Below are 227,144 nucleotides of genomic sequence, written 5' to 3' on the forward strand. Positions count from 1 at the left end.
TATCCCGGCGGCCGTCGAGGCCATGCGCCAGTATTGGATGCCGATCCGCTACGCCCGCGCTGGCTAACAACTGCCTACGTGGCTGCTCATGCCGGTTACAGCTGATGAAGCATCCTACTTAGTTAGCTCTCCTACAGTGCTGCAGACTGCGCCATTGATTACTTCAAGCTGATCGACGCATACAACTAGCCCCTTTTGGATAGTAGAGCACGTAACATGCGCGCATCGCTGACGCCGTCTGGCTAATTACGACCGTAACGCCATGCTCACTGAAAGGCCCTTGCATCGTGCTTTCTCACGACCGCTGGCATGTCTCCGGACAAAAGTTCGGGTAAAATGGTCGGGGCTTCCAATCGAAGTCGGCGATCGCGGGCGCCGGATCAAAAACCATATCCTTTCCCATTCGGCTCGCCATGGCAGCATTCGCAGACTTAATAAATGGTCGACCCAACAAGAACGCCAACCTCCACAGCTCCAAAGGTATCGAGATGATCCTTCGTGGCAGCTTCAAACCATCGAAGATTCGACCGACCATTTCGTAATATGTCACCGTATCGGTGCCCGGCACGGCGTATATTTTGTTGATCGCAAGCGGGCTGGCCGCGGCGTTGATCGCTCCGATTGCTAGATCTTCAGCGTGAACGGGCTGCCTTAAGCCAAGCCCCTCCCCAGCGAGCGGCATGAACCTGAGACGCTGGATAAGCTGAGCAATGCGAGACACATTGCTGTCCCTGCCTTCAGCATAAATAAGCGTAGGCCTTAAAACGGTCCAACCAACACCGCTCTTTGTGCACACTTCGATAAGGTGAGCTTCCGCTTCAGCCCAAGCAGCGACATACTTGCGCTCTTCCACGAGCTCAGAGTCGCGCTTCGTCTCCAAGCTCGTAGACGTAAATGCCACAACCCGCCTCAAATTGGACGTGATCAAGCATGGCAGAGCGTCCGCAAGCAGCTTCGCGTGCGCCGTGCAGTAGATCGTCCCGACATCCTCAATTTGCAGAGCTTTAGGCGCCGAAAGGTCGGCGCGCAACCAGTCCACATTGGGAGATTGTTGGATTTCACGCGACACAGCAATTGGTCGCTCACCACGCGCGACCAATCGCTCGAGAATATAGCCCCCAACGATGCCGCTTCCTCCCAGGACAAGGCTCCTCACGGCGAGCTCCTGAAGTGTAGCATCACACCAATAAACTCGTTAACATCCTTACAATGCTTTGATATGGTCTCACGTTTGAGATGTCTTTGGAATCGCACAGAAATGAAGAAGCTTCGGGTTCGATCTGGCACCATCTCGTGGCTACGCCGGCGGCTGCCAAGCCCACCAATTTGGACCTTTCAGCAATATAAACCGCGCCCTGTCGTTTCGCAGGAGATCGTACCTCCAACGATGCGAGCACCTTTTCCACGCGTAGGGATCGTCACACCGGCCTACAATCACGCTCACTTCCTGAGAGCAACAATCGATAGCGTTCTCCACCAGAATTACCCGGCGCTCGCCCACCACGTCCAGGACGGTGGATCGCTCGATGGCACCGTCGAATTGCTCAAGTCGTACGGTAGCCGGATCTCGTGGCAAAGTCGAGCTGACAAAGGACAAGGCAATGCCATAAATCTCGGATTTGCACGCATGCCGGGCGACATCGACATCATGGCCTACCTAAACAGCGATGATACACTTATGCCGGGTGCCGTAGCCTATGTCGCAAGCTTCTTGCAGAACAATCCAGCCGTCGACATCGTCTACGGGCATCGCATTGTTATCGATCACAATGGTCAGGAGATTGGGCGCGCGGTGATGCCTCCGCATGATGCGCTCGCACTGAAATACATAGGCTACGTGCCACAAGAAACGATGTTCTGGCGCCGCAGGGTTTGGGAAGCGATCGGTCCGATCGACGAAACCTTCCGTTTTGCCCTAGATTGGGATTTCATGATCCGGGCCCAGCGCGCCGGCTTCAAATTTGCACGCCTACCGCGGTTTCTTGGATGCTTTCGTGTCCATACCGAGCAGAAGACTTCTGCCATGCTGGGCGTTGGTCTCGAAGAAATGGAAAAGATCAGAATTCGTGAAAATGGTCACGGCATCACACGTGCGGACATGCGTCGGTTTGTATTCCCTTTCCTAGCCAAACAGTTCGTGTACCATTGGCTTCATCGCTCCGGCGCAATAGGTTACTAAATCGCAATATCGTTTCTTACCTCTTCAGACCGCGAGTGCGCTCCGGCAGCACGGCTGTTTCCTCGATCATTGCAAGAGTTTGATAATGGCAACGGCTTACGCCGGCAACACTTTAATTTGGTGCCGAGGTACCGACACCCTACTTCTGGTCCTCTTGGGAGCCTCTGAAGTCATCGCCTTTTATACACACGTACACTTCAATGTCGCTCCATTCTATCCCCCTGCCTTTGATCAGCTATCATACTATCTCCAAGCGTATGATCTAATAGAAAAGACTCTTTCAAACGGCGTAGCCGAACTGCCGAAGGCGCTCTTCGAATCTAGCAACGCCACCGGCACAACATTTGCTCTTCAGGGAGCGCTGATCTCGCTGATTGCTGGGGCCAGCCGAACAACATTTTTGACGATCAACGTCATCTACCTGGTCGCCGCGCAAACGATCTTGTTCCTAACGGTCCGTTCGCTCAGTAACAGCGCATTCGGATGGACAGCGGTAGCACTTCTGATATCCGCATCTACTTTGTTCAACCGCGCAGGCGGGCTGTATGACTACCGCATCGACTTCATCGCAATGTGCCTCTATGGCATATGCATTAGTTTTATTCTTTGGTCACGCATTTTTCTGGACTGCGGCAAAACCGCGCTTGCAGCGCTTGCATGCATCATACTGGTTTACACTCGTTTCTTCACGATCATCTATATAGCTGGCGTCCTTGCATTTCTGCTCGCAATTCAGATAGCCCGGTGGATACAGACAGCAACTACCGAGCGCGCAGTCGCTGGACAGCGGGCGCGCAATATATTCCTGTGCGGTTGCCTCATTGCGTTGATTTGCATCCCGCGCCTATATATTTCCAGGGAGGCGATCTACAATTATTACCTTGTCGGCCATGTGCTCGGCGAAGAGAAGTTCATTCGCGCGAGCGAACTCGGAATCCACGGAGCGCTCGCGCATCTTCTATACTATCCCAGATCAGTGATCGGTTCTCACATTGGCGTTCTGACCTGGGTCATCGCCGCGCTTATCGCCGTTCTATCGTTTCGGCAACTGCCGATATCAGTAACAGAGGCATTTCGGCGCCTCCATTCCTATAGGCTTGAAGTTGCTACGCTGTTTGTTGCAACACTTGTTCCCCTTGCAATGCTGACCGCGAACGTATCGAAATCGCAAGTCGTCGCCGGAATTGTAACGATCCCGATCGTTCAGATCATGATTCTCATCGGCATCGCTCTGTGGCCCTGCGGAACATCAATTCGCATCGCAGGCAGGATCTTTGACGTCGCCGTTCTTGCGGTAACCGCTGGATTGATTGTTTTCTTTTTCCGAGCGAGCCCGTTGCCAAATGTGGAGAATCGCACGGATTTGGATCGAGTTTCTTCGATGAGCATGGAGATCGTGCGTTATGCCGCGGATCGTAAGTTGACCAAGATAAGTCTCTCGGTCGACAGAGTCTCGGACTTCATGAATGCTGGCATCCCTCGGATTTTCAGCATAGAGCGACTTCATCGCAACTTGATCGTAGAGGGGTTGTTTGGGCATGGTGGGTACGGTATCTTTGCTACTGCGCGCGAAGACGCGCTCCGCCTGTATGCAAGCAGCGACGTTATCATCATGACCGATCCCTACAAGGATCGCGCCAAACCGTACCCTATCAATGCCAAAATTCGGGAGTACTGGCCGGAGCTTTGGCAATGGACCAATCAGAACCGGCATTTAATCTTTTCTACCATGATCGATGGTGTGCCCTATTACTTGTTCGTCCGCTGAACTACGACGGAAATTGATCTAGCACTCTAGCGAGCCGAGGAAGTTCGAAGGATCCTTTGTCCCCTCTCTTACGATGAACTTCGATGCCACGAGTCAACTCGGCGCCTTCACTTATGGTCAGCTAGACAATTTTCGTGCCTGACCAGTCGGCTGAAAAAGCGCAGTCCCGGCTCAACAAGCATGATCAGTTTGCTTGCAGTTCAATCGTCTGAACACATAAATAAGACAGTCTACCGCAGTAGCCTAACGGGATCAAAAGGAAATCAGGCTGGATTCTGCCGTTCCCACTTGTTACGTTTCCGACCTACATGAAGTGATTTTCCGATGAGCATTACGAATCGCCCTGCCCGCACTACCGCCGAGTTGATTGCTCTCATCAATCAACGGCAGCCCGACTGGTGGCCATCTGATTTCGGTTTGAGTATCGATCGATCGGCTGAGCACGATTGGGTCGCGGTTGTTGATTCGGGTCTTGAACCGGACAACGGTGCCGAGTTTGCACTCAGCCTGGGGCGGATCGTCGCCGATTTGCGATTACGTAATGCCTGGAGCGGATACTGATAGACGAAGCGCCCCCTGCGTGATCGCACGCTGGCGATGTGCCCGTGACAGAAGCGCGAATTATCCCCGAGTTGCAATTCGGCGTTTTGGATGCGCGGACAAGTGATTGCAAACAATCAAAGGGTTGAAGGATGTTGAGATCTGATGCGGAGGCGCCCGTTTGCTAGCAGTCCGGCCAGTTTGTGTCTTCATCCAGTGATGATGTGGCCGAGGTGCAGAAGCGAAATTACGGTATCTAAGTGTAAGGGCTCTGAAAGCGGGACACCGATTTGACCATCAATTCGCAAGTGCCCGTCTTCGAATAGTCCGCTGTGTGACACCACCCCTGCGCCAAAGCCGATCACATTATTTCCGTTTAGATCCTGATGGAGGGTCGTCTCCAGCGACACCAGCGCAACACTGCTCGCTGATACCAATCCTTTATCGAAAACGAAATTGCCTCCGCCATCAGTCGTCCACACCGAATATTGGTTAGTGTTCGAATTCTTCCACACGACTTGGTAACCAGCCCCCGTCGCTTCAGCAGCAATCGGCGCCCAAGCTTCGCCAAACTGACCCGCCGTCACCACAGCGCCACCGAATTTCAAAGAAGGGCCAATCCCGCCAGCAACAGCATTGAGCAGGTAGTTGCTACCCGTCTGTACTAGGCTGGTTGAACCGAAGCTTTCAATATTGGTCGACACAAGACCAATCGCTCCGTCTGCATTCAGATCTTGATGGAAACTGCTCTCGAGCGACATGAGAGCAGCGCTGGTTGGCGAAACCGATCCTATATCCGAAATGAAACTGCCTCCGCCATCAGTCGTCCACACCGAATATTGGTTAGTATTCGAATTCTTCCACACGACTTGGTAACCAGCCCCCGTTGCTTCGGCAGCAATCGGCGCCCAAGCTTCGCCAAACTGACCCGCCGTCACCACAGCGCCACCGAATTTCAAAGAAGGGCCAATCCCGCCAGCAACAGCATTGAGCAGGTAGTTGCTACCCGCCTGTACTAGGCTAGTGATGCCGGTCGCCTCGATCACGACCGGGGCGAGCTGGCTAACGAGTGTGGTGCTGGAGATCGGCCCATCAGCGAACTGAAAATTCTCCACGCCCGTCAGCGTATCGGTACCATCGGGTGAACCGGAACGCCGGTCTACGACGGTGAAGGTCTGCGTCGTCGAATTGTAGGAGATGGCGTAATTGGCTTTGTTGGCAGAATACACAGTTGTATCCGTGCCGGTCCCCCCGATGATGGCGTCATTGCCTGCCCCGCCAGTGATCGTGTCGTTGCCGCCGCCGCCGTTCAGCGTGTTGGCGATGGCGTTGCCCAGAATCGTGTCGTTACCAGACCCGCCGGTGGCGTTGTCGATGTATGAGCGTGTGTCGCCGTTATAGAGATAGGCGTTGTAGACGTTGCCCGACGCGTAATGGCCGTCGCCGAGATAGGCCAGCTGCACGGAGGAGAACACCGACGAGGCACCTGGATTGAGGTTGATGCTCAGGTTCGTCGTGTAATTCGAGAGGTCGTAGGTATCAACGCCGCCGCCGTCCCAGACGGTCTCGTAGATGCGGTTGGCCGAGCCCCCGGCGCCGCCGCCCGGCGCGAGCTGCCCGACGCCGTTGATAAACTCCTGTCCTGTGGCCGGATTCCAGGTGTAGACGGTATTGCTGCTCTGCGTCGTGTAGTCCGCGCCGTACATGGTCTGGAGCGCGAGGATATCGTTGGCCATGTAGGTCTGCGAATATCCGTACGCCTCGTTGGTGTAGCCGGACGTGGTCGAAGCACCGACATAGCTGCGATAGCTCATGACGGTGTATTCGCTGTCGTCATGCGCGCTCGGCACCGCGACGTTGGCGGGACCGCCGGCCTCCTGGCTGTGCTTGAGGCCGAAGGCGTGGCCGAGTTCGTGCAGCGCGGTGGTGAAGTAATAATTGCCGAGCTTGGCCAGCGAGAAGTTGTATTGAGTGCCGAACCAGACGTCGCCGCCGGACGCATAGTTAGCGGGATAGTAGGCGTAGGCGGTCGGATTCGCCGCAGCCGACTGCGCGATCATGATGTCGGCGCCGTTCGTGCCTGCATATTGGATGTTGGCGTTGGTGTAGCTGAGGATCAGCCCGATCGCGTAATTGATCGCCGTCTGGATCTGGGTCGGCGCCGATGTAAAGCCTGAAGTCGTGGGCTCGCCGTCGCCGCCGGAATAGGGATTGGCGTAGTCGCTGGGCGCGTCGGGAAAACTGTAGGTGATCGTGCCGGTCCATTTGACGCCGGATAGCAGGCCGTCGATCTCGGCGTTGTTGGTGACACTGACATTTACGGCGGTAGCCAATGGACTCTCCAGAGCAGCGTATCGCGCGTGATTCGCCGCGACGGCATATGATTCTAGTTAGAGAGTTAAACGTTTGGTTTAAATGGGGCAGTGGCGTTCGCGCCCCTTCCATAAGGCCGCGTTAGCCATCAAATCCCGTAATCATACGGAGCGCAAACAACACCCTGTTCCCGGAACACCCGTAATTTGCAGGAGTTTCATGAAACGACGTCTACTGCTGCCCGGCCTGTTTGGTGCCCTGATCGCGCTCGTCGGACTGGATCATCTACCCTTCGGAGGACTGCCTGTCATGGTTGAAAAGGCCAAGGCGGACGACAGCGGCAAGGCGCGGCGCGCGCCCTCCATGCCGATGGCCCGAGATCCTGCCGCTGCCGTGGCAGAGGAATACGAAGCCGCCCGCCGGACGGGAACGCCTGAAGCCCTCGAGCTCTTCATCGCGCGTCACGGCGATGATCCGCTGGCCGAAAAGGCGCGCGCCGAATTGAAGCGCCTGTCGCGCTGATCTGTCGGGCCTGATCAGGCATGGCATTTCGGCAGGCGGCATCGGCGCCGGGCCAGGCTTGTCGCGTGATCTTTCGGCACTATGGTAGGCGCGCAATCTGTCCCGGAGCCATTCAAGATGCCTTTTCCGCATGCCTCGGAAGCCCTGTCGCGCTTCACCGTGCTCGACCTGACCCGCGTCCGCTCCGGACCCACCTGCGTGCGGCAACTGGCCGATTGGGGGGCGAATGTCGTCAAGATCGATGCGCTGACCGAGGACGCGGGCGGCGAGCAGCCGGGCGGCCCCCGGCGGGGTTCCGACTTCCAGAATCTGCATCGCAACAAACGGGCCATGACGTTGAACCTGAAGGACGAGCGCGGGCTCGCCGTGTTCAAGCGCCTCGCCGCCAAGGCCGACGTCGTGGTCGAGAATTTCCGGCCCGACGTGAAGAAGAAACTCGGCATCGACTATGACAGCCTCGCCGCGATCAATCCGCGCATCGTCTATGGCAGCATCTCCGGCTTCGGCCAGGACGGCCCCTATCACAAGCGGCCCGGCTTCGATCAGATCGCGCAAGGCATGGGCGGGTTGATGTCGATCACGGGTGCGCCGGGCGAAGGGCCGATGCGGGTCGGCATTCCCGTTGCCGACCTCACGGCGGGCCTGTTCTGCGCCATGGGCATCCTCACCGCGCTGCTCGAGCGCGAGGTCTCAGGCAAAGGCCAGTGGGTGCAGACTTCGCTGCTCCAGGCCCAGATCTTCATGCTCGACTTCCAGGCCGCACGTTGGCTGATGGAGAAGGAGGTCGCTAAGCAAGCCGGCAACAACCATCCGACCAGCATCCCGACCGGCGTGTTCAAAACCTCGGACGGCTACATCAACATCGCCACGACAGGCGGGCGGATCTGGGAGCGCTGCGCCCAGGCGATTGGCGCGCCGGAGCTCTACGCCCACCCCGACTATGCGACGGCCCCTGCCCGCTCCAAGAACCGCGACGCGCTCAACGCCGAGATCGAGAAGCGCACGGTGACGAAGTCGACCGAGACCTGGGTCCGCGAGCTCAATGAGGCCGGCGTGCCCTGCGGGCCGATCTACGCCATCGACCAGATGTTCGAGGACGCGCAGGTCAAGCATCTCGGCATTGCGCAGGACGTGCCGAACGAGGAAGGCCAGCATATCCGCCTGGTCGGCCAGCCTGTAACGCTGTCGCGCACGCCGAGCAAGATGGTGGCGCGGCCGCCGGAATTCGGCGAGCAGACTGACGAGGTGCTGAAGGAGTTCGGCCTCTGCGCCAACGAGATCGCAAACCTGAGAGAGGCCCGCGTCATCTAAGTTCCCTTGAGCTACACTTGCAAGCGCATTTCAAACGCGAGAGCTGTTAGCAGGACTACGAACGAAGCTTGTTTCCCCATTGGAGAAGGCAACGGTGTAGGCCTCTTCTTGAGACACAGCCTTGTTCGGCTAAGGGCATGTCGCTCTTCGGATGACATCGGTGATCCTGGCGAGCACGTCGACTAGCGGATTGCCGTCGTTTCAACTAGACGGCTTATCAGCAGGCGAGGATGGTGGTTGGCACTGTAAACACTGCATTTTCCGGGAACCAGTTGATGGCGGCGGAAACTTCACTGCCCCGAGTAACGAGTCTTCAATTTCTAGCCAGAAACGGAAAGCCCTCGCCGCTCTTCTGATAGTCCGCCGTTAGTCGCCATCCCGCAATGTCATGGACTATACCGCACGCGTCGCAATGCAGCTTCTTTTCACCTAGTAGCCGTTGCCCCCGCGCGAGAGTCGCTTCTGAGGCCGGCTCAAGACAGCTTGGACACACTAGCGGCAGACGCCTAGCTTTCCAACGATCTATGAGGCTAAACAGACCGCCGAAAACCAAAAGATGAAAACGATCTACTCTCATTGTTTGCTCGCTACCGCCGAACGTTCCAATGGTTCCCGCTCGTTTTGCAAGCCTCGGAGCCGGACGCCGCGCGACTGAGAAGCCCGCCTCTGTTTGTCTCACCTGGCCGGGCGGACTCAACCTTTACATTGGCAGACCAGCGGGTCAGCTCTGGACTGTTACCTTGCAAACTAGTCAGGTCGGCGTGCTGGCGGCCGGCTAGGCGGCGGCTCGTTCAGATCTCGGGCCCAAGGAGCACCAGTTGCAACCCCCGATTTCGAGGAGATTTCGTCAGAGCTCACACAGGATGCAGTAAGAAAGCTTACCGCAATCGCAGCGCTTGTCCCCACCACCCTTGTAGCGTAGGTCCGCAGCAAACGGATGGATCGAAACAGATCTTCCTGCATGCCAGACACTAAGGTTGAACGGAGCGAATCATACGCTATCATGAGAGTGTACGATGGTCGAGTCTGCCGGCTTCCCGGAACCGACTTGGACAAGAGCGTCAAGCCGAACCTGCTTCCAGCAGGGGCCCGCAGTCGACTTCCCGGTACGCTTCCGCGTAAGCCGCAGAATGGTGGCGCACCCGCCGGAATTCGGCGAGCAGACCGACGAGGTGCTCAAGGAGTCCGCTTAGGCTTGAACGAGATCGGCAAAGTCAGGGACCGCCAAGGTGGTCTGAGCGCCCGGCGCCCGATCCAACCCCGAAACGACAAAGCCCGGCGCGAGGCCGGGCTCTGCTTGTTGTTGACGCCTTTGTTGATCTCAGTACTTGGCGACCACCGGGCCGCCAAACTGGTAGTTGATGCCGGCGCGCAGAATGTGGTCGGTGAAGCGCGACGAGGCACTGGCCGCGATCGTGGGGAGTGGCGCCAGCGAGAACGGACCGGACGAGAAGCGGCCGAGATCCATGTAGAGGTATTCGAGCTTGGCGCTCCAGTTCTGGGTGATCTTGCCTTCCACACCCGCACCCACGGTCCAGCCGACGCGCGTATCCGACGCCGAACTCGTCGAGGCGACCGCCACACCGGCAGGCGTGAAGCCGGCGATCGTGCCCGTGGTCTTGATCTCGCCGAAGGCCACACCACCGGTGCCGTAGAACAGCACCTTCGGAGTTGCCAGGATGCCGACGCGGCCGCGAACTGTGCCGAACCACTGAAGATGCTGGTCGATCGAGAGCGTGGTACCGGCGGCAGCGCCGGCGGGCAGGGCAGTCACGCCGGGAAGACAGGCGCCGCCTGCAAGTCCGGTGGGGGCGCAGTTGAAGCCGGCGCGGCCCTTTTCGTCGGACCAGTTCAGGTCGCCTTCGACGCCGAACACCCAATTAGCACTCTGCCAGTTGTAGCCGCCCTGGCCACCGGCGACGGCGCCGTTCATGTCGAACGAGGCGCTGGTGATGGAGCCGGCAGGCGGCGCGATCACTGCACCGGTCGCCGTATTGGTGTAGGTGACGTCGGTGCGCGAACGGCCCCAGCTGTAGCCGCCATTGGCGCCGACATAGAAGCCGGTCCAGCTCCAGACTGGATCGACGATAGGCGCCTTGACATAGGGCCTTGCCGCGAGATCGGCAGCAACCGCGCCCGTCGCGAACAGCGACATCGCCGCCGCCATTCCAATCACAATCCGCTTCATGGAGAACCCCCTCCGCACAATTTTGTGATCCCAACATACGCCAGCACCTGCCCAAAGGCTGTGCCATGCCGGCAACATCCAGCAACAATCGTGGCGTGTGACGTTCCGGACCACAACGACATGGACCCGTTCATGCCATTGAATCCAAAGGATTATACTTACTACGATGTCGTCCTGGTCCTATGCGTCAACCCGACACCGGCAAGCAATCTGTCGATCACAGGCCAAAACAGCAGCACGATCGCCAGGGTCGTGATCGAGCCGACCAGGCCGTTTGACCAGAACACCTTGAGGTTGCCGCCGGAGCCGATCATCGACAGGCGGAAGGCATCTTCGGCCCGGTTGCCAAGCACCAGCGCGAGGGTGAACGGCGCCAAGGGAATGCCGATCTTCTTGAAGACGTAGCCGACGATGCCGAAGCCGAGCATCAGCCAGATGTCGAACATCGCGTTCTGGATCGCGTAGGCGCCGATCGCGCAGGACACCACGATCATCGGCGCCACCGCGGCGAACGGCACGCGCAGGATCGAGGCGAAGATCGGCACCGTCGTCAGCACCAGCACGAGGCCGACGACATTGCCGAGATACATCGAGGCGATCAGGCCCCAGACGAAGTCCTTGTGCTCGACGAACAGCAGCGGCCCCGGATTGAGCCCCCACACCATCAGGCCGCCGAGCAGGATCGCCGCGGTGCCTGAGCCGGGAATGCCGAGCGCGAGCATCGGCAGCAGCGCCGAGGTGCCCGAGGCATGCGCCGCCGTCTCCGGCGCGAACACGCCTTCGATGCGGCCCTTGCCGAAACTTTCGGGCTCCTTGGCGAAACGCTTGGCAAGGTTGTAGCCCATGAAGGAGGCCGCGATCGCGCCGCCAGGGGTGATGCCGAGCCAGCAGCCGATGAAGGAGGAGCGCAGCAGCGTCACCCAGTATTTCGGCAGGTCCTTCCAGACGCCGAGCACGACACGGAGCGAAATGCTCGCCGCATGTCCGCGCAGCGCCAGCCGCTCCTCCATGGTCAGCAGGATCTCGCTGATGCCGAACAGGCCGATGACGGCGACCAGGAAGTTGATGCCGCGGAGCAGCTCCGGCGAGCCGAAGGTCATGCGCAGATTGCCCGATACGGTATCCATGCCGATGCCCGCCAGCAGCAGCCCCAGCGACATCGAGATGACCGTCTTGTGCTTGGCCTCGCGCCCCAATCCGACGAAGGAGCAGAAGGTGAGCAGATACACCGCGAAAAACTCGGGCGGGCCGAACTTCAGCGCAAAGGAGGAGATCATCGGCGCAAGGAACGTGATCAGGAGCACCGCGACCAGCGAGCCGATGAAGGAGGACGTGAACGCCGCGGTCAGCGCCTCCGCGGCCCTGCCCTGCTGCGCCATCGGATAGCCGTCGAAGGTGGTTGCGACCGACCAGGCTTCGCCGGGAATGTTGAACAGGATCGAGGTGATGGCACCGCCGAACAGCGCGCCCCAATAGATGCAGGACAGCATCACGATCGCCGAGGTCGGATCCATCGTGAAGGTGAGCGGCAGCAGGATCGCGACGCCGTTGGGGCCGCCGAGGCCTGGCAGCACGCCGACGAAGATCCCGAGCACCAGCCCGACCATCATCAGCACGAGCGTCTTCCACGTCAGCAGGACGGCAAAGCCGTGAAGCAGGAGACCGAAAGCTTCCATCGCGGGACCGCCTAGTGGCCGAAGGCCGCTTCGAGCGGCCCTTTCGGCATGATGACGTCGAAGGCGATGTCGAAGGTGACGAACATGATCGCCGTGAATACAAGAGCGGTGAGCAGCGACTTCCACAGCGGGATCTTGCCGACGAAGCGCATGAAGCCCGAGATCAGCAGGAAGCTCGCGACATAGAGGCCGAGGAACTGCGTCACCAGGCAGAACAGCAGCGTCGGCACGAACACCGCCAGCACGCGGCGGCCTTGCGCGCGCGTGACGAAGGTTCCGGATGACGCGCGCCGCGCCAGCATCGCGACGATCAGGCCGTAGAGACTGCCGCCGCCGAGGATGATGGAGAGGTAGAACGGGAAATAGCCGGGCTCGGGCCCGGTCGCATCCCAGGACGCGCCGGTGCGCCAATTGTCGTAGCCGAGCGTGAGCGCCAGCGCGAGCAACAGGAGACAGACGACGATCTCGATGGTGCCGGAGGAGACGACGGAGGGCGAGTCGTCTTCAGGCGCGGTCGGATCGTCGACGACGATTTCTAGATCGGTTTGGGACATGAGCCGTTAGGGATGGAGTGCGGTCAATTCTCCCTCTCCCCGCTTGCGGGGAGAGAGTCGGGCTGAGGGGGAGTCCCCCTGGGGACGGTGAGAGTTGGACTTGCGGAGAGTCCCCCCTTCACCCGCATCACATCTTTGATGCGATGCGACCTCTCCCCGCAAGCGGGGCGAGGTGGCTACTTTGCGACGAATCCAGCTTCCGTCATCAGCGCCTTGTTCTGCGCATCGTCCTCCTCGAGGAACTGCACCATGTCCTTGCCGGTGAGGAAGATCGGCTTCAGCGCCTGCTTCTCCATGTACTCCTTGTACTCCCCGGTCTGCGTCACCTTGTGGAACAGATCGACATAGAACGCCTGCTGCTCCGGCGTCACCTTGCCAGGCAGGAACATCGCACGCAGCATCAGATATTGGACGTCGACGCCTTCCTCCTTGCAGGTCGGGATGTCGGCCCAGGACTGCGTCTCCGTCACCTTGGCTGTGTAGGCGATGCGCTCCTTGTCGAACACGCAGAGCGGACGCACCTGGCCCGCGCGCCAGACTTCGAGATTTTCGGAAGGGTTGTTGACGTTGGCTTCGGTGTGGTTGCCGACCAGCTGGGTCGCGGCCTCGCCGCCGGACTTGTAGGGCAGATAGGAGAACTTCGCGCCGGTCTTCTGCTCGAGGAAGACGGTCAGCACGTGATCCTCGCGCTTGGAGCCGGTCCCGCCCATCTTGAACGGCGCGCTGGCGGCCTTCGCGGCCGCGACGAAGTCCTTCACCGTCTTTGGGCCTGCGCTGTTGTCCCAGAGCACGAACTGGTCGAGCGCGACCACCGAAACCGGGGTCAGCTCGCGCCAGTTGAACGGGATCTTCGCCGACAGCGGCAGCATGTAGATCAGCGAATAGGCGATCAGCACCTTGTTCGGATCGCCCTCGCTGGACTTCATGTACATCAGCGCTTCCGCGCCCGAGGCGCCGCCCTTGAGCGAGACGACGATCGGCTGCTTCATCAGATTGTTCTTCTGGATCGCAGCTTGCATCATCCGCGCCATCTGGTCGGAGGCGCCGCCCGCGCCCGCCGCCACGACGATCTCGACCGGCTTTGCCGGCTCCCAGCCCGCAACAGCCGGCGTGCCGCAAAGCGTGGCCGCAAGCGCAATTGCGGCCTTCATTCCATGTCCCACGTGCGTCTTCCCTATGTTCTTGTTTGGATTGGAAATTCAGAGCTGAATTTCAGCGCCCATTGTGCTGGCGAATTGGGCTAAGTTCAAGCCGTCCGACGACATCCCCGTTATGACTTTGGAATAAGACAAGTCTCGCGCAATTGAGTTACAAGCGAGCCGCCGCATCTCGTAAGGAAGGAGCGGTTCAGACGATTCGATTTTACAGAATTCGCCGAGAAGTTCAGAGTTTGAAGTGATGCCGCGCCTGCTCTATATCAACGAGAAATTTGGCCACGACGCGACGATCGTCTTGGACAGCGGAGACGCCTGTTGGATCTCCGTCGGCAAGAAGGGCGTTCTGGTACGTTCTCACAAGCACAGCTTTTTGGGCGGATTGCTGGGGGGCCTGTTTGGTCCAAAGCTCTATCAGGAGCAAAATGTCTACCAAGCGCTAAGCGTTGCCCAAGCTCTCTCGGCAACGTTTCGGCCGGTTCCACAAATCAGATGCAAGGACGCGATGCTCAGAGCATTCTGCACAGCGGTTTGGCACTGCTCTTCCCCCGCACGCGTTAAGGCCGTATTGAATGATCCGTCGTTGCTTGCGGCGTAACACTGTGCGAGCAAGATCGCTTCACCAAGACTATGTTGCTTCCACCCCCGCTTGCAGTTTTCTGGTCCAACCATATTCCTGAAGTATGAATACGCGTAGAAAAGTAAGCTTGAACCACGCCCCCGAGCGGAAAAGAGCGCGCTGGAAAGTGCAGTGGGGAGTGCCCGCCCGAGCCGCTGGCGGAACCGCAAGAGCAGCTGCGCTATCGGGCGAGGAGCGAAGGGAGATTGCGCGGAAGGCTGCCAAGGCCCGTTGGGCGAGGCACTTGCCGCGAGCGACGCATGAAGGCGTCATCCGATTTGGAGGCATCGAGATTGAGGTTGTCATTCTCGATGACGGACAGCGCCTGGTGACTCAGAGTGGCTTCATGGTGGGTCTAGGTCGCATGCGTCCTCCCAAGGGACGTCAGTATTACAGGAGCGGCGCCAACCTCCCTGCTTTTTTGAGAGTGCAGAACCTAAAGCCCTTTATTGGGGAAGAGTTGGTTATGATGGCTAACCAGATCGAATTTCGTACCAAGCAGGGCTTCAAGGCGTTCGGGTACGCGGCGAACTTTCTGCCGGAGGTCTGCGATGTCTTTGCGCGCGCCCAACGAGCTGGAGTCTTAAAGGCCGTCCAGCGCAACATTGCTCGCCGCGCCGGAATTATCGCGGAGCAGCTCCAACGATCAGGCACGACGTGCCTCATTGATAAAGCTACAAGTTACCGAGAAACTCGCGAGGTCTAGACCCGTCGGGATGGCTATGGCCGCGAGCAGTGAATCCAAGTGTGCCGCACGATCTTAGTTCCGCGACATCAACCTAGGCTGTGTACTCATTAGGCGGCTGGCCGCCTGATGTCTGCTCCCCCTAATAGCGGCGGAAAAACGGACATCTCCCGAGGTCGCTGAAGAGACAAAGGCTGCCTTGGCCAGGCCGAATGGCCCTGATCGGCTCGCCTCCCGAACGCTGCCCCTCGGTAGTCAGAGCAAGAAAGTAGCTAGGCGCCCCCCCTTTAGTGGCGGTGGCTAGCTCTCGCTGAGGACCTGCCTTGCGTTCGCGGATGCTATCTTACCGTCCCAACATAGTATCCTTTGGCCTGGCCATCCTCCGAGAACTTGGGACATACGCAAAAGCCTCCCGGCGAGCTGCGTGTCGGACACACGACCCTCGGCGTTCCCGACGGCAGTTCGGACGCATTCACGAGGCACTGCGATTTAGGTGCTGGGTCGTGCGGCGTGCTTTTAGCGAACACGTCTGTACCAGCACCGGCCAGCAAAAGAACAACCAGGAGGGCCTGAAAGAAGCACATGCGTGAATCCTAATGCGATGACACGAGTGCGGCTAGGCTGAAAGCCACCACGCACGCAGCAGCCAAGGACCACAGTGTTATGAGGACCTCTCTCGGCATACCTCTAGACCAACGCAGCGGTTCCTGCGGCTCCTAGTTTACAAGTTTTGGGCAAGAAGTAAATTTTCAAGGCCCCGCATCGTAGCCTCTGCAGTATCATTTCAATAGATCGGCTACTTGCCCTTCCAGTTCGGTGTGCGCTTGTTGAGGAAGGCGTCCATGCCCTCGCGAAAATCTTCGCTCATATAGGCTTTCAGGATCAGGTCCTCGCCCTCCTCGCGCGACAGCGTGCGGCGGATGCGGCGCACCGCTTCCTTGGTCGCTTCCAGCGTCAGTGGCGCGTGGCTGGCGACGAGCTTCGCGGTCTCGTCGGCGCGCCGCTGCAGCGTCTCCACGTCAGGCACGACCTCGTTGAGCAGACCGAGCGCCAGCGCCTCCGGCGCCTCGACGAGGCGCGCCTTGAAGATCAGATCCTTGGTGCGGGCGGGGCCAACCAGCGCGACGACGCGGCTGATGTTGGACATCGACAGGCAATTGCCGAGCGTGCGCGCGATCGGAAAGCCCATCCGCGTCGTCTCGGTGCCGATGCGCAGGTCGCAGCACGCTGCAATGCCGGCGCCGCCGCCGGTGCAGGCGCCGGCAATGGCCGCGATCACGGGGACGCGGCACTGTTCGAGCGTGCCGAGCACGCGGTCGATGCGGGCCTCGTAGTCGAGCGCATCTTGCGCGGTCTTGAATGCACGGAACTGGGATATGTCGGTGCCGGAGGCGAACGCCTTGTCGCCGGCGCCGGTCAGGATCAACGCCTTGATCGAGCGATCGGCGTTGATCTCCTGGCAGATCTCCGCCATGCGGTCATACATGGCGAAGGTCATTGCGTTCCGCGCTTGCGGGCGGTTGAAGGTGATCCGCGCGATGCCGTCCTGGACGGAGTAGAGCAGGTCTTCGTTGCCGGTCGCAGGTGCGTTCATCGCGCGTCTCTTTTTCTCGTTAAGCTGCTTCAGACCACTTGAGTCTCAAGCCACCTGGGCTTTGGCCATCGGCACTGCGTCGCGACCCTTCAGGACGTCCATGGCCGCCAAGACGCCGCCGCTCCGGTGCGGAATCTTGGCAAGATCGAGACCCATCTCGACGCCGGCGAGCGTGCCCATCAGCATCAGATCGTTGAAATGGCCGATATGGCCGATGCGGAACACCTTGCCCTTGACCTTGTTCAGGCCGGTGCCGAGCGACATGTCGAAGTTTTCCAGCACCACCTTGCGGAAGGTGTCGGCGTCGTGTCCATCCGGCACGCGCACGCCGGTCAGCGCCGGCGAGTGCGCAGCCGGGTCGGCGCACTGCGTCTCCAGGCCCCAGACCTTGACCGCGGCGCGCGTCGCCGCGCTGTGGCGCTTGTGGCGGGTCCAGACGTTCTCCAGCCCCTCCTCTTCCAGCATCTTGACCGCCTCGCGCAGGCCGTAGAGCAGGTTGGTCGCGGGCGTATAGGGGAAGGTGCCGAGCTTGTTGAAGTTGATCACCTCCTGCCAGTCCCAGTAGGAGCGCATGCCGGGGTTGGCCTTGGCAACGCTGAGCGCCTTCTCCGAGACGGCGTTGAAGCCGAGGCCGGGCGGCAGCATCAGACCCTTCTGCGAGCCGGCGACCGAGACGTCGATGCCCCAGGCGTCGTGCTCATATTCCATCGAGCCGAGGCCGGAGATGGTGTCGACCATCAGCAGCGCCGGATGCTTGACGCGGTCGAGCAGCTTGCGCACCTCCAGCGGCGGCGTCACGCAGCCGGTCGAGGTCTCGTTGTGCACGACGCAGACCGCCTTGATCGCGTGCTGCTTGTCGGCGACCAGGCGCTTCTCGATCTCCGCGAGGTCGGCACCATGGCGCCAGTCGCTCGGAATGAAGTCGACGTCGAGCTTGAACTTGTCGGCGATGCCGCGCCACAGCACGGCGAACTGGCCGGTCTCGCACATCAGGAGCTTGTCTCCGGGCGCGAACACATTGACCATCGCCGCTTCCCAGGCGCCGGTGCCGGACGAGGGGAAGATGATCACGGGCTGCTTGGTGCGGAACACCCGCTGCATCGAGGCGAGAACCGCAAAACCGAGCTCGGCGAACTCTGGACCACGATGGTCCAGCGTCGGCATGTCCATCGCCCGCAGCACCCGGTCGGGCACGTTGGTCGGTCCTGGAATCTGTAGGAAATGCCTTCCAGTATGCACGGTCATCGGCGTCCTTCCCGGTCTTTGAGGCTGTCTTGGCTCGAGCGTCCCTCGGCCCGCATTGAGGGGCTCCGGCGAGCCGCTCGCATATCACTATTCGCCGGGCTTGTCCCTCGCCCGGCGGGGTCCGTCAATGCACAAGAAGCAGGGCTCGCTTGCCAAGCGCCGTGACGGGAGGCAAGACGGTGCCGGCGAACAGGCGAGAGCGGATTATGGCGGCGGAAGTGGCTGGAAAATCACCAGAATCGGTCCAAACGGACCGTCTGGCGGCACGTCTGGCCCGGGAAATCACGGGCGACGTCCTGTTCGATCCCTTCAGCCGCGGCCGCTACGCCACCGACGCCTCGTTCTACCAGATCGTGCCATCAGGCGTGGTCGTGCCCAAGACCATGGACGAGGCCCTGCTGGCGTTGGCGATTGCCCGCGACGAGGGACGCAAGGTCACCCCACGCGGCGGCGGCACCTCGCAATGCGGCCAGACCGTCAATGACGGGCTGGTGGTCGATCTCTCAAAACACCTCAACCGGATCCTGTCGCTCGACGTCGAGGGCCGGACTTGCGTGGTCGAGCCCGGCATCGTGCTCGACGACCTCAACCGCCAGCTCAAGAAGCACGGCCTGTGGTTTCCGGTCGATGTCTCCACCGCCTCCCGCGCCACCATCGGCGGCATGGCCGGCAACAATTCCTGCGGCGGCCGCTCGCTTCGTTACGGCACCATGCGCGACAACACGCTGTCGATGGAGGCAGCCCTTGCCGACGGCACGCTCAGCCGCTTCGGCGAGGTCTCGGGCGATCTCTCCGATGTCGCGGGCGGCGACAGTGCGCGCGCCCTATTCCGAGACATGCTCGATCTCGGGGCTCGTGAAGCCGAGGAGATCGCGGCGCGCTTTCCAAAAGTGCAGCGCCGCGTCGGCGGCTACAATCTCGATGCGCTGGTGCCGCGCAATGCGCCGAACAACATGGCGCATCTCCTGGTCGGCTCCGAAGGCACCCTCGCCTTCACCACCAAGGTCGAGCTGAAGCTGTGGCCCGTGATCCGCAACAAGGCGCTTGGCGTCTGCCATTTCGGCAGCTTCTACGAAGCGATGGATGCGGCCCAGCACCTGGTCAAGCTGAAACCGATTGCGGTCGAGCTGGTCGACCGCACCATGATCGCGCTCGGCCGCGACATCGCGATGTTCAGGCCCATCATCTCCGCCGCCATCAAGGGCGATCCGGACGCCGTGCTGGTGGTCGAGTTCGCCGAAGAGGACCAGGCGGATAACCTCGTGCGCCTCAAGCAGCTCGGCGAGCTGATGGGCGATCTCGGCTTCGGCTGGAACAACGACACGCGCAAATGGGGCGGCGTGGTCGAGATCACGGAGCCGGCACTGCAGAGCGGCATCGCCGATTTCCGCGCCGCCGGTCTCAACGTCATGATGTCGATGAAGCAGGAGGGCAAGCCAGTCTCTTTTGTCGAGGATTGCGCCGTGCCGCTGCCGCACCTCGCCGACTACACCCAGCGCCTGAACGAGGTGTTTGCAAAGCACGGCACCAGCGGCACGATGTATGCGCATGCCTCCGAGGGCTGCCTGCATGTGCGCCCGGTGCTGAATTTGAAGCTGGAGAAAGATGTCAAGGCGATGCGCGCCATCGCCGAAGAGGCGTTCGCGCTGGTGCGCGAATACAAGGGCTCGCATTCCGGCGAGCATGGCGACGGCCTGGTGCGCTCGGAATTCCACGAGACGATGTTCGGCGAGCGTCTCGTCGCGGACTTCAGGGAAGTGAAGCAGCGCTTCGACCCTGCGGGTATCCTCAATCCCGGCAAGATCGTCGATGCGCCCAGGATGGACGACCGCTCGCTGTTCCGCTTCAGGCCCGACTATCGCGTCGGTGAGCTCAAGACCAAGCTGGACTGGTCGGCCTGGCCCGGCGCCGGCGGCGGCTTCCAGGGCGCGGTCGAGATGTGCAACAACAACGGTGCCTGCCGCAAGCTCGAAGGCGGCGTGATGTGCCCGTCCTACCGCGCCACGCGCAACGAGAAGGACGTCACGCGAGGGCGCGCGAACACGCTGAGGCTTGCGATCTCCGGCCAGCTCGGCCCCGATGCGTTGGCGTCAGACGAGATGATGGACACGCTAAAGCTCTGCGTCTCCTGCAAGGCCTGCCGCCATGAGTGCCCGACCGGCGTCGACATGGCCAAGATGAAAATCGAGGTGCTGGCCGCGCGCGCCGCCTCGCACGGCCTGACGCTGCGCGATCGGCTGGTCGGTTATCTCCCGCGCTATGCCGGACTCGCCTCGCGCTTCGCGCCGCTGGCGAATTTGCGCAACCGCAGCCCGCTATTACGAAAGCTGTTCGAGCGCTTTGCCGGCATCAGCGCGCGCCGCGCCCTGCCCGCCTTCCGCAGCGACGTGTTTGCGCCGCCGGCGGAAGCGATTGGTCCGGAGACCGGCCGCGAGGTGGTGCTGTTCGCCGATACCTTCAATCGCGTCTATGAACGCGAAAACCTCGACGCCGCGCTGCGGGTGCTGACAGCTGGGGGCTATCGTGTGCATCTGCCCAAGCCCTTGGCCGGCAGCCGACCGCTCTGCTGCGGCCGCACCTTCCTCTCCGCTGGCCTCGTCGACGAAGCCAAGGCCGAGCTCGACCGGCTGGTCGCGGCCTTTGCGCCTTTCGCCGTGCGCGGCGTGCCGATAGTCGGCCTCGAACCGAGTTGCCTGCTGACACTGCGCGACGAACTCGCTTCGCTCCGCAAGGACAGTGACGCCAAGGCGGTCGGCGCCCATGCCCTCACCTTCGAGGAATTCCTGGTGCGCGAGGCCGAGGCCGGCCGGCTGCAACTGCCGCTCGGTGCCGTCGCCGACAAGGCAATGGTGCACGGCCATTGCCATCAAAAATCCTTCGGCGCCTTCAAGCCCGTCGAGCAGGTGCTCCGGCTCGTCCCCGGCCTGAAAGTCGAGACCATCGAGTCCAGCTGCTGCGGCATGGCCGGCGCATTTGGCTATGGTGCCGACACCTATGATGCCTCGATCGAGATGGCCGAGCTGTCGCTGCTGCCCGCCGTGCGGCGCGCCGACCAGAACACGCTCGTCGTCGCCGACGGCACCTCGTGCCGGCACCAGATCCATGACTGCGCGCAACGCGAAGCGCTTCACGTTGCGCGTGTGCTGGCGATGAGCCTCGACCGCGCCATGACCAATTCCACGTCCCTCGCTGAAAAGGAAACCAGCCATGGCTGACCTCACCCTCGACACCGCCCGCAAGATCCTCGACGCCGCCTTCGCGAGGGCCGGCGAGCTCAAGTTGAAGCCGCTGGTCGTCACCATCCTCGACGCGCGCGGTGTGCTCAAGCTCGCGGCCGCGCAAGACGGCACCAGCCTGATGCGCGGCGAGATCGCGCATGGCAAGGCCTATGGCGCGCTCGCGATGGGCATGGGCTCGCGCGCCCTATTTCAGCGCGCCCAGGAGCAGGCCTATTTCATCGACGCCGTGAACACCATCGCCAAGGGTGCCCTGGTGCCGGTGCCCGGCGGCGTGCTGATCATGGACGGAACGACCCTGCTCGGCGCCGTCGGCGTTTCCGGTGACACCTCCGACAATGACGAGGCCTGCGCGCTCGCGGGTATTCAGGCGGCGGGGTTGAAGGCAAATGCGGGGTAAGGGGCTGGAGCCTCGCTCAGGCGCAAACGCCATCACGCGGAGCCTGTCACAGGATTGCGCCTGGCTCCGACCCGTTGGCTCCATCTGAGGCTGGGATCGCATCGCCGCAGCTCCTCCTTTTCCGTTGATTTCCATCGGCTTCTGGCCGAGCATCGACCGGCCGATTGCAGGGGGACCGTGCCGTCCGTGAAAGATGCCTCGACAAGCCGTGCCGACTGGAACGACTTGCCGACAACGGCCGAGCCGCTCGTCACGGTCATCATCGTCAATTGCAACTACGGCAGGTTCGTCGGGCCGTGCCTGATGTCGGTCGCACGGCAGGATTACCCCAATCTCGAATGCATCGTCGTTGATTGCGCATCGAGCGACAATTCACGGGCTGTAATCGAGGCCACGATGGCCGGTCTGCCGCCGTCGCGCTTCCGCGCCCGTCATCGCGACGTCAATGGCGGCCATCTGCCCAACGCGCTCTCGGCGCTCTCTGACGTTCGCGGCGCCTTTCTCGTCTGTCTCGATTCCGACGATTTCCTGTTTCCATCATTCGTTGCGACCCATGTCGCTGCTCACATGGCGAGCGGTGTTTCCGCCCCGCTGAGCGTAACGGATCAAATCCAGATCGACGCCGAAGGCCAGATGCTGGCGGGGACCTGTCACTGGCATCAGAAATGGCACGAATTGGCGAACCCGGATCCGACCTCGTGCTGCCGCGCCCGCTACATCCCGCCCGAATGGAATAGCTGGGCGATGGAGCACTGGATCTGGGGCAGCACCAGCTCAATCATGTTTCAGACGAGGGTGGCCAGGGCCCTGGCGCCGGCTGTGGGCGATCACGACGACTTCCCGGCGCAAGTCGGCGTCGACTCCTACTATGCGCGCCTTGCTCACTGCCTCGGCGGCACGCTCCTGATCGACGGAGCCGAAGGCGCCTATCGCAGGCATGGTAGCAATACCTGGAGCAACAACGGCGTGCTCGGTGGCCAAGCGGCAAGCGGTCGTTTCGACAGAGCCGACCTGTTCAACGCAACACTGGCCGTCGCGCTCAAGACCTTGGCCGAACGGCGCGATGACATTGTGCACGAATTCGGCGATCGATGTTACGCGGCGGCCGAGCGCCAGCTTCGTCACGCTGACGAAATCCCTGGACCTTCGCCGCGCGCGGCCGGACTGGAATTGCAGGCATGAATGAGTTTGTTCCGACGCCCGTGCATCAGCCGGGGACGATTGCCGTCAAATCTCCTCGTGTCTCCGTCGTGATCATCAATCACAATTACGGAGACTTCATCGAGCAATGCATTCGTTCGGTCGCGGCGCAGGACTATCGCAACATCGAATGTGTCATCGTTGACTGCGCCTCGAGCGACCATTCACGCGCCGCGATCGGGGGGGCGCTAGAGCGCCTGCCCGGCCGATCGTTCCGGCTGCTCTGCAGGGACACCAATCGCGGCCAGGTGCTGAACGCGCTCGACGTTCTCGATGAGATCAAGGGCGTCTTCGTTACTTTTCTCGATGCCGACGACTTTCTCTTTCCGAAATTCATATCGACGCATGTCACCGCCCACCTGAACGATCTCAATTCAGCGGCGCTGAGCGTCAGCGATCAGGTGCAGATCGATGCTGCCGGCGAGGTGCTGGCCGGGACCTGTCATTGGCATCAGAAATGGCGCGAATTCGAGCCGGATGCCGGCTGGTCGCACCTGGCGCGCGCACGAAGCTGGAATGCCGATCTGCCGTTGCAGATGGAGCCGCTGGGGTTTCGGCTGCATTATGTCCCGGCATGGTGGAGCAGTTGGCTTCTTGATCGATGGATATGGAGCGCGACGAGCGGCCTTATGTTCCGCACCAGCCTGATCCATGCGCTGGCGCCGACAATGGTTGGGGCTGACGAGGTGCGTATACAGAGCATAGACAGCTATTACGGCCGCTTCGCCCATTCCGTCGGCGGAACCCTCGTCATCGACGCAGCGCATGGCGCCCATCGCCGCCACGGCAAGAACAATTTCAGCAATCGCGCGATCCTCGGCGGTCAGACGCCGAATGCGGCTCGCGATCAAACCGACCGGTTCCGCATCCTGCGCGGCATAGCCCAGCAAGTACTGGCCAGCCGATACGGCGATCTCGTCGGCATGTTTGGTGGAGAATTGTACTATTCGATCGCCTGGCAGTTGATGTCGAACGAAGAATTCTTCGAGTTTGCGGCACAGCACGAACTCGATCGTGCCGTCTGGGAGAGGACCATCGGCGCGGCCAATATGACACTGCCGCCGCGCCTGGTCTCGGCTGGATCGCCGAGCGCGCTAACGCGATCCGCTCGACTGTGGCGCCGACTCCGACGCGCCGCGCAAAGGATTTGGCAATGAGAACCTGCGCGGTTCGGCCGAGCACATCGCGCACACAGGCTCGTCCTCAAGCGCAAGGAATCGATCCAGTTCGTCGTCTGTCGCCGATGGTTCGAGTGGCGCGTAGCCAAGATAAGGATCCCACTTATCCGAGAGGTCGTACTTCGCCTTCTGGAGCCCAAGATAGGCCAGTGGCGCGCATTTCCAGATCTTGCCCTCGAAGAGCTGCTTGCAATGCCGCGCCGGGCAGATCTCCCAGCTCCGGCGCGGATTGCCGTCCTCGAACGGCAACATAGCCGCGCCCGAGCCGAGGTAGCGCCGGGTCCACACCCCGTGCGACAGCCAGGTGTGCACGACCGTGCTGTACTCGTTCTGCCACCGCTCGAGCAGATCCATGCTCGGCTGCAACCGCTCCCGATAGGAGCTCGCGTCGTGATGAACCGACAGCGCGATATCGCAATTGCCTGCAGCCTTCATCCTGATCGGCAGATCCGGATGCCGGGCCAGCAGAAAGCCGTTGGTCACGATGCGGATGCGCGCCTCGGGCCAATGTCGCCTGACCAGCGGCACGAATTCGGACAGACGCGGATGAACCGTCGGCTCGCCGCCGAGGAGACAGAACTCCTCCATCTCGAGACGATCGCTCCATGCTGCCATCCAGCGATCCGCCTCCACCAGATCGAGATTACCGGCATGGCCATGGTTCGAGTAGTGCGAGCAGCTCTCGCAGGCGAGATTGCAGGCGTGGGTGACGTGCAGTTCGAGCCGGTTGAGGCGACGGAGCTCCCTGCGAGGCGAGCCGCTGCCGAACATCCGGGACAGTTGCGCAAGAAAGCTCACCAAGGCCTCACCGCCCCGTCCAGAGCGGCTTGCGCTTCTCGCTGAACGCCTTCAGGCCTTCCTTGGCGTCCTCGGTCATTGCGAGCAGCGCGATCTGGCTTTCGGTGTAGGCGATGCTCTCGTCGAACGACATCGAGGCGATGGCGCGCATGGCGTATTTGCCGCGGCGGATCGCGGTCGGCGATTTGTCGACGATGCGGCCGATCAGCCAGTCGACCTTGGTATCGAGCTCTGCGGTGGGCACGGTGTAATTGAGCAGGCCCGCGCTCAGCGCCGCCTTGGCATCGAACGGCTCGCCGGTGAGCGCCCATTCGTTGACGAGGCGCGGCGGCGCGATGCCCTGCAACAGGCTCAGCACCTGCATCGGGAACACGCCGACCTTGACCTCCGGCAGGCCGAAGACGACGTGATCGGCCGCGACAGCCATATCGGTCATGCAGAGCAGGCCCATGCCGCCGGCCATGCAGACGCCGCCGACCCGCGCAATCGCCGGTTTGGTGGCGTTCTGTGACAAACGTAACAGATCGGCATAGTCGACATTTGGTTTGGAATGATCCATCGCGAAAGCCGCGCCGGAATTCTGCAAATCGGCGCCCGCGCAGAACGCCTTGTCGCCCGCGCCCGTCAGCACGATGACGCGGACGTCCTTGTCGTCATGCGCGTCGCGATAGCCTTTGGTGATGCCGGCGATGACCTCGCCGTTCAGCGCGTTGCGTTTCTCCGGTCGGTTAATGGTGATCCAGAACGCCTGCCCGCGCTTTTCCGTGATGATTGCCGTGGTGTCGGTCATGATAGGCTTGCTTCCTTGTGTTCCGTTTTGCAGCCATTTGCGGCAGGACGGGCAGCGCGCGCAAGCGCAATCTGCAATGCCCAATAGCGTGTGGGCGCAAATTCGGTTGCCGATTGTGGGTGACCGCCGTTATCCTGATCGGAGATTTTGGATCACCATGAACCATTTCATGCGCGCCGCAATGATGGTGTTGCTGGCAGGCCTGGTCGTGCTGGGCGGCGGCGGCGCCAGCCACGCGGCCGATGGCGCGAAACTCGCGCTGGTGATCGGCAATGCGAAATATCCCGACAACGAATTCGTGCTGAGCGAGGTCGCCAACGACGCCCAGGACGTCGCCGAAGAATTGAAGCGCGACGGCTTCGTCATCGACCGGCAGAGCAACCTCACGGCCGACGCCATGCGGCAGGCGCTGGATCGCTTCTATGCCCGCATCGAACGCGGCACGGTAGCGCTGATCTTCTTCGACGGTTTTGCCATCCAGTCCAACCGGCAGACCTACCTGCTTCCGGTCGACGCGCAGATCTGGACCGAGCCGGACGTGGCGCGCGACGGCTTCAGCCTCGACACCATCCTCGCCGAGATGAACACGCGCGGCGCCGCGATCAAGATCGCGCTGATCGACGCCTCGCGCCGCAACCCGTTCGAGCGGCGCTTCCGCCGCTATTCGGCGGGTCTTGCGCCGGCAATCGCGCCGAGCAATTCGCTCGTGCTCTACTCCGCAGCGCTCGGCGCGGTCGCGGCCAGCGGCAAGACCGATCACGGCCTGTTCGTCGCCGAGCTGCTGCGCGAGATGCGCGCGCCGAATATCAGCGCCGAGCAAGCCCTGACCAACACCAAGAACGGCGTGGTCGCCGCCACCAAACGGGAGCAGGTGCCGTGGCTGTCGTCCTCGCTAACCACGGAATTCACGTTTGCAGGTTCGGTGACCAAGCCATCGAACAACACGGGCGGCGGCCCGGCTCCGCAGAAGCCCGAGCCTCAGAAACCGGTCTGCGACGCGCCGCAAGCGGCGCCACCCCAGAGCGCCGACGATCTCGCCAAGGATCCGGTCATCGCTGATCTCAGCCGCAAGATTGCAGCGAACGCCAATGACAGCGCCTCGCGCTACAAGCGCGGCCAGGTCTATGCGATCAAGCGAGCCTACGCCCTCGCTATGCAGGATTTCGACGTCGTGATCCGCCGCAATTCGCGTGATGCCGAGGCGCTCAACAACCGCTGCTGGACGCGCGCTGCAACCGGCGATCTGCCGGGCGCGCTCGCCGACTGTAATCTGGCGCTCCAGATCGATCCCGGATTGAGCGATGCGCTCGACAGCCGCGGCCTCGTCAACCTCAAGCTCGGCCGGACCGCTGAGGCGATCAAGGACTATACCGACGCGATCCAGCGTAACCCGCGCTCGTCATCGTCGCTGTTCGGCCGGGGCATCGCCATCCGCAAAAGCGGCGGCGACGGCGCCATTGATATCGCGCAGGCGAAGTCGATGAATCCCGATATCGCGAAGGAGTTCGCGGGCTACGGCGTCACGGAATGCGTGCCTTAGGAGGCCGCCGCCTTCCTGATCCAGACCTTGTTGTCGTGGAACGCCGCGCCGCCGATCGGCGCGACGGCTTCGGCTCCCGTCAGCATGTTGATGCCGCGTCCACCGATATGGTTTTTGTTGGGATGAACGGACTCCGCGATCAGGACGCCGCGCCGCACGCCGTCGAACAGCGCCGCAACCAGCGTGGTCTCGCCGCGGGTATTGCCGAGCGTCACCGCATCGCCATCGGCAATGTCGAGAGCGGCTGCATCCAGAGGGTGGATCATCACGCTCGCCTTGCCCTCGCGTGCCTGCGAGGACGGCGTCTCGTTGAACGTGGTGTTGAGGAAGCTTCGCGAAGGGCTGGTCGCAAGCCGGAACGGATGGCCTTGATCGGTGTGCTCGATCACCGCCCAATGGTCGGGCAGATCAGGCATCTTGTCGAAATCGCCCATCGTCACGCCGAACGGCGGATGCGCCCAGTCTGCTCTAAAATGGAATTTGCCGTCGGCATGGGCAAAGCCGTCGAGGTAATGCGAGGTACGGAAATCCGGTTGCAGGTCGCGCCAGAGGTCGGCTTCGAGGCCGGCGATGTCGCCATGGTTGCTGAGCTTCAGCGTCGCGTCGATCAATTCACGCGGCGTCATCTCGAAACCCGGATGCTTCGCGCCAAGCCGCGGCGCCAGCGCCTGCAACACCTCGTGGTTGGAGCGGCACTCGCCGGGCGGATCGATCAGCTTCGGACCGACCGAGATGTGCTGATGGCCGCCGCCGTAATAGAGATCGTCATGCTCCATGAACATGGTCGCCGGCAGCACGATGTCGGCCATCTCGGCCGTCTCGGTCATGAACTGCTCGTGCACCGCGACGAACAGATCCTCGCGCGCGAAGCCCTGCCGGACCAGCGCCTGCTCCGGCGCCACCGTCATCGGGTTGGTATTCTGGATCAGCATCGCCTTGACCGGGCCCTTGCCGCGCAGGGCCTCGGCATCGCCGGTGAGGATGCGGCCGATCTTGGACTGGTCGAGTGCGCGGATGCTCGAGTCGATGGCGTCGTGGCCCTCGATGATGGATTCGTTGAAATGCCACAGCGCGTAATTGTTGAAGAAGGCGCCGCCGCCCTCATACTGCCAGGCGCCGGTCACCGCGGGAATGCAATTCGCCGCGTGCATCTGCGTGGCACCATTACGGCTGCGCGTGAAGCCGTAGCCAAAGCGGAAGAAGGTGCGCTTGGTCTCGCCAACCGCTTTCGCAAAAGCTTCGATTTCCGCCACCGGGACGCCGCAGATCGCAGACGCCCATTCCGGCGTGCGCGTCTTCAGGTGCGCCTCGAGCTCGGCGGGACAATCGGTGTATTTGTCCATATAGGCGCGGTCGGCATAGCCGTCGCGGAACAGAACATGCATGACACCACACGCGAACGCGCCGTCGGTGCCGGGCCGCAGGATGATCTTGATGTCAGCCTGCTTCATGGTCTCGTTGTCGTAGATGTCGACCGCAGCGATTTTCGCGCCGCGCTCCTTGCGCGCACGGGAGGCGTGCGTCATCACATTGACCTGGGTGTTGACGGGATTGGTGCCCCAGATCACGACGAGATCGGACAGCGCCATCTCGCGCGGATCGACACCAGCGATCTTGCCGGTGCCGATGGCATAGCCGATGCGGGCGACATTGGCGCAGATCGTCTGATAGAAGCGCGAATATTTTTTCACATGCGTGAGGCGGTTGAGGCCATCGCGCATCACCAGCCCCATCGTGCCGGCGTAGTAATAGGGCCAGATCGACTCCGCGCCGAACTCGCGCTCGGCTGCATTGAAGCGATGCCCGATCTCGTCGAGCGCCTCGTCCCACGAGATCCGCGCGAATTGCCCCGAACCCTTCGGCCCGGTGCGGCGCATCGGAAACATCACCCGCTCGGGGTGATGGATGCGCTCGGCGTAGCGGGCGACCTTGGCGCAGATGACGCCGGCCGTATAGGTCTGCTGCTTCGAACCACGGACACGACCGATGCTGCGGCCGTCGACCACCTCAACATCGAGGGCACAGGCCGAGGGGCAATCATGCGGACAGGTCGAATGGCGGATTTCGATCTTGGCGTGCTGGTTCATGTCCCAGTTCGTAACACCAAAATACCTGCCGGCCGAGCGCATTTATCCGGCAAGACCCATGCGATTTGTTCAAGCCGCACGCGCCGCCGGTTCCTGCTGCGACCGCGAAATGCGGATCGGCCACACCGAAAACCGCCCGGGTATTCCCGGCCCAACCGCCATTGTGAGGCGTCGACAGTCCGCATCGGCTGCCGCTACAGTGCCGGCCAACAAGAACGATATCAGGGAGGTGGGCATGATCGCCCGAAGATTCGTGCCGGCATTGGCTGCCGGCCTGCTCGCCGCACTCTCCGCAGCCCCCTCATTCGCCCAGGACTATCCCGTCCGCGCGGTCCGCATCGTCGTGCCCTTCGGCGCCGGTGGTCCGGCCGACGTGGCGGCCCGGCTGATCGGCAATGTCCTCCAGGAGAGCTTTGGCCAGCCCTTCGTGATCGAGAATCGCACCGGCGCCGGCGGTGTCATCGGCACCGTCGAAGCCGCGAAGTCGCCGGCCGATGGCTACACGCTATTGATGATGTCCAACACCCAGACCGCGAATGAATCGCTGCTGACGGTCGACAAACGCAAATACGAGCTGATGCGCGATCTCGCGCCGATCGCTCCGGTGAACTTTTCCGATCTCGTCATCGTGGTGAACCCGAGTGTTGCAGCCAAAACGCTGCCCGAGTTCATCGCGCTCGCCAAGGCGCAGCCGGGCAAGCTGAATTACGCCTCCTCCGGCCAGGGCACGCCCTACCACATGGCCGGCGAGCTGTTCAAAGCCATGGCCGGCGTCGATGTCGTGCATGTGCCCTATCGCAACAGCGGTGAGGCGCGCAGCGGCGTGATCGGCGGACAGGTGCAGATGATGATCGATGCGGTCCCGGCGATGGCGCCGAACATCGCCGAAAACCAGGTGCGCGCACTCGCGACCACCGGTAAGCACCGCTCAGCCGCGCTGCCGAACGTGCCGACCGCCATCGAGGCCGGAGTGCCCGGCTATGAGGCGACGATCTGGCTTGGCCTGATGGCGCCCGCAGGGACGCCGAAGCCTGTGATCGACAAGCTCAATGCCGCCGTCAACGCAATGGTGAAGCGGCCCGACATCGTCAAGCTCTGGACGGAACAAGGTGCCGTGCCCATGTCGATGACACCCGAGCAGTTCGACAAGTTCCTGCGCGGCGATATCGAGAAATGGGCCGACGTCGTCAAGAAGTTCGACAAGTCCTGAGGTCGTCGCGCGAATGCCTACCCTTCAGTTCCAGCTCAACGGTGCGGCGACGGCCGTCGATACCGATCCGGACCAGCCGCTGCTCGATGTGCTGCGCGGCCGGCTCGGCCTTACCAGTGCGCATTTCGGCTGCGGCGCCGGCGAGTGCGGGGCGTGTCATGTCATGGTCGGCGACCGCGCGATAACCTCCTGCGACGCGCCGATGTGGTCGGTTGCGGACAAGGACGTCGTCACTGTCGAAGGCCTCGGCACCGCAGAGCGACCGCACCCGCTGCAACGGGCCTTCATCTCCGAGCAGGCGATGCAATGCGGCTATTGCGTCTCCGGAATCCTCGTCAGCGCGGCGGCGCTCTTGAAGCGCAATCCGTCCCCGACGGAGGCCGAGGTCAGAGCAGCCCTCGATCGCAATCTGTGCCGTTGCGGATCGCATAACCGCATGGTCCGCGCCGTGCTGCGTGCGGCTGCAGAGATGGCGGCGTCATGACCACGTCGTCCCCTGCTCCGAAACTGCCGGTTAGCCTCGCGGCCAATCCAAAACTGTCGTCCTGGGTCAACTTCACCGGCGACGGTCGGGTGGCGATCTCGCCCGGCAAGGTCGAGATCGGCCAGGGCATCGTCACGGCGCTGGCGCAGATCGCGGCGGACGAGCTCGATGTCGATATCTCCAGGATCGAGATGATCCGCGCCTCGACGGCGATGAGCCCGAACGAGGGCGTCACCTCGGGCAGCCTGTCGATCCAGCAATCCGGCCGCGCGCTGCGCCACGCTTGCGCCGAGGTGCGCCGGCGTTTTCTCACGGCTGCATCGGAACGTCTCGGCGTCGACGTCTCGACGCTCGATGTCGATGACGGCACAATCTCGGGGCCGGGCAACGTCAGGACCAGTTATTGGGAGCTGGCCAGCGAGGTCTCGCTCGACCACGACGCCACTGCCGACCCGCGCGCGAAGAGCATTGATAGGCGCATCGTGGCCGGACATTCGGTCCAGCGCGTGGACATTCCCGACAAGGTATTCGCGCGGCCGCGCTTCATCCACGATCTTGCGCTGGCAGGACTGGTGCACGGTCGCGTGCTGCGGCCGGATATCTCGGGCGCCAAACTGATCGCACTCGATGAGGAGGCTGCACGCGCCGGTCCCGGCCTCGTTGCGGTCGTGCGCGACGGCGGCTTCGCCGGTGTGGTCGCCGACAACGAGGCGGCGGCGGACGCGGCGCTCAAGGCCTTGCGCAAGGGCGCGACGTGGTCGGCCGGCGAGCCGCTGCCCGATGAAGACGATCTGGCGGGCTTTCTGAGGAGCCAGCCGGTCGACACCACCGTCATCGACGCCAGGACGGCGGAGCCGACACGCAAGCCCGCCCAGACCCTCCGCCGGCAATATACCCGCCCCTACATCGCCCATGCCTCGATCGCGCCATCCTGCGCGATCGCCCAATGGGACGGTGACCGCGTCCATGTCTGGACCCACAGCCAGGGCATCTATCTGCTCCGCGCCGATCTCGCCATCGTGCTCAAGCTGCCGGCGGATAACATCGTCGTTGAGCACATGGAGGGCGCCGGTTGCTATGGTCATAATGCGGCCGACGACGTCGCGCTCGATGCGGTGCTGCTGGCGAGAGCGGCCGGCGGCCGTCCGGTCCGGGTGCAATGGTCACGCCACGACGAGATGTCCCACGCCCCGTTCGGTGCGGCCATGGCCATCGAGATCGAGGCCGATCTCGATGCGAACAACGAGATCATCGGCTGGCGCCATGCGATCTGGAGCAACGGCCATGCCGCACGGCCCGGGCGCGCGGCGCAACCCGCGCTGCTCGCCGCGACCGAGATCGCAAACCCCTATCCGCGCATGATCTCCACCAATCCGCCGGCGGCCAATGGCGGCGGCGGCGATCGCAACTCCGTCCCACTCTATGATTTGCCCGCCTGGACGATCACCAGCCACCGGCTGATGACCATGCCGGTGCGCACCTCGGCGCTGCGGACGCTCGGCGCACAAGGCAATGTGTTTGCCATCGAATCCCTGCTCGACGAAATCGCCGCCTTGCGCGGCGAAGATCCGATCGCGTTCCGCCTGCGGCATCTGCGCGACGAACGGGCGCGCGATGCCATCCGCGCCGCGGCGCGGCGTGCCGGATGGAAGCCGCCAAAGCATGCCGGTGTCGGCCACGGCGTCGGGTTCGCTCGCTACAAGAACATAGGCGCATATTGCGCCGTGATTGCCGAGATCGAAGGCTCCGACGACATCCGCGTCAAGCGGCTCACGCTTGCGGTCGACGTCGGCGAGGCCATCAATCCGGACGGCGTCATCAATCAGATCGAGGGTGGCGCGATTCAGGCGACGAGCTGGGTGCTGAAGGAGCGCGTCCGTTTCGACCGGACGCGCATCACCTCGACCTCTTGGACAGACTATCCGATCCTGACCTTCAGCGAGGTGCCGGCGGTAGTTGTCGAGATCATCCAGCGGCCGGAGATCGAGCCGGTCGGCGCCGGTGAAGCCGCGCACGGCCCGGTGACGGCGGCGATCGCCAATGCGGTCTACGACTGCCTCGGCGTGCGCGTGCGCGATCTGCCGATCACACGCGACAGGATCATCGCAGCTGCGGAGCTGGCATCTTGACGACAGTGAACATCTTGAGCGGTGGCGCGGCGCAAGGCCTGGTGCGCGGCCTCGCGGAGGCCTTCAAGGCGCAGACCGGCTTCGGCATCGACGGCGAATTCGGGGCGGTCGTCCTCATGGCCGACAAGCTGCGCGCGGGCACGTCGGCCGATCTCGTGATCCTGACCCGGGCGCTCCTGGCAAAGCTCGCCGAGGAGCAGCTTGTCACCCCCTCCTCGATCACGGATGTCGGCCGCGTCGAGACCGCATTGGCGGTCCGCAGCCGTGATCCCGAGGTGACGGTGAAGACCGAGGCCGATCTACGCGAGGTGCTGCGCAGTGCCGACGCGATCTATGTCCCCGACACCAAGGCTTCGACGGCGGGGCAGCACGTTGCCAAGGTGCTGGACCAGCTTGGCATCGCCTACGAGGTCGCATCGCGCCTCAAGATATTTCCGAACGGCGCAACGGCGATGCGGGAGCTTGCGGCATCCACCGCGCAAAGGCCGATCGGCTGCACACAGGCAACCGAGATCATCGCGACCGACGGCATCGCGCTGTCGGGGTCGCTGCCGCCGGGCTGCGAGCTCGTGACCATGTACACCGCCGGCGTGACCGCCAGGGCCGCGCATCCGAACGAAGCTGCTGCACTGATCGCGCTCCTGGCCGGCGCAGATCACAGGGAGCTGCGCCAGCGCGCTGGCTTTACCGGCTAGATGCCGCCTTATTTGTGCAGCTGGGTAAGCCCGGTCGGCGGGCCGTCGACCGCGGTCCAGCCGCCATCGACGAACAGCGTGCTGCCGCTGACATAGCTAGCGGCATCCGAGGCGAGATAGGCCACGGCGGTCGCGACCTCGTCGGCACTGCTCCAGCGGTTGAACACGGTGTGGCCGGCATAGAGATTGTAGATGTCGGGGCGCTGCTTGAAAGGGCCGGTCAGCGCGGTCTCGGCGATGCTCGGCGCGATCGCGTTGACGCGCACGCCGGCGTGGCCGACCTCGGAGGCAAAGCCCTTGACCAGCAGGCCGATCGCCGCCTTGGTCGAGCCATAGACGCCGAGGCCCGGCTCGATGGTCACCGCGCGCACCGAGGAGCAGGCGATGATGCTACCGCCCTTCTGCGCGACCATGATGCGGCCAAAGGCCTGGAAGAACCAGACCGTGCCTTTGACATTGAGGTTGATGACGCGGTCGAGATCCTCCTCGGTGTAGTCGAGGATGGTCTTGCGGATGTTGAGCCCGGGCGTCGTCACGGCGATGTCGAGCCGCGAGAACTTCTGCATCACGGTTTGGGCGAGCGCATTGACGTCCGCCGCGCTCGCGGCGTCGCAGCTAGCGGCCTCCGCCCAGCCGCCCTTGTCGCGAATGCCGGCGGCGGTCGCTTCCGCAGCGTCGAGCGCGCGATCGGCGCAGACGACACGGGCCCCTAACCCGGCAAGAGCCTCGGCCGACGACTTGCCGATGCCGGACGCGGCGCCGAGGACAATTGCAGACTTGCCGGTGAGATCGAAGAGCTTGCGATAGTCCGTCACTGATAGCTTCTCCCTGGTGCTGCTAGCCCTTGTAGCCCATCAGCAGGCGGGGCAGCCACAGCGAGAATGCAGGGACGTAGGTCACGAACATCAGTGCTGCGATCAGCGCGGCATAGAACGGCAGGATGGTGCGCATCACCGCACCGACCGAGATGCCGCCGATGGCGCAGCCCACGAACTGCGTGGTTCCGACCGGCGGCGTGTTGAGCCCGAGGGCGCAGTTGATCAGCATCAGCATGCCGAACTGCACCGGGTCCATGCCCGCCTTCATCGCGATCGGCAGGAAGATCGGGGTGCAGATCAGAATGGTCGCCGCCATGTCCATGAACGTGCCGAGCACGAACAGGATGACGTTGATGAGCAGGAAGATCACCCAGGGCTGCGTCGACACCTTGCTCATCATCGCGCCGGCGAGATCCGCCACCTCGTAAAGCCCCATCAGATACTGGAACATGGTGGAGACGCCGATCAGCAGCAACACCACGCCCGTCGTCTTCACCGCCTTGGCCGCCGCGCGCAGGAAGTTCTGCAGGGTCATGGTGCGGTAGATGAGGAAGGTCAGCAGGATCGTGTAGGTGACCGCGACGGCGGCGGATTCGGTTGCCGTAAAGACGCCGGAGAGGATGCCCGTCAGGATGATGCCGACAATCAGAAGGCCGGGCAGCGCGGCCGCGAGCGAGCGGAACACCTGGGCCCAGCCCGGGAACTTGCCAGCCGGATAACCCCGCTTCACCGCGACTGCGTAGGCGGCGACCAGCATGCAAACCATCAGCACGATCGCGGGCAGCAGGCCGGCTGCGATCAGCGCGCCGATCGAGACCTTGCCGCCGGCGGCCAAGGCATAGATGATCATGTTGTGGCTGGTCGGCATCAGGGCTCCGACCAGCGAGGCGTGGGTGGTGACATTGACGGCGTAGTCGGTGTCGAAGCCCTCTTTCTTCATCATCGGGATCATCACCGCGCCCATCGCCGACACGTCGGCCACGGGCGATCCGGAGACGCCGCCGAACAGCGTGCAGGCGACCACGTTCGACATGCCGAGGCCGCCGCGGATGTGGCCGACGAGATTCTTGGCGAGCTGCACGATCTTGTCGGCGACGCCGCCATGCAGCATCAGCTCACCGCTGAAGACGAAGAAGGGAATCGCGAGGAACGAGAAGATGTTCATCCCCGACATCATCTGCTGGAAGATGACGGCGACCGGCAGACCTTCGTAGAGAATGGTGCAGATCGCCGACAGGCCGATGGCGAAGGCGACCGGGACGCCGAGGATCAGGAAGCCGAAGAAGGTGGCGCCGAGGATGATCAGTTCCATGAGGGGACGACCTCTTCGCCGCGGAGGAGAGCGATGATGTGCTCGATTGAAAAAGACACGATGAGGACGCCGGAGGCGATCAGCGGCACATAGCGGATGATCTCGGGAAGACCGAGATTGGGGATTTTCACGGTTCCGACCGAGGCCCCGAGGATCCAGCCGTTGTAGGCCATCGCAATGCCGAAGACGGCCACCAGGACGTGGATCACGAGCTCGATCTTCTCGCGCATGTGATCCGGGAGCATGACCAACAGACTATCCATACCGATGTGACCGGCATCGCGCACGCCGACGGCGGCGCCGATCAGCGTGACATAGAGGATCAGAACCAGCGCGAGGTTCTCGGTCCAGGTCGGGCTGGAGTTGAGGACGTAACGCCCGAATACCTGATAGAACACGATGGTGACGATGACGATCAGTCCGGTCACGGACAGATACATGCCGGCGCGAGCAACGGGGGCGTTGATCCGCGACAGCAGGCCCGCGGACGGTCGTCCGACCGCCTCATGCTCATGATCTGCGACGTGTGGGTCTGTCATCCCGCGCCTCCTTGCGAAGGTCCGGCGTCACCTCGCAGCGACGCCGGGCCCTGCCATGTTTACTTCGTGCCCTGGATGCGCTTGACGAGGCTCTGGAGCTTCTCGTCGCCCGCGAACTTCTGGTAGACCGGCTTCATCGCGTCGACGAACTCCGCCTTATTGGCGATCGTCACGACCTGGACGCCGGCCGCCTCGACCGTCTTGCGTGAAGCCTGCTCACGCTCGTCCCAGAGCTTGCGCATGACGGGCACCGATTCCTTGGCCGCCTTGCGGACCATTGCCTGGTCCTCCTTGCTCAGCGTGTCCCAGACCTTCTTGGATATCACGAGGACTTCCGGCGCCAGGGAGTGCTCGGTGATGTTGTAGAACTTGGCGGCCTCGAAATGGCGCGAGGATTCGTAGGAGGGCCAGTTGTTCTCCGCAGCATCCACGAGGCCCGTCTTCAGCGCGGTATAAACCTCGCCATACGGCATCGGCGTCGGGTTGGCACCGAGGCTCTGGATCATGCCGACCCACAGGTCGGACTGCTGGACGCGGATCTTCAGGCCCTTGAGATCGGCGAGCGATTTGACCGGAGCCTTGACGGTATAAATGGATCGGGCGCCGCTATCGTAATAGGCGAGGCCGACCAGGCCAGCAGGCTCCATGGCCGCCAGGATCTCGTCGCCGATCGGCCCGTCGAGCACGGTGCGCATGTGCTGCGTGTCGCGAAACACGAAGGGCAAGCACAAGGCAACGGTCTCGGGCACGAAGTTGTTGAGCGGCGATGCGTTGATCCGCATCATGTCGAGCGCGCCGATCTTGAGTTGCTCGATGGTGTCCTTCTCCGAGCCCAGGGCTCCATTGGGAAACACCTTGACGCCGAGCTTGCCGCCGCTCGCCGCCGCGAGCTGCTTGCCCATGAACTTGACGGCTTCGACGGTCGGATAATCGGCGGGATGAACGTCGGCGGAGCGGAAGTCGCGCGCGGTCGCCAGGGGCGCCGAGAGCGCCAGCGCGACGGCTGTGACGATACCGGTGAGTGTCTTCATCTGGGCTTTCCTCCAGGGTTGATTATGTCGTTGTCGGGCAGGCTGCGGGCCGGCTTGGGTCGCTCCACTTCTGACGTGAAGTCAAGCGCCAAGTCGTCCCTAGGGCGGGCGGCATTCTCTGTCCAAGCCAATTCCGGCATCGATCGATGCAACAGTTGCATCGATCAATTTCCGACGCAATTCGCATTATGGCGGGTACGGCGGGTGGCCGACGTCGCCGCCCCGTGACTTGACGCCGCCAATGGAGGCCCCTCAAGATATTGGAAACAGCGGACCATGTTGAGGAAATGCCCATGCCGCGGAAGCTGATCGATATCTCGGCGCCGCTTCGAAACGACGTGACGGCCGATCCGCCAGGCAACCATCCGACGATCCGGTATATCGATCACCAGCAGGGCCTGCCCCGGATGCTGCAGTTCTTCGACGGTCTCAAGGCGCAGGATCTGCCCGACGGACAGGGCTGGGCCGTCGAACAGGTCTCGCTGTCGACCCATAACGGCACGCATCTCGATGCGCCCTGGCACTTCCATCCGACCATGAACCGCGGCGAGCGGTCATGGACGATCGACGAGGTCCCGCTGGAATGGTGTTTTCAGCCCGGCGTGAAGCTCGACTTCCGGCACCTGGCCGACGGCTATGTGGCGGGGGCCGACGACGTCGAGAAGGAGCTGAAACGCATCGGACACACGCTGTCACCACTGGAAATCGTGGTCGTCAACACCAGTGCCGGCGCCAAATTCGGCAAGGCCGAATACGTCAATTCCGGTTGCGGCATGGGCTATGAAGCCACCATGTATCTGCTCGAACGCGGCGTGCGGCTGACCGGCACTGACGGCTGGAGCTGGGACGCGCCGTTCGTCTACACCGCGAAGAAATATGCCGAGACGAAGGATGCCGGCCTGATCTGGGAAGGCCACAAGGCGGGACGGCACATCGGCTATTGCCATCTCGAGAAGCTGCACAATCTCGATCAATTGCCCTCGACAGGGTTCACGGTCTCATGCTTCCCGGTGAAGATCGAATGCGCCTCGGCGGGCTGGACCCGCGCGGTCGCCATCATCGACAGTTAGGCAGGCGCTGTCACTCGCCGTCGAGGCCGCTCTCGGCAAGCTCGCGCAGGGCATCGATATCCAGCACGACGATGGCGCCGTGCTCGAGGCGCACCCAGTTGCGGCCGGCCCAGGCACGCAATTGCTTGTTGATGCTCTCGCGCGTCATCCCCACCATCTCGCTGATCTCCTGCTGCGTGATGGCGAGCGTGCCGCTGCCGGAGTCGAACTTGCGCTCTTCGGTGAGACCGAGCAGCGCGCTCGCAAGCCGGCCCGGCAGGTTCTGGAGGATCACCTGCTCGACCTGCTGGCTGGTCCAGCGCAGACGCGCGCAGAGCAGCTCGATGAATTTCATCGCAAGGGCCGGCTGGCTCTTCACGAACGGCAGGAAGTCCCGGCGATCGATGATGTAGAGCTCGCAATTGGTGTTGGCGGTCGCATCCGCCGACCGGGGCGCGCCGTCGAGCACCGCGATCTCGCCAAAAATCTCTCCGGGACCGATCAGATTGAGAATGGCGTTCCTTCCATCGGGCGACGAGGAGGAAATCTTGACTGTCCCCGTGATCACCGCGAACAGATTGTTGCCGGGATCGCCCTTGGCGGCGATCGTCGCGCCGCGCTTCACGCTGGTGTGCTTGGCGTAGCGGCAGAGTTGATCGAGCGCTTCCGGCTCCAGATCCGCGAAGATCGGGTGCTTGCGCAGGACCGATAATTTGTTGCCCGCCGACTGTCGGGGGTCGCCGGTCTTGTCCTGAGGCACGCCGTTGGGCTCCTAAGACTACGAGGCACTGAGGTTCCTGCGTAGTCAACGTTATCAGGCTTTTCAACCGGAAAGCACGCGCGCGGTTTGAGGCAAATGCCGCGAAAAAGCCGCGGTCATGCCGGAACGGCGCATCCGAAGGATGCGCCGATGCGTTTTAATCGATGCAGAGTTGCAGGCAGCGCAAGTCGCGATTGCGTTGAGGCGCTGGCAAGAGCCGGCCGGACGAGCGTCGGCCGGTGGCGCGTCCAGGCCTCTTCAGCGCTTGGAATCCGGATCGAGCCGGCCGGGGCTGGTTTGCCGGTCCGCCCAAGCCAGAGCTGCGGCGAATGCAACGAAGATCGCGACGACGACAATGGCCATCAGCAATGCGTCAGCGGGCATCATGCTCCTCCCAGATGGTTTGGGGCATTATTTGCCGCGGCCGCCCGGCGTCATCGATCGAGATCAAAAAGTCAGGGCGTCACGGACGGATCGGTCAGGCTGCGGCCAGCGCCTCCGCGCGCGCAGGATCGAGCAGGCTGATGCCGCCGTGAATGATCTCGATCACACCGTGACGCTCCAGCTTGGTGAAGGTGCGGCTGACGGTTTCGATGGTCAGGCCGAGGTAGTCGGCGATGTCCTGAGGCTCATCGGAAGCGGGACCGTGTCGGACAGCGCCTTGAGCGCGACCTGCCGATCACGCCAGCCGAGCAGGAAGGTCGCGACCTTCTCGTCGGCCGAGCGGCGGCCGAGCAGGACCATATGGTCGCGTGCCTGGCTCAACTCGCGAATGGCCAACTCGTTGATCCGCTTGAGCAGAAGCGGCCGGTCTTCGCTGAAGCGGCCGAACGGCGCTTTGCCGAACTGGCACACGGTCACCGCGCCGATCGCATCGGCCGAAAAATTGTGCCGGCCGGATATGTTCATCCCCAGGAAATCACCGGGTAAGGCAAAGCCCACGATCTGCCGCCGGCCGTCAGGCAGCAACTTGTACAGCCGCATGGCGCCTTCGAGCACATTGTAGAACGAGGTGGTGATGTCCTCCTCGGAGAACACGGTCTGGCCGGAGTCAAAATGAACGCGGCGTCCCAGATGCTCGAATTCCCTGAGCTCGGCCGCATCCAGCGACGAACAAACCGCCGCTCCGCGCACGGCGCAATCGTTGCAGAAATGCCCGTTCGGCTCGATCGTGACCACGGAAGGCTTCATCCACCGCTCCCCGCGCCGGCTGCCCCCGACGCCGGGCCGAGTCCACCGCGCAGCTGCATTTTACTGCACTGTGCCAAAGCCGATTGACTCAGATCAAATCTGGGAAAGTCACAGCGCTCTGAAGAAGCGATGCGTCTCGTCTGCGCTCAGAGCTTCAGCCTGACGTCGCAGATGTCTGGTTCGGCGGGATCCGGTTTGACCTCGAAGCCGAGGCCCCGGCACATTTCGAGCATGACGGCGTTCTCCTGGAGCACGTCGCCCGATATGACTTTCAACCCTTCCGACCGCGCGTAGTCGATGATCAGCTGCATGAGGGCCCAGCCGAGCCCCCTGCCCTTGAGATCGGACCGTAGCAGGATCGCGTATTCGCCGCTCTCGTAGATCGAATCCGAATGAAGCCGGACCACGCCGACCATTTCGCCGGTGGCCTCGTCGAATGCAATGAAGGCCATCGCGCGCGCGTAGTCGAGCTGGGTCAGGCGTGCGATGAACTCGTGGGTGAACTCCTTCATCGGGGCGAAGAAGCGCAGGCGAAGGTCGTGCGGCGTGACGTGCCGCAGGAATTCGTGGATGGTCGGCTCGTCCTCGGGACGCATCGGTCGCACGAAGATGCGCCAGTCGTCCTTGACCTTGAGGCGGCGTTCCCATTGCGACGGGTAGGCGCGAACGGCGAAATTGGCCGGGCCGGAGCCGACAAACTTCCGTTGCGGCGGCCCGACCGCGACACGGGCATCGACCGCGGTCACGCCGGTTTCGTCCGCCAGCAGCGGATTGATGTCGAATTCGCGGATTTCGGGAATGTCGGCAGCCATCTGAGCCAGCTTGACCAGCACCATGGCCACGGCATCTTGCTTGACCGCCGGCACGTCGCGATAGGCTTTTAGCAGCCGCGACACGCGCGTACGGTCGATCAAATCGCGGGCCAGCTGCAGATCCAGAGGCGGCAGCGCAAGCGCCTTGTCGTTGATGATCTCTACGGCGGTCCCACCGCGGCCGAAAACCACCACCGTGCCGAAGGTCGGATCGTCGGCGAGGCCCAGGATCAGCTCGCGCGCCTTTGCCTTGACGACCATCGCCTGGACGATGACGCCGCCGATGCGGGCCTCGGGCCGCAGCCTTCTCGCCCGGGCGAGAATGTCCGAGGTGGCCGCACGCACGGCCTCCGGCGTCGTCAGGTTGAGCACGACGCCGCCGACATCGGATTTGTGGATGATGTCCCGCGACATGATCTTCAGCACGACTGTGCCGCCCTGTGCGAAGATTTCCTTCGCATAGGCCACCGCCTGCTCGACATCGGTCGCCGCATAGGTCGGCACCATCGCGATGTCGTAGGTTTCGAGCAGATGCTTGATCTCGACAGGCTCGAGCCATTCACGGCCGTCCGCGATCGCTGCGGTCACGATCTGCCTCGCTCCCCTCGCATCCGGAACGAACGTATCGGGCATGGCGGGGGGAACCTGGCTCAGCTCCTCCACCACCTCGCGATGCCGGACCAGATGCATGAAGCCGCGCACGGCATCGTCTTCGGTCGGATAGTTCGGCATCCCGGCGCCGGAAAGTGCCTGAATGATGTGCTGATCGGCGCCGACCCAGGCCGCCAAAACGGGCTTGGCCCAGCGGCGATGCTCCTTCCGATATTTGCCGACGAGCTCCGTCACGGTCGTGGCGATCTCGGTCGCCGAGGCAATCGCCGTTTGCACGTTGAGGACCAAAACCGCGTCATTGTCGCGGTCGGCCAGCAGCACCTCCAAAGCCGCCGCGTAGCGCGCGGCGTCAGCGTCGCCCACGATGTCGACGGGGTTTGCACCGGACCAGGTCGGCGGCAGCGCCGCGTCGAGTGTTTTGCGCGCCTCCGCCGAGATGGTCGCCGGAATTCCACCGAGCTCGACCAGTCGATCGACGGCGAGCACGCCGATGCCGCCGCCGTTGGTCAGGATGGCGAGACGCTTTCCCGTCGGCGATTCGACGCGGCCGAGTGTCTCGGCACAATCGAACAACTCACGCAGATCGGAGACGCGCAGCACACCCGCCCGGCGGAACGCCGCGTCGTAGACGGCGTCGGCACCGGCGAGTGCGCCGGTATGCGTGGCGGCTGCCTTCGCGCCCTGCGCCATGCGGCCGGACTTCACCACGACGACGGGCTTCACGCGCGCGGCGGCGCGCGCCGCCGACATGAACTTGCGCGCATCCTTGATGGACTCGATATAGAGCAGGATCGCGCGCGTCTTGTGATCCATCGCGAAATAGTCGAGCAGATCGGCAATATCGACGTCGATCTGATCGCCGATCGAGACGATGCCGGAGAAGCCGACGCCGCGCTGCGCAGCCCAGTCCACCATGCCGGCAGCGATCGCGCCCGATTGCGAGATCAACGCGAGGCTGCCCGCCCCCGGCATATGTGCCGCAAAGCTGGCATTCAGGCTGACCCCGGGCATCATGATGCCCAGGCAATTCGGCCCGATCAGCCGCATGCCATATTTGCGGGCCGCGGCGATGGCAGCCTCGTGCAGAGATCCCGGTCCATGGCCGAGTCCGGCCGAAACGATCAAGGCGCCGGCCGAGCCGCGACGCCCGGCCCGATCGATGATATCAGGAATCTCACGCGCGGGCGCGGTGATGACCACGAGCTCGGGCACGAATTCCAACCGGTCCAGACTTTTCACCGCGGCGATGCCGCCGATTTCGGCATGGCGTGGATTGACGAGGCCGAACCGCCCCTTGAATTCGGCCTTGCGAATGTTCTCCAGGACGGCGCGTCCGACCGAGACTGGACGGGCGCTTGCGCCGACGAGCGCAACTGAACGGGGCGCCAGCAGATTGTTCAGACGATAGGTTGACATGAAAGCAAATGCGCCCGGTCAGCCGCAGTTCCGATGGTTACGATCAGGCTGAAAAGGTGGCGAGCCTAGTGCGAGATCATAACCCAGCATGGTGGCTGGCCAATGACGGTCTTTGTCACACCGCCCCACACGATCTCGTTCAGGCGCGAATGATGATAGGCGCCCATCACGATCGCATCCATGCCATGGGAATTCGCCCAGCTTCCCAGCACCTTGCCGATCGAGCTGCCGCTGCCCTTGGCCGTTTCGAACGAGGCGTGGACGCCGTGTTCCCTAAGATGATCGACGAGGGCTGTTCCGGATTGCACGATCGCTTCGGTCTTGTCATCCGCAACCGTCACCACGCGAACCGAGGCGGCCGCCTGCAGGACCGGCAGCGCGTCGCCGACCGCGCGTGCCGCACGCGCGGAGTGATCCCAGGCGATCATGACGTTCTCGAATTCAGGACGAAGTTCGTCCGCGAGATGTTCCGGGCAGAGCAGAAGCGGACGGCCGGATCCGAACAGAAAGGCTTCGACAATGCTCTCCGTTCGGTTGTCATGCGGCTTCACGGGAAGCAGCGTGAGATCGCTGAAACGAGCGTGCTCGGCCAGGACCGCCGCGACCTGGTCCGCCGGCACTTTGCCCGTTCGGCTCCGGGCACGAATATTGGCGCGGGATGTCGCATTGGTGAATGCATTGAGGAGCTGCTGCGTGTCGCTCGCCTCGCGCGAACTGCTGGCCTCCGCGGCCTCGCGATCGTAGGGCAGCATCACCTTCGGCCGCTGGTAAACCTCGTCCTCGAGCGCGAGCGCGGTGATCCTGGCACCGAGGTCGGCGGCGACGGCCACACATTTCTCGATCGCAACCAGGGCCGGCCCGCGCGGCTGGCCGACAAGCGGCAGAAAGACATCCTTGATGGGCATCGGGATTCTCCTTACCCGCCACAATAGGCCGGCTTTCGTCGAGACGCTTGATCCTCGTCAAGCCACGGGGAACTCCGCCCCGGGCAGCCGGCGTCGGGCGTTGATCGACGTCAAGGACTGGCCGCGATCCGCTCCTAAGGGTTACCCTGATCGCCGGGCGAACCGCCTCCCGACGCATCTGGATGTGCCAGGAATGACAGACGATTCTGCGACCCAGGACCGGATCTTTGCGGCGCTCACCCATTCCGGCGAGCATCCGGACGTCAAGCGGGTCGACACGCACGCGGCTTCGGTGTTCCTCGACGGCAAACGCGCGTTGAAGATCAAGCGCGCCGTGCAGTTTCCGTTCCTCGATTATTCGACGCTCGAGAAGCGCAAGGCCGCGTGCGAGGAGGAAATCAGGGTCAACCGGCCGCTGGCTCCGCAGATCTATCACCGCGTCGTCGCGATCACCGAGGAGCCGGACGGATCATTCAAGGTCGATGGCCAGGGCCGTCCGGTGGAATATGCGGTCGACATGTCGCGTTTCGACGAAAACCGGACGCTGGATCATCTGGCAAAGACCGGCCCGCTGGATACGAAGCTCGCTTCCGCCGCCGCTGACGCGATCGTGGCTTCGCACGGCGCGGCGGCCCGCGCGGACGGCAAAGCATGGGTCGCCTCCATCCCCGCCTTGATCGGCGGCAACAGTCACGGTCTGCGAGCCGGCGGCCATTTCGACGCGGGAGATATCGAAGAGCTCGGCAAAGCCTCGCACCAGGCATTCCTGCGTGTTCGTCCCCTGCTCGCAGAGCGAGGCCGGAAGGGCTTCGTGCGCCGCTGCCATGGCGATCTGCATCTCGCAAACATCGTTTTGATCGAGGACCGGCCCGTGCTGTTCGACGCCATCGAATTCGATGCGCAGATGGCAACCGTCGACGTGCTCTACGATCTCGCATTCACGCTGATGGACCTGCTGCACCACGATCAGCCACACGCGGCCAACATCGTCCTGAACCGCTATCTCGCCGCGACGCCGGCGGACAATCTCGACGCGCTCTCGGCCCTGCCGCTGTTCATGTCCATCCGGGCGGCGATCCGCGCCCAGGTGGCCCTGGCGCGGCTGAAGCCGCCGCATTCCGATGATCCCGACATTCTGGACCAGGCGCGGCGCTATTTTGACCTCGCCAGAACGCTGATCCATCCTGCCGCTCCGCACCTGATTGCGGTCGGCGGATTGTCAGGCACCGGCAAGACGGTTTTGGCGCAAGCGCTCGCGCCCGTCGTCGCACCGCTCCGGGAGCCGTCGTGCTGCGCAGCGACCTTGTCCGTAAGCGGATGTTCGGGGTCGAGGAGACGCACCGCCTGCCGCCGTCCGCTTACACACCGGAGCACGCGGCCCGCGTCTACGATACGCTCGCTCAGCATACCAGGCGGGTGCTGGCGCAGGGCTATTCGACGATCATCGACGGCGTGTTCGCGCGCGAGGACGAACGGGACGCTATCGCCGCACTCGCGCGCGAGCGCAACGTGCCGCTGAACGGACTATTCCTGGTTGCCGACCTCGCGACCCGGCAGATGCGGATCGGAAGCCGCCGGGGAGACGCATCCGACGCCACGGAAGAGGTTGCCGCGCTGCAGGAGCACTATAATATCGGCCACGTCGGTTGGGCGACCATCGATGCATCCGGGACACAAGAGCAAACGCTCCAAAACTGCCGGGACGCGATCGCTGAGGGGCAAATAAGGCAATCCGATTGACGCGGGCAAGAATGTCGCGACCCACCACAAGCTCGACGGCCGCCAAGCATGCCAAGCCGGCGACACGGCGCAATGCCCTGCCCGCCCGCCTCAGCCCCGGCATGGCCTGCGACACCGCATTCCGGATCATCGCGCGCCGCCACCTCGATGCCGTCCTCGCCCAGCATGACGGCACCTGCCGCGGCGATCCCGACGCGCTGCACCAGATCCGGATCGCATTGACGCATCTGCGCACCGCCATCCGCTTCTTCTCGCCGATGGTCGACGACGCTCTGCGCCCAAATGTCTGGGCCGAACTGAGATGGCTCAACAGCCAGCTCGGCATGGTGCGGGACCTCGACGTGGCGATCGAGCGGGTCGTCGCCGAGAGCGGCGACGAGCTCGCCGTCATCGCCGAGCTCCAGCACTGGGACGAGAAGCGCACCGAAAGCCACCGCCTGCTGGCGCGCGCACTGCAATCCGCGCGGTATCGCCGCCTTGTCGAGCAGACCTCGACCTGGATCGAGAGTGGTCCCTGGTCGACCCGGCGCAGCAAGGAGGCCATTCGATTACGCCGCTGCACGCTCGCCGATCACGCGACGGAGCGGCTGACCGCGTGGGAGACCAAGCTGCTCAAGACAGCGCGAAAACTCCGCAAGCTCGACGTCGAGAAACGCCACAAGCTGCGGCTTCTCAACAAGCGGATGACCTATTCGATCGAGTCGCTCCAGGACCTGTTTGCCGGGGAATCGCTGACGAAACAGAAGTCCATCCTGAAGAGATTGCGCAAGGCGCAACGCTCGCTCGGACAATTGAACGACGATGCACGAGGCCAAGCGCTGGCAGCGTCGTTGAACGGCGCTGGCGTCGATGCGAGCAATCGCTTCCTCGACCGCAAGCGGGAAAAGAAGCTGTTGCAGACGGCCTCAGCGGCCTACCGGAAACTAGACAAGACCAAGCCCTTCCGCTCCGCGGACCTCGCGCCGAGTTCCGAGCCTGAGGCCTAAAGCGCTATGAGATCGGGATGATTGTCATCACGCTTTGGATTGTTGTTTGAGCATGATCGTTTTGGCCAAGCCGAGCTGCGTCAGCGCGGAATGACGGCGGTGGCCTCGATCTCGACGCGCGCCGCCTTCTCGACGAGGCGCACCACCTGTACCAGCGCCATCGCGGGGTAATGCGCGCCGAAGATGGCACGGTAGATCTTGCCGAGCTCCTTCAGGTTGGACAGGTACTCGTCCATGTCGACGACGTACCAGGTCAACCGCACGAGATGCTCTGGCCGCGCGCCGGCCTCCGTCAGGATCGCGGCGATGTTGCTTAAGGTCTGGTGCACCTGCGCGACGAAGCCGTCGGCGAGCCGCTCCTCGGCATCCCAGCCAATCACCCCGCCGGTGACGACGATGCGCCCTTCGGCGGCCATGCCGTTGGCATAGCCCTTCGGCATCGGCCACCCCGACGGCTGGAGCACCTGCACCCGTGAGCCGTTGTCATCCTCGGCTGCGGTCGGCAGCACGGCGAGCTGCGGGCCTTTCGGCGTCGTCACGGACAATTCTTCATCCTTTCATTCCGCCGCGACGCCTGAGGACGTCACGGCGGCCTGCGCCAATTGCCGTAAGGCAAAGCGCTTCAATTTTCCGGTCTCGGTCTTCGGGAGTTGCGTCACGAACTCGATGGCGCGCGGATATTTATACGGCGCAATCTCACGTTTGACATGCTCCTGCAACTCGGCCACGAGCTGCGCGTCAGGCGTCACGCCGGGCGCCGCGATGACATAGGCCTTCACGATCATGCCGCGCGCCTCGTCCGGGGCACCCACCACGCCGCACTCGGCGACCGCCGGGTGCGTGAGCAGGGCCGCCTCGACGTCGGTGCCCGCGATATTGTAGCCGGCCGAGACGATCATGTCGTCGGAGCGGGACTGGTACCAGAAATAGCCGTCGCTATCCATCAGATAGGTGTCGCCGGTGATGTTCCAGCCGTTCTGGACGTATTTGCGCTGGCGCTCGTCGGCGAGATAGCGGCAGCCGGTGGGCCCGCGCACTGCAAGCTTGCCCATCGTGCCCGGCGGCAAATCATGACCATCATCGTCGACGATCTTGGCCTCATAGCCCGGCACGGGTTTTCCGGTGGCACCAGGACGAATTTCGTCTTCCGTCGCGCTGATGAAGATGTGCAGCAGCTCGGTCGAACCGATCCCGTCCATCAACTTGATGCCGGTGCCCTTGAACCAGGCGTCGAAGGTCGGCTTGGGCAGGGTCTCGCCGGCAGAGACGCATTTGCGCAGCGAGGAAATATCGCGCCCGGCAAGCTTGCCGATCATGGCACGATAGGCGGTCGGGGCCGTGAAACAGACGGTGATCTTGTACTGCTCGATCGCCGTCAGGATGTCGTCGGGCGTCGTCTTCTCCAGCACCACGAAAGAGGCACCAATGTGCATCGGAAACAGCACGCCGCCGAAGCCGAACGTGAACGCGAGCGGCGCCGAGCCGACGAAGCGATCCGCCTGCTCGGCCCGCAGGATATTGCGCGCATAGCCATCGCAGACCGCGAGCATGTCGCGATGGAAATGCATGGTGCCCTTGGGATCGCCTGTCGTTCCCGACGTGAAGGCGATCAGGCAGACGTCGTCGGAGGCGGTATCGACGGCCTCGAACTCCGCGCTCGCGTCGGCAATTAGCGCTTCGAGTGTGTCGCCAGGACCGTTGCCCCAATAGACCACTTGCTTGAGACCGGGCGCTGCGGCCTTCGCCTTCTCCATCTCCTCGGAGAGTTTGCCGTCGCAGAGCGCCAGCGCAATCTCCGCCTTCTGAATCGGATAGGACAGCTCCTTGGCACGCAGCAACGGCATCGTCGCCACCACGATGCCGCCGGCCTTGATCACCGCGAGATAGGTCGCAACCATCATCGGATTGTTGGCAGAGCGCAACAGCACGCGATTGCCGGTGACGAGACCGAGCTTGCCGACCAGTACATTGGCGATGCGGTTCACGAGCGCCTGCAGCTCGCGATAGGTGTAGCTGACGGTGGGACTGATGACGCAGGGGGCGTCCCCATGGCCCTGCTCGACCCAGCGGTCGAGGAAGTAGCTGACGCAATTCAATCGTGGCGGATAGTTCAGCTCCGGCCGCGTGAAGATGAAGTCGGGCCAGAGCTCGCGCGGCGGCAGATGCTGCTGCGCAAACGTATCGACATGGGTCGTCGCGGCGTTGCCGTCATCCGAGCCCGTGACTTGAACCTTGGCGGCGTTGGCCATCGCACGCTCCTTTCAGCATGGATTGCACCCGGCAGCACGATCTGAAAACATTTTAGGCTTAAAACAATTTGGCGCAATAGCGGATTTTGGGCATCCCGTGCTTTTTCCTGCGGCAAAAGGATAGGGCGGCGCTTACGGCCGGCGGCGCGCGGCCGATTTCTGCGCCGACGCCTTGGTCTTGGCGAGGAGGCGCATCAATTCGCGCACGTCCTTCGGCGTGAGATCGGCGAAGAGATCGGCGATCCAGGTCTCGTGTTCCGCGGCCATGCGGCGGAACTCGGCGCGGCCGAGTTTCGTGAGGCGGATCACCTGGACACGACGGTCCGTCTCGGACGTCCGCCGGTCGAGATGGCCGGATTCCACGAGGCGCTCGACCAGACCGGTGACGTTACCGTTCGACACCATCATGCGCTTGGAGACATCGGACAGCGTCATGCCATCAGGCGCCTTGTCGAGCTGCGCCATCAGATCGAAGCGGGGCAACGTGACGTCGAACCGTTGCCGCAGCCGGCCGCGGACCTCGCCCTCGATCAGGGTCGTGCAGGTCAGGAGGCGCAACCACAGCCGAAGCTCGTCGGCGTGGTCTTCCGGCGTCTCGACGGCCTTGGTCTCGGAATCGAGCATCTCGGTGCAGTCACTCTCGGCGGGCATTGGCGCCGGCACGGATTCCCCAACATTTTGAGCTTCAAATAAATTGAAGCCGGCCGCAAGTCCAAAGCTGCAACAATCGACCGAACATGAATTTCTTTAAGCTTCAAATAACTGGCGCGCCGCTTGCATGCGCGCTACCCGCTCGGATGGCGACGCCTTGAGCTTGCTTGCCGCGGCAGCCATCATCGGCATAAGCTTGGATTGGAGTACTCGGCCTGCAACGCGCGCCGATAGTCACGAGGGACAGATCATGAAGATGCAAATGACCTTGGCCGCAGCCACCGTGCTGCTTGGCACCGCGATGACCCCTGCCCTCGCCGAGGAGAAGATCAAGCTGGGCGTGATCGTGACCCTGTCGGGGCCCGCGGCCGCGCTTGGTCAACAGGTTCGCGACGGCTTTGCACTTGCTGTGAAGGATCTCGGCAGCAAGATGGGCGGCCGTGACGTCGAGGTCGTCGTGGTCGATGACGAACTGAAGCCGGATGCGGCGGTGACGAAGGTCAAGGGCCTCCTGGAGCGCGACAAGGTCGACTTCGTGATCGGCCCGATCTTCTCCAACATCCTGCAGGCGATCCACAGACCCATCACGGAATCGAAGACTTTCCTGATCAGCCCCAATGCGGGCCCGTCGACCTTTGCTGGCAAGGACTGCAATCCATTCTTCTATGTGACGTCCTATCAGAACGATCAGGTGCACGAGATCCTCGGCAAGGTCGCGCAGGACCGTGGCTACAAGCGGATGTACCTGATGGTGCCGAACTATCAGGCCGGCAAGGATTCGGTGGCGGGCTTCAAGCTCGACTACAAGGGCGAGATCGTCGAGGAATCCTACATGCCGCTGAACACGCTGGACTTCCAGCCGGAGCTTTCCAAGATCTCCTCGCAGAAGCCCGATGCACTCTTCACGTTCATGCCGGGCGGCCTCGGCGTCAATCTGGTCAAGCAATACCGGCAGGCCGGCCTCGCCGACAGCATCCCGGTGCTCTCGGCCTTCACGGTGGATGAATCGACCTTGCCGGCGCAGCAGGACGCGGCCGTCGGCATGTTCGGCGGCGCGAACTGGGCGCCCAATCTCGACAATCCCCAGAACAAGAAGTTCGTGGCCGCCTACGAGGCCGCCTACAACAGCGTTCCCGGCACTTACGCCTCCCAGGCCTACGATACCGCGATGCTGATCGACAGCGCCGTCAAAGCCGTGAAGGGCGATCTTTCCAACAAGGACGCCGTTGGCGCCGCCTTGAAGAAGGCCGACTTCACCTCGCTGCGCGGGACCTTCAAGTTCAACAACAACAATTATCCGATCCAGGATTTCTACCTGACCAAAGTCGCCAAGCGTCCGGACGGCAAGTTCCAGACCGAGATCGTGCAGAAGGTGTTTGAGAATTACGGCGACCGCTATGCCAAGGACTGCAAGGCGGCGAACTAAGCATGATCCGGAAAAGTGCGCAGCGGTTTTCCGAAAAGATCATGCTCAAACAATAGCCGCGCGTCGCGTTAAGGGAGGACTTCTGCAATGAAGAGCGAAATCACCGGCATCACGCGGGCCAATGAGGGCATTCAGGGCATCTCCTGGAACATCCTCGGCCAGACCTATGTGCCGAAGAGCTATGCCGAACACAGCTTCTCCTGGCATGCGACGCTGCCGCCGGGCACGTTCGTGCCGCCGCACATTCACCCCGACCAGGATGAGTATCTCTACATGCTGGAGGGCAAGCTCGACTTCATGCTCGGCAATTCGGAGTCGCAGGCCACCGCCGGCGACCTGATCCGCCTCGGCATGGGCGTGCCGCACGGCATCTTCAACAAGTCGGAGCAGACCGCAAAAGTGCTGTTCTGGGTCTCGCCGAGCCGCAAGCTGTTCGACCTGTTCTGGGGCCTTCACAACATGAAGGAACAAAAGCCGGAGGACGTGGTGGCGATGGCGGCCGAGTTCAACATCCACTTCCTGCCGCCGCCTCCGGGCGCCGGCTAGCTGCCTGTCTTAAGCGCGCACCGCCGCAAGCCCCGGCACGGCAGCGAAGCCTGCCTTGGTGGCATAGCCGCGCACGATGGCTTCGCGCTGGGAATAGCTCAGCACGTTGTCGACATTGTCGAATCCATCAGGCGCGAGCTGCTCGACGGCGTCGATGACGCCCTCGGGACCACCGCGCCGGTTGGAGCGCACGATATCGGCCGTCATCGGCAGCCGCTTCTTCTCATACTCGATCAGCGCCTGGCGCGGATGCTCGGCGCGCACCAGCGCATCCGCTAGACAGCGCGCATCGAGGATCGCCTGCGAGGCGCCATTGGAGCCGACCGGATACATGGGATGTGCGGCATCGCCCAGCAGCGTGACGCGCCCGGACGACCAGTACGGCAAAGGATCGCGGTCGCAGGTCGGATATTCGTAGAATTCGGGAGTCGCCGAGATCAGGCTCTTCACGTCGATATAGGGCACCGAGAAGCGCGCGACGTGCGGCATCAGCTCCTCGCGGCGGCCCGGCCGCGACCAGTCTTCCTTCCGCGGCGGCGGCACATTGCCCTCGCCGACCTTCACCAGCACCGCCCAATTGGTCAGGCGGCTCGCCGGGCTTGACCCTTCCGCGATCGGATAGATCACCACCTTGGCATTGAGGCCGCCGGCCACGATCATGGATTTGCCGGTCAGGAACAGCGGCCAGTCGCGCGCACCGCGCCACAACATCAGGCCGTTCCAGCACGGCGGGCCTTCGTTCGGAAATAGCGTCTCCCGCACGCGGGAATGGATGCCGTCGGCACCGATCAGGATATCGCCGCGCGCGGTGTGGACATGGGCGCCCGCTCGATCAAAGAAATAGGCGGTGACGCCGCCCTCGTCCTGTGTGAACGCACCGAGCCGGCAGCCGGTGTGAATCGCCTCCTGTCCGAGCCGCTCCTCGACCGCGCGATGGATCACGCCCTGGAGGCGGCCGCGGTGAATCGAGAATTGCGGCACGTCGTGGCCGGCGTCGATGCCGCGGGCTTCGCGCCAGACCTCCTGGCCGTGGCGATTGAGATAATAGAGCTGGTCGGTGCGGATTGCGACATCGTCGAGCTTCTGCAACAGGCCGAGCCCTGCCAGCTCGCGCATCGCATGCGGCAGCGTATTGATGCCGACGCCGAGCTCGCGGATAGTGTCGGCCTGCTCGAAGATCTCACATTCAAGGCCGCGCGAGCGCAGCATCAATGCCGTGGTGAGACCACCGATACCGCCACCGATGATAATCGCCTTCATCGCCCAAACTCCACTCGAAACACAGGCAATGGGTTAACGTGGCACGGGCGGTCACTCCGCCGCAAGCGGCTTTGTCGCCTCCGCCTTGAGCTCGGCCCGGGTCTTGGGCTTAGCCTTAATTCGCAGCTCGTCCAGATCCTGCCGGTCGCGGACGCTGTTGCGGAAAATCTGATCCTTTCCGGGCAGATATTGCGGCGGGCAAAACGCGTTCTCTGCCCCGTACCAGGCCGCCGCCTTCATGGTGAAGAACGGGTCGACCAAATGCGGCCGGCCGAGTGCGACGAGATCGGCCCGGCCGGCGGCCAAGATGGTATTGGCCTGATCCGCGGTCGTGATGTTGCCGACGCACATCGTGGCCACGCGTGCCTCGTTGCGGACCTGATCCGAGAACGGCGTCTGGAACATGCGCCCATAGATCGGCTGCGCATCACGGACGGTCTGCCCGGTCGAGACGTCGACGAGATCGACACCAGCTTCGGCGAACGCGCGCGCGATCGCCACCGCATCGTCACCGGTGATGCCGCCCTCAGCCCAATCGGTCGCGGAGATGCGCACCGACATCGGCTTGTGCGACGGCCAGGCAGTACGGAGTGCCTCGAAGATCTCGAGCGGGAAACGCAGGCGATTTTCGAGCGAGCCGCCATACTCATCCGTGCGGGTGTTCGTCAGCGGCGAGATGAAGCTCGCGAGCAGATAGCCGTGGGCGCAATGCAGCTCGAGCATGTCGAAGCCGCAGCGCTCGCCGCGCTCGGCCGCCGCAACGAAGGCATCCCTCACTGCCTTCATGCCGGCGCGGTCAAGCTCGCGCGGCACCTGGCTATCGGGGAAATAGGGCAGCGGCGATGCCGAAAACACGTCCCAGCCGCCCTGCTCCAGAGGTCGGTCCATGCCGTCCCACATCAATTTGGTCGCGCCCTTGCGGCCGGCGTGGCCGAGTTGCAGGCAGATCTTTGCAGCTGAATTGCCGTGGACGAAATCCACGATGCGCCGCCAGGCGGCCTCCTGCTCGTCGTTCCACAAACCGGCGCAGCCGGGCGTGATGCGGGCATCGCGGCTGACGCAGGTCATTTCGGTGAAGATCAGCCCCGCGCCGCCGATCGCGCGCGAGCCGTAATGCACCAGGTGAAAATCTGTCGGCACGCCCTCCTCGGCCGAATACATGCACATCGGCGACACCACGGCGCGATTGGAGATCTCCATCTCGCGCAGCCGGAACGGCTGAAACAGCGGCACCATCGGCCGGTCGGTGTCGACATCGAAGCCGCTGCCGCGCACCTGTCTGGCGAACGACTTGTCGACCTCCGCCACGAAATCCGGCGCGCGGAGTTTGAGATTGTCATAGGTGATCGCCTTGGAGCGCGTCATCACGCCGAAGGCGAACTGCACAGGGTCAAAATCCCAGAAGCGGTCGACATGCTCGAACCAGACCAGCGAGACGTCGGCGGCGTGCTGCGTCTTCTCGACCTCCTCACGGCGGCCGTGCTCATAGAGATCGAGCGCCGCCTTGGTGCTCGGCGCGTTCTGCATGGCTTCGGCCAGCGCGATGGCGTCTTCCATCGCTAGCTTGGTGCCGGAGCCGATCGAAAAATGCGCGCTCGCCTTGGCATCGCCGAGCAGCACCATGTTGTCCTTGACCCAGCGCTTGCTGCGGATCATCGGGAAGTTGCGCCACATCGAACGGTTGGTGAGCAGCTTGTGCCCATCGAGGAACCAGCCGAAGATGTCGGCCATCCGCGCGGCGGACTGAGCCTCGTCGAGACCGGTCAGTCCCGCCCGCTCGAACGTCTCAGGATCGGTCTCGAAGATCCAGGTCGAGTGCCCGGCTTCATATTGATAGGCATGGGCGATGAACGGCCCCCACTCCGTCTCCTGGAAGATGAAGGTGAAGGCGTCGAGCGGCCTGGTCGAGCCCATCCAGGCGAACTTGTTGGAGCGGACGTCGACCTCCGGCTGGAAATGATCGATATATTTCTCGCGGAAGCGGCTGTTGATGCCGTCCGCAATCAGCACGAGATCGGCATCGGCGAAGCGGGATTCGTCGTCGATGTCCACCTCGAAGTGCAGGACGACGCCAAGCTCGCGGGCCCGCTCCTGAAGGATCAGAAGCAGCTTGCGCCGCGAGCAGCCGCAAAAGCCGTTGCCGCCGACCCGGTGGACGGTGCCGCGGAAATGCACGGCGATATCGTCCCAGTAGGCGAACTCCTGGGTGATGCGGCGATAGCTCGGCAGGTCGTGCTTCTCGAAATTGTCGAGCGTCGCGTCGGAGAACACCACGCCGAAACCGAACGTGTCGTCGGCCCGATTGCGCTCATACACCGTGATGTCGGCGCCCGGGCGCTGCTTCTTGAGCAGGATCGCAGCATAGAGACCCGCAGGTCCGCCACCGATGATCGCGACTTTCATGGGCGCCTCGCCAATTCACCCGGCCATGAAACTATTTTAAGCCTAAAATAATTTCGCGCAAGTCCCCGTTGCTGGCTGGTCACAGGCTGGATGACCGGGCTAGTCGCCCCGGAAGACCGGCTTGACCTTGTTGGCAAAGGCCTCGAAGGCGCGGGTGAAATCGGCGGTCGTCATGCACAGGGCCTGGGCAACAGCTTCCGCCTCGATCGCCTCCTCCACGGACATTGCCCATTCCATCGCCAGCATCCGCTTGGTCATGGTGTTGGCGAAGGTCGGCCCTTCCGCGACCTGCTTGGCCAGCAGTTGCGCCTGCGTCAGCACCTGCTCCGGCGTCACGATGCGGCTGAAGAAGCCCCAGCGCTCGCCCTCCTCCGCGGTCATGAACCGGCCGGTATAGAGCAGCTCGGAGGCGCGGGACTGTCCGATAATCCGCGGCAGGATCGCGCAAGCGCCCATGTCGCAGCCGGCAAGGCCCACCTTGTTGAACAGGAACGCCACCTTCGCCCCGCTCGCGGCGAGGCGCATGTCCGATGCCATGGCGACGATCGCACCGGCCCCGGCACAGATGCCCTCGACCGCAGCCACGATCGGCTGCGGGCAGGCCCGCATAGCCTTGACGAGGTCGCCCGTCATCCGCGTGAAGGCCGTCAGCCCCTTGGTGTCCATTTTCACCAGCGGTCCGATGATCTCGAATACGTCGCCCCCGGACGAGAAATTGCCGCCGGCACCGGTGACGACGATGGACTTGACCTCGTCGTCGAACGCGCAGGCGCGGAAGAAATCGGTCAGTTCGCGGTAGCTCTCGAACGTCAGCGGATTCTTTCGTTCCGGCCGGTTGAGCGTGACAGTCGCAACGCCGTCGACCACCGCCAGCAGGAAGTGCTGCGGCGAGTAATCCGCAAGCGGTACAGTGACGGGATTTGCTGGTCTGCTCATGGGATCTCCTTCTTATGCCTGTTCCGCGCGCTAGATTTCGCCGCCTGCGACCGCGATCGCCTGCCCGGTGATCGCACTGGCGCCCTGCCCGCACAGCCAAAGCACGGCGTCCGCCACCTCTTGGGGCGCGATCAGCCGCCCTTGCGGATTGTGCTTGGCAAGCTCGGCGATCGCCTGCTCGCGGCTTCGTCCCGTCTTCTTCACGATGTTGTCGATACTATCGGCGACGAGATCGGTGTCGGTGAAACCCGGGCAAACCGCATTCACGGTCAAATTGCTGCCGGCCAGCTCCAGAGCAAGCGAACGAATGAGACCGACCGCCGCGTGCTTCGCCGCAGTATACGCGCTGACATAGGCATAGCCCTTGAGCCCCGCGGTCGACGCGATCACGACGATGCGGCCATAGGGACGATCCTTCATACCCGGCAGCACGCCATGAATGGCATGGACCACGCCCATGAAATTGATGTCCATCATGCGTGCGAACAGGGCACTGTCCGATTTCGCGAAGGGTGCGGATTCGGCACTACCGGCATTAGCGACCAAGATATCGATCGGCTTGCGCGCGTGGGCTTCGGCAATGGCGGCCTTCAGGGCGGTCTCGTTCGCGACGTCGGCGACAGCTGCAAAATGCGCAGCGCCGGCATTGACTGCCTCCTCGAGGACCGCCGCGTTCCGGCCGACAATCGTCACTGTGGCCCCGGCGCCGGCGAGCGCCGCCGCGATCGCGCGGCCGATGCCGCGACCTCCACCTGTCACCAGCGCGTGCGGCGAGTGCGGCAATCCGGACATGCGCTGGCTCCCTGAGGTGCTGATCGTTCTTCCGATATATTTTAACCTTCAAATTTTTGCAATGAAACTAGCGGTCACCGCCGCGAATATCACGGCATGAGAGGCGGGCCCGAAAATTGCTTTAAGTATAAAATTATCGCTTCCCATCCCCGAAAGGCCTGTTAGCATCGAAGGGCCGAGCAGAAGGATGTCGCGTGTCGCAGCCTGCGCCAACGATAACAAAGGACGGACGCTTCGCCTATGAAGCCGCGGGCGATCCGAACGCGACACCGCTGATCTTCCTGCATGGCATCGGCGGCGCAGCACGAGCCTGGCGGCGCCAGCTTGCCACATTCGGGAGCCGCTTCCACGCAATCGCGTGGGATATGCCGGGTTATGGCGGATCGGCGCCGCTTGCCAGCGTCAGCATTGCTGCCCTGGCAGAGGCGCTCCAGCAGTTCATCGCGCAACTCGGGGCAACCAGACCCATCCTCGTCGGTCATTCGATCGGTGGCATGATCGTTCAGAAATGGCTGGTACAATCGCCAAAACTGGCGCGCGCGGTCGTGCTTGCTCAAACCAGCCCTGCCTTCGGCAAGGCCGATGGCGACTGGCAGAAATCGTTCATCGCGGCGCGGCTCGGCCCGCTCGATCGCGGAGAGACGATGAAGTCGCTGGCGCCCTCGCTGGTGAAAGAGCTCGTCGGCGACGATCCGGATCCGGACGGGACGGAACTCGCACGCGAATGCATGGGAAGCGTACCTGAGGCCAGCTATCGCGCCATGATGCTGGCTCTCATCGGCTTTGATCAGCGCAGCACGCTGAAGGTTATTTCCGTACCGACACTGCTGCTGTCCGGCTCCAAGGACAACAATGCGCCCGCGCCGATGATGGCGAAGACGGCGACCTACATCCCTGGGGCTGAATATGTCGAGCTTCCCGGCGTCGGCCATCTCGCCAACCTCGAGCGTCCCGATGCCTTCAACGAGGCGCTCGGCAGGTTCCTGAACTCTCTCGCGACCAAAGCGTAAGGTGACTGCGCAATGACCATGCAAGTCAGCAAGACCATTGGCGCGGCCGGCAAGGTCGCGCTGGACCCGCCAATCTTCGATCCAGTCGCATTCCGCCTGAACGACGAGCAAGCCGGCATCATCGCGCGCGCTCGCGAGATCGGGCAGAGCGTGTTCGCGGCGCGCGCCGCGACCTACGATCGCGAGGCGACCTTTCCGACCGAGAATTATCGCGACCTGCACCGCATCGGCCTGCTCGGCATCGCCGTTCCCAAGAAGCACGGCGGCCTTGGCGCGAACTACCAGACCTATGCGTTGGCGGCGGCCGAGATCGGCCGCTATTGCGGCGCAACCGCGCTGACCTGGAACATGCATGTCTGCTCGACCCTGTGGTCAGGCGCCCTCGCCGACGATCTCGACATGGATGCCGAGACCCGCGCGGAGCACGAGCGGCGTCGCGCCGTCCACTACAAGCGGATCGTCGAGGATGGCGCGATCTATTCGCAGCCTTTCTCGGAGGGTGGTGCGGCCGCGGCCGGCGGCGTCGCGTTCGGCACGGAGGCAAAGCCCGTGGAAGGCGGCTGGATCGTCAATGGCAAGAAGATCTTTGCATCGCTCTCCGGTCATGCCGACTATTACGGCGTGCTCTGCACCGAGATCGAGGAAGGCGAGAAGGCGTCGCGCCGCAACACCCTTTATCTCGCGATATCAGCCAAATCGGAAGGCGTTTCGGTCGTCGGCGACTGGGATCCGCTGGGCATGCGGGGCACGGTCTCACGCACGCTCCTGTTCAAGGACGTGTTCGTGCCTGAGGCTTCCGCGCTGATGCCGCGCGGCGTCTATTTCCAGGCTGCGATGCGCTGGCCGCACATGTTCCTGACGTTGTCGCCGACCTATATGGGTCTGGCGCAAGCCGCCTATGATTTCACCGTGCGGTACTTGCGCGGTGAAGTGCCGGGCATGCCGCCGGTGAAGCGCCGGATGTACCCGACCAAGCAGATCGCCGTCGCGCAGATGCAGATCAAGCTCGAACAGATCAAGGCGATCTGGTTCCAGGCCGTCACTGAAGCCTGCGCCAATCCGAGCAAGGAGCAGGTTCTGCGGGCCTATGCCGCGCAATATTCGGTGATGGAAGGCGCCAATGAGCTCGCCGCGCTCGCGATCCGCACCTGCGGCGGTCAGGCCATGCTTCGCTCGCTGCCGCTGGAGCGGATTTATCGCGACAGCCGCTGCGGCTCGCTGATGCTGCCCTGGACCGCCGAACTCTGCCTCGACCGGATCGGACGCGAAGCGCTGTACGAGGCCGGCGAAACGGACGACTGACCGTGGATCTCTGTAGTCTGATCGATCGCAACGCGGCGTTCGCGCCAGACAAGACAGCCATTGCCTTCGAAGGCGAACGGCTGAGCTATGCGGCGTTCGCCGCGCGCATCGAACGGACCGCGACAGCCCTGAAACAGGAACTGGGCGTCGGCCGCGGCGACCGCGTCGCCATCCTCAGTCTGAACCGGCCGGACTACCTGGTTCTGCTTTATGCCTGCGCGCGACTTGGCGCGATGCTGGTGCCGTTGAACTGGCGGCTGGCGGTCGCCGAGCAGCTCTTCATTCTCAATGACGCGGGCGCCAAGGTGCTGGTGCTCGAACGGGCGTTCGAGGGCGTTCTTGCCGAGCTTGCGCCGGGGACATCAGTTGTCGGGCTCGATTTCGTCCCGCCTCGCGGCACCACATTCGAAAGCCTGCTGACGCGCAGCGATTGCACCAGCCGCAACCCGCACACCGACCTCTCCTGCCCGCTGCTCATCGTGTATACGTCGGGAACCACGGGGCGGCCGAAGGGCGCGGTGCTGCGGCAAGAGGCGCTGTTCTGGAACGGCGTCATGAGCCAGCACATGCACAACATGACGTCCGATGACCATGTGCTGACCGTGCTGCCGTTCTTCCACGTCGGCGGCCTCAATATCCAGACCACGCCGGCCCTGCAGCTTGGCGCGACCGTTACGATCCACGCGCGCTTCACCCCGGAGACCGCCCTTGCGGCCCTCGAACAAGAACGGCCGACGCTCACGGTCATGGTGCCTGCGATCATCCAGGCGGTGAGCGAGCATCCCGCCTGGACGGCCGCGGATCTTTCGTCACTGAAGGCCGTCGCTACCGGCTCGACCATCGTGCCGCCGCACCTGATCGAGCGTTTCGTCGCGCGCGACGTGCCCGTGCTTCAGGTCTACGGCTCGACCGAAACCTGCCCCATCGCCATCTACACGCGGCTCGGCGGCGACCTCTCGCGTGCGGGATCGACCGGCCTTGCCGGCCTGTGCTGCGAAGCGAAGGTAGTCGATCATTCCGGCAACGAGGCGCCGGCGGGCACGCCGGGCGAGATCGCGGTGCGTGGTCCCAACGTGTTCTTCGAATATTGGGGCAACGAGGCCGCAACCCGCGAGGCGTTGCACGACGGCTGGTATCGCACCGACGATATCGGCCTGTGCGACGCCGACGGCTATTTCTGGGTGCGCGACCGCAAGAAGAACATGATCATTTCGGGGGGCGAGAACGTCTACCCGGCCGAGGTCGAGCGTGTCCTGCTCGAACACCCCGATGTCAGCGAATGCGCCGTGATCGGACGACCCGATCCGCGCTGGGACGAGGTCCCCGTCGCTTATGTGATCCGGAGATCCGGCTCCCGGCTCGAAGCAGATGAGCTCAGAACGCACATCCAGGCGCAGCTGGCCCGCTACAAGGTGCCAAGTGACATCGTCTTCGTCACGGACCTGCCGCGCACGGCGCTCGGCAAGGTCCAGCATTTCCTGCTGAAGCAGCTTGATGCGCAGTCCCGCGAGCAAGGAGAAGCATCTTGAAGATTGCGGTTCTGGGTGGTGGGAACGGCTCTTTCGCGGCCGCAGGCGATCTTGCGCTGTCGGGGCATGAGGTGCGGCTGTGGCGCCGCGATGCCGATCAGGTCGCAGCGCATCGCGCCGCGGGGGCGCGCATTCTGGTGAGGGATCACAACGGCCGCCATGACGTGACGCTTGCGCTGGTCACGACCGCTATCGCCGAGGCCGTCGACGGCACGGAGCTGATCCTGTGCCCCGCTCCTGCCTTCGCGCATGCAGATATTGCCCGTCTGCTCGCCCCGCATTTGCGGGACGGTCAGGTAGTATTCTTGCCACCGGCAACATTCGGCTCGATGATCTTCGCGCAGGCTGCGCGGGATGCCGGGAACCATGCCAAGGCGAGCTTTGCCGAAACTGGCACACTGCCGTGGCTCACCCGCAAGCACGGACCGTTCGAGGTCGCGATTACCATCCGCGCCAAGCGGCTTCCAGTCGGCGTGTTTCCGCTTGATCGTGCGCCGCACGCGCTCGAAGTGATCGGGCGTGCTTTCCCCGATGCGATCGAACCGTGCGGAGATGCGCTGTCCGGAGCGCTGATGAATGCTGGACCCATCATCCACCCGCCACTGATCGTGATGAATGCCGGCCCGATCGAACATTTCGAGCGTTGGGACATTCACAAGGAAGGCACGCAAGGCGCGATCCGGCGGGTCACGGACGCGCTCGACGCGGAACGGATTGCCGTGCGCGAAGCACTGGGCTATGGCGCGCCGCATTTTCCGCTGGCTCATCACTACGCCAGGGAAGGCGAGATCTGGATGTATGGCCGCGGGTCACATGATCGGCTGACCGAATCCGGCGACTGGCGGGAACGAATCGTGCTGACCGAGCACCGCTACATGCGTGAGGACTTGCGGCTTGGGCTGTCGCTGCTGGTGTCCGTCGCCGGGCTGGCTGGCATGGCCCCTCCATTGGCCAAAGCGTTCCTGTCGATCGGCGGCGCGATCTGTGGCGAAGATTTTGCGCGGGGTGGCCGAACCCTTGAGACGCTGGGGCTCGACAATCTCAGCAAAGCTGAACTGCAGACGCTGCTTCGCAATGGATTCTGATCGATGACCAATCGCGCCAATATCGCCTGTCTCGGAGCGGGCCGCATGGGGCGCGGCATAGCCGTTGCGTTCGCCTATGCCGGGCACAAGGTCACGATGATCGACGTCAAGGCGCGCTCCGCGGAGGAGTTCGCCAAGCTGGAGGCGGACGCGCTGGGCGAAGTCGGCAAGACCTTTGCCAGCCTGTCGAAGCTGGGACTGCTGACCGAAGCGGATGTTGATCCGCTGATCGCGCGGGTCGCGTTGGTGCCGGCGAGCCAAAGCGGCGCGGCGTTGGCTGAGGCTGGCATGATCTTCGAGGGCGTCCCCGAAGTCGTCGAGCTCAAGCGCGAGGTGCTGGGGACGGCTTCAAAGCAAGTCGGCCCTGACACGATCATCGCATCGACGACGTCGACCATCCTCGTCGACGACCTATCCGGCGCGATCGTGAACCCGCGCCGCTTCCTCAACGTGCATTGGCTCAACCCGGCCTATCTGATCCCGCTGGTCGAAGTTTCACCCGGCAAAGCCACGGATCCCGCCATTATCGACGAAGTCAAAGCTCTGCTCGAAGGCATCGGCAAGATGCCGGTCGTCTGCGCGGCGACGCCGGGCTTCATCGTTCCCCGCATCCAGGCGCTGGCGATGAACGAGGCGGCACGTATGGTCGAAGAAGGCGTCGCCAGCGCGGAAGAAATCGACAAAGCAATCCGCTACGGCTTTGGCTTCCGCTACGCCGTGCTCGGCCTGCTCGAATTCATCGACTGGGGTGGCGGCGACATCCTCTATTACGCAAGCCGCTATCTCGAAAGCGCGCTCGGCAGCGACCGCTATCGGGCGCCGGACGTCATTTCCCGCAACATGCATGAAGGCCGGATCGGCCTGCGCACGGGCGCAGGCTTTCTCGATTATTCGGGAATGGACGTCGATGCCTATCGTGCCAAGCGCCTGCAGGCCATGGTCGACCTGCTCCGGCACTTCGATCTGGCGCGCCCGCCGGTGCTCGATCGCAACTAGCCGAAGACGTCCTGAAGCACGCCCTCCCGTACCACGGCAACGCCATCGAGCTCGATCGTCGTTCCCATCATCGGCAGATCGAAATGCCCCGCCGTGTAGCGGCCAGCGAATTCGTTCGCGCCGGTCGAGAACAGGAAATTGCCGGAGACTGCCCGGATCTCGGTGCCGTTGGTGTCGCGCTGGTCGTACATCGAAAGCGCTTCATAGCGCGCACTGGGGTTCATGCCGAAGCCGACATGCGACACCGCATAGGCCTCGCAATCGCCCCAGGCGGCGAGATAGGCGCGCATCATGGCGGCATCCGTGCCCTCGCCTTCCAGCTCGACGACATAGTCGTCCTTCAACGTCATCTTCACAGGTGAGGTCAGGTAGCGCTTGAACGTGAGATTGATGTCCCCGGGCGCCATCACCAGTGTGCCGTTGATGGTCCCGCTCTTGGGGAAGCTGACGACGATGCCACCGGGCCAATGCGCCAGCGTGCCGGGCTTGTCGGTCCAGCCCCACACGCCCACAGTGGACGCACCGACCATGTCGACATCGAGCGCCGTGCCCGCCTTCGACGTCACCCGCATCCGCTTGGTCCCGCGCAGCATTTTCGCCGCTGCACGAACGCGCTTCTCGAGCGCGGGATCGGGTACCATCCGCTCCAGCGCCTCCGGATGCTCGTTGGAGATCACCAGGATCCGCGCGCCGGCCTTCAAGATCTCGGGCGTTTCCACCGCGTGCATCAAGCCCTCGATGGTGCAATCCACCACGAAGCCGGCCTGCTGAAGTGCGGTGATCACCGGCCCGAGCTTCTGGATCGCCTCGCTCGCCCCTGTCGAGCGCACCGGCACGATATTCCGGTTGCGCGGTGTCGGCATCACCACGTGAAACGGCCGCGCGCCCATGCGCAGCAGAGCAAGCTCGGCCAAATGCACATTCAGCGCGCGCGACTGGGTCTCCGAGAGAATCGCGGCGGTGTCGCCAGCCTTGACGGCGCATCGCTCAAATATCTCGCAGAATGCGTCGATCCACTTTGCCTCGATGCGATCTGCCAGCATGGTTCACTCCCGGTCCTGTTTCTTGTTCAGATCACGCTTCTGGAAAGCCCCGCAAGAGATATGAGCGCAAGGCTCCCAGCAGAGCGTTCAGGATCAGCCCCAGCAGCGAGATCGTGATCAGCGGCACAAACATGTCGACGGCCTGAAACGTTCGTGCCGCGGTGACGAGCGCGTGCCCCAATCCGTCCGTCGACGTGATCATCTCGGCCAGAAACACCACGATGCAGGAAATGACCAGGCCAATCCGGCATCCGGTCAGGATCGACGGCATCGCCGCCGGCAGCACCACCTTGAACAGGATCTCACGGCGCGGCGTTCCCGCCGCCATGGCCGACCAGATCAGCTTCTGCTCGACGGTCGAGGCACCGTAATAGGTGGAGAGCAGAATGGGGAAGAGCGCGTCAGCGGCCACCAACGTGATCTTCGACCCGTGGCCGAAGCCGAGCAGCAACAGCAATGCTGGATAGAGCGCGACCTTGGGCAATGGCGCCAATACCCGCACAATCGGCCGAACCACAGCGTTGATTGCGGGACTGGCAGCGGCAGCAATGCCGATGCTGACGCCGAGCACGACCGCAATCGCGAAACCGGCAAACAGCCGAACGAGGGTTGCCGCGATCTCTTGTTGGAACGTCCACGTCAGGAGCTGCTGGAGCAGACGGCCGAAGACGAAGCCTGGCGGCGGCAGCAAGACCGCAGGCGCAAAGCCGAATGACACTAGCCCCTGCCAAAGGGCGATGATTAGCGCGATCGGGGCAATCCCGAGAACGATATTTGGGGAGAGAAAGCGCGCCATCACGAGAAACTCAGCGGCATGTCGAATTGAGGCTCGGACCAACGTACAAGCCTCGCGCGGACCCGCTCGAAGATCGCATCAAGACAAATTCCCATCGCCCCCACGATGATGATCATCGCAAAGACGGTGTCATACTGGCCCATGTCGAGCGCGTTGAACAGGATGTTGCCGGCGCCGGACTGACGGGCAATCATCTCGCTGGTGATCATCGTGATCAGCGCCAGCACCAGTCCCGTGCGGCATCCAGTGAGGATTTCCGGCAGCGCTGCAGGCAACACAATCCGCAGCAGGCGTTGTGCAGGCGAAAGCCCCATCGCAGCACCCGACCACAGCATCTTTTCTTCGACGGCCTTGGCGCCTTCAAAACTGTGATAGATCACGGGTAGGCTGACGCCGAGGAAGATAACCAATGTCTTGGTGATGTCGCCGACGCCGAGCCAAAGCATGATGATCGGCATCAAGGCGGCTTTCGGCACCGGATAGATCACCATCAGGAGCGGATTGAAAAAGGCTGCGACGCCTCGGCTGCGTCCCATCAACAGGCCCAGCGGAATCGAAACCAGCACCGCTACACCAAACCCGATCGCCATGCGGCGAAGCGAAGCCAGGATGTTGATCAGGGATTCCTTGTCGCCGAGAATATCCGGAATCGCCCGGATCGCCTCGATGGCAGTCGGGAAGCTGTCGTTCTTCAGCGCAAGCGAGGCGACCTGCCACACTGCCAACAATCCGATGCAGGCCAGCACCGGCGCTGCGCGTCTGGTCAAGGTGGCCGGAGGCATCATAACGCGGGTCCGGCTTCGTCGCCGTCATCGAACATTCGCTCGATATCAACGACGTACTTCTGATAGCGCGGGTCGAGCAACAGCTCTGTGCGGCGGCGCGGACGCGGCAGATCGATGTCGATGACCTCGCGGATACGCCCGGGAGATTTCGACATCATCACGACCTTGTCGGAGAGAAAGACGGCCTCGTCGACCGAATGAGTGACGAACAGCACCGTCTTGCGGTCGCGCTCCCAGATGTTCAATAGATCGTTCTGCAGGCGCGTCCGCGTGTGCGCGTCAAGCGCACCGAACGGCTCGTCCATCAACAGGACTTCAGGATGGTAGGCGAGCGTCCGCGCCAGCGCCACGCGTTGCTTCATGCCTCCCGACAATTCCTTGGGGTAGAAATTCTCAAAGCCCTTGAGGCCGACCATCTCGATCAGGGTCCGGCTCTGCGCTTCTGCCTCGGCGGCGCGCACACCTTGCTGACGTGGGCCGTACATCACGTTGCCGAGCACGGTCTTCCAGGGAAACAGCGCAAACTCCTGGAACACCGGTCCACGATCCGGACCAGGTCCCGTGATGGCTTGCCCTTTCATTCTCGCCGTGCCGTTGGTCGGGCTGACAAAACCGCCGACGATATAGAGCAGTGTCGACTTGCCGCAACCAGACGGACCAAGGATGGAGACGAAGGCTCCCTCCTCGATCGTCAGCGAGATGTCGGAAAGTGCGACATGATCCCTACGCGCCGAGGTCTGAAAGACCTGCGAGACGCGGTCGATCTCGATGATCGCAGAAGCCGGCTCGTGTGATGTCACCGGTCTCACCCATTCGTTCGATCTCGCAGGCACCACCGTCATTCCGTCGCTCGCCTCACCGTAAGGCACGAGCTTAGCAAGAAACCTGCCAGACAGGCGGCCGTTTCCGCACCCGTGCGGTGCGTCATTCGAACCACGGCCATTCTGCCGGACCTTCATGCGTGACGGCTCCGCCCGGCGCCTGCCCAACCAGTCGCGCATATTTTGCAAGCGCACCTGCACGATGGCGCAGCGGACGCTGCTTCCAATCGCGTCGCCGCGCGGTGAGTTCCTGCTCTTCGAGCAGGACATCCATCCGTCGGTTTGCGGCATCGATCCTGATTCTATCCCCGTCGCGAACGAGCGCCAGCGGACCACCGACAAATGCCTCCGGAGCCACGTAGCCGATGCACATGCCGCGGGTCGCGCCGGAGAACCGGCCGTCGGTGATCAGCGCCACCTTTTCGCCCATGCCCTGCCCGTAGATCAGCGCGGTAACGCCGAGCATCTCGCGCATGCCGGGGCCGCCGACCGGCCCCTCGTTCCGGATCACGAGAACTTCGCCCGCCTTGTAGCTGCGATCCCGAACCGCTTTGACGCAGGCTTCCTCATCTTCGAACACGCGCGCCACGCCTTCAAAGAACTGGCTCTTCAAGCCCGCGACCTTGATCACCGCGCCGTCGGGACAGAGATTTCCTTTCAGCACCGCCACGCCGCCATCAGGCATGATTGGCGCACGAGACGCATAAACCACCTCGCCGTCCGGCGCGTTGGCCGCGCCATATTCGTCAGAGAGCGTGCGGCCTGTGATGGTGATGCAGCTCCCATCGATGTGGCCGCTCTGAATCAGCTCGCGGATCACCACGGCGGCGCCGCCGATATCATAGACATCCTTGGCCGTGTACTTTCCTCCGGGCCGCAGGTTTCCGATCAGCGGCGTCCTGGCAAAGACCTCGCCGACATCGTCGATGGTGAATGCGATGCCGGCCTCGTTCGCGATCGCAGGCAGATGCAGCGCGGCGTTGGTCGAGCCGCCTGTCGCCGCAACGATCGCCGCGCCATTGTCCAGGGATTTCCGCGTCACGATGTCGCGCGGCAACGGCCCACCGCGCTCCAGCATCTCCATGATCAGGCGCCCGGCGCGTCGCGAGATTTGCGCACGCTCGGCATAGACGCCGGGCACCATCGAAACGTTGGGAATGGTCAGCCCCATTGCTTCCGAGACCATTCCCATGGTGTTGGCGGTGAACTGGCCGGCGCACGCGCCGATCGTCGGCAGGCAGGCACGCTCGATCCGCTCGAGCGTGGCGCCGTCGATCTCTCCGGTCATGAAGCTGCCGACAGCCTCATAGGAATCGAGCACCGTCAGCGTCCGCCCATCCACGCGGCCCGGCAGCGAGCTGCCGCCATAGATGAATATGGAGGGCACGTTGCAGCGAACCATGCCCATCATCACGCCGGGGAGAGTCTTGTCGCATCCGCCGTATCCGATCAACGCATCGTAAGCCAGACCATGGACGACGGCCTCGATCGAGTCGGCGATCAGTTCCCGAGAGAACAGCGAGAACTTCATGCCTTCGTGATTCATGCTGATGCCGTCGGACACCGACACGGTCGAGAATTCGCGCGGCGTGCCGCCGGCCTCCTCGATTCCCGTCTTGGCCGCAGCCACCTGGAAGTCGTGGGTCATGTTGCAGGGCGTCTGCTCGCCCTTCATGCTGACGACGCCCACCATCGGCTTCGCGATCGCGGCGTCGTCGAGCCCCATCGCACGCATAAAGGCCCGGTGCGGGGCCCGATCGAGGCCGTCTGTCGTGACTCGTGAGCGCAACTTCTTCATGCGTGCATCTTTTTCGTGCCTCGTCCCGGATGATCCGGGACGCCGCAACATCCTCGGCCGGACCGCCCGCTCGATCGTCTATTCCAGGGGAGCGACGATCGCCGGATGCTTGAACTGCGCGACATCCAGTTTCGGCAGCATTCCAGTCTCGGCGTAGATGTCCAGCATCTTCTGGATCGCGGGGAAGTTCGGCGCCGCGCCTGGATCGCGGCCGAAATCGTTGTCCTTGAGCAGATAGGTCTCGAGCACCGGGATAGGCGCCTTCAGCACTTCATTGACGACCTTCAGCGTCTCCTCGCGGTTCGCCAGCGCCTTCTTCATGCCCGAGGTAATGTCGCGAACATAGGTCTTGACCAGCTCGGGGTTCTTGTCGACGAAATCGGCACGGCAGGCTTCGAGGATATGCACGATGTTCGGCATGGCCTCCGACAGCGCGAAGAGCTTCCTAGTGCCTCCCTTCGCCTCCGCGCGTGCGGCAAACGGCTGGTTCATGTTGACCGCATCGACGCGGCCCTGGCGCAGCGCGTCCTCGGAGACTGCAAAGCCGACTTCGACCAGCTTGATGTCCTTGGTTGGATCGACACCATTCTGCTTCAGCAGCAGGTTGAACGGGCCTTGCGTGCCACCGCCGATCACGGAAATGCCGACCGTCTTGCCCTTGAGGTCAGCGATTGTCTTGATGGGTGAGTCATCCTTGACGGCCCAATAGACGGAGAAACCGCCGGGCTTCTCGAACACGTGCTGCGCGACGATATAGGCTTTGAGGTTGCCGCCCACCACGCCGTTGGAGAGCGACAGCGGCGCCTGCGTCGCGCAGTCCAGCGCGCCGGCTGCCAAAGCCTGAGTCATCGGCGCGGTACCCTGAAACTGGGTCCATTCGATATTGTAGGTCTTGCCGAGATTGGGAAATTCAGCCGCACGGCGCATCATCCAGTATTTGGATTCCTCCGCCGGTATCGTCCAGCCGACGCGGATCGTCTGCTGCGCCCATGACGAGGTTGCCCCCACGCTCACGGCCGCCGCCGCCCCCAAAGCCAGGATCCACTTCGAAACGGTTCGCATCGTGCCCACTCCGCTGCTCCGGCGCCGACCGGCGCCACCCAACCCGACCGCCTCAAATGTTTCATGGTTCAAACAATCAGGCAAGCCATGCGAGGCCAGCGGTTTCGTCGCCCGACGCGCAATGTATGGTAAAGCGGCGTCGCGCTGCGACAGAAGGAGGCAACCTATGGCTGATGCAAGCAAGGCAAACCCGCAACGCGTCGAGAGGCTTGGTTATCTCGGCCTGGGGCTGATGGGAACGCCGATGACCCGACGCCTGCTCAAGGCCGGTTATCAGGTCACGGTCTGGAACCGTTCGGAGGGCAAGGTGGCTCCGCTCGTCGAAGCCGGAGCCAAGCGCGCAGTCACGCCTCGCGATCTCCTGGTGAACTCCGATATCGTCTTCATGTGCGTGACGGATGCGACGGCGGTCGAAGAGGTGATCTTCGGGCGCGAGGGGCTGGCAGCGGCGCCCGGCGCAGGCAAGCTTGTCGTCGACTTCTCGTCGATACATCCCGACGCCGCGCGCGACCTTGCAAAGCGACTGAAGGACGCCAATGGCGCCGGCTGGATCGATGCACCGGTTTCCGGCGGTACGAAGGGGGCCGAGGAAGGCACGCTTGCGATCATGGCGGGTGGAGAAGCGGCTGACATCGAGAGGGTGCGGCCATACGTGTTGTCCATGGCGCGCAGGTTCACCCACATGGGCCCCATTGGCGCCGGTCAGACCACGAAACTCTGCAACCAGGTGATCGTCGGTTGCGCGATGGCCGTCCTCGCGGAGGCCACGCGCCTGGCTGTCAACGCCGGAATTGACGCCAACCGCCTGCCCGAAGCGCTCGCCGGCGGCTTTGCCGATTCCATCCCGCTCCAGCTCTTCGTGCCGCGGATGGTCCAGGGCATTCACTCACCGCCGCTTGGTCACATTGCTACGATGCTCAAGGACCTCGATACGGTCGCTGATGTCGGACAGGCGACGTCGACGCCAGTGCCGATGGCCTCGCTTGCGGGGCAACTCTTCAGGTTGGCCAAGGCGGCGCGCGGCGCGGAGGCGGACGCGCTGGAAATCTACAAGCTGTCAGCAGCAGACCGCTAAGCTGTCGCGCGCGACCTGAAGCACGCCAGGATCACTTCTTGCGCTTGTCGTCCGCGAGAAATCGGCCGAACGCCCCTTGCGCGAAGAGCAGTGGCTCCTGCGTGCTGTAGGTATAGGCCTCGACCGCGCCGAGAAAGATCACGTGGTCGCCACCATAATAACGGTTCACGGAGCGGCATTGAAAGTTGGCGACGCTCTCGGCAAGCACCGGCGCTCCGCCGAGGCCCGGTGTCCAGTCCACACCGGCGAACTTGTCGTCCGATGACTTGGCGAATTTGCTCGCAAGTGCCTGCTGCGAAGCGCAAAGCACGTTGACCGTGAAATGGCTGGCGTTCTGGAAGATGGTCAAACTCGAGGAATAGACGACTAGGCTCCACAGGACCAGCGGAGGATTCAGAGACACCGAGGCGAACGAATTGCATGTCAGCCCGTAGGGCTTGCCGTCGGGCGCCGCGGCCGTGATGATCGTCACGCCCGTTGCGTAGGTTCCGAGCGCGTTGCGAAAGTCGCGGGGGTCGATCTGCGAGCTATCGCTCGCGAATTCGTTGGCGGGATCGGGAACGCGGGGCGGCTGCGGCAGATCATTCATCAGCCGGCCTCACAGCGTGAGATTTTCGGACGGCAGGCCCAGCGCCACGCGTCCATAATTGGTCCCGGCCGCATCGAAGTTGAATGCGAGATGCGAGTTGATGGCGTGCGCATCGCGGAACTGTCGCTGCAATCCACCGGTCGTAAACAGGCCGCGCGCGCCGCTCGCGGCAAACAGCATCGAGACCGCGTCCGTACACATATTCACTGAAAAAGATCCGTCGCGCCGATATCGGGTCTTGGTCGCCATATCAGGGATGTGCCCGCGCCGCGCGTCCTCCATGGCTTCGAGGCACGCCGACCGCATGATCAGGCGCGCGGCGTCGATCTTCGCCGAGGCCTCCGCGATCTTGATCTGGGTGCTCTGAAAATCGCTCAATTTGGCACGGTTGTAGGTTGAAATACGATGACGTGCGACCTCCGTGTAATCGTCGAGACACGCCTGCGCATTCCCCAGCGCAACCCCAGAGAGGACGTATGGAAACAGCGAGAATACAGGGAGCGCATACAGCGGATTTGGATTGACCTTGCTTCCCGGCGTCGGGCCGCCTGAGAGATCGCCGACGGCGACCGTCATATGGTCTGCCACGAAGGCATCCCTGACCTCCACGTCGCAAGACCCCGTTCCGCGCAGTCCCGCGACATTCCAGGTGTCCAGCACATTGTAATCGCCTTTCGGCAGCAGAAAGATACGATACCCGATGCCATCAGCCTCGTCGTCGGAGTAGACCACGCTTGCAAGCATGTTCCAGTCGCAGGAGGCAACGCCGGAGGAGAACGGCCAGCTTCCGCGCAGCTGGTATCCGTCCTCGACTCTCGTGGCGCGTCCGGCGGGGAAAATGAACGAGGATGCGATCAGCGCGTCCGGATCACGGTCCCAGACCAGATCCTGCGCCTTCTGCTCGAACATGCCGAGCATCCAGTGATGGCTCGCCAGATTGGCGAGATTCCAGGCTACCGACGCATCCGCTTGTCCGAGCAACTCGGCGCAGTCGACGAGCGCGACATAGTCAAGCTCGGCGCCGCCGATCCGTGCCGGTTGCAGCATTCGGAACAGGCCGGCATCGTGGAGATCGCGTTCGGTTTCCGGCGGGAGATGCCGCAGTTCTTCCGTTCGCGCCGCCCGCTCGCGTAGTCGCGGTACGAGGGCTCGCGCCTTCTCCGTCATTTCCGCATAGGCGCGTTCGCCGGCTGCCGTCCCGGTGGGCTGACCTATGCTCGGCTTTCGACCAGGCGCCATTCTGTCCCTCACTTCGCGTATTTATGCGGCCGCCCCTTCGCCAAATCAAGCCAATGCGGTCAGCATCGATTCGCACGGCGGCGGAATGGGGACTGCCCGCAGGCCTAGCCCGTCGACGGCTTGCTCGCGCCAAAGACTCCCTTCCGGGCGAATTCCGTGATCCGACGCTCGTCATAGCCGAGAATATGACGCAAGACGTCCTCGGTGTGCTCACCCAACAGCGGGGCCGCAACGGGATCGACCGTGCCGGTGAGACTCATGGTAATCGGCGGCTCGATGTTGGGCACCCATTCCGCTGTATGGTGCGGAATCCGGTTCAAGCGATGGCGCTCGCGAGCTTCGGGGGCGTTGAATCCCTCCTCCACCGTCCGGAGATAGCCGACCGGAATATTGGCCTGCTTCATCTTAGCCATCCAGTTCTCGAGCGTGTCGCTGGCAAAGACTTCCGCAATCGCTGCGCGCAGGAGCTCCTTGTTCTCGGAACGGGCCTTGCGCGTGGCAAATTGCGGACCGGTGATGAGATCTGGCCGGTTGAACACCTCGACCACGAGCCGGCGATAGAGCCGGTCGTTGGCGCAGGCCATATAGAGCGGCCCATCGGAGGCCTCGTAGACACCGACGGTCGGAGAGCCGCTGGGTGAATTGCCGAACCGGCCGGGGTTCTCGCCGCTCATGAGATAGGCCATGCCATAGAAGCCGGTCATCCCCATCGCGACATCGAACAAGGCGACTTCGACATGTTGCCCGCGGCCAAGCCGGTCCCGCGCCAGCAGCGCCATCAGGATGGCGTTGCAGGCAGACATCCCCGTTGCCATGTCCACGATGGGCGGACCGGTGCGAACCGCCGGGCCATCGGCAAATCCGTTGAGCGACATGAAGCCGCTCTCGGCCTGCGTGATGGGATCGAAGCCGGGGCGCGAGGCGAACGGCCCGGAGCGCCCGTAGGCGGAAATCGAGCAGTAGACCAGCCGTGGATTGAGCGGCGCGACCGTCTCATAGTCGAGCCCGAATTTCTTCATGACCCCGCTTGAAAAATTCTCCACGACCACATCCGCCTTGCGGATCAAATCCAGCGCGATCTCGCGGGCCTGCGGCACCGAAAGGTCGAGCGCAATGCCGCGCTTGTTGCGGTTCAGGCTGAGATAGGCCGCGCTTTCACCGCCAATTTCGGCGTGCTCATAGGCGCGCGTGTCGTCGCCGCCGTCGGGATTCTCGATCTTGATGACGTGCGCACCAAAATCGGCCAGGGTCTGCGTGCAGGCCGGACCGGCAACGACCCGCGTGAAATCCACGACGAGCAGACCATCGAGCGCAGTCGGCCCTCTCGTCCCTCGCGGCGAACGCTCCGGCAATTGGGGCTTGTTGGGCATCGACGGTGCTCCCTTACATCGGCTTGTGGTCGCCGAATTCCGTGCAAGAGCAGACTTAAAGCCCGGCGCCGCCAACTTCGCAAGTGTCCCGCTCGCGTCACCCCGAAACGCAGAAACGGCCCGGCAGCGGTCAAGCTGCCGGGCCGTTAGACATTTCCGAGCGTACGGAAGCCACGCGCGTCTCGCGCAGCCATTCTAGTTTGAGCAAGTCGCGTTCCGCATGACGGGAAACCCGCTCCAATTGCTCAGCGCAGCCATTTTCGCCAATAAAGCGTATGCGACCAGCCCCAGGGCGTTTCGGGCTCGTGGAGCCGATAACCCGCACGGATGAAATTGTTGGCAGATACCGGATTGTCCGTCGTATCTGAGACGATGCTGTCCCATCCGAGGCGTCGCCCTCGCACTTCGATCGCCCGCATCAGCCTGAGTTGCAGTCCCCGCCCCCAGTGCCGCTGCAAGACCCCGACCCGGCAGAAATATCCGCTGTTCCGCGCATGCGTCGACGGCACGACACCGGCGAAGGCAACCGCGTCATCATCGTGATAGGCGATCCACCACGCGCCCGACCCGAACTGCGGCATGGAGGCCCCATCGAGGAATGTCAGTCGATGCAAATCACCGAGAGTCTCGGCAGTCTCGTCATCGTCCGCATCGACGATCCGAATTCTGTACATGGGATAGCCTGTTGGCCAGGTAATGCTGAGTGCGCGACAGCGACCGTCGAAGCTCACTTGCCCAGCACGACTTTGACGCCGAGCCAGACCGCCCCCATCAGGCCGGTCGCAATCACCGTGATCACTGCCTTGAAGGTGTAGCTCTGCGCCTGTTCCACGCTCTTTCGCCAGCGCCGCAGGTGCTGGAAATCAGCTCTGAGCTCTTTCCGGTCGTCGTCTTCGATCCCGAACGAGGCCAGGACTGATGTCACCGCTTTCAAGACGATGGCGTCGACGCTCTCCTGTTGAACTCTTTGTTGCTCGGCCAATGTCTGCGCGACAATCGCCCGGATCTCATCGTCTTGAATTTTCACCGCCTGATGATCCTCGCAACGTTCTCGAAACCGCGCTTGGCGAAGTAGAAGGAGACGACCAGATTGGCCGTGATCGCCGCAAATCCCGCCAGCGCGTCCGTCGAGCCAAACCCAAGGACCTTGTCCCAGACCAAGAGCTTTGCGAAGTAGAGCGCCACGCAATAGCCCATCAGCTTGTCCGGCTCGTACCCGCGAGCGATATCAGATAAGCGGTCATCATCCCTCCATACGAAGAAAATGCGCGGCAGATCGCGCCAGGCGAAGCGCGATCGTTTCGGGCGCGAACCCTATCTCCGTCTCTTCCGGAGACCGCAGCGGCGCGGGCCATCGGCCCCTGCGCCGCGGGCCGGCACGTTCGCGCGTGCACGGCCAGCAATGGTTCGGACGGCGGCGCGCCGATCGGCGCTCCAGGTTTGACGAGTGCGTGGCCGCAATGCGCCGCCGCCGTCCGATTCTGAAATCGAGACGAAAAAACCCGCAGCGGATGTGCTCCGCGCGGGTGAACCAAACTCGTCTCGATGATGTCATTCTGCCGGTGTTTTGCCCGACGTGTCAAACGAACTTGCAGGCTCGGCGAAAGTTAGCCGATCGGAGGACCCGCCAATGACATCCAAGACGACGTACCAGCAGACATCGCGTAGCCTGCCTGGAGACAAGCCGTTGCGCGACAAAAAGCGCGACATGCAGGACGAGATCATCGAAGATTCCGGCGAGGCCGGAGACAACGGTCGCGATCTCGAGCACGGCGAAGGCGGCACCATCAGCCTTCCCGAAAAACCCGGCGATCTGGCGCAGGACGACTAGGCTCGCCGGAACCTACCCGCCGGGCGGCGCGTTGATCCCTTCGTTGGAAGGAACGTTCGCGCGATGAGCCACACTGTCTTGGTCGTTGATGACGATCCCGCCGTCCTCGATGTGATCATCGGCATGCTGGAAGATCTCGGCTGCCAGGTGATCAGCGCTCAAAGCGGACCGGAGGCACTCGACCGGCTCGAGCAGAACAAGGAGATCTCCATCCTCATCACTGACATCAACATGCCCGGCATGGATGGTCATGAATTGGCCGAGCTGGCAAAGCGAGTCCGCCCCGAATTGAAAATGCTGCAATTGTCGGGTCGCGAGCCCCGGCGCGGTGGCCTGCCCATGATCCGGAAGCCGTTCTCGTTCGAGGAACTCGCCGACATCATGCAGCGAACCACCGGCATTTGCTGAATCGGCAAAACAAAACCCGCAGCGGGCATCTCCCGCGCGGGCTGAACCAAACTCTCTCGATGATGCCAATATGCCGGTGTTTTGCCCGACGTGTCAACGCGGCGAACGCGGAAAGAGAAAGCGCCTCCTCCGAGCTCAATATGTGGTGCGCAACGGGCTTGCTTCAAGTCCCCGCCTCTGCCGTAGAACCCCCGACCCAACAGCAAGCCGAGGGGTCACGACATGTCTGTACTGCTTCCCACGTCCCGTTCGCGCCGCCGCCCGCAGCGAACCCGCGCGGAAAACCCGGCGCGGAGCGAGCACGCCGTCGTGATCTCAGGCGGCGGCCCGACCGGCCTGATGTTGGCCGCCGAGCTCGCGCTCGCAGATGTCGACGTCGCCGTGGTCGAGCGGCGTTCCGATCAGGCGATTGTCGAAACGCGCGCCGGCGGCTTGCACGCCCGCACCATCGAGATCCTCGATCAGCGCGGCGTTGCGGATCGCTTCCTGCGCGACGGACAGATCGTCCAGCTCGCGGGCTTTGCCTGGACCAGGCTCGACATCAGCGACCTCCCCACAAGGCACGCTTACGGGCTCGCGCTGCGGCAGACCCGCATCGAGCGCATCCTGGCCGATTGGGCCGAAGAGCTCGCGATCCCCTTCTATCGGAATCGCGAGGTCACGGGCTTTGCGGAAGGCAAGACCGGCGTCGACGTCTCGCTGTCGAACGGCGAGACGCTGCGCGCGAATTACCTAGTCGGCTGCGACGGCGGCCGCAGCCTGGTGCGCAAGACCGCCGGCATCGATTTCGCCGGCACCTCACCGACGCTCAGCAACCTGATGGCCGAGGTCGAGATGCGCGAGGAACCGCAATTCGGCCTGCGTCACGACACGCTCGGCTTTCACGGCCTCAGCAAGACCGAGAGCGGGCGCGTGCTGGTCGTCGTGACCGAAGCAACCCTCGATCGCACCGGTGCGCCGACCCAGCGCGATCTCACTGATGCCCTCGTCGCGGTCTACGGCACCGACTTCGGTCTGCAACACCCGGCCTGGATTTCCCGCTTGACCGATGCGGCCCGGCAGGCCACCTCCTATCGCAAAGGCCGCGTGCTGCTCGCCGGCGATGCCGCGCATATCCATCACTCCGTCGGCGGGCAAGGCCTCAACCTGGGTGTGCAGGACGCCGTCAATCTCGGCTGGAAGCTGGCGCAGGTGATCAACGGCATCTCGCCCGACAGCCTGCTCGACAGCTACCACACCGAGCGCCATCCGGTTGCCGCGCGCGTCCTCAGAAACACCATGGCGCAGATCGCCCTGCTCCGCCGCGGCGACGACGGCCGCAAGGCCGCGCGCGACACCATCGCCGAACTGCTCAGCATGGACGAGCCGCGCAAACGTTATGGCGCGATGATGAGCGGGCTCGACATCGCTTACGATCTGGGCAAAGGCCACAAGCTGCTCGGCCGGCGCATGCCCGATCTCGAGCTGACGGTCGAAGGACAGAAGCGAACAGTGTTCTCGCTGCTGCACGGCGCGCGCGGCGTGTTGCTCAATTTTGACAAGCGCCGCGGCATCGACATCGCACCCTGGGCGGATCGCATCGGCGTCGTTGACGCCGCCTATGACGGTCCATGGGAGCTTCCCGCGATCGGACAGGTTGCCGCGCCCAGCGCTGTGCTGGTGCGGCCCGACGGGCATGTGGCCTGGGTGGGAGACGGGAGCCAACACGGACTCGAGGAGGCGCTGACGCGGTGGTTCGGGTTGGATGCCGCATAAGGCCCAAGCCCATCAATCGCTGCAGTTTCTAAAAATTTGGCGGCCTGTCGCACTTCACCGCCTCCAGCAAAACGGGCTAGTTGTGCAAAACCTGCACAAACCCGGAACGCGGACTACCATTACGGGAATCAGGGTATACTGGAACTTGATTCGAGAGGGGCCCTGTGGCGGGGCGCCCTCTCGAACCCGCATAACGCAGCTAGGGGCTGCTAGCGGGCATTGGCGATACCAACGCCCGGACAATGAGTCCGGATTCGTCATCAGTCAATAGCGGCCCCACATTTTGTAAAGGGGCCAGAATGGCCAATTTCATTCTAAGTTATGATCTCAACGGACCTCGGCCGTCTCACAAAGAGATGGACGATCATCTACAGAAGATCGGCGCGGCGCGAGGACGTATCCTTGAGACCGTTTGGTATGTTGCGTATGCGGGCGATCTGAATTCACTTCGAGATCACGTAAAGTCGATCCTTGGGAAGGAGGATTTGCTTCTGGTAGTCGAAGGCAAAGAGGCGACATGGACGAAGCTCCTTGTTGATACTGAATCGCTCAAGTCCACTTGGAGAGCAAACCGCTAATCCAAATAGTTGGAAGCCCGGCTTACTTGCCGGGCTTCTTCGCTTTAACGAACCTCCATAGTTAGTTTTCCTTCAGCGGCTTGGCTGGCGTCCCGCATCACGTAGCGCAGCCTCAAACTTTCTCGAACCTCTCAATCTGCGTTCTTTCGTCAGGTTTTCGCGCCATGGCAAAACTACCGATCCAAGAAGAAATAGAGGCGGCAAGGGCGCTTCTCGAACCGTACAAACTTGCGCTTGGTAAGGTGGCCCATTCCTGGAACCACATGCAGGAGCAACTTGGCGTCCTTTTCTGCATGGTTGCAGGTCTCGACAACAGGATGGGAATGGCTATTTGGCACGCGCTCAAGAGCGATCGTAGTCAACGCGAGTTGCTACAAGCGGCGATTGAAGCGGCGTCTGACGATGAAGAATGGACGAATGATTTCCCAAAAGCCAAGGAAGATATAAGCTGGATACTCAAGAAGGTGAACAAGCTTACAGATGGTCGCAACAGCGCGATTCACGCCCCGGTGTTCAGTGTTGTTGTAGGAGAGCCTGAACTCAGGCCCAATACAATCCTCGGCAACCCAAATGCAGCGAAACTGCGAGGCAAAGACATAATTGCCGAGTTTGAGTGGTATGAAGAGTACTTCGATAGCATCAAGGGGTTCGCCGCTGGAGTCGCGCTTGCCTTGATGGGTCGTCGCCGACCAAATTCTGTTTGGACGCAATGGCCCGACAGACCTCGATTGCCAACCGTGAAGCAAAAAAGTGCCCGCGAAGGGCTCGAGGTCGATCCCAAATAGCATCAACACCCACCTAATGATATCGGAGGTGTGTCAATTCGCGGGCGCGCAGCCGCCGGAAAATCAGCCGGCGGCGGCGCGGAGGTAGCGTCACTGTGGAGCCCAGTAAATGCCCCCGCTCAAAGGGAGGAATTCTCTCTTCGCGACTTATTAGTACCTCAGCAGTCAGGGACGCGACTCAATATTCGAATGTTGCGGCGCTCATCGGCCTCCGGTGGGACCGCTTTTGTTGGCGAGACTGCCACCGGAGCTGGGCTCTCCGGCTTGTACGCAAGCGCGTCTGCAATCCATTGCGGCCATTTGGCTTCCGGCCTTGGCTCAGCAGACGCTTGAGGCAACTTTCGAAGTATGTCGCTCATGCCTGCTCCTGCGACTGCAGCCAGACGTCTTCGTGAGAAACGTCGAAGTCGTTGGTCGCGCCGACGCTTCCGAGCACGCTGAGCGGCACCCGCCTCACGGATTCCTCGATAGTGGCGTCAATCACCGGATCATTCACGGGGTCTCCGGGATGGACGATGACCCGCTCGATCCGATGAAGGAACTCAAGCGGCGTGCCGTCTTCGCTGGCAAAGCGTTGCAAGGATTTGCCCCAGCCGCGGTCGAGAATGGAATTGGCCGCGCAGACGCGCGCATGCGCGGGGGCTTTCTTGTCCCGCATGATCTGCACGAGCGTGTTCACGGCCTGCATGGTCTGCGTCCGCGCCAGCGATTTGATTTCCGTCATGGTCCGCCCCTTCAAAGTCCTGCGAGCAGCCTCCCTCGCAAATGCAACTTCGGAGCGCTTGTTCTTCGACATTACGATTTCATTCATCTGCAATCTCTCTCTATAGATTCATTCACAATGTATCGAGACGCAAAAAACCCGCGGCGGAATCTCCGTCGCGGGCGCAAAACACACTCGTCTCGATGATGTTATTCTGCCAGTGTTTTGCCCGACGTGTCAAACCTCTCTAAGGCCGTATGCCCGTATCGAGCTTCCCTACGGGCGCATGTACCTAACTTCCCTGTCTCAGCCCCGCTTTAGCTTCCGCTCGATCTTCTTCCGGCTGCTGCCAACCTTCTTGACGGCCTTCTTGACCGCCGATGCGGACCGGCGAGTCTTCTTCGCCTCATAGCTGACTTCATAGTCCTGCCCGCCCGCCACGCGCGCGCGGTCTTGCTTGCGACCGCGAGCGGTCTGCTTCTTTGCCTTAGCCATTCTGCACCTCCATGCGCCGCGAAAACGCGCGGCGATTCAGTTGGTTCCTTTTTCACTCCGGCTAGACGCACGGCCGGAACGAATCGGCGCATAAAGATTCGAATCAAAGAGTTTGTTGCGTGGAGTTGTTTGGTGGCGTCCCAGCGTCAGCGGAAGGCCCCGGCGATCGGCGTCAAGGCGCCGTTGCCCGGCTTTATCGAACCGGCCTTGGCATCCTCCGTCGAGAGAGTGCCGTCCGGGGAGCGGTGGATTCACGAGATCAAGTTCGACGGCTATCGCGTTCAGGTTCACTTGGCCAATGAGGCCGTCACCATCTACACCCGGCGCGGCCACGACTGGACCAAGCGCTTCAAGAAGGTCGCCGAGGACGCATGGCACATCAAGGCGGGCTCGGCGATCATCGATGGCGAGGTTGTTGTCCCGGCCGCCGACGGCACGACTGATTTTTCGGTGCTGCAGAACGAGCTGAGGGGCAAGTCGTCCAAGATCGTGCTGGTGGCGTTCGACCTGCTCTATCTCAACGGTCGGGACATTCGCAGCCTGCCGCTGCTTCAGCGCAAGACCGAGCTGAAGAAAATCATTTCCGGCACCGACGTCCAGTTCAGCGAGAGCTTCGAGATCGATGGCCGCGAGATGTTCGCCCATGCCTGCAAGGTCGGGCTTGAGGGTGTCGTCTCCAAGGTTCGCGACAGCGCCTACACCAGCGGCCAGATTAGCAAATGGGTCAAGACGACCTGCGTGCAGCGGGAGACCCTGACCATCGCCGGCTTCGCTCTCGACGAGGGCAAATGGGACGGCGTGTATCTCGGTCGCCGCAAGGGTGATGATCTAATCTATGCCGGCAAGGTCGATCATGGATTTGACAAGACATCAGCCGCCGACCTGCGGAAGCGGCTGGAGCCGCTGCGGCGCACGACGCAGCCTTATGCCAAGCGTATTGCGCACAAGGGCATTTGGGTCGAGCCAAAGCTGCTTGCGGAAATCGAATACCGGGCCAAGTCGGCGGAGGGAAAGGTGCGGCATCCATTCTTCAAGGGATTGAGGGAGGACTTATGATGGACGCGTTTGATCGCTGGCGGATATGGGCCGAGAAATCGCTTGATGACCCGCTGACCATTCCAGCCTGGCTCCACACGGCCGTCCTGAGCCTCCCGCCCAAGGAGCGGCAGGATCGCGCCAAGGTGAATGCAGCGGCAAAAGAGGCGGAGCGTCGAGATGAGGCCTAAATTCCATAACGAAGGTTGGCAGCCTGCGAGCGAGGAAGATCATTTCCTCATTTGCCCAACCTGCGGCGAGCGGTTCGATTGCCGCGACCTTGGCGAGCTGTTCGAGCATCAACACGGTGAGCCCGTCGAAGAAGAGCCGACGCGGCAGTAGCGGCGACAGATTTTCCACAGCCACGACGGGCAGTGGCTCTCTGCCCTGCCCATCCACTAGGAATCGACAATTTGCCAACGCAGTTGGCTCATGACTTTGATCACCGGATGTCCACGAAGTCGCGCCAATACCTCTTTGGCACTCAGATCAAGATGTCGGCCGAGCGTGCCAAGGAGGCGCGCAAGGAAGCCGACAAGCTGGCCTGCGAGGCCTGGAACTATCGCATGCTCGGCTACAAAGGCCCCGCCCAGCCATCTCCAACGATCGGGGATGCCATCAACGCCGGCTTCTTGTACCTTGAGGTTCGATGCCTTGGATGCGACACCAATCAAACCGTCGCACTCGACATCATCCGGCGAGCCAGGACAACGCCCGTGCATCAATTAGAACGTTACATGCGCTGCAAGGATTGTTCGCAGATGCGTGGTTATGCATATAAGCGCAGCCAACTGGTGGCGCTGAGGCCGACGAAGATTTCCGCCGATCATCCCGCTTCATATTGGTGGCCCGGCGAGCGCTAGGATATTCCTCTCCATGTGCAATCTCTATTCGATCACGACCAATCAGGCTGCCATCGCCGAACTCTTCCGCGTCGTCCGCCGCTACGAAGGCAACTTGCCGCCGATGCCCGGCGTGTTTCCGGATTACCCCGCCCCTGTCGTTCGCGACGCAGGCGGCGGCGAGCGCGAACTGGTGATGATGCGCTGGGGCATGCCGCCGCCACCGAGCAAGCCTGGTCCGCCGGTGACAAACATTCGCAACACCTCCTCGCCACACTGGCGCGCCTGGCTCAAGCCGGAGCACCGTTGCCTAGTCCCCGCTAACAGCTTCGCCGAATATGCGCCGGAGCCGAACCTGGAGACGAAGAAGAAGGATGTGGTATGGTTCGCGCTTGCAAAAGAGCGACCGCTCTTCGCGTTCGCCGGGATCTGGACCACGTTCAATGGTGATCGCGGGACGAAGTCCAAGCCCGTGCCCGGGCCGCATCAAGTGTATGGATTTCTGACAACCGAGGCGAACGCGGTCGTCAAACCGATCCATCCAAAGGCGATGCCGGTGATCCTTACAACGGCTGAAGAATGGGACGTGTGGATACGAGCGCCTTGGGATGAAGCTAGGGTAATACAACGACCCCTGCCCGATGAGCGCTTGAATATTGTAGCTCGCGGGCAAGACAAGGAGGATGTTGCTCGGTAAGATTGTACAATTCTAGCCTGCGATTCGGTAATTGAATTGCGTAGGCGCGCTTCGACGATAGCCACTGCTTGAGGCACGAATGCGCGGAATCCTAATCGGCACGAGATGTGAGACTGCAATGAACAATGCCAGGCTGCATGGAGACGCGCTCCTGCGGAGGGGTCATGTCTGACAGCCCTCGTCAATTCATCACTATCACCACGAAGCTTGATTCCGAACCTGCGCATGCAGAACAACTAGGTCACATTAGCGTCGCATGGGCCAACGTCGAATGGAACATGTATATGCTGTTCGAGGTCATGTCGGGCTCTCCGCCGGCTGTCGCACGCAGCATATTCTATGCGATCGATAGCAACCGGGGCAGACGCGAGATGCTTCAAGCAATCGCACGTGTATTATTTGCAGAGCATCGCAGCGAACTGAACATCCTCGAAGACATTCTCCGTCGGATCGGCAAAAGCGCAGGGCAACGCAATAAGTATGTCCACGACACCTGGGGCGTCGCCCAAACGGCCAAACGCGAGGTTTTTCAAATGCGGATGTCCACGGCCGGCGAAACGGGAACGATGCAGGAAGTGACGCTTCCAGATATGAAGGCCGTGGTCGAAAACTCACAAAAACTCGCCGACGAACTCAATGCCTTTCGCGAGCGAACGATGCCCAAGCTTCCATCTTTGCTCGAAAAATATCGCAACCTTCCGGGATTAGGCTTAGTGTACGCTCCGAAAGGTCATCCGCCGGGACGGAAGCCAAAAGGGTTTCATGGGCAGCGCTAGGCCTCTTGGTACACCGCATCCGTCACCCGGCATCCGCATCCTCCTCCTTCGGAGGCACATCCATCGTCTTGCGTCCGAGAAACGTATCAGGCAGCGGCTGCTTCAACAGCTCACGGCATTCGCGCACGTGCTGTCGCATGTATTCTGTCTGGTCATCATCGACAGGTGTCGGCCGATGCACCCGCATCACAGTGCTCCCTTCGCTTCGCAGGCGGGAGCACAATGGGTCTCTCAGCCACCGACGCCTACGGGCAGAGCCTCGGCCGGTGATGTCGGTAAACTACCACAGGTCGCTTCGGCTCGTAACTTGGATTTAATTGAGTAAGTCGCTCAACAGTCTCAAATCACGTCGAAATTTAATCTGCGAGACGTATCAAAAGATACAGACTCCCCGCCGCGGCAGGCGTAGCTTTCATCCATCACCGCAAGGCTCCTGGCAACGGTCGGTGACGAGAACGCCAGATTGCGCTCCCGCCCAAAAATGCGAACGAGGGAGATGCGCCATGCTGAAGCGGCGTCGTTTCAAACAGACCACGACACTCAACGAAAGATTGGCCGACGAGGCCATCCGCTGTCGCGAGGAAGCGCGTCGGCTGGCGCCGGGACGCCAACGCGAGATGCTGCTGCGCCGGGCGCGGCAGGACGAGACCGCCATGCAGATCGATGCCTGGCTGCGCTCCCCCGGGCTGAGGGCGCCGACATGAGCCAGCAATATCGCGCTTACCTGGTCGGCGAGAACGGCGTCTTCCGCTCGGCCGAAGCGTTCGAGGCCCCGTCCGACGAGTCCGCCCTCATCTTCGCGCAGCAATTCACGCGGCACGGCAAAGTCGAGGTGTGGCAGCTCGGCCGCAAGATCGCCGTGCTGGACTCAGAGCAGTCTCGGCCGCCGCTGCCTCCCACGCGATCCCGGCCGACACTGACGCGTCAATGATCGCGTGAGGGCCCGGACTGCGCCAGCCTATTCCTCCGCAAGCTTGCACTCGATATAGGCGTCCACCGTCTCGGCGAACGAGCGCTGCACGCCGACCGCCAGATCATGCTGGTCGAGTGCGTCGCGCTGGAGCACGCGCAGGCCGCGCCCGCGGGCACTGTGAGGTGCCGTGTTCAGAAACTGGTCGATGGCGCCTTTGGCGAGCGGGATGGCCTTGGGATCGCCCCTGGCGATCAGGAGCCGGAGCAGGCTCTGGCATTCGGCCAAACCGGGCATGGCTGTGCGCCTCTCACCGCTGCTGCGATTTCGGCTTCGGCCGCTTCACAGGCTGGGTATGGGTGCCGAACAGCGCCAGCAGAAACGCGACCTCTTCCTTCGAACCGATCTGGATCATGATGATCTCCTTTTCGCTTCGTTGGTCGAGGCCCGGGCGCGCGGAGTTCAGGACAATCGGGTTTCAGCACTGTTTCAGGCGTGTTTCGTCGGGCTGCAGCCGCTCGCCGGTTGGGAAACGCGGCCGTGTTCACCGGCCCAAGGAAACCTGAAGGGTGCGCTCCGGTTTTGTCTTTCAGGGATGCCCAAGCAAAAGCACCGCGAGAAGCGTCGCAGAAAGCAACGCTAGCCAGATCAGCGAAACAACAATAGAGGCGAAGTGCCAATCTATGTCGCCGCGTCTGGCCCGCATTGTCTCTCTCTCCCGGGCGTAGTCGTGCGCTGCGAGTCAGCGGTCCTTGTCGGGTTTACCGTTGGGACTGCCGTCGCCGCCGCCGTTGCCTATGCCATTGTTGCCGTGGACACCGCGCGCGCCCGACTGCGCAATCGCGTCGGATGTCAAGGACGTCGAGAGCAAGAGAGTAATGGTCGGCGGCGTCACCGCCGCGAACTTTCCGCAGGTCTTCAAGAACTCCCGACGGTCGTCATCCTGGTCTGGCACAGCGGTCTCCAATGGCTAAAGACGATTAAATCGTATTAAATAAATTAAATCAATGAGATTTTGTTCCTACGGCACATCGAGAAGTGCAACTGGCTCTCGGCACGTCTGCGGACCCCAAAACGAGGGCATGCGCTCCGCCTTGTCTCCGAGACCGGACATGACCGATACGCCCTAGCCGTCAGCTAAGGGCCGTTGCTGAAGTCTCGATCTCCTCTCTTCGTCTAAGTACCGGGAAAAACTGGAAACTTTCCGGAATGCCTTGAGTTGGCAGCGACTGGGTTTCGGTCCGCGGAGAGTGAGCATGGTCGACGAAGCCGTCTTGAAGAACGCCACGGAGATCGCATGGACGGTGTACCGGGCGCGGCATCCTGACGTCGATGCCAAGGACAGCCGGCGCTGCCTCCTCGAACGCCAGCTGCACAGGAGATGGGAAGAGCGCACGAGCGATCCCGAAGAACTCGCCGGCTTCGGGATGGCGTACCTGCATCGGCTTCCCCGAGACGAATGTTGACGAGCATGAAAATGCTCGTCGCGTGCGTAGCCCGTGGAAGCACCAGGCCCCGTTGGACGCTGCTCGCGATTTCGTTTCTCCTCTCCGCGATCATCGTGATCGGCTTGCGCATCGCGTTGGAAGATTAGTGCGTAGGATGGGTTGAGCACTTGCGAAACCCATCTGCTTCGTCGGTGGGGCTTTTGATGGGTTTCGCTTCGCTCTACCCATCCTACGAGCTCCTGTACACAAGCTTGGCCGACCACTTTTCTAGGCTTGCGGATGAGGTTGAGAGTGCGATCGAGCAGCAGCGCGCGGAGCCCGGAACGGAAGCGGACGGCACGCGTGCACCCTGGAACCGCAACCTTCCTTTGCCCGTTTAGTCAGCGGGCAGAGAATGGAGGAGGAAACCATGCCAGTCGTACTGCTTTGGGCCGTGCCTACGGTTCTCGTGATCGGTGGCGTCGGCTACTATTTTCTTCGTGTCGTGCACTAGGCTTTTTGTTTGATCATCGAGCCTTTGCACTGCCGGAAGCCCAGCGCCTTCCTATTGCCCAGACGCTGGGCTTTCGGCTGTAGCCTGAAGGTCGTGGCCCATGAGCCAAGAAGATGCCAAATGGTTCCGCGACCAGGCGGAGGAATGCATTCAGAACGCAGCGAGCCTGAGCACTCAGGCTGCCAAGGAAGCCTGGCTCCGGCTCGCCGGCAACTTGATAAGGCTCGCAGAAGGTGTTGAGCTGAGAGGAACAAGGGCACGCAAGGATAGCGATTGATCCTAGGAGGCACTCGCATCCTTGAGCGGTAGGATGGGTTGAGCTTGCGAAACCCATCTGCTTCGTCGGTGGGGCTTTTGATGGGTTTCGCTTCGCTCTACCCATCCTACGAACTACGAACTACGAACGACGAGGTCGCCAACTGAAACGGCTCTTCATATCGAAATTTGCCGGGGGGACGCCCCTTGGGCGTGAACAGTCGCTCCGACGCTTATTTGCGCCGCTGCAATCCGGGCGAGGCCAGCCAGTCGGTTAGATGGGAGCCGATCTCGGCGAGCCTGGCTCGCTTAAGTAAACCCTCACGTTCCGCACCAGCCGGTAACCTGCTCGCCCGTTCCTTGAGTTTATTGGCCTGTTCGGCGATTCGTTCTTCAAGCGAGCGAGTTTGCTTCACTCTGCGGCGCTCTCCCATGGCGCGCTCCTTAGCTGCTGAATACGATTTCCAAACCGCGAAAAATAAGCTCACCTCCGGTCGCAAAACCAGAACGGCCCCGGATTCACAACTCAACTCAGCTCCGGGGCGCCCTTAGAAAAATGGCCCCAGCTCAGGGGATTTCGGCGGGCATTAGAGCTGGGGCCGATCGGGTTTGCCCTTGGGGAAGGGCGACGGGAAAACTCGGCAATTGCAGGAATGTTCCTGTCCTAATATCAAATTGCGCGAGAGCCCTGATCTTTCGAACTGAAGCGGGTCTAGGCGTAGGATGGTTGAGCCCTTGCGAAACCCGTGATGCCTCGTCGTCGATGGGTTTCGCAAGCGCTCTACCCATCCTACGAGCTGAGGAGGCCTCAGTCGTTCCAGATGCGTTCGCCGCATTCGCATTCGAACAGGTGGATGAGGTTGCCGGTTTCCATGTTCAGTATTGCGCGAACCAACTCCAGCTGCTTGTCGCAGATACGACATTTCCGGGCCGAATTATTTTCGATTTCTCCGATTTTCTCTGCGCGGAACAGATCCATATAAAGCCCCCATCAAAATCGGAGGGACGTTACTCCATTGGTTCCGCAAGTGGATCATACAGAGGTATATTGCCGGCGCTCCGATTGAGGCGGCCCCGTTCCCGTTAAATCTAACCCTCGGTTGAACCTTGCGAACCCATCATGCCTCGTCGTCGACGGACGGATTGATGGGTTTCGCTTTCGCGCTACCCATCCGACGAGCTCTCAATCACGCATTTGCAGGCGCTGGCGCAGAAAAACAAAGGACATCACGCCGTTCACGACAACAAGACTGAAGATGACAATTGCAGCATCTTCACCGGGAAGCCCAAGAAACATCATGACGAAGAGGAGGCCGATGGCCCAAACGGTGTTGATCATCATTCGCCTGAATAGCGCGCCATAGGTTGGGACACCCGCGAGCCAGTCGCCCAGGAAATACCACAGACTCATACGGCCCTCATTCTGGCGAGCTGCAACAGATGGATCGACTACCTGTAACTTCAATGAGACTAAGCGTGCATTAATCGGCACGCGCAACCCGCCAACCCACAATGTGCCACTTTGTCGCTGGCCGTTGCGACATTCCATTCGGCTCTGTGGCTCGGCTCATTGCCGCGCTTCGCCGTGACGGTGCGCAGTGCGAGGAAAGGCGAAGCGAGCAAACGAGACAGCGGGGCAATCGTTCCTCATGGCCTCACCTCGCGAGTTCGATCGAAGCTTGACCATGCTGCGGCCCTCGGCAGCTTCGAAACCCGAGCAACCAATTCGAATCTCGCTTGTTGTCGCCGGCACAATCACTTGCAGGAGACAACAACATGACACGTCTAACTCTGCTGGCCGCAACCTTGTTGCTGCTCGCATCAGTGCCCGCGGGCGCCCAGTCGCAGCCGGCGCAAAGCGGGCCGGCCAACAACCCCGTCAACAGCTCGGACCAGAACAACTCGAACACACCGGTCGCCGGACGCAACAGCTTCACCGAGGGACAGGCGAAATCGCGGATCGAGGGCGCCGGATATTCCAACGTCTCCGGCCTGCAGAAGGATGACCAGGGCGTCTGGCGCGGCAAGGCCGACAAGGCCGGCACCAAGACCGACGTCAGCCTGGACTTCCAGGGCAACGTGAACCCGGCCAAGTAAGGAATCCCGGACATGACAACCATCATCTCCCGCCTCTACGACAATTATTCCGACGCCGAGCGCGCCGTGACCCGGCTCGAGGCGGCCGGCGTGCCGCAATCCGACATCAGCATCGTCGCCAACAATTCGGACAATTGGTACGGCTCCAAGCGCGGCAAGGTCGACCGTGACCGCGACGGCACCGACGATCGTGCCGAAGGCGCCGGCACCGGTGCCAGCATCGGCGCCGGCCTCGGCGGCGCGGCAGGCCTTCTCGCCGGCCTTGGCCTGCTCGCCATTCCCGGCCTCGGGCCGGTCGTCGCTGCAGGATGGCTGGCCTCGACCGCCGCCGGCGCAGCGGCCGGAGCGGCCACGGGCGGAATCGTCGGCGCCCTGACGCAGGCCGGCGTCTCGAGGGAGGATGCATCGCGCTATGCCGAGGGCGTTCGTCGCGGTGGCACGCTGGTGTCCGCGAGGGTGCCCGACCAGGACCGCGCGCGGCTCGATGCGCTTCTTCACGAGAGGTCCGTGAACCTCGGGGATCGCAGCGCGGCCTGGCAGAAGAGCGGCTGGACCGACTTCGATGCCGCAAGCCCGCCGCTGTCGCCGGAAGACATCGGCCGCGAGCGCGAGCTCTACGGCGCGGGTACGCGGCGATAGCGTTCGCCTGACCTGACAAGGCAAGGCCCCGCGGTGCGGGGCCCTGCGTCGTGAGAGCGTTCCGCCTTGCCGCGTCGGGAAAAACAGGTATTTGGCGCCAAATTTAGCCAAATCCGGCATATCGGATTCGGCGGAATGAAAGCTCTTCGCGACATGCTGAAGCATGTCGCCCGCTCTCCTTGCGCGGACGCAATCGGGAGCGCTTCGGAGAGATCGCCCATGTACTACGTCGCCGCTGCATTGCTGGTGCTGTCGGGACTGTTCTATTCCGCGAGCCATCACGAGATCGGCTCGTTCGGCGTCACCATGTGCACCTACGGCAGCCGGTTCTGTGACAACCCGCTGATCGTCTTTTCCGGCGCGGCGCTGGCCGCCGCCTGGGGCATGTTCGTCAGCGTCAAGTAGCGAGGCGGCGCAAGCCTTCATCCCTGATGTTGAGATCGCCACCGGACGCGGGACAAACCTCGCGGGTCGGCCGTGCGGAATAGAACTCTTGCGATGGTGGCAATCTACAGGTGTTTTGCCCGGCGGTCAAGTTGAATTAGCATTTTCAGAAATACCACGGTTGGCCGCGCGGCAGGAACTTATGTTCTCTCATTAGCATTTGCTATGAGAACAACGCCCCGATCGAGGTCTTCCTTCCATGAGCGACAGCGCCGGCACCCCGACGAAATCCTCGCCGACGCTGCTGCAACGGCTGGGGCCGGGCCTGATCACCGGAGCTGCCGACGACGATCCGTCGGGCATCGCCACCTATTCGCAGGCCGGCGCGCAATTCGGCTACGGGCTGCTGTGGACGGTGTTTCTGACCACACCGTTCATGATCGCCATCCAGCTCGTCAGTGCGCAGATCGGCCGCGTCACCGGCAAGGGGCTCGCTGCCAACGTCATGCAGGTCGCGCCGCGCTGGGCGGTGCTGGGCCTCGTCGCCATGCTCGTCGCCGCGAACACGTTCAACATCGCCGCCGACATCGCCGCGATGGCCGAAGCGCTTTCGCTCGTCATCGGCGGGCTCAACCACGAGCACGCGCTGATCTTCGCGGCGGGCTCGACCCTGCTACAGGTGTTCCTGCCCTATCGCCGCTACTCGCCGGTGCTGAAATTCCTCACCCTGGCGCTGTTCGCCTATGTCGCGACCGCCTTCACCATCAAGATCCCGTGGAGCACGGCGCTGCTCGCCGCGGTATGGCCCAAGGCCAATGTCAGCGCCGACTATTTCATGATGGTGGTGGCGGTGCTCGGCACCACGATCAGCCCTTATCTGTTCTTCTGGCAGGCCGCGCAGGAGATCGAGGAGATGCATCAGGGCAAACAGGACAAGCCGCTTCGCGAGCTCAAGCGCGGCGGCCGACCTGAGCTCGCGCGCATCAGGGCCGACACCATCTCCGGCATGCTGCTGTCCAACGGCATCGCCTTCTTCATCATTCTCACCACCGCGTCGGTGCTGCACGCCAACGGCGTCACCAACATCGGTTCGGCAACGGAGGCGGCCGAAGCGCTGCGACCGCTCGCCGGAGACTTCACCTTCGCGCTGTTCGCGCTCGGCATCATCGGCACGGGCCTGCTCGCGATCCCGGTGCTGGCAGGCTCGGCCGCTTATGGCGTCGCGGAGATCTTCGGCTGGCGCGCCACGCTGGAGGCCAAGCCCGACGAGGCGGTCGGGTTCTACACCATCATCGCCGCGGCCACCATCATCGGCTTCGGGCTCGGCTTCACCGGAATAGACTCGATCCACATGCTGGTCTGGAGCGCGGTGCTGAATGGCATCGTCGCCGTCCCCATCATGGCGATGATGATGCTGATCGTCTCGAGCCGCGCGATCATGGGCCGCTTCAGGGCCCGGTCATGGCTGATCGCACTCGGCTGGCTCGGCACCGCGCTGATGGCGCTGGCCGTCCTCGCCTTGCTCGGCTCGTCGGTGATGGGCTGACGAACTACGGCGTCACGGGATTGACGGTCGGCGACGTCTTCGGCCCCGGCCGCGCCGGCTCGATCGGCGATTTCGGTCTGGTCGGGAGCACTGCGGCGCCAGCGGCCCGTGCCGCTTCTCCCGTGGTTGCATACATCGCAACATGGGCGGGCTGGGTCTTGGCGCGATTCCAGGGGCCGTGGTCGACGATCAGCATTGCTGCAATCGTCACACCGGCCACGATGAGCGCGATCACGCCGGGATGGCGGAGGGCGGTAGACATGGAGCTGGCGAAACGATCACTTGTCATCGATGGATCCGCTGTTGTCCTATCGGAGGTTAATTCATGGGCGCCCCTCCCGGTTCCCACATCCCTCCAACATGTTCCAGGCCAGAATGGCGCTTCTGCGGCAGCAAAGCGCCCGCGCGAAGAACAGCCCCTTTCGGCCGTTGCCCTTGCAGCGCACAAGTGCGTCCGCCGATTCACTCGCCCGGAGCGATCGCGTTGCTCGGCGTCGGCCGATCGGTGATCTGCTGGCCGAACAGGCTGCCGATCAGCTCGACAGCGGTCCGCGCCGTCCGACCGCGTTCGTCCAGAAAGGGATTGAGCTCGACGATGTCGACCGATCCGACCACGCCGGAATCGTGCAACAGCTCCATGATCAGATGCGCTTCGCGGTAGGTCGCACCACCCGGCACCGTGGTGCCGACGCCCGGCGCCACGCACGGATCGAGGAAATCGACGTCGAAGCTGACGTGCAGCACGCCGTTGCTCGCCTTGACCCGCTCGATGACCCGCCGGATCAACACGGCGACGCCGAATTCGTCGATCTGGCGCATGTCGACGACCCTGATCTGGCGTGCGCGCATCAGCTCCTTTTCGAGCTTGTCGATCGAACGCGCGCCGAACAGGTCCAGCCTATCCGGGGTGATCGAAGCGCGCGGATCGTCGCCGAGCAGGCCGTCGAGGCCGGGCTCGCCGCACAAGAACGCGGCCGACATGCCGTGCATGTTCGCGGTGATCGTCGTCTCCGGCGTGTTGTAGTCGGCATGGGCATCGAGCCAGAGCACGAACAGCTCCCGTCCACGCTCCTGCCAATGGCGCGCCATGGCATTGACCGATCCCATGGACAGCGTGTGATCGCCGCCGAGGAAGATCGGCAGCGCACCGGTTTTCGCGATCTCATGGCCTCGTTGGCTCAGAACGCGCGTCCAGCGCTGGATTTCCCGGTAGTGATTGGCTCTTTCCGGCGGCCTGTCGGCGAGGTCCCGCACCTCGCTTGCGGAAACATCGCCGTAGTCGACGACCTCGAAACCCAGGCTCTCGAGCAATGTCGCAAGGCCCGCGGTACGCAGCGCCGCAGGGCCCATCAAGGTGCCGCGCTGCGAAGCACCCATGTCGATGGGGGCACCGAGCAAGGCGATGCGCCGGGCGCGATCCGTCATGGTTCGATCGGTCACGGCTGTCTCCTGACGTCAGCAAAGCTCCCGCCAACCTAACAGAGATTCGCATCCGTCGTTTCCCGGGGGCTTCGCTTTAGCCGGAACAAAATCCCGCCCGCTGAATTGCCCATTCAAGGCCGGCACCCGCCGTCAATCACGGCGCCTGTCGCGGATAGCCAAAGGTCATCAGACCCGCTGTTCTAAACGAGCGCTCGCGCGGATAGCCAAAGGTGCCGGCCTCCGCCATCAGGCCTGGAGGTCGCGCACTTGAGCACGGAGATCCCGCAATCCCCTTCCCAACCCGGCGTGGCCGAGCGTGCCATCGATACGGCAGCAGATGTCTCCCGCACGATCGGTGAAGTCGCCGGCGGCCTGCACGCAGCAGTCGACCGTCTGACCTCTACGATCGAGGAATCGCGCAAGCCCGGCGGAGCCCTCGCGACGGTCGCGGCGATCACGCGTGAAGCGCCGCTTGCCAGCCTGTTCGTCGCTTTCCTCTTTGGCGTCGCGGTCGCGCGGCGGCGGTAGAAAACGCGGCCACCCCCCCTCAGGCAGCGCTGACGGCCCCAAGCTCAGCGGCCAGGAATTGCGTCTCGAATGCCTCGGCAGGCATCGGACGGCCGAAGAAATATCCCTGCCCTTCCTCGCATCCCATGCTGACCAGGAAGTCGGCTGTTGCGCGGTTCTCAATGCCTTCAGCCACGACCGTGAGGCCGAGCTGTTTGCTGAGTCCGATGGTCGAGCCGACGATCGCGGCATCGTCGGAATTCGCGAGCAGATCGAACACGAATGACCGGTCGATCTTGAGCCCGTCGAGCGGAAACTTCTTCAGATAGCTCAGGCTTGCATAGCCCGTGCCGAAATCATCGAACAGGACGCGAACACCCAGCTGCTGAATCCGCTTGAACATGTCGAGCACGCGGCTTTCGTCATGAAGCAGGATGTCTTCGGTGACCTCGATCTCGAGCAGCGAAGGCGAGAGCCCCGTCGCATCGAGCAGTGCCGCAACCGCATGCGCGAGATCGCCGGACTGAAGCTGCGAGGGCGACAGGTTGATCGCGACGCGCACGCCGTTGCCCGACAACTCCCAGGCACGCGCCTGACGGCAGGCGGTCTCCATCACCCAGTTCGCGATCCGCTCGGACAGAGCCGATGTGTTGACCACCGGCATGAACTCCGCAGGCGAGACGTAGCCGCGGACGGGATGTCGCCAACGGATCAGCGCTTCCGCTCCGACAAGGCTGCCGTCGATCAGACGAACCTGGGGCTGGTAGAACAGCTCGAACTCGCCGCGATCTGCGGCAAGCGCCAACTCACTCTCCAGCGTCAGCCGGTTCTCCAGCTCCTGCCTGATCGCGGCCTCGAAGAGCACGTGGCTACCCCGCCGCGTCGCCTTGGCACGGCTCAAAGCGAGATGGCCGTTGCTCAGGAGATCGTCGGCGTTGTGTCCGCCTTCAGGATAGACGGCAACTCCGATGCTGATCCTGACGCGGTGCTGCCGGGTGCCCGTCGCAAGCGGTGCTTCGAACGCGTGCGCGATCCGCTCGGCGAACGCCGCGATCGGATCGCCGGTCTCTGCACAATCAAGCGCGATGGCGAATTCGTCGCCGCTGAGCCGGGCAACGACCGCCTTGCCATCGACTTCGATCCGGAGACGCTCGGCGACGGCCCGCAATACGCGGTCACCGGCTGAATGCCCGAGCATGTTGTTGATTTGCTGGAAGCCGTCGAGCCCGATCACGAGCAACGCGATCTCGCGAGGCTTACGATCCGCATCCGCAATCATGCCGGCCAGCCCGGCATGCAGCGCGTTGCGATTGGCAAGGCCGGTCAGCACGTCATGCTCGGCAAGATATTTGACGCGTTCGGCCTCGCGCTTGCGCACCGAGATGTCGCGCAGGATCGCACCGTACTGAAAGCCATCGGTTCCCTGCCAGCCCGAAAAGCTCGCTTCGACGGGGAAGGTTTCGCCGTTCTTGCGCCGGCCCTCGAACTCGATCACGACCGCGCCGCCCGGAACCAGAAGCGCCTGATGCGCGGCGTCATGCATGGACGGTCTTGCATCGCCGTCCGCCGGCACCGCGCACAGCGTTCCGAACGGGCGGCCGATCATCTCGGCCGGCGTGAAGCCGAAGATCGCGCTTGCGCCCGGATTCCAGACCGTGATCCGGTGATCCTCGTCGGTGCAGACGAGGCCGTCGCCAAGCGACATCGCGATGCGGTGAAAGCGGCTCTCGGCGATGCGTCCCAGCAGACTCCGGAAATCGATCTCGTCCAGCGCAATCGCGGTCAGATAGGCGATGATCGCGATGTGGAATAGCGATGTGTCGATGACGAGGGGCCATCTTGCCTGCACGAGGGCTGCGACCAGTTCGACGGCCGCCCCGAAGGCGATGAGGACAGCGACGCGAATTCCCGGCGCGACGCGGCGCCACGAATACAACATCAGCAGGCAGATCACACCCAGGCCCAGAATCATGCCGATATCGGACGTCCAGCGCAGCATCCGGCCCTGAAGGATCGATTCGGCGGCCAGCGCCTGGAGGACCGGCCCCGAGACGATCTTGCCATTGGGGACGCTGAACCGATCGCCAAGCTCGAGCGCCGTGGCGCCGACGATGATCTTCCTGTTTCTCAGTCTGTCGAGAACAGCGGTATCGCCGCGCAACACGTCGACATAGGAGACGCTCGGAATGGAGGTCGCAACAATGCTGAAATCGATCAGGAAGGGCGGCCGCCGATTGGCGTCCTGCCCGGCCAGCACGACGGCCATCGACGGCATCAAGGCATCGCCGAGCCGTTCCGCTAACGGATAGCGGCGAACGAGTCCGTCGGATTCGACTGCGACGTTCACGACGGCCGGCCACGACTGGTTTGCGAACGGCTTCAGGGGGCGATTGACGTGCGCCGCGCCACCATTCGGCGTCGGCTGCTTGAACGACGGCAGGATCGTGGAGCCCCCGACCTCGCGAAGGGCCTTGACGAGGGCCTCGTCGGACGCCGGATCCGACGGCGTGCTGAAATCGACATCGAAGGCGATGTCCGCCGCTCCCGCGGCCTCGAGCCTGTGCAACAGCTCCGCGTGCAGCTGGCGCGGCCAGGGCCACACTCCGATCTGATCGATGGACGCTGCGTCGATGGCCACGACGACGACGTTGCCGCTGGCGTCACGCGATTGCCAGGCGAACCGCAGATCGGTGAGCGCGTTGCGAAGCGCACCATGCCATCCCGTGGACAGCACGATCGCAAGCGCGATCACAACGAGAATATGCGGCCGATAACGTTTCACCCGATCCTCCCACGCCCCCGCTTCAACGGGCGCGCCACCTCGAACATTGCCTCAGTGTCTATTGTGGCCGCGGCCATCGCTGCCGTGGCCGCCGCCATTCGAATTGCCGTTACCGTTGTTGCCCCAGCCATTGCCGGTGGCGCCGTTATTGCCGCTGCCGCCGCCATTGCTGTTGCCGTTGTTGCCATTGCCGGAATTTCCATTGCTGCCGGCGTTTCCGTTGTTGGCTATCGCAGCGCCTGGGTTCGACGAGCCACTGCTGCCAGGCGTTACGGCGCCGCTTGTCGTCACCGCAGTCTGGACGTTGCTGTTGGACGCTGGCGTGCTGGTGTTGCCGTCGCTCCAGGCCGAGTCAGCACTGACGCTTGCGTTGGCGTTGGCGTTGGCATTCGCATTGCGCACCTGGCCAGGAGCAACGGCGCCGTGGGCGAGCCCGCGTGTCACCTTGTGGAAGTTCAGCTTGACCTCGCCGAGCGAGCTCGAGATGCGCACGACACCGGCCCTGGATACATGACCTCCTGCCGCCTGATGAGATGGCTTCGGCGCGCCCGCCGCCTTGGTCCCCTTGTCGATCGGACCGAACGCGTGGATCGCATGGCCGTTCGCGGCGTTGCGCGGTGCCGACAGGCCTGATTTCGGTACGGGCACACGCTCGATCGTAGGAGCGCGCGGCTTGCCGTGCTCGATCGGATTGAACGTCCCCGCACCACTCAGGCTGATACCGGCTTTGCCATGCTCGAAGACCGTGGCCGCTTGATCTGGCATGACCTGGGCAATCTGTCCCGTCCTGAAGTCGGAGACCTCGACCTGGCCGCGCAGCACGCCGACCTTGGTACTACCCGCTCCCACTGTGATGCTAAACCGCGTTCCCTTGACCACGGCGGCGAGATAGGGCGTCTCGACCTCGAAATGCTTGACGTTGCGCTTCTCGACTTCGAGGAGGATCTGACCCGCCTGCTGGATGATGGTGGTCGATAGCCCCTCCTTCTTCTCGGCCGGCAAGCCGACCACGGAGTTGGGAGAGATCAGGATCGTTTCCTCGCCGCGGACGAGCAGCACCCGGCCATTGCGTCCGGTGCGGATGGTATTGCCCGGCTTGAGCGTCTCTTCCTGGTTCAGCGAGACCTGTTGCGCCCCGTCCGTCGCGATCCAAACCTCACCGGTGGCCTTGCTGACCGACCAGACGCCATCCTCCGCAGCGGATGCACCGGAAGCCATTGCCAGGATCAGTGCGCCCGCGAAAGCGCACCGCATTCCAATTCTGCCGAGCATGACGATCCTCAGTCCGCGTTACAGCCAGATCTGAGGCGTATCCGAAATCACTCAAGAGAGAATTAGCAGGTAACGGCCAGCCAAGCGGCCGCCTTAACCATTCATTGACCATAAAAAACTATGAAAAATCATGCAGCTAACGAACCCTTACCGCCCCCTCGGAGAATCTCCGTCAAACTACGGGGACCGGTTCGTGGCGCGCGCAGAGAAGCGGCATCTCCTTACCGCGCTGGCATTGTTGGCACCGATTTTTGCGGGAATTTCCCAGGCATTCGCACAACAGGCGAGCCAGCCGGGTTTCGATCCACGCCAGCCCGAGAAATACTTTGAGAACCAAACCGAGCGGGAAACGCTGAGCCGCCCGCCAGTCAGGCTGCCGACGGTCGGCCAGCCCAACATCGGCGGCGATACCAAGCCGCAGTTCGTGCTGCGCGGCGTCAACGTCAGCGGCGCCCACGCCGTCTCCCCCGATCGCATTGCCGCGGTCTATCAGCCGTATCTCGGCAAGAAGGTCTCGCAGGCGGATCTCGCCGGGATCGCAGGCGCGATCAGCGATCTCTACCGCGCCGACGGCTTCCATCTGAGCCGGGCCATCGTGCCGCCGCAGGACATTGCGGACGGCCGGGTCCGGATCCAGGTGATCGAAGGCGCCATCGTGCAGGTCGAGCTGAAAGGCGACGGCGCCGACCAATTCGGCGTCAGGCCGATGCTCGAGCCGGTTCTGGCCGAGCAGCCGTCACGCCTCCCGACGCTCGAACGCCAGCTCTTCCTCATCAATGGCCGGCCGGGCGTTCGGATCACCGATAGCGCGCTCGAGGAAATCGGCGGTGCGTCCGGCCGCTTCCGTCTCACGGTCTATTTGAAGACCTGGCACGTCTTCTCCTCGTTCGGCCTGGACAATCTCGGTTCCTCCTCGGTCGGCCCCTGGCAGAGCTATGCCACCGGCGCGTTCAACTCCTACCTCACGCCCGGAGACACGCTGGCAGTCAACCTGTCGACGATTGCCAACGATCCTCGCCAGCTCGGCTTTGCGCGGCTGTCCTATGACACGCCCGTCGGCGTCGACGGCGTACGTCTCGGCGCCTCCGTCCTCTACAGCGCGGTGCGACCGGGTGATGCCCGCCGCCTCGACAGCGACATCACGACGACCGAGGCCTTCGAGCTGCGCGCCGGCATCGCTCCGCTGCAATCGCAATCCTCTGCGCTCACGCTGACTGCAGCGATGACCTTCAGCAACGTGTCCGAGCACGACCTGTATGGCCCCTGGTACAACGACCACATCAGGACGGCGAGCCTGACCGCCGACTACAGGCTGCAGGATCACTTCGGCGGCACCAATTTCGCGACGCTGACCTACCGCCAGGGCCTCGACGTTTTCGGCGCTTCGCATTTCGACGACCCTCTATTGTCGCGCGACGGCGCCTCGTCGAATTTCTCGGTGCTGAACCTCTGGTTCACCCGCTACCAGACTCTCAACGATGCCTGGTCGCTCAAGCTCTCCGCGGCGAGCCAGACCGCGTCGCGGCCGCTATTCACCTCGCAACAATTCTATCTCGGCGGCGCAGCCTTCGGCCGGGGCTATGGCGCAGCCGAGATCAGTGGCGACAACGGCCTTGCCGGCTCGCTCGAACTGCGCTTCGACCAGAAGCTCAATTTCCGCTACTGGACCGGCTATCAGCTCTACGCCTTTGGCGAGGCCGGTGCCGTCTGGAACGACGGTTACCGCTTGAGCGAGGGCCTGTCGCTCACATCGGCCGGAGCCGGTGTGCGTTTCTTCCTGCCGAACGATCTCCAGGCCGATCTCGGCGTGGCCGTGCCCTTGAGCTACCGGGCACCGGACAACGCGCGCCGCAGTCCCCGCTTCCTGCTCACGCTGTCGAGCGCATTCCGGCTCTGCCCTGAACGCGGTAAATCCGGCTGTCTCTAGCCGCCCTGCCATTCGCGCAATGGTCCCCTGGCATGCGGCCCTTTTGCCGCCTTGCTCACAGACTTGCCTAAATTTAATCCCGTAACCTGCTCACGATCGCTCGATCGGGGAGTTCCCAATGACCATGTTCAGCCAAATGTGATTTGAGACGAGACCATGAAGAGGGTGTTTGCAATCCTGGCGTTTCTCTGCGTCCTCGGCGTCGGGGAGTACTTCATCGTCAGCCGGTTCGCGATCCGCCATGAGGCTGTGGCGCTGTTCGACGCCTCGCGTCAGCGGCCGATCGCCGTCGAGGTGGCGGTGCGGCGTGACTACGAGACCAAGGCCAATCTCGGCCTCTGGAAGCTCCCCCTCGCCATCATCAGCAACGGCAACACCGTCAAGGCCACCGAATATTCCTTCCTCGCCAACGCGCTGGCCGCACGCGGCTATCTGGTCGTCAGCATCCAGCAGGATCTGCCGAGCGACCCGCCGCTGATGACCCATGTCGGTCAGAAATATGTCGGCCGGCGTGACGTCTATATCCGCTGTGAGGCCAACATTCTTTTCGTGCTCGGCGAACTGAAGAGGCGGCTGGAGAACGTCGACTACGACCACATCACCCTCGTCGGCCATTCCAACGGCGGCGATGTCTCGATGTATGTCGCCCATCAGCACCCGGAGCTGGTGTCGAAGGTGATCACGCTCGACAATCTGCGGGTGCCGTTCGTGCTCAGCGACGGCATGAAGATCCTGTCGTTCAGGTCGAAGGACCCGCATTTCGTGACCGACCCCGGCGTGCTGCCGACGCCGGAAGAGGCCAAGGCGCGTGGTATCGACATCGTCAACACCGGCGCGCAGCACACCGAGATGAGCGATCGCGGCCCCAACGCGGTCAAGGAGAAGATCCAGCAAACGCTCGACCGCTTCCTGCGTGACAGCGCCAGCAGCGCACTCGCGCCGGCTGACACGAAGAGCCCGATGATCATGAATCCGGGCGACTACTAGCCGGGCGCTTTGCGGCAGATCAAGGCGGCTCCGGGGCGGCAGCGTAGAAGAGCCGTATGGCCTCGGAGAGACACGTGTCGCCCTATATCGAAAGCCTTGATACGAAAGCTCTGCCCGCAGCGAGGATGCCGGCACCCTTACCGCATCTCTATCGTTCGGTCCGCAAGCTGCTGCGGTCGATCATCGCCCGCATTGATCTCTCGCAATTTCCGGGATCGTGCTGCGGATAAGCTTGGCGGCGCCGGCGAATGCATGAAGGTTACCCTATGCACCAGCATTTGAGACGAATCTTCCTGCTGCTGGCCGTAACCTCGAGCGTCGGTACGTCCTCCGCGCTCGCGGCCGATGCCGGTCACGGTGCCGACCTCGCCAAGCGCTGGTGCGCAAGCTGCCATGCCGTCGCAAACGGCCAGACCCAGGCGAGTGCCGACGTCCCCTCCTTTGCCTCCGTTGCGCGCAGGCAGGACTTCAATCCGGAGAGGCTCGCCTTCTTCCTGCTCGATCCGCACCCGAAGATGCCGAATCTCCCGTTGAGCCGGATCGAAGCCGGCGACATCGCGGCCTACATCGCATCGCTGCGTGAGCGCATGTTCCGGCCCCGAAGGGCCGCGTTCGCGCAAAGCGTCAAGCGGTAGCGCGCGGAGCACCACGCATCTGCCAGAAATGCAAATCCCTGCCGGAGGACCGACAGGGATCAGCAGAAGGGATGCCAGACGGCGAATGAGGTCATTCGGTGGCCCGGCATGGATCCGCACCAGCATCGAAGTGCGGATCGCCACGCCATGCAAGTTCAATTTGTGGGCACGTTGTGCACAAGCCGGGAATCAGGACTTGCCCTTGCCCGGCTGCATGAGGCTGCCGGTCATCTGGCGCATGTGATCTCCGGCGCTGGTGAACTGGCTGCGCAGGAAATCGGACTGGATTCGCATCGCTTCCTGGAGGTCGGTGGCATGAACCAGCTTGCGCGCATGCTCGAAGGCCGACTTCATATTCTGCTCGGTGAAAACCAGCGCCTGCTTCGACACCTCCGTCCCTGCGCCCGGGACGGACGACATCGATTTGGTGGCGGCTTCGAAAAACATGCCGAATGCTTGTTCCGCCTGGTCAATCGTCTTCTCGGCCAGGTCGCGCAGTTCGGCCGGAACTTCGAGCTTCGGTTCGATCATGGTCGCACTCCTCCCGTTTTCCCAACTGAATACCACACTTGCCGGATCGCCTTCCAGCGCCAGCCACGGGGGAAACGTCGCCGGCGGTCCGGCTCCGGCAGGAATACGAAGCAGGACAACGAAAGAGCGGCGCAAGGCCGGCGCGCGGCCGGGGCTCAGGACGGCGGGCTTAGGACAAGGGGTGCTCGGGAAGAGCTTCTTCCGTGGCGAGGTCTTCGACCAGCTTGATGACCTCGAAACGCTGTCGAGGCGCGAGCTTCAGGAACGCACGGAGTAGACGCAGACTTTCGACCGTGCCGCTTGCGGGCACGCCGAGCTTGAGGTGCAGTTCACCCGCGAAATTGAGGTTTTTCATCTCGCACCTATGACAAGCATCGGCCTTCGTGATCCACTCAAGAACGAACGCCACGACGCCACAACATGACCGTATCGCGACGAACTCTCGATCGGGTGGCCCGACCGGCTGGCACCGCTGGACGACACGTCCAAACCACGGGCTCAACCAAATGGTTGCACTTATGCCAAAAAACAACCCGTCCGGCAAGGCCAACAATGGCTGTAGCGATGCTTCGTCTGCATCGCACCATGGCAATTCCGGATAACAGGAATATCGACCGCCGTCACCCACCTGCGTCAAGAGGCGGCATCAATCACGCACACGGCCCCGGTCGCTGTCAATCGGCGCAACGTTTCGGCTGTTTCCGATATGAATGGACGTTGCTGCGAATGAGCGGCTTTCAAGCCCATACACGTATTTGTTGAGTGCGACTTCGGCGGTTGTATCCGCGGCCAAACGAAGATTGATCTCGCAGCTGATCTCCAGCGTCCTGATCTCGGCGCGAGCTGTCGCCTCGGGATTCATCGGTCCGGAAATGTTCTTCGCTCATGAACCGCTGTCCATGAACGAACGACCAAGCCGTTGCGACACGGCCACGCAGACAACGGGCGCCATGGCTGAGGACACTTCGATTCGGGCGCACGTCAGCACCAAAGGACGACGGCATGCTTTCTCGCAGCGATCTCATCAAGGGCGCCGCGGCCGCGCTTTTCACCCTCTCGATACAAGGCGCATGGGCGCAGGAGACCAAGATGAACCTGTTCAAGATCGTCACCATCAAGGACGAGATCGTCGTCGGATTATCGACCGAGGAACTTCAGGCGCTCGGCGGCAATGATGCCAGCGCGGTTGCGCACGCGCTGGCGCAGAAGGGCGATCTCACGGTCTGGCAATACAACGTGCATCGCGGCCCGAACGGCGAATTGCAGCAGGCGCCGACCGCCAGGATCGGGCTCCTGGCCAACGCCTCGCTCCGGGTCGAGCCCTACACGACGCCTTACCAGATCGTACCGCATCCCTAGGCGACAGACCGGCCCGCCGGCAGCCGAGGCCGCCGGCGTGCGGACTTCAACTGCGCCGCTCTGCCCGTCGCGTCCCCGTTTCCGTCGCAAAGCCATAGATCAGCGCCAGCCGGTCCAGGCATTCGCGAAAACGCCGCGCAAAATAATCGTTCCAGCGCTGCGTCCGGACGGCGCGACGCTGCCCGATCTGATCCATGGTCAGGCCCAGGATCAGCACGTCGTGCACCAGCGCGGCGCCGTCGGTACCGAGTTCGCGCTCGACCCGGTTCAGCCGCAACACCGCCTGACGCTGGCTCTCGGTGACCGGCTCACGCGTGCGCGCGCCGTCGACATATTCCCTCGTCGGGTCCACCGCCTGAGGCCCCCGCTCCGCCCGCTCCCAATCGTTCTGGAAGGCGCGCCCGCCGCGGTATTGCGCCTCGTCGATCTGGTGGTGGGCATGCAGCCGGCCCAGTGGATCGCCACGGATCGACCGGATGGCCAGGATTTTCTCACCGGAATCGAGCGCCAGCGGGTTGTCGACCTCGACCTCCGCGACTTCTGCATTGAACGGCACCTCGCGGGACCGCCGGTCGTAGATCTTCGCCAGTTTGTAGGACTTGTTGCGTCGGGCACGAGCCACTCGGATACTCCTTGCGAATTAACGATGAAACGGGTGGTGCGAGCTCAGGCAGCCGAGACCAGCCTCAGCACGACAGGCCCGGGAATGAGGGCAGACGCAGCACCGGAGCGGCGGGTCAAGCGCGCATGCGGTGCGCAATAGCTGGAGCCCGGCTGGCGCGGATGACCACAGAAGGCGATCTCCTCCCCGTCCTTGTCGCCGCCATAGGGATAGCGGCAGTCGGCCGACTCGAGTTCAACCAGTCGGATCAGGCGCGGCTGAACGCCGACACAGCGCAATTTCACCTGCGCCGCAGGCTTGATGGCGGACTTCGGCGGCAGGTTCAGGTTCGGCAGCACCGCGCGGCGTTGCGGAACCGGAGCCTCACCCGGCAAATATGGCGCGATCGATGGGCTCGTGATCCATTCCGGTATGACCAGCCTCAGTCGCTTGGCGCGGCCGATCACCGCGTTGCGCGTGTAAGCCGTTCCAAACCTTGCGTTAATCTGTCTTCCGATCTCCGCATAAGACATCCCCTTGCGAAAATAGTCGCGAAGCGCGTCGGAGTGCTCCGACGGCCAATGGCCCGGTTCCATGATGCTGTCCTGTGATGCGCCCCCTCCGATCGCACGACCGGATGGCGAGAGGCAGCTTCCGGTATTCCGAAGCTCAAGTCAAGCAAATATTTCTGATATTCATAATTGCATCAATTCCGAATTTCGGATTACAAGAGGCAAGTCGGTGCGCAATCGAGGGAATCACCATGTTGGACGTTGCAATGATCGAGCGGGGCCTGGAGAAGACGGGCAAGAGCAAGGGCGGCCTGGCGGCGGCCATGGGCGTGCGGCCCGGTGCGGTCTCGGAGATCCTCGGCGGCGAGCGGCTGGTGAAGGCTTCGGAGATCATTCCGATCATGGAATATCTCGAGCTCAATCTTGCGCCGATCATGGGCCGCGTCGGCGCCGGTGCCGTGATCGAGCCGGATTATGAGCAGGTTCCGCCGGAAGGGCTCGGCGACATCGCGCTGCCCTTCCCGATCATGGAAGAAACCGTCGCGTTCGAGATCGTGGGCGATTCGATGCTGCCCAAATACGAGAGCGGCGACGTGATCGTGGTCTACAAGGACCAGCGCCATCCGCTGTCGAGCTTCTACGGCGAAGAGGCCGTGGTCCGGCTCAAGACCGGGGAACGCTATTTGAAGACCATCGAGCGGGGGAAAAGCCCGTCCGTCGTCAATCTCACCAGCTTCAACGCCAAGCCGATCGTCGGCGTGAAGCTGGACTGGGTCGGGGAGATCTGCCTGTCGATGCCCAAGGGGCAGCTCGAGCGGCTGCGCGCGAAATCGGCGCGCCCCCGCAAGAAGGGGAAGTGAGGGCCGCCGGCCAGCCTATTTCGATTTTTTAGAAATAGATCTTGACTTGCTTCCGGTTTTCCGAAATACTCTGCCGCGGGAGCGCGGCGGGGTCGTTTTCATGCAATATTTCGTCGTGATGATCGACTATGGACGGCGGGGCCGCGAGGCGGTCGTCGACCCTGAGATCACGCGGCGTGAGGTCATCGCCCGCATCGCCTCGGGCGAATACCGGAATGTCTCGTTCATCCACGAGATTGCGGAGAATTCGGTCGAGGACGTCACCGAGGCCCTCCTGACCGAGGCCGCCCTGCCAGAGATCCCGCCTGAAGATCTCGACCTCCAGGCATCCCGCCTCGATCACGTCCGCGATTTGCGCAAGCACGAACGGACGTGACGCAGGCCGGATGGCCTGCGCCGCCGTCCGGCCGGACACTACACCAGAAGAACGGTCGATCCCGTGGTCTTGCGTGCGGCGAGATCGGCATGCGCCTTTGCGGCGTCCTTCAACGGATAGGTCTGGTGCACCTCGATCTTGACCGCGCCGGACTTGACGACGTCGAACAGCTCGCCTGCCATCGCGACCAGATTCTCCCGCTTGGCGGCGTAGGTGAACAGCGTCGGCCGCGTGACGTAGAGCGAGCCCTTCTGCGAGAGCAGGCCGAGATTGAGCGGCTCGACCGCGCCGGAGGACTGGCCGAACAGCGCGGCGACGCCGAGCGGAGCAAGGCAGTCCAGCGACTTCAGGAACGTGTCCTTACCGACGGAGTCGTAAACCACCGGGACCTTCTTGCCGCCCGTGATCTCGTCGACCCGCTTCACGAAATCCTCGCACGTGTAGATGATGACGTGGTCGCAGCCATGCGCCTTGGCGAGCTTGGCCTTCTCATCGTTGCTGACGGTACCGATCACGGTCGCGCCGAGATGCTTGGCCCACTGGCCCAGGATCAGACCGACGCCGCCGGCCGCGGCATGCAGCAGGATGGTATCGCCGGCCTTCACCCGATAGGTCTGCCGGATCAGATATTGTGTGGTGAGCCCCTTCAGCATCATCGCCGCCGCGGTCTTGTCGTCGACGCCATCGGGCAGCTTCAGCAGGCGGTCTGCAGGGATCAGCCGCGCCTCGGAATAGGCCCCGAGCGGCGAGGCGCCATAAACGACGCGATCGCCCGGCTTCAGATCGGTGACACCTGGGCCGACCTCCTCGACGATGCCGGCCGCCTCGCTGCCGAGCCCGCTCGGCAGTTGCGCTGGGTACAAGCCCGAGCGGTTGTAGATGTCGACGAAATTGAGGCCGACGGCGGTGTGGCGGATGCGCGCCTCGCCCGGTCCGGGCTTACCGACGCTGACCTCCTCCCAGACCAGGACTTCCGGGCCGCCGGTCTTGTGAAAACGAATGGCATGCGTCATGGCATTGCTCCCTTATCGTTGGGTGAGGATCCGAACAGCCGGATTGGCCGCAGAAATAGGCATTCGGTCCGCCCGTTACAGTACGGACACGTAACAAGAATGTCACAGCGAGCGACAAACCTCCGCCGTTCCATCTCCGTTCGAAAGAGTTGATGACGCGCCTGGCGCGACCGGCAGTAGCTTTCGCGCGGGGTTTGGTAGTCGCCTGCGAAGGAGAGCCGAGATGCCAGCTTATGTACAGCATCATCAGGATGTCGAAATCGCGCCCGTGAATTGCCCCACCTGCATGGGGTTCCTGCCGATGTATGTGCGCGAGGTCGAACCGCATTGGAGCCTTGCCAAGATCGACTTCGTCTATGAATGCGCCGACTGCGGCGCCGAGGTCAGACAGACCATCCGCAAGCCGGAAGTGCTGCGGCATTGACCTAAGCGAACGGCGAGGCGCTCCACTATTTGCGCTTAGCGGAAAAACCGGCATTCGCGCGAGTCTGATGCCTCCCAAACGAGGCTTGTTCTTTGCCAGGAACGCAGGCAGAACAAGCCTCAAGCAAGACCTTTGGGAGCGCCCTCGTGGCTGATCAGAAGGCCTCGACCTCGATCGAGGCAGTGGAGAGCGGCCTCGCCGCGCAGGGCTATATCGCGAGCCGGCAGATCGCGACTGCCGTCTACTTGTCACAGCAGATCGAGAAGCCGATCCTGGTCGAGGGCCCTGCGGGCGTCGGCAAGACCGAGCTTGCCAAGGCGATCGCGGCCTGGCGCGGCATGAAGATGATCCGCCTGCAATGCTACGAGGGCCTCGACGAAGCCAAGGCGCTCTACGAGTGGAAATACGCCAAGCAGCTTCTCTACACCCAGATCCTCAAGGACAAGCTCGGCGAAGTCCTGGGCGGCGCGCAGACGCTGCATGCGGCGCTCGACCAGCTCCACGATTTCGGCGACGTGTTCTTCTCCAAGGAATTCGTCGAGCCGCGTCCCCTGCTCCAGGCGCTGGAGCAGCCGGGCGGCTGCGTGCTGCTGATCGACGAGATCGACAAGTCGGACGCGGAATTTGAATCGCTGCTGCTGGAGATCCTGTCCGACTTCCAGGTCACGATCCCCGAGCTCGGCACCGTCTCCGCGATCACGCCGCCGACCGTGATCCTCACCTCCAACAGCGAGCGCGACCTCGGCGACGCCCTGAAGCGGCGCTGCCTGCATCTGCATATCGGCTTCCCCGAACAGCGGCTCGAGGAGCGCATCGTCGAAAGCCGCGTACCCGGCATCTCGCAGGCGCTGCGCCGGCAAATGGTCGGCTTCATCCACGAGATCCGCTCGCTGGATCTGAAGAAGCTCCCATCGGTCAGCGAGACCATCGACTGGGCACGCGTCCTGGTGCTGCTCCAGGCTGCGGAGCTCGACACCGATATCGTCAAGGACACCCTCAACGTGCTCCTGAAATACGAAGCCGACATCGAGGCAGCAAGGCCGCAGGTGACGACCTTCATTGCCAAGGCGGCACGGTCCAACGTCTTCGGTTGACGCCGATGCGCGAGAACCTCCATCGTTTCTTTCGGGCAGCGCGGGGCGTCGGCGTCCACGTCTCGCCTGCGGAGAGCATCGATGCGATGCGCGCGGTCAAGCAGGTCGGCTTTTCCGACCGGGCCATCCTGCGCGATTCACTGCTGCTGACGCTCGCCAAATCCCAGGACGAGAAGCTCGCCCTCGGCGACTGCTTCGATCTCTTCTTCAGCCAGCCAGAGCCGCGGCAGGATCAGCCCGAGACGGGCGACGACGGCACATCGCAGGAGGCGGATCAGCAGCCCTCCTCCAGCTCGGCCAGCGAGCCGGGCGAAGGTCAGTCTCCCCAGGAATTGGGTCCGCTTGCGCAGATGCTGCTGTCGCAGGACCGCAATGCGATCGCAGCCGCCATCGCCAGCGCCTCCGGTACGGCCTCCCTGTCTGACATCCGCTACTCCACCCAGCGCGGCATCTTCTCCAGCCGCATCCTCGACGCCATGGGCCTCCAGCGCCTGCGCGACGATCTCGACCAGCTGACCGCGACCAATCCGGCCCTGGCCGAGCGTCTGCGCGCCGCGCTCGACGCCTTGCGTGAGGCGGTGCGCGACACCGTCTCGCAAGGCCTTGCCCTCTACGCCCGCGAGGAGGCCGAAAATCTCCGCAACGAGATTTTGCGCAATGCCCCGCTTGCCCGTATCGAACGTCGCCAGGTCGCCGAGATGCGCGCGCTCATCCGCCAGATCGCGCGCCGGCTGCGCGAGCGCTATTCCAAGCCGCGCAAGCGCCAGCGCCGCGGCCATCTCGACGTCCGCCGCACGCTCCGCCGCAATGCGGCCTGGGGCGGCGTGCCCTTTCTCACCGCATGGAAGCGCAAGCATCGCGATCGGCCGAAGATCGTAGCGCTCTGCGACGTCTCCGGCTCTGTCGCGCAGGTCTCCGATTTCTTCCTGCTCCTGATCCACTCGCTGCACGAGGTGGTCGACGACGTCCGCTCCTTCGCCTTCTCCTCGCACCTGATCGAGGTCAGCGAACTCCTGGAGAAGAATTCGCCGGAAGAGGCGATGTCCGAGATCATGTCCAAGGTCGGCTTCGGCTCGTCCGACTACGGCTCTTCGCTGGTCGATTTCGAGAAGGACTTCATGAGCGCGCTGACGCCGCAGACCACGGTGATCGTGCTCGGCGATGCCCGCAGCAACAATCTCGACCCGCGTGCCGACATCCTGCGCCGCATCTCCGAACGCTCGAAGCGGCTGGTCTGGCTCAATCCCGAAGGACGGCTCGCCTGGGGCTTTGGCGATTCCGAGATGCCGCGCTACGCGACCTTTTGCAGCGTCGTGCGTCAATGCGCCACCGCGCAACAGCTCGAGCGCGCCGTGTCCGATATCGTGGCGACTTATCAGTAGGTCTTGCTTGCGGCCAACCTCAGTTGCGAAACGTCAGTTTCGGGCAAGCTCCGCCTGGCCGACGTTACGCTCCCGGAAGTGATAGGCAATTTCGTCGAGCGCGCGCTGCTCCCATTCCTGGGCTTGTGCGAGCCAGAAAACCCGGCGCTCGAAATCGAGCGCCGCACGCTCCCGGCACAGAGATTCCTGACTGCGAATTTCCACCAGCCTGTCCATGCACTCCACTCCTGCCTGTGAAGTCATTCCCCGCGAAACAAGCTAACAGAGTCCCGAGCGCTCGGCCTCATCATTTCCATGCATATTGCGACGCGGAATGAGACAGCAGCACTGCCCGTGCACGCGTCAATTCGCAGCGCAGCATCAACCGCAGATCATGAATTAGTGATCGAGCTTCGTGACGAAGTTCGCGATTGAGCGGTCCATCTCTCGTGTCGCAACGAAGTGCGGCAATTTGTGAAGAGAGGTTCTAAACAGTTCACCGGATTCCCGACTCATTGTCGTCGCACGGTCTTCATGCGGCGTCGTTAACAGAGGCGCCACGGCACTACCACTCGAGGCAACATGAGCAACGATTTCGACTTCGATCTTGCGCCGGACCAATGGGAAGCTCTGCGTTCACTTCGCAACCCGCCGTCGAACATTCGCCTCTCGAAGCCTTATCTCGTCGCAAGCCTCGTCGAGCTCGGCCTCGTTGTCATCAATGACGGCGTGCCCGCGATGACACCGGCCGGCCGCAAGGTGCTCGTGCGCGGATCGTGCCGGCTGCTGGATCTCGCGGCTTAGCACACGCGTCAAAAGATCTGCGCGATCACGATCGCGTAGGCGATGAACACGACACCCAGCCCCCATACCATGGCCGGAATCCGTGACCACCGGCCGAGCGCCACTTCCAGTGCGATATAGCTCAGCGTTCCCAGCGCCATTCCGTTGATGAGATTGTTGGTCAGCACGGTGACCAGCAGCGTCAGCACGATCGGAACCGCATTGACGAGATCGGTCATGTCGATGCGGGCGAGGCCCTGCATCATCAGCACGCCGACGAGCACCAGTGCGGGTGCGGTGGCTTGCGGCGGGATGATGACGAAGATCGGCCAGAAGAACAAGGCGAGGAAGAAGAGCCCCGCAACGGTCAGCGAGGTCAGACCGGTACGCCCGCCAGCCTGCACCCCCGTGATCGACTCGATATAGGCCGTCACGACAGAGGTGCCGAGCAGCGGGCCGACGATGGATGCCGTCGCATCGGTCGCAAATGCAGCGGTGGCATTCGGGATCGAGCCGTCAGGCTTGCGCAGATTGGCCGCGCCCGTCACGCCAATCAGCGTACCCAGGGTCGAAAAGAATTCAGCGCACAGGAAGTAGAACAGCAGCGGAAGCGCCACGACGAAATGGCTGAAGAGATAGCCGATGTCGAGCGCCATGAAGGTGCTGGTCGGCCAGCGCGGCCACGACATGATTGCTGATGGCACCGACGTCACCATCTTGCCGTTGGCGCCGGGAACGAAGAAACCGATCAGGGTGAGTAGCGCGATCGACAGGATCAGTGCCGCCGGCACCCGGCGCGCGACCAGCACCGGCGTGAGCAGGAGGCCGAACAGCGTCAGCAGCACCGGGGGGCTGCGCAAGGATCCCATGGCGATGTAGGTCGACGGGTTCTGAACGACGAAGCCCGCGCCCCGCAGCGCAATGAAGACGATGAGGGTACCGACCGCCGCCTGGATGCCGATCTTCAGCGCTTCCGGTACGTCCTTCGCGACCTTCTCGCGCAGCTTCGACAGGCTGAGGATCAGGAACAGCACGCCGGTGAAGGCGACCATGGCGAGCGCGCCCTGCCAGGGCATGCCCATCTGCTTGACGATGACATAGGTGAAGATGACGTTCGATCCCATCGCGGGTGCAACCGCGAGCGGCAAATTGGCCCACAGCCCCATCACCACCGAGCCGAAGATCGCCGCGAGCGCCGTGGCGCTGACGAGATCGGCACGGTCCATGCCGGCATTGGACATGATCGCAGGGTTCACGGCGATGATATAGGCCATCGCCGCGAACGTGGTCGCGCCGGCCATCACCTCGCGGCCAACGCTCGTCCCACGCTCGGTGAGGCCAAAGGTCCGATCGAGCCGCCCGGTCGTCGCGCGCGGCGCCGGCTCGGCGGAAGCGGCTTGCGGCTTCGTCATCTCGTTCATCCCAGTCCTCCCCTACCAGACCACCGGGTGCGCTTCGCCCGTCTGCACGTTGATGAAACCGAGCGGCGCCTGCTCGCACGGCGCCACCAGCACCCAGCTCCAGGGCGCACAGGTCAGCGTCGCGAACATCAGGCGCTCCGGAAATCCGGGATACCAGCGCGGCCGGAAGGTCGGCTCGTACATCCAGTCCACCTTGCGGCCCTCCGCATAGAGCGCCTGCATCTCGGCATCGAGCGCCTGCGCCGAGCGACAGCTCATCAATCCGCCAACCTCGAACTGCACGGTGGCGACGACCTCGCCTTCGCGCACCAGCGCCCATCCACCCTGACGCTCGACCAACGCGTTCACGGCCTTGGCCATCGCGGCGTCGGACGAGCCGACCACCCAGATGTTGTGCTTGTCGTGCGCGACCGAGCAGGCGACTGCCGTCTCCGGCGTGCGCGGCCCACAGCCGCGCCAGAACATCTTTGCGACGCGCCCCTCGCCGGAGAAGCGGTCGACGATCGCAAATTTGGTGACGGCCTCGCTCTCGTCGCGCTGCACGGTGCCGTCACGCACCGGCAGTTCGAGGGTGTAGAATTCGGGATGCCAATGGAAGGGACGGATCACCGCCGCCTTCATCGTCGTGCGGCCGGGCTCGGCCCGCAGCTCGAAATCTTCAGGCTTGATCGAGCGCTTGATGTTGACCGTCTTCGTTGCCCAATCCGGCCACTGGATCTCGGGCACCTGGCCGAGGTAACGCTTGCCCTCGGACACCTGCGCGCCATCGGCCCACACTTCGGCGATCTCGAGCTTGGCAACATCCGAGAGCAGCACGACGTCGCCGAAACGCCCCGGAGCAAGGCTGCCGACGAACGGCGTGATGCGCATGTGCCGGGCGGGATTGATGGTGAGACACTGGATCGCGACTTCCGGCGCGAGACCGGCTTCGATCGCGACCCGCGCATTGTGATCGCTGGCGCCGAGCTCGAGCGTGTGGCTCGCGCTGCGGTCATCCGTGGTGAACGCGATCTGCGACCAGTCCTGCAAACCCTTCGCGAGCAGCCATTTGACGATCTCGTCCATGGCATAGACGCGCAGCTCGACGAACAAGCCGCGGGTGAGCTTGTCCCAGGTCTCCTCCGGCGTTTGGACTTCATGGTCGGAGGCGAGCCCGGCCGCGGCAAAGGCGTTGATGGACGGCAGGTCTCGCAGACCGGAGGCATGGCCCTCGACGACGCCGCGGGCCGCGAACGTCGCCTCGATCATGCCCCAGAGCCGCTTGTAGGACGGATTGTCGGGATTCCAGACCGCCGGCCAGTCCATCACCTCGTCAAGCCCGGTGACCATCAGGCTCTCGCGCATGAAGCTCGCCTGCTCGTCGCGACCATACCAGCCGCCACCCCACTCATAGGCCGTGGGGGGCACCGCTGATCCCGGTTGCGGAAAGATTTTGAGCGGCGATCCGCGACGGCGTGCCTCGAACCAGAATTCGAGATTACGTGCGCCGTTGACATTGGAGAATTCGTGGCTCGCCTCGCAGGTCCAGGTATTGCCATGCGGCAGCACCAGCGCGGCCTCCCATTCCGGCGTCAGATGCGAGCTTTCGATATGCTTGTGCACCTCGCCGAAACCGGGCACGGCCGCCAGATCGGGCCGATGCACGCACTCGCGGACCTCGCCCGGATAGCTGCCCGCCGGCCCAACCCATGCAATGCGCCGGCCCTTGAACACGATCTCCTGATCTTCGCTCCAGGTGCGGCTGTGCACGTCGAGCAGCCGACCGACCCGCAAGCTCCGATCTGCCGGGCGGCGGCCGAGCGCCGTCAGCACCAGATCCTGCCGGATGCGAACCTCGTCGGGCGCGTTGATCAAGAGATCGTCGGGTATCGCATTCATGGCCTGCCTCGCTCTACGCCGGTACTTTCGCAGCCGAGCTCCGCTTCCGCGGCGATTTGCCGGCCTTGCCGCTGCGCGCCGCGGCGGCATCGCGCTGCCGGACGTCCTTGAGGAGGGTCGCGAGCGCCCACTCGATCGCATCGGCGATCTCGTTGCTCGTCATGCCGAAATCCTCACGCATCGCATTCCAGGCCAGAACGTTGTTGAGATAGGACGCAAGCGCTTCCGCCTGCCGAGCCTCCTTCGCGGGGAGGTGCCGTACCAGCGGCGCCATCGCCTTGCGATGCTGCTCGATGAGGTGACGCCGGAAGTCCGCACGCACCCTTCGGCCCGCCCGTGTCGTTGCGATGGCCCGGGCCAGATGCGGATGACGATCGAATCGCTTGCACAGTTTGCGGAAGATCTCGGGCAGCTCGTCGGGCGAGTTGAAGGGAATGTAGCTGAAGACGTTGTCCTCGATCCATTCGCCGGCCGCCGCGAACAGCTCCGCGCGGGTCTTGAAGTGCCGATAGATCGTTCGCTCGGCGACCTTCGCACGCCTGGCCACCGCGGCCATGGAGATGTCGTCGGCCGCCTCGTCCTCCAGCGCCGCGACGAAGGCCGCAACGATGCGCTGCCGCGTCATCTCGGCATATTCATCACGAAGGCTGGCGATATGTCGCCTTGCTGTATTCATGTCATAAGTCTGACATCTGGCGGATCAAGGTCAAGCCGAGACTTGAGGCACGGCGTGCCGCAACAATGTGCGTCGGCGCTGCTACCGCGGCCATGTCGCGGTGAAGGGCGGTGGCGGGATAGCGCACCGAGGATCAGACGTTCCAGCGGAGGAGCGGCGTGCCAAACGCCCTCCTCCAGACCGACAGGAAGCGCGGAAACCAGGAGTGCGCCACCGCGCCCTGATAGGCCCAGGTGCGATATTTCAGACCCTGCTCGGAGATCAGCTCCTGATATCCTCCATGGAGCTCGGTCGCGGCGCGAATGTCCTTCAATATCCCTTGCGCGCAGGAGCGGTAGGTCTCGCTCCCCGAGAAGTCATCATGGTCCAGCATGCGATCCGCGAACTCGACGTTGAACGTCGGCCAGGAGGAACGTCCCTGATAGGCGGGAGCCGCAATCTTATGGATCATCTTGTTCCGCGGATTATCCGCGGACACCAGGAAGTGGAATGTACTGGGGATGCGAAAGCGCGGCTCCGCAATGATCAGGTCCGCCGTGGCGGCGAACAGTGCCCGCTCGTTCGCATCGTTCAGATCCCAGAAGCCGCGATGCACGCTGACGAAATCCAGCGCGACCGCAGACGCCGGTGAGCTCGCCGGACCGTCCAGAGAATGCCTGATGTATCCGTTCCTGCCGAACAGACGGAGCAGGTCCTTCTTGTACTGCACGAGGTCGCGCCCGAGCAGCCGCTTCAGCTCGTTCTCGTCGACGATTCCGAGCTGCACGCCCCACACGAAGGTCGTATGGACGCAGGCATTGGTCACGAAACGCCGACGCTCGGCGCGGGTATCCGTTGCGGCGGAGCGAGGGCCACGGGCGTCACACAGCAAACATCTGACGCCGTCATGATCGAGCGGCTCGAGCTCGCTTGCGAGCTGCAGGATCGCACGCTTCAGGTCACCGCCATATTCAGCCAGCAGCAGACGGCCGGCATGCGCGCATTGGGACATCGCCAGATAGGACGGCGCCCTCTGGTCGGCCAAGATCATCTGCTGCAGGCCGGCCAGAATGCCGAGCAGCGTATCCGACGGACGCGAGAAGTAATTCACCCCGAGATAGCGACCGCGTCCGGCCGGAACGATGGTCGTCGTGACGACGCCGGCGCGAACCGCCTCCAGCAACAGGCGAATGCTCTTGTCGAGCAGCCGAGCCCGCCGCACCGCGTCCTGTGCATCCATGATGGTCTCGGGGTCGAGGACATCAGGATAGAACCAGGCGAAGTCACGGGGATAATAGGCGGATGCGTGGGGTGCGCCCGTGACGAGGAAGGCCTCGGTCACCGAAAAGGCGCTGTCCATCGAATGCCGGTAAAGGTCCTCGATGGCGGACAACGAATGATGCGATTTTCTCAGGAATCGATCCCCGAGAAAATTGACCGCCTGGAGGGCGTTGGCGAAAAACGTCGCAGCCACACCTTGGTAGAATCGGTTTCCACGATTTGAGGGCAACGAGATATCGCTATTCATATGTGGGCTAAGGTCACTCCGATGGTGCGGCCACCTCCAAAGCTTGCCTGATTCGTATATCTTCCAGATGACTTGCCGGCCTCCGGTTCCACGGTGAAATCGTGTATGAAGCACGGACCAGCGACGCCGGGATCGGCCGGCGCATGGCGGCACACTGACCCATGGAGGATCGATGGCCGGCGCATCCGAGCGGGACGAGCACTTCCTGCGCCTCTCCTTTGCGGTCGCCCGCCGCTCCCTCACCCATGGCAATCATCCGTTCGGCTGCATCGTCGTCGCGGACGACAAGGTGCTGATCGAGGCCGAGAACGGCTACATGCCGGATCATGACGGCACCGCGCATGCCGAGCGCCTCGCGGCGACGCAGGCTTGCCGCACACTTAGCCGCGAGCTGTTGGCCACAGCGACGCTCTATTCCTCGGCAGAGCCCTGCGCGATGTGCGCCGGCGCGATCTACTGGGCCGGCATCGGCCGCCTCGTCTACGGCCTCAGCGAGCATCGCCTGCGCGGCGTCACCGGCAACCATCCGGAGAACCCGACGCTCGACCTGCCGTGCCGCGACGTCTTTGCCAGCGGCCAGCGGCCGACCGAGGTCATCGGGCCCCTGCTCGAGGACGAAGCCGAAGCGCTGCACGACGGCGTATGGACGAAGTAGAAGTCCAGACAACCGCTACCGTAGGGTGGGCAAAGGCGCGCTTGCGCCGTGCCCACGATCGTTCCGATCCGGCCACAGACGCGTGGGCACGCTTCCGCCTTCGCTCTTCGAGCTACGGCGGACAAGTCGCTTTGCCCACCCTACGAGAGCACTCTTGGCAAGCGCGAATGGCGCCGTGCATTTCCACGCGGCGCCATCCGAGCCTTGAGACCTCAACCGGTCAGAACTTCACGGTGATGCCGGAGTAAAGCGAAGACTCGGTGCAGGCCCCGGTGCTCACCGTCCGGCCACCGACAGCCGTGGTACAGCCTACGGCGAGGTTGTGATCGAGACCGAACTTGTTCTGCCAGTAGCGGTAAGCCACCCAGACATCCACGAAGTGGGAGTATTTGTCACCCCAGGCGGCCTTCGAGGCGTCGAAGGTCAGGCGGATCGGCTCCGAATTCAGCTCCACCGCCGTGTTGTAGACGCCGTTCGCCGGGCTGTAGGGAAGCGGTTGGGTATCGGTGCCCTTCTTGCCGTACCAGCCGGCGCGGCCGCTGATCGAGAAATACTGCATGTTCGGCGGCAGGAAGCCGAGATCCATGTAGTAATTGATCTCGACCGCCCAGGTCGGCTTGAACGAGGTGTTGCCGTCGGCAAGACAGGTGACGCCGGGAACGCCTGGACCGAACAGTCCGCACTGGCTGAACGAGTTGTGGTTGGCGAACTCCCAATAGACCAGCGGTGCGACGTTGATGTAACCCTTGTAGGGCAGATCAAACGCAAACTGCAGACCGCCGACGACGTCGCGCTTGGCGGCGCCGAAATACCTGTTCTCGGTGTTGGCATCCATGCCGACCTCGAACGAGATGTTGTGCAGCGGCCCCGCACTGAAAGCCTTGGTGTCGAAGAGCTCATTCCAGCCGAAGGTCGAGCGGAACAGGCCGTAGATCTCCGTTGCCCCGGCGCACGATGCCGGCGCGCCGAAGATCGTGCCCGCGTTGGTGCAAGGCCCGGCCGGGTCATTGTGATCCGACTTGAACAGGGAGATGGTGAAGAAGTTCGTGCCATACGCCCAGGCGTCGAAATGCGTGAACGAGTAGACCTGCTTGGTGGTCTTGCTGTCGGTCGACCCATCGGGCCGGAACGACCACGCCCCGGGCTGAGCGGCGTTGAAGATGTACGAGAAGGTGACGCGGTTATCGATCACCAGGAAGAACGGAAGGTCCGGCGCTTTCTTGGTAGCTTTGACCGGCAGATCCGCCGCCTGAGCCAGGCCACCGGTGGCCAGCGTAGCAAGTGACAGCGCCGCTGCTGCCACTGCCTTGAAACGAAACGACATCCTGAACACCCCCGAGTTTGCACACGTCAATGAACGCCCATGGGTACGACACTTGCGCCGATCTTCCGGAGTGAGAAGCCTCAACTTTTCACATGACGTGCCGCTTGCTTCGGCAGCACGCCGCTTTTCATCGCCGGAGATAGCCGAGCTTCCACACGCGGCGAGCGCGCGCGGCAGGATCGCGATTGCCGAACATTCCCGATTGTTTTTGTTCGGATTTTCGGACCCCTGCCCGATGCACTGCCGGGTCGGAGCGCTTATCGTGGCGGACGCTCTCCAGAGCATGGAGAGACCGACGCAGGATTGCTCAACTTGGCGTCAAGCCTGCACAGTAGGTTCCGAATTGGTTTGAACCGTCACAAATTTGCAACAGACGCCATCGGGAGCGGCGATTAGGCCAGCCTGTCCAACGCTGCTTGCGGCGCTCGTTGCTGGAAAACGACGCGTCTTCCCGGCACTGCCATGCTTGCCGACGCGTTGAGCAAGGGATGACGCTTTTTCGCATCTTACGCGGCGGCTCAAACTAGCCCAGTATTGAGGCATTCCATCCCATGCAAGCGCATCAGCGAATGTTAGATCCGACCTCCAAAGGCCCGCATTCCGGCGAATTCCCGCTGCTTCAGACGGCCGGACTGACCAAACGCTATGGCGATTTCCTCGCCAACGATTCCATCGACATTGACGTCTGGCCGAAGGAAATCCACGCACTGCTCGGCGAGAACGGCGCCGGCAAGTCGACGCTGGTGAAGGCGATCTACGGGCTGATCCAGCCCAGCGCCGGCGAGATTCGCTGGCAAGGCGAACGAATCAATCTGTCCGGTCCCTCGGACGCGCGCCGCCGCGGCATCGGGATGGTGTTCCAGCATTTCTCGCTGTTCGACAATCTCACCGTTGCCGAGAACGTCGCGCTCGGCCTCGACGGTCGAGAGTCCTTCAAGGACATGTCGGCGCGGCTGGAGCAGGTGTCGAAGACTTATGGCCTTCCGCTCGATCCCCGGCGCGAGGTCTGGCAACTGTCGGTCGGCGAGCGCCAGCGCATCGAGATCGTCCGCGCGCTGATGCAGGATCCCAAATTCCTGATCCTCGACGAGCCCACCGCCGTCTTGACCCCGCAGGAAGCCGACCAGCTCTTCATCGTGCTGGAACGGCTCAAGGCCGAAGGCCGCGCCATCCTCTACATCAGCCACAAGCTGGAGGAGGTGAAGCGGCTCTGCGACACCGCCACGATCCTGCGCGGCGGCAGGAAGGTCGCGACCTGCAATCCCAGGCTCGAGACCGCTGCCTCGCTCGCGCGCATGATGGTCGGCAGCGAGATCAAGGAGGTGAAGGCAGCATCGGCGCGGAAGTCCACCGTGCCGCGGCTCGTCGTCAACGATCTCTCACTGGCCCCCGGCGAAGCACATGGCGTACGGCTCAAGCACATTTCGTTCGAGCTGAAGGGCGGCGAGATCCTCGGCATCGCCGGCGTCGCCGGCAACGGCCAGGATGAGCTGTTCGCCGCGTTGTCCGGTGAACGGTTGTCGAAGGACCCCGGCACCGTCGTGATCGAAGGGATTGCCGCCGGCCATCTCTCGATCACGCAGCGGCGCAAGCTGGGTGCCGCCTTCGTTCCCGAGGAGCGGCTCGGCCATGGCACCGCGCCGCGCATGAAGCTCTCGGAGAACGCGTTGCTCACGGGACATGCCGCGAGTGGCATGGTCCATCGCGGTTTCATCGACAACGCGGCCACGCTGAAGACCGTCGACCGCGCGACCGAGACGTTCGACGTGCGCAAAGCCAAGCGCGATCCGGAAGCAGCATCCCTCTCCGGCGGCAATCTGCAGAAATTCATCGTGGGACGCGAGATCCTGCGCAACCCGGCGGTGCTGGTGGTGAGTCAGCCGACCTGGGGCGTCGATGCCGGCGCCGCTGCCGTGATTCGGCAGGCGCTGCTTGATCTGGCAACCGCGGGCGCCGCCGTGCTCGTGACCAGCCAGGATCTTGACGAACTCACCGAGATCGCCGACCGCATCGCTGTCATGTTCCACGGCAAGCTATCAGCGCCGCTCGCCGTAAGCGAGGCGAGCCGCGAAAAACTTGGCCTGCTCATGGGCGGCAGCAGCCTGGAGCCGAGGGAGGCCGCGCATGCAGTTGGTGCTTGAGAAGCGCGCCGAGCGCTCTGGCACGATCGCGCTGGTCTCGCCGCTGATCGCGATCGGACTCACGATCGTGACCATGGTCATCCTGTTCGCGCTCCTCGGCAAGAATCCGCTGCTCGCTTTGCACGCCTATTTCATCGCGCCCCTGACCGACGGCTATTCGCTCCAGGAGATCGCGGTGAAGGCGACGCCGCTGGTGATGATCGCGATCGGGCTCTCGCTCTGCTATCTCGCCAATGCCTGGAACATCGGCGCTGAGGGGCAATTCCTGATCGGCGCCGTGGCCGGAAGCTGGATCGCGGTGAAGACGCAAGGCACCGATGCCGGCGTCTGGGTGCTGCCGGCGATGTTCGTGCTCGCCGCCGCCGCAGGCGCGCTCTATGCGCTGATCCCGGCGATCTGCAAGGTGAAATTCGGCGCCAGCGAGATCCTGACGAGCCTGATGCTGGTCTATGTCGCCGACCTCTTCCTCGACTATCTCGTGCGCGGGCCCTGGCGCGATCCGCACGGCTTCAACTTCCCGACCACCGCCGAGTTCGATCCCGTGGCGACGGTCCCCCTGCTGATCGAAGGCGGCCGGCTGCATCTCGGCTCGATCATCGCCTTGCTCGTCGTCGCAGCAGCGGCGATCCTGCTCGCGCGCACCATCAAGGGGTTCGAGATCCGCGTCGTCGGTGCCGCGCCCCGTGCAGCACGGTTCGGCGGCTTCAACGCCAACCAGCTCATCATCCTGACCTTCGCGGTGTCAGGGGCGCTCGCAGGCCTTGCCGGCATCATCGAGGTCGCGGGGCCGGTCGGACATCTCCAGCCCGGCATCTCACCCGGCTACGGTTTCACTGCGATCATCGTCGCCTTCCTCGGCCGGCTGAACCCGCTTGGAATATTAATTGCAGGCCTCTTCCTCGCGTTGACCTTTATCGGCGGCGAGCAGGCGCAGATCGCGATGAAGATTCCGTTGGACGTCACCAAGGTGTTTCAGGGCATTCTGCTGTTCTATGTGCTCGCCTGCGATTCCCTCATCCTCTATCGCTTCAAGCTGGTGTTCTCGAACCGACAGGTGCCCCGTGGAGCTGGTTGAGGCCATCATCCTCGCGGTGCTCGCCGCCTCGACGCCGCTGCTGATCGCCGCGACCGGCGAGCTCGTGACCGAGCGCTCCGGCGTGCTCAACCTCGGCGTCGAGGGCATGATGATCGTTGGCGCGGCCTGCGGCTTTGCCGGCGCCTGGCTCACCGGATCGATCCTCATTGGCGCGCTGTTCGGCATCGTCGCGGGAACGATGATGTCGCTGATCTTCGCATTGATGGCGCTCGGGCTCGCCGTCAACCAGGTGGCGACCGGTCTCGCATTGACCATCCTCGGCGTCGGGCTGTCCGGACTGATCGGCGCCGGCTTCGTTGGCGAGCGCATCACGCCGGCAGTTCATCTCTTCATTCCGGGCCTCACCGATATCCCGCTGGTCGGCCGCGTGCTGTTCGGCGAGGACGGCTTCGTCTATGTCTCCATTGCTCTCGTGGTCGGTGTCTGGTGGTTCCTGTACCGCACGCGGGCGGGATTGGTCCTGCGCGCCTGCGGCGACAATCACGTTTCCGCGCATGCGCTCGGCTATCCCGTGCTGCGCATCCGCACCTTCGCCGTGATGTTCGGCGGCGCCTGCGCCGGCCTCGCCGGCGCTTATCTGCCGCTGGCCTATACGCCGTTCTTCATCCCCGGCATGACCGCGGGCCGCGGCTGGATCGCGCTGGCGCTGGTGGTGTTCTCGTCCTGGCGGCCGGGCCGGCTCGTGGTCGGCGCCTATCTGTTCGGCGCGGTAACGATCCTGCAATTGCACGCCCAAGGCTGGGGCGTCGGCATCCCCTCGCAGTTCATGTCGGCGCTGCCGTATCTGGCGACCGTCATCGTTCTCGTTCTACTCTCCCGCGCGCGCAGCGGCGGCTCGACCGCGCCGGCCGCGCTCGGCACCGTGTTCGTGCCTGACCGATGAGTTTCATTTCTGCGACGCGCGCGATGGGGCGCGCGCGTTGCAGATCGTGGCTTTCCCCTGATGTATGGAGATCGATGATGAGGAAATCATTTCTCGCGCTGGCGACCGGGCTCTTGCTTGCCGGGACCCTCAGTGCAGCTTCCGCCGCCGACAAGTTGAAGGTCGGTTTCATCTATCTGGGTCCGATCGGCGACCTCGGCTGGACCTATCAGCACGATCTCGGCCGCCAGGCGCTGGTGAAGGAGTTGGGCGACAAGATCGAGACCACCTATCTCGAGAACGTGCCTGAAGGCCCCGACGCCGAACGTTCCATCGAGCAGCTCGTCCGCGCCGGCAACAAGCTGATCTTCACGACCTCGTTCGGCTATATGGACCCGACGCTCAAGGTCGCCAAGAAATATCCGAACGTGCATTTCGAGCACGCCACCGGCTACAAGCGCAATCCGAACATGTCGACCTATTCGGCGAAATGGTATCAGGGTCGCTACATTCAAGGCCTGATTGCGGCCAAGATGTCGAAGTCGGGCGTGCTCGGCTATATCGGCTCATTCCCGATTCCGGAGGTCGTCTCCGGCATCAACGCGACGATGCTGGCGGCGCAGAGCATCAACCCGAACATCAAGGTCAAGATCATCTGGGCCAACACCTGGTTCGACCCGGGCAAGGAGGCCGACGCCGCCAAGGCGCTGATCGACCAGGGCGCCGACGTCATCATGCAGCACACGGATTCTCCGGCAGCGATGCAGATCGCCAGCGAACGCGGCAAGCTCGCCTTCGGCCAGGATTCCGAGATGATCAAGTTCGGGCCGAAGACCCAGCTCACCTCGATCCTGGACACCTGGGGCCCCTACTACATCGAGCGCGTCAAGGCCGAGCTCGCCGGAACCTGGAAGTCCGAGGACAGCTGGGGCGGCCTCGACAGCCACATGTTTGCGATGGCGCCCTATACCAACATGCCTGACGAGGTGAAGAAAATGGCGGAGGATGCCCAGGCTGCGATCACCGCGGGCAAGCTGCATCCGTTCAAGTGCCCGATCGTTGGGCAGGACGGCAAGCCGGTGGAGTGCAAGGGCGGCGATCACCTCGACGACGGCCAGATTCTCGGCATGAATTTCTACGTCAAGGGCATCGACGACAAGCTGCCGGGCAAGTAGCACGCTTCTTGCTTTACCCAGATCACCTGCTCCTCCCGGAGGAGGTTCGGAGGGGGTGGCCAGAAGCACCCGGCACTTGTGGTCGCCCCCTCTTTCATCCCATCTGCATGATCCGCGCAGCAGAGCTGTGGCGGCGGATGAGATCTGCTACGTCCAGTCCCGGGATCGCGCCATCGATCACGGCCCACCTTCCCGCGACCATTACGCGATCGGCCCGATGCGCCCCGCACAGAACCAGCGCGGCCAGGGGATCGCCATGGCCGGAGAAGCGCAACTCATCGAGCTTGAACAGTGCGAGATCGGCGGCCTTGCCGACGGCGATCTCGCCGAGTTCCGGCCGGCCGACGCAGGCTGCCGAACCCTTGGTGGCCCAGCGCAGCGCATCCTTGTGGCTGACCTTGGTCACGCCGTAGCGCGCTCGTTGCAGCAGGAAGGCGGCCCGGACCTCCTGCATCAGGTTTGAGCCGTCATTCGAGGCCGAGCCGTCGACACCAATCCCGATCCCGACGCCGGCCTCCTCCATCTCGCACACGGGGCAGCAGCCTGACGCCAGCAGCTGGTTGCTGCACGCGCAATGGCTGATGGTCGTCTTCGCCTTGCCGAGCCGTTTGATCTCGTCCGCATTGAAAAAAATACCGTGGGCGAGCCACGTCCGCGCATTGAGCCAGCCGCATTGCTCGAGATAGTCGAGCGGGCGGCAGCCATACATCTGCTGGCAGAATCTATTCTCGTCCTCGGTCTCGGCGAGATGGGTGTGCAGCCGCACGTCGAGTTTTTCAGCGAGCTCGGCGGTGGCGCGCATCAGCGAGGTCGTCACCGAGAACGGCGAGCACGGCGCCAGCGCGATCTGCACCATCGCATCCGGACCGCGCTGGTGATGTTTCGCCACCACCCGCGCGCTGTCGGCGAGGATCGTGTCCTCGTCCTGCACCACGCTGTCAGGCGGCAGGCCGCCGTCGCGCTGCGACAGGTTCATCGAGCCGCGCGTCAGCAACACGCGCATTCCGAGCCGCTTTGCGACGCCGACCTCGATATCGACGGCGTCCTCGAGCCCCGCGGGGAAGACATAGTGATGATCCGTCGTGGTGGTGCAGCCGGAGAGCAGCAGCTCGGACATCGCCACGGTGACGCCGAGCTCCAGCGCGTCAGGCGTCAGGCGGGCCCACACCGGATAGAGCGCCTGGAGCCAGGGGAACAGCTCGCGATCCATCGCCGCCGGCAGCGCCCGCGTCAGCGTCTGGTAGAAGTGATGATGGGTGTTGATCAGGCCCGGCAACACCACGTGTTCGCCCGCATCGAACACCGCGGCGTCAGCGGTCGCAGGCGTGCCGCCGGCCGGCACGAGCTCGACGATCCGCCCCTCCTTCACCACGATGCCGCGCTCGGCCCCGTCGGCCAGGATGGCCAGGGGATTCCTGACCCAGATCGGCGTTGCGTCGCTCATGATCCTGCCTCTTCTCGCATCCGCTGCTGACCGGCCTGCAAGACGAAAGCCAGCCCGATCGCGTTCCTGCTGCGACTTGTTTGTTGCGACTTGGCTCCGGTCTTGCAAGACTCATCTGCACGATTCACCCGCGGAAGCGTTGGCGCAGCCATGGATTTGAATACCATCACAGCGGTCGCCCATCCGCAAACGCGCACGCAGCTGCCGGTCTGGACGGCGGGCGATGCCTGGCTCGCCGGCGGCACCTGGTTGTTCTCGGAGCCGCAAACGCATCTGAGGCGGCTGATCGATCTCACCGATTTGAGATGGCCGGCGCTGACGATCACGGAAGGCCATCTCAGCATCGCCGCCACCTGCACCATCGCGGAGCTCGATGGACTCGCCGGCCCGCCTGACTGGCTCGCCGTGCCGCTGATCAACCAGTGCTGCCGCGCGTTCCTTGCTTCATTCAAGATCTGGAAGACGGCAACGATCGGCGGCAATCTCTGCATGTCGCTGCCGGCGGGACCGATGATCTCGCTCACCTCCGCGCTCGACGGCGTCTGCACCATCTGGAAGGCCGGCGGCGGCGAGCAGACGATTCCCGTCGTCGACTTCGTCACCGGCAACCAGCGCAATCGCCTGACGTCGGGCGACCTGCTTCGCCAGATCGACATTCCAATTGCCGCGTTGAAGCGCCGCACCGCCTTTCGCCAGATCTCGCTGGCGCCGGTCGGCCGCTCGGCAGCTCTTCTGATCGGCAGCCTCGATCCAGATGGCACGCTGACGCTCACTGTCACCGCATCGACGGTGCGGCCGATCCAGCTACTCTTTCGCAAAACCCCGGACGCGAGCGCGCTCCGCGACGCGATCGCCCAGCAGATTACGGACGATCTGTACCACACCGACATCCACGGCCAGCCGCTCTGGCGCCAGCACATGACGCTGCGGCTCGCCGAGGAGATTCGTCGCGAGCTCTTGGGAGCAACGCCGTGAGTTTCGAGATCAACGGCAAGGCGTTTTCGCAAGCGCCACGCGCCGGCCAATGCCTGCGCACGTTCTTGCGCGAGCTCGGCCATTTCGGCGTGAAAAAGGGCTGCGATGCCGGTGACTGCGGCGCCTGTACCGTGCTGCTCGACGGCGAACCGGTGCACAGCTGCCTGATCCCGGCGTTCCGGGCCGAGGGACGCACCGTGACCACGATCGAAGGCCTTGCCGGAGCGAGCGACGCGCATCCGATGCAGCAGGCCTTCCTCGAGGCGCAAGCCTTTCAATGTGGTTTCTGCACCGCCGGCATGATCGTGACTTGCGCCTCGCTGAATCAGGCCCAGCGCACCGATCTCGGCGCGGCGCTGAAGGGCAATATCTGCCGATGCACCGGCTATCGCTCGATCGAGGATGCATTGCTCGGCAAGACCAATGTCGAGGCGAGCGTCGAGGCCGGGGCCGCATTCGGCCGCAGCCTGCCGGCGCCCGCGGGTCCCGACATCGTGCGGGGCATGGCCCGCTACACCTTCGACACCGCCATCGACGGCCTGCTCCATGTCAAGCTGGTGCGCTCGCCTCATGCTCACGCCCGGATCGTCGCGATCGACAAGGCGGACGCGCTGAACGTTCCCGGCGTGCACGCCGTGCTGACGCATGAGGACGCGCCGTCTGTCCTGATGTCGACTGCGCGGCACGAGATGGACTGGATGGACCCGGAGGATACCCGCATTCTCGACGACGTCGTCCGCTTCATCGGACAGCGGGTTGCCGCAATCGTCGCCGAGAGCGAAGCCGCCGCCGAGGAGGCGTGCCGCCGGCTGAAGGTCGACTACGAGATCCTGCCTGCGCTGATCGATCCGGAGCAGGCGATGGTGCCGGGCGCGCCCATCATTCATCCCGACCGCACCACGGCGAACCGCATCGCCGATCCCCAGCGCAATCTCGCGGCGGAGACGCATGGTGAGTTCGGCGACGTCGCGGCCGCGCTCGCGACCTCCGCCGTCACCTATCAAGGCACCTTTCACAGCCATCGCGTGCAGCATGCGGCGCTGGAGACGCATGGCGGGCTCGCCTGGCGCGATGCTTCGGGCGTGCTCAACGTCCGCACCTCGACCCAGGTCCCGTTCCTGACCCGGCGCGCGCTGGCGGACATTTTTGAGCTCCCCATGGACAAGGTCCGCGTGTTCTGCGAGCGCGTCGGCGGCGGCTTTGGCGGCAAGCAGGAGATGTTCGTCGAGGACATCCTCGCGCTTGCTGCGCTGAGGACCGGACGTCCCGTGAAGCTGGAGCTCACCCGCGAGGAGCAGTTCATCGCGACCTCGACGCGGCATCCGATGCGGGTCCACATCAAGGCCGGCGCCGATACCGACGGCAAGCTCACCGCGCTTCAGCTCGACGTGCTCTCCAACACCGGCGCTTACGGCAATCACGCCGGGCCGGTGATGTTCCATGCGCTCGCCGAGTCCATCAGCGTGTACAATTGTCCGAACAAGCGGGTTGACGGCGCCGCCGTCTACACCAACACGGTGCCGGCGGGCGCGTTTCGCGGCTACGGCCTGCCGCAGGCCTTGATCGCCGTGGAAGCCGCGATCGACGAGCTGGCAATGCAGCTCGGTATCAGCCCCTACGAGATGCGCCGGCGCAACATCGTCAAACCGGGCGACGCCATGCTGTCGCCGCCGCCCTCCGAATTTCACGACGTGCTCTACGGCTCCTACGGCCTCGACCAGTGCCTCGACCTCGTCGAGCGCGCGATGCAGGCCGATGGCCCGCAGCCGGCGCTGTCGCCGGAATGGCTGATCGGTGACGGCATCGCTCTCACCATGATCGATTCCGCGCCGCCGGCCGGGCACATCGCCGACGCCATGATCGCGCTTGCCGAGGACGGCGGCTTCGATCTCACCGTCGGCACCGCCGAGTTCGGCAACGGCACCAGCACCGTGCACCGGCAGATCGCTGCGACCACATTGGCGACCACCGTCGACAGAATCCGCCTGCGCCAATCCGACACGGCCCATGGCGGCCATGACACCGGCGCCTATGGCAGCGCCGGCACCTTCGTCGCCGGCAAGGCGACCCACGCGGCGTCCATGCAGCTTGCGACCGAGCTGAAGGCGGCGGCCGCCAATGCGTGGCTGTGCGACGTCGAGGCCTGCGTGCTCGAGGACAATGCGGTCGTCAGCGGCGTCCGGCGCATGCCTTTTACCGACCTGGTGAAGCTCGCGCGCGAACGCGGACAGCCATTCGCGAGCACCGGCAATTCCGAGGGCACGCCGCGTTCGGTCGGCTTCAACGTCCAGGGGTTTCGCGTCGCCGTGAACAAGGGCACCGGCGAGCTCAGGATTCTCAGGAGCGTGCAGGCGGCGGACGCCGGCATCGTCGCCAATCCCATGCAGTGCCGCGGTCAGGTCGAAGGCGGCGTCGCGCAAGCGCTCGGCGCCGCGCTCTATGAGGAGATGGTGATCGACGCGAACGGCCGCGTCACCAACCCAAAATTCCGCGACTATCACCTGCCCTCGTTCGCCGACATCCCGCGCACGGAGGTGTTTTTCGCCGACACGTCCGACACGATCGGGCCGCTGGGCGCCAAATCGATGAGCGAGAGCCCGTACAATCCGGTCGCCGCCGCGCTCGGCAACGCCATCGCCAATGCCACCGGCATCCGCTTCACCGCGCCGCCCTTCAAACCGGACCGGCTGTTTCCGGCGCTGCTCGACAAGTTTGGTTAGGTAGGTTTCGGAGGATTCATCCATGAGCAGCGAAGCCCATCCCGTCGACGAGGTCCTGCCGGTCCCACGCCTCTTGGCGCTCGGGCTCCAGCATGTGCTGGTGATGTATGCCGGCGCGGTCGCCGTGCCGCTGATCATCGGGCGCGCCTTGAAGCTGCCGCCGGAGGATGTCGCCTTCCTGATCAGCGCCGACCTGTTCGCCTGCGGGCTCGCGACGCTGGTGCAATGCATCGGCTTCCCCGGGGTCGGCATTCGCCTGCCCGTGATGATGGGCGTGACATTCGCTTCAGTCGGTCCGATGCTGTCGATGGCGGCGGCGCCGGAGATCGGCCTGCTCGGCATCTACGGCTCCGTCATCGCCGCGGGCCTGTTCGGCATCATTGTCGCACCGTTCGTCAGCCGGCTGTTGCCGCTGTTTCCTCCCGTGGTCACCGGCAGCATCATCCTGATCATCGGCATCTCCCTGATGCGCGTCGGCATCAACTGGGCCGGCGGCGGCCTGCCGACGCTGACGAAAGTGGTCGACGGCGTCGCCGGCAGCTTTCCCAATCCGGCCTATGGCCAACTGCAGGGCCTCGGCATCTCGTTGTTCGTGCTGCTGTTCATTCTCGGCCTGATCAAATGGGGTACCGGCTTCCTGGCCAATGTCTCGGTGCTGCTCGGCATCATCGCCGGCGCCGTGCTCGCGAGCATTCTGGGCGTGATGCATTTCGACAAGGTCGCCGCCGCCTCCTGGGGCGCGCTGATCATTCCCTTCCGCTTCGGCGTGCCGCAATTCCATCTGGTGCCCGTGATCACCATGTGCGTCGTCATGATCGTGGTGATGATCGAATCGCTCGGCATGTTCCTCGCGCTTGGCGACATCACCGGCAAGGCCGTCGACCGCGAAGCGCTGAGCCGGGGCCTGCGTGCGGACGGCGTCGGCACGCTGCTCGGCGGCATTTTCAATACCTTCCCGTACACCTCATTCTCTCAGAATGTCGGCCTCGTCTCGGTCACGGCCGTGCGCTCACGCTGGGTGACGGTGACGGGCGGTTGCATCATGCTCGGGCTCGGCCTGTTGCCGAAGCTCGCCGCATTGGTCGAGGCTGTGCCGCTGGTCGTGCTCGGCGGCGCAGGCCTCGTGATGTTCGGCATGGTGGCGGCGACAGGTGCGCGCATCCTCACCTCGGTCGATTTCCGCAACAACCGCTACAATCTCTTCATCGTCGCGATCTCGATCGGCTTCGGCCTGATCCCGCTCGCCGCCCCCGGCTTCTTCCGGAATATGCCCCACGATCTCCAGCCGCTGCTGGAGTCCGGCATCCTGCTCTGCGCGATCGTTTCGGTGCTGCTCAACGCTTTCTTCAACGGCCTGAGCGGCGGCGCGACAGCGGAGGCGGACGCGGCGACGGTCGCTTCATCCGCACAACACGTTTAGCTGCCACGATAGGTCGAATAGCTCCAGGGTGTGACCAATAAAGGCACGTGATAGTGGCGTTCCGGCTCGCTGATCGCAAAGCGCAGCGGGATTTCGTCGAGGAAGGGCGGGTCGGACAGCGGCACATTGCGCGCGGCGTAATATTTGGCGACGCTGAATTGGAGCTCGTAGCGGCCGATCGGCAGCGGGCGGCCGCCGATCAGCGGCTGGTCGGTGCGACCGTCGGCATTGGTGACAGCGCGCGCGACGACGCGGCTCTCGCCGAGGCTCGCGAGCTCCACCAGCGCAATCGGGATGCCGGCGGCGGGCTTACCGACGTGATTGTCCAGCACATGGGTCGACAGCCGGCCATGCACCTTCAGCTTGTCGTCGGCAATGACGAGCTGATCCAGCCGCAGCGCCGAGATGCGGCCGATTTCCTCGATCGCGCGCCGGGTCTCGGTCTTTGCGATATTGCGCAAGCGCGTCTCGAAGTCGCGCAGCACGGAATCCTTGGTGTGACGGCGCACGCAGACGATATAGGGGAAGCCGAACTTGTCGCGGTAGGCGTTGTTGGCGCGCTCGAACGCGGCGTATTCGGCTTCCGAGAGCCGGTCGAGCCCGGCACTGTTCTGCTCGTCGGTCGATTCCGCCGTGAGGCCGGCGGCGCGCTGGGTCTTGTTGGCGAGATCGGGATGCGCCCGGATCAGCGCCAGTTGTGCGTCCGGTTCGGCGCTCTGGATCGCCGCCATCAACGCAGTGTGCAACTGTTTGAGACCGGTGAACGGCCGCTTGCCGGCGAGCTGCTCGGCGATCCACGGCGAATATTCGACGACGTTGGCGAGCGCCGCGACGAAATCGGCGTTGCTTGCTGCATTGAGATCGGCCAGCGAGATCTGCGACATCCTTCACCCGATCTCGAATGCGCCGGCCGCCAGATGCGCGTGCTTGTCGTGCCAGTGCTGTGCGATCTGCAAACGCGTCGGCACCCAGACGCGCTCGTGCTTGCCGATGTAATCCAGGAAGCGCATCAGCCCGGCGGCGCGGCCGGGCCGGCCGGCGAGGCGGCAATGCAGGCCCACCGACATCATCTTCGGCGCGGTCTCGCCTTCGGCGTAGAGCACGTCGAAGGCATCCTTCAGATAGGTGAAGAACTGCTCGCCTTCGGCAAAGCCCTGCGGGTTGATGAAGCGCATGTCGTTGGCATCGAGTGTATAGGGAATGATGAGCTGCTTTGCGCTCGCACCCTTGATCCAATAGGGCAGATCGTCGGCATAGGAATCGCAGAGATAGAGGAAGCCGCCCTCCTCCATCAGCAGACGGTTGGTGTTGATCGAGGAGCGTCCGGTGTACCAGCCGAGCGGGCGTGAACCGGTGGCTTCAGTATGGACGCGGATCGCCTCGGCGATCTCGGCGCGCTCTTGCGCCTCGGTCATGTCCTTGTGCTCGATCCATTTCAGGCTGTGGCTGGCGATATCCCAGCCGGCCTCCTTCATGGCAGCTACGATTTCCGGATTGCGCTTCAGCGCGGTGGCGACGCCGAATACGGTGGTCGGCCAGTTGCGGGCGGTGAACATCCGCCACAGCCGCCAGAAGCCGGCGCGCGAGCCATATTCGAACATCGATTCGATATTGGCGTGGCGTTGGCCCGGCCAGGGCTGCGCACCGAGCACGTCGGACAGGAACGCCTCCGAGGCGGGGTCGCCATGCAAAATGTTGTTCTCGCCGCCTTCCTCGAAATTGACGACGAATTGCACCGCGACCCGGGCGTCGCCGGGCCATTGCGGATGTGGCGGATTGCGGCCGTAACCGCGGAGATCACGGGGGTAGCGGGGCTCGGTCACTCAGACTTCCTCGAAGCGGATCGGCAGCGCGCCATTCCACAGCACGCTCTTGCCGAGGGGGGCGAGATTCTCGAGGCCCGAGGTCAGCGTGATGAAATGGTTGCCGGCGAGCTGGCCCATCTTGCTGGCGAAGTGCACGCTGCCGTAGGCCAGCAGGATCTCGGTCTCGCTGATGCCGCCGGGATAGAGGATGATCTGGCCGGGCGCGGGATAGCTGGTGTGATTCTCGTAGCCGACGCCGAAGTCGAGATCGCCGAGCGGCATCCACACGCCCTCGCCGCTCCAGCGCACATGGATGATGTGGCTTTCGAACGGCAGCACCTTGCGGAAGGCGGCGACGGTCTTGGGTGCCAGTTGCTCCTCGAAGCGGGCATCGAAGCTGAAATCGCCCGCACGGATAACGAGTTTGCCCATCTCATCTCTCTGGATCGGGGCCGGTGGCCCACGGAAACCTTTCCAGCAAAGAGCACTCCCAACAGTTTCGCGCAAGTGCCGCGGCAACATCACCTGCGGTCGTAGGACCAGCCGAAAATGCCGCTCCGCCGCGTCTCCGGTTCCGGCTCGGCGGCCGGCAGCGGCGCCTCCTTCAGTTCCGCTTGCGGGGGCGGCGCCGGCAGGGTCTCGCATGTCATGGCGTAGACCAGCTTGCCGTCCGCGGTGCGCCCGATCGGGGCACAGCGGTCGGGATGCGCCGCATTGGTCTTCGGCGTTTTGGCGTGCGCGGCCACCGCGGAGGCCATCAGGAGCAGGACCAGCAGATATCTCGACATCGTTGTCGCCTCACGCAGCATCCGCCCATTGAACCGGATCGCGGCGGGCAAGTCCATCGGGGCAATGCACATTCCGACGTGCAGTGCCGTAGGGTGGGCAAAGCGGAGCGTGCCCACGTATCTTTCGCGGCCGAGAGAGATCGTGGGCACGGCGCAAGAGCGCCTTTGCCCACCCTACGATATTTGAGCTTGTGACACGCAGTTTGACTCACAGACACGCCTTCGCAGCCTCGCGACTTGTTCGCCCGAGCTTTGCTTGGTCACTCCACCCTCTTGATCCAAGAGGGCGCAGGGAAGGCCGGGTGCCGACCTCGCACCCGCGGTCCGCTGCGCGAAATGCGCACGCAGGAAGAACCGCACAGCAGCATACAGGTGGTGCCGATCACTCGGCCTTCCCTGCGCGATGGTCGGACGGCTTATGCCGTGATCTCCCGGGAGCCGAACTTTCCTTCTGGCCTCCCTCGCCCCGCGAATTGGATGATGCAGTCTGCCCGGTTGGGCTCGCTCGCATCTTCGCTGGACTTGACCGTGGCAACGACGGCCAGGACCACACGGTTTTGCCGTACGCACGGCCCGCCATGTCGCCGCAGTATTTCCAGCCCTGTCGACGAAGCCGGAAACTTACAGGCGAGACGAACCTGACAGCGCCGCTCGTCTGCACGAAGCCTCGGGCTCACAGGGACTACCCGCCCTGCCCGCGCCTCTCATGCCGACGCTGCCGCGTCCACCGCAAGCCCGGCTCGCGATCAAGACGACCTCGAGATCGCCCCTCTTGGTGAGCCGGGATGGGCGACACATACGACAAAACCGAATTTCGGTAAAGTGGAATATTTTTGGCAAGAGGGATTGACAGAGGGCGACACAGCAAGGTGCCGTAGGGTGTGGCAAAGGCGCAAAGCGCCGTGCCCACCATCTTTCACGAGTTCGGACGCTCGTGGGCACGCTTCCGCCTTCGCTCTCCGAGCTTCGGCGGACAAGCCGCTCACCCGGGCTACGAAAGTGTCACCTCTTCCGCAGGCCGGCATGCCATCGCCCTGCGGCGTACTGGGGTCGCTGCGACACTTCGTGCGCGCCGCAGACATAAAGTCGCGACAATCGTCGGGCTTGTCGTTCGCCCCACCTCTGCTTCCCCCGGAGTTCCCATGTCTTCTGCCGACCGTCCGGCGACTCGCCTTGCGACGCGGCTCGCCTTCCTCGTCGCGGGCTTCGGCATTGCGTGCTGGGCGCCGCTGGTGCCGTTCGCGAAGACGCGGCTCGGCGTCGATGACGGCGTGCTCGGACTGCTCCTGCTCAGCCTCGGCATCGGCTCGGTCGTCGCGATGCTGCTGACCGGAATCATCAGCGCACGCCACGGCAGCAGGCCGATCATCATTGCGGGCGGCTTCGGCCTGACGCTGGTGCTGCCCCTGCTCGCGGTCGCAAGCTCGCCCGCAACGCTGGCGCTGGCACTTTTCGCATTCGGCGCGGCGCTCGGCTCGATCGACGTCGCCATGAACATCCACGCCGTGGAGGTGGAGCGCGCCGCGAAACGCCCGCTGATGTCCGGCTTCCACGCGCTGTTCAGCATCGGGGGCTTCGCCGGATCCGCGCTGATGACAGCGCTGCTCTCGCTGCAATTCGGCACGCTGGCCTGCACGCTGATCTGCTCCATTCTGATGCTGATCGCGATGATCGTGACGGGGCCGCGCCTGCTCCGCTCCGTGCAGGTGCAGGAGGGCCCGCTATTCGTGATGCCGCACGGATCGGTGCTGCTGCTCGCGCTGCTCGGCGCAATCACTTTCCTGGTCGAGGGCGCGATGCTCGATTGGGGCGCACTGCTCGTCATCGGTGCAGGTTTGGTCACCGAGGCGCAAGGCGGCACCGGCTACATCGTGTTCTCGATCGCGATGACCGCGGGCCGGCTCGGCGGCGATGCCGTCGTTGCACGCATCGGGGACCGCGCGACACTGCTCTGGGGCAGCCTCATTGCGATCGCCGGTTTCGTGGTCCTGCTCACGGCGCCCGTGTCGGCGGTCGCCATCGCCGGATTCCTGCTGATCGGGCTCGGCGCGTCGAACCTCGTGCCGGTGCTATTCCGCCGGGCGGCGCGGCAAACGGTCATGCCGACAGGCCTTGCGGTCGCGGCGATCACGACCGCGGGCTATGCCGGGATCCTGATCGGCCCTGCCGGCGTCGGCTTCGTCGCACATCTTGGCGGATTGCCGCTGGCGTTCTGGTTGCTGGCCGCGCTGATGGGTCTCGTCACGCTGTCGGCGCGCATCGTCACAAAGCACGCGGATCGGACCATGCCGACCTAACCCCTTCCGTCGCAAGCACTATCCGGGCGAGACGAAGCCGGCCCAAGCCATCTGCGCAGGTCTGTCAGCCATGCGGCGTTCGGCCAGTTTACTGGACGCCTCGTTCTGCTAGACCAGAACAAAATACCTTTTGACTCCCGTCGCGGGGGCAATGGCACGTGCCAGCTCATAGTAACCAAGACTCGGTCGTTTCATTCGGGCCATTCCGGCTGTTTCCAAAGTCCCGGCTCCTGGAGAAGGAGGGGGAGCCGCTTCATGTCGGCGGCCGCGCGCTCGATATTCTGATCTTGCTTGCCGAGCGCCCGGGGGAGGTCGTCGACAAGAGAGAGCTGGTCAAGCGCATCTGGGCCGACGTGAATGTCGACGAGGGCAGCCTGCGCTTCCATGTCGCAGCCTTGCGCAAGGTGCTCGGCGATACCGGCAAGTCCGCCCGTTACGTCCTTAATGTACCGGGCCGTGGCTATTGCTTCGTCGCCACGTTCGCTCAAGCGCCCCCGCAGGTCACCCAAGCCTCAGCCGACATCGTCCCTCCCCGCTCCCTGCCCGCCCAGCTGGCGAAGATGGTCGGACGCGAGGAGGTCATCGAGAAGATTTCGAGCGGCCTGACCCTCTATCGCTTCATGACCGTGGTCGGCCCGGGCGGCATCGGCAAGACCGCGGTCGCCGTCACGGTCGGGCATCGTCGCTCGGCGGATTTCGGCGGGCGCGTCTTCTTCGTCGATTTCGGCCCGCTGCGTGACGCCAGCCTCGTCGCGACCACCATTGCCACAGTGCTCGGGCTGACCGTCAGCTCGGAAGATCCGACGCCGGCCATCCTGACATTTCTGAAGACTGGACCTGCCCTGCTGATCTTCGACAGTTGCGAGCATGTGCTGGACACGCTGGCTCCGCTCGTGGAGCGCATCGTTCGCGAAGCGCCGCAGCTCCGTGTTCTCGCAACCAGCCGCGAATCGTTCCGAAGCGAAGGCGAGCGGATTTTCCGGCTGTTCCCGCTGGATTGTCCGCCCGAGCGCGAGGGCCTCGATGCCGCCGAGGTTCTCGCCTACCCGGCCGCCCAGCTCTTCGTCGAGCGCATCGCGCAGAGCTCCGGACCGTTCCAGCTCAGCGCCGAAGAGGCCCCGCTTGTCGCAAAAATCTGCCGGCGGCTCGACGGCATCGCGCTGGCGATCGAGCTCGCGGCGGGCCGTGTCAATGCGTATGGCATCGCCGGCACGGCGTCCCTGCTCGACAGCCGCTTTTCGCTGCAATGGCGGGGGCGACGCACGGCCGTGCCGCGGCACCAGACGCTCGCCGCCGCTCTCGACTGGAGCTACGACCTGCTGCCTCCGGCGGAAAGCGCCACCTTGCGGCGACTGTCGGTGTTCGCCGGGCCGTTCGCACCGGAGGCGGCCGCCGCCGTCGCGTCCGGCGACGGCCTCAGCACTTCGGAGACGCTGGAGGCGATCGACAGCCTGGTCACCAAATCGCTGATCGCGCCGTCCGGTTCGCGCGCGCTGCGCTATCGCCTGCTCGACACCACGCGCACCTACGCGCTCGGCAAGCTGAACGAGCTCGGTGAAGTCAGGCAGTTCGCGCGGCGCCATGCGGAGCATTTTCGCGACTTCTTCGAGCGCGCGGGGGCCGACACATCGACGCCGCTTCCCGAATGGCTGAGCAGCTATGGTGGGGAGCTGGACAATGTGCGCGCGGCGCTGGACTGGGCCTTCGCGCCCGACGGCGATGCCAGGCTCGGCATCGCGCTGACGGCGACCGCGGTCACGCTGTGGGTGCGTCTTTCGCTGTTCGCCGAATGCCGCGAACGCTGCAGGACGGCACTGGCTGCGCTCGGAGACGGTGGCGAAGACGACCGCATCCGCATGCAGCTGCTGTCGGCACTCGGCTGGTCGCTGATGTATGGCGAGGGCCGCGCGCGCGAGGCGCGCCCGATCCTCGAGACGACGCTCGAGCTGGCTGAGCGCCTCGACGACAAGGATTTCCGGCTGCGCGCGCTCTGGGGCCTGTGCATCGACCAGTTCAACAACGGGCAGTTCGGCAAGGCCCGCGCACTCGCCGATCGCTTTGCGAGCGCCGCGCTGAAGTCATCCGACACCACCGATCTCATGCTGAGCGACCGCCTGATGGCGGTCGCGCTGCACTATCTGGGGGACCAGGACGATGCGCGGCAGCGGATCGATCGGGTCAACGCTTCGCTGCATGTGCTGGAAACGAAGCCGAAAATCTTCCCGCTCGATCTCAGAATATCGACGCAATATTTCCGGGCTCGCATCCTCTGGCTTCAAGGCCTCGCCGATCAGGCCCAGGCGCTCGCCGCCACGAACATCGAAGAAGGCCGTGCCAACGGCCACGCGCTGACCTTCTGCAGCGTGCTGGGGCAGGCCGCCTGCCCGATCGCGTTCTGGTCCGGCGATTTCGATGCTGCCGAGCGCCACGGCGCCGAGCTGCTCGAACACACCGAGCGCCACGCAATCCGACCATGGGGCCTGTGGGCGCGGGCCTTCAACGCCGCGGTCATCGCGCGGCGCGGCGACATCGCGGCGGGCCTGCCGCTGCTGCGCGAAGAGCTCAATCGTGCCGGCGATGCGCGCTTCCTGCCGCGCTTTCTTCCCCTGCTCGGCGAGCTCGCCGCGTGCTTCCTGGAAGCCGGCCAGATCGACCGCGGCCTCGAACTGATCGAGGACATCCTCACCCGTTGCAACGACCGGCAGGAGCGCTGGTATCTGCCGGAGCTGATCCGCCTCAAGGGAGAATTGACGCTGAGAAGTCCGCGGCCTTCGGAGCACGCCGAGGCGCGCTTTCGCGAGGCGATCGAGATTGCCCTCCAGCAGGGCGCGCGCTTCTTGCAGCTGCGCTGTGCCGTCAGTCTGGCGCGGCTCATGATCGGCGCCGGGCGAGGCGCGGAAGCTCAGGCAATTCTCGACAATGTCTGCGGGGCGTTTGCCGAGGGATCAGAGATCGCCGACCTGCGCGCGGCCCGCGAGCTGATGGCCCGATTGCGCGCCTGACGGCACGCGACCTGATCTAGCCTCCGACCGCAGCCGCGCGGCGCGGCAGCTTCCAGCCGGGGCGGATGAAGTGGCAGGTGTAGCCGTCCGGGTAACGTTCGAGATAATCCTGATGCTCGGGCTCGGCTTCCCAGAACTCGGTCGCGGGCGCGACCTCGGTCACCACCTTGCCCGGCCAAAGGCCCGACGCCTCGACGTCGGCGATGGTGTCTTCGGCGATCCGCTTCTGCTCCTCGCTCGTCGTGAAGATCGCCGAGCGGTAGCTCGTGCCGAGATCATTGCCCTGGCGATTGAGCGTGGTCGGATCGTGGATCTGGAAGAAGAACTCCAGCATGGTCCGGAAGCTGGTCCTTGCGGGATCGAACATGATCTCGATGGCTTCGGCGTGGCCTTCGTGATTGCGATAGGTGGCGTTCTTGACATGCCCGCCGGTGTAGCCGACGCGGGTGGAGATCACGCCCGGCTGCTTGCGGATCAGATCCTGCATGCCCCAGAAGCAGCCTCCGGCCAAAACTGCGCGCTCTGTCGTCATCTGATGTGCTCCCAGTTGATCACGTTATTCGTCCTGCAGCTACCGCATCATATAGGCTTTCGGCCGCCCGGCCGAAAGCCACACATTGCATGTGCGCCCACCCGGCTGCCGGCACGGGACGGACCCAAACAAGCCCTCGCCTCAACCCAGCTTGGCATCCAGCGTGATCGCGGCGTTGAGCACCTTCGAGACCGGGCAGTTCTTCTCGGCCTCGCCGGCGATCTTGGCGAAATCTGCGTCGTCGAGGTTGGGCACCTTGGCACGCAGGGTCAGCGCCGACTTGCTGATCTTGAACCCCTTGCCCTCGGGCTCGAGGGTCACGGCGGCCTCGGTCGAGAGCTCGTCCGGCGTGAAACCGGCCATCTGAAGGCCAAAGGCCAGCGCCATCGTGAAGCAGCCGGCATGAGCCGCCGCGATCAACTCCTCGGGATTGGTCCCCTTCTCGTTCTCGAAGCGGGTCTTGAACGAATAGGGCGTTTCGCTGAGCACGCCGGATTTGCTCGAGAGCTGACCGTTGCCGTCACGGCCGGTGCCCTTCCATACTGCTTTCGCTTTGCGGATCATCATGGTTCTCCTGTTTTGTTTTCGAGCACCGGTGCTTTGTACCGATGGAAGGCGGCATCGGCGTGACCGCCTGCCGCCGCTCCAACCGGCGAAGCGCCGCAGCGGTTCCCTAGCTGCCGATTTGGCCGACGTGGAAGCCAAGCCGGTTCTCGACGTCACCGGCGCGATGGAAGCCGCGCGCCATCAGCGCCTTGAGACGGGTCTGGCTCGCGGGGCGGCCGAGCGAGGCCAGGAAGGCGTCCCACTCCGGCTTGATTTCGACATCCGGCGGCAGGCTTGCGACATCGACAAGGCGCTTGGTCTCGGCGATCGCCTCCTTGTCGAAGGATGCGATGCGCATGGCGAGCGCCTCGACGAAACCATCGAGCTCGGCATCCGGCATCGACCGGTTGACATAACCGTAGCGCTCGGCGAGATCGCCATGGATGTCGTCAGCGCCGAGCAGCACTTCGAGCGCGCGGCCGCGGCCCATCAGGCGCGGCAACCGCGCCATCGGTCCGCCGCCAGGCACGAGGCCGGCGCCGACCTCCCATTGCGACAGGATCGCCCTCTCGCGGCTGGCAAAACGCATATCGCTGGCGAGCGCGAGCTCACTGCCGACGCCGGTTGCGCGGCCCCGGATCGAGGCGATGGAGACGACAGGCGCGCGGCTGAGACGCACCAGCATGTCGGGCAAGGCCTGAAGGCCGGTCGGCCCAGGCGGAATGCTCAGCGAATCCTCCAGCGGCACGAGGAAGTCGTAATGCGTGATGAAGAAGCCTTCGACCGCGCTGTCGAACACCACGACCTTCACGTCCGGATCGGTCTCGATCTTGGTGACGATGTCGTCCAGCAGCGGTAGCTGCTTCGGGCCGAAGATGTTCACCGGCGGCATGTCGAAAGTGACGCGCCAGTAGGACGGCAGGCGGCGCTCCAGGCGGATGTCTGCGGCCGTGAAATTGCGTTCGGGACGGTTCATGTCTTGCACTCCTGATGTATGAACGTATGGCGTCGCATCTCAGATCGATTGCCGCAGCGGACGGAACGCGGTTCGCACCTCTGCAGAGAACAGGGCCGGCTGCTCCCAGGCTGCGAAGTGGCCGCCCTTGTCGAGGCGGTTGTAGTGCATCAGCCTGGGATAGGCCTTCTCGGCCCAGCTGCGCGGCGCGGCATAGATCTCGTCCGGGAAGACGCTGACCGCGACCGGGATCTTGACGTGCTTGGGCGCGAAGAACACCAGCTTGTTCTCCCAATAGAGCCGCGCCGACGACACCGCCGTGTTTGTCAGCCAATAGAGCGTGATGTTGTCGATGACATCGTCGCGCGACAGGCCTTCCGCCTTGCCTTCGAACACCCGCGCGATCATCGCGGCGCTGCGGGCGTCGTGATCGAGCATCCAGGATGCCAGACCTGCCGGGGAATCCACGAGGCCATAGAGCGTCTGCGGCCGGTTCGACATCTCGATCGCGTAACCGAGACCGTGCTTGTAGAAATCGTCGAGCTGGTCGTAGGCAAAGCGCTCGTCGGCCGAAAGGTTCGCCGGCCGCGTTCCGCCGGGCTGCAGCGCCTTCGCGATCTCGTCGGGGACGGTCGCGGGCATGTTGGTGTGGATGCCGAGCAGTTCCGGTGGCGCGATCAACGCCATCTGCTCGGTGACGGCATTGCCCCAATCGCCGCCCTGCGCGACATAGCGGCTGTAGCCGAGCCGCTTCATCAGCACGATCCAGGCGCGCGCGATGCGCCGCGGATCCCAGCCGAGCGTCGTCGGCTTGCCGGAGAAGCCGTGGCCGGGCAGCGAGGGGATCACGAGATCGAACGCGTCCGCGGCCTTGGCGCCGTGCGCGGTCGGATCGGTCAGCGGTCCCACGATCTTCATCTGCTCGATGATCGAGCCGGGCCAGCCATGGGTGACGATCATCGGCAACGCATTTTCGTGCCTGGAACGGACGTGAATGAAGTGGATGTCGAGGCCGTCGATCTCGGTGATGAATTGCGGCAAAGCGTTCAGCCGCGCCTCGATGCTGCGCCAGTCGTAGTCGCCCTGCCAGTAGCGCACGAGCTCCTGCACCGTCGCCAGCTGCACGCCCTGCGATTGATCCGAGACGATCTCGCGATCCGGCCAGCGCGTTGCCGCCAGACGCCGGCGGAGGTCGAGCAGATCCTGCTCGGCCACGTTGATTTGGAATGGTCGGATCGCGCCGCCCGCCACCGCACTTGCCGGATGCAGCGGCAGCAGGCTCGATACACTGGCGGCAACCGCGCCCATGGCGGCCTGGCTCAGCAATTGACGGCGGTCGGGATTAAGGATGTCGGTGCGGACTTGCGCGGTCATGTTGGATCTCCCTTGCTTTGGCTGGTGACGCCGACGGGTTCGAAATCAACCTGTCGGTTCGTGTGCAGAGAGATTGGTGCAGGTCCCAGCAATTTGCTCGTTATGGGTTGTTAGCCTGCGTTAGCCCTTGCGAGTCCGCGCGCTGCAACGAGCGACGATCCGCGCAATGTGGCACGGCGCGCGACGATCTCGGTCATCGCGCGCCGTGTCGGCCAAAACTCGAGAGCCGCATGGGCTGCAATTCACGACGGCAGCTTCTCGCCGGCCTGCTCACGCACGATGTAGTCGGCGTACCAGTCCGGCCAGTTCTCGTCGTGCCCGCCGGCTCGCGCCTCGTGCTCGCCATGCGCTGCCGCCGCACGGCGCAACGCTGCCGCGAGATCGGTCGTCGACGCGAACGTTGTGCCGCCGCCTGCGATGCGCCCGGGCAATCGTGTCGTGACTTCCTGGAACAGCCAGCCATTGCCGTCGGGATCGCTGAACGATGCAAACGAGCTGTAGCTGCCGCGCTTGGGGTCGGCACCGCCGATGCGAACGCTGCCGAACAGGTACGGCTCGTCCGGCCCGGCGTGAACGTCGCCGGCACCGTGGAATGGCGCGCTGACCTCGAGGCCGCGGCCGAGCAGATCCTGTCGTGCCGCCTCCAGATCGGAGACGATCAGGTACAGGCCACGCGCCGAGCCAGGCGGTGCAGCCGTCACGTTCCGGCCGAAGATCACCGAGCAGGCCGAGCCCGGCGGCGTGAACTGGATCACGCGCCAGTCGTCGCCAGAGGCGAAATCGGCGTCCAGCCGCCAGCCGAGACGCGCGTAGAACGCCTTGGCACGGTCGACGTCGGACACGGGGATCACGACGACTTCGAGCTTCAAGTCAACGCTGCGCGATGCCGAAGGCTTGGCCCCGGTTTCGCGATCGATTTCGATGGTGGTCATGTCGAACTCCCTGAGATGAGACGCGGTTGCAGGCACGGACGGCGGTCATGCGGCGGCCGGAATCACGATGGTCACCCGCGTGCCGCCCTGCCCCGCCTCGCCGTGCAACCGCGCGTGGATGCTGCGTGCGAGCCCTTCGAGGATGCGGCTGCCGGTGCCCTGAAGCGGGCCGGTCGCACCAATGCCGTTGTCGGCCACCGTGCAGAGCCAGGTGTCGTCACGGTTGGACACATCGACGCGGATCAGTGCGCCGTTGCTGTTCGGGAAGGCATGCTTTGCCGCATTGGTGACCAGCTCGGTCAGCATCAGCGCGAGCCGATGGCACTGCGCGGCCGGCAATTTGCCGCTTTCGATCGCAGCCTCGCAGCGGATGCCTGCCGGCTCCAGCACCGCTTCGGAGAGCGCGGCGCACAAATTTTCGAAGAAGGGCTCGACCGACACCATTGATGGGTCGTCGTTGTCCGACAAGAGCTGATAGAGCCTGCCGAAGGCAACGATGCGCTGCTCGAGCCGGTCCACCGCCAGCGACACATCCCCCCGGCCTGCGCGGGTGAAATCGCGGCGGACTGACGCACCGAGCAGCGTCAGCGTGTTCTTCATGCGATGGTGGGATTCCCGCAGCACGAGCTCCCAATCACGCGACTGATCGTCGAAACTGGCGACGAATTGAGATCGAACGACATGGTCGTTCAGCCGAGCGCCGATACCGGACATCATAGTCTCCCGTTGAAAAATTGGATCTAACTCGGAGGCTATAGTGGATGCGTCGCGCGCGTTTGGCCCGTTAGACGTTGCAAGATTCTGTTATGATCGGCGGCAGTGCAATCGCGCGGCGAGCAGCGTGGCCACGACGGTCAAGCACGCTGACGAATTGTCGCAGCCGCGTCGTAAACCGCTCGTCTTTAAACAAAATTTGCAACGGATCCCTCCGGTGCACTCGGCGAGCGCCACGCGATTTCGCCACTTTCGGTCGGTTTACTGAACATGTCGATCTGGTAGATCAAAGTGCAGACTTCAACCCATTCACTGGAATCATTGCCCGTGCCGGATACTAACGAGCAGGATTCGGTCATTGCCTTCGGGCCGTTCCGCTTGTTCGCGAAATCACGGCGGCTCGAGAAGGACGGCGCCCCGCATCACCTCGGCGGCCGTGCGCTCGATATCCTCATCTGTCTTGCCGAGCGTGCCGGCGAGGTCGTCGACAAGCGGGAGCTGATCAAGCGCGTCTGGGCCGACGTGAACGTCGACGAAGGCAGCCTGCGTTTCCACATCACGACGTTGCGCAAGGCCTTGGGCGATAAAGCCTTGGGCGATAAGGCCTTGGACGATAAGGCCTTGGACGACAAGACTCTGGGCGATGCCGGCGTAGGCTCCCGCTATGTGATCAACGTCCCCGGGCGCGGCTATTGCTTCGCGGCCCCGCTGCTCCGGGCGGCGCCACCGGAGATTCGGACCGGCGATCCTGCCGCTTCGCCCCGCTCGCTGCCCGCGCCGCTCGCCAAGATGATCGGCCGGGACGATGCGGTCGGGAAGAGTTCAGCCGAGCTTGCCCAGCATCGTTTCGTCACGATCGTCGGCCCGGGCGGGATCGGCAAGACGTCGGTCGCACTCGCCGTCGCGCATGGCGAACTCGCGGCCTTCGAGGGCCAGGTGCGTTTCGTCGATTTCGGCGCGCTGACGGATGCCAGGCTCATTCCGGCAACGATCGCAACCGCGCTGGGCCTCACCGTCAATTCCGACGACCCCGTACCCGGCCTGCTGACCTTCCTGCGCAGCCGGCGGATGCTGCTGGTGTTCGACAGTTGCGAGCATATCCTCGACGAGCTCGCCCCTCTGGCCGAGCGCATCATCCGGGAAGCGCCACAGCTGCATATTCTGGCCACCAGCCGCGAATCCCTTCGCACCGAAGGTGAGCGCGTCCATCGGTTGTTTCCGCTGGATTGCCCGCCGCAGCGCGAAGGGCTCGGCATCGCCGACATCCTGGCCTATCCCGCAAGCCAGCTCTTCGTGGAACGCATTGCCGAGAGCCTGAGCGAATTCGAGCTCAGCGAGGAGGATGCGCCGCTGGTCGCCGAGATCTGCCGGCGGCTGGACGGCATTGCGCTCGCGATCGAGCTCGCGGCCGGACGTGTGAACGCCTATGGCATTGCCGGAACCGCCTCGCTGCTGGACAGCCGCTTCTCGCTGCTGTGGCGGGGACGGCGCACCGCGATTCCGCGGCACCAGACCCTGAGCGCTGCGCTGGCCTGGAGCTACGATTTGCTGCCGCCGGCCGAAAGCGCGACGCTGCGCGGATTGTCGGTGTTCGTCGGGCCGTTCACGCTGGAGGCCGCACTTGCCGTCGCGTCCTGTCAGGGCATCAGCGAGCCCGAAGCGGTGGAAGCGATCTCGAACCTGCTCTCCAAGTCCCTGATCGCGACCTCGCCCGCGGAGCGGCGGCTGCGCTATCGCCTGCTCGACACCACGCGCGCCTTCGTCGGCGACAAGCTCGCCGAGAACGGGGAAGCGGACCGCATCGCGCGTGCGCACGCCGAATATTTCCGCGATGTCCTGCGCGACATCGCGCTCAAATCCACGGGCATGCAGAGCGCCGGCGGCTTCCTTCCCTATGCCGACCATCTTCCCAATGTCCGGGCCGCGCTGACCTGGAGTTTTTCGGACCGCGGCGACCGCACGATCGGCGTGGATCTGGCGGCCTCGGCGGCGCAGTTCTTCCTCGAGCTGACATTGCTGACGGAATGCTTCCGCTGGACGCAGCAGGCACTTGTTGCTCTCGATACCGACACGATCGACAGCCGTCAGGAGATGACGCTGCAGGCAGCGCTCGGGGTCTCCGTGATGTTCACACAGGGCAATACCGAAGCCGTCCGCGCCGCGTTCACGCGCAGTCTCCAGCTCGCCCGGGAGCTCGAGGACCTGCACTGGCAGCTCTGGCTGCTGCGCGGATTGCATATCTACCTCACCAGGGTCGGAGATTTTCACGGTGCGCTTGGAACCGGCGAGCAGGGTAAGAGCGTTGCACGGAAGCTGAACGATCCCGCCAGCACGCTGAACGTCGAATGGATGCTTGGCGTGGCGCATCATTTGATCGGCAATCAGGACAAGGCCGTGCGATTCTGCGCGAGCGCGATGGTGCATAATCCCGGCTCGCAGCGGCTGAACATCGGCCATCTCGGGTATGACGACCGCATCGTTGCGCTGGTGGCGCTGGCGCGCGGGCTTTGGCTCACGGGCCAGCCCGCGCGAGCGGTCGAGGCGGCGAGCTACACGGTGCGCGAGGCCGAGCTGCTCGAACAACCGCTCACCCTCGGGATTGCCCTGATCTGGACGATCTACGTCTTTCTCTGGGTCGGCGACTGGGACAATGCCGAAATCCTGATCGAGCGGCTGATCGATCATTCCGCCCGCCACTTCCTCGGGCCCTATCACGCGGTCGGCATCGGTCAGAAGGGCGAACTGCTGCTGCGACGCGGTGAGGTCGCCGCCGGCATCGAGCACCTTCGCCGCAGCCAGGCCACGTTGTACGCAACACGGCACCGGATCATGACGACGGTGTTTGCGACCGCGCTTGCAGAGGGTCTCGCCTCTCAGAACCAGGCCGACGAGGCCTTGCAGACGATCAACCAGGCGATCGCCCAGATTCCCGATCACGGCGAGTCCTTTGACATGCCGGAAATGCTCAGGATCAAGGCCGACATCCTCGCCGGGCTTGGCGAGGCGGCGGAAGCCGAGAGCACCTTGCGCCAATCGCTCGATCTGTCCCGAAGCCAGGGCGCGGTCGGTTGGGAGCTCCGCGGAGCGATCAGCCTCGGCCGCATCTGGGCGCGGGCCGGCAAGGACGCTGACGCGCGCGCCCTGCTCACCCCCCTCGTCACGGGCTATCAGGAAGGTCTTAGGACCCGCGATCTGATCGCCGCAAAGGGGCTGCTGGGCGCCCTGAATTGAGAGTATCTTCAACGAGATACCGCCGTGCCGCCCGCTCGCAACTCCTAACAACTTCTAACACGCCAAGCCGCATGGGCCCCGCCATGGTGGGACACTGCACGGTGGATATGGCGGGACATGGCGCTTCTTGATGATGTGATCGATGCCAGCGGCGGAATGGCCCGCTGGAATAGCTTGAACCGGTTCACGCTTCACCTTTCCGTCGGTGGGTCGCTGTTCTCCGGTGCCGGACATGCCAGTGAGTTCAAGGACGTGACCGCGGAGGGCTCGACCCGGACGCAGTCGGTCCGCTTCACCGGCATTACCGGGGGCGAGTACTCCGGCTCCTTTCAGCCGGACGCGGTCACCATCGAGAGCCTGGATGGCGAAGTCCTGCGGACCTGGCGCAACCCGAGCCTCGCGTTCCCCGACGCCAGCTCGCCTGCGCTCGCGGACGAGCTGTATCTCGTCTTCTTCTGCGGCGTGGCGATCTGGAACTACCTGACCAATCCGTTCCTGCTCGCCCATCAGGATGTTGTGGTGGAGGAACTGCAGCCCTGGCGGGAGGGTGCCGAAACGTGGCGGCGGCTGCGGGCGCGATTCCCCTCGCACATCATCACGCTCGCGCCTGAACAGATCTTCTATTTCGACGAGAGCGCCCTGCAACGGCGCACGGATCACGATCTCTTCGGGATGAAGGTCGCACACGCCTCCTGGGCTCATGACAGCTTCGGCGGCATCGTGGTGCCGACGCTTCGACGTATTCAGGCATTGCGGCCGGACGGAACCGTGGTCGCCAGGCCCGTGCTCATGGACGTCGAGATCTTCGACGCCGTCTTCGAATGATTGCAACGCGAGCGAGCCTGACCGGCCTCTCCGCTCTCAACGTCTAACGATACATAACGAGCCAACAGACTGCCTTGGGTGCAGATTGCGTTCGCGAGCATCGAACGACCTGCTCGAACGAGACCCGCGCGACGCATCTCCACTGGAATGGAAGCGTCGATGCAGCGAACCCACTCAAGGAGGAAGTCATGAAGGTACTGATGGTTCTTACGTCCCACGATCAGCTCGGCGACACCGGACGCAAGACGGGCTTCTGGCTCGAAGAGCTCGCAGCCCCCTATTATATCTTCAGGGATGCCGGCGCGGAGATCACGCTGGTCTCGCCCAAGGGCGGCCGTCCGCCGCTCGATCCCAAGAGCAACGAACCCGAATTCCGCACCGACCTGACGTTGCGTTTCGAGAAGGACACGGCTGCGGAGGCGCAGCTTGACAAGACCCTTCGCCTCGACAGCGTCAGGCAGGAGGACTTCGACACGCTGTTCTATCCCGGCGGCCATGGCCCAATGTGGGATCTCGCCGAAGATCCGGACTCGATCAAGCTCATCGAGTCTTTCTTTGCCGCCGGCAAGCATGTCGGGATCGTCTGTCATTCCCCGGCGGCGCTGCGCCACGTCAAGTCGCCGGACGGCAAACCGCTGGTGCAGGGCAAGGAGGTTACCGGCTTCACCAACGGCGAAGAGGACGCGGTCGGCCTCACCAAGGTGGTGCCGTTCCTGGTCGAGGACGAGATGCTGCGCCTTGGCGCCACCTTCTCGAAGAAGGCCAACTGGACGCCCCACGTCGTCAGCGACGGCCTGCTGATCACGGGCCAGAACCCGCACTCCTCAGGTCCCGCCGCGCAGGCCCTGCTGGCTGCCGTCAAGGGCAAGCCGATGGCGAAGGCTTCGTAGATCCTCCACGCCTCGGGAGGCGCCTGCGATGGCACCTCCCGGCACCGCCATCGTGAGCGAACGATTGGCACTTTCAACGAATTCGCACGCTACGTACCGGAGCGATGACATGAGTATTCCAGCCGCACTTGCCCTCTCGGCCGCAATGGCCTGCGCCACCGTACACGCGTCGGCACAAGACTTGCGATCGAGCCGGCGTTCGATCAGCTATCACACCGTCGAAGTCCGGGGCCTCGAGATCTTCTACCGCGAGGCCGGCCGCGCCGACGCACCGACCGTGCTGCTGCTGCACGGCTTCCCCTCCTCGTCGCGAATGTGGGAGCCTCTGCTGCCGCTGCTCGCCGACAAATATCACGTGATCGCGCCGGACTATCCCGGCTTCGGCAACAGCAGCGCGCCGCCGCCGGCCGCTTTCACCTACACGTTCGACAACATCGCCAGCGTGATCGGCGAGTTCACGACGAAGCTCGGTCTCGGAAAATACGTCCTGTTCATGCAGGACTATGGCGGACCTGTCGGCTTCCGCATGGCGCTCGCACATCCCGAGGGCGTCCGCGGCATGATCATCCAGAATGCGGTGTCGCACGAACAGGGCTTGAGCCCGCTCTGGGAAGCGCGTCGCAAATATTGGGCCGACCCGGCCCGCGAGCTCGAAGCGCTCAAGGCCAATTTCACCTCGCTGGAGGCGACACGTCAGCGGCATCTCGGCTCCAGCCCGCATCCCGATCGTTACGACCCTGATCTCTGGAGGGACGAATACGCATTTCTGACGCGTTCGGGACAGGCCGATATCCAGACCACGCTGTTCCTGGATTATCGGACCAACGTCGCCTCCTATCCCAAATGGCAGGACTGGCTGCGCAAGACACGGCCGCCGACACTGGTCGTCTGGGGCAAATACGATCCGTCCTTCACGGTCGCCGGCGCCACCGCGTATCGCGACGACGTGCCGGATGCCGAAATTCACATCCTCGATGCGGGCCACTTCGCGCTCGATGAAGCCGCCGACGAGATCGCTTCGCTCGTCCGGGATTTCCTTGCGCGACTGGACGGACATAAGGGCTGAGCAGGTGATGATCAGGCCGGCTGATCTAGCATCAGCCGTGCTGCCCTGAGATCGGCGGTCTCGAACCCCTCGGAGAACCGGGCATAGGTCTTGGCCAGCTGTTCGAGCGGATCTTGCGCGCCCTGCCGGTCGCGCAGCCGTGCCAGCGACATCTCGGCTCGCAGCCGCCAGGACAATGCACCCTGGCGTTCCGCGAGCGTTGCCGATGCGACTAGACTGGCCTCGGCAGCTTCGAAAGCGCCGCGACGGGCTTCGAGCTCTCCCCGCAGACGGAGCAGCTCCGGCATGTCGAAGGCGCCGCCTTCCTGCTCGAGCCGAGCAATGGTCTCATGCAGGACCTCGTGCGCTTCCGGCAGCCGTCCGAGGGCGACCAGCCCCTGAGCGAGATCCGCGGCGAACGCCGACACATAGAGCTCGTAGCGATCGGCGTGCAGGCGCGGAAGCGCGCTCCGCAACAGGTCGGTGCCGCGTGCCGCCTCGCCGCAGGCGATCATGGTCTGCGCCCGAAAGCCGGCCGCGACCGCTTCGTAAGGCACGAGCCCGTGCATGCTCGCATGCGCTACCAGGCGGGCGGTCATGGTCTCGACGGCAGGCCAGTCGCCAACCCATCCGAACACCGAGGCAGACCAGCACAGCGCGATACAATGCATGACCACGTCGCGCGGCGCTGACGCGCCGACGAGCGGGCGGACGCATTCGAGCGCACGGTCGGGATATCCGCGCAGCCACAACACCCGCGCGAGCGGGATCTGCGGCGTACGCGCATAAGCGAAATGTCCGGGCTCGGCTCCGCGGAGAGCGGCGTCGTCGCGCAAGCCCTCGTCGAGATGGGCTTGCGCCTCGGCCTGGTCCCCGGCGAGATGATAGGACACGCCGAGAAGCGCCTTGCTGCCGGCAATCCCTGCGCTGTCGCCGATCAGCCGGGCAATGCGCTCGGCCTGTAGCGCAGTCGGCACCAGATGCCGGTAGCCGCCGGTCCGGCGGTAGAACATATTGAGCCGCGAGAGCAGCCGGAATGTGTTGGCATGGTCGCCCAGCGCTTCCGCAATCTCCAGCCCGCGCCTGAGCGCCGCTTCGGCCTGCGCGCTGTTGCGCTCGGTGAACATGAAGGCGTGACCGAGTGTCGACTGGAGCTCGAGCTCCCACCTTCCGCCCCGGCTGGCGCCGTCCAGACCTGCGAGGACGCGATCCGACCAGATGCGCGCCTCGTTCAGCAGATTGAGCTCGACGAACAGCCTTGCGCAGCTTCCGGCCAGCGGCACGCGCAAATCGGCGCCGTCATCATTGGCGTAGCTCCATTCCAGCGCTGCGCGCGCATCGGCGAGCAAACCCGCCCGCTCCTGCGCGCGCGGCGCCTCGCCGCTGCCGCCGGGCTCGCTCATGCCGGCCTCGAGCGTGCGTTGGACGAACAGGGCATGACGTCGCGCGATCGCATCCGCCTGGCCGCCATCGGCCAGCTTCTGCATGGCGTAGGCACGCGTCACATCGAGCAGGCGATAGCGCCGCGATGCGCCGTCCGGCTGCGAGGACACCAGCGACTTGGCCACGAGCTGCTCCAGCGCGTGCACGACGATATCCTCCGGCATCCCTTCCTCGGCCGCCACCGCTGTCACGCCCTTCAACGTGAAGTAGCCCGCGAAGACGGCGAGCCGCTGAAACACGATGCGCTCGCTCTCGCCGATCAGACCGAAGCTCCAGTCCAGCGTGGCGCCGAGCGTCTGCTGCCGCAGGGGCGCCGTCCTCCGCCCGCGCCATTCGAGCTGCGGGTGGCTGTCGAGCAAAGCCGCCATCTCGCGCAGTCCGTAAAGACCGACGCGCGCGGCAGCAAGCTCGATGGCGAGCGCGATGCCGTCGAGTTTGCCGCAGATCTGGACCAGGACTTCCGCATCCTCGTCCGTGATGTCGTCGCGATGGCCCGCCGCGACGGCGCGATCCACAAACAGACGCGCGGCGGGATAACCCAGCACGTCGCCGACGCTGAGGCGGGCGTCCTGCGGCGGGCCGGCCAGCGGCACCAGATCGAAGATCCGCTCGCCTTCCACCAGCAGCGACTCGCGGCTGGTCGCGAGGATGACGACGCCAGGCGCCTCACGGAAGATGTCTTCCGCAAGACGGGCGACCTCGTCGATGACGTGCTCGCAGCTGTCGAGCACCAGAAGCAGCCGCCGCCCGCGCAGGAAGTCGAGGATGCTGCCCGAGGGATCGGCGTGATGCACGACGAGGCCTAGCGCGGCGGCAACCGTGCTCGACACCAGGGCGGCGTCCTTCAGTGGCCCGAATTCGATGAAATGGACGTTGCCGTCGAATGTGTCGCACATCTCATGCGCAATGGCGGTCGCGATGGTGGTCTTGCCGATGCCGCCCGGCCCGCGCAGCGTGACGAAGCGATCGCGGAGCAAGCGCGGCACCAACTCGGCCACAACGTCGTCCCGCCCGACCATCCGGTCCAGACGGTGCGGCAGGGTCGGCGGCGGCGCGGCCTTTTCGGGCGCCCGCGCCAGGGGCGCAGACGCCTCGACGCGCTCGCCACGCCGCACGGGCGCGACAAAGCAATAGCCCCGGCCCGGTATGGTGGTGATGTAGTGGATACCGTCCTTGCCATCGCCGAGCACCTTGCGCAGCTCCGCGACATTGACCCGCAGGCTGATCTCCTCGACCGAGAGTCCGGCCCACGCGTAGCTGAGAATCTCGTTCTTCGGCACCACCTCGCCGGCACGGCTGACGAGCAGACGCAAGATATCCATCGCGCGGCTGCCGAGCTTGACCGGCACGTCGTCCTTCTTCAGCAACCGCGAGCGCAGCGAAAAGGGGCCGAACGTGACCGTGTCGAGATCAGGGATCGTTCCGGGGTCGCCGCTGCGGGCGCCATATCCTGCCGAGAGCTCGGTCACATCTTGCTCAACTTGACGAATGCTTCATCAAAACGCGAAGCGAATATACAAGGCCCCGATGCGAGGTCCAGTGAAGGCACCGCGCGGATCTCACACTGGCTTCCATCGCCGCGCGAGGGCCGTGCTCTTCTCAGTCCGCGCAAATATCTGACAAATTAGCTACAATCAAAGCCTGCGGCGGGCTGTCGCATGGGTGCATGCCCACAAAATCTAACAGATCCTAATCACCACTAACGGGCGTCCTGGCCAACTCGCGCCTATCCTCCGAGCATGGAAAGCAATGGGTTTGCGCGTCTGCCTATCGTTGCAGACAGCGGCAAAGCCAGGAGAGGACGAACGATGTCGAGCAACTTGCACGCGGCGCATGCCTGGATGGATTTTTCGGCCGGCGCGCGGGATCACGAGACTCTTCGCACCAGACAGGTCATCTTCCGGGAGAGCCAATGGCGCCAGATCGATCGCATCCCGGAGGGCGCGATCGAGGACATCACGATCTCGCGATGGGAGGACTCGCGGAGCAGCTCGTCGCACGTAACGACGACGCCGGACGATCGCTATTTCATCGGTATCGCCCTGAAGACCACACGCGCGAAGCTGACACGGGACCGCCAGGTCATTTTCGAGGGCACCATGCCGGCGGGCACGCTGTATGTCACCGCACCGTCGAAATCTCTCGGCGTGCAATTTCAGTCGCCGTGTGCCTTCCTGCACGTCCACATCTCCTCGGACCAGCTTCCGGCACACCTGGTTGCGACTGACGGACTGAATGACCTCGTGCTGTTGCGCGACCCGCTCGCAGCCGAGCTTGCCAAGGCGCTGATCGAGCATGGTGATGCCACGGACCAGCATTTCGCGCGCTGCATCGGCCAGACCCTGGCGATGCATCTCACCCGGATGGAGTTGCCGCGCGCCAGGGTCAATGCCCTGCCGAAATGGCGGCTGCGGCGCGTCGAGCAATATGTCGCCGAGCATTTCCACCGCTGCATCAGCCTGTCCGAGCTCGCCAATGTCGCCGGACTGTCCAGGATGCACTTTGCCGCACAATTCCGCGCCGCGACCGGCTACCGCCCCCGCGAATATCTGCTCCATCACCGGACCGAGCATGCGAAGACGCTGCTCGCAACCACCGAACGTCCTTTGGCGGAGATCGCACTGGCCGTGGGCTTCAGCACGCAGGCGCATTTTTCGACCGTCTTCAAGCGCATCAGCGGCAAGTCTCCGGCACGCTGGCGCCTCGCCAGCAAGGGTGAACAACTCACCGTCGAAGCACCTGCGCGGCGTCGTCCTCTTGCCGATCGCGATTGGATCGCCAGCGCAGCCGCGTAAGCACGGCAACAGCGTGCCCCCTCGTGTCCCGGACAAGCTGCAACGCATGAGCGTTGCAGCGCAGAGCCGGGATCCAGATGGCAACATGGCACAGCGCGGATGGATGGGCCCCGGCTCAGCAGCGCACCGTCAAAGGGACGCTGCGCTGCGTCCGGGGCACGATGATCCACTACACGGGATCGAATGCACGGATCGGCGGCAGATTGCCGGTGAACTTCTCCACCTCGACCGCCGTCAGCTGACCGGTGCAGCCCTGCGCCAGGGATGAGGTGCCGACGTCGCGGGTGAGCACGTTCGGATTGCCGTGAACGCAGAGCGGCGCCTCGTCTTCGGGGTCCATCGGATCGTACCAGGCACCGGTCGGAAGCTGCACCACGCCGGGCGCGATGCCGTCGGTGACGTGGACCGCGGCAAGGCAGGCGCCGCGCTCGTTGAACAGGCGGATGATGTCGCCATCCCCGATGCCGCGCGCGTCCGCATCAACCGGGTTCATCCGTGCGACCTCGCGGCCGCGATGTTTCGAACTGAGCGAATGTCCGCCGAAATCGAGCTGGCTGTGCAGGCGCGTCACCGGCTGGTTGGCGACGAGGAAACACGGCGCGCCCGGCTTGGGCATGTCGGTCTTCTCGAGCCAGACCGGATGTCCCGGACAATCCGCATCGCCGTGGTCCGCGATCTTCTGCGAAAAGATCTCGATGCGGCCGCTCGGCGTCGGCAGGGCATGATTGACCGGGTCTTCGCGAAAACGGCGCAGCCGGCCGCCGTCATCGGGCTGCTGCGGCACGACCAGGCTGCCGCGCGCCCAGAATTCGTCGAAGGTTGGGGCTTCCAGGCCGCGCTTGGCGAGCGAGGCGCGGGTCGGCGCGTAAAGATATTCCAGCCATTGCCGCGACGAGCGTCCCTCGGTGAAGGGTTCGCGCGCACCAAGGCGCTCGGCGAGATCGGCGAAGATGTCGTAGTCGTCGCGCGCAAGGCCAAACGGCTCGGCGACCTTGTGCATGGCGACCATCAGGGGATCGTTGGTGGAATAGCCGATGTCCTCGCGTTCGAGCGTCATCGTCGCTGGCAGCACGATGTCGGCATGGCGGGCCGTGGCGGTCCAGGCGAGCTCGTGGACGACGAACGTATCGAGTTGCGCAAAAGCCTTGCGCAGGCGGTTGATGTCCTGATGATGGTGGAAAGGATTGCCGCCGGCCCAATAGACCAGGCGGATGTCCGGATAGGTCCGCGTCTCGCCATTGTAGCGATAGGTGGTGCCGGGATTGAGCAGCATGTCGGCGATGCGCGCCACCGGAATGAAATCGGCAACGCCGTTGCGGCCCTGTCCCAGCGTCGGCCCCGGCACGTCGTTGACACGGCGGCCGTAATAGCCGATCGCACCCAGCGAATAGGCGTAGCCGCCGCCGGGAAGCCCGATCTGGCCGAGGGCTGCCGCCAGCACCATGCCCATCCACACCGGCTGCTCGCCATGCTCGGCGCGCTGCAGCGAATGCGAGACGGTGATCAGCGCGCGCTTGCCGGCGAGCCGGCGCGCCAGCTTCCGGATCGTGTCGGCGTTGATGCCTGAGATCGCGGCGGCCCATTCGGCGTGCTTGGCTTGCCCATCGCTCTCGCCGGTGAGATAGCGCAGGAAGACCGGCCAGCCCTCGGTGTAGCGATCGAGAAAGGCCTGATCGTGCAGGCCTTCGCTGACCAGTGTGTGCACGAGGCCGAGCATCAGCGCGGTGTCGGTGCCGGGCAGGCAGCTCATCCATTCCGCGCCAGCTTCCACCGGCAGATCGTCGCGCAGCGGACTGACCAGGACGAATTCGCAGCCGCGCCGGCGCGCCGCGGCCATGGCGCCACGCTCGACATGCTTGCTGATCGAGCCGCCGGCCACCATGGAGTTCTTCAATGCCATGCCGCCGAATGCGAGCACGATGTCCGTGTCACCGGCGATCTGCTCCCAGGTGACGTTGCGCTTGGTGATGTCCTCATAGCCCGCCAAAATCTGCGGCAGCAGCACCGAGGACGCGCCCGACGAGTAAGTGTTCACCGAGCGGACATAGCCGCCCATCGCGATGTTGAGGAAGCGATGCACCTGGCTCTGGGCGTGATGGAAGCGGCCCGCGCTCGACCAGCCATAGGAGCCGCCGAACACGGCGGCGGGGCCGCGCGTGTCGCGGATGCGGCAGAGCTCGTCGCCGAGCAAATCGAGGGCTTTCTCCCAGCTGACGGAGACGAACTCGTCGCGGCCGCGGCGATTGTCGGGGCCCGGCCCGCGCTTGAGCCAGCCGCGGCGGATCGCCGGCTGAGCGATGCGCGCCTGGTGGCGAAGCGCACCGGGAAAATTGTCGATGATGCCGTTCGGATCGGGATCGCCCGCATAGGCCCTGACCTCAAGGCCAGCCGCGCCCTGACGCGCGGAAAACACGCCCCAATGCGAGGTGTGCGGCTTGAAGCCATCCGACAGGTCCAGACCGGGGTCGGGGAAGCCAATCGTATCGTCCATCGTCTGATCCTTGTTCCGGCGGCGCGGGCAATCAGGCGGTAATATACCGATCCGCTCCGGACGTCGTCGAGATCAGCGTTGATGGAAACGCTTACCTGCCCCGCGCAAACCAGCCTCAGGGCCGCTGAACAGGCCCGAGCGCGATAGCAAGAACTCCCTGCATCACCCGCGTGCGCAGCAATCGACCAGCAGCTGCCAGATCCGCTGCGCCTCCTCGCGCTCGCGGGTCTCCGGCACCTTCTCCGCGCTTGACCGATCAAACTCGGCGATCGGTTCACGAGGCTCGATCCACTGCTCCGAGATTGGGTCGTACCATTTTCCGATGTTCATCTCAGTCAAGGCGATCGACTCACAGATTTGCTCAACGATTGAGCGATGCGCCTGCCGCGGCCTCATTCGAGCCTTCGGCGACGCGCCACACATTACCAATCATGAGCTCGTGCGATCGTTCCGTTTTGCCGCATCACCCCGGCCGGGCCGGATGAAGCGTGCGCGGATGCCGCTCGTGCAGCAACCGCGCGAGCTCCTCGCGCTCGGCTTCGCGTCCCTTCATGGCGGTCTCGAACAGCGCCTCCTGGATGTCGCGAGGCATGTCGCCCCATACATCCATCGCCGCGCGTCCGAGCAGGCCCGCGAGATGATCAACTCCATCGCTCATTCGGCTCTCCTGGTCTGCACACCGGAATGGAACAGCTGCGGGCATCCAGCGTTCCACTGCCATCATTGTGAAAAGGAGGCGTCTTTTATGGGATTCTTCATCAAGGACATCAAATCGATGGAAGACCTGCTGCTGCACGGGCTGCAGGACATCTATTACGCGGAGCAGCAGATCCTGAAGGCGCTGCCCAAGATGATCGACAAGGCGACCAACAGGGACCTCGCTGCCGGACTGAAAGCGCATCTGGACGAGACCAACAAGCAGGTCGAACGGCTCGACAAAGTGTTCGCGAAGCTCGGCAAGGAGCCCGGCGGCACGCAGTGTCCGGCCATCGACGGCCTGATCGAGGAAGCCGACGCGACCGCAGGTGAAATCGAGGACAAGGCCGTGCTCGATGCCGCGATCGTCGCCAACGCGCAGGCTGTGGAGCACTACGAGATGTGCCGCTACGGCACGCTGATCGCCTGGGCGGAAGAGCTCGGCCACGACGACATCGTGCGCTTTCTCACCACCAATTTGAACGAAGAGAAGGCGGCCAACACCAAGCTGAACACGGTGGCGCTTCGCAAGGGCGTCAACGCCAAGGCGTCCCACGCCGCCTGATCGAGATCTGCCATTGCGACGTGGCGGCCCGACTTTCCGGTGCCGCCACGGTGCTCGTCAGATGAACGGCTTGCCGCCGGTGACGGCCAACGTCGCCCCCGACGTGTAGCTCGAGAGCGGATCGGCCAGCATGACATAGGCGGTTGCGAGCTCCGCTGGCTGGCCGGCACGCTGCATCGGGACTTGCTTGCCGAAGTTCTTGACCCTGTCCTCCGACATCGTCGACGGAATCAGCGGCGTCCAGATCGGACCCGGAGCAACGGCGTTGACCCGAATGCCCTTCTCGGCCAGCATCTGGGCAAGCCCGCCGGTAAAGTTCTGGATGGCGCCCTTGGTTGTGGCATACGCCAGCAAAGTTGGGTTCGGCATGTCCGAGTTCACTGACGCCGTGTTGATGATTGCAGCGCCCGGCCGCATGTGAGGCACGGCGGCCTTGGTGAGATAGAACATGGCGTGGATGTTGGTCTCGAACGTGCGCTGCCACTCTTCGTCGCTGATGTCTCCGATCTCCCTGAACGTGGCCTGGTGGGCCGCATTGTTGACGAGGATATCGATGCCGCCGAGCTCCTCGACGGTGCGACGCACGATGGATCGGCAGTGCTCGGGATTGCGGATGTCGCCGGGAATCAGGATCGCCTTCCGTCCCGCCCGCTCGACCAGCGCCTTGACCTCGGCCGCATCCTCGTCCTCGTTCAAATAGGAGATGACGATGTCCGCGCCCTCACGGGCATAGGCGATCGCGACCGCGCGACCGATGCCGCTGTCGCCTCCGGTGATGAGCGCCTTCTTTCCGGCCAGCCGTCCCGAGCCTCTGTAACTCTCCTCGCCATGATCGGGGCGTGGTTTCATCGCACGCGTCGAGCCGGGCATCGGTTGCTGCTGCGGAGGATAAGGTGGCTTCGGATAGTCGGTCATGAGGCGGCTCCAGCAATCTGCTCGGCTAACGGAGCCCCGCCGGAAGCGTTCCTGTGACCCGCGCTGCTGCACCGCGGAACCATTTGCGCCGCAGCATCCGAAAATGAGACTGCCCGTCAAACCGGACAAGGCGCTCTCGCATGCACCGCATCCGACTTCGGCTAGCTTCTCTTTCAAAGCCGCGGGCCTTCGGGAGCCAGCCTCCGAGAGTCAAGCGGCGCCGCGCCGGTTCGGTGCGGCCATAATCGACGACACAGGGAGGAGCACAATGTCGAAATGCAGTGTGGGACTGCTCGCGCTGAGCAGCCTGTTTCTTTCAGGCGCAGCGATCGCCCAGGAAAAGATCAAGGTCGGCGTGACCGCGACCCTCGAAGGCACCTACACGGTGCTCGGCGAGGACGGCATGCGCGGCCATCAGACCGCGCTCAACGTGCTGGGCAAGAAGATCGGCGACAAGGAGCTCGAATTCATCGTCGCCTCGACCGACGCGACACCGGACTCCGCGGTGCGCGCCGTGCGCAAGCTGATCGAGCAGGACAAGGTGCAGATCCTGCTGTCGCCGCTTTCCGGCGACGAGGGCATCGCGGTGAAGAATTTTGCGAAAACCCATCCCGAGCTGACCTTCATCAATGCGGCCTCGGGCGCGCAGGAAACGACTTACGTCGATCCGGCCCCGAACTTCTTCCGCTACAACATGGACGGCGCGCAGTGGCAGGTGGGCCTCGGCAAATACGCCTATGACGAAAAGAAGTATCGCAAGATCGCAACCGTCGGCGAGGACTACTCGTTCATCTACACCCAGGTATTCGGCCTCGTGCTCGAATTCTGCGGCGCCGGCGGACAGGTCACCAACCGGCAATGGGTGCCGCTTGGCACCAAGGATTTCGCCTCGGTCATCGCCGCGCTGCCTGATGATGTCGATGCGATTTATCTCGGCCTCGGCGGTGCCGATGCCGTCAACTTCCTCAACCAATATCAGCAGGCCGGCGGCAAGGCGCATCTGATGGGCGGTTCCATCATGATCGACCAGACCATCCTGTCGTCCAAGGGCAACGCCAAGAATGCCCTGATCGGCACCATCGCGGCGAGCGGCCAGGCCGACACCTGGGAGGACCCGGGCTGGCAGAAATTCGTGAAGGCCTATCAGGACGCCTTCCCGCCCAACAAGCGGTTCCCGAGCCCCTCGCTGCTGGCTACCAATTACTATGACTCGACCATGGCCCTGATCCTCGCGCTGCGCGAGGTCAACGGCGACCTCAGCGACAATCAGTCGAAATTCAAGGCTGCATTGGCGAAGATCGAGATCGATGCGCCGAACGGCAAGATCAAACTTGACTCCAACCGCCAGGCCATCGGCACCAACTTCGTCACCGAAGTCGTCGACGACGGCAAGGGCGCCCTGTTCAGCAAGGTCGTGAAGGTGATCCCCAATGTGAACCAGACGCTTGGCTATGATCCGGCCGTATTCTCCAAGATCGGACTGCCAAGCCGCACCGTGCCGGAATGTAAGAAATACTGACGCATCACGGCTGGAGGCGCGCAACTGGGGAGCGACTTGCTGACGCGGTCGCTCTCCGCTCTTGCAATCTTGGCGGCGTTGTTGAACGCTGCGTGAAAAGACAAGAACATTCGGGAGGGGAAGGCATGAGCCGTGCGCTCGCCGTCTTCCATGGCCGGTTCGGTCGGGCGACGGTTTATCAGTTGAACCGCCCTTTCAATATCCACGCCCATCGTGAAGGTCATCTGATCTTCCATGTCGGCGGCATGCCCGCATGCATCGACGTGTCCGACGGACACTACGATCTCACCGAGACGTCCGTCGTCGCGGTCAATCCCTGGGAGCCGCACAATTTCCTGCCCGCTGACCTCGACGGCGGCGCGATCTTCTTCGTGCTCTACGTCAATGCTGAATGGTTTGCACCCGATGCATCCGGCACTCACCGCCTACGTTTCGGCCGCACCCAGTTCAAGCGCACGCCGGCCCTCGACAAGCACATCAGGCGGACCGCCGCGCTCGTGTGCGGCGCACCATCGCTCTCCAGTCTGGATTCCGAGCTGCGGAGGCTGATCGACATCTGTTACGACGAAAGCTGGCAGCAGGCCGAGATCGCGCGCGATCCGCGCGCAAACGGCTCCGTCACCGATTTTCGCGTGCGCAAATGCATCAAGATGATGTCGGAAAGCCCTGGTGCCGAGATCGAGCTCGATACGATCGCGCGGGAATCCGGCCTGTCGCGGCCACATTTCTACCGACTGTTCCGCACCCAGACCGGCGTCACGCCGAATCTCTATCTCAACACGTTGATCATGGAACAGGCGCTCGATGCGCTGGTGGCCAGCGAGACGCCGATCGCGGATATCGGCTTCGATCTCGGCTTCTCCTCGCAGAGCGGTTTCACCCGCTTCTTCGCCGCCAATGTCGGGATGGCCCCGACCGATTATCGCCGCGCGGCCAAGATTTTGCGCGCCTAGTCTCCGCGCGAAAAGATACTCACGATCAAACGTTCCCCTCCGAGCCTGGCTAGGATGTCGGCAACGCGATCCCGAAAGAGGATCGCGACCGACGGGAGCGCACGTCCATGGCGAGGCCAGCAGCCGGCATCGGCTTGCATGCCCCCTCGCCCCGCAAGCGGGGCGAGGTGAAGCCATGAGCCGCTTTGTCGAACGCCATCCGGCCTGGGCACTGATCGTGATCATTGCCATTGCTGTCGCGCTCTGGCTGATTTTCGCGGTCTGGCCGCCGGGCCTCGAAGAGGCCGTCGGCCGCAAGCGCGTCTTCCTCAATGCCGTCTTCAACGGCATCACGCTCGGAGGGCTGTACTTCCTCGTCGCCAGCGGCTTCACGCTGATCTTCGGGTTGATGCGCAACGTCAACCTCGCGCACGGCTCGCTCTATCTGTTCGGCGGCTATGTCGGCTACGCCATCAGCACGGCGACCGGCTCCTGGGTGCTCAGCTTCATCGTCGCCTTCATCCTCACTGCCCTCGTCGGCGTCCTGCTCCAGGTGATCGTATTCCGCCGGATGGAGGGACAGGATCTCAGGCAGACCATGGTGACGATCGGGCTTTCGATCGTGTTCGCCGATCTCATGCTGTGGGCCTGCGGCGGCGATTTCTACCAGGTCCAGACGCCGAACTGGCTGATCGGCCCCGTGGAGCTGCCGCTGATCACGGCGATCAAGTCGTCGGGCGAGCCGGTCTATCTCCGATATCCCATGGTGCGGCTGGTGATCTTCGCCGCGTCCGTGATCATCGGCGTTGCGATGTGGCTCGCGCTCAATCGCACCCGCATCGGCATGATCATCCGCGCCGGCGTCGACGACCGCGATATCCTCGCCGCGACGGGCGTGCGGATCCAGCTCGTCTTCGTCCTGGTGTTCGCATTCGGCGCAGGGCTAGCGGGCATCGCCGGCGTCGTCGGCGGCACCTTCCAATCGTTGTCGCCCGGCGAGGACATTCGCTTCCTGCTCGCCTCCCTCGTTGTCGTGATCGTGGGCGGCATGGGCTCGATCCCCGGCGCCGCGCTCGGCGCGCTGATCATCGGCCTCGCCGAGCAGCTCGGCTCGGTCTACATCCCGACCTATGCCATTGTCGTGACCTTCCTGATCATGGTGCTGGTGCTGGCGATCCGGCCGCAAGGCCTGTTGGCGAGGCGCTGACATGTCGCTCGCCCACGACGCCCGCGTTACCGCATCTCCCGCCACGATGGCGCAGCGCGCGGCACGGACATGGCCGGAGATCAACAATCCCGCGGCCTGGGTCGTCGCCGTCATTCTCGTCATCATGCCGCTGATCGCGAGCGGCTTCTTCCTGATCGAGATCTTCGCCTCCACCTTGATTCTCGGCACCATGGCGCTGAGCCTGATGTTCCTCGCCGGCTATGGCGGCATGGTCAGCCTGATGCAGCTCACCATCGCGGGCTTCTCGGCCTACATGGTCGCCGTGTTCGGCATCAGCGGCAACGCCAATATCAGCCTGGGCTGGCCGTGGTGGCTCGCGGTGCCCATGGCGCTGGCGCTGGCGACCGCGTTCGGCACGCTCGGCGGCGCACTCGCGGTGCGCACCGAAGGCATCTACACCATCATGATCACGCTCGCGATTGGCGCGGCCTTCTATTATTTCACCAACCAGAACTGGGCGATCTTCAACGGCCATACCGGCATCAATACCGTGGCCACGCCGCGCTTCTGGGGCGTGAACTGGCGCGCCGACATTCCCTTTTACTACATCGTGCTCGCGGTCGCCGCGCTCTGCTACTTCGCCGTCCAATATCTTTCGCGCGCGCCGTTCGGCCTCGCCCTTCAGGGTGTACGCGACAATCCGCGCCGCATGGCGGCGCTGGGCTTCAACGTCAATGCGCACCGCATCGCCGCCTATGCCTTTGCCTCCTTCGTAGCCGCGCTGGCCGGCGTGCTCCAGGTCTGGAACTATCGCCAGATTTCACCGGGCTCGGTCAGCGTCGGGGCCTGCATCGACGTGCTGATCATCGCCGTCGTCGGCGGCATCACGCGGCCGATCGGGCCCTTCATCGGCGCGCTGATCTTCGTGCTGCTGCGCACCTTTGCGCTCGACTTCCTGGTCAGGCTCGGCCTCGACGGCAACCGCTTCCGCCTGCTGATCGGGCTCGGCTTCCTCGCCATCGTGTTCTGGTCCTCGGACGGCGTCATCGGCCTGTGGCAGCGCTGGCGTCAGAGCCAGAAGCGCGACGCCAACCGATCCGGCGGAGGGCACCGTCATGGATAGCGTCGCCCAACGTCTCTCCGTTGTCGGCGCGGGCGCTGCGCTTGAGCTCCGCGGCGTGACACGCTTGTTCGGTGCACTCGCGGCGCTGACCGATATCACCATGACCGTGCGCCCGGGCGAACGCCGCGCCGTGCTCGGCTCCAACGGCGCCGGCAAGACCACATTGTTCAACTGCATCACCGGAGACTTCGCGCCCTCCTCCGGCACCATCCGCTTCTTCGGCGAGGACGTCACGCACTTCCCGCCCTACGAACGCATCCGCCGCGGGCTGCGCCGGACCTACCAGATCTCGGCGCTGTTCCCCGGCCTCACCGTGCAGGATAACGTCTATCTCGCCTGCCGCGGCGTCTCGCGCGGGCGCTTCTCGTTCCTGCGTCCGGGACAGAACGATGCCTTGATGCATGCGGCGGACAATCTGGTCCAGGCCGTGCATCTTTCTGCCGTGAAGGACCAGCGCGTGGCCGAGCTCGCGCACGGCCAACAGCGTCAGCTCGAGATCGCCCTCGCGCTCGCCGGCGCCCCGCGCTTCGTGCTGTTCGACGAGCCGGCCGCGGGTCTGTCACCGACCGAACGGGCCGAACTGATCGAGATCCTGACTTCCCTGCCGGCGCATATCGGCTACATCATCATCGAGCACGACATGGACGTGGCGCTGCGCGTCGTCGAGAGCGTCACGATGATGCACAACGGCCGCATCTTCAAGGAGGGCCTGCCGGAGGAGATCCAGTCCGACCCCGAGGTGCAGGAGCTTTATCTCGGAGGCGGCCATGAATGAGGTCCGCCGCTCTGCCGCCGCACTCGAGGTCCGCGGGCTCGACGTCTACTACGGTCACTCGCACGCCCTGCAAGGCGTCGACCTCACGCTGGAGAGCGGCGTGTTCTCCGTCGTCGGCCGCAACGGCATGGGCAAGACCACGCTGTGCAAGGCGATCATGGGGCTGGTCGGCGTGAGCGGCGGCTCGATCCGCGTTCGTGGCGAGGACGTCACGCGGCGGCCATCGGCCCAGATCGCCCGGCTCGGTGTCGGCTATGTGCCGCAGGGCCGCCGTCTCTGGCGCTCGCTCAGTGTCGATGAGCATCTGCGGCTGGCCGGCGGGATGCGCTCGGGCGCATGGACCGTCGAGCGCATCTACGACACCTTCCCCCGCCTCGCCGAGCGCAGGGATCACGGCGGCGGCCAGCTCTCCGGCGGCGAGCAGCAGATGCTGGCGATCTCGCGCGCGCTGCTCACCAATCCGCAACTCTTGATCATGGACGAGCCGACCGAGGGCCTTGCGCCCGTCATCGTGGCGCAGGTCGAGGAGATGCTGCTGCGGCTGGGCGAGGACGGCGACATGTCCGTGCTCGTGATCGAGCAGAACATCGGTGTCGCCACCGCGATCTCGCGCAATGTCGCGATCATGGTCAACGGCCGCATCAATCGCATCATCGATTCCGCGCGGCTCGCCGCCGACCGCGAACTCCAGCAGCGCCTGCTCGGCGTCGGGCTTCACGCCGAGCTCGAGCCCGATATCGAGACCCCCGCATCCGGCCCCGAGGCAAAACCGGCGCCGGCGCCACGGCACGACGGGCCGATCCGCATCTACATCTCCAACCCCTCGCTTCCGACGCGATGGTCGCAACCGGTGCCTATCGCCCGCATCGAGGCCGCTGCGCGCACGCTCTCGACGCAAATCGCGCGGCTCGACGAGACGGCGCGGCGCAAGCGCGAGCCGATGGCGGCGCAGACCGCCGGCCCGCCGGTCGTGCTGGTCGTCGGCACGCTCGACACCAAGGGCCTCGAGGTGCGCTTCATCCGCGACATCATCGCCGAAAGCGGCCTGCGCACCCGGCTGGTCGACGTCTCGACCAGTGGCAAACATTCGTCCTGCGACGTCTCCGCGCAAGAGATCGCCCTGAACCACGGCCGCGGCGGCTCCGCCGTGTTCGGCCCGGACCGCGGCGCTGCCGTGACGGCGATGGCGGATGCGTTTGCCAATTGGCTGCGGCGCCAGGGCAATGTCGCCGGCGTGATCTCGGCCGGCGGCTCCGGCGCGGCGTCGCTGGTTGCCCCGGGCATGCGCGCGCTTCCCGTCGGCGTGCCCAAGCTGATCATCTCCTCCATCGCGTCGGGCGACGTAGGACCTTATGTCGGCCCTGCCGACATCACCATGATGTACTCCGTCACCGACGTGCAGGGGCTGAACTCGATCTCGCGCGCAGTGCTGGCTAACGGCGCCAATGCGCTCGCCGGCATGGTCAAGGCGCGGCTCGATGCGCGGGCCGCGACGGCTCGCGAGGCCGGCGGCCTGCCTTCGGTCGGCATCACCATGTTTGGCGTGACGACGCCGGCGGTGCAGAAGATCGCCGCCGATTTACGCGGCGATTTCGAATGCCTGGTCTTCCATGCCACCGGCGTCGGCGGCCGCTCCATGGAGAAACTCGTCGAGTCCGGCCAGCTCGCCGGCGTCATCGACCTCACCACGACAGAGGTCTGCGATCTCCTCATGGGCGGCGTGTTTCCGGCGACGGAAGACCGCTTTGGCGCGATCATCCGCAGCCGCGTCCCCTATGTCGGCTCGGTCGGCGCGCTCGACATGGTCAATTTCGGCGCGCCCGACACCATTCCCGAGCGCTACCGCGGCCGCAAGTTCCACGTCCACAATCCGCAGGTGACGCTGATGCGGACGACCGTGGAAGAGAACGAGCGGATGGGCCGCTGGATCGGCGAGCGGCTCAACCAGATGGATGGCCCGGTTCGCTTCTTGCTGCCTGAGGCCGGCGTCTCCGCACTCGATGCGCGGGGGCAACCGTTCTGGGATCCGGACGCCGACACCGCGCTGTTCCGGACGCTGGAGCGTACCGTGCGGCAGACCGGCAATCGCCAACTCATCCGCGTCCCCAACAACATCAACGATCCCGACTTTGCCGCCGCCATCGTCAGTGCATTCCGAACCCTGTTCGGCCGCACCGGCGCGCGGCGGAGACTAGCGAGGTGACCGATGGCGAGGTTTGAACGCGCTGCACTTCTGAAGAGGTTTCGCGAGATGGCGAGGCGCGGCGAGCCCATCGTCGGCGGCGGCGCCGGTACTGGACTGTCAGCCAAGTGCGAAGAGGCCGGTGGTGTCGATCTCATCGTCATCTACAATTCCGGCCGTTATCGGATGGCCGGCCGCGGCTCGCTCGCCGGGCTGATGGCTTACGGCGATGCCAATGCCATCGTGCTGGACATGGCGAACGAAGTGTTGCCCGTGGTCACGAGGACGCCGGTGCTTGCGGGCGTCAACGGCACCGATCCGTTCCGCGACATGGACGTCTTCCTCGACCAGCTGAAGGCGCTCGGGTTTGCCGGCGTCCAGAACTTTCCGACCGTCGGCCTGATCGACGGCACCTTCCGCGCCAATCTGGAAGAGACCGGCATGTCCTATGCGCTGGAGATCGACATGATCGCCAAAGCGCACGACAAGGACATGCTGACGACACCCTACGTGTTCAGCGAGAAGGAGGCCGCCGCGATGGCGATCGCCGGCGCCGACATCATCGTCTGCCACATGGGCCTGACGACCGGCGGCTCGATCGGCGCGCAGACGGCACCGAAGCTGAAGGATTGTCCGGCGCAAATCGACACCTGGGCGTCTGCAGCGCTCAGCGTCAATCCTGATATCCTGGTGCTGGCGCATGGCGGCCCGATCGCGGATCCCACTGACGCCGACTTCATCATGAAGAACACCCGCCATTGCCATGGCTTCTACGGCGCATCCTCGATGGAGCGACTGCCCGTGGAGCGGGCGCTGACGGAGCAGGTACGTCAATTCAAGGCGATCGGCGCGCGCTGACGCCTGAAGGGTTCGAGGGAGGGAAAGATGTCGGGGATGCTGGTCGGTGAATTGATCCTCTGGCTGATCGTCGCGATCGTCGTGATCGTGGTCGGTGTCTACATCGTGAACTGGCTCTACCACCGCTCCTCCAAGGAGACCTCGTTCGTCCGGACCGGCTTCCTCGGCGAACGCGTGGTCATCAATGGCGGCGCCTTCGTGCTGCCGTTCATCCACGACTACACGCCTGTCAACATGAACGTGCTGCCGATGGGCATCGTGCGCTCCCGGCAGGATGCCGTGATCACCCGTGACCGCATGCGCGTCGATATCGAAGCCGACTTCTATGTCCGGGTGCAGGCGACGCGGGAAGCGGTATCGATCGCCGCGGCGACGCTCGGCCGCCGCACCTTGGAGCCCGGGCAGCTGCATGCGCTGCTGGCCGGCAAGTTCATTTCCGCAATCCGCTCGGTCGCTTCCGAAATGACCATGGAGGAAATGCACGAGCGACGCGGGGATTATGTCGCGCGCGTCAAGACCGAAGCGGCGGAAGCTCTCGCCCAGAACGGCCTCGAGCTGGAATCGGTCGCGATTACCGATCTCGACCAGACCGACCTGGAGTTCTTCAACCCCTCGAACCGGTTCGATGCCGAAGGCCTGACCCAGCTGATGCAGGACATCGAAGCCAAGCGGAAGCTGCGCAACGACATCGAGCAGGACTCGATGATCAAGATTCGAGCTCGCAATCTGGAAGCAGAGCGGCAGGCGCTCGAGATCGAGCGCGAGAGCGAGACCGCGCGCCTGGAGCAGGAACGCGACATCGAGATGCGCCGCGCGCTTCAGCGCACGGAAGTCGCCCGCGAACGGGCGCTGCGCGAAACTGAGGCCGAACAGGCGCAGATCTCGGCGCGCGAGGCTATCGAGCGCGCCCGCATCGCCAATGACCAGGCGATCGCGGAGGCCCGCATCGCCTCGGAGCGCGAGACCCGCCAGAAGGAGATCGAGCGGACCCGCACCATCGAGGAGAAGGAGCTGCTGGCCCGCGAGGAGATCGAGAAGACAAGGATCGCCAACCAGCGCTCGATCGACACCACGCGCATCGCTTCGGAACGCGAGGTGCGCCAGCGCGAGATCGAGCGGATGCGCACGGTCGAGGAAGCCGAGATTTCCGCCCGCGAAGCCATCGAAAAGGCGCGGATCCAGCAGGACCGCGTCGTCACCGACGCCCGCATCGCCAACGAGGAAGAGACGCGCCGCCGCGAGATCGAGCGTACGCGCGCCGTCGACGAGGCCGAGATCGCCGCGCGCGAGGCCACCGAGAAGGCCCGCATCGCGCAGACGCTGATCGTCAATGTCGAGCGCATCTCCTCGGACGAGCGCACCCGCGCGCTGGAGATCCAGCAGGTCCGCACCATTCAGGAGGCCGAGATCGAGGCGCAGCGCGCGGTCGAAGCCGCCCGCATCGCCCGCGAGCGGACGCTGGCCGCCGAGCGTATCGCCGCCGAGCAGAACACGCGGCAACTCGAGATCGAGCGCAACCAGGCGCTCGACGTCGCCGGCATCGCCGCGCGCGAGACCACAGAGGCCAGCCGCATCGCCCAGGAGGAGCGCGTGCGCTCGCTCGAGATCGCCCGCAACCGCGCCATCGAGGAAGCCGATATCGCCTCGCGCGAGGCGATCGAGGCGGCCCGCATCGCCCAGGAGAAGGCGGTTGCGGCCGAACGCATCCAGGCCGAGCGCGACACCCGCGCGCTCGAAATCGAGCGCACCGGCGTGCTGGAGGCGGCCGAATTGAAGCGGCGCGACGCCATCGAGCGCCAGCGCATCACGGTCGATCTGGCGCTCGAGGCCGAGCGCATCAACTCCTCCAAGAAGCGCGAGGTGCTCAATATCGAGCAGAAGAAGGCGGTCGAGATCGCCGATGAGGACCGCGTCATCGCGCTGTCGACCAAGAAATCCGAGCGGATCGACGCCGACCGCCAGGTCCGGCAGGCCGAGATCGTCGCGCGCAAGGAGGTCGAGACCACCGACGTCTCGCGCGAGCAGGCGCTGGAAGCCGCCCGCATCGAACGGCGCCGTGCGATCGAGCAGCTCGAGGTCGCCCGCGTGCAATCCTTGCAGGAGGCCGAGATCGCCTCCCGCGAGGAGGTCGAGCGTGCGCGCATCTCGTCGGATCGCGGGCTCGACGAAGCCCGGATCGGCCGCGAGCGCGAGCTGCGCAAGCTCGAAGTCAATCGCGAGAAGGAGGTCGAGACGGTCCTGATGGAGAAGGCCATCGCCATCCATCTGAAGTCCCTGGAAGAGTCCGCCGCCAAGGCGTCGGCCGAGGAAGCACGGATGCGCGCGACCGAAGCGACCGAGCGCGTCATCACCGCGCGCGAGAACGAGATCGCCAAGCGGCGCAAGACGGTGGAAATCCTGATCGCCGAGAAACAGGCCGAGGAGACCCGGATCGCCGCGGAGGCCGAGCGCGTGCGCGCGGCTGTCGAGGCCGAGGCACAGCGGATGCTCAACGAGGCGGAGAACGTGCTGACCGATCAGGCGCGCTACTCGCTGTTCCGCAGAAAACTGCTCGACCGGATCGAGGGCATCGTGCGCGAAAGCGTCAAGCCGATGGAGAAGATCGAAGGCATCCGCATCCTCCAGGTCGACGGCCTCAACGGCAACGGGAATAGTGGCAATCGCGGCCGCAGCGCCACAGACGAGGTGATCGACTCCGCCCTGCGCTACCGCGTCCAGGCGCCGCTGATCGACTCGATCCTGGCCGATATCGGCGTCGAGGGTGGCAGCCTCGCCAGAATGCCGGGCCTGATCCGCGAGGCGCGCGACATGCAGGGCATCAAGGAGTCCGCGCGCAAGAGCGGCGGAGGCGGAGGTGGCGGCGACAAGCCGGCCGCCACCCCGCCGGCGGCGGAAGGTGGCGAACCGCCGGCCGAGCGCGGGCCGCGGAAGAAGAGCTGAGGTCGCGTCATGGCCCGCGTCTACGTCTCCACCGTCGTCAATGCCCGCAACGACCGCGTCTGGGCGCGGGTGCGCGATTTCAACGGCCTGCCGAACTGGCATCCGGCCATCGCCGAGAGCCGCATCGAGGGCGGCGAGCCCTCCGACAAGATCGGTTGTGTCAGGGATTTCCGCCTGCGGAACGGCGACCGCATCCGCGAAAAGCTGCTCGGCCTCTCCGACTACGACATGTTCTGCACCTATTCGATCCTGGAATCCCCGATGGGTGTCGAGAACTACGTCGCGACGCTGCGCCTCACCCCCGTCACCGACGGCGACCAGACTTTCATGGAATGGACCGCGGAATTCGACTGCCCGCCGGAGCGCGAGACCGAGCTCGTCAGCAATATCGGCGGCGGCGTGTTCCAGGGCGGGTTCGATGCGCTGAAGCGTGTGTTCGGAGGCTAGCCGTGCCGCATATCGTCAAGAGCACGATCCTGAATGCACCGACCGACGCGGCGTGGGCCGTGCTGCGCGATTTCAACGGGCACGATCGCTGGCATCCGGCGGTTGCGACCTCGTCGATCGAACGCGCGCAGTCCGCCGACAAGATCGGCTGCGTCAGGCGCTTCAAGCTCAACGACGGCTCCGAGCTGCGTGAGCAATTGCTGGCGCTGTCGGACCTCGAACAGTCCTTCAGCTATTGCCTGCTCGATACGCCGGTGCCGATGTTCAACTACGTCGCCCATGTCCGGCTGTTGCCGGTCACCGATGGCGACCGCACCTTCTGGCACTGGGAATCCCGCTTCACCACCAAGCCTGGGGATCACGACCGCATCACGCACATGGTCGCGGAAGACATCTATCAGGCAGGCTTCGAGGCGATCCGCCGGCATCTGAGGGAGGCCGCATAGTCATGGCCGTGACAGTGAAGACGTTTACCAGCGCGAGCGAGGCGGCCGGCGCGCTGTCCTCGGACCGCAGCGCGCGTTATCTCGGCGGCGGCACGCTGGTGATGCGGGCGCTGAACGAGGGGGACGTTTCCATCTCGACGGTCGTGCGCACGCAAGATCAGGCGCTGTCCCGGATCGACGCCTCGGGGCCGCGCATTACGCTCGGCGCCGGCGTTACCTTTGCGCGCGTCCTCGCCGAACGCGACCTCGCCTTCCTGCACGCGCCGGCCCGCTCGATCGGCGGACCTGCCGTGCGCAACATGGGAACCATCGGCGGCAATCTCTTCGCGCAAAATCCCTATGGCGATTTCACCGTGGCGCTGCTGGCGCTTGATGCAACCGTCACTGTGGCCGGCGGCTTCGGCGCGCGCGACGTCCCGATCGAAGAGTTTTTGCAGGGGCGGGAACGGCAGACCGGGACGTTGGTGCTGTCGGTGTCCTGCACCCGGCCCGCGAACAGCGAAGCCTTCCGCTATCGCAAGATCGCCCGCATCAAGCCGAAGGGCGGCTCGGTCATCACGCTCGCGGCCCATCTGCCGCTCAGCGGCGGCCGGATTGCGGGCGCGCGGGTCGCGCTGGGATCGATGGCGCCGACCCAGATCCGCGCCCGCGCCGCCGAGCGTGCACTGGAGGGACGCGCGCCGGACGCCGCGACCATCGCGGCGGCCGCATCGGCAGTGACGGAGGGAACATCGCCGTCCGACAACGCGCTCGGCAGCGCCTGGTATCGCCGCGAGATCGTCGGCGTGCATCTGCGCCGTTTACTGTCGGGACAGGAATAGAGCCCATGTCGAAGATCCCCCTGCAGTTTCGTCATAACGGCCGCGACGTCGCGATCTTCGTCGATGGCGGCACCAATCTCTTGGTGGCGCTGCGCGAGCTGATTGGCGACATGACGCCCAAATTCGGCTGCGGCCAGGGCGGCTGCGGCACCTGCAGCGTGCTTGTTGACGGCGAGCTTCACCTCTCCTGCCTGACGTTGGCGGAGACGGTCGCCGGCCGCACGATCGAGACGCTCGACGGCATGAAGCAGGGCCCGAACCTGCATCCGCTGCAACGTGCCTTCGCCGACAATTTTGCCGCCCAGTGTGGCTATTGCACACCGGGCATGCTGATGGCGGCCAAGGCGCTGCTCGACCGCAATCCCTCGCCCAGCCGCGACGAGGTCGTCGAAGCCATCTCCGGCAACATCTGCCGTTGCACCGGCTACGAGCCGATCATCAATGCCATCCTCGCCGCCGCCGGCGGCCGGGTCAGCGCGTAAGGAAACGCGACCATGCTGGAACTGCGCAAGGACATCTTCGCCGACGAGCGCGACGATAACCTCAAGGAAATCGGCAAGGGCACGCAACGCCAGGACATGCTCGGCCATGTCACGGGCACGTCGAGCTATTTTGGCGATCACAAGCTGCAAGGCATGCTGCATTTGAAGGTCGTTCGCTCGACACAGGCCCATGCCAGGATCCGTCGCATCGATACCGCGGAGGCCGAGCGCTCGGCCGGCGTGCGCCGCATCATTCGTGGCACCGACGTGCCTGTTAACCTCAACACGCTTCTGAGCCTGATCAATTTCGGCAAGGACGACGAGCCGTCGCTGGCGGTCGACAAGGTCCGCTACAAGGGCGAGCCGATCCTTGCCATCGTTGCCGACAGCGAGCGCGAGGCCTTCGAGGCCATCGCCAAAGTGCGTGTCGACTATGAGCCGTTGCCGGCCGTGTTCGACGTCGAGGATGCGCTGAAGCCCGGTGCGCCCGTGGTCAACGAGACCTATCCGAAGAACGCGTTCATCTATCATGACGTCTACGACCACCAGCGCCTGCGGTTCGGCGATGCCGATGCGGCGCTCGCGGGCGCAGACCACGTGCTCGAGCAGCGCTACCAGATGTCGCCGATCGAGCACGCGCCCACCGAAACCAACGGCGCCATCTCCGCGCCCGACACCAACGGCCGCTACGTCGTCTATACCTCGACACAAGCGCTGTTCTTCTCGGTCGATACCTGCGCCAAGATCCTCGACGTACCCTCGAACACCTTCCACTTCATCGGCGGCACCGTCGGCGGCGGCTTCGGCGGCAAGGTGGACACCTTGACCGAGCCGCTCGCGATCCTCGGCGCCATGCTGACCGGACGCCCGGTCCGCTACGTGTTCGGGCGCGAGGAGGAGATGCAATACGGGCCGCCGCGCGGTGCCGAGCGTATCTACATCAAGGACGGCGTGATGCGCGACGGCCGCATCGTCGCGCGCAAGATCCGCGCTTTTTTCGACAGCGGCGCCTATACGCGACTGTCGAGCTACGCCGCGGTGAAGTGCGCCGCGCATCTGCCGGGCCCCTACACCGTCCCGAACGTCTATGGCGACGTCTACTGCGTCTTCACCAATCGCACGCCCGCAACGGCCATGCGCGGCTTCGGCGTCACCGCGATGGACTTCGCCATCGAGTGCCAGATGGACAAGCTCGCGAACCTCGTCGGCATGGACCCGATGGAGTTTCGCATTCTCAACGCCTATCGCGACGGCGACATGAAGGCGCACCGGCGCGAGGCCAAGAACACCGCGCTGATCGAATGCGTTCAGGTCGCTGCCGAGAAGGCCAAATGGCCGATCCGCGACGAGTTCAGGCGCGCGTCCTCGCGCAAGGACGGCGGCGGCAGCCGCGCGGCCATCCCGCCGACGCCGACGGATTCTTCGCGCGCGAGGCCGACGACGCCGTCGCAGCAGCGCACGAGCTATGACCGCCTGCCGCCGACCGTCACGAGAGAACCGCCGCGCGATCCGCCCCCGCCGGCACCGCCGCCTCCATCACCGCGCCCGGCGGCGCCATCCCACGGCGCGACGCGATTCTCATCCGTGTTCGGCACCAGGAGACGCTGACATGACCAGGCATCGCGGACGCGGCATGGCGTCGATCAATTATCCCATCGGCATGAACCTCGGCGGCGATCCGAGCCAGGCCCTGGTGCACTCCAATCCCAGCGGCAAGTTCACGGTGGCGCTGTCGTCGATCGATCTGGGACAGGGCATGAAGTCGGTGACGCGGCAGATCTGCGCCGAGACGCTTGGCGTGCCGGTCGAGGACGTCTATGTCGACACGGCGGACTCCGACACCGGCCCGCACTGCATGGGCTCGTTCGCCTCGCGCGGCACCCACCGCGTCGGCAATGCCGTGATGGCCGCCGCGCGCGAGGCCCGCGGCGTGATGATGGAAGCGGCTGCCGAGGAGCTCGAGGTCAACGCCGCCGATCTCGAAACCGACGGCCGCGGCAATATCCACGTCAAGGGCGCGCCGCACCGCTCGATCTCGACCAAGGATGTCGCGATCGCTGCCCAGTTCAAGCAGGGCAAGACCATCTCGGGCCGCGGCATCTTTCTCGTTCCGCTCTCCAACGTCGATCCGGAGACCGGCGAGATGTCGCCGACGACCTGCTACGCCCATGCCTGCCTCGTCGCCGAGGTCGAGATCGATGACGAGACCGGCGAGGTCGCGATGGTCCGGATGGATTCCGCCTATGAGCTCGGCCGCGCGCTCAACCCGCGTCTGGTCGAACAGCAGCTCGTCGGCGGCGCCTGGATGGGCGTCAGCCATGCGCTCTACGAGACCCCCGAGCCTTATTATCCCGATCCCGTTCACGGGCCCCGCGACTTCGTCGAATATCTGATGCCCGGCCCCGGCGACATCTGCCCGCACGATATCGCGGTGCTGGAACGTCCCGCTCCTGATGGTCCCTTCGGCGCCAAGGGTCCCGGCGAGATGTGCGCCAATCCGGTGCTGCCGGCCGTTGCGAACGCGATCTTCAACGCCGTCGGCGTGCGCATCGACGATTTGCCGATCACGCCCGAAAAGGTGCTGCGCGCGATCAAAGCCCAAGGCGGCGCACGGCCGCAGGCACGGCGCTGAGGGAAACACCGTGGCCGTTCGCAGCAACATCGTCGGCATCGACAGCCCGGAGGCGCTGGAGAAGGCGCTGCGGGCGGCCTATTACCTCGCCGACGAGGGCCTTGCGACATCAGCCTATCTTGGCCTCGCGCTCGGCAAGCCACTGCTGCTCGAAGGCGCACCCGGCGTCGGCAAGACCGAAGCGGCAAAGGCGATCGCCGCCGTGCTCGGCCGGCGCCTGATCCGCCTGCAATGCTACGAGGGCATCGACGCCTCCGCCGCGCTCTATGAGTGGAACTACCCGCGCCAGATGCTGGCGATCCGTCAGGCCGGTGACGAGAGCATCGACATCTATGGCGAGACCTTCCTGATCGAACGTCCCATGCTGGCCGCCCTGCGCGCGCCCGATTCCACCGTGCTGCTGATCGACGAGATCGATCGCGCCGATCAGGAGTTCGAAGCCTTCCTGCTCGAATTCCTCTCCGACTTCCAGATCTCGATTCCCGAGCGCGGCACGGTTCGCGCGGCCGAACGCCCGGTCGTGGTCCTCACCTCGAACCGGACCCGCGATCTGCACGAGGCCCTGCGCCGCCGCTGCGTCTATCACTGGATCGACTATCCCAGCGCCGAGCGCGAGGCGCGGATCATCATGATGCGTGCCTCCAGCGTTGCCGAGGCCACCGCCCGCGCCGTTGTCGCGGCCGTGGAGAAGTTGCGGCGCGAGCCGCTGAGCAAAGCGCCCGGCATTGCCGAGGCCGTCGACTGGGCCGAGGCGGCGACGCTGCTGCACAAAGGCGGCGCGCGCTGGCCGGACGCGTTCAAGCGCTCGATCGGCGTGGCGCTGAAGGATGAAGAAGACCTGCATTTCATCTCGCCGCGGCTCGATGCCATGCTCGCGGAGGCGACCGCATGACCACCGAGCCGCAGCTCCCGCGCGCCGCGCGCGTCTTCGTCGCCTTCGTCGCGCTGCTGCGCGCGAACGGCTTTGCCGTCGCACCGGAGCAAACCACGACGTTTCTGGCCGCGATCGAGCTGCTCGGCCCCGATAGCATCGAGCACATCAGGCAAGCCGCCCTGGCGACGCTGGCCCCACCGCCCGAGCGCCGCGCGACCTTCGATCGGCTGTTCAATCTGCATTTCCGCGGCAACGAGGCCATCGAGCGCACCGAGGACGGCGAGGACGACGAGACCGTTCGGCTCCAGGAGGAAGGCCGCGGTGACGAGGAGCCGCTTCTCTCCGACGAGGCAAGCGAGTCCGGCCTGACCGCGACGCGTGCCGAGGCGCTGGTCGAGCGCCGCTTCGGAGCGACCGCGAGCACGGACGCCTTGCGCCGCCTGGCGCGGGAGGCGCCACGACGCCTGCCGCGGCGGCGCGGCCATCGCCGCATGCGCGCCCGCCGCGGGCCGTTTGCCGATCTGCGCCGCACCTTGCGCGACAGCGTCCGCAGCGACGGCGAGATCCTGCGGCTCGGTCACATGAAGCGGCGCCAGCGCCCGCGCAAGATGCTGCTGCTGATCGACGTTTCCGGCTCGATGAAGGCCCGCACCGAGGAGAACATGAAGCTCGCGCATGCGCTGGTGCAGGCCGCGCCCAATGTCGAGGTCTTCACCTTCGGCACCCGACTGACCCGCGTCACCCGTCCGTTGCGGCTGAAGCGCCGCGAGCAGGCCATGAACGCTGCTGCGCATCTGGTCAGCGACTGGGACGGCGGCACTCGGATCGGCGACGCGCTCCAGGCCTTCCTCGCCGTGCCCCGGTTCGGCGGCTATGCCCGCGGCGCTGCCGTGGTGATCGTTTCCGACGGGCTCGAACGCGGCGAGACCGACGCACTTGCGGACGCCGTCGCGAAATTGTCGCGGCGGGCCTGGCGCTTGAGTTGGCTGACGCCGCTGGCGACAAGCCCCGGCTTCCGGCCGCAGACCGAGGCGCTCATCGCCATCGAGCGCTTCGTCGATGACCTCGTCGATGGCGGTTCGAGCGCGTCGATCGTCGCGCATATTCTGGCGTTGGGACGAAGGAGAGCGGCGTGACCGGTATTGTCGACGGCCATCATCACATCTGGCGGCAGGCCGACCTGCCCTGGCTGATCGGCCCCATGCAGCCGCGCATCTTCGGCCCCTATGAACCGATCCGGCGCGACTATCCGATTCAAGAATATCTCGACGACCTCAAGGGCACCGGCGTCACCCGGTCGGTCTATGTGCAGACCAACTGGGCCAACGACCGTTTCGAGGACGAGGCCGCCTGGGTGCAGCAGACCGCCGATCAACACGGCTGGCCGCACGCGATCGTCGCCTATGCCGATTTTGCCGTGGAGGACGTGCGACCGCAGCTCGATCGCCTGAAGCGCTATTCTCTCGTGCGCGGCGTGCGCATGCAGCTGCACTGGCACGGAAACCCGCTCTACCGCTTTGCAGCCCGCGCGGATCTCTGCGCCGATCCGACCATACAGCGCAACGTCGCGCGTCTTGCCGACTATGGCTGGAGCTTCGACTTGCAGGTGTTCACGCCGCAAATGCCGCAGGCCGCAGCGCTTGCCGAGGCTTGCCCCGAGGTGACCTTCATCCTGCAGCATGCCGGCATGCTGGAGGATCTGTCACCGGCCGGCCGCGCCGCCTGGCGCGGCGGGATGGCCCGGCTCGCGGCCTGCCCCAACGTGGTCTCAAAGCTGTCCGGGCTCGGCACCTTCATCCATCGCAACGATCCCGCGCACATCGCCGCCGTGCTCACCGACACCGTCGCGATCTTCGGCGCCGAGCGCTGCCTGTTCGGCTCCAATTTCCCGATCGAGAAATTGTGGACCAGCTATCGCGAACTCGTGGACGCCTTTCGCACGGCGGCCGCGCCGTTCAGTGCTGAGCAGCAGGATGCCATCTTCAGGACGACTGCGATGCGCGTCTATCGGCTTTGACAGACAAGAAACAGATGAGGGAGGGCAATGAATGGCGCTGGAGATCAAGATCCTGGACTATGGCGATATCGAGCTGGAATCGAGCTTCCTGGTGCTCGGCCGTGACTGTGGCCGCACCCGCCGCGTCCTCACCCTCGGCTTCCTGATCCTCGGCGGGAAATATCCGGTCGTGGTCGACACCGGCTATCGCTCCAACCAGATCATGGAAACGCTGGGCATGCGCGGGCTGCAGTACCACGAGAACATGATCGAGAACCAGCTCGCGCGCCACGGCGTGCGCATGGGCGACGTCCGCTTCGTCTGCCATACTCATCTGCACATCGATCATGCCGGCAAGGACGATCTGTTCCCGATGAATACGACCGTCGTGCTCAACCGCAAGGAGCTCGAATATTCGGTCTCCGGCCTGATGCATCCGCAATATCCGGCACCCGACATCAAGCATCTGATCGACCGCCTGCACACCAAGAGCGCGCTGCGCTTCCTCGACCTCGAGATCACCGGTCCGATCGAGCTGATGCCCGGTGTCTATTGCGACGCCGCCAATGCGCATACGGAGGGCTCGATGAACATCATCATCGAGACGGCCGATGGCATCGCCACCATCTGCGGCGACGTCATTTACGACTTCAACGACCAGATCGTGACGCCGTTCAACGAGATCCATGATTGGGAACCGCGCACGACGGGCAATCACGGCACCAGCAAGCGGGCGGAGAAGGCCTCGATCAAGAAGCTGCTGAGCAATTCTCGCTATCTGTTGCCGGTGCACGACCGTCCCGCCAAGATCGAAGGCGGCAACGTCGTCGGGCGCCTGCACGATCAGGTCCCCGGCCCGATCGTGCAATCGCTGCCCGCACGCAACTGGTTTCCGGCGTAACGTGCCTTGAGGATCGACCGATGACCCACGTCACCTTGCGAAGCGAATTCGAGACCCTGATCGACCCCTATGCCCCGGTCGCGCAGGTCGGCACCGGCTTCGACTTCACGGAGGGACCGATCTGGCATCCGGTCGATCACTATCTGCTGTTCTCGGACATGCCTGCTGACGTGCGCCGACGCTGGGATGCGCGGCGCGGTGTGGTTGAGGTCAAACGCCCCTCTAACAAGTGCAACGGCATGACCTATGATGCCGAGCTCAATCTCATCATCTGCGAGCACGCGACTTCGTCCCTGATCCGCGAGCGGCCGGACGGGCGGCGCGAGGTGCTGGCTTCGCATTTTGGGGGACAGGAGCTGAACAGCCCGAACGACGTCTGCGTGCACGCCTCCGGCGCGATCTATTTCTCGGACCCCTGGTACGGCCGCATGCCGGTCTATGGCGTCGAGCGGCCGCGCCAGCTCGGTTTTCAGGGCGTCTATCGCGTCGTGCCCGGCGGCGAGCCGCGGCTCGTCGTCGAGCGCAACCTGTTCGATCAGCCGAACGGGCTCTGCTTCTCACCGGACGAGAAGCTGCTCTATGTCAACGATACCGTGCAGGCGCTGGTCCGCGTCTTCGACGTCGATGGCGACGGTTCGCTGGCGAATGCGCGGGTATTTGCGAGTGGCATCAAGTCCGAGCTCGAGCCCGGCCTGCCCGACGGCATGAAGTGCGATCAACACGGCAATGTCTGGGTCACCGCGCCCGGCGGCGTCTGGGTCTATTCGCCGCGCGGCGAGCTGCTCGGCAAAGTTCGCGTGCCCGAGCTCGTCGCCAACCTCGCCTGGGGCGGGGCCGATTTCCGTACGCTATACCTGACCTCGACCCATTCGGTGTACGCGATCCCGACCAAGGTCGGCCCGCGGCACGAGCCCTATATGAGCGGCCGGCGAAGCGGCGGCGGCGCGACCGCAAGCGCCGCGCCGGCGGCGCCCATCCTCGCTGATGGCGAGATGCAGCTCGATCCGCAGCGCTGCGCCATGATCATCCAGGACCTGCAGAACGACGTCATCATGGACGGCGGCGCCTTCGCAGATTCAGGCGCGCCCGGCCACGCCAAGCAACAGCATGTCGTCGAGAACGTCCGCCGCCTGGCGGAGGCGGCTCGCGCGCGGGGCGTCGCCATCATCCATGTCTGGTTCGTCGTCGAGCCCGGCGCGCCCGGCGTCACGCTGAATGCGCCGTTGTTCGAAGGTCTGGTCGACAGCAAGGCGATGGTGCGCGGCAGCTGGGGCGCGGCGCCCGTGTCCGGCCTCGAGCCACGGCCGGGCGATTTCGTCGTCGAGAAGATGCGGATGAGCGCCTGGGAAGGCACACGGCTCGAGACGATCCTGAAGGCGACCGGGCGCGACATGATCATCAACACCGGCGCCTGGACCAACATGTCGGTCGAGCACACCGCCCGCACCGGCGCAGACAAGGGCTATTTCATGATCGTCCCCGAAGATTGCTGCTCGACCATGAATGCCGACTGGCACAACGCGTCGATCAATTTTGCCATGCAGAACGTCGCGATCGTCACCCGGGCGGATGCCGTCATTAGGGCGTTGGGATGAACGCTGGTGAAGCTCCTGCACCTGTCCTGCTCGCCCCGCGCCGACTCCTTCTCGAGTGCCGGCGCGCGTGTCTTTCTTGACGGCTTTCACCAGGTCCGGCCGGACTGGGATCTCGACGTCATGGACCTCTGGCGGGAGCGGATGCCTGAATTCGCGGGCCCTATCGTCGAGGCCAAATATGCGCGGATGAATGGGCAAGCGTTCGATGACGCGCAGCGCAACAGCTTTGCCGAGGCCGAGCGAATGGCGCTGCGCCTGTCGCTGGCCGATCGCGTGCTGATCTCGACGCCGATGTGGAACTTCAGCATTCCCTACAAGCTCAAGCAATGGTTCGACATCATCGTCCAGCCCGGACTGACTTTTCGGTTCGACCCATCGCAGGGCTATCTCCCGCTGCTCAAGGACCGGCCGACACTGGTGATTCTCGCCAGCGGCAGCGACTTTGCCACCGGCATGAACCGCAGCCGCATCGACATGGCAACGCCGTATCTGCGGGACATCCTGCGCTTCATTGGTATCCACGACGTGCGTTTCGTGCCGATCGGGCCAACCACCGGGCCGCAGCAGCTGATCGAGGCTGCGCGGGAAACGGCCCATCGACGCCTGGCTGCCATGGCCAGGAATTTCTGAGCTCCGGGCGTAGCTTCAGAGATCGATCTCACGCCACGCCAGTCTCACGAATATTTGGCACTGACGCTGCCGAACGGTCCGAAATCGCCAACGAAAGTCTCACCGGCCTTCGGCCGCAACATGCCCGTCAGCGTGCCCGTGCTGACCATCTGTCCTGCCTTCATGCCGATGCCCGTGCGCGAGAGTTCGTTGGCAAGCCAAGTCAGCGACACGACCGGATGATCCAGCAAATCGGAAGCCCTGCCCTTGCGGCGCAGAGTGCCGTTGCAAATGAGGCTGACCTCCTGCGCGGCAATGTCGCGCTCTTGCCAGTCCGCAATGGCTGGACCATGGACGATCGTCCCGGATCCGGCACCGTCGGCGAGAATCGCCGGCAATGGCGGGAATGCCGCATCATGTACAAAGCGGCACTCTGCCAGTTCGATTCCAGGATGCAGCGACGCCACAGCCGCCGTCACCTCCTGCACCGTGTAAGGCTCGGCGCGCGGGGGCAAATCGGTCGCGAGAACCGCTTGATACTCCACTTCCGGAATCGGACTGCATTGTCTGGCGTGCTCGACGCTTCTCGGCGACTCCCTGATGAACGGCGCGTAGACCCGGCCGTAGATCGGCGAGTCCGTACGCAGCTCCCGCTGCAGTCCCTCCTTCATCGCTGCGATCTTCCACCCGGCGACGGTCCAGCCGAGTTCCTCCTCGACCATGCGCGCGATGCGGTAGGCGGTCGCCTTGTCGGGCGGCACGAGACGCTGGTCAAGACCGCTCTGCTGGCGTCCTTCGCGGCGTAGGCCGGCGAGCAGACGGGCGAGTTCACGCTGAGCCAACTGATCCATCCAGATTACTCCACCAGCAGCGCGGCCGCGCGGGACAATGGCCTCTCCCGGTACTCGACCCACTGCTCGGCTTCGCGGCTAACCAAACCGGCATGAGCGGTCATGAGCTTCCTCTCCAGATTGTCGCTCTTGGGCCGGGTAGTCCCGGCCAGGCTCCGGGTATGACTTGACAGCGCTCCGCGCAAACGACTTCTTGGCCGGGGGCCTTGAGCGAGACTCAAGGCTCGGCCATCCCGCGGGGAGCGCACGATCATGGCTGCACGACGACTTCCTCCGCTCCATGCCGTTCGGGCCTTCGAAGCGGCGGCGCGACATCTGTCGATCACGCGCGCCGCCGACGAGCTGAACGTCACGGTTGGAGCCGTCAGCAGGCACGTCCGCGCCCTCGAGGTGCGGATGGGCACGGCACTGTTCCTGCGGGGATCGCGGGGCCTGGTGCTGACCTCCGCCGGCAAAGCCTTCGCCGACTCCACGCGCGAAGCACTGGACCGCATTGCGGATGCGGCCGAAGGCCTGCACCTGCGGCGATTCAGGCGGCTGTCGGTCGGCGTCTACGGATTTTTCCTGTCACGTTTTCTGCTGCCGAGATGGCCCGGCCTCACGGCAGCGCATCCCGAACTGGAGATCGATCTTCACACCAGCGCCAACCCCGTCGACCTTCTTGCCAGCCGCTACGATGCCGTCATCGCCGTCTCGGACGGAGAATCCAGAGCCGGCCTCGTCACCCGGCCGCTGTTGCCGATCGCCACCGTGCCGGTCTGCTCGCCCGCCCTGCTGAAAGACGGCGCGCTGGACTTCACGTCCGTGCCACTCTTGCACAACAGGCCGCGACCGGACGACTGGCGGCGCTGGCTCGACCACGCGCAGCTCACCAAGGTGCCGGTTCGCGGCGGCAGCAGCTTTGAAAGCCTCGGTCTCGCCATCGAAGCTGCGGCCGCCGGGCTTGGCGCTGCCATCGCAATCGAGAGCCTGCTCGATACTGATCTAGCAAGACTCGATCTCGTCAGAGCGCATCCTCTCGTTCGGCCGACGCGGCGTCACTTCGTGCTCGAATATGAGCAACGCATGGCGGGCGATCCGGCCGTCGCCGCGTTTGCCGCGTGGCTGTGTCAGGCCTGCAAACAGCAGGGCGGCAGCAAGCCGGCAGTCAGGGCATCCGCGCGAAAGCGTGCGGCTGACTGAACCTTGCTTTTCCGGCGCAGGACGGGGCGGCTTAGCCGGACTTGCTCAGAGCTTTCAGGATAAAGACAATCTGGGCGCGCATGCTTGCTTCGGCATCTTCGCCGTGGACAGCGCAGTGCTCGATCAGAATGGGATGGAAGAAGGGCACGAACGCGGATCTGGCCGCTCGGGCGGCTTCCGCGACGTCTTCGACCTCGAACTCGCCGGCGTCAGCGCCCTCGCGGATGATCGCCTCCAGGATCATCAGCATCCGCTCGATATGCGCCTGAATGATCGGCCAGTTCTCCTGCATGGCGAGGACGACCAGATCATGCATGGGCCTTTGCTTGACCAGCATCGTCTTGGTGTGGTGGTGAACGCTGGTCAGCAGTTGATCGAGTTTCTCCGTCGCCGGCGCGCCCGAGCGCGCGATCGCAAAGGCGCTGTCGGTAACCTCGTCGATGAGACGGCCACAGATGGACTCGTTGATTGCATTCCTGGAAGGAAAGAAGCGGTAGATATTCGCCGGGCTCATGCCGAGTTCAGCGGCGATGTCGGCCACCGACGTCCTGTGGTGACCGACACGGCGAAAGCGTTCTTCCGCCACGCCCAGGATCCGGGCGCGGGCCTCGTCGGACTCTCTTCCTGTTCGGGCCGGACGATCCATCGGAGCAACAGAGCCTTATTCGGCAGCCAACGCTAGTGGCAATTCCGGTTTCTCGGATGAAGCCTCGTGCATGTCGCCTGCGGTCGGCTTGATCCGGAACCACGTGGCATAAAGCGCGGGCAGGAACAGCAGGATCAGAACCGTTCCGACCGCGGTGCCGCCGATCAGCGTATAGGCCATCGATCCCCAGAACACGGAATGCGTGAGCGGGATGAAGGCCAGCACGGCGGCAAGCGCAGTCAGGATCACCGGCCTGGTGCGTTGCACCGTGGCCTCGATGACGGCGTGATAGTCGTCAAGCCCGGCGGCAAGATTCTCCTTGATCTGTTCGGTCAAGATCAGAGTGTTGCGCATCAGGATGCCCGCCAAGCCAATCAGGCCCAGGATCGCGTTGAAGCCGAACGGCTGGTTGAAGAGCAGCAATGCCGGCACGACACCGACGAGACCGAGCGGTCCCGTCAGCACGACCATGGCCATCGTCGAGAAGGATCGCACCTGCAGCATGATGACGATCAGCATGGCCGCGATCATGGCCGGGAAGATCGTCGCCAGCGCGTCGTTGGCCTTGGTTGCCTCCTCGATCGATCCGCCCAATTCGATACGATAGCCGGCCGGCAGCGACGCGATCAGCGGCTGAAGGGCCGTCTTGACGTCCTTGGAGACCTCCGGCGGTTGGGTCGCCTCATTGATGTCGGAGCGGATCGTGACGACCGGCGTGCGATCGCGGCGCTTCATGATCGGCTCTTCAAGCCGGATTTCCGAATGGCCGACCTGGTCGAGCGGAATTGAGCGGCCGTCCCGGCTCGTCAACGAGAAATCCGCCAATCGCGCCGGGTCCAGCCGCTCGCGGCCGGCGCTGCGCGCCACGATGGGGACATTGCGGATGTCCTCGCGGACCTGCGTCACGGCGATGCCGGTGAGCAGGAACTGGAGTTGACGCCCCACCTCGGCCGGTGAAAGGCCGATGAGGTTCAATCGATCCTGATCCGGGATGAAGCGGAGCACGGGCGTGCGATTACCCCAATCGCGATTTGCCTGCCGCACATCGGGAACGCCACGCATGATTTCGAGGGCCTTTTGAGAAATAGAGTACAATTCCGCGGGGTCAGGACCCACGACCCGAAACTCCACCGGGAAAGGCGTATAGGGTCCGAACACGAGCTGGGTGACGCGGACATTGGCCTCGGCTGCAAGGCCCTGTGACACCGCCTGCCGGAGCCGTTGCTTCAAAGCCTCGCGCGCCTCCGCGTCTGGTGTCAGCACGACGATCTTGGCGAAGGCCGGATCCGGCAGCTCTGGCGCCATCGCGAAGAAGAAGCGCGGCGCACCCTGACCGACATAGCTGGTGACGATCTTGGCCTCCGATTGGTGGTCAAGCCAGCCCTCGAGCTTCTCGACCGTGGCGGTCGTCGTCTCGATGCTCGTGCCCTCCGGCAGACGAACCTCCACCAGCACTTCGGGACGGTCGGAGGTCGGGAAGAACTGCTGCTTGACGCCACCCATGCCGACGACGGACAACGCGAAGGCGACGGCGACGATGCTGCAGGTCACGAACTTGTGGCGGACGGCGAAGGTGATCAGCCCGCGCAGGCGGCGATAGTTGGGCGTGTCGTAGATCGCGTGGTGGCCACCTTCGACCGGCTTGATCGCGGGCAGCATCTTGACGCCCAGATAGGGCGTGAAGATCACGGCGACGATCCAGGACACGATGAGGGCGAAGCCCACGACCCAGAAGATGTTGCCGGCGTATTCCCCGGCGGTCGAACGGGCGAAGCCCACCGGCAGGAAGCCGGCGACCGTGACGAGTGTTCCAGATAGCATCGGCGCCGCAGTGTGGCTCCACGCATAAGCCGCCGCCGAGATGCGGTCCATGCCCTCTTCCATTTTCACCACCATCACCTCGATGGCGATGATGGCGTCGTCGACGAGAAGACCAAGCGCCAGGATGAGAGCGCCGAGCGTGATGCGGTCGAAGAACCGGCCGGTCTCCAGCATGATCAGGAACACGACGGCGAGCGTCAAAGGCACGGCAGCCGCGACGACGATGCCGACGCGCCATCCGAGGCTGAGCAGGCTCACCAGCAGCACCACGCCGAGCGCCATCGCGAACTTCATCATGAATTCGTCGACCGCCGAGGTGATGTTGACGGCCTGGTCGCTGACCTTGGCCAGCGTCATCCCGAGTGGCAGCGTGCGAGAGATCGCTGCGGACCTTTCTTCCAGTGCCTTGCCGAGCGCGAGGCCATCCCAGCCCTCTTGCATGACCGCAGCCAGCATGACGGCAGGCTCGCTCTGATGCCGGATGAGGTAGGTGGGAGGATCCTCGTAGCCGCGGCGGACTTCGGCGATGTCGGACAATTTCAGCGTCCGCCCGGCAGCGACGATCGGCGTGTCGGCGATCGCCTGGACGCTGTCATAAGCGCCATCGACCCGGATGAAGACCTGCGGCCCCTTGGTGTCGATCGAGCCCGCCGGTGTGACGGTGTTCTGCCGTTGCAAGGCGGCAACGATATCCGTTGCCGAAACGCCGAGCGTTGCCAGCTTGGCATAGGAAAACTCGATGAAGATCTGCTCGGGACGCTCACCAAGGATGTTGATCTTCTTGACGCCGGGCACGTGCAGCAGATCCTGGCGAATGGTCTCGGCTTGCCTGGCGAGTTCGCGCATCGGCATGCCCTTGGCCTTGAGGGCATAAAGGGCGAAGCTCACGTCGGAATATTCATCGTTGACGAAGGGGCCGAGCACGCCGAAGGGCAGCTTGCGCGCTTCATCGCCCAGCTTCTTGCGGGCTTGGTAGAATTCCTCCTGCACGCTCGATGGCGGCGTGCTGTCCTTCAGCGTCACCGTCATGTAGGCATAACCGGGCCGCGTGGTCGTCTCCACCCGGTCGTACCAGGTCAGTTCCTGGATCCGCTTCTCCAGGGGCTCGGCGACCTGGTCCTGCATCTCGCGCGCCGTCGCGCCCGGCCAAACGGTCGTGACCGTCAGGGTCTTGATGGTGAAGGAGGGATCCTCGGCCCGCCCGAGCATGATGAAGGCGTAGGCGCCCGCGGCGGCCAGCAGGAGGATGAAGAACAGGGTGACGGCTCGCTCGCGAACGGCGAGCGCGGAAAGATTGAAGCTCATCAGTTGCTCCTGGTTTCCGAGGCAGTCCTGACACGCGCGCCCTCATGCAGGAGGTGAGCGCCCAGCGAAACAATCTGGTCACCGGACTTCGATCCGGAGACAACGGCGGTCTCGCTGGTCACACGCAGAAGCTTGACGGGTTGCAGGCGGACGGTCGAGGTGACGCTGTCGAACACCCAGACGCCGGTCGTTCTGCCGTCATCGAGCACGGCGCCCAGCGGCACCTGGACGTCCGGCTGCTGATCCTGGTTGGCAAGCCGAATGGTGACGGTCGCACCGAGCGGTGCCGCCGCGGCTTCACCGCCGAGCACATAGCGCGCTTCATAGGTGCGGGTCTGGGGATCGGCGGAATCCGACAACTGGCGCAGATGCGCGGTATAGCGGCGCCCGTCGCTGCCATAGAGGCTTGCATCGGCAAGCGAACCAATCGCCGGCCGGATCGTTTCGGGAAGCGCCACCACGGCTTCGCGAGGACCGGACTGTGCCAGCCGAACGACCGCCTGGCCGGCGGCGACGACTTGGCCGGGCTCACCAAGCGTTTGGGTGACCGTTCCGTCCGCGTCCGCCACCAGGACGGAATAGGTCGCCTGGTTCTCGGCGACTCCTGCGTCGGCTTCGGCCGCGGCAAGCTGCGCCTTGGCGGTGTCCGATGCGGCCTTCGCCTGCTCGTAGCGTTGCTTGGAGGTCCATCCGTCGTTCACCAGATTGGCGTAGCGTTTCTCGTCGGCGTCGGTCTGAACGACAAGAGCGCGCGCAGCGGCCACCGCATTGCGCTTCGCTGTGACCGCGAGGCGCAGGTCGGTTTCGTCGATCCGCATCAAGGGCTGGCCGGATTTGACTTGCTCACCGACATTGACGAGCCGTTCGACGATCTTGCCGGCGACGCGAAAGCCGAGATTGCTTTCCACGCGCGCGCCGATCGTCCCGGTGAAACCGCGTTCGGATCCACCGACCGGCGCGGCCGTCACGAGACGGACCATTGGGGCCTCCTGCCGGGGGTCACCGACCGCGGAGGCTTCTCGGGGCGGGATGCCGAGCGCAACGAAGGTCGCCACGCCTGCCGGGACCAAAATACCGGCCAAAACCGCAAAACCCCGCATCTTCATTGTCAGTCTCCCGAGTTTAGATTTCATACGAACTCTATATTCAGATTAGATGTCGAACGCAATCTAAAAGTGGAGAGAGGCAACGAAATTGTGATTCAGGCACCAGGATAGGTATCGAGGTGGGGTAAAGGCGCTGCCATTTAAGGAATTCCGCCTCGGAGACCTCTTGTTAGATTGCGTTCGGCTTCTATTTGTCCTAATAGAGTTCGAATGAAATCTAAACTTGGAGAGAGCCGATGCGAGTCAGTCGCGTTCAGGCCGCGGAAAACCGCCAAACCGTAATCAATGTGGCAAGTCGCCTCTTCAGGGAGCGCGGCTTTGACGGCATCGGGCTCAAGGATCTGATGGAGGGGGCCGGGCTCACCCAAGGCGCCTTCTACAAGCAATTCGCGTCAAAAGAGGATTTGGCGGTCGAGGCGTCCAGGCGCGCATTGGAGAGCGCGTCCGGCCGATGGGCGGACGCGGCCGCTCAGAATCCTGACGATCCGCTTGGCGCGGTGATCGGATTTTATCTCAGTGGCGACCATCGCGGAGAAAAGATGGACGGCTGCCCGATCGTGGCGCTCGGCTCAGATGCCGCCCGACAGGGCCCCGACGTGAAGGCGGAATTCGAAGCGGGAATCAAGGCGCATCTCGACGTGCTCGGCCGCTTCATCGCCGGAGCCGGCGACGAGGCCTCCCGCGGCAAGGCCATGGCCATTCTCGCAACGATGGTCGGCGCGGTGACGCTCTCGCGCGTTGTCAACGACCCCGATCTGGCTCAGGCACTTTTGGATGCCGCGACCGAACAGGTTCGCGACGCCGCTGCCGCTTGAAGGGATGAGCCGGTGTTCTGATTGAGAATGTCGCCGAGCCCCTTTCGCTGATCAAATAGATGAGGACGAGAACGATGTCGAAAGCAGCAATGAACAGCTTCGCCGGAAAATGGGCTCTGATCACGGGGGCCTCGAGCGGCTTCGGCCTTGAATTCGCAGATCTGCTGGCGGCGCAGAAAGTCAATCTCGTATTGGCGGCCCGACGGCAGGAGCCCATGGAAAAGCTTGCCTCCGATCTCCGCCGCAAATACGGGGTGGAGGTGCTGGTCGAAGCCATTGATCTTGCCGCGCCGGGCGCGGCCAGCCGCCTGAAAAGCAGTCTCGACGCGAGGTCGGTGGCGATCGACATCTTACTGAACAATGCCGGATACGGTTTGCACGGCGATTTCCTGGACACGCCGATCGAGCAGACCGCGAACATGATCCAGCTCAACATCACGGCGGTCACAGAGCTGACCTATCTTTTCGGCCGCGACATGGCTAAGCGGCGAAGTGGACATATCCTTCTCATCGCCAGCCTCCTGGCCTTCCAAGCCGTTCCCAGCTATGCGGCCTATGCGGCGACCAAGGCTTATGTACTGGCCTTTGGCGAGGCCCTGCACGAAGAACTCCGCCCGCATGGCGTGGTCGTGACCAGTCTCTGCCCCGGGCACACCGCGACGGGATTCGATGCGGTTGCCGGCGCAACCGCTTCAAGCTTGCTGAGCCTCCTCACCATGAAGCCGCGTCCGGTCGCCGAGACCGGTATTCGGGCGCTCTCGCAAGGGAAGGCCATGGTGATCCCAGGCATGGCGAACAACATGGCTGCCTTTTCAAATCGTCTGACGCCGCGGTCAATGCAAAGGGCCACGATGAAAAGAATCATGGACGCTTGAAAAAGCGTAGGCCTCTCGAGAAACCCCTCGCCTGATATCTGCGGCAGCGCATCCATGAACGGCGAGAGCGGACGCCGTTAATCCGGCAACGGCAATTGTCGCGATTTAACTTTTCAGCACGTCGCAGAGCTCCGACGTGCCGAGACACCGACTCGAACTTGAATGATGATCATAATATAAAGCCCGACTTTCGGGCGTCCAATGGGAGGAAGACATGCGCAGGACCGGTGTCCATAACTTTCCGGCAATCGACCGGGTCATCTATGGCAAAGCCGCCTCTGAAGCTGTTCGCGAAGAGGCGGAACGACTTGACGCAAAGCGTGTCTTCCTGATCGCCAGTCGAACCCTGAACTCCAAGACCGACGAGATCGAGAAAATCCGTCGCGCGCTCGGCGACAAACATGCAACGACCTTCGACGGCATTGCGCAGCACACGACGCGCAAGCAGGCCGCCGAGGTTGCCCTTCATGCAAAGGAGGCACGAGCCGATCTCGTCGTGGCCGTCGGCGGAGGGTCTGCCGTCGACCTCGCCAAGATCGTCATCATGGCGATGGAGCACGATATCCGCGATGAAGCGGGCTTCGATCCCTTCCCGATGGGGCCGGGCGTGAGCCAATCGCCCCTCCGCTCGCCGGCAGTGCGGCAAATCGCGGTTCCGTCGACGCTGAATGGCGGTGAATACAATGCCGCAGCGCTCGTCACCGACGAGCGCCAGAAGCTGAAGCAGATCTTCTTTCACCCCCAGATGATGCCGGTGGCCATCATTCTCGATCCCGCCATCACCCTTCATACGCCGACAAAGCTCTGGATGGGATCCGGCACGCGCTCGATGGATCATGGCATCGAAGCCTTGTGCTCGCCGGCCGGCACTCCCTTGGCCGACGAAGTCGTCCTGGCGGGCATCCGCACGTTGCGCGAGGGAATGCTCCAGACCTTGCAACAACCTGATGATCTCGAGGCACGCCGATTGTCACAATACGGCTCATGGCTCGCCTCGTACGGGCTGCAGGCCCGCGTCCCCATGGGCGCAAGTCACGGCATTGGCCATGTGCTTGGCGGAACCTTCGACGTTCCCCACTACTATTGCACGCCTGTCATCATGCCGAGCCTTCTTCGCTACAATAAGCCGTTCACCGAAGATGCGCAGAAGCGTTTGGCGACGGCTTTGGGCGCTCCGGGCGACGAAGCCGCAGATGCCTTTACGCAATTCACCAGGACGCTTGGACTGCCCGGGCGGCTCGCCGACGTCGGCATCGGTGAAGACAAGTTTGACCAGATCAGCAAGATCGCGATCCATCATCGCTTCGTAAAGGCCAACCCGCGTCCCTTCAAAGACGAAGCCGACATCGTCGATTTGCTGCGAATGGCCGCGTAGCGGCAGCACTGGGAAGGCAACGGAAGCGAGGCGATCCCGCCTCGCTGGTGGGGACCTCCAAGCCGGGAAGCGCGCGTTCGCTAGTTCAGACGACTTTACGAAGGACACGCCAACCATGATCACCTCTGCTCCAACGGCCGAGCAACGGCACGCCGATGGTCCCGGGCGTTCGCCGGAGAACTCTCTGGCGAGCGGCCATGTCCGCCAGCGCACGGTTCACGCCAACGGACTCGATTTCCCGATTCTGGAGGTTGGACATGGTCCCCTCGTGCTCTGCCTGCACGGCTTTCCCGATCATGCGCAGAGCTGGATCCCCTTTCTCGATCGCCTCGCGCAAGCAGGATATCGGGCGGTGGCGCCGGCGCTCCGCGGATATTGGGTCGGCGGCGCCGCACCGGACGGGTCGTACCGCGCCTCGGCAACAGGTCAGGACGTCCTGGCGCTCATCGAATCGCTTGGAGCTGAGCAAGCCGTTCTCATCGGCCATGATTTTGGGGCACGCGCAGCCTACGCCGCGGCAAGCCTCGATCCGGAGCGCGTCCGCAAGCTTGTCGGGCTGGCGGTGCCCTATGGAAAGGGATTGGCATCGGCGTTCGTTGCCGACGGTGATCAGCAGCGACGAAGCTGGTACATGTTCTTCTTCCAGACACGTCTGGCCGAGCTGGCCGTTCAGCTGAACGACTTTGCATTCCTCGACCGCCTCTGGCGCGAATGGTCGCCGGGATACGTGCAGCCAGCGCCGGCTCGTTCGGCACTCAACGAGAGTTTTGCCCAGCCCGGCGTCCTCGCGCAGACGCTGGCCTATTATCGGCAGTTGTTCACCCCGCCGTCCGATGCGGCGGCGCAAGCTCTCGAGGCTCTCGCCAGCCGTCCAATTGCGGTCCCGTCGCTCTATATGCATGGGGCAGACGACGGCTGCATCTCCGCCCAGCTTAGCGAAGGCATGGAGGCGGCGTTCACCAATGGTCTCGAGCGTGTCGTGATGCCTGGAGTCGGGCACTTTCTCCATCTTGAACAACCCGACGCCGTCTTCGACCACATCCTCCGCTTCATAAGAATCTAACTGTTCTTGCGCACCGCTTTGCGAGGATCGGACCCGCCCAGGAACCACTCGGCCACTCAGCCAAAAGGACAAATCGATGTCGAAGCGGCCCCCAATATTGATCACCGGCGCCGGTGGCGAGGTTGGCTCCATCAGCAGGACGATGATCAAGATGCTGCTCTCGCAGCAATATCCAGTGCGCGCCTTCGTGAGGCGGGACGACGAGCGGGCTGAGGCGCTTCGACAGGCCGGCGCCGAAATATTCGTCGGTGATCTCCTCAACGTCGCCGATGTCGCGGCTGCCTTGAAAGGTTGCCGGCGGATCTACTTCAGCATGAGCCTGAACCCCTACTATAGCGACGCAACCATCCTGATGGCTGCCGCTGCGCGTGCGCAAGGCGCCATCGAAGTTTTCGTGAACATCTCGGAGTTCGAGCAGACCTTCATGACCTTCGACCGAATGACCGCCGAGCGCGAGGCGCGACTAGCCTGGCTTGGAGGATCTGTCGCCGAATGGTCGCCGCAACAAAGAGCCCATTGGGCGTCGGAGCAGGCGCTGCAATGGTCCGGCCTCCCGGTCGTCAACATCCGCGCAACGATGTTCGCCGAGAACCCGATCCTGTCCTGGTTTCCGCTCAAGCCATTGCTGAGCGCGGGCGAACTTCATCTGCCGTTCGGCGCGCAGAAGATTGCGCCAATCGCCGCCTATGACGTTGCAGAAATCTGCGCGAAGATCCTGATCGACCCGCCTACGCATATATCGATGTCATATGCGCTCACGGGACCGGTCTTGAAGGACATGCACGGGTTTGCGGAGGATTACGGCGCCGCGCTCGGGCGCAAGATTTCCTACGTGCCCCAGGACCTGGATGCCTGGATCGACACCTACATCAACAGTGCTCTGGCAGCTCGCAACCCACACATTGCGGACCACCTGAAAACCATCACCCGACTGGTCGCGGGCGGACGTTATGACGTTGTCAACGACGAGCTCGAACGATTGCTTGGACGCGCTCCGAAGACGGTCCGATGGGCTCTCGAACAGAATCCGCGCATCCGCCAAGCACTGGAGGGCGCGTGAGCGCGGTGACTGCGGCTCGATCACCACATCAAGCCGGAGCTGCTGCTCACCAGACGCATGAGCCGGGGAGCGTCGCTTAAGACGCCGATCCCCAGCCGTCGCATCACGCGACCTTCCGCGCGGCTCCGCTGTCGGCGTCAAGGAATCCGGTCAGCCTGCCCCTGATCAGTCGCTCGGCGTCCGCCATGATGCGGTCGATCAGTTCCTTCACGGTCGGAATGTCGTGAATAAGCCCGACGACCATGCCGCAGCTCCACGCGCCCGCGTCCATGTCGCCCTCGATCATCACCTTGGGATAGACGCCCGCCACCTGGTCATGGATGTCCTCGATCTTGAGGCTCTTGCCCTTCTCGCGCTCGATCTCGAGCAGGTGCTCGACGCCCTTGTTGTTCAGCACCCGCTCCGTATTCCGGAGCGCCCGCATGACCAGCCTGGTGTCGAGCTCGTTCGCCGCGACCAGTGCCTTCTTGACGTTGTCATGCACCGGCGCTTCCTTGGTGGCGATGAAGCGCGTGCCCATGTTCATGCCCGCAGCGCCCATCGCCAGCACCGCAACCAGGCTGCGCGCGTCCGCCATGCCGCCCGAGGCAACGAACGGGATCTTCAGTTCCTCGGCCGCGCGCGGCAACAGGATCATGTTCGGCATGTCGTCCTCGCCGGGATGGCCGCCGCACTCGAAGCCGTCGACGCTGACGGCATCGCAGCCGATCTGCTCGGCCTTCAGCGAGTGCCGGACCGACGTGCATTTGTGAATCACCTTGATGCCGCCCGCCTTCAGCGCCGGCATATATTGCTCGGGACTGCGCCCGGCGGTTTCGACGATCCTGACACCGCCCTCCCTGATGGCCGCGATATATTCCGGATAGGGCGGCGCACTGAAAGTCGGCAGGAACGTGAGGTTCACCCCGAACGGCTTGTCCGTCATGTCGCGGCAGCGCGCGATCTCCTTGGCCAGCAGTTCCGGCGTTCTCTGCGTCAGGCCCGTGATCAAGCCGAGCCCGCCCGCGTTGGCGACGGCCGCCGCCATTTCGGCGAAGCCGACATAGTGCATGCCGCCCTGGATGATCGGGTGCTCGATGCCGAACAGTTCAGTAATCGCTGTCTTCACGAATGATCTCCCGCGTTGCCGCTCAGTGGGTGATTTCAAACAGACCGGCCGCGCCCATGCCGCCACCGATGCACATGGTCACCACGCCGAATTTCGCCTTGCGCCGCCGGCCCTCGATCAGGAGATGGCCGGTGAGCCGCGACCCGGTCATGCCGTAGGGATGGCCGATCGCGATCGAGCCGCCGTTGACGTTGAGCTTGTCCGGATCGATGCCGAGCTTGTCGCGGCAGTAGATCACCTGCACCGCATAGGCCTCGTTCAGTTCCCAGAGATCGATGTCGTCGATCTTGAGGTTATGGCGCTTGAGCAGGCGCGGGATCGCGGCGACCGGGCCGACGCCCATCTCGTCCGGCTCGACGCCGGCGGCGACGAAGCCGCGGAAGATGCCGAGCGGCTTGAGGCCCTTCCTGGCCGCAATCTTGTCGCTCATGATCACGCAGGCTGAGGCGCCGTCCGAAAGCTGGCTGGCATTGCCCGCGCTGATGGTTTTGCCCTCGAACACCGGCTTGATCTTGGCGAGGCCTTCGGCGGTGGTTTCGGGACGTGGGCCTTCGTCCTTGGTGAGGGTCACCTGCTCGTAGGTGACCTCCTTGGTGTCCTTATTGAACAACGCCATCTTGGTCGTGAACGGCACGATCTCGTCATTGAAGCGGCCGGCCTGCAACGCAGCGCCGACGCGGCGTTGGCACTCGAGGCTATATTCGTCCTGCTTGTCGCGGCCGATCTTGTAGCGCTCGGCGACGACCTCGGCGGTATCGAGCATCGACATGTACATTTCGGGCTTCATCGCCATCAGCTCGTCGTCGACGGCGTGAAATTTGTTCATGTGCTCGTTCTGCACGAGGCTGATCGACTCGATGCCGCCGCCGATCGCGACCTCGACGCCATCAAGCATCACCGAGCGCGCAGCCACCGCGATGGCCTGCAGGCCTGAGGCGCATTGCCGGTCGATGGTGGTGCCGGCGACCGTCACCGGCAGGCCGGCGCGGATCGCGCCCTTGCGCGCCACGTTCATCACCATGGTGCCCTGCTGCATGGCGCAGCCCATGACCACGTCTTCAACCTCGCCCGGCGCGACGCCGGCGCGCTTCACCGCTTCGGCCATCACGTGCCCGGCCAGGGTCGGACCGTCCGTATTGTTGAGCGCGCCGCGGTAGGCTTTGCCGACAGCCGTCCTTGCGGTGGAAACGATGACTGCTTCAGTCGTCATGCTGGCCTCTCTGCTTACGCGGCCGCGTCCAGCTGCGCGTAACGCAGCACATGGAACGCGGGATCGCCGAACTGGATGTTGATGGAGGAGATTCGCTTGAAGTAGTGCCCAACGTTGAGCTCGTCGGTCATTCCCATGCCGCCGTGAAGCTGCACCGCCTGGTCGGCGACGAACCTGCCGGCATAGCCGATCTTCGACTTGGCGCCGGAGGCGAGCCGCGACAGTGCGGAATCACCGGTGCTGAGGCTGAGGCTCAGATGCTGCATCAGGGAGAGCGCTTCCTGATGGGCGATGAACATGTCGACCATCCGATGCTGCAGCACCTGGAACGCGCCGATGGTGGTGCCGAACTGCTTGCGCGTCTTCGAATACTCCAGCGTCGCCGAGTTCAGCTCACCGATGGCGCCCACCGCTTCCGCGCAGAGCGCACCGATGGCGCGGTCGCGGCAGGCTTCCAGCGCGGCGACGCCCTCGCCTTCTGCTCCCAGCAATTGCCCGCGGACATCGCGCAGGCTGATCTCGGCGGCCCGACGGCCGTCGATGGTCTTGAAGCTCTGGAGATCGACGCCGCTCGCGCGTCGATCGACCACGAACAGGCTTACGCCGCCGCGGTCACGATCCTCGCCGGAGGTCCGCGCCGAGACGATCAGATAATCCGCCCAGGGCGCTGCGATCACCATGGTCTTCGCGCCGGTCAGGACGTAGTCGCTCCCCTCGCGCCGCGCCCGCGTCGTGACATTGGCCAGATCGAAGCGCGATGCCTTCTCGGTCCAGGCCAACGTCCAGATTTTCGAGCCCTCGATGATTTCAGGGAGGAAGCTCTGCTGCTGCTCCGGCGTGCCCAATTGCTCGATCAGCCCGCCGGCCAGCACCACCGTCTCGACGTAAGGCTCGACCACGAGGCGACGGCCGAACTCGTGCATGACGATCATGGTCGACAACGGACCGCCGCCGAGACCGCCGGCCCCCTCGGAGAACGGCGCAGCCAGCAGGCCGAGCTCGGCGAAAGCCGCCCACTGCTTCCGGCTGAAGCCCTCCTCGCTTGCCACAATCTTGCGCCGCGCCTCGAAGGCGTACTGGTCGCGCAGCAGGCGCTGGACGCTGGATCGCAGCAATTCCTGCTCTTCCGTGAACTGAATATCCATCCGATCCTCCCGATCCGCCGTGGCTAGAGCCCGAGCACGGCCTTGGCGATGATGTTTCGCTGGATCTCGTTGGATCCGCCGTAGATGCTGAGCTTGCGCGCGTTCAGATATTTCTCCGACGCGGTGTGACCGTAGTCGGGGCCGGGCATGAAGCGGTTGGCGCTGACCGGATGCTCGCGGATGGCCAGGCCGTAATTGCCAATCGCGCGATGGGTGAGCTCGGTGATGTCCTGAAATATCTCGGTGCCTCGGATCTTGAACAGCGAGGCCGCCGGTCCAGGATCAATGCCGCGCGCCATCTGGGCGACGACGCGCAGCTCCGTCGCCTCCAGCGCCAGCACGTCGAGCTCGATACGGGCAATGTCCCGCAGGAATTCGAGATGCGCGGGATCGTCGGCCGGTATCTCGGCCTTCACGATCTGCTTCAGCTTGTTGATGTAGCGGGTGGACCGGCCGATGCCGGCCATGCTGGTGCGCTCGTTGCCGAGCAGGAACTTGGCGTAGGTCCAGCCCTTGTTCTCCTCGCCGACCAAATTCTCGACGGGCACGCGGACGTTTTCGAGGAAGACGTCGTTGACCTCGTGGCTGCCATCGATCGTGATGATCGGCCGCACGGTCACGCCGGGCGATTTCATGTCGATCAGCAGGAAGGAGATGCCGGATTGCGGCTTCGCGCTCGGATCGGTGCGCACGAGGCAGAATATCCAGTCGGCATGCTGCGCCAGCGTGGTCCAGGTCTTGTGACCGTTGACGATGTAGTGGTCGCCCTCACGCACCGCCTTGGTTCTGACGGTCGCGAGGTCGGAGCCCGAGCCCGGCTCCGAATAGCCCTGGCACCACCAATCCTCGCCGGACAGGATCCGCGGCAGAAACTTTTTCTTCTGTGCCTCATTTCCGAACGTGTAGATTACCGGCCCGACCATGGTCACGCTGAAGGCGAGCGGCGGCAGCGTGCCGGCGCGAGATGTTTCCTGCTCGAAGATGAAGCGCTGCGTGACCGACCAACCCGGGCCGCCATACTCCTTGGGCCAGAGCGGCGCGATCCAACCCTTCTTGTGGAGGATCCGGTGCCAGAGCAGCGACTGCTCCTTGGTCAGGTCGGTCTCCGGATTGGGAACGCGCATTTCCGGCGGATAACTCTCCGCAATGAAAGTGCGCACCTCGTCACGAAACGCGGCGTCCTCGGGGGAAAGCTTGAGCTCCATCGCAGCAGGCTCCGCTACCACTTCTCGCCGAAGGGACGGATCTCGAGCTCAAACGTCCATGCGCTTTTCGGCTGCTGGTAGAGCTGCCAATAGGAAGTTGCGACGGAGGACGGAGGCATCAAGGCATCCGGATCATCCAGCGCGTTGGGCCCGAGAGCCTCCAGCCGGCGTTGCCGAACCCACTCGGTATCCACACCGGAATCGATGACGAGATGCGCGACATGAATATTCTTCGGGCCAAGCTCACGGGCCATGGCTTGCGCGACCGCGCGAAGGCCGAACTTGGCGCTTGCGAAGGCTGCATAGCCGCTGCCGCCTCGGAGCGAGGCGGTCGCCCCGGTAAAGAAGATGTTGCCACCCCCATGCGGCAGCATCAGGCGGGCCGCCTCGCGACCAGCCAGGAAGCCGGAATAGCAGGCCATTTCCCAGACCTTGCGGAAAACGCGTTCTGTGGTTTCCAGAATCGGGAAATTGACGTTCGCTCCGATGTTGAAGATGCAGACTTCCAGCGGCGCGTGCTTGTCCGCATCGTTGAGGAAGGAGATGATTTCGTCTTCCTTGCGCGCATCGAGCGAACGGGCGTGAACCTCTCCGCCGGCGGCCTCGATATCCTTCACGAGCGGAGCCAGCTTTTCGCCGTTACGACGGCCGGCGAAGACCGTGAAGCCTTCTGCTGCGAACTTCTTGGCGATCTCGCCGCCGATGAAGTCGCCCGCGCCTATCACGGCCGCGGTTGCGTTTCTCTTTTGCAAGGCTCGTCTCCCGGTTAGGTTGGATCTGTTGAAGCTATTCCGCCAAGGGCGGAGCGGCTAGCCAATAGCACTCACGGGCCATGAGCATGCTGCGGCCACCTGCCGTATCTGTTGCGCTTGAAAGGGCCATCACTGCCAACCTCCCGGATGATGAGCGCATGTCCTTTTGCCGCAGCGCATTCATGGCTCCGATCTAACGTTCTTTTTTAGAACTCGTCAATTGCTATTTTGCCATTCTCGGCCTGCAGGCGAATGCGGCAGATAACCTGTCATTTCGACTGTTCTTTACAACGCTGCAGAGAGCAACTACCAATACGTTCCAAATAAGAACGCATTGGGAGGAAAAGCATGGTCGAGAGCCGCGGGGTGGCGATCCTGGTCGGCGCAGGCGATGCGATCGGCGCTGCCGTCGCACGACGTTTTGCCAGGGGCGGTTATACGGTTTGCATCTGCCGGCGCGACGCCACCAAATCTCAAGGGCTCGTGGACGAACTGACCGCCGCCGGCTATCGCATCCACGCTTTCAGCGTCGATGCGCGTCAGGAGGCCGAAGTCCAGAAGCTGTTTTCGGATATTGAAAGCAAGATCGGACCGATCGAGGTCTGCCTTTTCAATGCCGGCTCGAACGTCAACAAGCCCCTGCTGGACACCACGGAGAAGCTGTTTTTCAAGGCCTGGGAGCTGGCCTGCTATGCCGGATTCCTCGTAGGTCGCGAAGCCGCGCGTGTCATGCTGCCGCGCGGGCGCGGCACGATTTTCTTTACCGGCGCAACGGCCAGCATTCGCGGCGGCAAGGGCTTTGCCGCGTTTTCATCTGCGAAATTCGCACTTCGCGCCGTGGCGCAGGCCATGGCGCGCGAGCTTGGGCCGAAGAACATCCATGTCGTCCATCTCATCATCGACGCCGGCGTCGATAGCGAGGCCATCCACCAGCGCATGAAGGCGGCAAAGGGGATCGAGGCAAGCGAAATCCCGCCGGACAGCCTGACGAAGACCTCCTCCATCGCAGACGCCTATTGGTTCGCTCACCAGCAGAGCCGCGACGGCTGGACCCATGAACTCGATCTTCGTCCGTCGGTGGAGAAGTGGTGATGAGCGCGACACCCGATCTCACGCTGTGGGGCGCCGGCACGAGCCGCACCGTCCGTGCACACTGGGCGATGCACGAACTTGGCTTATCCTATAAGGCCAAGCCGATCGGACCACGCACAGGCGAGACCAAGACCGCTGAGTATACCAGGCTCAATCCTCGCCAGAAGATCCCGTTGCTGCAGGACGGCGACTTCTGCATCGGTGAAAGCGCCGCGATCGTCGCCTATCTGTCGCGGATGTATTCCACGCCGGAGCGCTCGCTGATTCCGGAAGCCACCCGCGACTATGCGGCATGGCTCGAATGGTGCTTCTTTATCGTGGCCGAGCTCGATTCCACGAGCCTGTACGTCATGCGCCGCCACCGGGCGGATGCACTGGGACACATCTATGGCGTTGCGCCTGAGGTCGTCGCCCAGGCCGCGGACTATTTCCGCGGTCAGCTGCGCCACGTGGAAGTCGCCTTGGCTGATGGCCGGCCGTTTCTCATGGGCGAGCGCTTCAGCAGTGCGGACATCCTCCTGACAACGTGCCTCGACTGGGCCATCGCTTACGGCGTCGGCATTTGCGACAATGCGCAGCCCTATCTCGAACGCATCCATCACCGGGAGGCCTATCAGCGAGCGGTCGAAGCCAATGCTCCGGTCGCTCCCGTTGCGGTGGTACCGGCAAAACCCTGAAGAGCCGATCGCGGGCGCGCGAAAGGCCGGACTAGATGGCCACGCGCAGGGCGCGCTCGGCGATCATCTTGTCGATGGCGCCGTCGTCATATCCGAGATCGCGCAGGACCTCACGCGAGTGCTCGCCGACCCGGGGCGCCGGCCCGCCGATCGCGGCCTGGTTGACCTCGAAGCGGGCTGCGGGCTTTGGCTGCCGCACCCGGCCAACCTTCGGCTGATCGAACTCAGCAATGAGGCCGCGCGCGACGACCTGTTCATTGTGGATGATTTCGCCCCGACGCAGGATCGGCGCGCAAGGCACGTCCGCCGCATCCAGGCGCTCCAGCCACTCGGCTGTCGTGTGCTGGCTGATGTATTCCGCCATCTTGTTGATCCGCGCGGTGGCATTGACCGAACGCGCGGCCGGCGTTGCAAAGCGAGCATCGTTGGCGAGCTCGGGATCGCCGCAAGCGCGGCAAAATCCCTGCCATTCGGAATCGGAGATGGTGCCCGCGGTGATGTAGCCGTCGCTGGTCTTGAACACCAGGTCCGGCCGATCATTCGGATCGGCGGCGGCCGCCTCGGCGCCAACCACGGTGTACTGCATCATGCCTTCCGGCCAGAGATAGGAGATCATCGCATCCAGCATCGCCACCTGGATGTGGTCGCCCTGCCCCGTCTTCTCGCGCGCATACAGCGCCGCCGCCACCGCCTGCGCGGTGAACACCGCGGTCGTCTTGTCACAGACGATGGTGCGGATCATTTGCGGCCGGTTCGTCACCGGCTGCGACTGGATATCCGCGAAGCCCGACAGCCCCTGAACGATGGGATCGTAGACCCGCTTCTTGACATAGGGGCCGGTATCGCCGACCCCGCTGATCGAGACGTAGATCAGGCGCGGATGGCGCTGGCGCAATTCCTGAACGCCGAGGCCGAGACGTTCCATGGTACCTGGCCGGAAATTCTGCACCAGGACATCGGCCTGCGCGACCAGCCGGGTGAGCACCTCGCGCCCCGAAGCACTCTTGACGTCGATCGACAGCGAGCGCTTGCCGCGGTTCGAGGAGATGAACAGCGCGGAGAACTCACCCTCCTTGTCGATGGTGGCACGGCTGCGGCGCGTAATGTCGCCGCCAATCGGCTCGATCTTCAGCACGTCGGCGCCCTGATCCGCCAGAAACATGGTCGCGAACGGGCCCGACACCACGCCGGTCAAATCGAGCACGCGAACGCCGTGAAGTGGGCCGGGCATGGGCATTCTCCCTGATCTTACTTTTATTCTGGGGCCGAGCGTGGCTTTCGCCACTCGAGCCGGACAATAGGCGCGGTCAGGCCGTCTTGGGAACGGGTTGTCTGGTTTGCTCGACGATGGATTCCTCGACGTCGCGGATCTGGTCCTTGCCGAAGAACATTTCCTTTCCAACGAAGAAGGTCGGAGAGCCGAATGCTCCTCGGCTGACGGCGTCGGTGGTTAGATCGATCAGCCGCTTCTTGACGTCATCCTGCTGTGCGCGTGCCATCAGCCGATCGATATCGATGCCGGAGGAGACGAACGCGTTGCGGAAGATTTCGACATCGTCCATTTTCTTGGGCTCTTCCCACATGTGATGATAGGCGGCGCGAAAATATGGCTCGAACATGCCCTCGAACTGGGCGGCGACGGCACCGCGCATCAGCATCAAGGTGTTGACCGGAAAGAACGGATTCTGGCGAAATTTCGTGATGTTGTGGCGTCGGATGAACCGCTGGGTCTCCAGCGCCTGGTATTCCGGCTTGTTCTTTATTCCGCGCAGCGATTCGAACGGCGACATGTTGCCGGTCGCCTTGTAGATGCCGCCGAGCAGAACCGGGACGTAGGTGAACTTCACGCCGGTCCGCTGCTCGATGCCGGGAATGGCGACTTCCGCCAGATAGGCGTTCGGACTGCCGAAATCGAACTGGAATTCAACCTTCAAGGTCATCGCGCTTCTCCCGGAGATCGTATGGCGGGCACCGGCGATCCACTCGCCAGCCTCATTCCCGCTACCTTATAGTTCTAAAATAGAACTGTCAAATGTGCCTGCAGTCCGCGGGTTTCCCCTGCCTTGAGGGGGATTGTTTGGCAATTAGTACCTATCTAGAATGCAAGGGCCGCGCCGGCCTCCGCGAAGATTCGGAACGGCCCATGCTGGCACGACTGGAGTATGTGAATGAAGTGGAACGAACTCGAGGAAGAGCCGTGCTCGATGGCCCGAACCATCGGCGTGATCGGCGATCGCTGGACGCTTCTGATCCTGCGCGAGTGCTTCCTGCGCACGCGCCGCTTCGAAGGATTCCAGTCGGCGCTGGGAATCACACGGCACTTGCTGGCCGAGCGGCTGAAAAAACTGGTTCGGCAGGGCATCCTGCGCCGCATTCCCTATCAGGAATCGCCCAAGCGCCACGAATATATCCTGACTCAGAAGGGCCTCGACCTCTATCCGATCATGATGGCGATCGTGCATTGGGGTGACACTCATATGGTCGACGAGCGCGGCCGCCCCTTGCTGCACCAGCACCGCAAATGCGGAAAAGACTTCGATCCGGTCATGGTGTGCTCCGAATGCGGCGAGCCGCTGTCCGCCAAGGAGGTTCATACTCACCCAGGGCCGGGCGCCCGCGGCCTCCCGGAGAGAAGCGCGCCGGAGCCAAGGAAGACGAAGGCACGCTCACGCGCCGCTTGAGGCGGAAGCGCGCCGCATGCTGCCGCAACACTGGACTCGCTGTTACACCAAGACCACATCGCGACAAGGTTCGCTCGCGTAGAGACGCTCAACCTGCTCGGAGCGAACTTTCAGCACAGCACGTTGGTTGACGTAGGCCTTGTCGGTGATCTCTCCTGCAGCCATTGATGGCGGATCCTTCAGCAGAGCGAAGGAACAGATTTTTTCGCTGCTTCCGACGGTCTCGTTGTATTCCTGAAAGCGGTCTTTCAGAAATTGAATCACGAGGGGATCGCAGGTCAAATCCGCGCCCGGCACCTTCGAGATCCGGGCCGCTTCGGTCGGATTCAGCCAGCAGAGCAGCCCGCACGTTTCGCGGTTTTCGCCCGCAATGACGATGTCGAGCAAAACGCCCCGGGTCGCAGCCAGGACGGCCGCGCGCATATTGCCGATCGCGACCCAGGTGCCGTTCGCAAGTTTGAAGTTCTCGGAGATTCTGCCGGTAAAGCGAAGACCCCGCTCCGGTTTCTGCGGATCCAGAAACGAGACGGTATCGCCGATGCGATAGAAGCCCTCTTCATCGAAAGCCTTTTCCGTCAACTCCGGTTGGCCGAGATATCCAGGTGTGACGTTGGGTCCCTTGACCCTGACCTCGTAAGTATCGGTAACGGGAATCAGCTTGAGCTGAAGTCCCGGCGCGGGAAGACCAATCTCCCCCGGCTGATCCGTTGCCCAGTGGGTCGTGCTGATCGTCGGCGCGGTTTCGGTCGTGCCGTAGCCCGACATCACCGGAATTGACCGTCCCGTGATCGACGATGTCAGCCGGTACAGATTTTCAAGCGTGCCTTGCGAAATTGCAGCTCCGGCGTAGCTCAAACGATCCATCCGCTTGAACACGCTGACGCCGAGGTCGGGGTCCTTCTCGATCGCATCGCACAGGAGATTGTAGCCGGCCGGGACATTGAACATCGCGGTCGGCGAAATCTCCCTGAGATTGGCAATCGTTTTGTGAAACAGCTGCGGCATCGGCCGGCCATCGTCGATATAGAGCGTCCCGCCGTTCTTCAGGATGCTGTGAAGGATGACATTGCTGCCCATCGTATGGTGCCAGGGCAGCCATTCGACCTGCACCGGCGCAGCCGGAGGTGACACGAGCAGGCTCCCCATTTTCAGGGAGCTTGCCATCATCCGGTGGGTGTTGAGCACGCCTTTGGGAAAGCCGGTCGAACCGGACGTGAACAGGATCTTGGCGACCGCGTCGCAAGGCACCTCACGGGATGCGCGCACGAATCCGTCGCTCCCGGTCCGATCGGTCAGAACCTTGAAAGGAACTGTGTCCGGCGCGCCATCGACGCTGATCCAGGTCGCGGTTGCCAATTCGGGAATGGCACGGCCGGCAGAAAAGTCGCGGCCGCTTTGAACGAACACGAAGCTCGGGCGCAGCACTTCCGCGATGTCCTTGAGGCGAGCAAGACCCCCGGGCATCAGGGTGTAGTTTGGCGATATCGGCGCCAGAACGACCCCGATCGACATTGCCGCAAACGAGATCACCGCGTTCTCGATCGAGTTTCCAGACAGGACCGCAAGCTTGTCGGCCGGCTTTGCGCCCATGTCGATCAGGCTTTGGCCGGCGGCCTGAACCTGCGACCATGCCTCACCATAGGTGATCTCGTCCCATCCGCCCTTCGCGTTGCGTTGCGCCAGAAAAATTCGGTCCGGAACGCCTTCGGCCCAGCGTGGAAGATAATCGGTGATGCGCCAATCGCACGGCTCCCACTCGAGGGGAGAGCTCAAGATAAGCGTGCCATCCGCTCGACGCTCGATGGAAACCTCACGCGGTGCAAACGTCAGTGCCGTCGTCGACATCGAAAATGATCTCCCGAATTGCTGAAAGGCGACCGCACGCGGTGCATTCTTGTAGTCCCACCGGCGGCCTGCCGGCACAGAGCAAGGTCGGACGCAGCTCACGCCGCGTCCGCCACTCCAGCTGTCGCGGATTCATTCAGACCTGGCGTCCAACACCTCGCTGAAGGCTTCCCAGGTCGAGCCGGTCCACCGCTGCAGCCGCATCTGCGTCCAGATCATGTTCTCGGTTTCGCTGGTGTTCACCTTGATCCCGGGCAACGCGGTCGGGACGATGAAGTCCCTGAGGTTCTTGGCCTGCGCCAGAACGTTCTTGCGGGACAGATCATTGCCGCATTGTTTCAGGATCTGCTCGAGCAGGATGCCTTGCTGATACCCGGTGAGATAGCTGCCGTTGGTGATATCGACGCCCGGCAGATACTTGTCGAGAAACGCCCGATAGGCCTGCATGGCGGGATCGTCTTTCCAGTTGGGATCCACGACATCCTTGTTGATCGTGCCGACGATCACGCCTACCGATTTGTCGAGGCCAGCCGGCGCGAGCGTGCCGCCGACCGAACCGGACGGAAAGTTGATGATCACGGTGGCTTTCCAGCCGATCACAGAAGCTTGCCGGATCGCCTGCGCGGCGAATTTCGGCGTCCCCGCGATCATCAGGGCCTCGGCACCGGAGCTTTTGAGAGTCGTGATCTGCGAATCGACGGTCGGCTCCGTGACTTCATAGGACGCGCTGACGACCTTTCGATCGAAGTCCTTGCCGAGAAAGGCCTTGAAGGCGCTGACGTAATCTTTGCCGAGATCGTCGTTCTGATAGAGGATCGCGTATTTGGCGTTTGGCAGCGTCTTGGTCAGATATTTCGCGTAGATTTTTCCTTCGGTGTCGTAGCTGACGAGGCCCGTCGTCGTCAGCGGATAACTGGCGACGTCCGTGAACTTGGACGAGCCGCTGATGATGGCGATGCTGGGCACGCCTTTCGCCCTCAGGTATTTTGCCGTGGCCGAAAGGCCGGGCGTGCCGAGCTGACCGAACATGAACGCCACTTCGTCGCTCTCGACCAGCTTGCGGACGTGCTCCACCGCTTTCGGAGGGCTGTAGGCATCGTCATAGGCGATGTAGTTGATCTTGCGGCCGTTGATGCCGCCGCGGTCGTTCATCGATTGAATGTAGGCGGTCAGGCCCTTGCCGACGAGACCGATCGATGATGCCGGTCCGCTGAACGGAAACACCCCGCCGATCTTGATCTCGGTCGCGGTAACGCCGGGCTCGTCAGCCGCGAGCGCCGGACTGCTCAAAAGCATAGCCAGAGCCGCAAGGCTCTTCCACTTCGCCAACATGGCTCGTCCTCCCTGATGCGCACCCATCCGGGCACGTCATTGTGTTTTGTCGCGTCACCCGGCTGCTCACCCGGCATCGTGCCGCGCGAACTGCGCGCCTCGCTGTCCATTGTGATTGGCCAGCGCGGTGAGTCCTGCGGCCGTTGAGCTCGGCCGTCTCGTTCGTGAACCTACAGTTCTTTTTCAGAACTAGTCAAGCGCGCAGATGCGATCGGTCGACGCGGGAGCCGCGCTTGCCTGGGCTCCGTAAGCCGTGCCGCAATTGGCTCAAGGATAGGAATAGCCGGGCGCAAAACACCATCAGCCGGGAATTCCGCGGGAGAAAGGCAGGGCGCGGAGCACTCGAGCGTCTTAATTCTATTATTGGACTTACTCGATTTTCCCACGGTCGGGCGGGCGCAAGCATTGGAGCGCGAACAGTCACGCAGCCGCTGGAGCCGCATCTCAAATCATCGTGCCCCGCATGAAGCAGCGGACCCGGGGGTGGCCGTCGATATAGTATTTCCACACCATGGTCCGCCCGGTCTTGTTCGGCTGCGTGACCACGGCGCCATCAGGCACCGTCACCCACTCGCCATCGATGCGCACCCGGTAGTGCCCGTGGTCGGATTCCCAATCGATGTCGGCGACAATGTATCCATCGGCGTCCGAGCAGCATGGCCCCAATTCGCTGGACAGGCTCTCGAACCATTCCTTCAGCGGTGAATTGGCATAGCGCCCATCGTCGCGCGCCGGCGCAGACGTCGCGAGCATGATCAGGGCCAATGACAATCCGATGCGCGTCATGGCTGAGATTCCTGGCTCGCAGCCTTGTACATCGCGGCGTGCCGAAGGACGAAGTCGTAGACGCTGAGCGGCGGCGTGCCGGTGACTTTCTCCACATCCGACGTCAAGCGGTCATAGCGGTTCTGCTGCTTGAGAAGGGCCATTGTGGAGAGATGGGCTAGTGCATGCGGTGACAACCTCCCACTATCCTCGAGCTGCCTGCGCCAAGGTTGCCAAGGCACGTTCACGTAGGTGATCGGATGACCGAGAGCCCTGGAGAACTCTTCAGCAACCCCATTCATGTCCTGCGACCGCGGCCCGGTGAGTTCGTAGATCTTGCCGATGTGCCGGCCGGGGTCTTCGAGGATCGCAGCGATCACCCGCGCGACGTCTTCGCTCGCAATCGGCGAGGTCTTTCCGTCGCCGAAGGGCAGCCGAATCTGACGATGGTCACGGATTGAACTCGCCGACAGCAGGAGGAAGAACGTATCCAGGAAGGAGGTCGGGCGGACGTGCACAACTGGCAGCCCGGACCAGTTCAGCGCCTGCTCCGCCAGCCAGTGCAGCTTCTGCTGTGGGCTGTCGGTGGTCGCGTTGATGCCCATTTGCGACACCGTCATCTGCGAGATGTTCACGAACGCACTCACATTGTGGTGCTTCGCCACGGCGGCGGCATTGACCGTCGCTTCGAGATACGACGCCGACACCGTCATTGCGAAGTAGATCCTCTGGCAACCTTCGATCGCGCGATGCATCGCGTGCAGGTCGAGAAGATCGCCGACGACGACCTCGATTCCGAGTTCGGCGAGCTTGGCCGATCGGGCGTCCTCGTTGCGAACGAGGGCCCTCACCTTGGATCCCCGTCGGATCAGCAGCTCGCAGACCGCATGACCGACGGTTCCCGCGGCACCGGTGATCAAGACGCGAGATTCCATGTCGTCCTCCTCCGGCTGTGCCGGCGACCTGAGCGGCTGCTGAAAGCCCGGATCGTCGCTTCATCCGAAAAATAGGGGCATATCAAACTATCTTGGATATATCGCAGGAAGCCCCGGCGCGCAACGCTTCCTCGCGCGCGGTTTTGGAACTATCGACAGCAAGCGGAAGCCGTGTGATATCTTGGGTTTGAGAGGGGTATCGATGCCGAGAGCAGCAGCAAAATCATCCGACCTGGTCGATGACCCAGCGCGCTGTAACTGCAACCAGGTCCGCCGCGCAGCCAGGCGCCTCTCTCGGTATTATGATCTCGCGCTGTCCTCGAGCGGACTCAAATCGACGCAATATAGTCTGTTGAGTTATCTCGTGACCTCGGGGCCGATGACGATGGCCCGGCTCGCCAAGCTGATGTCGATGGATCGTGCGACCACGGGGCACAACCTGAGGCCGCTCGTGCGTGACGGTTTCGTTGAGATTTCAGTCGGCAAAGACGACCGGCGGGAGCGCATCGTCACCGTCACAAAGCAGGGACATAAGACGCATGCTCGAGCCCTGACTGCATGGCGGCGCGCGCAGACAGCCTTTGAGAAAGCCATGGGCGAACGGGAAGCCGCCGATCTGCGCGATTTGATGAACCGGATCGTCGACGTCCCTCTTCCCCGCCCTGAGTAGATCGCACGATGCAATGTGGCGCGGCATCGAGCTGGCCGGGCGCACGCACTCGTCGCGCAGCGTGCGGCGTACGACCACAAAGAACGCCGCGCGCAACGCCCTTTAGTCTACGGCTGGACGTGAAAGAAGCCTGCATCAACAGGGTTTGAATGGTGGGCGCACCAGGGCTCGAACCTGGGACCCGCTGATTAAGAGACACGCTGCCAGCGTTGATTTTTCAGGAGAAATTTTCCAACTGAGTCAAAAGCCGGTCATTGGAGATCAATGGCTTACAAAGGGAGATCCAACCACAAGAGCGCTTGGTTCGTGCTCGCTCGTCACGGCCGGCAGGTCGGCGCCACAGCGCCTTGCCTTGGACATTGAACTCGGACGTGCCTTTCTTCGCAGAACAGTCCGGCCCTTTAGCTTGCGGGCTTGAATTCCGGCTGCGCTTCCTTGTCAGCCATCGCCTCGATTTGCTCGACGAAGTCCTGGCGCTTCTTCCGGTCCTTGGCATCAATTTCGAAGCGGCAAAGCGATCCCATGGAAAGGGTACGTCGATGGCCTGACCGAGCGCCTCATGACAGACGCGAGCCGCTACGTGATCCGAACCCAGGTGCCTTTGCATGCCGAGGACGTTACAGCAGCATCGATGAACTTCACGCCTGCCAAGCCGTCCTCAACGGTCGGGAAGATGACTTCGGGATCGGGCTTCTCACCGGTTCTTGCGGCGCGAATGGCGCGCGCTGCCTCGGCATAAATGGTTGCGAAACCTTCAAGGTAGCCCTCAGGGTGACCGGAAGGCACGCGGGTGACACGGGCCGCTTCGCTCAAGACACCAGCGCCGCCGCGGGTTAGCAGTTGCCTGGGCCGGCCGTACGGGGTGAACCAGAGCTGGTTCGGATTCTCCTGCACCCATTCGAGACCGCCCTTGCTGCCGTAGACGCGCAGCGTGAGGTCGTTCTCGTTGCCGACGGCGACCTGACTCGCCCACAGCATGCCCTTGGCGCCCCCCTTCCACTTGAGAAGAATCTGAACATCATCATCGAGGCGCCGGCCCTCGACGAATGTCGACAGTTGGGCGAGCAGTTCGTCGAGCTCAAGGCCAGTGACAAAACAGGCGAGATTATAGGCGTGGGTGCCGATGTCGCCGATGCACCCGCCGGCGCCGGACCGGGCCGGGTCGGTGCGCCATGCCGCCTGTTTGTGGTCGCTCGCCTCCAATCGCTCCGTCAGCCAGTCCTGGAGATATTCGGCCTGGACCAGCCGGATCTCGCCTAGCTCCCCGTTCACGATCATGGCCCGGGCCTGCCGGACCATGGGATAGCCCGTGTAGTTGTGCGTCACCACGAAAACCCTGCCCGTCTTCCCGACCAAGGCCACGAGCTCCTCGGCCTCTGCGACGGTCGTCGTCAGTGGCTTGTCGCAAATGACGTGAATTCCGGCTTCCAGGAAGACTTTCGCGACCGGACTGTGCATGTGGTTGGGCGTCACGATCGAGACCGCTTCGATGCCGTCCGCTCGCGCGGCTTCGGCCTTGGCCATCTCCTCGAAGGAGCCATAGGCACGGTCGTCGGCGATGCCGAGCTCCTTCGCCGAGGCTTTGGCTCGGACCGGATCCGATGCGAGCGCGCCGGCCACAAGTTCGAACTGGTCGTCGATGCGAGCGGCAATGCGGTGGACGGCGCCTATGAAGGCTCCCCGGCCGCCGCCGACCATGCCGAGTCGGATACGACCGCGATTGCCGGCTTCGTTGCTTGCTTCGATCGTCATTCTTCTCCTCCCTCAGGAGATGCCGAGCATCTTGCGGTTCGCTGCGTCGTCGGTGCCGGCGCCCGCGAAATCGTCGAAGGCTTTCTCCGTAACGCGGATGATATGGCTCTTGATGAACTCGGCCCCCTCGCGCGCGCCTTGCTCCGGATGCTTCAGCGCACACTCCCACTCGAGCACCGCCCAGCTGTCGTAATCGTATTGCGTGAGCTTGGAGAAGATGGCGCCGAAATCGACCTGACCGTCGCCGAGCGATCGAAAGCGGCCGGCACGGTCGACCCAACTCTGGAACCCGCCATAGACGCCCTGGCGGCCGGTCGGATTGAACTCGGCATCCTTGACGTGGAATGCCTTGATGCGCTGGTGGTAGATGTCGATGTAGTCGAGATAGTCGAGCTGCTGCAGCACGAAGTGCGAGGGGTCGTAGAGCAGGTTCGCGCGCTTGTGACCGTTAACCCGCTCGAGAAACATCTCATAGGAGATGCCGTCGTGAAGGTCCTCGCCCGGGTGGATCTCATAGGCGAGGTCGACGCCGTGCTCATCAGCAAAATCGAGGATCGGCCGCCAGCGCCTGGCGAGCTCGTCGAAAGCGGTCTCGACGAGACCGGCAGGACGCTGCGGCCAGGGATAGACATAGGGCCAGGCGAGCGCACCGGAGAAGGTCGCTTGTGCCGTGATCCCGAGCCGCCTGGAGGCCAGGATTGCGCGCTTGACCTGGTCGACGGCCCACTCAGTCCGGGCCTTGGCGTTGCCACGCACCTCCGGCACGGCGAAGCCGTCGAATGCCGCGTCATAGGCCGGGTGAACGGCAACGAGCTGGCCCTGGAGATGGGTCGAGAGCTCGGTGATCGTAAGCCCGTGGCGAGCCGCTACGCCCTTCACCTCGTCGGCATAGTCCTGCGATTCCGAGGCCATTTTCAGGTCGAAGAGTCGCCCATCCCAGCTCGGAATCTGGATCCCCGCGTAGCCGAGCGAAGCCGCCCATCCGCAGATCTTGTCGAAGGAGTTGAACGGCGCCGCGTCGGCCGCGAACTGGGCGAGGAATATCGCCGGTCCCTTGATCATCTTCATCGCATGCGTCCTTATACGCGGAATGCGCCACGCGGCGCAGCCGCTGAGCTACCTATCCCACCAAAACGCGTCTCGCCGCGCTTGTTTCCAGACGAGATCTTCGAACATACCCACTTCGAACATTACCCACGGGGCTGACGCGTCCCGCCTCACGGCGTTTCGGCGCCCCGCATTGGCCACTGTAAATTATCGTGTCTCACTGCAGGGGTGCAGTCCAGTGCGCTCGATTATCTCGACTGCACGCGCAGTCTCAAAGATTTAGTGCGGTCTACCGGACTTGATGATGTGATCTGCTTCGCACCAGGGATCGAACCTGGGACCCGCTGATTGAGAGATAGCGACGGGTTGAGGACAATCACTGGTCGCACCACCGCTTATCCGGCTCCAAATGGGCATTCGTCGCACGATCATAGTGCTTCGTTGCACTTCCTATTAGTGGGGCCTTTATGGTCCGCCCAAAACGACACGAGATCTCCGGTTTCCGTTGCGCGCTTGATTGCGTCAATCACTTCGAGGGTTTTGAGACCTTCGCGCGCGCTTACCACAGGAGTGGCGATACCGCGAATAACCGCACAGAAATTGGCAATCTGTAGGCCAAGCGGGTCTGCCTTCTCGTATCTCAGCCGCTCGCGCTCTATCGGCGCCCACCAGCTGGCCTTGCTTGAATGATGCCAAAGATCGAGTTGCGGAATAGACAGCGATGCCCTCGTGCCGCCGATCTGGTAACAAGTCTCCTGCGTATGACTGTACGCCGGGTTCTCACCAGCCGTGAATTCCCAACTCCAAGGCGACTGGATGGTGTCGGAGACATTGACCGTTCCCAGCGCACCGGAGACGAAGTGCAGGATGATTACCGCTGTCTCTTCAACGGCATTTCCACGCAGTCGATTGGATTGGGCAGCCTGTACCGCCACGATTTCCCCGCACAGGTACCGCAGCAGGTCGACATCGTGGATGAGATTCAAGAAGACCGGCCCCGCTCCCTTTTCGCGACGCCAGGCTACATCGAAATAATCGTCCGGCTTGATCAGCCAGAACATGCCGTGCACCGACACGATCGGCCCGAGCCGGCCGCTGTCGATCTCCGCCTTGGCGCGCTGGATCATCGGGTTGTGGCGGCGATGATGGCCGGTGAGCAGCGGCACGCCCGCTCGCTCGGAAGCTTCGACCAGGGTCTGCGCGGCGACGACGTCATCCGCTAGCGGTTTCTCGATGAGCGCCGGGATGCGGGCCGCGATACAATCCATTCCGTTGGCCACATGCATCTGATTGGGAGTAGCGACGACCACGCCCTCCGGCCGATTTTCGGACAGCATGTCCTGAAAGGACGGAAACCAGCCCACCTCCAGCGAAACCGCCAACTCACGTGCCGCAGGCGCCGGATCGACGATCGACGACAGCATCGCCTCCGGCCGCGCGAGAATGTGTTCGATGTGTCGCTTGCCGATGAGGCCCGCTCCCATCACCGACAGGCGGACTGGCGCGCTCATACAATGCTATCCCTTGTTCTCATTAAGCAGTTTGGCCACACGACGCAAGCCTAGCAGATAACCCTGGGTGCCGAAGCCCGCGATGACTCCATCAGCTCGCTTGGAGACAAACGAATGGTGGCGGAACTCCTCGCGCTTGTGCACATTGGAAATATGCACCTCGATCACCGTCCCCTCGAACGTGTTTAGAGCATCAAGGATGGCGACGGACGTATGGGTGAAAGCGGCGGGATTCATCACGATACCGGCAGCCGTCTCGCGCGCCTCGTGGATCCAGTCGATCAGCTCGTATTCTCTGTTGGATTGATGGAAGCGAATCTCCAGGCCAAGCTCCTCGGCCAGACTTCGACAATCCCGCTCCACATCCGCAAGCGTCTCGTAGCCATAGATGTGGGGCTGGCGCTTGCCGAGCAAATTGAGATTCGGCCCGTTCAGGACGTAGACAAGACGACTCATGGAAGAAACTCCGTTCAGTGATGGGCGAGGATCTCGCCAAGGAACTGCTTGGTGCGGGCGTGCTGTGGACTGCGGAAGAAAGCATCGGGCGCGCCTTCTTCGATAATCTGTCCGTCAGCCATGAAGATGACCCGGTCGGCAACTTGGCGGGCAAAGCCCATCTCGTGGGTGACGCAGATCATGGTCATACCGTCGTTGGCGAGGCCGATCATCGTATCGAGCACCTCCTTGACCATTTCCGGATCGAGGGCCGAGGTCGGCTCGTCAAACAGCATCACCTTGGGCTGCATGCAGAGCGCGCGCGCGATCGCGACGCGCTGTTGCTGACCGCCCGAAAGCTGAGCCGGATATTTTTCGGCCTGATCGCCGATGCGCACCCGCTCGAGGTATTTTCGCGCGGCCGCCTCCGCCTCACTCTTGCTGGCGCGGCGCGCGCGAATAGGCGCGAGCGTACAGTTCTGCAGCACTGTCATGTGCGGAAAGAGGTTGAAGCTCTGAAAGACCATGCCGACGTCCTGGCGTACGACATCGATGGCCTTGATGCTGTCGTCGAGCCGATGGCCGTTCACCACGATGCTCCCCTGCTGGATCGCCTCCAGGCGGTTGATGCAGCGGATCAGCGTCGATTTGCCCGAGCCGGACGGACCGCAGAGCACGATCTTTTCGCCCTTGCGTACGGTGAGATCGACATCGCGAAGGGCCTGGTACCCGCCGTACCATTTCTGCACGCCCTTCATTTCAATCAGGATCTGGTCTTGCATGCTGGTCTCCGCTGCCCGACGGCGGCCGACGCGGATCGCGCGTCGGCCGCCCGCAGTGCCTACTGGACGGTGAAGGGAACGCCGGGAACCGCGTCGGGGAAGGTCGGCACGGGCACCTTCATCCACTTGGCATAGAAGGCCGGCAGTTTGCCGTTAGACTTGATCTCGTCGATGAACTTGTTGGCCGTCTCGTTCCACTCCTTGTCTCCGAGGCGGGTGCAGGCGCCGTTGTACAGAGCGGTGAAGTGAAGCTTGGGCTCGAACCCAAGTTCGGGCTTTGCGGCATTCAGACGCTGCGGGTAGAAGCTGTTTGCGCCGACGGCCTGCACCTGACCGGAGAGCAGCGCTTGGATGGTGGCCGCGTCATCGTCGAACCTGCGAATCTCGGTGCCCGCTGGAGCGCTGTTGGTGACCTGGGTGTCCTGCGTGGAAGACCGGGGAACGCCGATGACGTACTTGCCCATGTCGGCAGTGCTGCTGATCGGCGTTGCCTGGGCAGCGACAAGCGTGATCTCGTTGGCAACATACGGCTTGGAATATTGCACCGCCTTGGCGCGCTCCGGCAGCATCGCCATGGTTGCGAACAGAATGTCGACGCGCCCCGTGGTCAGCGCCGGAATCCGATTGGCCACCGCCAGCGGGACGAACTCGGCCTTTACTCCGAGATATTCGGCGAAGGCGCGCCCCATGTCGGCATCGATGCCATCCTGCTTTCCCGAGCTATCGACATAGCCCCAAGGAGGATTGTCGCCCTGAATGCCGATGACGACGACGCCCTTCTTCTTGACGTCTTCCAGAGTGCCCGCCTGCGTTTCGGCAGAGACAGCGATGGCCCCCAGAGTCAAAAGCGCAACGCCGAGCTGACGACGACTGAGTGAAAACAACATGAAATTCCTCCTCCTGGTGATGGCTGTATTGATTGAGCAGGTGCGCCGTTCCTACCTTTGACTCGCCAGGGCGAGCCTGGCTTCCATCCGACTGCCCCACCACGAGAGTGGCCAGCAGAGGATGAAGTACATTGCGCCGACCACACCGAAGACGAGCAACGGCTGGAAGGTCTGGTTCGATACGATTTGACCGGCGCGAGCGAGCTCGATGAAGCCGACGATGGCGGCGAGCGAAGTGCCCTTGATGAGCTGCACGAGATAGCCGATCGTGGCCGGCAGCGAGATGCGGATCGCCTGTGGCAGCACGATATCGCGCATGCGGGACGAATAGTGCAGTCCAAGCGCCATCGCCGCCTCGGTCTGGCCGCGCGGCACCGCCTGGATCGCGCCCCGCCAGATCTCGCCAAGGAAGGCGGAGGCATTGACTGTGAAACCGATCGCCACCGCGACGAAGGCGTCGAGCTTCAGCCCGGTCAGCGCCAATCCGTAGTACACGACGAATAGCTGCAGCAGCAGCGGCGTGCCCTGGAATACCCCGATGTAGATGCGGGTGATCCATTCCACGCCCTTGTGACCACAGGTGCGCAGCAATGCGACGGCCAGGCCTGCCGTGCAACCGCCCACAAATGCGACCAGCGTCAGCAGCACCGTCCATTGCAGCCCACGCAGCAGGAAGCCGAACTCGGGAAGACCAAAATGCGGTGCCATGATCTCCCCCCTTCAGCGTGTCGGATATGAGAAGAAGCGGTGAGAGACGACCGCAAAGCCCAGCATCAACAGCCAGGAGATCGCGAGGTAGAGGAAGGTGACCGAGAAGTAGACCTCGAAGCTGCGGAACGTGTCGCTTTCGATGCGCTGTGCAACCGACGTCAATTCGTAGGCCGACACCGCCGAACAGATCGACGAGGTCAGGGTCAGCATGATGAACTGGCCCGTGAGCGAGGGGTAGATCGCGCGAAGCGCGGGCTTGAGCACGATGAAGCGGAATACCTGGCCTTTGTGCAGGCCGAGCGCGTAGCCGGCTTCGACCTGTCCCTTGTGAATGGATTGCACTCCGCCGCGGATGATTTCGATGGCGTAGGCGCCGCCATTGACACCCAGCGCGATGATGGCGGTGGCAGTCGGATTGAGCTTCAATCCGATCAGCGGCAGGGCGAAGAACAGAAAGAAGATCTGCACCAGGAAAGGGGTGTTGCGCACGACCTCGACGAAGCCGATCACGAGAGCACGCAACCAGGCCGCTTTCGAATCGCGTGCCGCGACGCCGGCGACACCGATCATCATCGCGAGCGTCATGCCGGCAAGTGCCAGGCCCAACGTGCCCACGCAGCCCCACAGCAGCGCGGGCATGGCATGCCAAACCACCGAGAAATCGAGCGTATAGCCCATCTTGCGTTTCCTCTCGGGCGTTGTGCGTGCCGCTCGCCCATCGGCCGGGTGTCACCCTCCCAGGGAGGCAAAAGTGGCGAAGAAGACGTCTGGATCGGGCGAAATGCCCGTGAACAGGCGGAATGCTTCGGTGCCCTGGAAGATCGCCATGCCGCCACCGTCGACGGTACGGCAGCCGAGGGCGCGCGCCGCGCGCAGCAGTGCGGTTTCCAGCGGGAAATAGACGATCTCGGCGACCCACAGATCGCGACGCAGCAAGACCGTCGGCAGCGGCGTGCCCGGATATTTGTCCATGCCGATCGGCGTTGCGTTGACGATTCCGTCTGCGGCAGCCACGGCCGTTGCAACGTCCTGGCCGGCCCTCAGGCGCCCCCCTTCAAATCGGGGGGACAATCCGTCCACCACGCTCTGCGCCTTGGCCAGGTCCACGTCGACAATAGTCAACTCCTGCACGCCAAGTTTCATCAGCGCAAAAGCGACTGCCGCGCCGGCGCCGCCCGCGCCGAATTGCACGACCCGACCGAGTGATGCACCTTGCATGTTGCGGCGAAAATTCTCGGCGAAGCCGAACCAGTCGGTGTTGTGGCCGGTCATTCGACCGTTCCTGATGACCACGGTGTTCACGGCACCAAGCGCCTGCGCCTCAGGCGCAAGCTCGTCCAATAGGGGAAGGATGGCCTGCTTGCAGGGATGGGTCACGTTCAACCCGTCAAAGCCCATCCGCCTTGCTGCCGTGAGCAATTCCGGCAACGCCTCCACACCGAGCTTCAACTCCGCTAGGTCGATCTTCTTGTAGAGATAGCGGATGCCGACGGCGTCAGCGGCCGCTTCGTGCATGGGCGGCGTGCGGGACGCAGCGATGCCGCTGCCGATCAGGCCGACGAGAAAGCGGGGCTTGGGATACATGCTCGGCATCGCCGTCAGCTCAATGGGACGGTCAGTTCGGCGATGACCTGAGCCGTGCTCGGTCGAACGCCGCGCCACCAGGCAAAAGCTTCCGCCGCCTGCTCAACCAGCATGCCGACGCCGTCGGCCAGCTTGGCGACGCCTTCGGCGCGGGCCGCTTGCAGAAAGGGAGTCAATCCTTTGCCATAGGCGAGTTCGTACGCCAGCTCCGCACCGCGGAAGACATTGCCTGGAAGCGGCGGCATTTCACCGCGCAGGCTGGCCGAGGTCGCGTTGACAACGACGTCGTAGCCCTCGGCAAGATCGGCCAGCTCGGCATAGCCGCTGACGATCAGGGGACCACAACCGGCAAACTCTTCAGCCAATGCCACCGCCTTCGACAGCGTTCGGTTGACGAGAACCAGCTCGGACGGCTCCTGGCGCAGGAACGGCAGCAGCGCGCCGCGCGCTGCTCCTCCAGCGCCAAGTATCAGGACGCGCCGGCCGGCCATTTTGACGCCGAGATTGACGGTGATGTCACGCACGAGGCCGATCCCGTCGAAATTCTCGGCAATGATCCGATCGCCCTCGAACTTCAGGCAGTTTGCGGCGCCTGCTCGTTTGGCGCTCTCCGAAAGCTCGCTTGCATAGGCGAATGCATCGAGCTTGAACGGAGCGGTGATGTTCAGCCCCTTGGCGCCCTCTGTCCGGAATTGATCCACCCGTTCGTTGAAGCCGTTAAGCGGTCCCTCGATCGCCTCATAGACAAGGTCCTGTCCCGTCATTCGGGCGAAAGTGCCATGGATGAGGGGTGATTTGCTGAAGCCGATCGGATTGCCGATCACCGCATAGCGATCGCTCATGGCTCACTCCTGCACGGCAGCTTCGTTGTAGAGGACGCCGTCGCGCACCATGGCGTCGACGAGCTCGGCCGACAGTCCGAGCGAGCCGGCAATGCGGCGGTTGTCCTGGCCGAGCAGTGGTGCCGGAGCATGCACCGTGGTGTCGCAGTTGGAGAAGCGGAACGGCAAGTTCGGCAGCGTCACCCTGCCGAGTACGGGATGCTCCTGCTCGACCAGCATACCACGCGCGTGGATCTGCGGGTCCTTCACCACCTCTTCGATGGTCTGCACGGGGGCGGACGGCACACCTGCTTCGTCGAGTGCCGCGAGGCAGGCATCCCGGGATGGTTGCGACAGCGTCCAGTTGCGCACAATCTCCATCGCCTCGGCATAATGGGCGTTGCGCGCGGCGGGCGTGGTGAAGCGTTCGTCGGACGCCAACGGGCCTCCCCCAATCAGCATCGCCAATCGCCGCCACGCGTCGTCGACTTGCGCAGCGATGACGAGATTGCCGTCCCGGGCCGGAAAGATTCCGTAGACGGTCGAGTCCGGCTGTCCGCTGCCGGTCTGCTTCGGCAGATCGGTGCCGCCGGAGAGGAAGTAGCGCTGCACCGCATAGTCGTGCATCGAGACCATGCAGTCGTACAGCGCCAGATCGATATGCTGGCCGCGCCCGGACGACGCGCGGCCGACCAGCGCTGCATTGATGGCAGCCACGCCGTGAATGCCCGTGTACATGTCGGCCAGCGGCATCCGCAGCAGGGGCGGCGCTTCGCCGGGATTGCCCAGTTGCGCCAGGGCGCCCGACATCGCCTCCGCGATCAGGCCGAATCCCGGACGGTCGGCATAGGGACCGGTGTGGCCATAGGCGGAGACCGAGCAGTAAATCAGTCCGGGATTCCGCGCCGACAGCGCCTTGTAGCCGAGCCCGAGACGGTCGAGCGCGCCAGGGCGGTAGTTCTCAATGAAGACATCGGCCGTGTCGACCAGCTTCATCATCATGTCGAGGCCACGTTTGTCGCGCAGATCGATACACAGGCCCTGCTTTCCCATGTTCTGCTGCAGGAAGTAGCCGGATTGTCCGTCCTTGAAATAGCCATGGGCGCGACCCGCATCGCCTGCCTTCGGACGCTCCACCTTGATGACCTCGGCGCCCATCGCCGCGAGGCACCGGCCCATGAACGGGCCTGCCAGGAAATGGCTGTAGTCGATGACGCGAATGCCTCTCAGCGGCAGATCTTGGCCCGTCATGCCTGCTCTCCCGCCGCCTTGGTCGTCGGCCGCATCGGAATCATCAGCCGATGCTCGCCGAGTTGCACCACTTCGCCGCGCTGATTGATCAGCTCCGAGGGCAGCACCACGATGCCCCACCCTTCCCGCTTCGTGGCGCGCATTGAACCGACGCGGAACCTCACATGCACGGTGTCGCCGAGCTTGATCGGCAGCTTGAAATCCCACGTCCAGCCCAGCGACATTCCCGGAAGAAAGCGGTAGTCGGCTCGAGTCTTCAAACCGTCGGCGAGCGACAGACCGAACAGCCCGTGCGCGACGCGCGTGCCGAAGGGTGTGGTCTTGGCGTAGTCCTCGTCGACATGCACAGGCGTGAAATCACCCGTCAGTTCGGCATAGGCATTCACCATCGTTTCAGTGACCGTCACCGAGGGGGTGACGCATTCGTCGCCGACCTTGGCATCGTTCCAGTAGCGCTCATCGGTCATGTCGCGTCTTCCTCTAGGCACGTGGATTGATCGCCAGGGCCGCTTCCACGGCGCCTGCGCTGGCTTGCAGGATTTCGACGTTGAGCCCACCCGGCAGCTCGAGCCAGTTCGGCCCCGCAGGCAACGCCTTGGCGCCCCACGCGGCGGCACGGGCGAGCACACCTTCGTAATCGTCCACCATGATGCCCAGATGGGCGAGGCGCCCCTCGGGTCCGACAAAACTCGCATCCTCGATCAGTTGCACGCTTCCGAGCACCCATACCTGCCGCGGGCGTGCGCCGTCGGCGGGTTGCTCGTCGCGAATGGCGAGACCCAGCACCTCACGAAAGAAGCCGACGTGATGATCGACATCCGGCACGCGGATCGCGACGTGTTCGACATAGGCGCGTGGCAACGACATCGGCTCAGGCCTTTCCTGGATAATCGCTGCGGGCATATTCGAGCCCTTTCACCAACGCGACGAGGGTCGAGTTGACGGGGGTCGGCACGTTGAGCTTGGCGCCCCAACGCACGACGGAGCCGTGAATGTAATCAACCTCGGTCAGATTGCCGGACTGCAGGCTCTGCAACATCGACGTCTTGAACTCGGGCGGCAGTCCAGCAGATGCCATCGTCCAGGCGCGGCGCGGATCTGCAATGGAGATCTTCACGCCGGCCGCCTGCGCGACCGCGATGCCCTCCGAGATCGCGGCCAGCGCGCAATCTTCCAGGATCGGCAGCGAATAGAGGCCGCCGTAAGTCAGCCCGGTAACGGCGGTAATCCCTCCTCCGGCGACGTTGATGAACAACTTGTCCCACATCGTGCCCAGGATGTTGTCGCTGAGCAGCGTGAGAATGCCGGCACGATTGAACGTCTCGGAAATCCGCTGTGCGCGGTCCGTCAAGCGTCCGTCAAGTTCGCCGATGATGGTTTCCTTGCCGATGATCCCGGATCGAACATGACCAGGGCCGAGCAGCACGCCGCCAACGTAGGTCTTACCTGCCATCACCCGGTCACGGCCGACTTCCTCCGAGAGGATGTCCTCGTGACCAAGACCGTTCTGAAGCGACATCACGATCGTCTGCGGCCCGATGATCGGCGCTGCCGCCCGGATCGCATCCCGCGTGTGATAGGATTTGACGAGGACGATGACGAGGTCCGCCACGATGCCGACCTGGTCCGCGGAGGTGCAGGCAGAGACCTTCACGACGGTCTCGGCGTCACCTTCGAGCATCCGCAGACCGGCAGCATTGATCGCGTCGACATGAGCCTGAAACGGATCGATCAACCAGACCTCGGCACCGCCTCGTGCCAACGTGCCGCCGATGGTCGAGCCCAGGGCTCCTGCTCCGATAAAGCAGATCCTCATCCGAACGCTTCTCCCTCGCCCATTTTGGCGTTGGAAGCGTGCTAGCAGGCTGCCCGGTATTTGGATATGCTATGACCCTTATATCCATTATTGCAGATCGCAATGAAGCACCGGGACCCCTCTGAGACGAACCTGCTGGAGCCGCGCCTGCTCCGGCTGTTTGACGCACTGTTCTCCACGGGCAGTGTCACCAAGGCAGCCGAGAAGCTCGGTCAAAGTCAGCCGACCATTTCAATCTGGCTGGCGCGCCTGCGAAAGGAACTGGACGATCCGCTGTTCATCCGGTCGGCGGAGGGAATGCTGCCGACTCCGCGCGCCGAGGCTCTGATCGGCACGGCCAGACAGGCGTTGGAGATGCTGCGTCGTCTGGCGGAGCTTCGCCCTGAGTTTGATCCGGCGACTGCAAAGCGCCGCTTCATCATCTGCATGACGGATGCCAGCCACATCACGCTCCTTCCGGCCATCCTCGCCTACGTGCGTCGCGTTGCGCCGGGCATCCGCATTGAGGCGGCGCAGATCGGCGGCGATACCCCAGGGATGCTGCAGTCCGGCGAGGCCGATCTGGCGCTCGGCTACATCTCGGACCTCGACGCCGGGCACTTCCAACAGGCACTCTTTCCACAGGATTGGGTCTGCCTGGCGAACGCAAAACATGCCCGGATCCGCGGCAGCATCACCGCAAAGGATTTCAGGCGTGAGGCCCACGTCCTCATTCGCTCCGGCACCGGACATCTCTTGCTCGGGGACGCGCTACGGGAGCAGCGGATGGTCCTTGACGTCGCGCTTGAGCTACCGGGCTTCTTGGGGTTACCCGCAATCGTCGGGACGACTGACCTGATCGCCACCCTTCCAAGACACATTGGCGAAACGTTGGCTCATTACTACGGACTGCGCGTGCTCGATTGCCCGCTGGCGATCGCCGGCTTCACGGTGAAGCAATATTGGCACGCCCGCTTCCATCACGACCCGGCAAACCAATGGTTGCGTGATTTATGCGGGGAGCTTTTTCAACAGCAGGACGTGCGGGGCCTGCATCGTTCCGGTCGGCCAAGGAAACGAAGGCCACGCGATTTGCAGCCGTGAGCAGCGCCTTCGTGACCGGTCCCATTTCCCCGGGTCGCCCGGATCTCGTGAGAACGATGCTGCAAGCCTCTGCTCTACGATTTCAAATCGTACGATCCGCCATCTCCTCGCAGGTAAGAAACGAGATACGGGGTAGATCTCGTAGCCACGACAAGAGCCTGTCCAGCGCCGCGATCCGGCTCGCCCGTGCGCTGCCATAGTCGCTGCGCGGATGCAGCGTCAGCGTGATCAGGCAACGCTCGCGATGCATCGCCTCGATCTCCTCGCGCCACATCCTCATGACGCGATCATGGGTCTGGCGCTGACCATAGAGCGTCGCGTCGATCAGGATCTCCGCATGCGGCACCTCGACCATGCCGCGGCCGCCATCGGCATCGAGCCGGTACGGATGGTCGTCGTCCTGGAAGCTCGAATCATAGCGGTAGCCGAGATCGGCCAGGTGCCCGAGCGTGCGTTCCGTCAGGCGGCCATGCGGGGCCCGGAAGCCGCGCGGCGCGCGGCCGACGATCCGCGACAGCGCCCGATGCGTGCGCCCCAGCAGCGCCCGCTCGTCGATGCCGGCCGCGTCCATCTCTTCCATCGCCCAGCCGTGCGCGGCGATCTCATGACCGCGGCCGGCGAGCGCGGCGATGTAGGCGGGATTGGCCTCCGCCTCCGCGCCGGGAACGAACACGGTGGATTTGATGCCGTGGCGGTCGAGCAGCCCGAACAGTCGCTCGCAGCCGACTGCATAGGCGTATTTTCCGTAGGAGGCGCGGCCGAACAGGGCATCCTCGCCTAGCTGGGTCCGCTCGACTGTCTTGCCCTGAAGGTTGACGGTCACGACAACGGGAACGGTTGGCTTGCTCATTGTCCGCTCCAGTCCCGCCGCCAATCGGACGGATTCCTCAGGCACCATTCCGCCAGTTCCAGCATACCGACGAAGCGCACGCCCTCGTGACGCTTGGCGTAGTTAATCAGCCCTTCGACCGCCGCGACGCGCGCGGGCGGGCCGGAGCCGTAGCCGACGCGCGGATGGAAGGTCAGATTGTAATAGCCGCCCTCGGCGTAGATGGCGTCGAACTCCTGCTCCCAATGCGTCAACACTTCCGACGGCGGCGTGTAGCTGACGCGGTAGAACGGAAAATCATCGAGGCTCGACGTGTTGTTGGGCAGGCAGACATAGTCGCTCCGCTCCTCGCCGTCGTAGCGCGCGAGATAAGGCAGATCGAAATCCTTATCGCTGGAATCATAGACGTAGCCCAGCTCGCGCAGCTTGCGCAGCGTGCGCGCCGTCTTGTGTCCGGATGGCGAGCGCCATCCCCTTGGCGCAATGCCGGTGATCTCGGTGAGCAGCCGGTGCGTACGCTCCAGCAGCTTCGGCTCGGCATCACCGGGATCGACGCCCTCGTGAAAATAGCCGTGCGAGCCGATCTCGATGCCGGACCGCGAGATGTCGCGGACGAGATCGGGGCTCTCCTCGGCGTCATAGCCGGAGACGTAGAACGTCCAGGGCACGTTGTGACGCGCAAACATGTCGACGAAGCGCGGGATGCCGCATTTGGCGGAATAGCGGCCGTGGGAGCGCGCCCCGAGCGGCAGCTGGCCGCGGCCGCGTTCGAGCGAGGTGCCGTCGAAATCGAGCGTGAGGCCGACGACGCAGCGCGCGCCGTCCGGCCAGGCATGTTGCCTGCGCTGGGCAAGGGTGATCATCTGACAACCTCGACGTTCCAGAAACGCGGTTTGCGGCCGGCCCACGGCGCATAGCCGCGCACTTTGGGCGACACCGCTGAGACGTTGACGCCGGAGCTCCACACGATCATCGGCGCATCATCGACGAACAGCTTGTGGAGCGCATCGAACAGCGGCTGGCGCGCCTCCGGCGCGGGTGTCTCCATCAGCTTAGCCAGCAGCGCGATCGCATCGCTGTTGCCCCAGACACGATCCGGCTGCACGGCCTTGTCACCGATGAAGCGGTCGAGGCCGAACGCGGGATCGAGATAGGGCGTGTAGTTCCAGACCATCAGCTGATAGTCACCCTTGTTGTAGCGGCTGAGCTGGGCCGCGAACTCGACGACCTCGACTGTGAGGTTGAGGCCCGCCTGCTGCGCCATCGCCTGCACCAGCACCGCGACGTCGTTCATCACCGGGAACCGTGAATTCGTGGTGATCCTGATCGGCTCGCCCTTGTAGCCCGCCTCGGCCAGCAGCTTCTTCGCGCGCGCAATGTCGAGGCTTTGGCCAGACTGCTCCACCGCGCCGTAATAGCGGCTTGAGAGCGGCACCAGAGACGTGCCCGGCTTCGCATAGCCGTCGGTCAGACTGTCGCTCATACTGGAGTAATCGAGCGAGGCCGTGATCGCCTCGCGGATGCGCTTGTCCTTGAGCAGCGGATCATTCGTCTGCATGACGATCGCATTCAGCGAAGCGACCGGAGCCGAAGCGATCACGAGGCCCGCCGACTTCAGCTCGCTGGCGAATTTCGGATCCATCGAGGGCCAGAGATCGAGATTGCCGGACTGGATCGCGGCCTTCGCTGCCGCCGGATCGGGAACAATCGAAAGCTTGACGCGATCGACCTTGGGCAGCTTGGCTCCAGTGAGCCCGTCGGCCGGCTCGCTGCGCGCCGTATAGTTTTCGTTACGGATGAGCTCGATGAACTGGCCGCGGCGCCATTCGGCAAGCTTGAAGGGGCCGGTGCCGATCGCCTTCTGCCAATTCCCGTCGGGTCCGACCGAGTCCGGATGTGCAATGCCGGTGCCGTCGCAATCAGCCCGCGCCATCGCACTGAGGAAGGCGCCGCTCGGCTCTGCAAGCCGGAAGACGACCTGCTCCGGCGACGGCGCCGTGATCTCGACAATCTTGATCTTGCGCGTGCCGTCGAAATTGGTCCGGCACGGCCAGGCCGATTTCGGATCGAGGAAGCGCTCCCAGGTCCACGCCACCTCGCGCGAGGTCAGCGGCGCACCGTTGTGGAAGGTCACGCCCTCGCGTAGCGTAAAGGTGTAGGCGCGCCCGTCCGCCGACGTCTCGAACGCCCTGGCCAGCATCGGGGCGACGGTGCCGTCGGCGCGCCAGGCGACGAGGCCTTCATAGATCTGCTGCAGCACGAGGCCGGTGTTGTCGTCAGGGCTGTTGCCGGGCATCAGACCGCGGATGTCAGTGGTCACCATGCTGCGCAGGACGCTCTCGGCACGGGCCGCGGACAGCGACGTAAGGACCAGACACAACGCAACGACAAACCGTTTCATACGCAAGATCCCGTTCAGCCCGAGGCACGCTCCGCCGTCGCCCCGGCGAAATCCAGGACCGGCGCGGCGGCGAGCAGCGCCTTGGTGTAGTCATGCCGGGGGCGATCGAACACGTCGTCACGCGAGCCCTGCTCGACAATTCGGCCGCCCTGCATCACCACGACGCGGTCGGCGACCTGCTCGACGGCCGCAAGATCATGGCTGATGAACAGACAGGCAAAACCGTATTGCGCCTGCAGCCGCTCGAACAGCTTGAGCACCTGAGCCTGGATGGTCATGTCGAGTGCCGATACCGGCTCGTCGGCCACGACGAAGGCCGGCTCGCGCACGATGGCGCGCGCGATCGCAATGCGCTGCCGCTGACCGCCGGACAGTTCGTGCGGCCAGCGCGCAGCCAGACCTGCTAGCCCGACCTCCTCCAGCATCGTGTCGACGCGCCTGTCGCGCTCGGTTGTCGTGAGTTGCGGCACATGACGCAGCGGCTCGGCGACGATCTCGCCGACGCGCATGCGCGGATCGAGCGAGGAATAAGGATCCTGGAACACGAGCTGCGAAGCCAGGCGGAAGTCGCGATCGATGGTCGCGGTCACGTCCCTGCCCCTAAACCTGATCTCGCCGCCCGAGGTCGGGATCAGCCGCAGCATGGCGCGGCCGAGCGTGGTCTTGCCCGAACCGCTGCCGCCGACCACGGCGACGGTTTCACCCATGGCGATGTCGAGATCGACGCCATTGACGGCGGAGACGCCGTTATCGCGGCGGAACAGCCGCTGCCGCCCGGCAAAGCCGACCTTGAGCCCGCGCACGCTGACGAGAGGCTCGCCGCCCTGTCGCGCCTTGGTCGTGGCGCCGCGACGCGGCAGGGCCTCGACAAGACGCTTGGTATAAGCTTCGCGCGGCGAAAACAGGATCTGCCGCGTCGTGCCGGTCTCGACCATCTTGCCCTGGCGCAGCACCAGCGCGCGCTGCGCATAGCGCGAGACCAGGCCGAGATTGTGGGTGATCAGCATCACCGACGTGCCGTGATCGCGCGCGAGCCCGACCATGAGGTCGAGCACCTCGCGCTGAGTCAGGGTATCCAGCGCCGTGGTCGGCTCGTCCGCGATCAGCAGCTTTGGCTTCAGCAGCATCACCGAGGCCAGCATGATGCGCTGGCGCATGCCACCGGAGAATTCGTGCGGATAAGCGTCAAACGTCCGCTCGGGATCACGGATCTGCACGCGCGCCAGCATGTCGAGGCAGCGGCGCCGGCTTTCGCGGTTGCCAAGCCCTTCGTGCAGGCCGAGTCCTTCCGCCATCTGCGCGCCGACGCTGATGGCGGGATTGAGCGAAACCATCGGCTCCTGGAACACCATGCCGACAATAGGACCGCGCAGCGTCCGCATCTGGCGCGCAGAGACATTCGCAAGGTCGATGCCGTCGAGCACGATGCGACCGCCGGCCGTGCGCAGCCCTGGCGGCAAAAGGCCGAGCACGGCGCGCGCCGCCGCCGTCTTGCCGCTGCCGGATTCGCCGACGATGGCGAGGAACTCGCCCCGGTCGACGGCAAAGGACAAATCCTCGACGATCGCCGCCGTGCTGGCAGAGACCTCAATGCGCAGATTCTCGACCGACAGCAGCGTCATCCGTGCGCCATCCTGGGGTCGAGGCGATCACGCAGGGAATCGCCGAGCAGGTTGATGCCGAGCAGCGTCAGCGCGATGCAGAGGCCCGGCGCGATCGAGAGCCAGGCGGCGGTCTCCATGAACGGACGGCTCGCTGCCAGCATGTTGCCCCAGGTCGGCGCCGGCGGCGGCACGCCGAGGCCGAGGAAGCTCAGCGCGCTCTCGGCGAGCAACACCCAGCCGAACATGCTGGTCGCGAGCACCGCAACCGGCGCGATCGCGTTCGGCATCACGTGACGGAACATCGAATAGGCTTCAGAATTGCCGATGACCCGCGAGGCCTCGACATATTCCTTCTCGCGGATCGACAGCACGGTGCCGCGCACGACGCGGACCACCGAGGGGATGTAGGCGAGCCCAAGCGCCAGGATCAGCCCGGCCTTGTTGGCGCCGACCACGATCATCACCGCCAGCGCCAGCAATATGCCGGGGAACGCCAGAAGCGCGTCGTTGATCGCCATGATGATACGATCGACCCAGCCACGGATGTAGCCGGCCGCACAGCCGATCACCATGCCGGCAGTCACCGCAAGCAGCACCGTGATCAGGGCAATCACGACGCTCGCGCTGGCCCCGACCATGATGCGGCTGAGCACGTCGCGGCCGAACTCGTCCGTCCCGAACCAATGCAGTGACGACGGCGCCTGCAGGCGCGCGCGCAGATTGATGCGTAGCGGGTCGAACGGCGTCCAGAACGCACCGGTGAGCGCCGCACCGAGCAGGAGCGCGATCAAGGTACCGCCGATTGCGGTATTGGCGCGCATCCTCATGCCACCGTCACCCTCGGATCGAACAGCGGATAGCAGAGGTCGACGACCAGATTGACCACGACGTAGATGACCGCCGTGAACAGCAGGCAGCCCTGCACCACGGGATAGTCGCGGGCGAAGATGGAATCGACCAGGAGCCGGCCGAGACCGGGCAGCGTGAACACCGTCTCGATCACGGCGATGCCGCCCAGCAAATGTCCGAGCACGAGGCCGATCAGGGTCCAGGTCGGCGCAAACGCGTTGGGCAGCACGTGGCGGGCAAGGACGCGCCATTCCGGCACGCCCTTTGCGCGTGCGTGAGTGACATATTCGAGCCTGAGCACCTCGATCGAGGCGGCGCGCGCCATGCGCGTGAGCACGCCGATCTCCACCATGGTCAGCGTCGCAATCGGCAGCACGATGAAGGTCGCCGCCTGCCAGAAATTCTCCGCGAACGGCACATAGCCGATCACCGGGAGCCATTTCAGCTTGAGGCCGAACAAAAGCAGCAGCAGCAGGCCGAGCCAGAAGCTCGGGATAGACAACAGCAACGTGGCGCCGCCGACGACGGAGAGATCGAGCAGGCTGTTCTGCTTCCAGGCCGCGACGAGGCCGGCGGGAACCGCGATGCAGGCGGCGAGGCCGACAGCCACCAGCACGATGACGGCACTGACTTGGAAGCGATCGAGGATCAGCGGCAGCACCGCAAGGTCGTTGGTGA

The 227,144-nt window shown here is 63.7% G+C and carries 214 protein-coding genes and 2 pseudogenes (1 of these 216 running past the window's edge); 103 read left to right on the plus strand and 113 right to left on the minus strand.

Features of this window, described 5'->3' with window-relative positions:
- Positions 1-295: 295 nt before the first annotated feature.
- Positions 296-1,156, minus strand: coding sequence for an epimerase (locus tag IVA79_RS22170; protein ID WP_247556631.1), 861 nt, complete (start codon positions 1,154-1,156; stop codon positions 296-298).
- 102 nt (positions 1,157-1,258) lie between these two features.
- On the opposite strand from IVA79_RS22170, the gene IVA79_RS22175 reads away from it, so the two are divergent.
- From IVA79_RS22175 to IVA79_RS22185, 3 genes are all read left to right on the plus strand, one after another.
- Positions 1,259-2,179 carry a glycosyltransferase family 2 protein gene (locus tag IVA79_RS22175; protein ID WP_247556633.1) on the plus strand — a complete coding sequence of 307 codons (921 nt, stop codon included), beginning with the start codon at positions 1,259-1,261 and terminating at the stop codon, positions 2,177-2,179.
- An 85-nt stretch (positions 2,180-2,264) separates the two neighbouring features.
- Positions 2,265-3,947, plus strand: coding sequence for a hypothetical protein (locus IVA79_RS22180; protein WP_247556635.1), 1,683 nt, complete (start codon positions 2,265-2,267; stop codon positions 3,945-3,947).
- 324 nt (positions 3,948-4,271) lie between these two features.
- On the plus strand, positions 4,272-4,508 hold the full coding sequence (locus tag IVA79_RS22185) for a hypothetical protein (RefSeq protein ID WP_247556638.1): 237 nt from the start codon (positions 4,272-4,274) through the stop codon (positions 4,506-4,508).
- A gap of 188 nt (positions 4,509-4,696) precedes the next feature.
- Here the strand turns inward: IVA79_RS22185 and IVA79_RS22190 are convergent, their stop codons facing one another.
- Positions 4,697-6,820 (minus strand): M10 family metallopeptidase C-terminal domain-containing protein, encoded by a 2,124-nt coding sequence (locus IVA79_RS22190; RefSeq protein WP_247556641.1) that lies wholly within the window; start codon positions 6,818-6,820, stop codon positions 4,697-4,699.
- 199 nt (positions 6,821-7,019) lie between these two features.
- On the opposite strand from IVA79_RS22190, the gene IVA79_RS22195 reads away from it, so the two are divergent.
- Positions 7,020-7,322, plus strand: a complete 303-nt coding sequence (locus IVA79_RS22195) for a hypothetical protein (RefSeq protein ID WP_247556643.1) — start codon at positions 7,020-7,022, stop codon at positions 7,320-7,322.
- Between the two features lie 117 nt (positions 7,323-7,439).
- A complete protein-coding gene (locus IVA79_RS22200; RefSeq protein WP_247556645.1) occupies positions 7,440-8,633 on the plus strand; it encodes a CoA transferase in 1,194 nt (397 codons plus the stop codon).
- A gap of 1,321 nt (positions 8,634-9,954) precedes the next feature.
- On the opposite strand, the gene IVA79_RS22205 is transcribed toward IVA79_RS22200, so the two are convergent.
- From IVA79_RS22205 to IVA79_RS22220, 4 genes are all read right to left on the minus strand, one after another.
- Positions 9,955-10,821 (minus strand): outer membrane protein, encoded by an 867-nt coding sequence (locus IVA79_RS22205; protein ID WP_247556646.1) that lies wholly within the window; start codon positions 10,819-10,821, stop codon positions 9,955-9,957.
- A gap of 161 nt (positions 10,822-10,982) precedes the next feature.
- Complete coding sequence (locus IVA79_RS22210; RefSeq protein ID WP_247556648.1) at positions 10,983-12,497, minus strand: tripartite tricarboxylate transporter permease; 1,515 nt, start codon at positions 12,495-12,497, stop codon at positions 10,983-10,985.
- Positions 12,498-12,508: 11 nt separating this feature from the next.
- Positions 12,509-13,051, minus strand: a complete 543-nt coding sequence (locus IVA79_RS22215; RefSeq protein WP_247556650.1) for a tripartite tricarboxylate transporter TctB family protein — start codon at positions 13,049-13,051, stop codon at positions 12,509-12,511.
- A 176-nt stretch (positions 13,052-13,227) separates the two neighbouring features.
- Positions 13,228-14,202 (minus strand): tripartite tricarboxylate transporter substrate-binding protein, encoded by a 975-nt coding sequence (locus IVA79_RS22220; protein WP_247556652.1) that lies wholly within the window; start codon positions 14,200-14,202, stop codon positions 13,228-13,230.
- A 247-nt stretch (positions 14,203-14,449) separates the two neighbouring features.
- On the opposite strand from IVA79_RS22220, the gene IVA79_RS22225 reads away from it, so the two are divergent.
- The gene (locus IVA79_RS22225; RefSeq protein WP_247556654.1) at positions 14,450-14,803 is read left to right on the plus strand and encodes a hypothetical protein; all 354 of its coding nucleotides are present in this window, start codon (positions 14,450-14,452) and stop codon (positions 14,801-14,803) included.
- A gap of 265 nt (positions 14,804-15,068) precedes the next feature.
- Positions 15,069-15,530, plus strand: a complete 462-nt coding sequence (locus tag IVA79_RS22230; protein ID WP_247556656.1) for a hypothetical protein — start codon at positions 15,069-15,071, stop codon at positions 15,528-15,530.
- A gap of 775 nt (positions 15,531-16,305) precedes the next feature.
- Here IVA79_RS22230 and IVA79_RS22235 read toward each other — a convergent pair.
- Positions 16,306-17,103: an enoyl-CoA hydratase/isomerase family protein gene (locus tag IVA79_RS22235; RefSeq protein WP_247556658.1), complete on the minus strand. Its 798-nt coding sequence runs from the start codon at positions 17,101-17,103 to the stop codon at positions 16,306-16,308.
- Between the two features lie 45 nt (positions 17,104-17,148).
- Positions 17,149-18,348, minus strand: a complete 1,200-nt coding sequence (locus IVA79_RS22240) for an aminotransferase class V-fold PLP-dependent enzyme (protein WP_247556661.1) — start codon at positions 18,346-18,348, stop codon at positions 17,149-17,151.
- Between the two features lie 206 nt (positions 18,349-18,554).
- Here IVA79_RS22240 and IVA79_RS22245 point away from each other — a divergent pair, with 206 nt between their 5' ends.
- From IVA79_RS22245 to IVA79_RS22260, 4 genes are all read left to right on the plus strand, one after another.
- Entirely contained in the window at positions 18,555-21,563 is a 3,009-nt protein-coding gene (locus IVA79_RS22245) for an FAD-binding and (Fe-S)-binding domain-containing protein (protein ID WP_247556663.1), read from the plus strand.
- Positions 21,556-21,984 carry a heme-binding protein gene (locus IVA79_RS22250; protein ID WP_247556665.1) on the plus strand — a complete coding sequence of 143 codons (429 nt, stop codon included), beginning with the start codon at positions 21,556-21,558 and terminating at the stop codon, positions 21,982-21,984. Before IVA79_RS22245 ends, IVA79_RS22250 begins: the two co-directional genes overlap by 8 nt.
- Positions 21,985-22,161: 177 nt before the next feature.
- Positions 22,162-23,166, plus strand: a complete 1,005-nt coding sequence (locus IVA79_RS22255; RefSeq protein WP_247556667.1) for a glycosyltransferase family A protein — start codon at positions 22,162-22,164, stop codon at positions 23,164-23,166.
- Entirely contained in the window at positions 23,163-24,341 is a 1,179-nt protein-coding gene (locus IVA79_RS22260) for a glycosyltransferase family A protein (protein ID WP_247556668.1), read from the plus strand. Before IVA79_RS22255 ends, IVA79_RS22260 begins: the two co-directional genes overlap by 4 nt.
- Here the strand turns inward: IVA79_RS22260 and IVA79_RS22265 are convergent.
- Complete coding sequence (locus tag IVA79_RS22265; RefSeq protein WP_247556670.1) at positions 24,279-25,133, minus strand: radical SAM protein; 855 nt, start codon at positions 25,131-25,133, stop codon at positions 24,279-24,281. The genes IVA79_RS22260 and IVA79_RS22265 overlap by 63 nt on opposite strands.
- A 34-nt stretch (positions 25,134-25,167) precedes the next feature.
- Positions 25,168-25,950 (minus strand): enoyl-CoA hydratase/isomerase family protein, encoded by a 783-nt coding sequence (locus IVA79_RS22270; protein WP_247556672.1) that lies wholly within the window; start codon positions 25,948-25,950, stop codon positions 25,168-25,170.
- 157 nt (positions 25,951-26,107) lie between these two features.
- Here IVA79_RS22270 and IVA79_RS22275 point away from each other — a divergent pair, with 157 nt between their 5' ends.
- A complete protein-coding gene (locus tag IVA79_RS22275; protein ID WP_247556674.1) occupies positions 26,108-27,490 on the plus strand; it encodes a caspase family protein in 1,383 nt (460 codons plus the stop codon).
- On the opposite strand, the gene IVA79_RS22280 is transcribed toward IVA79_RS22275, so the two are convergent.
- Complete coding sequence (locus IVA79_RS22280; protein WP_247556676.1) at positions 27,487-29,577, minus strand: molybdopterin oxidoreductase family protein; 2,091 nt, start codon at positions 29,575-29,577, stop codon at positions 27,487-27,489. The two genes, IVA79_RS22275 and IVA79_RS22280, sit on opposite strands and share 4 nt — an antisense overlap.
- A gap of 235 nt (positions 29,578-29,812) precedes the next feature.
- Between IVA79_RS22280 and IVA79_RS22285 the strand changes: the two genes are divergently transcribed.
- The 4 genes from IVA79_RS22285 to IVA79_RS22300 are packed head-to-tail and all read left to right on the plus strand — an operon-like array spanning position 29,813 to position 34,095.
- On the plus strand, positions 29,813-30,787 hold the full coding sequence (locus tag IVA79_RS22285; RefSeq protein WP_247556678.1) for a tripartite tricarboxylate transporter substrate binding protein: 975 nt from the start codon (positions 29,813-29,815) through the stop codon (positions 30,785-30,787).
- A 13-nt stretch (positions 30,788-30,800) separates the two neighbouring features.
- Entirely contained in the window at positions 30,801-31,271 is a 471-nt protein-coding gene (locus tag IVA79_RS22290; RefSeq protein ID WP_247556680.1) for a (2Fe-2S)-binding protein, read from the plus strand.
- Entirely contained in the window at positions 31,268-33,400 is a 2,133-nt protein-coding gene (locus IVA79_RS22295; RefSeq protein WP_247556682.1) for a molybdopterin cofactor-binding domain-containing protein, read from the plus strand. The genes IVA79_RS22290 and IVA79_RS22295 overlap by 4 nt, the downstream gene beginning before the upstream one ends.
- Positions 33,397-34,095 (plus strand): substrate-binding domain-containing protein, encoded by a 699-nt coding sequence (locus IVA79_RS22300; protein ID WP_249816125.1) that lies wholly within the window; start codon positions 33,397-33,399, stop codon positions 34,093-34,095. The genes IVA79_RS22295 and IVA79_RS22300 overlap by 4 nt, the downstream gene beginning before the upstream one ends.
- Before the next feature lie 8 nt (positions 34,096-34,103).
- Here the strand turns inward: IVA79_RS22300 and IVA79_RS22305 are convergent, their stop codons facing one another.
- The 4 genes from IVA79_RS22305 to IVA79_RS22320 are packed head-to-tail and all read right to left on the minus strand — an operon-like array spanning position 34,104 to position 37,795.
- Positions 34,104-34,910 carry an SDR family oxidoreductase gene (locus tag IVA79_RS22305; RefSeq protein WP_247556685.1) on the minus strand — a complete coding sequence of 269 codons (807 nt, stop codon included), beginning with the start codon at positions 34,908-34,910 and terminating at the stop codon, positions 34,104-34,106.
- Positions 34,911-34,932: 22 nt separating this feature from the next.
- Positions 34,933-36,225 (minus strand): TRAP transporter large permease, encoded by a 1,293-nt coding sequence (locus tag IVA79_RS22310; RefSeq protein WP_247556688.1) that lies wholly within the window; start codon positions 36,223-36,225, stop codon positions 34,933-34,935.
- The gene (locus tag IVA79_RS22315; protein ID WP_247556690.1) at positions 36,216-36,764 is read right to left on the minus strand and encodes a TRAP transporter small permease; all 549 of its coding nucleotides are present in this window, start codon (positions 36,762-36,764) and stop codon (positions 36,216-36,218) included. Before IVA79_RS22315 ends, IVA79_RS22310 begins: the two co-directional genes overlap by 10 nt.
- 59 nt (positions 36,765-36,823) lie before the next feature.
- On the minus strand, positions 36,824-37,795 hold the full coding sequence (locus IVA79_RS22320) for a TRAP transporter substrate-binding protein (protein WP_247556692.1): 972 nt from the start codon (positions 37,793-37,795) through the stop codon (positions 36,824-36,826).
- Between the two features lie 293 nt (positions 37,796-38,088).
- On the opposite strand from IVA79_RS22320, the gene IVA79_RS22325 reads away from it, so the two are divergent.
- Positions 38,089-38,865: a cyclase family protein gene (locus tag IVA79_RS22325; protein WP_247556694.1), complete on the plus strand. Its 777-nt coding sequence runs from the start codon at positions 38,089-38,091 to the stop codon at positions 38,863-38,865.
- Positions 38,866-38,875: 10 nt separating this feature from the next.
- On the opposite strand, the gene IVA79_RS22330 is transcribed toward IVA79_RS22325, so the two are convergent.
- From IVA79_RS22330 to IVA79_RS22350, 5 genes and pseudogenes are all read right to left on the minus strand, one after another.
- Complete coding sequence (locus tag IVA79_RS22330; protein WP_247556696.1) at positions 38,876-39,604, minus strand: Crp/Fnr family transcriptional regulator; 729 nt, start codon at positions 39,602-39,604, stop codon at positions 38,876-38,878.
- Between the two features lie 258 nt (positions 39,605-39,862).
- A complete protein-coding gene (locus IVA79_RS36830; protein ID WP_256465649.1) occupies positions 39,863-39,991 on the minus strand; it encodes a hypothetical protein in 129 nt (42 codons plus the stop codon).
- A gap of 91 nt (positions 39,992-40,082) precedes the next feature.
- Positions 40,083-40,795 (minus strand): annotated as a pseudogene (locus tag IVA79_RS22340) (helix-turn-helix domain-containing protein).
- Positions 40,796-40,941: 146 nt separating this feature from the next.
- Positions 40,942-43,635: a bifunctional acetate--CoA ligase family protein/GNAT family N-acetyltransferase gene (locus IVA79_RS22345; protein ID WP_247556700.1), complete on the minus strand. Its 2,694-nt coding sequence runs from the start codon at positions 43,633-43,635 to the stop codon at positions 40,942-40,944.
- A gap of 65 nt (positions 43,636-43,700) precedes the next feature.
- A complete protein-coding gene (locus IVA79_RS22350) occupies positions 43,701-44,540 on the minus strand; it encodes a universal stress protein (protein WP_247556702.1) in 840 nt (279 codons plus the stop codon).
- 193 nt (positions 44,541-44,733) lie between these two features.
- Between IVA79_RS22350 and IVA79_RS22355 the strand changes: the two are divergent.
- Positions 44,734-46,280: pseudogene (locus IVA79_RS22355) on the plus strand (AAA family ATPase).
- 11 nt (positions 46,281-46,291) lie between these two features.
- Positions 46,292-47,266, plus strand: coding sequence for a CHAD domain-containing protein (locus tag IVA79_RS22360; RefSeq protein WP_247556704.1), 975 nt, complete (start codon positions 46,292-46,294; stop codon positions 47,264-47,266).
- 80 nt (positions 47,267-47,346) lie between these two features.
- On the opposite strand, the gene IVA79_RS22365 is transcribed toward IVA79_RS22360, so the two are convergent.
- The 3 genes from IVA79_RS22365 to IVA79_RS22375 all read right to left on the minus strand — a co-directional run bounded on the left by IVA79_RS22365 (position 47,347) and on the right by IVA79_RS22375 (position 50,166).
- On the minus strand, positions 47,347-47,805 hold the full coding sequence (locus IVA79_RS22365; protein WP_247556707.1) for a RidA family protein: 459 nt from the start codon (positions 47,803-47,805) through the stop codon (positions 47,347-47,349).
- An 18-nt stretch (positions 47,806-47,823) separates the two neighbouring features.
- Positions 47,824-49,515 carry a benzoate-CoA ligase family protein gene (locus IVA79_RS22370; protein WP_247556709.1) on the minus strand — a complete coding sequence of 564 codons (1,692 nt, stop codon included), beginning with the start codon at positions 49,513-49,515 and terminating at the stop codon, positions 47,824-47,826.
- Positions 49,516-49,647: 132 nt separating this feature from the next.
- Entirely contained in the window at positions 49,648-50,166 is a 519-nt protein-coding gene (locus tag IVA79_RS22375; RefSeq protein WP_194403457.1) for a MarR family transcriptional regulator, read from the minus strand.
- A gap of 250 nt (positions 50,167-50,416) precedes the next feature.
- On the opposite strand from IVA79_RS22375, the gene IVA79_RS22380 reads away from it, so the two are divergent.
- On the plus strand, positions 50,417-51,592 hold the full coding sequence (locus tag IVA79_RS22380; protein WP_247556711.1) for an ABC transporter substrate-binding protein: 1,176 nt from the start codon (positions 50,417-50,419) through the stop codon (positions 51,590-51,592).
- An 87-nt stretch (positions 51,593-51,679) separates the two neighbouring features.
- A complete protein-coding gene (locus IVA79_RS22385) occupies positions 51,680-52,138 on the plus strand; it encodes a cupin domain-containing protein (protein WP_247556713.1) in 459 nt (152 codons plus the stop codon).
- A gap of 9 nt (positions 52,139-52,147) precedes the next feature.
- Here IVA79_RS22385 and IVA79_RS22390 read toward each other — a convergent pair whose 3' ends face one another.
- From IVA79_RS22390 to IVA79_RS22405, 4 genes are all read right to left on the minus strand, one after another.
- Entirely contained in the window at positions 52,148-53,398 is a 1,251-nt protein-coding gene (locus IVA79_RS22390; protein WP_247556715.1) for a flavin-dependent oxidoreductase, read from the minus strand.
- Between the two features lie 51 nt (positions 53,399-53,449).
- On the minus strand, positions 53,450-55,801 hold the full coding sequence (locus tag IVA79_RS22395) for a bifunctional salicylyl-CoA 5-hydroxylase/oxidoreductase (RefSeq protein WP_247556717.1): 2,352 nt from the start codon (positions 55,799-55,801) through the stop codon (positions 53,450-53,452).
- Positions 55,802-55,900: 99 nt separating this feature from the next.
- Positions 55,901-56,737 carry an enoyl-CoA hydratase family protein gene (locus IVA79_RS22400; protein ID WP_247556719.1) on the minus strand — a complete coding sequence of 279 codons (837 nt, stop codon included), beginning with the start codon at positions 56,735-56,737 and terminating at the stop codon, positions 55,901-55,903.
- A gap of 30 nt (positions 56,738-56,767) precedes the next feature.
- Positions 56,768-57,529, minus strand: a complete 762-nt coding sequence (locus IVA79_RS22405; protein WP_247556720.1) for an SDR family oxidoreductase — start codon at positions 57,527-57,529, stop codon at positions 56,768-56,770.
- A gap of 194 nt (positions 57,530-57,723) precedes the next feature.
- Here IVA79_RS22405 and IVA79_RS22410 point away from each other — a divergent pair, with 194 nt between their 5' ends.
- Genes IVA79_RS22410 through IVA79_RS22430 form a run of 5 tightly spaced genes read left to right on the plus strand, consistent with a single transcriptional unit; the run spans position 57,724 to position 63,451 of the window.
- The gene (locus tag IVA79_RS22410; protein WP_247556722.1) at positions 57,724-58,539 is read left to right on the plus strand and encodes an alpha/beta fold hydrolase; all 816 of its coding nucleotides are present in this window, start codon (positions 57,724-57,726) and stop codon (positions 58,537-58,539) included.
- 12 nt (positions 58,540-58,551) lie between these two features.
- Positions 58,552-59,841, plus strand: a complete 1,290-nt coding sequence (locus IVA79_RS22415) for an acyl-CoA dehydrogenase (RefSeq protein WP_247556724.1) — start codon at positions 58,552-58,554, stop codon at positions 59,839-59,841.
- Positions 59,842-59,843: 2 nt separating this feature from the next.
- Complete coding sequence (locus IVA79_RS22420; protein ID WP_247556726.1) at positions 59,844-61,370, plus strand: long-chain fatty acid--CoA ligase; 1,527 nt, start codon at positions 59,844-59,846, stop codon at positions 61,368-61,370.
- On the plus strand, positions 61,367-62,455 hold the full coding sequence (locus IVA79_RS22425; protein ID WP_247556729.1) for an NAD/NADP-dependent octopine/nopaline dehydrogenase family protein: 1,089 nt from the start codon (positions 61,367-61,369) through the stop codon (positions 62,453-62,455). The genes IVA79_RS22420 and IVA79_RS22425 overlap by 4 nt, the downstream gene beginning before the upstream one ends.
- Before the next feature lie 3 nt (positions 62,456-62,458).
- Positions 62,459-63,451, plus strand: coding sequence for a 3-hydroxybutyryl-CoA dehydrogenase (locus tag IVA79_RS22430; protein WP_247556732.1), 993 nt, complete (start codon positions 62,459-62,461; stop codon positions 63,449-63,451).
- Here the strand turns inward: IVA79_RS22430 and IVA79_RS22435 are convergent.
- The 6 genes from IVA79_RS22435 to IVA79_RS22460 all read right to left on the minus strand — a co-directional run bounded on the left by IVA79_RS22435 (position 63,448) and on the right by IVA79_RS22460 (position 69,756).
- A complete protein-coding gene (locus tag IVA79_RS22435; RefSeq protein ID WP_247556735.1) occupies positions 63,448-64,494 on the minus strand; it encodes a peptidase M29 in 1,047 nt (348 codons plus the stop codon). The two genes, IVA79_RS22430 and IVA79_RS22435, sit on opposite strands and share 4 nt — an antisense overlap.
- A gap of 31 nt (positions 64,495-64,525) precedes the next feature.
- On the minus strand, positions 64,526-65,290 hold the full coding sequence (locus IVA79_RS22440; RefSeq protein ID WP_247556736.1) for an ABC transporter permease subunit: 765 nt from the start codon (positions 65,288-65,290) through the stop codon (positions 64,526-64,528).
- On the minus strand, positions 65,290-66,075 hold the full coding sequence (locus IVA79_RS22445) for an ABC transporter permease (protein WP_247556738.1): 786 nt from the start codon (positions 66,073-66,075) through the stop codon (positions 65,290-65,292). The genes IVA79_RS22440 and IVA79_RS22445 overlap by 1 nt, the downstream gene beginning before the upstream one ends.
- On the minus strand, positions 66,072-66,917 hold the full coding sequence (locus tag IVA79_RS22450) for an ABC transporter ATP-binding protein (RefSeq protein WP_247556739.1): 846 nt from the start codon (positions 66,915-66,917) through the stop codon (positions 66,072-66,074). Before IVA79_RS22450 ends, IVA79_RS22445 begins: the two co-directional genes overlap by 4 nt.
- Positions 66,918-66,999: 82 nt before the next feature.
- On the minus strand, positions 67,000-68,694 hold the full coding sequence (ilvD, locus tag IVA79_RS22455; protein WP_247556742.1) for a dihydroxy-acid dehydratase: 1,695 nt from the start codon (positions 68,692-68,694) through the stop codon (positions 67,000-67,002).
- A 78-nt stretch (positions 68,695-68,772) separates the two neighbouring features.
- A complete protein-coding gene (locus IVA79_RS22460; protein ID WP_247556744.1) occupies positions 68,773-69,756 on the minus strand; it encodes an ABC transporter substrate-binding protein in 984 nt (327 codons plus the stop codon).
- A gap of 166 nt (positions 69,757-69,922) precedes the next feature.
- Here IVA79_RS22460 and IVA79_RS22465 point away from each other — a divergent pair, with 166 nt between their 5' ends.
- The gene (locus IVA79_RS22465; protein ID WP_247557186.1) at positions 69,923-70,831 is read left to right on the plus strand and encodes an NAD(P)-dependent oxidoreductase; all 909 of its coding nucleotides are present in this window, start codon (positions 69,923-69,925) and stop codon (positions 70,829-70,831) included.
- Between the two features lie 31 nt (positions 70,832-70,862).
- On the opposite strand, the gene IVA79_RS22470 is transcribed toward IVA79_RS22465, so the two are convergent.
- From IVA79_RS22470 to IVA79_RS22495, 6 genes are all read right to left on the minus strand, one after another.
- Positions 70,863-71,420 (minus strand): flavin reductase family protein, encoded by a 558-nt coding sequence (locus IVA79_RS22470; RefSeq protein ID WP_247556746.1) that lies wholly within the window; start codon positions 71,418-71,420, stop codon positions 70,863-70,865.
- Positions 71,421-71,429: 9 nt separating this feature from the next.
- Positions 71,430-72,659 carry an acyl-CoA dehydrogenase family protein gene (locus tag IVA79_RS22475; RefSeq protein ID WP_247556748.1) on the minus strand — a complete coding sequence of 410 codons (1,230 nt, stop codon included), beginning with the start codon at positions 72,657-72,659 and terminating at the stop codon, positions 71,430-71,432.
- Between the two features lie 104 nt (positions 72,660-72,763).
- A complete protein-coding gene (locus IVA79_RS22480; protein ID WP_247556750.1) occupies positions 72,764-74,029 on the minus strand; it encodes a CoA transferase in 1,266 nt (421 codons plus the stop codon).
- A 245-nt stretch (positions 74,030-74,274) separates the two neighbouring features.
- A complete protein-coding gene (locus IVA79_RS22485; protein WP_247556753.1) occupies positions 74,275-74,703 on the minus strand; it encodes a GNAT family N-acetyltransferase in 429 nt (142 codons plus the stop codon).
- Between the two features lie 53 nt (positions 74,704-74,756).
- Positions 74,757-75,056 carry a hypothetical protein gene (locus IVA79_RS22490; protein WP_247556755.1) on the minus strand — a complete coding sequence of 100 codons (300 nt, stop codon included), beginning with the start codon at positions 75,054-75,056 and terminating at the stop codon, positions 74,757-74,759.
- The gene (locus tag IVA79_RS22495) at positions 75,053-75,226 is read right to left on the minus strand and encodes a hypothetical protein (protein WP_247556758.1); all 174 of its coding nucleotides are present in this window, start codon (positions 75,224-75,226) and stop codon (positions 75,053-75,055) included. Before IVA79_RS22495 ends, IVA79_RS22490 begins: the two co-directional genes overlap by 4 nt.
- A gap of 433 nt (positions 75,227-75,659) precedes the next feature.
- Here IVA79_RS22495 and IVA79_RS22500 point away from each other — a divergent pair, with 433 nt between their 5' ends.
- The 4 genes from IVA79_RS22500 to IVA79_RS22515 all read left to right on the plus strand — a co-directional run bounded on the left by IVA79_RS22500 (position 75,660) and on the right by IVA79_RS22515 (position 79,386).
- Complete coding sequence (locus tag IVA79_RS22500; protein ID WP_247556761.1) at positions 75,660-75,860, plus strand: hypothetical protein; 201 nt, start codon at positions 75,660-75,662, stop codon at positions 75,858-75,860.
- A 63-nt stretch (positions 75,861-75,923) separates the two neighbouring features.
- Positions 75,924-76,268 carry a response regulator gene (locus tag IVA79_RS22505; protein ID WP_247556764.1) on the plus strand — a complete coding sequence of 115 codons (345 nt, stop codon included), beginning with the start codon at positions 75,924-75,926 and terminating at the stop codon, positions 76,266-76,268.
- A gap of 222 nt (positions 76,269-76,490) precedes the next feature.
- Positions 76,491-78,023, plus strand: a complete 1,533-nt coding sequence (locus IVA79_RS22510; protein ID WP_247556766.1) for an FAD-dependent monooxygenase — start codon at positions 76,491-76,493, stop codon at positions 78,021-78,023.
- 742 nt (positions 78,024-78,765) lie between these two features.
- On the plus strand, positions 78,766-79,386 hold the full coding sequence (locus IVA79_RS22515) for a hypothetical protein (RefSeq protein WP_247556768.1): 621 nt from the start codon (positions 78,766-78,768) through the stop codon (positions 79,384-79,386).
- Positions 79,387-79,741: 355 nt separating this feature from the next.
- Here the strand turns inward: IVA79_RS22515 and IVA79_RS37035 are convergent, their stop codons facing one another.
- Together IVA79_RS37035 and IVA79_RS22525 are read right to left on the minus strand one after the other, a co-directional pair.
- Positions 79,742-80,074, minus strand: a complete 333-nt coding sequence (locus IVA79_RS37035; RefSeq protein ID WP_346658202.1) for a hypothetical protein — start codon at positions 80,072-80,074, stop codon at positions 79,742-79,744.
- Positions 80,075-80,395: 321 nt separating this feature from the next.
- Positions 80,396-80,584: a DUF3606 domain-containing protein gene (locus IVA79_RS22525; protein WP_247556770.1), complete on the minus strand. Its 189-nt coding sequence runs from the start codon at positions 80,582-80,584 to the stop codon at positions 80,396-80,398.
- Between the two features lie 132 nt (positions 80,585-80,716).
- Here IVA79_RS22525 and ligD point away from each other — a divergent pair, with 132 nt between their 5' ends.
- The 5 genes from ligD (at position 80,717) to IVA79_RS22550 (ending at position 83,934) form a co-directional block, all read left to right on the plus strand.
- Entirely contained in the window at positions 80,717-81,640 is a 924-nt protein-coding gene (gene ligD, locus IVA79_RS22530) for a non-homologous end-joining DNA ligase (protein WP_247556773.1), read from the plus strand.
- On the plus strand, positions 81,637-81,810 hold the full coding sequence (locus IVA79_RS22535) for a hypothetical protein (protein WP_247556775.1): 174 nt from the start codon (positions 81,637-81,639) through the stop codon (positions 81,808-81,810). The genes ligD and IVA79_RS22535 overlap by 4 nt, the downstream gene beginning before the upstream one ends.
- 258 nt (positions 81,811-82,068) lie before the next feature.
- A complete protein-coding gene (locus IVA79_RS22540) occupies positions 82,069-82,482 on the plus strand; it encodes a hypothetical protein (RefSeq protein ID WP_247556777.1) in 414 nt (137 codons plus the stop codon).
- A 13-nt stretch (positions 82,483-82,495) separates the two neighbouring features.
- Entirely contained in the window at positions 82,496-83,158 is a 663-nt protein-coding gene (locus IVA79_RS22545; protein ID WP_247556779.1) for an SOS response-associated peptidase, read from the plus strand.
- 164 nt (positions 83,159-83,322) lie between these two features.
- On the plus strand, positions 83,323-83,934 hold the full coding sequence (locus IVA79_RS22550; RefSeq protein WP_247556781.1) for a hypothetical protein: 612 nt from the start codon (positions 83,323-83,325) through the stop codon (positions 83,932-83,934).
- Between the two features lie 22 nt (positions 83,935-83,956).
- On the opposite strand, the gene IVA79_RS22555 is transcribed toward IVA79_RS22550, so the two are convergent.
- Complete coding sequence (locus tag IVA79_RS22555) at positions 83,957-84,121, minus strand: hypothetical protein (RefSeq protein ID WP_247556782.1); 165 nt, start codon at positions 84,119-84,121, stop codon at positions 83,957-83,959.
- A 316-nt stretch (positions 84,122-84,437) separates the two neighbouring features.
- Here IVA79_RS22555 and IVA79_RS22560 point away from each other — a divergent pair, with 316 nt between their 5' ends.
- Both IVA79_RS22560 and IVA79_RS22565 read left to right on the plus strand, forming a co-directional pair.
- Positions 84,438-84,638: a hypothetical protein gene (locus IVA79_RS22560; protein WP_247556784.1), complete on the plus strand. Its 201-nt coding sequence runs from the start codon at positions 84,438-84,440 to the stop codon at positions 84,636-84,638.
- Positions 84,635-84,865, plus strand: coding sequence for a hypothetical protein (locus tag IVA79_RS22565; RefSeq protein WP_247556787.1), 231 nt, complete (start codon positions 84,635-84,637; stop codon positions 84,863-84,865). The genes IVA79_RS22560 and IVA79_RS22565 overlap by 4 nt, the downstream gene beginning before the upstream one ends.
- Positions 84,866-84,892: 27 nt before the next feature.
- Here the strand turns inward: IVA79_RS22565 and IVA79_RS22570 are convergent, their stop codons facing one another.
- Together IVA79_RS22570 and IVA79_RS22575 are read right to left on the minus strand one after the other, a co-directional pair.
- On the minus strand, positions 84,893-85,141 hold the full coding sequence (locus IVA79_RS22570; RefSeq protein WP_247556790.1) for a hypothetical protein: 249 nt from the start codon (positions 85,139-85,141) through the stop codon (positions 84,893-84,895).
- Between the two features lie 445 nt (positions 85,142-85,586).
- A complete protein-coding gene (locus tag IVA79_RS22575; RefSeq protein WP_247556792.1) occupies positions 85,587-85,811 on the minus strand; it encodes a hypothetical protein in 225 nt (74 codons plus the stop codon).
- A gap of 289 nt (positions 85,812-86,100) precedes the next feature.
- On the opposite strand from IVA79_RS22575, the gene IVA79_RS22580 reads away from it, so the two are divergent.
- Complete coding sequence (locus IVA79_RS22580) at positions 86,101-86,310, plus strand: hypothetical protein (RefSeq protein WP_247556795.1); 210 nt, start codon at positions 86,101-86,103, stop codon at positions 86,308-86,310.
- A 575-nt stretch (positions 86,311-86,885) separates the two neighbouring features.
- Entirely contained in the window at positions 86,886-87,062 is a 177-nt protein-coding gene (locus tag IVA79_RS22585; protein ID WP_247556798.1) for a hypothetical protein, read from the plus strand.
- Positions 87,063-87,273: 211 nt separating this feature from the next.
- On the opposite strand, the gene IVA79_RS22590 is transcribed toward IVA79_RS22585, so the two are convergent.
- The 3 genes from IVA79_RS22590 to IVA79_RS22600 all read right to left on the minus strand — a co-directional run bounded on the left by IVA79_RS22590 (position 87,274) and on the right by IVA79_RS22600 (position 88,451).
- Positions 87,274-87,474, minus strand: coding sequence for a hypothetical protein (locus tag IVA79_RS22590; RefSeq protein WP_247556800.1), 201 nt, complete (start codon positions 87,472-87,474; stop codon positions 87,274-87,276).
- A 374-nt stretch (positions 87,475-87,848) separates the two neighbouring features.
- The gene (locus IVA79_RS22595; RefSeq protein WP_247556802.1) at positions 87,849-88,019 is read right to left on the minus strand and encodes a hypothetical protein; all 171 of its coding nucleotides are present in this window, start codon (positions 88,017-88,019) and stop codon (positions 87,849-87,851) included.
- Positions 88,020-88,223: 204 nt separating this feature from the next.
- On the minus strand, positions 88,224-88,451 hold the full coding sequence (locus IVA79_RS22600) for a hypothetical protein (protein ID WP_247556804.1): 228 nt from the start codon (positions 88,449-88,451) through the stop codon (positions 88,224-88,226).
- A 365-nt stretch (positions 88,452-88,816) separates the two neighbouring features.
- Between IVA79_RS22600 and IVA79_RS22605 the strand changes: the two genes are divergently transcribed.
- The 4 genes from IVA79_RS22605 (at position 88,817) to IVA79_RS22620 (ending at position 91,706) form a co-directional block, all read left to right on the plus strand.
- Positions 88,817-89,137: a hypothetical protein gene (locus IVA79_RS22605; protein ID WP_247556806.1), complete on the plus strand. Its 321-nt coding sequence runs from the start codon at positions 88,817-88,819 to the stop codon at positions 89,135-89,137.
- 12 nt (positions 89,138-89,149) lie between these two features.
- A complete protein-coding gene (locus IVA79_RS22610; RefSeq protein ID WP_247556808.1) occupies positions 89,150-89,776 on the plus strand; it encodes a general stress protein in 627 nt (208 codons plus the stop codon).
- Between the two features lie 219 nt (positions 89,777-89,995).
- Positions 89,996-90,181: a hypothetical protein gene (locus IVA79_RS22615; RefSeq protein WP_247556810.1), complete on the plus strand. Its 186-nt coding sequence runs from the start codon at positions 89,996-89,998 to the stop codon at positions 90,179-90,181.
- A 238-nt stretch (positions 90,182-90,419) separates the two neighbouring features.
- On the plus strand, positions 90,420-91,706 hold the full coding sequence (locus IVA79_RS22620) for a divalent metal cation transporter (protein WP_247556811.1): 1,287 nt from the start codon (positions 90,420-90,422) through the stop codon (positions 91,704-91,706).
- 4 nt (positions 91,707-91,710) lie between these two features.
- Here the strand turns inward: IVA79_RS22620 and IVA79_RS22625 are convergent, their stop codons facing one another.
- Both IVA79_RS22625 and rocF read right to left on the minus strand, forming a co-directional pair.
- Entirely contained in the window at positions 91,711-91,995 is a 285-nt protein-coding gene (locus tag IVA79_RS22625) for a hypothetical protein (RefSeq protein WP_247556813.1), read from the minus strand.
- 173 nt (positions 91,996-92,168) lie between these two features.
- Positions 92,169-93,146 carry an arginase gene (gene rocF, locus IVA79_RS22630; RefSeq protein WP_247556815.1) on the minus strand — a complete coding sequence of 326 codons (978 nt, stop codon included), beginning with the start codon at positions 93,144-93,146 and terminating at the stop codon, positions 92,169-92,171.
- A 249-nt stretch (positions 93,147-93,395) separates the two neighbouring features.
- Here rocF and IVA79_RS22635 point away from each other — a divergent pair, with 249 nt between their 5' ends.
- Positions 93,396-93,656: a hypothetical protein gene (locus IVA79_RS22635; RefSeq protein WP_247556818.1), complete on the plus strand. Its 261-nt coding sequence runs from the start codon at positions 93,396-93,398 to the stop codon at positions 93,654-93,656.
- Between the two features lie 19 nt (positions 93,657-93,675).
- Here IVA79_RS22635 and IVA79_RS22640 read toward each other — a convergent pair whose 3' ends face one another.
- Entirely contained in the window at positions 93,676-96,417 is a 2,742-nt protein-coding gene (locus IVA79_RS22640) for an EAL domain-containing protein (RefSeq protein WP_247556822.1), read from the minus strand.
- A 51-nt stretch (positions 96,418-96,468) separates the two neighbouring features.
- Entirely contained in the window at positions 96,469-97,689 is a 1,221-nt protein-coding gene (locus tag IVA79_RS22645) for a FecR domain-containing protein (protein ID WP_247556825.1), read from the minus strand.
- 130 nt (positions 97,690-97,819) lie between these two features.
- Between IVA79_RS22645 and IVA79_RS22650 the strand changes: the two genes are divergently transcribed.
- From IVA79_RS22650 to IVA79_RS22660, 3 genes are all read left to right on the plus strand, one after another.
- Positions 97,820-99,616: a POTRA domain-containing protein gene (locus IVA79_RS22650; protein ID WP_247556827.1), complete on the plus strand. Its 1,797-nt coding sequence runs from the start codon at positions 97,820-97,822 to the stop codon at positions 99,614-99,616.
- 156 nt (positions 99,617-99,772) lie between these two features.
- Positions 99,773-100,603 (plus strand): alpha/beta hydrolase, encoded by an 831-nt coding sequence (locus IVA79_RS22655; RefSeq protein ID WP_247556829.1) that lies wholly within the window; start codon positions 99,773-99,775, stop codon positions 100,601-100,603.
- Positions 100,604-100,869: 266 nt separating this feature from the next.
- Complete coding sequence (locus IVA79_RS22660) at positions 100,870-101,238, plus strand: c-type cytochrome (protein WP_247556832.1); 369 nt, start codon at positions 100,870-100,872, stop codon at positions 101,236-101,238.
- 189 nt (positions 101,239-101,427) lie between these two features.
- Here IVA79_RS22660 and IVA79_RS22665 read toward each other — a convergent pair whose 3' ends face one another.
- Together IVA79_RS22665 and IVA79_RS22670 are read right to left on the minus strand one after the other, a co-directional pair.
- Positions 101,428-101,769 (minus strand): phasin, encoded by a 342-nt coding sequence (locus tag IVA79_RS22665; RefSeq protein ID WP_247556833.1) that lies wholly within the window; start codon positions 101,767-101,769, stop codon positions 101,428-101,430.
- Between the two features lie 169 nt (positions 101,770-101,938).
- Positions 101,939-102,124: a hypothetical protein gene (locus tag IVA79_RS22670; RefSeq protein WP_063202839.1), complete on the minus strand. Its 186-nt coding sequence runs from the start codon at positions 102,122-102,124 to the stop codon at positions 101,939-101,941.
- A gap of 647 nt (positions 102,125-102,771) precedes the next feature.
- Between IVA79_RS22670 and IVA79_RS22675 the strand changes: the two genes are divergently transcribed.
- A complete protein-coding gene (locus IVA79_RS22675) occupies positions 102,772-103,128 on the plus strand; it encodes a hypothetical protein (RefSeq protein WP_247556835.1) in 357 nt (118 codons plus the stop codon).
- A 46-nt stretch (positions 103,129-103,174) separates the two neighbouring features.
- Here IVA79_RS22675 and IVA79_RS22680 read toward each other — a convergent pair whose 3' ends face one another.
- A complete protein-coding gene (locus tag IVA79_RS22680; protein WP_247556836.1) occupies positions 103,175-103,750 on the minus strand; it encodes a hypothetical protein in 576 nt (191 codons plus the stop codon).
- A gap of 44 nt (positions 103,751-103,794) precedes the next feature.
- A complete protein-coding gene (locus tag IVA79_RS22685; RefSeq protein WP_247556838.1) occupies positions 103,795-104,325 on the minus strand; it encodes a GcrA family cell cycle regulator in 531 nt (176 codons plus the stop codon).
- Between the two features lie 167 nt (positions 104,326-104,492).
- Here IVA79_RS22685 and IVA79_RS22690 point away from each other — a divergent pair, with 167 nt between their 5' ends.
- Both IVA79_RS22690 and IVA79_RS22695 read left to right on the plus strand, forming a co-directional pair.
- Positions 104,493-105,101: a S24 family peptidase gene (locus IVA79_RS22690; protein ID WP_018644790.1), complete on the plus strand. Its 609-nt coding sequence runs from the start codon at positions 104,493-104,495 to the stop codon at positions 105,099-105,101.
- 100 nt (positions 105,102-105,201) lie between these two features.
- Positions 105,202-105,477, plus strand: a complete 276-nt coding sequence (locus IVA79_RS22695; protein ID WP_247556841.1) for a hypothetical protein — start codon at positions 105,202-105,204, stop codon at positions 105,475-105,477.
- A gap of 38 nt (positions 105,478-105,515) precedes the next feature.
- Here IVA79_RS22695 and IVA79_RS22700 read toward each other — a convergent pair whose 3' ends face one another.
- The gene (locus IVA79_RS22700; protein WP_247556844.1) at positions 105,516-106,490 is read right to left on the minus strand and encodes a quinone oxidoreductase; all 975 of its coding nucleotides are present in this window, start codon (positions 106,488-106,490) and stop codon (positions 105,516-105,518) included.
- A 223-nt stretch (positions 106,491-106,713) separates the two neighbouring features.
- On the opposite strand from IVA79_RS22700, the gene IVA79_RS22705 reads away from it, so the two are divergent.
- The 3 genes from IVA79_RS22705 to IVA79_RS22715 all read left to right on the plus strand — a co-directional run bounded on the left by IVA79_RS22705 (position 106,714) and on the right by IVA79_RS22715 (position 109,390).
- Positions 106,714-106,914: a hypothetical protein gene (locus tag IVA79_RS22705; RefSeq protein ID WP_194403530.1), complete on the plus strand. Its 201-nt coding sequence runs from the start codon at positions 106,714-106,716 to the stop codon at positions 106,912-106,914.
- A gap of 146 nt (positions 106,915-107,060) precedes the next feature.
- Positions 107,061-108,008, plus strand: a complete 948-nt coding sequence (locus IVA79_RS22710) for a MoxR family ATPase (protein ID WP_247556846.1) — start codon at positions 107,061-107,063, stop codon at positions 108,006-108,008.
- Between the two features lie 5 nt (positions 108,009-108,013).
- The gene (locus IVA79_RS22715) at positions 108,014-109,390 is read left to right on the plus strand and encodes a VWA domain-containing protein (protein WP_247556848.1); all 1,377 of its coding nucleotides are present in this window, start codon (positions 108,014-108,016) and stop codon (positions 109,388-109,390) included.
- Between the two features lie 33 nt (positions 109,391-109,423).
- Here the strand turns inward: IVA79_RS22715 and IVA79_RS22720 are convergent, their stop codons facing one another.
- Positions 109,424-109,606 (minus strand): hypothetical protein, encoded by a 183-nt coding sequence (locus IVA79_RS22720; protein WP_247556850.1) that lies wholly within the window; start codon positions 109,604-109,606, stop codon positions 109,424-109,426.
- A 345-nt stretch (positions 109,607-109,951) separates the two neighbouring features.
- Between IVA79_RS22720 and IVA79_RS22725 the strand changes: the two genes are divergently transcribed.
- Entirely contained in the window at positions 109,952-110,173 is a 222-nt protein-coding gene (locus IVA79_RS22725; RefSeq protein ID WP_247556852.1) for a hypothetical protein, read from the plus strand.
- A gap of 8 nt (positions 110,174-110,181) precedes the next feature.
- Here IVA79_RS22725 and IVA79_RS22730 read toward each other — a convergent pair whose 3' ends face one another.
- From IVA79_RS22730 to IVA79_RS22745, 4 genes are all read right to left on the minus strand, one after another.
- On the minus strand, positions 110,182-111,573 hold the full coding sequence (locus tag IVA79_RS22730; protein WP_247556854.1) for an NCS2 family permease: 1,392 nt from the start codon (positions 111,571-111,573) through the stop codon (positions 110,182-110,184).
- Between the two features lie 12 nt (positions 111,574-111,585).
- Complete coding sequence (locus IVA79_RS22735) at positions 111,586-113,451, minus strand: adenine deaminase C-terminal domain-containing protein (RefSeq protein WP_247556855.1); 1,866 nt, start codon at positions 113,449-113,451, stop codon at positions 111,586-111,588.
- Between the two features lie 13 nt (positions 113,452-113,464).
- Positions 113,465-114,127, minus strand: a complete 663-nt coding sequence (locus IVA79_RS22740; protein WP_247556856.1) for a TetR family transcriptional regulator — start codon at positions 114,125-114,127, stop codon at positions 113,465-113,467.
- 133 nt (positions 114,128-114,260) lie between these two features.
- The gene (locus IVA79_RS22745; protein ID WP_247556857.1) at positions 114,261-115,634 is read right to left on the minus strand and encodes a hypothetical protein; all 1,374 of its coding nucleotides are present in this window, start codon (positions 115,632-115,634) and stop codon (positions 114,261-114,263) included.
- Positions 115,635-115,806: 172 nt separating this feature from the next.
- Here IVA79_RS22745 and IVA79_RS22750 point away from each other — a divergent pair, with 172 nt between their 5' ends.
- A complete protein-coding gene (locus IVA79_RS22750; protein ID WP_247556859.1) occupies positions 115,807-116,289 on the plus strand; it encodes a nucleoside deaminase in 483 nt (160 codons plus the stop codon).
- Positions 116,290-116,509: 220 nt separating this feature from the next.
- Here the strand turns inward: IVA79_RS22750 and IVA79_RS22755 are convergent, their stop codons facing one another.
- A complete protein-coding gene (locus tag IVA79_RS22755) occupies positions 116,510-117,613 on the minus strand; it encodes a hypothetical protein (protein ID WP_247556862.1) in 1,104 nt (367 codons plus the stop codon).
- A 569-nt stretch (positions 117,614-118,182) separates the two neighbouring features.
- Between IVA79_RS22755 and IVA79_RS22760 the strand changes: the two genes are divergently transcribed.
- The 4 genes from IVA79_RS22760 to IVA79_RS22775 all read left to right on the plus strand — a co-directional run bounded on the left by IVA79_RS22760 (position 118,183) and on the right by IVA79_RS22775 (position 122,887).
- A complete protein-coding gene (locus IVA79_RS22760; protein WP_247556867.1) occupies positions 118,183-119,754 on the plus strand; it encodes an ABC transporter ATP-binding protein in 1,572 nt (523 codons plus the stop codon).
- A complete protein-coding gene (locus tag IVA79_RS22765; protein ID WP_247556871.1) occupies positions 119,738-120,829 on the plus strand; it encodes an ABC transporter permease in 1,092 nt (363 codons plus the stop codon). Before IVA79_RS22760 ends, IVA79_RS22765 begins: the two co-directional genes overlap by 17 nt.
- Positions 120,816-121,733, plus strand: a complete 918-nt coding sequence (locus tag IVA79_RS22770) for an ABC transporter permease (RefSeq protein WP_247556874.1) — start codon at positions 120,816-120,818, stop codon at positions 121,731-121,733. Before IVA79_RS22765 ends, IVA79_RS22770 begins: the two co-directional genes overlap by 14 nt.
- Positions 121,734-121,810: 77 nt before the next feature.
- A complete protein-coding gene (locus tag IVA79_RS22775) occupies positions 121,811-122,887 on the plus strand; it encodes a BMP family ABC transporter substrate-binding protein (protein ID WP_247557188.1) in 1,077 nt (358 codons plus the stop codon).
- Positions 122,888-122,981: 94 nt separating this feature from the next.
- Here IVA79_RS22775 and IVA79_RS22780 read toward each other — a convergent pair whose 3' ends face one another.
- Positions 122,982-124,331, minus strand: a complete 1,350-nt coding sequence (locus IVA79_RS22780) for an 8-oxoguanine deaminase (protein WP_247556877.1) — start codon at positions 124,329-124,331, stop codon at positions 122,982-122,984.
- Between the two features lie 150 nt (positions 124,332-124,481).
- Between IVA79_RS22780 and IVA79_RS22785 the strand changes: the two genes are divergently transcribed.
- The 3 genes from IVA79_RS22785 to IVA79_RS22795 are packed head-to-tail and all read left to right on the plus strand — an operon-like array spanning position 124,482 to position 129,446.
- Positions 124,482-125,306 (plus strand): FAD binding domain-containing protein, encoded by an 825-nt coding sequence (locus tag IVA79_RS22785; protein ID WP_247556879.1) that lies wholly within the window; start codon positions 124,482-124,484, stop codon positions 125,304-125,306.
- Positions 125,303-128,026: a molybdopterin cofactor-binding domain-containing protein gene (locus IVA79_RS22790; RefSeq protein ID WP_247556882.1), complete on the plus strand. Its 2,724-nt coding sequence runs from the start codon at positions 125,303-125,305 to the stop codon at positions 128,024-128,026. Before IVA79_RS22785 ends, IVA79_RS22790 begins: the two co-directional genes overlap by 4 nt.
- 22 nt (positions 128,027-128,048) lie before the next feature.
- On the plus strand, positions 128,049-129,446 hold the full coding sequence (locus tag IVA79_RS22795) for a nucleobase:cation symporter-2 family protein (RefSeq protein WP_247556885.1): 1,398 nt from the start codon (positions 128,049-128,051) through the stop codon (positions 129,444-129,446).
- Here the strand turns inward: IVA79_RS22795 and uraD are convergent.
- The 4 genes from uraD to IVA79_RS22815 form a co-directional block, all read right to left on the minus strand.
- Positions 129,443-130,330 (minus strand): 2-oxo-4-hydroxy-4-carboxy-5-ureidoimidazoline decarboxylase, encoded by an 888-nt coding sequence (gene uraD / locus IVA79_RS22800; RefSeq protein WP_247556887.1) that lies wholly within the window; start codon positions 130,328-130,330, stop codon positions 129,443-129,445. The two genes, IVA79_RS22795 and uraD, sit on opposite strands and share 4 nt — an antisense overlap.
- A 3-nt stretch (positions 130,331-130,333) precedes the next feature.
- A complete protein-coding gene (gene puuE / locus IVA79_RS22805) occupies positions 130,334-131,269 on the minus strand; it encodes an allantoinase PuuE (RefSeq protein WP_247556889.1) in 936 nt (311 codons plus the stop codon).
- A complete protein-coding gene (locus tag IVA79_RS22810) occupies positions 131,270-131,683 on the minus strand; it encodes a DUF3830 family protein (RefSeq protein WP_247556891.1) in 414 nt (137 codons plus the stop codon).
- 89 nt (positions 131,684-131,772) lie between these two features.
- Entirely contained in the window at positions 131,773-132,039 is a 267-nt protein-coding gene (locus IVA79_RS22815; protein ID WP_247556894.1) for a hypothetical protein, read from the minus strand.
- 1,142 nt (positions 132,040-133,181) lie between these two features.
- Here IVA79_RS22815 and IVA79_RS22820 point away from each other — a divergent pair.
- Together IVA79_RS22820 and IVA79_RS22825 are read left to right on the plus strand one after the other, a co-directional pair.
- Positions 133,182-134,336, plus strand: coding sequence for an MFS transporter (locus IVA79_RS22820; protein WP_247556898.1), 1,155 nt, complete (start codon positions 133,182-133,184; stop codon positions 134,334-134,336).
- 158 nt (positions 134,337-134,494) lie between these two features.
- Entirely contained in the window at positions 134,495-137,338 is a 2,844-nt protein-coding gene (locus IVA79_RS22825; protein WP_247556901.1) for a winged helix-turn-helix domain-containing protein, read from the plus strand.
- A gap of 16 nt (positions 137,339-137,354) precedes the next feature.
- Here the strand turns inward: IVA79_RS22825 and msrA are convergent, their stop codons facing one another.
- The 6 genes from msrA to IVA79_RS22855 form a co-directional block, all read right to left on the minus strand.
- Positions 137,355-137,870 (minus strand): peptide-methionine (S)-S-oxide reductase MsrA, encoded by a 516-nt coding sequence (gene msrA / locus IVA79_RS22830; protein WP_247556904.1) that lies wholly within the window; start codon positions 137,868-137,870, stop codon positions 137,355-137,357.
- 141 nt (positions 137,871-138,011) lie between these two features.
- A complete protein-coding gene (locus tag IVA79_RS22835; protein WP_247557190.1) occupies positions 138,012-138,434 on the minus strand; it encodes an OsmC family protein in 423 nt (140 codons plus the stop codon).
- 109 nt (positions 138,435-138,543) lie between these two features.
- Complete coding sequence (locus tag IVA79_RS22840; protein WP_247556907.1) at positions 138,544-139,392, minus strand: enoyl-CoA hydratase/isomerase family protein; 849 nt, start codon at positions 139,390-139,392, stop codon at positions 138,544-138,546.
- A gap of 39 nt (positions 139,393-139,431) precedes the next feature.
- Positions 139,432-140,745 carry an epoxide hydrolase family protein gene (locus tag IVA79_RS22845; RefSeq protein ID WP_247556909.1) on the minus strand — a complete coding sequence of 438 codons (1,314 nt, stop codon included), beginning with the start codon at positions 140,743-140,745 and terminating at the stop codon, positions 139,432-139,434.
- A 242-nt stretch (positions 140,746-140,987) separates the two neighbouring features.
- Positions 140,988-141,677 (minus strand): VOC family protein, encoded by a 690-nt coding sequence (locus IVA79_RS22850; RefSeq protein WP_247556912.1) that lies wholly within the window; start codon positions 141,675-141,677, stop codon positions 140,988-140,990.
- Between the two features lie 45 nt (positions 141,678-141,722).
- Positions 141,723-142,391, minus strand: coding sequence for a sensor histidine kinase (locus tag IVA79_RS22855; protein WP_247556915.1), 669 nt, complete (start codon positions 142,389-142,391; stop codon positions 141,723-141,725).
- Between the two features lie 327 nt (positions 142,392-142,718).
- On the opposite strand from IVA79_RS22855, the gene IVA79_RS22860 reads away from it, so the two are divergent.
- From IVA79_RS22860 to IVA79_RS22875, 4 genes are all read left to right on the plus strand, one after another.
- Positions 142,719-145,622 (plus strand): winged helix-turn-helix domain-containing protein, encoded by a 2,904-nt coding sequence (locus IVA79_RS22860; protein ID WP_247556916.1) that lies wholly within the window; start codon positions 142,719-142,721, stop codon positions 145,620-145,622.
- Positions 145,623-145,739: 117 nt separating this feature from the next.
- The gene (locus IVA79_RS22865) at positions 145,740-146,447 is read left to right on the plus strand and encodes a hypothetical protein (RefSeq protein WP_247556918.1); all 708 of its coding nucleotides are present in this window, start codon (positions 145,740-145,742) and stop codon (positions 146,445-146,447) included.
- 188 nt (positions 146,448-146,635) lie between these two features.
- The gene (locus IVA79_RS22870; RefSeq protein WP_247556920.1) at positions 146,636-147,337 is read left to right on the plus strand and encodes a type 1 glutamine amidotransferase domain-containing protein; all 702 of its coding nucleotides are present in this window, start codon (positions 146,636-146,638) and stop codon (positions 147,335-147,337) included.
- A gap of 109 nt (positions 147,338-147,446) precedes the next feature.
- Positions 147,447-148,403 carry an alpha/beta hydrolase gene (locus tag IVA79_RS22875; protein WP_247556922.1) on the plus strand — a complete coding sequence of 319 codons (957 nt, stop codon included), beginning with the start codon at positions 147,447-147,449 and terminating at the stop codon, positions 148,401-148,403.
- An 11-nt stretch (positions 148,404-148,414) separates the two neighbouring features.
- Here IVA79_RS22875 and IVA79_RS22880 read toward each other — a convergent pair whose 3' ends face one another.
- Entirely contained in the window at positions 148,415-151,294 is a 2,880-nt protein-coding gene (locus IVA79_RS22880) for a winged helix-turn-helix domain-containing protein (protein ID WP_247556924.1), read from the minus strand.
- Between the two features lie 339 nt (positions 151,295-151,633).
- Between IVA79_RS22880 and IVA79_RS22885 the strand changes: the two genes are divergently transcribed.
- Positions 151,634-152,620 carry an AraC family transcriptional regulator gene (locus IVA79_RS22885; protein ID WP_247556926.1) on the plus strand — a complete coding sequence of 329 codons (987 nt, stop codon included), beginning with the start codon at positions 151,634-151,636 and terminating at the stop codon, positions 152,618-152,620.
- A 169-nt stretch (positions 152,621-152,789) separates the two neighbouring features.
- Here the strand turns inward: IVA79_RS22885 and IVA79_RS22890 are convergent, their stop codons facing one another.
- The 3 genes from IVA79_RS22890 to IVA79_RS22900 all read right to left on the minus strand — a co-directional run bounded on the left by IVA79_RS22890 (position 152,790) and on the right by IVA79_RS22900 (position 155,769).
- The gene (locus tag IVA79_RS22890; protein ID WP_247556928.1) at positions 152,790-155,111 is read right to left on the minus strand and encodes a molybdopterin guanine dinucleotide-containing S/N-oxide reductase; all 2,322 of its coding nucleotides are present in this window, start codon (positions 155,109-155,111) and stop codon (positions 152,790-152,792) included.
- A 162-nt stretch (positions 155,112-155,273) separates the two neighbouring features.
- On the minus strand, positions 155,274-155,507 hold the full coding sequence (locus IVA79_RS22895) for a hypothetical protein (RefSeq protein ID WP_247556930.1): 234 nt from the start codon (positions 155,505-155,507) through the stop codon (positions 155,274-155,276).
- A gap of 67 nt (positions 155,508-155,574) precedes the next feature.
- On the minus strand, positions 155,575-155,769 hold the full coding sequence (locus IVA79_RS22900) for a hypothetical protein (RefSeq protein ID WP_247556932.1): 195 nt from the start codon (positions 155,767-155,769) through the stop codon (positions 155,575-155,577).
- An 87-nt stretch (positions 155,770-155,856) separates the two neighbouring features.
- Here IVA79_RS22900 and IVA79_RS22905 point away from each other — a divergent pair, with 87 nt between their 5' ends.
- Entirely contained in the window at positions 155,857-156,372 is a 516-nt protein-coding gene (locus IVA79_RS22905) for a ferritin-like domain-containing protein (protein ID WP_247556935.1), read from the plus strand.
- 57 nt (positions 156,373-156,429) lie between these two features.
- Here IVA79_RS22905 and IVA79_RS22910 read toward each other — a convergent pair whose 3' ends face one another.
- Positions 156,430-157,287 carry an SDR family oxidoreductase gene (locus tag IVA79_RS22910; RefSeq protein ID WP_247556937.1) on the minus strand — a complete coding sequence of 286 codons (858 nt, stop codon included), beginning with the start codon at positions 157,285-157,287 and terminating at the stop codon, positions 156,430-156,432.
- Between the two features lie 268 nt (positions 157,288-157,555).
- Here IVA79_RS22910 and IVA79_RS22915 point away from each other — a divergent pair, with 268 nt between their 5' ends.
- The 20 genes from IVA79_RS22915 to IVA79_RS23010 all read left to right on the plus strand — a co-directional run bounded on the left by IVA79_RS22915 (position 157,556) and on the right by IVA79_RS23010 (position 179,608).
- Positions 157,556-158,806, plus strand: coding sequence for an ABC transporter substrate-binding protein (locus IVA79_RS22915; RefSeq protein WP_247556938.1), 1,251 nt, complete (start codon positions 157,556-157,558; stop codon positions 158,804-158,806).
- A gap of 125 nt (positions 158,807-158,931) precedes the next feature.
- Positions 158,932-159,759, plus strand: coding sequence for an AraC family transcriptional regulator (locus IVA79_RS22920; protein WP_247556941.1), 828 nt, complete (start codon positions 158,932-158,934; stop codon positions 159,757-159,759).
- Positions 159,760-159,934: 175 nt separating this feature from the next.
- Positions 159,935-160,945 (plus strand): branched-chain amino acid ABC transporter permease, encoded by a 1,011-nt coding sequence (locus IVA79_RS22925; RefSeq protein WP_247556943.1) that lies wholly within the window; start codon positions 159,935-159,937, stop codon positions 160,943-160,945.
- A 1-nt stretch (position 160,946) separates the two neighbouring features.
- Complete coding sequence (locus IVA79_RS22930) at positions 160,947-162,029, plus strand: branched-chain amino acid ABC transporter permease (RefSeq protein ID WP_247556945.1); 1,083 nt, start codon at positions 160,947-160,949, stop codon at positions 162,027-162,029.
- Positions 162,022-162,804 (plus strand): ABC transporter ATP-binding protein, encoded by a 783-nt coding sequence (locus IVA79_RS22935; protein ID WP_247556947.1) that lies wholly within the window; start codon positions 162,022-162,024, stop codon positions 162,802-162,804. The genes IVA79_RS22930 and IVA79_RS22935 overlap by 8 nt, the downstream gene beginning before the upstream one ends.
- Positions 162,797-165,007: an ABC transporter permease gene (locus tag IVA79_RS22940; RefSeq protein ID WP_247556949.1), complete on the plus strand. Its 2,211-nt coding sequence runs from the start codon at positions 162,797-162,799 to the stop codon at positions 165,005-165,007. Before IVA79_RS22935 ends, IVA79_RS22940 begins: the two co-directional genes overlap by 8 nt.
- Before the next feature lie 3 nt (positions 165,008-165,010).
- Complete coding sequence (locus IVA79_RS22945; protein WP_247556950.1) at positions 165,011-165,844, plus strand: phosphoenolpyruvate hydrolase family protein; 834 nt, start codon at positions 165,011-165,013, stop codon at positions 165,842-165,844.
- A 27-nt stretch (positions 165,845-165,871) separates the two neighbouring features.
- Positions 165,872-168,784, plus strand: a complete 2,913-nt coding sequence (locus IVA79_RS22950; RefSeq protein WP_247556952.1) for a flotillin family protein — start codon at positions 165,872-165,874, stop codon at positions 168,782-168,784.
- A 9-nt stretch (positions 168,785-168,793) separates the two neighbouring features.
- Positions 168,794-169,231: an SRPBCC family protein gene (locus tag IVA79_RS22955; RefSeq protein ID WP_247556955.1), complete on the plus strand. Its 438-nt coding sequence runs from the start codon at positions 168,794-168,796 to the stop codon at positions 169,229-169,231.
- Positions 169,232-169,233: 2 nt separating this feature from the next.
- On the plus strand, positions 169,234-169,677 hold the full coding sequence (locus tag IVA79_RS22960; protein ID WP_247556957.1) for an SRPBCC family protein: 444 nt from the start codon (positions 169,234-169,236) through the stop codon (positions 169,675-169,677).
- 2 nt (positions 169,678-169,679) lie between these two features.
- Positions 169,680-170,498 (plus strand): FAD binding domain-containing protein, encoded by an 819-nt coding sequence (locus tag IVA79_RS22965; RefSeq protein WP_247556960.1) that lies wholly within the window; start codon positions 169,680-169,682, stop codon positions 170,496-170,498.
- Positions 170,499-170,503: 5 nt separating this feature from the next.
- Positions 170,504-170,980: a (2Fe-2S)-binding protein gene (locus IVA79_RS22970; protein ID WP_247556963.1), complete on the plus strand. Its 477-nt coding sequence runs from the start codon at positions 170,504-170,506 to the stop codon at positions 170,978-170,980.
- Between the two features lie 12 nt (positions 170,981-170,992).
- Complete coding sequence (locus IVA79_RS22975) at positions 170,993-172,588, plus strand: molybdopterin cofactor-binding domain-containing protein (RefSeq protein WP_247556965.1); 1,596 nt, start codon at positions 170,993-170,995, stop codon at positions 172,586-172,588.
- Position 172,589: 1 nt separating this feature from the next.
- Entirely contained in the window at positions 172,590-173,612 is a 1,023-nt protein-coding gene (locus tag IVA79_RS22980) for a molybdopterin cofactor-binding domain-containing protein (protein WP_247556968.1), read from the plus strand.
- Positions 173,613-173,622: 10 nt separating this feature from the next.
- Positions 173,623-174,504, plus strand: a complete 882-nt coding sequence (locus IVA79_RS22985; RefSeq protein WP_128927092.1) for a MoxR family ATPase — start codon at positions 173,623-173,625, stop codon at positions 174,502-174,504.
- Positions 174,501-175,622: a VWA domain-containing protein gene (locus IVA79_RS22990; RefSeq protein WP_247556971.1), complete on the plus strand. Its 1,122-nt coding sequence runs from the start codon at positions 174,501-174,503 to the stop codon at positions 175,620-175,622. Before IVA79_RS22985 ends, IVA79_RS22990 begins: the two co-directional genes overlap by 4 nt.
- Positions 175,619-176,503, plus strand: coding sequence for an amidohydrolase family protein (locus IVA79_RS22995; RefSeq protein ID WP_247556975.1), 885 nt, complete (start codon positions 175,619-175,621; stop codon positions 176,501-176,503). Before IVA79_RS22990 ends, IVA79_RS22995 begins: the two co-directional genes overlap by 4 nt.
- A 31-nt stretch (positions 176,504-176,534) precedes the next feature.
- Positions 176,535-177,383, plus strand: a complete 849-nt coding sequence (locus IVA79_RS23000; RefSeq protein ID WP_247556976.1) for an MBL fold metallo-hydrolase — start codon at positions 176,535-176,537, stop codon at positions 177,381-177,383.
- Positions 177,384-177,403: 20 nt separating this feature from the next.
- On the plus strand, positions 177,404-178,978 hold the full coding sequence (locus IVA79_RS23005) for an isochorismatase family protein (protein WP_247556978.1): 1,575 nt from the start codon (positions 177,404-177,406) through the stop codon (positions 178,976-178,978).
- Positions 178,979-178,981: 3 nt separating this feature from the next.
- On the plus strand, positions 178,982-179,608 hold the full coding sequence (locus IVA79_RS23010; RefSeq protein ID WP_247557193.1) for an NAD(P)H-dependent oxidoreductase: 627 nt from the start codon (positions 178,982-178,984) through the stop codon (positions 179,606-179,608).
- A gap of 44 nt (positions 179,609-179,652) precedes the next feature.
- Here the strand turns inward: IVA79_RS23010 and IVA79_RS23015 are convergent, their stop codons facing one another.
- Positions 179,653-180,438 (minus strand): fumarylacetoacetate hydrolase family protein, encoded by a 786-nt coding sequence (locus IVA79_RS23015; RefSeq protein ID WP_247556980.1) that lies wholly within the window; start codon positions 180,436-180,438, stop codon positions 179,653-179,655.
- Between the two features lie 252 nt (positions 180,439-180,690).
- Between IVA79_RS23015 and IVA79_RS23020 the strand changes: the two genes are divergently transcribed.
- Positions 180,691-181,620 (plus strand): LysR substrate-binding domain-containing protein, encoded by a 930-nt coding sequence (locus tag IVA79_RS23020; RefSeq protein WP_247556983.1) that lies wholly within the window; start codon positions 180,691-180,693, stop codon positions 181,618-181,620.
- Positions 181,621-181,651: 31 nt separating this feature from the next.
- Here IVA79_RS23020 and IVA79_RS23025 read toward each other — a convergent pair whose 3' ends face one another.
- Genes IVA79_RS23025 through IVA79_RS23035 form a run of 3 tightly spaced genes read right to left on the minus strand, consistent with a single transcriptional unit; the run spans position 181,652 to position 186,498 of the window.
- Positions 181,652-182,266 (minus strand): TetR/AcrR family transcriptional regulator, encoded by a 615-nt coding sequence (locus tag IVA79_RS23025; protein ID WP_247556985.1) that lies wholly within the window; start codon positions 182,264-182,266, stop codon positions 181,652-181,654.
- A gap of 15 nt (positions 182,267-182,281) precedes the next feature.
- Complete coding sequence (locus tag IVA79_RS23030) at positions 182,282-185,392, minus strand: efflux RND transporter permease subunit (protein WP_247556986.1); 3,111 nt, start codon at positions 185,390-185,392, stop codon at positions 182,282-182,284.
- Complete coding sequence (locus IVA79_RS23035; RefSeq protein ID WP_247556988.1) at positions 185,392-186,498, minus strand: efflux RND transporter periplasmic adaptor subunit; 1,107 nt, start codon at positions 186,496-186,498, stop codon at positions 185,392-185,394. Before IVA79_RS23035 ends, IVA79_RS23030 begins: the two co-directional genes overlap by 1 nt.
- A 236-nt stretch (positions 186,499-186,734) precedes the next feature.
- Here IVA79_RS23035 and IVA79_RS23040 point away from each other — a divergent pair, with 236 nt between their 5' ends.
- From IVA79_RS23040 to IVA79_RS23060, 5 genes are all read left to right on the plus strand, one after another.
- A complete protein-coding gene (locus IVA79_RS23040; RefSeq protein ID WP_247556990.1) occupies positions 186,735-187,313 on the plus strand; it encodes a TetR/AcrR family transcriptional regulator in 579 nt (192 codons plus the stop codon).
- Positions 187,314-187,387: 74 nt separating this feature from the next.
- The gene (locus IVA79_RS23045; RefSeq protein ID WP_247556991.1) at positions 187,388-188,188 is read left to right on the plus strand and encodes an SDR family oxidoreductase; all 801 of its coding nucleotides are present in this window, start codon (positions 187,388-187,390) and stop codon (positions 188,186-188,188) included.
- Positions 188,189-188,402: 214 nt separating this feature from the next.
- Positions 188,403-189,563: an iron-containing alcohol dehydrogenase gene (locus IVA79_RS23050; protein WP_247556993.1), complete on the plus strand. Its 1,161-nt coding sequence runs from the start codon at positions 188,403-188,405 to the stop codon at positions 189,561-189,563.
- Positions 189,564-189,678: 115 nt separating this feature from the next.
- On the plus strand, positions 189,679-190,626 hold the full coding sequence (locus IVA79_RS23055) for an alpha/beta hydrolase (protein ID WP_247556995.1): 948 nt from the start codon (positions 189,679-189,681) through the stop codon (positions 190,624-190,626).
- 76 nt (positions 190,627-190,702) lie between these two features.
- Positions 190,703-191,686: an NAD(P)H-binding protein gene (locus IVA79_RS23060; RefSeq protein ID WP_256465644.1), complete on the plus strand. Its 984-nt coding sequence runs from the start codon at positions 190,703-190,705 to the stop codon at positions 191,684-191,686.
- 103 nt (positions 191,687-191,789) lie between these two features.
- On the opposite strand, the gene IVA79_RS23065 is transcribed toward IVA79_RS23060, so the two are convergent.
- From IVA79_RS23065 to IVA79_RS23085, 5 genes are read right to left on the minus strand one after another with little or no spacing between them, the layout of a single operon-like run.
- Complete coding sequence (locus tag IVA79_RS23065; RefSeq protein ID WP_247557001.1) at positions 191,790-192,794, minus strand: nitronate monooxygenase family protein; 1,005 nt, start codon at positions 192,792-192,794, stop codon at positions 191,790-191,792.
- A 22-nt stretch (positions 192,795-192,816) separates the two neighbouring features.
- Positions 192,817-194,004 (minus strand): acetyl-CoA C-acyltransferase, encoded by a 1,188-nt coding sequence (locus IVA79_RS23070; RefSeq protein ID WP_247557004.1) that lies wholly within the window; start codon positions 194,002-194,004, stop codon positions 192,817-192,819.
- Between the two features lie 14 nt (positions 194,005-194,018).
- Positions 194,019-195,149: an acyl-CoA dehydrogenase family protein gene (locus IVA79_RS23075; protein WP_247557007.1), complete on the minus strand. Its 1,131-nt coding sequence runs from the start codon at positions 195,147-195,149 to the stop codon at positions 194,019-194,021.
- A 23-nt stretch (positions 195,150-195,172) separates the two neighbouring features.
- Positions 195,173-196,354 (minus strand): acyl-CoA dehydrogenase family protein, encoded by a 1,182-nt coding sequence (locus IVA79_RS23080; protein ID WP_247557009.1) that lies wholly within the window; start codon positions 196,352-196,354, stop codon positions 195,173-195,175.
- 14 nt (positions 196,355-196,368) lie between these two features.
- Positions 196,369-197,106 (minus strand): SDR family oxidoreductase, encoded by a 738-nt coding sequence (locus tag IVA79_RS23085; RefSeq protein WP_247557010.1) that lies wholly within the window; start codon positions 197,104-197,106, stop codon positions 196,369-196,371.
- 348 nt (positions 197,107-197,454) lie between these two features.
- Between IVA79_RS23085 and IVA79_RS23090 the strand changes: the two genes are divergently transcribed.
- The gene (locus IVA79_RS23090) at positions 197,455-198,198 is read left to right on the plus strand and encodes an SDR family NAD(P)-dependent oxidoreductase (protein ID WP_247557012.1); all 744 of its coding nucleotides are present in this window, start codon (positions 197,455-197,457) and stop codon (positions 198,196-198,198) included.
- The gene (locus IVA79_RS23095) at positions 198,198-198,875 is read left to right on the plus strand and encodes a glutathione S-transferase family protein (protein ID WP_247557014.1); all 678 of its coding nucleotides are present in this window, start codon (positions 198,198-198,200) and stop codon (positions 198,873-198,875) included. Before IVA79_RS23090 ends, IVA79_RS23095 begins: the two co-directional genes overlap by 1 nt.
- 31 nt (positions 198,876-198,906) lie before the next feature.
- Here the strand turns inward: IVA79_RS23095 and IVA79_RS23100 are convergent, their stop codons facing one another.
- The gene (locus IVA79_RS23100) at positions 198,907-200,106 is read right to left on the minus strand and encodes a CoA transferase (RefSeq protein WP_247557016.1); all 1,200 of its coding nucleotides are present in this window, start codon (positions 200,104-200,106) and stop codon (positions 198,907-198,909) included.
- 76 nt (positions 200,107-200,182) lie between these two features.
- A complete protein-coding gene (locus IVA79_RS23105; protein WP_247557018.1) occupies positions 200,183-200,815 on the minus strand; it encodes a 2-hydroxychromene-2-carboxylate isomerase in 633 nt (210 codons plus the stop codon).
- A gap of 228 nt (positions 200,816-201,043) precedes the next feature.
- Here IVA79_RS23105 and IVA79_RS23110 point away from each other — a divergent pair, with 228 nt between their 5' ends.
- Positions 201,044-201,556, plus strand: coding sequence for a helix-turn-helix domain-containing protein (locus tag IVA79_RS23110; protein WP_247557020.1), 513 nt, complete (start codon positions 201,044-201,046; stop codon positions 201,554-201,556).
- A gap of 42 nt (positions 201,557-201,598) precedes the next feature.
- On the opposite strand, the gene IVA79_RS23115 is transcribed toward IVA79_RS23110, so the two are convergent.
- The 4 genes from IVA79_RS23115 to IVA79_RS23130 form a co-directional block, all read right to left on the minus strand.
- A complete protein-coding gene (locus tag IVA79_RS23115) occupies positions 201,599-203,401 on the minus strand; it encodes an AMP-binding protein (protein WP_247557022.1) in 1,803 nt (600 codons plus the stop codon).
- 132 nt (positions 203,402-203,533) lie between these two features.
- Complete coding sequence (locus IVA79_RS23120) at positions 203,534-204,733, minus strand: ABC transporter substrate-binding protein (protein WP_247557023.1); 1,200 nt, start codon at positions 204,731-204,733, stop codon at positions 203,534-203,536.
- A 444-nt stretch (positions 204,734-205,177) separates the two neighbouring features.
- On the minus strand, positions 205,178-205,519 hold the full coding sequence (locus IVA79_RS23125) for a hypothetical protein (RefSeq protein WP_247557025.1): 342 nt from the start codon (positions 205,517-205,519) through the stop codon (positions 205,178-205,180).
- Positions 205,516-206,433, minus strand: a complete 918-nt coding sequence (locus IVA79_RS23130; RefSeq protein WP_247557028.1) for an SDR family NAD(P)-dependent oxidoreductase — start codon at positions 206,431-206,433, stop codon at positions 205,516-205,518. The genes IVA79_RS23125 and IVA79_RS23130 overlap by 4 nt, the downstream gene beginning before the upstream one ends.
- Positions 206,434-206,635: 202 nt before the next feature.
- Here IVA79_RS23130 and IVA79_RS23135 point away from each other — a divergent pair, with 202 nt between their 5' ends.
- Together IVA79_RS23135 and IVA79_RS23140 are read left to right on the plus strand one after the other, a co-directional pair.
- Positions 206,636-207,103 (plus strand): MarR family winged helix-turn-helix transcriptional regulator, encoded by a 468-nt coding sequence (locus tag IVA79_RS23135; protein WP_256465645.1) that lies wholly within the window; start codon positions 206,636-206,638, stop codon positions 207,101-207,103.
- A gap of 371 nt (positions 207,104-207,474) precedes the next feature.
- Complete coding sequence (locus IVA79_RS23140; RefSeq protein ID WP_247557032.1) at positions 207,475-207,651, plus strand: hypothetical protein; 177 nt, start codon at positions 207,475-207,477, stop codon at positions 207,649-207,651.
- 28 nt (positions 207,652-207,679) lie between these two features.
- Here the strand turns inward: IVA79_RS23140 and IVA79_RS23145 are convergent, their stop codons facing one another.
- From IVA79_RS23145 to IVA79_RS23210, 14 genes are all read right to left on the minus strand, one after another.
- Complete coding sequence (locus IVA79_RS23145) at positions 207,680-208,855, minus strand: Gfo/Idh/MocA family oxidoreductase (protein ID WP_247557034.1); 1,176 nt, start codon at positions 208,853-208,855, stop codon at positions 207,680-207,682.
- A 12-nt stretch (positions 208,856-208,867) separates the two neighbouring features.
- Positions 208,868-209,923: a sugar phosphate isomerase/epimerase gene (locus tag IVA79_RS23150; protein WP_247557036.1), complete on the minus strand. Its 1,056-nt coding sequence runs from the start codon at positions 209,921-209,923 to the stop codon at positions 208,868-208,870.
- A gap of 407 nt (positions 209,924-210,330) precedes the next feature.
- Complete coding sequence (locus tag IVA79_RS23155; RefSeq protein ID WP_247557038.1) at positions 210,331-211,413, minus strand: Gfo/Idh/MocA family oxidoreductase; 1,083 nt, start codon at positions 211,411-211,413, stop codon at positions 210,331-210,333.
- Between the two features lie 6 nt (positions 211,414-211,419).
- Entirely contained in the window at positions 211,420-211,869 is a 450-nt protein-coding gene (aroQ, locus tag IVA79_RS23160; protein WP_247557040.1) for a type II 3-dehydroquinate dehydratase, read from the minus strand.
- Positions 211,870-211,883: 14 nt separating this feature from the next.
- Positions 211,884-212,630 carry an amino acid ABC transporter ATP-binding protein gene (locus tag IVA79_RS23165; RefSeq protein WP_276577515.1) on the minus strand — a complete coding sequence of 249 codons (747 nt, stop codon included), beginning with the start codon at positions 212,628-212,630 and terminating at the stop codon, positions 211,884-211,886.
- Positions 212,631-212,689: 59 nt separating this feature from the next.
- Complete coding sequence (locus IVA79_RS23170) at positions 212,690-213,517, minus strand: transporter substrate-binding domain-containing protein (protein ID WP_247557042.1); 828 nt, start codon at positions 213,515-213,517, stop codon at positions 212,690-212,692.
- Positions 213,518-213,568: 51 nt separating this feature from the next.
- Complete coding sequence (locus IVA79_RS23175; protein ID WP_247557044.1) at positions 213,569-214,225, minus strand: amino acid ABC transporter permease; 657 nt, start codon at positions 214,223-214,225, stop codon at positions 213,569-213,571.
- A gap of 12 nt (positions 214,226-214,237) precedes the next feature.
- Positions 214,238-214,906, minus strand: a complete 669-nt coding sequence (locus IVA79_RS23180) for an amino acid ABC transporter permease (RefSeq protein ID WP_247557047.1) — start codon at positions 214,904-214,906, stop codon at positions 214,238-214,240.
- 51 nt (positions 214,907-214,957) lie between these two features.
- Positions 214,958-215,812, minus strand: coding sequence for a shikimate dehydrogenase (locus IVA79_RS23185; protein WP_247557049.1), 855 nt, complete (start codon positions 215,810-215,812; stop codon positions 214,958-214,960).
- 14 nt (positions 215,813-215,826) lie between these two features.
- Positions 215,827-216,654: a shikimate dehydrogenase gene (gene aroE / locus IVA79_RS23190; protein ID WP_249816128.1), complete on the minus strand. Its 828-nt coding sequence runs from the start codon at positions 216,652-216,654 to the stop codon at positions 215,827-215,829.
- A 3-nt stretch (positions 216,655-216,657) separates the two neighbouring features.
- Positions 216,658-217,884, minus strand: a complete 1,227-nt coding sequence (locus tag IVA79_RS23195; protein WP_247557052.1) for a CoA transferase — start codon at positions 217,882-217,884, stop codon at positions 216,658-216,660.
- A complete protein-coding gene (locus tag IVA79_RS23200; protein ID WP_247557054.1) occupies positions 217,881-218,351 on the minus strand; it encodes a MaoC family dehydratase in 471 nt (156 codons plus the stop codon). The genes IVA79_RS23195 and IVA79_RS23200 overlap by 4 nt, the downstream gene beginning before the upstream one ends.
- Before the next feature lie 13 nt (positions 218,352-218,364).
- Entirely contained in the window at positions 218,365-218,751 is a 387-nt protein-coding gene (locus IVA79_RS23205; protein WP_247557056.1) for a VOC family protein, read from the minus strand.
- Between the two features lie 4 nt (positions 218,752-218,755).
- A complete protein-coding gene (locus tag IVA79_RS23210; protein WP_247557057.1) occupies positions 218,756-219,700 on the minus strand; it encodes a ketopantoate reductase family protein in 945 nt (314 codons plus the stop codon).
- Positions 219,701-219,802: 102 nt separating this feature from the next.
- Here IVA79_RS23210 and IVA79_RS23215 point away from each other — a divergent pair, with 102 nt between their 5' ends.
- Complete coding sequence (locus IVA79_RS23215; protein ID WP_247557059.1) at positions 219,803-220,783, plus strand: LysR family transcriptional regulator; 981 nt, start codon at positions 219,803-219,805, stop codon at positions 220,781-220,783.
- A gap of 82 nt (positions 220,784-220,865) precedes the next feature.
- Here IVA79_RS23215 and IVA79_RS23220 read toward each other — a convergent pair whose 3' ends face one another.
- The 6 genes in view from IVA79_RS23220 to IVA79_RS23245 are tightly spaced (at most 14 nt apart) and all read right to left on the minus strand, a layout consistent with a single transcriptional unit that may run on beyond the window.
- Positions 220,866-221,633 (minus strand): polysaccharide deacetylase family protein, encoded by a 768-nt coding sequence (locus IVA79_RS23220; protein ID WP_247557061.1) that lies wholly within the window; start codon positions 221,631-221,633, stop codon positions 220,866-220,868.
- The gene (locus IVA79_RS23225) at positions 221,630-222,475 is read right to left on the minus strand and encodes a polysaccharide deacetylase family protein (protein ID WP_247557063.1); all 846 of its coding nucleotides are present in this window, start codon (positions 222,473-222,475) and stop codon (positions 221,630-221,632) included. Before IVA79_RS23225 ends, IVA79_RS23220 begins: the two co-directional genes overlap by 4 nt.
- The gene (locus IVA79_RS23230) at positions 222,472-224,013 is read right to left on the minus strand and encodes an ABC transporter substrate-binding protein (RefSeq protein ID WP_247557065.1); all 1,542 of its coding nucleotides are present in this window, start codon (positions 224,011-224,013) and stop codon (positions 222,472-222,474) included. Before IVA79_RS23230 ends, IVA79_RS23225 begins: the two co-directional genes overlap by 4 nt.
- A gap of 14 nt (positions 224,014-224,027) precedes the next feature.
- On the minus strand, positions 224,028-225,635 hold the full coding sequence (locus IVA79_RS23235; RefSeq protein WP_247557067.1) for an ABC transporter ATP-binding protein: 1,608 nt from the start codon (positions 225,633-225,635) through the stop codon (positions 224,028-224,030).
- Entirely contained in the window at positions 225,632-226,444 is an 813-nt protein-coding gene (locus IVA79_RS23240; RefSeq protein WP_247557070.1) for an ABC transporter permease, read from the minus strand. Before IVA79_RS23240 ends, IVA79_RS23235 begins: the two co-directional genes overlap by 4 nt.
- Positions 226,441-227,144: the 3' portion of an ABC transporter permease gene (locus IVA79_RS23245; protein WP_247557072.1), read on the minus strand. The gene runs 241 nt beyond the window's last position; the window shows 704 of its 945 coding nt (coding positions 242-945); its start codon lies off the right edge, out of view — the gene reads right to left on this strand; it ends in the stop codon at positions 226,441-226,443. The genes IVA79_RS23240 and IVA79_RS23245 overlap by 4 nt, the downstream gene beginning before the upstream one ends.

It is taken from the genome of Bradyrhizobium sp. 138 (genome assembly GCF_023074075.1).
Taxonomy (GTDB): domain Bacteria; phylum Pseudomonadota; class Alphaproteobacteria; order Rhizobiales; family Xanthobacteraceae; genus Bradyrhizobium.

Excerpts from the sequence above, each read along its gene's own strand:
- IVA79_RS22195 (WP_247556643.1), top strand. The coding sequence starts at position 7,020 with ATGAAACGACGTCTACTGCTGCCCGGCCTGTTTGGTGCCCTGATCGCG.
- IVA79_RS22980 (WP_247556968.1), top strand. The coding sequence starts at position 172,590 with ATGACCAGGCATCGCGGACGCGGCATGGCGTCGATCAATTATCCCATC.
- msrA (WP_247556904.1), bottom strand. The coding sequence starts at position 137,870 with ATGACGACAGAGCGCGCAGTTTTGGCCGGAGGCTGCTTCTGGGGCATG.
- IVA79_RS22695 (WP_247556841.1), top strand. The coding sequence starts at position 105,202 with ATGCAATATTTCGTCGTGATGATCGACTATGGACGGCGGGGCCGCGAG.
- IVA79_RS23185 (WP_247557049.1), bottom strand. The coding sequence starts at position 215,812 with ATGTATCCCAAGCCCCGCTTTCTCGTCGGCCTGATCGGCAGCGGCATC.
- IVA79_RS22540 (WP_247556777.1), top strand. The coding sequence starts at position 82,069 with ATGTCCACGAAGTCGCGCCAATACCTCTTTGGCACTCAGATCAAGATG.
- IVA79_RS22545 (WP_247556779.1), top strand. The coding sequence starts at position 82,496 with ATGTGCAATCTCTATTCGATCACGACCAATCAGGCTGCCATCGCCGAA.
- IVA79_RS23110 (WP_247557020.1), top strand. The coding sequence starts at position 201,044 with ATGAAGTGGAACGAACTCGAGGAAGAGCCGTGCTCGATGGCCCGAACC.
- IVA79_RS22320 (WP_247556692.1), bottom strand. The coding sequence starts at position 37,795 with ATGAAGACACTCACCGGTATCGTCACAGCCGTCGCGCTGGCGCTCTCG.
- IVA79_RS22610 (WP_247556808.1), top strand. The coding sequence starts at position 89,150 with ATGACAACCATCATCTCCCGCCTCTACGACAATTATTCCGACGCCGAG.
- IVA79_RS22415 (WP_247556724.1), top strand. The coding sequence starts at position 58,552 with ATGACCATGCAAGTCAGCAAGACCATTGGCGCGGCCGGCAAGGTCGCG.
- IVA79_RS23080 (WP_247557009.1), bottom strand. The coding sequence starts at position 196,354 with ATGGAGCTCAAGCTTTCCCCCGAGGACGCCGCGTTTCGTGACGAGGTG.
- IVA79_RS22865 (WP_247556918.1), top strand. The coding sequence starts at position 145,740 with ATGGCGCTTCTTGATGATGTGATCGATGCCAGCGGCGGAATGGCCCGC.
- IVA79_RS22820 (WP_247556898.1), top strand. The coding sequence starts at position 133,182 with ATGTCTTCTGCCGACCGTCCGGCGACTCGCCTTGCGACGCGGCTCGCC.
- IVA79_RS22325 (WP_247556694.1), top strand. The coding sequence starts at position 38,089 with ATGCCGCGGAAGCTGATCGATATCTCGGCGCCGCTTCGAAACGACGTG.
- IVA79_RS22660 (WP_247556832.1), top strand. The coding sequence starts at position 100,870 with ATGCACCAGCATTTGAGACGAATCTTCCTGCTGCTGGCCGTAACCTCG.
- IVA79_RS22460 (WP_247556744.1), bottom strand. The coding sequence starts at position 69,756 with ATGCGAACCGTTTCGAAGTGGATCCTGGCTTTGGGGGCGGCGGCGGCC.
- IVA79_RS23220 (WP_247557061.1), bottom strand. The coding sequence starts at position 221,633 with ATGAGCAAGCCAACCGTTCCCGTTGTCGTGACCGTCAACCTTCAGGGC.
- IVA79_RS22235 (WP_247556658.1), bottom strand. The coding sequence starts at position 17,103 with ATGAACGCACCTGCGACCGGCAACGAAGACCTGCTCTACTCCGTCCAG.
- IVA79_RS22290 (WP_247556680.1), top strand. The coding sequence starts at position 30,801 with ATGCCTACCCTTCAGTTCCAGCTCAACGGTGCGGCGACGGCCGTCGAT.
- IVA79_RS22670 (WP_063202839.1), bottom strand. The coding sequence starts at position 102,124 with ATGAAAAACCTCAATTTCGCGGGTGAACTGCACCTCAAGCTCGGCGTG.
- IVA79_RS22755 (WP_247556862.1), bottom strand. The coding sequence starts at position 117,613 with ATGTCGTTTCGTTTCAAGGCAGTGGCAGCAGCGGCGCTGTCACTTGCT.
- IVA79_RS22395 (WP_247556717.1), bottom strand. The coding sequence starts at position 55,801 with ATGAAAGTCGCGATCATCGGTGGCGGACCTGCGGGTCTCTATGCTGCG.
- IVA79_RS22735 (WP_247556855.1), bottom strand. The coding sequence starts at position 113,451 with ATGAATGCGATACCCGACGATCTCTTGATCAACGCGCCCGACGAGGTT.
- IVA79_RS22775 (WP_247557188.1), top strand. The coding sequence starts at position 121,811 with ATGAGGAAATCATTTCTCGCGCTGGCGACCGGGCTCTTGCTTGCCGGG.
- IVA79_RS23005 (WP_247556978.1), top strand. The coding sequence starts at position 177,404 with ATGACCCACGTCACCTTGCGAAGCGAATTCGAGACCCTGATCGACCCC.
- IVA79_RS22370 (WP_247556709.1), bottom strand. The coding sequence starts at position 49,515 with ATGGCCAACGCCGCCAAGGTTCAAGTCACGGGCTCGGATGACGGCAAC.
- IVA79_RS22590 (WP_247556800.1), bottom strand. The coding sequence starts at position 87,474 with ATGGGAGAGCGCCGCAGAGTGAAGCAAACTCGCTCGCTTGAAGAACGA.
- IVA79_RS23045 (WP_247556991.1), top strand. The coding sequence starts at position 187,388 with ATGTCGAAAGCAGCAATGAACAGCTTCGCCGGAAAATGGGCTCTGATC.
- IVA79_RS22375 (WP_194403457.1), bottom strand. The coding sequence starts at position 50,166 with ATGCCCGCCGAGAGTGACTGCACCGAGATGCTCGATTCCGAGACCAAG.
- IVA79_RS23150 (WP_247557036.1), bottom strand. The coding sequence starts at position 209,923 with ATGAAGATGATCAAGGGACCGGCGATATTCCTCGCCCAGTTCGCGGCC.
- IVA79_RS22930 (WP_247556945.1), top strand. The coding sequence starts at position 160,947 with ATGTCGCTCGCCCACGACGCCCGCGTTACCGCATCTCCCGCCACGATG.
- IVA79_RS22405 (WP_247556720.1), bottom strand. The coding sequence starts at position 57,529 with ATGTCCGGATTGCCGCACTCGCCGCACGCGCTGGTGACAGGTGGAGGT.
- aroE (WP_249816128.1), bottom strand. The coding sequence starts at position 216,654 with ATGAGCGATCGCTATGCGGTGATCGGCAATCCGATCGGCTTCAGCAAA.
- IVA79_RS22275 (WP_247556674.1), top strand. The coding sequence starts at position 26,108 with ATGAACCATTTCATGCGCGCCGCAATGATGGTGTTGCTGGCAGGCCTG.
- IVA79_RS22760 (WP_247556867.1), top strand. The coding sequence starts at position 118,183 with ATGTTAGATCCGACCTCCAAAGGCCCGCATTCCGGCGAATTCCCGCTG.
- IVA79_RS22720 (WP_247556850.1), bottom strand. The coding sequence starts at position 109,606 with ATGGACAGGCTGGTGGAAATTCGCAGTCAGGAATCTCTGTGCCGGGAG.
- uraD (WP_247556887.1), bottom strand. The coding sequence starts at position 130,330 with ATGTCGCAGATCTCGCTGGCCGATCTCAATGCAGCAAGCAACGCCGAT.
- IVA79_RS22480 (WP_247556750.1), bottom strand. The coding sequence starts at position 74,029 with ATGCCCAACAAGCCCCAATTGCCGGAGCGTTCGCCGCGAGGGACGAGA.
- IVA79_RS23155 (WP_247557038.1), bottom strand. The coding sequence starts at position 211,413 with ATGAGCGCGCCAGTCCGCCTGTCGGTGATGGGAGCGGGCCTCATCGGC.
- IVA79_RS23055 (WP_247556995.1), top strand. The coding sequence starts at position 189,679 with ATGATCACCTCTGCTCCAACGGCCGAGCAACGGCACGCCGATGGTCCC.
- IVA79_RS22350 (WP_247556702.1), bottom strand. The coding sequence starts at position 44,540 with ATGCCCATCAAGGATGTCTTTCTGCCGCTTGTCGGCCAGCCGCGCGGG.
- IVA79_RS22600 (WP_247556804.1), bottom strand. The coding sequence starts at position 88,451 with ATGAGTCTGTGGTATTTCCTGGGCGACTGGCTCGCGGGTGTCCCAACC.
- IVA79_RS23210 (WP_247557057.1), bottom strand. The coding sequence starts at position 219,700 with ATGAGGATCTGCTTTATCGGAGCAGGAGCCCTGGGCTCGACCATCGGC.
- IVA79_RS22745 (WP_247556857.1), bottom strand. The coding sequence starts at position 115,634 with ATGAATAGCGATATCTCGTTGCCCTCAAATCGTGGAAACCGATTCTAC.
- IVA79_RS22550 (WP_247556781.1), top strand. The coding sequence starts at position 83,323 with ATGTCTGACAGCCCTCGTCAATTCATCACTATCACCACGAAGCTTGAT.
- IVA79_RS22715 (WP_247556848.1), top strand. The coding sequence starts at position 108,014 with ATGCGCGAGAACCTCCATCGTTTCTTTCGGGCAGCGCGGGGCGTCGGC.
- IVA79_RS22280 (WP_247556676.1), bottom strand. The coding sequence starts at position 29,577 with ATGAACCAGCACGCCAAGATCGAAATCCGCCATTCGACCTGTCCGCAT.
- IVA79_RS22200 (WP_247556645.1), top strand. The coding sequence starts at position 7,440 with ATGCCTTTTCCGCATGCCTCGGAAGCCCTGTCGCGCTTCACCGTGCTC.
- IVA79_RS22240 (WP_247556661.1), bottom strand. The coding sequence starts at position 18,348 with ATGACCGTGCATACTGGAAGGCATTTCCTACAGATTCCAGGACCGACC.
- IVA79_RS22500 (WP_247556761.1), top strand. The coding sequence starts at position 75,660 with ATGACATCCAAGACGACGTACCAGCAGACATCGCGTAGCCTGCCTGGA.
- IVA79_RS22620 (WP_247556811.1), top strand. The coding sequence starts at position 90,420 with ATGAGCGACAGCGCCGGCACCCCGACGAAATCCTCGCCGACGCTGCTG.
- IVA79_RS23230 (WP_247557065.1), bottom strand. The coding sequence starts at position 224,013 with ATGAAACGGTTTGTCGTTGCGTTGTGTCTGGTCCTTACGTCGCTGTCC.
- IVA79_RS23030 (WP_247556986.1), bottom strand. The coding sequence starts at position 185,392 with ATGAGCTTCAATCTTTCCGCGCTCGCCGTTCGCGAGCGAGCCGTCACC.
- IVA79_RS22850 (WP_247556912.1), bottom strand. The coding sequence starts at position 141,677 with ATGACCACCATCGAAATCGATCGCGAAACCGGGGCCAAGCCTTCGGCA.
- IVA79_RS22215 (WP_247556650.1), bottom strand. The coding sequence starts at position 13,051 with ATGTCCCAAACCGATCTAGAAATCGTCGTCGACGATCCGACCGCGCCT.
- IVA79_RS22390 (WP_247556715.1), bottom strand. The coding sequence starts at position 53,398 with ATGAAGGCGATTATCATCGGTGGCGGTATCGGTGGTCTCACCACGGCA.
- IVA79_RS22175 (WP_247556633.1), top strand. The coding sequence starts at position 1,259 with ATGAAGAAGCTTCGGGTTCGATCTGGCACCATCTCGTGGCTACGCCGG.
- IVA79_RS22785 (WP_247556879.1), top strand. The coding sequence starts at position 124,482 with ATGGATTTGAATACCATCACAGCGGTCGCCCATCCGCAAACGCGCACG.
- IVA79_RS23170 (WP_247557042.1), bottom strand. The coding sequence starts at position 213,517 with ATGTTGTTTTCACTCAGTCGTCGTCAGCTCGGCGTTGCGCTTTTGACT.
- IVA79_RS22555 (WP_247556782.1), bottom strand. The coding sequence starts at position 84,121 with ATGCGGGTGCATCGGCCGACACCTGTCGATGATGACCAGACAGAATAC.
- IVA79_RS22510 (WP_247556766.1), top strand. The coding sequence starts at position 76,491 with ATGTCTGTACTGCTTCCCACGTCCCGTTCGCGCCGCCGCCCGCAGCGA.
- IVA79_RS22595 (WP_247556802.1), bottom strand. The coding sequence starts at position 88,019 with ATGGATCTGTTCCGCGCAGAGAAAATCGGAGAAATCGAAAATAATTCG.
- IVA79_RS22890 (WP_247556928.1), bottom strand. The coding sequence starts at position 155,111 with ATGGACGATACGATTGGCTTCCCCGACCCCGGTCTGGACCTGTCGGAT.
- IVA79_RS22730 (WP_247556854.1), bottom strand. The coding sequence starts at position 111,573 with ATGAACGAGATGACGAAGCCGCAAGCCGCTTCCGCCGAGCCGGCGCCG.
- IVA79_RS23130 (WP_247557028.1), bottom strand. The coding sequence starts at position 206,433 with ATGGAATCTCGCGTCTTGATCACCGGTGCCGCGGGAACCGTCGGTCAT.
- IVA79_RS22815 (WP_247556894.1), bottom strand. The coding sequence starts at position 132,039 with ATGTCGAGATATCTGCTGGTCCTGCTCCTGATGGCCTCCGCGGTGGCC.
- IVA79_RS22795 (WP_247556885.1), top strand. The coding sequence starts at position 128,049 with ATGAGCAGCGAAGCCCATCCCGTCGACGAGGTCCTGCCGGTCCCACGC.
- IVA79_RS23040 (WP_247556990.1), top strand. The coding sequence starts at position 186,735 with ATGCGAGTCAGTCGCGTTCAGGCCGCGGAAAACCGCCAAACCGTAATC.
- IVA79_RS37035 (WP_346658202.1), bottom strand. The coding sequence starts at position 80,074 with ATGCAGGCCGTGAACACGCTCGTGCAGATCATGCGGGACAAGAAAGCC.
- IVA79_RS22935 (WP_247556947.1), top strand. The coding sequence starts at position 162,022 with ATGGATAGCGTCGCCCAACGTCTCTCCGTTGTCGGCGCGGGCGCTGCG.
- IVA79_RS22605 (WP_247556806.1), top strand. The coding sequence starts at position 88,817 with ATGACACGTCTAACTCTGCTGGCCGCAACCTTGTTGCTGCTCGCATCA.
- IVA79_RS23115 (WP_247557022.1), bottom strand. The coding sequence starts at position 203,401 with ATGTCGACGACGGCACTGACGTTTGCACCGCGTGAGGTTTCCATCGAG.
- IVA79_RS22845 (WP_247556909.1), bottom strand. The coding sequence starts at position 140,745 with ATGACCGCGCAAGTCCGCACCGACATCCTTAATCCCGACCGCCGTCAA.
- IVA79_RS22580 (WP_247556795.1), top strand. The coding sequence starts at position 86,101 with ATGGTCGACGAAGCCGTCTTGAAGAACGCCACGGAGATCGCATGGACG.
- IVA79_RS22450 (WP_247556739.1), bottom strand. The coding sequence starts at position 66,917 with ATGACGGTGGTGCCTGCGAGATCGAACGAATGGGTGAGACCGGTGACA.
- IVA79_RS36830 (WP_256465649.1), bottom strand. The coding sequence starts at position 39,991 with ATGATGCCCGCTGACGCATTGCTGATGGCCATTGTCGTCGTCGCGATC.
- IVA79_RS22295 (WP_247556682.1), top strand. The coding sequence starts at position 31,268 with ATGACCACGTCGTCCCCTGCTCCGAAACTGCCGGTTAGCCTCGCGGCC.
- IVA79_RS22920 (WP_247556941.1), top strand. The coding sequence starts at position 158,932 with ATGAGCCGTGCGCTCGCCGTCTTCCATGGCCGGTTCGGTCGGGCGACG.
- IVA79_RS22185 (WP_247556638.1), top strand. The coding sequence starts at position 4,272 with ATGAGCATTACGAATCGCCCTGCCCGCACTACCGCCGAGTTGATTGCT.
- IVA79_RS23060 (WP_256465644.1), top strand. The coding sequence starts at position 190,703 with ATGTCGAAGCGGCCCCCAATATTGATCACCGGCGCCGGTGGCGAGGTT.
- IVA79_RS22310 (WP_247556688.1), bottom strand. The coding sequence starts at position 36,225 with ATGGAACTGATCATCCTCGGCGCCACCTTCTTCGGCTTCCTGATCCTC.
- IVA79_RS22585 (WP_247556798.1), top strand. The coding sequence starts at position 86,886 with ATGAGCCAAGAAGATGCCAAATGGTTCCGCGACCAGGCGGAGGAATGC.
- IVA79_RS22220 (WP_247556652.1), bottom strand. The coding sequence starts at position 14,202 with ATGAAGGCCGCAATTGCGCTTGCGGCCACGCTTTGCGGCACGCCGGCT.
- IVA79_RS22210 (WP_247556648.1), bottom strand. The coding sequence starts at position 12,497 with ATGGAAGCTTTCGGTCTCCTGCTTCACGGCTTTGCCGTCCTGCTGACG.
- IVA79_RS22810 (WP_247556891.1), bottom strand. The coding sequence starts at position 131,683 with ATGGGCAAACTCGTTATCCGTGCGGGCGATTTCAGCTTCGATGCCCGC.
- IVA79_RS23015 (WP_247556980.1), bottom strand. The coding sequence starts at position 180,438 with ATGGATCAGTTGGCTCAGCGTGAACTCGCCCGTCTGCTCGCCGGCCTA.
- IVA79_RS23195 (WP_247557052.1), bottom strand. The coding sequence starts at position 217,884 with ATGACGGGCCAAGATCTGCCGCTGAGAGGCATTCGCGTCATCGACTAC.
- IVA79_RS23095 (WP_247557014.1), top strand. The coding sequence starts at position 198,198 with ATGAGCGCGACACCCGATCTCACGCTGTGGGGCGCCGGCACGAGCCGC.
- IVA79_RS22445 (WP_247556738.1), bottom strand. The coding sequence starts at position 66,075 with ATGATGCCTCCGGCCACCTTGACCAGACGCGCAGCGCCGGTGCTGGCC.
- IVA79_RS22485 (WP_247556753.1), bottom strand. The coding sequence starts at position 74,703 with ATGTACAGAATTCGGATCGTCGATGCGGACGATGACGAGACTGCCGAG.
- IVA79_RS22970 (WP_247556963.1), top strand. The coding sequence starts at position 170,504 with ATGTCGAAGATCCCCCTGCAGTTTCGTCATAACGGCCGCGACGTCGCG.
- IVA79_RS23100 (WP_247557016.1), bottom strand. The coding sequence starts at position 200,106 with ATGCCCGGCCCACTTCACGGCGTTCGCGTGCTCGATTTGACCGGCGTG.
- IVA79_RS22615 (WP_247556810.1), top strand. The coding sequence starts at position 89,996 with ATGTACTACGTCGCCGCTGCATTGCTGGTGCTGTCGGGACTGTTCTAT.
- IVA79_RS23205 (WP_247557056.1), bottom strand. The coding sequence starts at position 218,751 with ATGTCGTTGCCACGCGCCTATGTCGAACACGTCGCGATCCGCGTGCCG.
- IVA79_RS23050 (WP_247556993.1), top strand. The coding sequence starts at position 188,403 with ATGCGCAGGACCGGTGTCCATAACTTTCCGGCAATCGACCGGGTCATC.
- IVA79_RS22840 (WP_247556907.1), bottom strand. The coding sequence starts at position 139,392 with ATGAACCGTCCCGAACGCAATTTCACGGCCGCAGACATCCGCCTGGAG.
- IVA79_RS22965 (WP_247556960.1), top strand. The coding sequence starts at position 169,680 with ATGGCCGTGACAGTGAAGACGTTTACCAGCGCGAGCGAGGCGGCCGGC.
- IVA79_RS22690 (WP_018644790.1), top strand. The coding sequence starts at position 104,493 with ATGTTGGACGTTGCAATGATCGAGCGGGGCCTGGAGAAGACGGGCAAG.
- IVA79_RS23225 (WP_247557063.1), bottom strand. The coding sequence starts at position 222,475 with ATGATCACCCTTGCCCAGCGCAGGCAACATGCCTGGCCGGACGGCGCG.
- IVA79_RS22655 (WP_247556829.1), top strand. The coding sequence starts at position 99,773 with ATGAAGAGGGTGTTTGCAATCCTGGCGTTTCTCTGCGTCCTCGGCGTC.
- IVA79_RS22925 (WP_247556943.1), top strand. The coding sequence starts at position 159,935 with ATGAGCCGCTTTGTCGAACGCCATCCGGCCTGGGCACTGATCGTGATC.
- IVA79_RS22180 (WP_247556635.1), top strand. The coding sequence starts at position 2,265 with ATGGCAACGGCTTACGCCGGCAACACTTTAATTTGGTGCCGAGGTACC.
- IVA79_RS22900 (WP_247556932.1), bottom strand. The coding sequence starts at position 155,769 with ATGAGCGATGGAGTTGATCATCTCGCGGGCCTGCTCGGACGCGCGGCG.
- IVA79_RS22875 (WP_247556922.1), top strand. The coding sequence starts at position 147,447 with ATGAGTATTCCAGCCGCACTTGCCCTCTCGGCCGCAATGGCCTGCGCC.
- IVA79_RS22385 (WP_247556713.1), top strand. The coding sequence starts at position 51,680 with ATGAAGAGCGAAATCACCGGCATCACGCGGGCCAATGAGGGCATTCAG.
- IVA79_RS23240 (WP_247557070.1), bottom strand. The coding sequence starts at position 226,444 with ATGAGGATGCGCGCCAATACCGCAATCGGCGGTACCTTGATCGCGCTC.
- IVA79_RS23025 (WP_247556985.1), bottom strand. The coding sequence starts at position 182,266 with ATGGATCGTCCGGCCCGAACAGGAAGAGAGTCCGACGAGGCCCGCGCC.
- IVA79_RS22225 (WP_247556654.1), top strand. The coding sequence starts at position 14,450 with ATGCCGCGCCTGCTCTATATCAACGAGAAATTTGGCCACGACGCGACG.
- IVA79_RS22565 (WP_247556787.1), top strand. The coding sequence starts at position 84,635 with ATGAGCCAGCAATATCGCGCTTACCTGGTCGGCGAGAACGGCGTCTTC.
- IVA79_RS22495 (WP_247556758.1), bottom strand. The coding sequence starts at position 75,226 with ATGGGCTATTGCGTGGCGCTCTACTTCGCAAAGCTCTTGGTCTGGGAC.
- IVA79_RS22895 (WP_247556930.1), bottom strand. The coding sequence starts at position 155,507 with ATGAGGCCGCGGCAGGCGCATCGCTCAATCGTTGAGCAAATCTGTGAG.
- IVA79_RS22570 (WP_247556790.1), bottom strand. The coding sequence starts at position 85,141 with ATGCCCGGTTTGGCCGAATGCCAGAGCCTGCTCCGGCTCCTGATCGCC.
- IVA79_RS22665 (WP_247556833.1), bottom strand. The coding sequence starts at position 101,769 with ATGATCGAACCGAAGCTCGAAGTTCCGGCCGAACTGCGCGACCTGGCC.
- IVA79_RS22430 (WP_247556732.1), top strand. The coding sequence starts at position 62,459 with ATGACCAATCGCGCCAATATCGCCTGTCTCGGAGCGGGCCGCATGGGG.
- IVA79_RS22560 (WP_247556784.1), top strand. The coding sequence starts at position 84,438 with ATGCTGAAGCGGCGTCGTTTCAAACAGACCACGACACTCAACGAAAGA.
- IVA79_RS22870 (WP_247556920.1), top strand. The coding sequence starts at position 146,636 with ATGAAGGTACTGATGGTTCTTACGTCCCACGATCAGCTCGGCGACACC.
- IVA79_RS22535 (WP_247556775.1), top strand. The coding sequence starts at position 81,637 with ATGATGGACGCGTTTGATCGCTGGCGGATATGGGCCGAGAAATCGCTT.
- IVA79_RS22700 (WP_247556844.1), bottom strand. The coding sequence starts at position 106,490 with ATGACGCATGCCATTCGTTTTCACAAGACCGGCGGCCCGGAAGTCCTG.
- IVA79_RS22990 (WP_247556971.1), top strand. The coding sequence starts at position 174,501 with ATGACCACCGAGCCGCAGCTCCCGCGCGCCGCGCGCGTCTTCGTCGCC.
- IVA79_RS22910 (WP_247556937.1), bottom strand. The coding sequence starts at position 157,287 with ATGACCGACTATCCGAAGCCACCTTATCCTCCGCAGCAGCAACCGATG.
- aroQ (WP_247557040.1), bottom strand. The coding sequence starts at position 211,869 with ATGAGTCGTCTTGTCTACGTCCTGAACGGGCCGAATCTCAATTTGCTC.
- ilvD (WP_247556742.1), bottom strand. The coding sequence starts at position 68,694 with ATGAAGAAGTTGCGCTCACGAGTCACGACAGACGGCCTCGATCGGGCC.
- IVA79_RS22250 (WP_247556665.1), top strand. The coding sequence starts at position 21,556 with ATGGCTGACCTCACCCTCGACACCGCCCGCAAGATCCTCGACGCCGCC.
- IVA79_RS23090 (WP_247557012.1), top strand. The coding sequence starts at position 197,455 with ATGGTCGAGAGCCGCGGGGTGGCGATCCTGGTCGGCGCAGGCGATGCG.
- IVA79_RS23215 (WP_247557059.1), top strand. The coding sequence starts at position 219,803 with ATGAAGCACCGGGACCCCTCTGAGACGAACCTGCTGGAGCCGCGCCTG.
- IVA79_RS22650 (WP_247556827.1), top strand. The coding sequence starts at position 97,820 with ATGCAGCTAACGAACCCTTACCGCCCCCTCGGAGAATCTCCGTCAAAC.
- IVA79_RS22750 (WP_247556859.1), top strand. The coding sequence starts at position 115,807 with ATGGCCGGCGCATCCGAGCGGGACGAGCACTTCCTGCGCCTCTCCTTT.
- IVA79_RS22765 (WP_247556871.1), top strand. The coding sequence starts at position 119,738 with ATGCAGTTGGTGCTTGAGAAGCGCGCCGAGCGCTCTGGCACGATCGCG.
- IVA79_RS22505 (WP_247556764.1), top strand. The coding sequence starts at position 75,924 with ATGAGCCACACTGTCTTGGTCGTTGATGACGATCCCGCCGTCCTCGAT.
- IVA79_RS22685 (WP_247556838.1), bottom strand. The coding sequence starts at position 104,325 with ATGGAACCGGGCCATTGGCCGTCGGAGCACTCCGACGCGCTTCGCGAC.
- IVA79_RS22705 (WP_194403530.1), top strand. The coding sequence starts at position 106,714 with ATGCCAGCTTATGTACAGCATCATCAGGATGTCGAAATCGCGCCCGTG.
- IVA79_RS22515 (WP_247556768.1), top strand. The coding sequence starts at position 78,766 with ATGGCAAAACTACCGATCCAAGAAGAAATAGAGGCGGCAAGGGCGCTT.
- IVA79_RS22955 (WP_247556955.1), top strand. The coding sequence starts at position 168,794 with ATGGCCCGCGTCTACGTCTCCACCGTCGTCAATGCCCGCAACGACCGC.
- IVA79_RS22440 (WP_247556736.1), bottom strand. The coding sequence starts at position 65,290 with ATGGCGCGCTTTCTCTCCCCAAATATCGTTCTCGGGATTGCCCCGATC.
- IVA79_RS22205 (WP_247556646.1), bottom strand. The coding sequence starts at position 10,821 with ATGAAGCGGATTGTGATTGGAATGGCGGCGGCGATGTCGCTGTTCGCG.
- IVA79_RS22625 (WP_247556813.1), bottom strand. The coding sequence starts at position 91,995 with ATGACAAGTGATCGTTTCGCCAGCTCCATGTCTACCGCCCTCCGCCAT.
- IVA79_RS22945 (WP_247556950.1), top strand. The coding sequence starts at position 165,011 with ATGGCGAGGTTTGAACGCGCTGCACTTCTGAAGAGGTTTCGCGAGATG.
- IVA79_RS22740 (WP_247556856.1), bottom strand. The coding sequence starts at position 114,127 with ATGAATACAGCAAGGCGACATATCGCCAGCCTTCGTGATGAATATGCC.
- IVA79_RS22465 (WP_247557186.1), top strand. The coding sequence starts at position 69,923 with ATGGCTGATGCAAGCAAGGCAAACCCGCAACGCGTCGAGAGGCTTGGT.
- IVA79_RS22915 (WP_247556938.1), top strand. The coding sequence starts at position 157,556 with ATGTCGAAATGCAGTGTGGGACTGCTCGCGCTGAGCAGCCTGTTTCTT.
- IVA79_RS22475 (WP_247556748.1), bottom strand. The coding sequence starts at position 72,659 with ATGGCGCCTGGTCGAAAGCCGAGCATAGGTCAGCCCACCGGGACGGCA.
- IVA79_RS22260 (WP_247556668.1), top strand. The coding sequence starts at position 23,163 with ATGAATGAGTTTGTTCCGACGCCCGTGCATCAGCCGGGGACGATTGCC.
- IVA79_RS23235 (WP_247557067.1), bottom strand. The coding sequence starts at position 225,635 with ATGACGCTGCTGTCGGTCGAGAATCTGCGCATTGAGGTCTCTGCCAGC.
- IVA79_RS22435 (WP_247556735.1), bottom strand. The coding sequence starts at position 64,494 with ATGCTGGCAGATCGCATCGAGGCAAAGTGGATCGACGCATTCTGCGAG.
- IVA79_RS23165 (WP_276577515.1), bottom strand. The coding sequence starts at position 212,630 with ATGCAAGACCAGATCCTGATTGAAATGAAGGGCGTGCAGAAATGGTAC.
- IVA79_RS22265 (WP_247556670.1), bottom strand. The coding sequence starts at position 25,133 with ATGTTCGGCAGCGGCTCGCCTCGCAGGGAGCTCCGTCGCCTCAACCGG.
- IVA79_RS22245 (WP_247556663.1), top strand. The coding sequence starts at position 18,555 with ATGGCGGCGGAAGTGGCTGGAAAATCACCAGAATCGGTCCAAACGGAC.
- IVA79_RS23125 (WP_247557025.1), bottom strand. The coding sequence starts at position 205,519 with ATGACGCGCATCGGATTGTCATTGGCCCTGATCATGCTCGCGACGTCT.
- IVA79_RS23000 (WP_247556976.1), top strand. The coding sequence starts at position 176,535 with ATGGCGCTGGAGATCAAGATCCTGGACTATGGCGATATCGAGCTGGAA.
- IVA79_RS23075 (WP_247557007.1), bottom strand. The coding sequence starts at position 195,149 with ATGGATATTCAGTTCACGGAAGAGCAGGAATTGCTGCGATCCAGCGTC.
- IVA79_RS22315 (WP_247556690.1), bottom strand. The coding sequence starts at position 36,764 with ATGACAGACCCACACGTCGCAGATCATGAGCATGAGGCGGTCGGACGA.
- IVA79_RS22525 (WP_247556770.1), bottom strand. The coding sequence starts at position 80,584 with ATGGCTAAGGCAAAGAAGCAGACCGCTCGCGGTCGCAAGCAAGACCGC.
- IVA79_RS22675 (WP_247556835.1), top strand. The coding sequence starts at position 102,772 with ATGCTTTCTCGCAGCGATCTCATCAAGGGCGCCGCGGCCGCGCTTTTC.
- IVA79_RS22975 (WP_247556965.1), top strand. The coding sequence starts at position 170,993 with ATGCTGGAACTGCGCAAGGACATCTTCGCCGACGAGCGCGACGATAAC.
- IVA79_RS23200 (WP_247557054.1), bottom strand. The coding sequence starts at position 218,351 with ATGACCGATGAGCGCTACTGGAACGATGCCAAGGTCGGCGACGAATGC.
- IVA79_RS23175 (WP_247557044.1), bottom strand. The coding sequence starts at position 214,225 with ATGGCACCGCATTTTGGTCTTCCCGAGTTCGGCTTCCTGCTGCGTGGG.
- IVA79_RS23020 (WP_247556983.1), top strand. The coding sequence starts at position 180,691 with ATGGCTGCACGACGACTTCCTCCGCTCCATGCCGTTCGGGCCTTCGAA.
- IVA79_RS23070 (WP_247557004.1), bottom strand. The coding sequence starts at position 194,004 with ATGACGACTGAAGCAGTCATCGTTTCCACCGCAAGGACGGCTGTCGGC.
- IVA79_RS23180 (WP_247557047.1), bottom strand. The coding sequence starts at position 214,906 with ATGGGCTATACGCTCGATTTCTCGGTGGTTTGGCATGCCATGCCCGCG.
- IVA79_RS22725 (WP_247556852.1), top strand. The coding sequence starts at position 109,952 with ATGAGCAACGATTTCGACTTCGATCTTGCGCCGGACCAATGGGAAGCT.
- IVA79_RS23035 (WP_247556988.1), bottom strand. The coding sequence starts at position 186,498 with ATGAAGATGCGGGGTTTTGCGGTTTTGGCCGGTATTTTGGTCCCGGCA.
- IVA79_RS22855 (WP_247556915.1), bottom strand. The coding sequence starts at position 142,391 with ATGTCCGGTATCGGCGCTCGGCTGAACGACCATGTCGTTCGATCTCAA.
- IVA79_RS22345 (WP_247556700.1), bottom strand. The coding sequence starts at position 43,635 with ATGTCAACCTATCGTCTGAACAATCTGCTGGCGCCCCGTTCAGTTGCG.
- IVA79_RS22780 (WP_247556877.1), bottom strand. The coding sequence starts at position 124,331 with ATGAGCGACGCAACGCCGATCTGGGTCAGGAATCCCCTGGCCATCCTG.
- IVA79_RS22885 (WP_247556926.1), top strand. The coding sequence starts at position 151,634 with ATGTCGAGCAACTTGCACGCGGCGCATGCCTGGATGGATTTTTCGGCC.
- IVA79_RS23145 (WP_247557034.1), bottom strand. The coding sequence starts at position 208,855 with ATGACGATCGAAGCAAGCAACGAAGCCGGCAATCGCGGTCGTATCCGA.
- IVA79_RS23105 (WP_247557018.1), bottom strand. The coding sequence starts at position 200,815 with ATGACCTTGAAGGTTGAATTCCAGTTCGATTTCGGCAGTCCGAACGCC.
- IVA79_RS23135 (WP_256465645.1), top strand. The coding sequence starts at position 206,636 with ATGCCGAGAGCAGCAGCAAAATCATCCGACCTGGTCGATGACCCAGCG.
- IVA79_RS22360 (WP_247556704.1), top strand. The coding sequence starts at position 46,292 with ATGTCGCGACCCACCACAAGCTCGACGGCCGCCAAGCATGCCAAGCCG.
- IVA79_RS22940 (WP_247556949.1), top strand. The coding sequence starts at position 162,797 with ATGAATGAGGTCCGCCGCTCTGCCGCCGCACTCGAGGTCCGCGGGCTC.
- IVA79_RS22645 (WP_247556825.1), bottom strand. The coding sequence starts at position 97,689 with ATGCTCGGCAGAATTGGAATGCGGTGCGCTTTCGCGGGCGCACTGATC.
- IVA79_RS22380 (WP_247556711.1), top strand. The coding sequence starts at position 50,417 with ATGAAGATGCAAATGACCTTGGCCGCAGCCACCGTGCTGCTTGGCACC.
- IVA79_RS22270 (WP_247556672.1), bottom strand. The coding sequence starts at position 25,950 with ATGACCGACACCACGGCAATCATCACGGAAAAGCGCGGGCAGGCGTTC.
- IVA79_RS23120 (WP_247557023.1), bottom strand. The coding sequence starts at position 204,733 with ATGTTGGCGAAGTGGAAGAGCCTTGCGGCTCTGGCTATGCTTTTGAGC.
- IVA79_RS22285 (WP_247556678.1), top strand. The coding sequence starts at position 29,813 with ATGATCGCCCGAAGATTCGTGCCGGCATTGGCTGCCGGCCTGCTCGCC.
- IVA79_RS22400 (WP_247556719.1), bottom strand. The coding sequence starts at position 56,737 with ATGAGCAGACCAGCAAATCCCGTCACTGTACCGCTTGCGGATTACTCG.
- IVA79_RS22950 (WP_247556952.1), top strand. The coding sequence starts at position 165,872 with ATGTCGGGGATGCTGGTCGGTGAATTGATCCTCTGGCTGATCGTCGCG.
- IVA79_RS22835 (WP_247557190.1), bottom strand. The coding sequence starts at position 138,434 with ATGATCCGCAAAGCGAAAGCAGTATGGAAGGGCACCGGCCGTGACGGC.
- IVA79_RS22905 (WP_247556935.1), top strand. The coding sequence starts at position 155,857 with ATGGGATTCTTCATCAAGGACATCAAATCGATGGAAGACCTGCTGCTG.
- IVA79_RS22470 (WP_247556746.1), bottom strand. The coding sequence starts at position 71,420 with ATGAATGATCTGCCGCAGCCGCCCCGCGTTCCCGATCCCGCCAACGAA.